The 230,686-nt window shown below is 29.9% G+C and carries 202 protein-coding genes, 2 tRNA genes, 2 other RNA genes, 2 pseudogenes and 1 riboswitch (1 of these 209 cut by a window edge); of the genes and pseudogenes, 106 read left to right on the forward strand and 102 right to left on the reverse strand.

The genetic code is table 11. The features are described 5' to 3' along the window. The 5 genes and pseudogenes from ACFQ1U_RS00670 to ACFQ1U_RS00690 all read right to left on the reverse strand — a co-directional run. Positions 1 to 194: pseudogene (locus ACFQ1U_RS00670) on the reverse strand (hypothetical protein); the annotation flags it as partial. A gap of 81 nt (positions 195 to 275) precedes the next feature. Further along, positions 276 to 1,070 carry a TrmH family RNA methyltransferase gene (locus ACFQ1U_RS00675; RefSeq protein WP_386104846.1) on the reverse strand — a complete coding sequence of 265 codons (795 nt, stop codon included), beginning with the start codon at positions 1,068 to 1,070 and terminating at the stop codon, positions 276 to 278. 72 nt (positions 1,071 to 1,142) lie between these two features. After that, the gene (locus tag ACFQ1U_RS00680; protein WP_386104261.1) at positions 1,143 to 2,438 is read right to left on the reverse strand and encodes an amidohydrolase family protein; all 1,296 of its coding nucleotides are present in this window, start codon (positions 2,436 to 2,438) and stop codon (positions 1,143 to 1,145) included. 15 nt (positions 2,439 to 2,453) lie between these two features. Further along, positions 2,454 to 5,393, reverse strand: coding sequence for an amidohydrolase family protein (locus tag ACFQ1U_RS00685; RefSeq protein ID WP_386104263.1), 2,940 nt, complete (start codon positions 5,391 to 5,393; stop codon positions 2,454 to 2,456). A gap of 77 nt (positions 5,394 to 5,470) precedes the next feature. Next, on the reverse strand, positions 5,471 to 6,523 hold the full coding sequence (locus ACFQ1U_RS00690) for a WD40/YVTN/BNR-like repeat-containing protein (protein ID WP_386104265.1): 1,053 nt from the start codon (positions 6,521 to 6,523) through the stop codon (positions 5,471 to 5,473). Positions 6,524 to 6,562: 39 nt separating this feature from the next. Between ACFQ1U_RS00690 and ACFQ1U_RS00695 the strand changes: the two genes are divergently transcribed. Further along, positions 6,563 to 7,531 carry a patatin-like phospholipase family protein gene (locus ACFQ1U_RS00695; RefSeq protein ID WP_386104267.1) on the forward strand — a complete coding sequence of 323 codons (969 nt, stop codon included), beginning with the start codon at positions 6,563 to 6,565 and terminating at the stop codon, positions 7,529 to 7,531. Between the two features lie 3 nt (positions 7,532 to 7,534). Then, entirely contained in the window at positions 7,535 to 8,434 is a 900-nt protein-coding gene (locus tag ACFQ1U_RS00700; RefSeq protein WP_386104269.1) for a DUF72 domain-containing protein, read from the forward strand. A gap of 37 nt (positions 8,435 to 8,471) precedes the next feature. On the opposite strand, the gene ACFQ1U_RS00705 is transcribed toward ACFQ1U_RS00700, so the two are convergent. After that, positions 8,472 to 9,920: a S41 family peptidase gene (locus ACFQ1U_RS00705; RefSeq protein WP_386104271.1), complete on the reverse strand. Its 1,449-nt coding sequence runs from the start codon at positions 9,918 to 9,920 to the stop codon at positions 8,472 to 8,474. A gap of 167 nt (positions 9,921 to 10,087) precedes the next feature. On the opposite strand from ACFQ1U_RS00705, the gene ACFQ1U_RS00710 reads away from it, so the two are divergent. The 7 genes from ACFQ1U_RS00710 to ACFQ1U_RS00740 all read left to right on the forward strand — a co-directional run bounded on the left by ACFQ1U_RS00710 (position 10,088) and on the right by ACFQ1U_RS00740 (position 16,664). After that, positions 10,088 to 10,597 carry an RNA polymerase sigma factor gene (locus tag ACFQ1U_RS00710; protein WP_386104273.1) on the forward strand — a complete coding sequence of 170 codons (510 nt, stop codon included), beginning with the start codon at positions 10,088 to 10,090 and terminating at the stop codon, positions 10,595 to 10,597. Further along, positions 10,584 to 11,057, forward strand: a complete 474-nt coding sequence (locus ACFQ1U_RS00715; RefSeq protein ID WP_386104275.1) for a hypothetical protein — start codon at positions 10,584 to 10,586, stop codon at positions 11,055 to 11,057. The genes ACFQ1U_RS00710 and ACFQ1U_RS00715 overlap by 14 nt, the downstream gene beginning before the upstream one ends. A gap of 34 nt (positions 11,058 to 11,091) precedes the next feature. Then, on the forward strand, positions 11,092 to 11,586 hold the full coding sequence (locus tag ACFQ1U_RS00720) for a DUF4252 domain-containing protein (RefSeq protein ID WP_386104277.1): 495 nt from the start codon (positions 11,092 to 11,094) through the stop codon (positions 11,584 to 11,586). A gap of 60 nt (positions 11,587 to 11,646) precedes the next feature. Beyond that, positions 11,647 to 12,201: a DUF4252 domain-containing protein gene (locus tag ACFQ1U_RS00725; RefSeq protein ID WP_386104279.1), complete on the forward strand. Its 555-nt coding sequence runs from the start codon at positions 11,647 to 11,649 to the stop codon at positions 12,199 to 12,201. 119 nt (positions 12,202 to 12,320) lie between these two features. After that, positions 12,321 to 14,762 carry a M1 family aminopeptidase gene (locus ACFQ1U_RS00730; protein WP_386104281.1) on the forward strand — a complete coding sequence of 814 codons (2,442 nt, stop codon included), beginning with the start codon at positions 12,321 to 12,323 and terminating at the stop codon, positions 14,760 to 14,762. A 48-nt stretch (positions 14,763 to 14,810) separates the two neighbouring features. Further along, a complete protein-coding gene (locus ACFQ1U_RS00735) occupies positions 14,811 to 16,004 on the forward strand; it encodes a hypothetical protein (RefSeq protein WP_386104283.1) in 1,194 nt (397 codons plus the stop codon). A gap of 48 nt (positions 16,005 to 16,052) precedes the next feature. Beyond that, a complete protein-coding gene (locus tag ACFQ1U_RS00740) occupies positions 16,053 to 16,664 on the forward strand; it encodes an alpha-ketoglutarate-dependent dioxygenase AlkB family protein (protein ID WP_386104285.1) in 612 nt (203 codons plus the stop codon). On the opposite strand, the gene ACFQ1U_RS00745 is transcribed toward ACFQ1U_RS00740, so the two are convergent. Next, positions 16,665 to 17,777, reverse strand: coding sequence for an ABC transporter substrate-binding protein (locus ACFQ1U_RS00745; protein ID WP_386104288.1), 1,113 nt, complete (start codon positions 17,775 to 17,777; stop codon positions 16,665 to 16,667). A 75-nt stretch (positions 17,778 to 17,852) separates the two neighbouring features. Then, positions 17,853 to 18,044, forward strand: a riboswitch (cobalamin riboswitch). 35 nt (positions 18,045 to 18,079) lie between these two features. Between ACFQ1U_RS00745 and ACFQ1U_RS00750 the strand changes: the two genes are divergently transcribed. Together ACFQ1U_RS00750 and ACFQ1U_RS00755 are read left to right on the forward strand one after the other, a co-directional pair. Then, on the forward strand, positions 18,080 to 19,954 hold the full coding sequence (locus tag ACFQ1U_RS00750) for a TonB-dependent receptor plug domain-containing protein (RefSeq protein WP_386104290.1): 1,875 nt from the start codon (positions 18,080 to 18,082) through the stop codon (positions 19,952 to 19,954). A gap of 2 nt (positions 19,955 to 19,956) precedes the next feature. Next, the gene (locus ACFQ1U_RS00755) at positions 19,957 to 21,030 is read left to right on the forward strand and encodes a YncE family protein (RefSeq protein WP_386104292.1); all 1,074 of its coding nucleotides are present in this window, start codon (positions 19,957 to 19,959) and stop codon (positions 21,028 to 21,030) included. 90 nt (positions 21,031 to 21,120) lie between these two features. Here the strand turns inward: ACFQ1U_RS00755 and ACFQ1U_RS00760 are convergent, their stop codons facing one another. The 3 genes from ACFQ1U_RS00760 to ACFQ1U_RS00770 all read right to left on the reverse strand — a co-directional run bounded on the left by ACFQ1U_RS00760 (position 21,121) and on the right by ACFQ1U_RS00770 (position 23,033). Then, a complete protein-coding gene (locus ACFQ1U_RS00760) occupies positions 21,121 to 21,633 on the reverse strand; it encodes a DUF7935 family protein (RefSeq protein ID WP_386104294.1) in 513 nt (170 codons plus the stop codon). 66 nt (positions 21,634 to 21,699) lie between these two features. Beyond that, positions 21,700 to 22,416, reverse strand: coding sequence for a DUF3307 domain-containing protein (locus ACFQ1U_RS00765; protein ID WP_386104296.1), 717 nt, complete (start codon positions 22,414 to 22,416; stop codon positions 21,700 to 21,702). After that, positions 22,416 to 23,033, reverse strand: coding sequence for a transcriptional regulator (locus ACFQ1U_RS00770; protein ID WP_386104298.1), 618 nt, complete (start codon positions 23,031 to 23,033; stop codon positions 22,416 to 22,418). Before ACFQ1U_RS00770 ends, ACFQ1U_RS00765 begins: the two co-directional genes overlap by 1 nt. Positions 23,034 to 23,263: 230 nt before the next feature. Here ACFQ1U_RS00770 and ACFQ1U_RS00775 point away from each other — a divergent pair, with 230 nt between their 5' ends. The 13 genes from ACFQ1U_RS00775 to ACFQ1U_RS00835 all read left to right on the forward strand — a co-directional run bounded on the left by ACFQ1U_RS00775 (position 23,264) and on the right by ACFQ1U_RS00835 (position 39,010). Then, positions 23,264 to 25,591, forward strand: coding sequence for an ATP-dependent helicase (locus ACFQ1U_RS00775; protein WP_386104300.1), 2,328 nt, complete (start codon positions 23,264 to 23,266; stop codon positions 25,589 to 25,591). Positions 25,592 to 25,658: 67 nt separating this feature from the next. Continuing rightward, positions 25,659 to 26,285, forward strand: coding sequence for a DUF4290 domain-containing protein (locus tag ACFQ1U_RS00780; protein WP_386104848.1), 627 nt, complete (start codon positions 25,659 to 25,661; stop codon positions 26,283 to 26,285). Next, on the forward strand, positions 26,286 to 27,599 hold the full coding sequence (gene murA / locus ACFQ1U_RS00785; RefSeq protein ID WP_386104302.1) for a UDP-N-acetylglucosamine 1-carboxyvinyltransferase: 1,314 nt from the start codon (positions 26,286 to 26,288) through the stop codon (positions 27,597 to 27,599). A gap of 104 nt (positions 27,600 to 27,703) precedes the next feature. Then, the gene (locus tag ACFQ1U_RS00790) at positions 27,704 to 28,279 is read left to right on the forward strand and encodes a nucleotide exchange factor GrpE (RefSeq protein ID WP_386104304.1); all 576 of its coding nucleotides are present in this window, start codon (positions 27,704 to 27,706) and stop codon (positions 28,277 to 28,279) included. Between the two features lie 77 nt (positions 28,280 to 28,356). After that, positions 28,357 to 29,478 (forward strand): molecular chaperone DnaJ, encoded by a 1,122-nt coding sequence (gene dnaJ, locus ACFQ1U_RS00795; protein ID WP_386104306.1) that lies wholly within the window; start codon positions 28,357 to 28,359, stop codon positions 29,476 to 29,478. Positions 29,479 to 29,634: 156 nt separating this feature from the next. Next, positions 29,635 to 29,937: RNase P RNA component class A (gene rnpB / locus ACFQ1U_RS00800), an RNA gene on the forward strand. A 457-nt stretch (positions 29,938 to 30,394) separates the two neighbouring features. Continuing rightward, positions 30,395 to 33,172 carry a bifunctional aconitate hydratase 2/2-methylisocitrate dehydratase gene (locus ACFQ1U_RS00805; RefSeq protein ID WP_386104308.1) on the forward strand — a complete coding sequence of 926 codons (2,778 nt, stop codon included), beginning with the start codon at positions 30,395 to 30,397 and terminating at the stop codon, positions 33,170 to 33,172. A 184-nt stretch (positions 33,173 to 33,356) separates the two neighbouring features. Beyond that, positions 33,357 to 35,624, forward strand: coding sequence for an aconitate hydratase (locus tag ACFQ1U_RS00810; protein ID WP_386104310.1), 2,268 nt, complete (start codon positions 33,357 to 33,359; stop codon positions 35,622 to 35,624). A 108-nt stretch (positions 35,625 to 35,732) separates the two neighbouring features. Continuing rightward, positions 35,733 to 36,299: a Crp/Fnr family transcriptional regulator gene (locus tag ACFQ1U_RS00815; protein ID WP_386104312.1), complete on the forward strand. Its 567-nt coding sequence runs from the start codon at positions 35,733 to 35,735 to the stop codon at positions 36,297 to 36,299. 173 nt (positions 36,300 to 36,472) lie between these two features. Further along, positions 36,473 to 37,360 (forward strand): hypothetical protein, encoded by an 888-nt coding sequence (locus ACFQ1U_RS00820; protein ID WP_386104314.1) that lies wholly within the window; start codon positions 36,473 to 36,475, stop codon positions 37,358 to 37,360. 69 nt (positions 37,361 to 37,429) lie between these two features. Next, on the forward strand, positions 37,430 to 38,110 hold the full coding sequence (locus tag ACFQ1U_RS00825) for a peptidoglycan DD-metalloendopeptidase family protein (RefSeq protein ID WP_386104316.1): 681 nt from the start codon (positions 37,430 to 37,432) through the stop codon (positions 38,108 to 38,110). Beyond that, on the forward strand, positions 38,100 to 38,567 hold the full coding sequence (locus tag ACFQ1U_RS00830) for a DUF6495 family protein (RefSeq protein WP_386104318.1): 468 nt from the start codon (positions 38,100 to 38,102) through the stop codon (positions 38,565 to 38,567). Before ACFQ1U_RS00825 ends, ACFQ1U_RS00830 begins: the two co-directional genes overlap by 11 nt. Positions 38,568 to 38,632: 65 nt before the next feature. After that, the gene (locus ACFQ1U_RS00835) at positions 38,633 to 39,010 is read left to right on the forward strand and encodes a hypothetical protein (RefSeq protein ID WP_386104320.1); all 378 of its coding nucleotides are present in this window, start codon (positions 38,633 to 38,635) and stop codon (positions 39,008 to 39,010) included. Here the strand turns inward: ACFQ1U_RS00835 and ACFQ1U_RS00840 are convergent. Continuing rightward, positions 39,003 to 39,683, reverse strand: a complete 681-nt coding sequence (locus ACFQ1U_RS00840) for a Sir2 family NAD-dependent protein deacetylase (protein ID WP_386104322.1) — start codon at positions 39,681 to 39,683, stop codon at positions 39,003 to 39,005. The genes ACFQ1U_RS00835 and ACFQ1U_RS00840 overlap by 8 nt on opposite strands. A gap of 35 nt (positions 39,684 to 39,718) precedes the next feature. On the opposite strand from ACFQ1U_RS00840, the gene ACFQ1U_RS00845 reads away from it, so the two are divergent. Next, positions 39,719 to 40,393 (forward strand): TrmH family RNA methyltransferase, encoded by a 675-nt coding sequence (locus ACFQ1U_RS00845; RefSeq protein ID WP_386104324.1) that lies wholly within the window; start codon positions 39,719 to 39,721, stop codon positions 40,391 to 40,393. Here the strand turns inward: ACFQ1U_RS00845 and ACFQ1U_RS00850 are convergent. The 7 genes from ACFQ1U_RS00850 to ruvX form a co-directional block, all read right to left on the reverse strand. Beyond that, positions 40,383 to 42,686: a DNA topoisomerase 3 gene (locus ACFQ1U_RS00850; protein WP_386104326.1), complete on the reverse strand. Its 2,304-nt coding sequence runs from the start codon at positions 42,684 to 42,686 to the stop codon at positions 40,383 to 40,385. The two genes, ACFQ1U_RS00845 and ACFQ1U_RS00850, sit on opposite strands and share 11 nt — an antisense overlap. 64 nt (positions 42,687 to 42,750) lie before the next feature. Further along, positions 42,751 to 43,485, reverse strand: a complete 735-nt coding sequence (locus ACFQ1U_RS00855; RefSeq protein ID WP_386104328.1) for an SDR family NAD(P)-dependent oxidoreductase — start codon at positions 43,483 to 43,485, stop codon at positions 42,751 to 42,753. Next, positions 43,478 to 44,566, reverse strand: coding sequence for a glycosyltransferase family 4 protein (locus ACFQ1U_RS00860; protein ID WP_386104330.1), 1,089 nt, complete (start codon positions 44,564 to 44,566; stop codon positions 43,478 to 43,480). Before ACFQ1U_RS00860 ends, ACFQ1U_RS00855 begins: the two co-directional genes overlap by 8 nt. Before the next feature lie 5 nt (positions 44,567 to 44,571). Further along, positions 44,572 to 45,351 (reverse strand): nucleoside triphosphate pyrophosphohydrolase, encoded by a 780-nt coding sequence (mazG, locus tag ACFQ1U_RS00865; RefSeq protein WP_386104332.1) that lies wholly within the window; start codon positions 45,349 to 45,351, stop codon positions 44,572 to 44,574. Between the two features lie 3 nt (positions 45,352 to 45,354). Further along, the gene (locus ACFQ1U_RS00870; RefSeq protein ID WP_386104334.1) at positions 45,355 to 45,774 is read right to left on the reverse strand and encodes a DUF5606 family protein; all 420 of its coding nucleotides are present in this window, start codon (positions 45,772 to 45,774) and stop codon (positions 45,355 to 45,357) included. Positions 45,775 to 45,777: 3 nt separating this feature from the next. After that, positions 45,778 to 46,362: a peptide deformylase gene (def, locus tag ACFQ1U_RS00875; protein WP_386104336.1), complete on the reverse strand. Its 585-nt coding sequence runs from the start codon at positions 46,360 to 46,362 to the stop codon at positions 45,778 to 45,780. A gap of 66 nt (positions 46,363 to 46,428) precedes the next feature. Beyond that, on the reverse strand, positions 46,429 to 46,836 hold the full coding sequence (gene ruvX / locus ACFQ1U_RS00880; RefSeq protein ID WP_386104338.1) for a Holliday junction resolvase RuvX: 408 nt from the start codon (positions 46,834 to 46,836) through the stop codon (positions 46,429 to 46,431). 105 nt (positions 46,837 to 46,941) lie between these two features. Between ruvX and ACFQ1U_RS00885 the strand changes: the two genes are divergently transcribed. Beyond that, entirely contained in the window at positions 46,942 to 47,757 is an 816-nt protein-coding gene (locus ACFQ1U_RS00885; protein WP_386104340.1) for a 2,3,4,5-tetrahydropyridine-2,6-dicarboxylate N-succinyltransferase, read from the forward strand. Positions 47,758 to 47,768: 11 nt separating this feature from the next. Beyond that, positions 47,769 to 48,890, forward strand: coding sequence for a glycosyltransferase family 4 protein (locus tag ACFQ1U_RS00890; protein ID WP_386104342.1), 1,122 nt, complete (start codon positions 47,769 to 47,771; stop codon positions 48,888 to 48,890). An 8-nt stretch (positions 48,891 to 48,898) separates the two neighbouring features. On the opposite strand, the gene ACFQ1U_RS00895 is transcribed toward ACFQ1U_RS00890, so the two are convergent. Together ACFQ1U_RS00895 and ACFQ1U_RS00900 are read right to left on the reverse strand one after the other, a co-directional pair. Next, positions 48,899 to 50,053, reverse strand: coding sequence for a polysaccharide pyruvyl transferase family protein (locus ACFQ1U_RS00895; protein ID WP_386104344.1), 1,155 nt, complete (start codon positions 50,051 to 50,053; stop codon positions 48,899 to 48,901). Positions 50,054 to 50,056: 3 nt separating this feature from the next. After that, positions 50,057 to 50,878 carry a glycosyltransferase family 2 protein gene (locus ACFQ1U_RS00900; RefSeq protein WP_386104346.1) on the reverse strand — a complete coding sequence of 274 codons (822 nt, stop codon included), beginning with the start codon at positions 50,876 to 50,878 and terminating at the stop codon, positions 50,057 to 50,059. Positions 50,879 to 51,018: 140 nt separating this feature from the next. On the opposite strand from ACFQ1U_RS00900, the gene ACFQ1U_RS00905 reads away from it, so the two are divergent. Beyond that, complete coding sequence (locus ACFQ1U_RS00905; protein ID WP_386104348.1) at positions 51,019 to 51,576, forward strand: L-threonylcarbamoyladenylate synthase; 558 nt, start codon at positions 51,019 to 51,021, stop codon at positions 51,574 to 51,576. 4 nt (positions 51,577 to 51,580) lie between these two features. After that, on the forward strand, positions 51,581 to 53,005 hold the full coding sequence (locus ACFQ1U_RS00910) for a CCA tRNA nucleotidyltransferase (RefSeq protein WP_386104350.1): 1,425 nt from the start codon (positions 51,581 to 51,583) through the stop codon (positions 53,003 to 53,005). Here ACFQ1U_RS00910 and ACFQ1U_RS00915 read toward each other — a convergent pair. The 5 genes from ACFQ1U_RS00915 to ACFQ1U_RS00935 form a co-directional block, all read right to left on the reverse strand. Then, positions 52,988 to 53,992 carry a glycosyltransferase family 4 protein gene (locus ACFQ1U_RS00915; RefSeq protein ID WP_386104352.1) on the reverse strand — a complete coding sequence of 335 codons (1,005 nt, stop codon included), beginning with the start codon at positions 53,990 to 53,992 and terminating at the stop codon, positions 52,988 to 52,990. The two genes, ACFQ1U_RS00910 and ACFQ1U_RS00915, sit on opposite strands and share 18 nt — an antisense overlap. Further along, on the reverse strand, positions 53,992 to 55,818 hold the full coding sequence (locus tag ACFQ1U_RS00920) for an ABC transporter ATP-binding protein (RefSeq protein WP_386104354.1): 1,827 nt from the start codon (positions 55,816 to 55,818) through the stop codon (positions 53,992 to 53,994). The genes ACFQ1U_RS00915 and ACFQ1U_RS00920 overlap by 1 nt, the downstream gene beginning before the upstream one ends. Beyond that, entirely contained in the window at positions 55,818 to 57,527 is a 1,710-nt protein-coding gene (locus ACFQ1U_RS00925) for a phospho-sugar mutase (protein WP_386104357.1), read from the reverse strand. Before ACFQ1U_RS00925 ends, ACFQ1U_RS00920 begins: the two co-directional genes overlap by 1 nt. Before the next feature lie 34 nt (positions 57,528 to 57,561). Continuing rightward, positions 57,562 to 58,518, reverse strand: a complete 957-nt coding sequence (locus ACFQ1U_RS00930; protein WP_386104360.1) for a glycosyltransferase family 2 protein — start codon at positions 58,516 to 58,518, stop codon at positions 57,562 to 57,564. Positions 58,519 to 58,584: 66 nt separating this feature from the next. After that, positions 58,585 to 59,106, reverse strand: a complete 522-nt coding sequence (locus ACFQ1U_RS00935) for a DUF4199 domain-containing protein (protein ID WP_386104362.1) — start codon at positions 59,104 to 59,106, stop codon at positions 58,585 to 58,587. A gap of 167 nt (positions 59,107 to 59,273) precedes the next feature. Between ACFQ1U_RS00935 and ffs the strand changes: the two genes are divergently transcribed. Beyond that, positions 59,274 to 59,372: signal recognition particle sRNA small type (gene ffs / locus ACFQ1U_RS00940), an RNA gene on the forward strand. Positions 59,373 to 59,398: 26 nt separating this feature from the next. On the opposite strand, the gene xerA is transcribed toward ffs, so the two are convergent. Next, positions 59,399 to 60,283, reverse strand: a complete 885-nt coding sequence (gene xerA / locus ACFQ1U_RS00945; protein ID WP_386104364.1) for a site-specific tyrosine recombinase/integron integrase — start codon at positions 60,281 to 60,283, stop codon at positions 59,399 to 59,401. Positions 60,284 to 60,430: 147 nt separating this feature from the next. Between xerA and ACFQ1U_RS00950 the strand changes: the two genes are divergently transcribed. The 4 genes from ACFQ1U_RS00950 to aroQ all read left to right on the forward strand — a co-directional run bounded on the left by ACFQ1U_RS00950 (position 60,431) and on the right by aroQ (position 62,743). Next, positions 60,431 to 61,000: a porin family protein gene (locus ACFQ1U_RS00950; RefSeq protein ID WP_386104366.1), complete on the forward strand. Its 570-nt coding sequence runs from the start codon at positions 60,431 to 60,433 to the stop codon at positions 60,998 to 61,000. 149 nt (positions 61,001 to 61,149) lie between these two features. Continuing rightward, complete coding sequence (locus ACFQ1U_RS00955) at positions 61,150 to 61,683, forward strand: DUF3575 domain-containing protein (RefSeq protein WP_386104368.1); 534 nt, start codon at positions 61,150 to 61,152, stop codon at positions 61,681 to 61,683. 103 nt (positions 61,684 to 61,786) lie between these two features. Then, positions 61,787 to 62,287, forward strand: coding sequence for a hypothetical protein (locus tag ACFQ1U_RS00960; RefSeq protein ID WP_386104370.1), 501 nt, complete (start codon positions 61,787 to 61,789; stop codon positions 62,285 to 62,287). Between the two features lie 42 nt (positions 62,288 to 62,329). Further along, on the forward strand, positions 62,330 to 62,743 hold the full coding sequence (gene aroQ / locus ACFQ1U_RS00965; protein ID WP_386104372.1) for a type II 3-dehydroquinate dehydratase: 414 nt from the start codon (positions 62,330 to 62,332) through the stop codon (positions 62,741 to 62,743). On the opposite strand, the gene ACFQ1U_RS00970 is transcribed toward aroQ, so the two are convergent. The 3 genes from ACFQ1U_RS00970 to ACFQ1U_RS00980 are packed head-to-tail and all read right to left on the reverse strand — an operon-like array spanning position 62,713 to position 65,995. Beyond that, on the reverse strand, positions 62,713 to 63,897 hold the full coding sequence (locus ACFQ1U_RS00970) for a lipoprotein N-acyltransferase Lnb domain-containing protein (protein WP_386104374.1): 1,185 nt from the start codon (positions 63,895 to 63,897) through the stop codon (positions 62,713 to 62,715). The two genes, aroQ and ACFQ1U_RS00970, sit on opposite strands and share 31 nt — an antisense overlap. Before the next feature lie 2 nt (positions 63,898 to 63,899). Continuing rightward, a complete protein-coding gene (locus ACFQ1U_RS00975) occupies positions 63,900 to 64,964 on the reverse strand; it encodes a putative type IX sorting system protein PorV2 (protein ID WP_386104376.1) in 1,065 nt (354 codons plus the stop codon). 50 nt (positions 64,965 to 65,014) lie between these two features. After that, the gene (locus ACFQ1U_RS00980) at positions 65,015 to 65,995 is read right to left on the reverse strand and encodes a YheT family hydrolase (protein ID WP_386104378.1); all 981 of its coding nucleotides are present in this window, start codon (positions 65,993 to 65,995) and stop codon (positions 65,015 to 65,017) included. 80 nt (positions 65,996 to 66,075) lie between these two features. On the opposite strand from ACFQ1U_RS00980, the gene ACFQ1U_RS00985 reads away from it, so the two are divergent. Then, positions 66,076 to 66,816, forward strand: a complete 741-nt coding sequence (locus ACFQ1U_RS00985; RefSeq protein WP_386104850.1) for a CDP-alcohol phosphatidyltransferase family protein — start codon at positions 66,076 to 66,078, stop codon at positions 66,814 to 66,816. 508 nt (positions 66,817 to 67,324) lie between these two features. On the opposite strand, the pseudogene lptB reads toward ACFQ1U_RS00985, so the two are convergent. The 4 genes and pseudogenes from lptB to ACFQ1U_RS01005 form a co-directional block, all read right to left on the reverse strand. Further along, positions 67,325 to 68,059, reverse strand: a pseudogene (gene lptB / locus ACFQ1U_RS00990) (LPS export ABC transporter ATP-binding protein); the annotation flags it as partial. A 24-nt stretch (positions 68,060 to 68,083) separates the two neighbouring features. Then, positions 68,084 to 68,437 carry a carboxymuconolactone decarboxylase family protein gene (locus ACFQ1U_RS00995; RefSeq protein WP_386104380.1) on the reverse strand — a complete coding sequence of 118 codons (354 nt, stop codon included), beginning with the start codon at positions 68,435 to 68,437 and terminating at the stop codon, positions 68,084 to 68,086. Next, positions 68,409 to 69,233, reverse strand: coding sequence for a twin-arginine translocase subunit TatC (tatC, locus tag ACFQ1U_RS01000; RefSeq protein ID WP_386104382.1), 825 nt, complete (start codon positions 69,231 to 69,233; stop codon positions 68,409 to 68,411). The genes ACFQ1U_RS00995 and tatC overlap by 29 nt, the downstream gene beginning before the upstream one ends. Before the next feature lies 1 nt (position 69,234). Further along, a complete protein-coding gene (locus ACFQ1U_RS01005; protein ID WP_386104384.1) occupies positions 69,235 to 70,206 on the reverse strand; it encodes a KpsF/GutQ family sugar-phosphate isomerase in 972 nt (323 codons plus the stop codon). Positions 70,207 to 70,349: 143 nt separating this feature from the next. Here ACFQ1U_RS01005 and recQ point away from each other — a divergent pair, with 143 nt between their 5' ends. From recQ to ACFQ1U_RS01020, 3 genes are read left to right on the forward strand one after another with little or no spacing between them, the layout of a single operon-like run. Next, a complete protein-coding gene (gene recQ / locus ACFQ1U_RS01010) occupies positions 70,350 to 72,545 on the forward strand; it encodes a DNA helicase RecQ (RefSeq protein WP_386104386.1) in 2,196 nt (731 codons plus the stop codon). A gap of 2 nt (positions 72,546 to 72,547) precedes the next feature. Continuing rightward, a complete protein-coding gene (locus ACFQ1U_RS01015; RefSeq protein ID WP_386104387.1) occupies positions 72,548 to 73,141 on the forward strand; it encodes a YdeI/OmpD-associated family protein in 594 nt (197 codons plus the stop codon). Further along, positions 73,142 to 74,110, forward strand: coding sequence for a hypothetical protein (locus ACFQ1U_RS01020; RefSeq protein ID WP_386104389.1), 969 nt, complete (start codon positions 73,142 to 73,144; stop codon positions 74,108 to 74,110). It begins immediately after the preceding gene. A 99-nt stretch (positions 74,111 to 74,209) separates the two neighbouring features. Here ACFQ1U_RS01020 and ACFQ1U_RS01025 read toward each other — a convergent pair whose 3' ends face one another. The 4 genes from ACFQ1U_RS01025 to porX form a co-directional block, all read right to left on the reverse strand. After that, positions 74,210 to 74,578, reverse strand: a complete 369-nt coding sequence (locus ACFQ1U_RS01025; RefSeq protein WP_386104391.1) for a DUF4258 domain-containing protein — start codon at positions 74,576 to 74,578, stop codon at positions 74,210 to 74,212. 38 nt (positions 74,579 to 74,616) lie between these two features. Further along, on the reverse strand, positions 74,617 to 75,813 hold the full coding sequence (locus ACFQ1U_RS01030) for an alanine dehydrogenase (protein WP_386104393.1): 1,197 nt from the start codon (positions 75,811 to 75,813) through the stop codon (positions 74,617 to 74,619). Further along, the gene (tsaE, locus tag ACFQ1U_RS01035; RefSeq protein ID WP_386104394.1) at positions 75,813 to 76,226 is read right to left on the reverse strand and encodes a tRNA (adenosine(37)-N6)-threonylcarbamoyltransferase complex ATPase subunit type 1 TsaE; all 414 of its coding nucleotides are present in this window, start codon (positions 76,224 to 76,226) and stop codon (positions 75,813 to 75,815) included. The genes ACFQ1U_RS01030 and tsaE overlap by 1 nt, the downstream gene beginning before the upstream one ends. 61 nt (positions 76,227 to 76,287) lie before the next feature. Beyond that, positions 76,288 to 77,838 carry a T9SS response regulator signal transducer PorX gene (porX, locus tag ACFQ1U_RS01040; protein WP_386104396.1) on the reverse strand — a complete coding sequence of 517 codons (1,551 nt, stop codon included), beginning with the start codon at positions 77,836 to 77,838 and terminating at the stop codon, positions 76,288 to 76,290. Positions 77,839 to 77,988: 150 nt separating this feature from the next. Here porX and ACFQ1U_RS01045 point away from each other — a divergent pair, with 150 nt between their 5' ends. The 9 genes from ACFQ1U_RS01045 (at position 77,989) to fabG (ending at position 88,853) form a co-directional block, all read left to right on the forward strand. Beyond that, positions 77,989 to 79,227 (forward strand): HD domain-containing protein, encoded by a 1,239-nt coding sequence (locus tag ACFQ1U_RS01045; protein ID WP_386104398.1) that lies wholly within the window; start codon positions 77,989 to 77,991, stop codon positions 79,225 to 79,227. 46 nt (positions 79,228 to 79,273) lie between these two features. Beyond that, entirely contained in the window at positions 79,274 to 80,314 is a 1,041-nt protein-coding gene (lpxD, locus tag ACFQ1U_RS01050; RefSeq protein ID WP_386104400.1) for a UDP-3-O-(3-hydroxymyristoyl)glucosamine N-acyltransferase, read from the forward strand. Beyond that, a complete protein-coding gene (locus ACFQ1U_RS01055; protein WP_386104402.1) occupies positions 80,307 to 81,698 on the forward strand; it encodes a bifunctional UDP-3-O-[3-hydroxymyristoyl] N-acetylglucosamine deacetylase/3-hydroxyacyl-ACP dehydratase in 1,392 nt (463 codons plus the stop codon). The genes lpxD and ACFQ1U_RS01055 overlap by 8 nt, the downstream gene beginning before the upstream one ends. A gap of 2 nt (positions 81,699 to 81,700) precedes the next feature. Beyond that, entirely contained in the window at positions 81,701 to 82,486 is a 786-nt protein-coding gene (gene lpxA, locus ACFQ1U_RS01060; protein ID WP_386104404.1) for an acyl-ACP--UDP-N-acetylglucosamine O-acyltransferase, read from the forward strand. 5 nt (positions 82,487 to 82,491) lie between these two features. Next, positions 82,492 to 83,058, forward strand: coding sequence for an elongation factor P (efp, locus tag ACFQ1U_RS01065; protein ID WP_386104406.1), 567 nt, complete (start codon positions 82,492 to 82,494; stop codon positions 83,056 to 83,058). 31 nt (positions 83,059 to 83,089) lie between these two features. Continuing rightward, entirely contained in the window at positions 83,090 to 84,010 is a 921-nt protein-coding gene (locus ACFQ1U_RS01070) for a UDP-3-O-(3-hydroxymyristoyl)glucosamine N-acyltransferase (protein ID WP_386104408.1), read from the forward strand. Positions 84,011 to 84,081: 71 nt separating this feature from the next. Continuing rightward, on the forward strand, positions 84,082 to 84,954 hold the full coding sequence (gene sucD / locus ACFQ1U_RS01075; RefSeq protein WP_386104410.1) for a succinate--CoA ligase subunit alpha: 873 nt from the start codon (positions 84,082 to 84,084) through the stop codon (positions 84,952 to 84,954). Positions 84,955 to 85,035: 81 nt separating this feature from the next. Then, positions 85,036 to 88,011 (forward strand): insulinase family protein, encoded by a 2,976-nt coding sequence (locus ACFQ1U_RS01080; RefSeq protein ID WP_386104412.1) that lies wholly within the window; start codon positions 85,036 to 85,038, stop codon positions 88,009 to 88,011. Positions 88,012 to 88,106: 95 nt separating this feature from the next. After that, positions 88,107 to 88,853: a 3-oxoacyl-[acyl-carrier-protein] reductase gene (fabG, locus tag ACFQ1U_RS01085; RefSeq protein WP_386104414.1), complete on the forward strand. Its 747-nt coding sequence runs from the start codon at positions 88,107 to 88,109 to the stop codon at positions 88,851 to 88,853. A 353-nt stretch (positions 88,854 to 89,206) separates the two neighbouring features. On the opposite strand, the gene ACFQ1U_RS01090 is transcribed toward fabG, so the two are convergent. The 5 genes from ACFQ1U_RS01090 to ACFQ1U_RS01110 form a co-directional block, all read right to left on the reverse strand. Beyond that, complete coding sequence (locus ACFQ1U_RS01090; protein WP_386104416.1) at positions 89,207 to 89,641, reverse strand: helix-turn-helix transcriptional regulator; 435 nt, start codon at positions 89,639 to 89,641, stop codon at positions 89,207 to 89,209. A 412-nt stretch (positions 89,642 to 90,053) separates the two neighbouring features. After that, positions 90,054 to 93,722, reverse strand: coding sequence for a phosphoribosylformylglycinamidine synthase (gene purL, locus ACFQ1U_RS01095; RefSeq protein WP_386104418.1), 3,669 nt, complete (start codon positions 93,720 to 93,722; stop codon positions 90,054 to 90,056). A 111-nt stretch (positions 93,723 to 93,833) separates the two neighbouring features. Beyond that, positions 93,834 to 94,631: a carboxypeptidase-like regulatory domain-containing protein gene (locus ACFQ1U_RS01100; RefSeq protein WP_386104420.1), complete on the reverse strand. Its 798-nt coding sequence runs from the start codon at positions 94,629 to 94,631 to the stop codon at positions 93,834 to 93,836. Between the two features lie 108 nt (positions 94,632 to 94,739). Then, a tRNA-Leu gene (locus tag ACFQ1U_RS01105) sits at positions 94,740 to 94,823 on the reverse strand. 40 nt (positions 94,824 to 94,863) lie between these two features. Next, positions 94,864 to 94,936 (reverse strand) — tRNA-Lys (locus ACFQ1U_RS01110). A gap of 102 nt (positions 94,937 to 95,038) precedes the next feature. Between ACFQ1U_RS01110 and ACFQ1U_RS01115 the strand changes: the two genes are divergently transcribed. Beyond that, positions 95,039 to 95,557: a shikimate kinase gene (locus tag ACFQ1U_RS01115; protein WP_386104422.1), complete on the forward strand. Its 519-nt coding sequence runs from the start codon at positions 95,039 to 95,041 to the stop codon at positions 95,555 to 95,557. On the opposite strand, the gene ACFQ1U_RS01120 is transcribed toward ACFQ1U_RS01115, so the two are convergent. After that, positions 95,549 to 96,055 (reverse strand): phosphoribosyltransferase domain-containing protein, encoded by a 507-nt coding sequence (locus tag ACFQ1U_RS01120; RefSeq protein WP_386104424.1) that lies wholly within the window; start codon positions 96,053 to 96,055, stop codon positions 95,549 to 95,551. The two genes, ACFQ1U_RS01115 and ACFQ1U_RS01120, sit on opposite strands and share 9 nt — an antisense overlap. Positions 96,056 to 96,064: 9 nt before the next feature. Continuing rightward, positions 96,065 to 96,448, reverse strand: a complete 384-nt coding sequence (locus ACFQ1U_RS01125; RefSeq protein ID WP_386104426.1) for an RNA-binding S4 domain-containing protein — start codon at positions 96,446 to 96,448, stop codon at positions 96,065 to 96,067. 78 nt (positions 96,449 to 96,526) lie between these two features. Between ACFQ1U_RS01125 and ACFQ1U_RS01130 the strand changes: the two genes are divergently transcribed. Next, positions 96,527 to 97,420 carry an FKBP-type peptidyl-prolyl cis-trans isomerase gene (locus ACFQ1U_RS01130; RefSeq protein ID WP_386104428.1) on the forward strand — a complete coding sequence of 298 codons (894 nt, stop codon included), beginning with the start codon at positions 96,527 to 96,529 and terminating at the stop codon, positions 97,418 to 97,420. 40 nt (positions 97,421 to 97,460) lie between these two features. Here the strand turns inward: ACFQ1U_RS01130 and ACFQ1U_RS01135 are convergent, their stop codons facing one another. From ACFQ1U_RS01135 to clpB, 7 genes are all read right to left on the reverse strand, one after another. Continuing rightward, positions 97,461 to 98,072 carry a porin family protein gene (locus ACFQ1U_RS01135; RefSeq protein ID WP_386104430.1) on the reverse strand — a complete coding sequence of 204 codons (612 nt, stop codon included), beginning with the start codon at positions 98,070 to 98,072 and terminating at the stop codon, positions 97,461 to 97,463. A gap of 56 nt (positions 98,073 to 98,128) precedes the next feature. Beyond that, the gene (locus tag ACFQ1U_RS01140; RefSeq protein WP_386104432.1) at positions 98,129 to 99,079 is read right to left on the reverse strand and encodes a transketolase family protein; all 951 of its coding nucleotides are present in this window, start codon (positions 99,077 to 99,079) and stop codon (positions 98,129 to 98,131) included. Between the two features lie 51 nt (positions 99,080 to 99,130). Then, positions 99,131 to 99,712, reverse strand: coding sequence for a Maf-like protein (locus ACFQ1U_RS01145; protein WP_386104434.1), 582 nt, complete (start codon positions 99,710 to 99,712; stop codon positions 99,131 to 99,133). Continuing rightward, a complete protein-coding gene (locus ACFQ1U_RS01150) occupies positions 99,699 to 100,595 on the reverse strand; it encodes a hypothetical protein (RefSeq protein WP_386104436.1) in 897 nt (298 codons plus the stop codon). The genes ACFQ1U_RS01145 and ACFQ1U_RS01150 overlap by 14 nt, the downstream gene beginning before the upstream one ends. A 3-nt stretch (positions 100,596 to 100,598) precedes the next feature. After that, positions 100,599 to 101,057, reverse strand: coding sequence for an SsrA-binding protein SmpB (gene smpB / locus ACFQ1U_RS01155; RefSeq protein ID WP_386104438.1), 459 nt, complete (start codon positions 101,055 to 101,057; stop codon positions 100,599 to 100,601). Positions 101,058 to 101,194: 137 nt separating this feature from the next. Beyond that, positions 101,195 to 101,695 carry a SixA phosphatase family protein gene (locus ACFQ1U_RS01160; RefSeq protein WP_386104440.1) on the reverse strand — a complete coding sequence of 167 codons (501 nt, stop codon included), beginning with the start codon at positions 101,693 to 101,695 and terminating at the stop codon, positions 101,195 to 101,197. Between the two features lie 73 nt (positions 101,696 to 101,768). Further along, positions 101,769 to 104,375 carry an ATP-dependent chaperone ClpB gene (clpB, locus tag ACFQ1U_RS01165; protein ID WP_386104442.1) on the reverse strand — a complete coding sequence of 869 codons (2,607 nt, stop codon included), beginning with the start codon at positions 104,373 to 104,375 and terminating at the stop codon, positions 101,769 to 101,771. 169 nt (positions 104,376 to 104,544) lie between these two features. Here clpB and ytxJ point away from each other — a divergent pair, with 169 nt between their 5' ends. Further along, the gene (gene ytxJ, locus ACFQ1U_RS01170) at positions 104,545 to 104,955 is read left to right on the forward strand and encodes a bacillithiol system redox-active protein YtxJ (protein ID WP_386104444.1); all 411 of its coding nucleotides are present in this window, start codon (positions 104,545 to 104,547) and stop codon (positions 104,953 to 104,955) included. 60 nt (positions 104,956 to 105,015) lie between these two features. After that, positions 105,016 to 106,578 (forward strand): DEAD/DEAH box helicase, encoded by a 1,563-nt coding sequence (locus tag ACFQ1U_RS01175; protein ID WP_386104445.1) that lies wholly within the window; start codon positions 105,016 to 105,018, stop codon positions 106,576 to 106,578. A gap of 15 nt (positions 106,579 to 106,593) precedes the next feature. Here ACFQ1U_RS01175 and corA read toward each other — a convergent pair whose 3' ends face one another. Both corA and ACFQ1U_RS01185 read right to left on the reverse strand, forming a co-directional pair. After that, positions 106,594 to 107,673 (reverse strand): magnesium/cobalt transporter CorA, encoded by a 1,080-nt coding sequence (gene corA, locus ACFQ1U_RS01180; protein WP_386104447.1) that lies wholly within the window; start codon positions 107,671 to 107,673, stop codon positions 106,594 to 106,596. Next, a complete protein-coding gene (locus ACFQ1U_RS01185; RefSeq protein WP_386104449.1) occupies positions 107,673 to 108,062 on the reverse strand; it encodes a hypothetical protein in 390 nt (129 codons plus the stop codon). Before ACFQ1U_RS01185 ends, corA begins: the two co-directional genes overlap by 1 nt. A gap of 121 nt (positions 108,063 to 108,183) precedes the next feature. On the opposite strand from ACFQ1U_RS01185, the gene ACFQ1U_RS01190 reads away from it, so the two are divergent. From ACFQ1U_RS01190 to ACFQ1U_RS01220, 7 genes are all read left to right on the forward strand, one after another. Beyond that, entirely contained in the window at positions 108,184 to 108,696 is a 513-nt protein-coding gene (locus ACFQ1U_RS01190) for a mechanosensitive ion channel domain-containing protein (protein WP_386104451.1), read from the forward strand. A gap of 391 nt (positions 108,697 to 109,087) precedes the next feature. Beyond that, complete coding sequence (locus tag ACFQ1U_RS01195) at positions 109,088 to 110,488, forward strand: arginine decarboxylase (protein ID WP_386104453.1); 1,401 nt, start codon at positions 109,088 to 109,090, stop codon at positions 110,486 to 110,488. Then, entirely contained in the window at positions 110,475 to 111,416 is a 942-nt protein-coding gene (gene speB / locus ACFQ1U_RS01200) for an agmatinase (RefSeq protein WP_386104455.1), read from the forward strand. The genes ACFQ1U_RS01195 and speB overlap by 14 nt, the downstream gene beginning before the upstream one ends. 2 nt (positions 111,417 to 111,418) lie before the next feature. After that, a complete protein-coding gene (locus tag ACFQ1U_RS01205; RefSeq protein WP_386104457.1) occupies positions 111,419 to 112,192 on the forward strand; it encodes an RMD1 family protein in 774 nt (257 codons plus the stop codon). Positions 112,193 to 112,268: 76 nt separating this feature from the next. Next, a complete protein-coding gene (locus tag ACFQ1U_RS01210; RefSeq protein WP_386104459.1) occupies positions 112,269 to 113,237 on the forward strand; it encodes a deoxyhypusine synthase family protein in 969 nt (322 codons plus the stop codon). 11 nt (positions 113,238 to 113,248) lie between these two features. Beyond that, complete coding sequence (locus ACFQ1U_RS01215) at positions 113,249 to 113,542, forward strand: hypothetical protein (RefSeq protein ID WP_386104461.1); 294 nt, start codon at positions 113,249 to 113,251, stop codon at positions 113,540 to 113,542. Positions 113,543 to 113,553: 11 nt separating this feature from the next. Further along, on the forward strand, positions 113,554 to 113,811 hold the full coding sequence (locus ACFQ1U_RS01220) for a hypothetical protein (protein WP_386104463.1): 258 nt from the start codon (positions 113,554 to 113,556) through the stop codon (positions 113,809 to 113,811). 52 nt (positions 113,812 to 113,863) lie between these two features. Here ACFQ1U_RS01220 and ACFQ1U_RS01225 read toward each other — a convergent pair whose 3' ends face one another. After that, positions 113,864 to 114,199, reverse strand: a complete 336-nt coding sequence (locus tag ACFQ1U_RS01225) for a hypothetical protein (RefSeq protein WP_386104465.1) — start codon at positions 114,197 to 114,199, stop codon at positions 113,864 to 113,866. Positions 114,200 to 114,442: 243 nt separating this feature from the next. Further along, entirely contained in the window at positions 114,443 to 115,723 is a 1,281-nt protein-coding gene (gene fahA / locus ACFQ1U_RS01230) for a fumarylacetoacetase (RefSeq protein ID WP_386104467.1), read from the reverse strand. A gap of 234 nt (positions 115,724 to 115,957) precedes the next feature. Between fahA and typA the strand changes: the two genes are divergently transcribed. The 13 genes from typA to ACFQ1U_RS01295 all read left to right on the forward strand — a co-directional run bounded on the left by typA (position 115,958) and on the right by ACFQ1U_RS01295 (position 129,140). Then, complete coding sequence (gene typA / locus ACFQ1U_RS01235) at positions 115,958 to 117,727, forward strand: translational GTPase TypA (RefSeq protein ID WP_386104469.1); 1,770 nt, start codon at positions 115,958 to 115,960, stop codon at positions 117,725 to 117,727. A gap of 246 nt (positions 117,728 to 117,973) precedes the next feature. Next, positions 117,974 to 119,374 carry a fasciclin domain-containing protein gene (locus ACFQ1U_RS01240; protein ID WP_386104471.1) on the forward strand — a complete coding sequence of 467 codons (1,401 nt, stop codon included), beginning with the start codon at positions 117,974 to 117,976 and terminating at the stop codon, positions 119,372 to 119,374. A gap of 77 nt (positions 119,375 to 119,451) precedes the next feature. Continuing rightward, the gene (locus ACFQ1U_RS01245; protein ID WP_386104473.1) at positions 119,452 to 120,603 is read left to right on the forward strand and encodes a class I SAM-dependent methyltransferase; all 1,152 of its coding nucleotides are present in this window, start codon (positions 119,452 to 119,454) and stop codon (positions 120,601 to 120,603) included. Between the two features lie 282 nt (positions 120,604 to 120,885). Then, positions 120,886 to 121,743, forward strand: a complete 858-nt coding sequence (gene hisG, locus ACFQ1U_RS01250; RefSeq protein ID WP_386104475.1) for an ATP phosphoribosyltransferase — start codon at positions 120,886 to 120,888, stop codon at positions 121,741 to 121,743. Then, positions 121,743 to 123,023, forward strand: a complete 1,281-nt coding sequence (gene hisD, locus ACFQ1U_RS01255; RefSeq protein ID WP_386104477.1) for a histidinol dehydrogenase — start codon at positions 121,743 to 121,745, stop codon at positions 123,021 to 123,023. Before hisG ends, hisD begins: the two co-directional genes overlap by 1 nt. Positions 123,024 to 123,034: 11 nt before the next feature. Continuing rightward, a complete protein-coding gene (locus ACFQ1U_RS01260; protein ID WP_386104479.1) occupies positions 123,035 to 123,337 on the forward strand; it encodes a hypothetical protein in 303 nt (100 codons plus the stop codon). Then, entirely contained in the window at positions 123,328 to 124,380 is a 1,053-nt protein-coding gene (gene hisC, locus ACFQ1U_RS01265) for a histidinol-phosphate transaminase (RefSeq protein WP_386104481.1), read from the forward strand. Before ACFQ1U_RS01260 ends, hisC begins: the two co-directional genes overlap by 10 nt. Further along, positions 124,380 to 125,519, forward strand: coding sequence for a bifunctional histidinol-phosphatase/imidazoleglycerol-phosphate dehydratase HisB (gene hisB, locus ACFQ1U_RS01270; protein WP_386104483.1), 1,140 nt, complete (start codon positions 124,380 to 124,382; stop codon positions 125,517 to 125,519). The genes hisC and hisB overlap by 1 nt, the downstream gene beginning before the upstream one ends. Positions 125,520 to 125,544: 25 nt before the next feature. Further along, a complete protein-coding gene (gene hisH / locus ACFQ1U_RS01275) occupies positions 125,545 to 126,123 on the forward strand; it encodes an imidazole glycerol phosphate synthase subunit HisH (RefSeq protein WP_386104485.1) in 579 nt (192 codons plus the stop codon). Then, positions 126,120 to 126,836 carry a 1-(5-phosphoribosyl)-5-[(5-phosphoribosylamino)methylideneamino]imidazole-4-carboxamide isomerase gene (gene hisA, locus ACFQ1U_RS01280; protein ID WP_386104487.1) on the forward strand — a complete coding sequence of 239 codons (717 nt, stop codon included), beginning with the start codon at positions 126,120 to 126,122 and terminating at the stop codon, positions 126,834 to 126,836. Before hisH ends, hisA begins: the two co-directional genes overlap by 4 nt. Positions 126,837 to 126,860: 24 nt before the next feature. Then, entirely contained in the window at positions 126,861 to 127,613 is a 753-nt protein-coding gene (gene hisF / locus ACFQ1U_RS01285) for an imidazole glycerol phosphate synthase subunit HisF (protein WP_386104489.1), read from the forward strand. Beyond that, positions 127,610 to 128,197 (forward strand): bifunctional phosphoribosyl-AMP cyclohydrolase/phosphoribosyl-ATP diphosphatase HisIE, encoded by a 588-nt coding sequence (gene hisIE / locus ACFQ1U_RS01290; protein ID WP_386104491.1) that lies wholly within the window; start codon positions 127,610 to 127,612, stop codon positions 128,195 to 128,197. The genes hisF and hisIE overlap by 4 nt, the downstream gene beginning before the upstream one ends. Positions 128,198 to 128,216: 19 nt before the next feature. Further along, complete coding sequence (locus ACFQ1U_RS01295) at positions 128,217 to 129,140, forward strand: EamA family transporter (RefSeq protein ID WP_386104493.1); 924 nt, start codon at positions 128,217 to 128,219, stop codon at positions 129,138 to 129,140. On the opposite strand, the gene ACFQ1U_RS01300 is transcribed toward ACFQ1U_RS01295, so the two are convergent. Next, positions 129,115 to 129,930 (reverse strand): DUF1853 family protein, encoded by an 816-nt coding sequence (locus ACFQ1U_RS01300; protein WP_386104495.1) that lies wholly within the window; start codon positions 129,928 to 129,930, stop codon positions 129,115 to 129,117. The two genes, ACFQ1U_RS01295 and ACFQ1U_RS01300, sit on opposite strands and share 26 nt — an antisense overlap. Before the next feature lie 83 nt (positions 129,931 to 130,013). On the opposite strand from ACFQ1U_RS01300, the gene ACFQ1U_RS01305 reads away from it, so the two are divergent. Continuing rightward, entirely contained in the window at positions 130,014 to 131,150 is a 1,137-nt protein-coding gene (locus tag ACFQ1U_RS01305) for a vWA domain-containing protein (RefSeq protein WP_386104497.1), read from the forward strand. A 31-nt stretch (positions 131,151 to 131,181) separates the two neighbouring features. Then, positions 131,182 to 132,645, forward strand: a complete 1,464-nt coding sequence (locus ACFQ1U_RS01310) for an AAA family ATPase (RefSeq protein WP_386104499.1) — start codon at positions 131,182 to 131,184, stop codon at positions 132,643 to 132,645. Here ACFQ1U_RS01310 and ACFQ1U_RS01315 read toward each other — a convergent pair. The 11 genes from ACFQ1U_RS01315 to ACFQ1U_RS01365 form a co-directional block, all read right to left on the reverse strand. Further along, positions 132,642 to 133,976, reverse strand: a complete 1,335-nt coding sequence (locus ACFQ1U_RS01315) for a GH25 family lysozyme (protein ID WP_386104501.1) — start codon at positions 133,974 to 133,976, stop codon at positions 132,642 to 132,644. The two genes, ACFQ1U_RS01310 and ACFQ1U_RS01315, sit on opposite strands and share 4 nt — an antisense overlap. A 65-nt stretch (positions 133,977 to 134,041) precedes the next feature. Beyond that, positions 134,042 to 134,275: a hypothetical protein gene (locus ACFQ1U_RS01320; RefSeq protein WP_386104503.1), complete on the reverse strand. Its 234-nt coding sequence runs from the start codon at positions 134,273 to 134,275 to the stop codon at positions 134,042 to 134,044. Between the two features lie 17 nt (positions 134,276 to 134,292). Next, positions 134,293 to 135,777 (reverse strand): hypothetical protein, encoded by a 1,485-nt coding sequence (locus ACFQ1U_RS01325; protein ID WP_386104506.1) that lies wholly within the window; start codon positions 135,775 to 135,777, stop codon positions 134,293 to 134,295. A gap of 117 nt (positions 135,778 to 135,894) precedes the next feature. Beyond that, a complete protein-coding gene (gene miaA / locus ACFQ1U_RS01330) occupies positions 135,895 to 136,794 on the reverse strand; it encodes a tRNA (adenosine(37)-N6)-dimethylallyltransferase MiaA (RefSeq protein ID WP_386104508.1) in 900 nt (299 codons plus the stop codon). Beyond that, the gene (locus ACFQ1U_RS01335; RefSeq protein ID WP_386104510.1) at positions 136,795 to 137,619 is read right to left on the reverse strand and encodes an ion transporter; all 825 of its coding nucleotides are present in this window, start codon (positions 137,617 to 137,619) and stop codon (positions 136,795 to 136,797) included. A gap of 24 nt (positions 137,620 to 137,643) precedes the next feature. Continuing rightward, positions 137,644 to 138,741, reverse strand: a complete 1,098-nt coding sequence (locus ACFQ1U_RS01340; protein ID WP_386104512.1) for an exonuclease domain-containing protein — start codon at positions 138,739 to 138,741, stop codon at positions 137,644 to 137,646. A 92-nt stretch (positions 138,742 to 138,833) separates the two neighbouring features. Further along, positions 138,834 to 139,499, reverse strand: a complete 666-nt coding sequence (locus ACFQ1U_RS01345) for a YggS family pyridoxal phosphate-dependent enzyme (protein ID WP_386104514.1) — start codon at positions 139,497 to 139,499, stop codon at positions 138,834 to 138,836. A gap of 5 nt (positions 139,500 to 139,504) precedes the next feature. After that, a complete protein-coding gene (locus tag ACFQ1U_RS01350) occupies positions 139,505 to 140,743 on the reverse strand; it encodes a DUF1015 domain-containing protein (RefSeq protein ID WP_386104516.1) in 1,239 nt (412 codons plus the stop codon). Positions 140,744 to 140,746: 3 nt separating this feature from the next. After that, positions 140,747 to 141,697, reverse strand: coding sequence for a D-2-hydroxyacid dehydrogenase (locus ACFQ1U_RS01355; protein WP_386104518.1), 951 nt, complete (start codon positions 141,695 to 141,697; stop codon positions 140,747 to 140,749). A gap of 19 nt (positions 141,698 to 141,716) precedes the next feature. Further along, positions 141,717 to 142,781 carry a 3-phosphoserine/phosphohydroxythreonine transaminase gene (gene serC, locus ACFQ1U_RS01360; RefSeq protein ID WP_386104520.1) on the reverse strand — a complete coding sequence of 355 codons (1,065 nt, stop codon included), beginning with the start codon at positions 142,779 to 142,781 and terminating at the stop codon, positions 141,717 to 141,719. Positions 142,782 to 142,831: 50 nt separating this feature from the next. Then, a complete protein-coding gene (locus ACFQ1U_RS01365; RefSeq protein WP_386104522.1) occupies positions 142,832 to 143,893 on the reverse strand; it encodes an acyl-CoA reductase in 1,062 nt (353 codons plus the stop codon). A gap of 71 nt (positions 143,894 to 143,964) precedes the next feature. Here ACFQ1U_RS01365 and ACFQ1U_RS01370 point away from each other — a divergent pair, with 71 nt between their 5' ends. After that, positions 143,965 to 144,315, forward strand: coding sequence for a 4Fe-4S dicluster domain-containing protein (locus tag ACFQ1U_RS01370; protein WP_386104524.1), 351 nt, complete (start codon positions 143,965 to 143,967; stop codon positions 144,313 to 144,315). A 52-nt stretch (positions 144,316 to 144,367) separates the two neighbouring features. On the opposite strand, the gene ACFQ1U_RS01375 is transcribed toward ACFQ1U_RS01370, so the two are convergent. After that, positions 144,368 to 147,028: a TonB-dependent receptor gene (locus ACFQ1U_RS01375; protein ID WP_386104526.1), complete on the reverse strand. Its 2,661-nt coding sequence runs from the start codon at positions 147,026 to 147,028 to the stop codon at positions 144,368 to 144,370. A 201-nt stretch (positions 147,029 to 147,229) separates the two neighbouring features. Further along, on the reverse strand, positions 147,230 to 149,920 hold the full coding sequence (locus tag ACFQ1U_RS01380; protein WP_386104528.1) for a TonB-dependent receptor: 2,691 nt from the start codon (positions 149,918 to 149,920) through the stop codon (positions 147,230 to 147,232). 163 nt (positions 149,921 to 150,083) lie between these two features. Here ACFQ1U_RS01380 and ychF point away from each other — a divergent pair, with 163 nt between their 5' ends. From ychF to ACFQ1U_RS01405, 5 genes are all read left to right on the forward strand, one after another. After that, a complete protein-coding gene (gene ychF / locus ACFQ1U_RS01385; RefSeq protein ID WP_386104530.1) occupies positions 150,084 to 151,175 on the forward strand; it encodes a redox-regulated ATPase YchF in 1,092 nt (363 codons plus the stop codon). Between the two features lie 78 nt (positions 151,176 to 151,253). Further along, positions 151,254 to 151,925, forward strand: coding sequence for a DUF2461 domain-containing protein (locus tag ACFQ1U_RS01390; protein WP_386104532.1), 672 nt, complete (start codon positions 151,254 to 151,256; stop codon positions 151,923 to 151,925). 1 nt (position 151,926) lies between these two features. Beyond that, complete coding sequence (locus ACFQ1U_RS01395; RefSeq protein WP_386104534.1) at positions 151,927 to 152,319, forward strand: acyl-CoA thioesterase; 393 nt, start codon at positions 151,927 to 151,929, stop codon at positions 152,317 to 152,319. 33 nt (positions 152,320 to 152,352) lie between these two features. Then, positions 152,353 to 153,471, forward strand: coding sequence for a DEAD/DEAH box helicase (locus ACFQ1U_RS01400; protein WP_386104536.1), 1,119 nt, complete (start codon positions 152,353 to 152,355; stop codon positions 153,469 to 153,471). A 2-nt stretch (positions 153,472 to 153,473) separates the two neighbouring features. Then, positions 153,474 to 154,094 (forward strand): trimeric intracellular cation channel family protein, encoded by a 621-nt coding sequence (locus tag ACFQ1U_RS01405; RefSeq protein ID WP_386104538.1) that lies wholly within the window; start codon positions 153,474 to 153,476, stop codon positions 154,092 to 154,094. Between the two features lie 96 nt (positions 154,095 to 154,190). Here ACFQ1U_RS01405 and ACFQ1U_RS01410 read toward each other — a convergent pair whose 3' ends face one another. The 4 genes from ACFQ1U_RS01410 to ACFQ1U_RS01425 form a co-directional block, all read right to left on the reverse strand. Next, entirely contained in the window at positions 154,191 to 155,081 is an 891-nt protein-coding gene (locus tag ACFQ1U_RS01410) for a mechanosensitive ion channel family protein (protein ID WP_386104540.1), read from the reverse strand. 18 nt (positions 155,082 to 155,099) lie between these two features. Then, positions 155,100 to 155,603, reverse strand: a complete 504-nt coding sequence (locus ACFQ1U_RS01415) for a Dps family protein (protein ID WP_386104542.1) — start codon at positions 155,601 to 155,603, stop codon at positions 155,100 to 155,102. Positions 155,604 to 155,693: 90 nt separating this feature from the next. Then, on the reverse strand, positions 155,694 to 156,248 hold the full coding sequence (locus tag ACFQ1U_RS01420) for a hypothetical protein (RefSeq protein ID WP_386104544.1): 555 nt from the start codon (positions 156,246 to 156,248) through the stop codon (positions 155,694 to 155,696). Between the two features lie 238 nt (positions 156,249 to 156,486). Beyond that, positions 156,487 to 156,648, reverse strand: coding sequence for a DUF1328 family protein (locus tag ACFQ1U_RS01425; RefSeq protein WP_386104546.1), 162 nt, complete (start codon positions 156,646 to 156,648; stop codon positions 156,487 to 156,489). Between the two features lie 201 nt (positions 156,649 to 156,849). Between ACFQ1U_RS01425 and ACFQ1U_RS01430 the strand changes: the two genes are divergently transcribed. The 3 genes from ACFQ1U_RS01430 to cls are packed head-to-tail and all read left to right on the forward strand — an operon-like array spanning position 156,850 to position 159,089. Then, positions 156,850 to 157,020: a hypothetical protein gene (locus tag ACFQ1U_RS01430; protein WP_386104548.1), complete on the forward strand. Its 171-nt coding sequence runs from the start codon at positions 156,850 to 156,852 to the stop codon at positions 157,018 to 157,020. Positions 157,021 to 157,033: 13 nt separating this feature from the next. Continuing rightward, a complete protein-coding gene (locus ACFQ1U_RS01435; RefSeq protein WP_386104550.1) occupies positions 157,034 to 157,663 on the forward strand; it encodes an SOS response-associated peptidase family protein in 630 nt (209 codons plus the stop codon). Position 157,664: 1 nt separating this feature from the next. Further along, positions 157,665 to 159,089 (forward strand): cardiolipin synthase, encoded by a 1,425-nt coding sequence (gene cls, locus ACFQ1U_RS01440; RefSeq protein ID WP_386104552.1) that lies wholly within the window; start codon positions 157,665 to 157,667, stop codon positions 159,087 to 159,089. On the opposite strand, the gene ACFQ1U_RS01445 is transcribed toward cls, so the two are convergent. Continuing rightward, positions 159,084 to 160,124, reverse strand: coding sequence for a helix-turn-helix domain-containing protein (locus ACFQ1U_RS01445; RefSeq protein ID WP_386104554.1), 1,041 nt, complete (start codon positions 160,122 to 160,124; stop codon positions 159,084 to 159,086). The two genes, cls and ACFQ1U_RS01445, sit on opposite strands and share 6 nt — an antisense overlap. Before the next feature lie 133 nt (positions 160,125 to 160,257). Between ACFQ1U_RS01445 and ACFQ1U_RS01450 the strand changes: the two genes are divergently transcribed. The 12 genes from ACFQ1U_RS01450 (at position 160,258) to ACFQ1U_RS01505 (ending at position 178,577) form a co-directional block, all read left to right on the forward strand. After that, the gene (locus tag ACFQ1U_RS01450) at positions 160,258 to 160,731 is read left to right on the forward strand and encodes a hypothetical protein (protein ID WP_386104556.1); all 474 of its coding nucleotides are present in this window, start codon (positions 160,258 to 160,260) and stop codon (positions 160,729 to 160,731) included. A gap of 10 nt (positions 160,732 to 160,741) precedes the next feature. Continuing rightward, positions 160,742 to 160,939, forward strand: coding sequence for a hypothetical protein (locus ACFQ1U_RS01455; protein ID WP_386104558.1), 198 nt, complete (start codon positions 160,742 to 160,744; stop codon positions 160,937 to 160,939). A gap of 55 nt (positions 160,940 to 160,994) precedes the next feature. Further along, entirely contained in the window at positions 160,995 to 161,450 is a 456-nt protein-coding gene (locus ACFQ1U_RS01460) for a ferritin-like domain-containing protein (RefSeq protein WP_386104560.1), read from the forward strand. 170 nt (positions 161,451 to 161,620) lie between these two features. Further along, complete coding sequence (locus ACFQ1U_RS01465; RefSeq protein ID WP_386104562.1) at positions 161,621 to 163,279, forward strand: solute:sodium symporter family transporter; 1,659 nt, start codon at positions 161,621 to 161,623, stop codon at positions 163,277 to 163,279. 43 nt (positions 163,280 to 163,322) lie between these two features. After that, positions 163,323 to 166,079 (forward strand): helix-turn-helix and ligand-binding sensor domain-containing protein, encoded by a 2,757-nt coding sequence (locus ACFQ1U_RS01470; protein ID WP_386104564.1) that lies wholly within the window; start codon positions 163,323 to 163,325, stop codon positions 166,077 to 166,079. Between the two features lie 197 nt (positions 166,080 to 166,276). Next, positions 166,277 to 169,318, forward strand: a complete 3,042-nt coding sequence (locus tag ACFQ1U_RS01475) for a SusC/RagA family TonB-linked outer membrane protein (RefSeq protein ID WP_386104566.1) — start codon at positions 166,277 to 166,279, stop codon at positions 169,316 to 169,318. Between the two features lie 10 nt (positions 169,319 to 169,328). Next, positions 169,329 to 170,804 (forward strand): RagB/SusD family nutrient uptake outer membrane protein, encoded by a 1,476-nt coding sequence (locus tag ACFQ1U_RS01480; protein ID WP_386104568.1) that lies wholly within the window; start codon positions 169,329 to 169,331, stop codon positions 170,802 to 170,804. Positions 170,805 to 170,815: 11 nt separating this feature from the next. After that, positions 170,816 to 172,906: a hypothetical protein gene (locus ACFQ1U_RS01485; RefSeq protein ID WP_386104570.1), complete on the forward strand. Its 2,091-nt coding sequence runs from the start codon at positions 170,816 to 170,818 to the stop codon at positions 172,904 to 172,906. An 8-nt stretch (positions 172,907 to 172,914) separates the two neighbouring features. Then, the gene (locus ACFQ1U_RS01490) at positions 172,915 to 174,525 is read left to right on the forward strand and encodes a glycoside hydrolase family 16 protein (protein ID WP_386104572.1); all 1,611 of its coding nucleotides are present in this window, start codon (positions 172,915 to 172,917) and stop codon (positions 174,523 to 174,525) included. A gap of 62 nt (positions 174,526 to 174,587) precedes the next feature. Continuing rightward, on the forward strand, positions 174,588 to 176,843 hold the full coding sequence (bglX, locus tag ACFQ1U_RS01495; protein ID WP_386104574.1) for a beta-glucosidase BglX: 2,256 nt from the start codon (positions 174,588 to 174,590) through the stop codon (positions 176,841 to 176,843). Continuing rightward, positions 176,840 to 177,598, forward strand: a complete 759-nt coding sequence (locus tag ACFQ1U_RS01500) for a glycoside hydrolase family 16 protein (RefSeq protein ID WP_386104576.1) — start codon at positions 176,840 to 176,842, stop codon at positions 177,596 to 177,598. The genes bglX and ACFQ1U_RS01500 overlap by 4 nt, the downstream gene beginning before the upstream one ends. Positions 177,599 to 177,602: 4 nt before the next feature. After that, positions 177,603 to 178,577 (forward strand): LacI family DNA-binding transcriptional regulator, encoded by a 975-nt coding sequence (locus ACFQ1U_RS01505; protein WP_386104577.1) that lies wholly within the window; start codon positions 177,603 to 177,605, stop codon positions 178,575 to 178,577. Between the two features lie 290 nt (positions 178,578 to 178,867). On the opposite strand, the gene ACFQ1U_RS01510 is transcribed toward ACFQ1U_RS01505, so the two are convergent. Together ACFQ1U_RS01510 and ACFQ1U_RS01515 are read right to left on the reverse strand one after the other, a co-directional pair. Beyond that, positions 178,868 to 179,467, reverse strand: a complete 600-nt coding sequence (locus ACFQ1U_RS01510; protein WP_386104579.1) for a DUF6642 family protein — start codon at positions 179,465 to 179,467, stop codon at positions 178,868 to 178,870. Between the two features lie 163 nt (positions 179,468 to 179,630). After that, the gene (locus tag ACFQ1U_RS01515) at positions 179,631 to 180,803 is read right to left on the reverse strand and encodes a metallophosphoesterase (RefSeq protein WP_386104581.1); all 1,173 of its coding nucleotides are present in this window, start codon (positions 180,801 to 180,803) and stop codon (positions 179,631 to 179,633) included. Between the two features lie 207 nt (positions 180,804 to 181,010). Between ACFQ1U_RS01515 and ACFQ1U_RS01520 the strand changes: the two genes are divergently transcribed. The 4 genes from ACFQ1U_RS01520 (at position 181,011) to ACFQ1U_RS01535 (ending at position 185,949) form a co-directional block, all read left to right on the forward strand. After that, entirely contained in the window at positions 181,011 to 181,835 is an 825-nt protein-coding gene (locus tag ACFQ1U_RS01520; protein ID WP_386104583.1) for a sensor histidine kinase, read from the forward strand. Further along, positions 181,832 to 182,518: a LytR/AlgR family response regulator transcription factor gene (locus tag ACFQ1U_RS01525; RefSeq protein ID WP_386104585.1), complete on the forward strand. Its 687-nt coding sequence runs from the start codon at positions 181,832 to 181,834 to the stop codon at positions 182,516 to 182,518. Before ACFQ1U_RS01520 ends, ACFQ1U_RS01525 begins: the two co-directional genes overlap by 4 nt. A gap of 552 nt (positions 182,519 to 183,070) precedes the next feature. Beyond that, positions 183,071 to 185,008: an ATP-binding protein gene (locus tag ACFQ1U_RS01530; protein ID WP_386104588.1), complete on the forward strand. Its 1,938-nt coding sequence runs from the start codon at positions 183,071 to 183,073 to the stop codon at positions 185,006 to 185,008. A 41-nt stretch (positions 185,009 to 185,049) separates the two neighbouring features. Further along, on the forward strand, positions 185,050 to 185,949 hold the full coding sequence (locus ACFQ1U_RS01535; RefSeq protein WP_386104590.1) for an EamA family transporter: 900 nt from the start codon (positions 185,050 to 185,052) through the stop codon (positions 185,947 to 185,949). A gap of 3 nt (positions 185,950 to 185,952) precedes the next feature. On the opposite strand, the gene ACFQ1U_RS01540 is transcribed toward ACFQ1U_RS01535, so the two are convergent. The 14 genes from ACFQ1U_RS01540 to ACFQ1U_RS01605 all read right to left on the reverse strand — a co-directional run bounded on the left by ACFQ1U_RS01540 (position 185,953) and on the right by ACFQ1U_RS01605 (position 205,852). Beyond that, the gene (locus ACFQ1U_RS01540) at positions 185,953 to 188,172 is read right to left on the reverse strand and encodes a hypothetical protein (RefSeq protein ID WP_386104592.1); all 2,220 of its coding nucleotides are present in this window, start codon (positions 188,170 to 188,172) and stop codon (positions 185,953 to 185,955) included. Continuing rightward, positions 188,172 to 188,717: a hypothetical protein gene (locus ACFQ1U_RS01545; protein WP_386104594.1), complete on the reverse strand. Its 546-nt coding sequence runs from the start codon at positions 188,715 to 188,717 to the stop codon at positions 188,172 to 188,174. Before ACFQ1U_RS01545 ends, ACFQ1U_RS01540 begins: the two co-directional genes overlap by 1 nt. 174 nt (positions 188,718 to 188,891) lie before the next feature. Beyond that, a complete protein-coding gene (locus ACFQ1U_RS01550; RefSeq protein WP_386104596.1) occupies positions 188,892 to 189,941 on the reverse strand; it encodes an NAD(P)-dependent alcohol dehydrogenase in 1,050 nt (349 codons plus the stop codon). 12 nt (positions 189,942 to 189,953) lie between these two features. Beyond that, a complete protein-coding gene (locus ACFQ1U_RS01555) occupies positions 189,954 to 191,063 on the reverse strand; it encodes an alkene reductase (protein ID WP_386104598.1) in 1,110 nt (369 codons plus the stop codon). Positions 191,064 to 191,161: 98 nt separating this feature from the next. Beyond that, positions 191,162 to 191,719, reverse strand: coding sequence for a DUF4251 domain-containing protein (locus ACFQ1U_RS01560; protein WP_386104600.1), 558 nt, complete (start codon positions 191,717 to 191,719; stop codon positions 191,162 to 191,164). A gap of 86 nt (positions 191,720 to 191,805) precedes the next feature. After that, entirely contained in the window at positions 191,806 to 193,233 is a 1,428-nt protein-coding gene (locus tag ACFQ1U_RS01565) for an alpha-amylase family glycosyl hydrolase (RefSeq protein WP_386104602.1), read from the reverse strand. 6 nt (positions 193,234 to 193,239) lie between these two features. Further along, on the reverse strand, positions 193,240 to 194,904 hold the full coding sequence (locus ACFQ1U_RS01570; RefSeq protein WP_386104604.1) for an alpha-amylase family glycosyl hydrolase: 1,665 nt from the start codon (positions 194,902 to 194,904) through the stop codon (positions 193,240 to 193,242). After that, on the reverse strand, positions 194,904 to 197,321 hold the full coding sequence (locus tag ACFQ1U_RS01575) for a glycoside hydrolase family 31 protein (protein ID WP_386104606.1): 2,418 nt from the start codon (positions 197,319 to 197,321) through the stop codon (positions 194,904 to 194,906). The genes ACFQ1U_RS01570 and ACFQ1U_RS01575 overlap by 1 nt, the downstream gene beginning before the upstream one ends. 10 nt (positions 197,322 to 197,331) lie before the next feature. Next, complete coding sequence (locus tag ACFQ1U_RS01580; RefSeq protein WP_386104608.1) at positions 197,332 to 198,303, reverse strand: alpha/beta hydrolase; 972 nt, start codon at positions 198,301 to 198,303, stop codon at positions 197,332 to 197,334. Between the two features lie 3 nt (positions 198,304 to 198,306). Next, positions 198,307 to 200,247, reverse strand: a complete 1,941-nt coding sequence (locus ACFQ1U_RS01585; protein WP_386104610.1) for a glycoside hydrolase family 13 protein — start codon at positions 200,245 to 200,247, stop codon at positions 198,307 to 198,309. A 33-nt stretch (positions 200,248 to 200,280) separates the two neighbouring features. Beyond that, positions 200,281 to 202,587: a glycoside hydrolase family 65 protein gene (locus tag ACFQ1U_RS01590; RefSeq protein WP_386104612.1), complete on the reverse strand. Its 2,307-nt coding sequence runs from the start codon at positions 202,585 to 202,587 to the stop codon at positions 200,281 to 200,283. A gap of 69 nt (positions 202,588 to 202,656) precedes the next feature. Beyond that, positions 202,657 to 203,313 carry a beta-phosphoglucomutase gene (pgmB, locus tag ACFQ1U_RS01595; RefSeq protein WP_386104614.1) on the reverse strand — a complete coding sequence of 219 codons (657 nt, stop codon included), beginning with the start codon at positions 203,311 to 203,313 and terminating at the stop codon, positions 202,657 to 202,659. Continuing rightward, a complete protein-coding gene (locus ACFQ1U_RS01600; RefSeq protein ID WP_386104616.1) occupies positions 203,313 to 204,689 on the reverse strand; it encodes an MFS transporter in 1,377 nt (458 codons plus the stop codon). The genes pgmB and ACFQ1U_RS01600 overlap by 1 nt, the downstream gene beginning before the upstream one ends. A gap of 140 nt (positions 204,690 to 204,829) precedes the next feature. Then, on the reverse strand, positions 204,830 to 205,852 hold the full coding sequence (locus ACFQ1U_RS01605) for a LacI family DNA-binding transcriptional regulator (protein ID WP_386104618.1): 1,023 nt from the start codon (positions 205,850 to 205,852) through the stop codon (positions 204,830 to 204,832). 200 nt (positions 205,853 to 206,052) lie between these two features. On the opposite strand from ACFQ1U_RS01605, the gene ACFQ1U_RS01610 reads away from it, so the two are divergent. From ACFQ1U_RS01610 to ACFQ1U_RS01635, 6 genes are all read left to right on the forward strand, one after another. Further along, the gene (locus tag ACFQ1U_RS01610; protein WP_386104620.1) at positions 206,053 to 208,962 is read left to right on the forward strand and encodes a SusC/RagA family TonB-linked outer membrane protein; all 2,910 of its coding nucleotides are present in this window, start codon (positions 206,053 to 206,055) and stop codon (positions 208,960 to 208,962) included. A 17-nt stretch (positions 208,963 to 208,979) separates the two neighbouring features. Further along, positions 208,980 to 210,578: a RagB/SusD family nutrient uptake outer membrane protein gene (locus ACFQ1U_RS01615; RefSeq protein WP_386104622.1), complete on the forward strand. Its 1,599-nt coding sequence runs from the start codon at positions 208,980 to 208,982 to the stop codon at positions 210,576 to 210,578. 18 nt (positions 210,579 to 210,596) lie between these two features. Continuing rightward, a complete protein-coding gene (locus ACFQ1U_RS01620; RefSeq protein WP_386104624.1) occupies positions 210,597 to 211,694 on the forward strand; it encodes a SusE domain-containing protein in 1,098 nt (365 codons plus the stop codon). Positions 211,695 to 211,716: 22 nt separating this feature from the next. Further along, positions 211,717 to 213,390, forward strand: coding sequence for a SusE domain-containing protein (locus ACFQ1U_RS01625; protein WP_386104626.1), 1,674 nt, complete (start codon positions 211,717 to 211,719; stop codon positions 213,388 to 213,390). Positions 213,391 to 213,474: 84 nt separating this feature from the next. Further along, entirely contained in the window at positions 213,475 to 216,252 is a 2,778-nt protein-coding gene (locus ACFQ1U_RS01630; RefSeq protein ID WP_386104628.1) for an alpha-amylase family glycosyl hydrolase, read from the forward strand. 107 nt (positions 216,253 to 216,359) lie between these two features. Next, positions 216,360 to 217,055, forward strand: coding sequence for an RluA family pseudouridine synthase (locus tag ACFQ1U_RS01635; protein WP_386104630.1), 696 nt, complete (start codon positions 216,360 to 216,362; stop codon positions 217,053 to 217,055). 34 nt (positions 217,056 to 217,089) lie between these two features. Here the strand turns inward: ACFQ1U_RS01635 and ACFQ1U_RS01640 are convergent, their stop codons facing one another. The 12 genes from ACFQ1U_RS01640 to ACFQ1U_RS01695 form a co-directional block, all read right to left on the reverse strand. Then, complete coding sequence (locus ACFQ1U_RS01640; RefSeq protein WP_386104632.1) at positions 217,090 to 217,569, reverse strand: Lrp/AsnC family transcriptional regulator; 480 nt, start codon at positions 217,567 to 217,569, stop codon at positions 217,090 to 217,092. 75 nt (positions 217,570 to 217,644) lie between these two features. Further along, the gene (locus ACFQ1U_RS01645; RefSeq protein WP_386104634.1) at positions 217,645 to 218,712 is read right to left on the reverse strand and encodes a M14 family zinc carboxypeptidase; all 1,068 of its coding nucleotides are present in this window, start codon (positions 218,710 to 218,712) and stop codon (positions 217,645 to 217,647) included. 15 nt (positions 218,713 to 218,727) lie between these two features. Then, positions 218,728 to 220,200, reverse strand: coding sequence for an aminotransferase class V-fold PLP-dependent enzyme (locus ACFQ1U_RS01650; protein WP_386104636.1), 1,473 nt, complete (start codon positions 220,198 to 220,200; stop codon positions 218,728 to 218,730). 3 nt (positions 220,201 to 220,203) lie between these two features. Beyond that, positions 220,204 to 221,595 (reverse strand): phosphoglucosamine mutase, encoded by a 1,392-nt coding sequence (gene glmM / locus ACFQ1U_RS01655; protein WP_386104638.1) that lies wholly within the window; start codon positions 221,593 to 221,595, stop codon positions 220,204 to 220,206. Between the two features lie 101 nt (positions 221,596 to 221,696). Then, positions 221,697 to 223,466: a 30S ribosomal protein S1 gene (gene rpsA, locus ACFQ1U_RS01660; RefSeq protein ID WP_386104640.1), complete on the reverse strand. Its 1,770-nt coding sequence runs from the start codon at positions 223,464 to 223,466 to the stop codon at positions 221,697 to 221,699. 174 nt (positions 223,467 to 223,640) lie between these two features. Next, positions 223,641 to 225,005, reverse strand: coding sequence for a TlpA family protein disulfide reductase (locus tag ACFQ1U_RS01665; RefSeq protein WP_386104642.1), 1,365 nt, complete (start codon positions 225,003 to 225,005; stop codon positions 223,641 to 223,643). A 95-nt stretch (positions 225,006 to 225,100) separates the two neighbouring features. Further along, positions 225,101 to 225,469, reverse strand: a complete 369-nt coding sequence (locus ACFQ1U_RS01670; protein WP_386104644.1) for a hypothetical protein — start codon at positions 225,467 to 225,469, stop codon at positions 225,101 to 225,103. A 66-nt stretch (positions 225,470 to 225,535) separates the two neighbouring features. Continuing rightward, the gene (locus ACFQ1U_RS01675; protein ID WP_386104646.1) at positions 225,536 to 226,444 is read right to left on the reverse strand and encodes an alpha/beta hydrolase family protein; all 909 of its coding nucleotides are present in this window, start codon (positions 226,442 to 226,444) and stop codon (positions 225,536 to 225,538) included. Between the two features lie 67 nt (positions 226,445 to 226,511). Beyond that, positions 226,512 to 227,126, reverse strand: coding sequence for an IMPACT family protein (locus ACFQ1U_RS01680; protein ID WP_386104648.1), 615 nt, complete (start codon positions 227,124 to 227,126; stop codon positions 226,512 to 226,514). Then, positions 227,126 to 227,989 carry an EamA family transporter gene (locus ACFQ1U_RS01685; protein ID WP_386104650.1) on the reverse strand — a complete coding sequence of 288 codons (864 nt, stop codon included), beginning with the start codon at positions 227,987 to 227,989 and terminating at the stop codon, positions 227,126 to 227,128. The genes ACFQ1U_RS01680 and ACFQ1U_RS01685 overlap by 1 nt, the downstream gene beginning before the upstream one ends. Positions 227,990 to 227,995: 6 nt before the next feature. Next, positions 227,996 to 229,045 carry a bifunctional diaminohydroxyphosphoribosylaminopyrimidine deaminase/5-amino-6-(5-phosphoribosylamino)uracil reductase RibD gene (gene ribD, locus ACFQ1U_RS01690; protein WP_386104652.1) on the reverse strand — a complete coding sequence of 350 codons (1,050 nt, stop codon included), beginning with the start codon at positions 229,043 to 229,045 and terminating at the stop codon, positions 227,996 to 227,998. After that, complete coding sequence (locus ACFQ1U_RS01695; RefSeq protein WP_386104654.1) at positions 229,046 to 229,510, reverse strand: hypothetical protein; 465 nt, start codon at positions 229,508 to 229,510, stop codon at positions 229,046 to 229,048. It abuts the gene before it with no gap. Between the two features lie 53 nt (positions 229,511 to 229,563). Here ACFQ1U_RS01695 and prmC point away from each other — a divergent pair, with 53 nt between their 5' ends. Next, positions 229,564 to 230,412 carry a peptide chain release factor N(5)-glutamine methyltransferase gene (gene prmC, locus ACFQ1U_RS01700; RefSeq protein ID WP_386104656.1) on the forward strand — a complete coding sequence of 283 codons (849 nt, stop codon included), beginning with the start codon at positions 229,564 to 229,566 and terminating at the stop codon, positions 230,410 to 230,412. Between the two features lie 17 nt (positions 230,413 to 230,429). Further along, positions 230,430 to 230,686, forward strand: the start of a protein-coding gene (locus ACFQ1U_RS01705) for a pentapeptide repeat-containing protein (RefSeq protein ID WP_386104658.1). 703 nt of this gene lie beyond the right edge of the window; 257 of the gene's 960 nt are visible here — the first part of the coding sequence; its start codon is at positions 230,430 to 230,432; the stop codon falls past the right edge of the window.

Genomic DNA, 230,686 nt, shown 5'->3' on the forward strand with positions numbered 1-230,686 from the left:
GAAGGTTTGCTCCAGTCTAAGGTACCATGTTTTCTTAACCAAACCAAAACAGTACTACGACCTTGAATGCTATACTTCTTCTGTGCCTGTTTATAGGTTAAATCGCCTTTTTCTACTTGTGAAACTACAGCTAATTTAAAGCCTAAATTGTAATCTCGTTGTGTGCGCTTTTTCTTGCGTAAACTGTTATTCATAAAATAAGTCTTATTGGTGTAAACTTATTTTAGGACGGGACAAATATAAAAAAAAAGTCGAGAATTAGTTCTCGACTTTTTTTATTTAAAATTTCGTTGTCTTTTAGCTTCAAAAACTACAACAGCACACGCTACTGAAACATTCATAGAATCTATTTCTCCCTGCATTGGGATATTGATATTTTGTGTAGCATTAACCCTCCAAATTTCGGTAAGACCTGTAGCCTCAGTACCAACCACTATTGCGCTGGCTTTTGTGTAATCTTCAATATAATATTCATTAGAATTTTGAAGTGTAGCACTGTAAATATTAATATCCTTCTTGTGTAAGTATTCAATAATTTCTGTAGATGTACCAACGGCAATTTGATTGGTAAACACGCAACCTACACTAGATCGTATAATATTTGGATTGTAAACATCTGTTTTTGGATCTGCAATAAAAACAGCATCTATGTTAGCAGCATCGGCAGTTCTTAGCATAGCACCAATGTTTCCAGGTTTTTCAATGCCTTGCATTACCAAAATTAAAGGATTTTCTTTTGTTAATTTTATAGAGTCTAGGCTGTGATCTTTAGATGTAACAACAGCAATAATACCTTCTGTAGAAGCTCTATAAGCTAATTTTTGATAAACTTCTTTATTAATTTCAATAAGTGTAGTATTCGATGAAACTTGATTTAAAAAATCATTATCAGTAAATATAGATGGCTCAAATAAAATAGTATTAATATTAAAATTTCCTTTTTGAACCAAAGAAATTTCACGTAGACCTTCTACTAAAAAAAGTCCTTTTTTCTTACGTTCTCTAGATTTTTCTTGAAGTTTTAATAACTCTTTAATATAAGAGTTTTGTGCACTTGTAATTGTTTTCATCAAAAACAAAAATACCTATTTATTATAAAGTAAGCATAAAAAAACTCGGGATTACCCCGAGTTTTATACATATTATTTTTTGTATTTGTTAGCGTATCGTTTCCAAAGTTTGGTTTGGTGTGTTTCTAAACTTAATTTTCGACCTTGGATAAATGCTTCATTTATAATATTTGTTCTCATATCTAAAGCATCTCCTGCAGAGATAAATAATGTAGCATCTTTACCAACTGTTAATGTACCAACATGAGCATCTATGCCTAAAATTTTAGCATTATTTTCGGTTATTAATTGTAACGCTTTTTCTTTACCTAAACCATAAGCAGCATGAGTTCCTGCATAAAAAGGTAAATTACGTGTACTCATTCTTTCCATATCTCCTTCCATACCTAAACCAACTAAAATACCTTTATCAGTAAGAATTTTTGCTGTTCTAAACGGCAAGTCATAATCTTCGTCTTCGCTACTAGGTAAGCGATGAGCTCTTTCTAAAACAACAGGAATGTTGTTTTCTTTTAAAACATCAGCAACTTTATCAGCACCATGCGCTTTTACCATTACTAAGTTTTTAATTCCAATTCCTGTGAAAGTATCTATCGCATCAACAATACTTTTTTCACCATTTACATGAATAAAAACTTTTTGTTTTCCGTTAAACACTCCTGAAAGCGCTTCAAAAGGTAAGTTTTTTTGTTTTTTATCACTTTTTAAGTACTTATTGGCATTTACAAAAAAGTCTTTTAACTCAGTAATTTGATCGTTGTAATTTTTATTTGGTTTTAAACCAGGATCTTCACCTAACCACCAACGACCTCTAGAAAAGGCAGATGGCCAATTAATATGAATTGCGTCATCTAATTTAATAGCAGCATCTTCCCAATTCCAAGCATCAAGTTGAACTACTGTTGATGTTCCTGATATTCTTCCTCCTCTTGGTGTAACTTGTGCTATTAATACACCATTAGGACGCATAGTTTCTACTACTTTACTTTCTGCATTGTAAGCAATAATACTTCTAATGTGCGGAAGATATGTACCAACCTCATCAAAGTCTCTTGTTGCACGTACTGCATCAATTTCACCTAAACCTAAAGAAGTATTGGCTGCTATTAAACCAGGATAAACGTGTTTGCCTTTAGCATTAATGATAGTTCCTTTGCGAGCAATTTTAGTATTAGCACTACCTACAAAGTCTATTTTTCCGTTAGAAAACATGATTAACGAGTTTTCTATAACCTCACCATTTCCTATATGAGCAGTAGCTCCTTCAATAGTAAAGGCTTGGGTTTGTTTAGGTGCTGGTGTTTGTTGTGCAAATAAATTTGCTAAAAAACCTACACACAGCAATATGTTTAAAATTATTTTTTTCATGTTGTTGTAGTTTTATTATTCGGTATCACAGTGAAATAATTTGTGAACTTTCTTTTTAGGGGCTTGTGTTTCTGCACCTCCTAATTTTTCTTGTAACATCATTTCTATAAGCTTTGCTTTTTCTTTTTTAATAGCAGCTCGCTTTTTAACGTCTTGAGCTAAATCAAAATAAATAGCACCATCTACAATGGTTTGTTCAGCTTTGGCATAAATAGATAGAGGATTGTCACTCCAAACCACTACATCTGCATCTTTACCAACTTTTATACTACCTGTTCTGTTATCTAGATGTAATAATTTAGCAGGATTAATAGTTACAGTTTCCCAAGCTTCTTGCTCAGATAAACCACCATATTTTATAGTTTTAGCAGCTTCTTGGTTTAATCTTCTTGACATTTCTGCATCATCAGAATTAATAGCTACAGTAACTCCTTGACTGTGCATAATGGCTGCATTGTATGGAATTGCATCGTTTACCTCATATTTATAAGCCCACCAATCTGAGAAAGTAGACCCACCAACACCGTGCTCTTTCATTTTATCAGCTACTTTGTAACCTTCTAAAATGTGTGTAAAAGTGTTTATATTAAAGTTGAATTTTTCCGCAACCTTCATTAACATATTAATCTCTGATTGCACATATGAATGACATGAAATAAATCGTTCTTTATTAATGATTTCAGCTAATGTTTCTAATTCGATGTCTTTACGGTATGGTGCGCCACTTTTTTTAAGAGCATCATATTCTTTTGCACGCTGAAAATAATCAATATAAACCTGTTCAACACCCATACGAGTTTGAGGAAAACGTACTGTTTGAGCATCTCCCCAATTCGATTGTTTTACATTTTCACCTAAAGCAAACTTGATAAATTTTGGAGTGTTATTATAAATTAAGTTTTCTGCATTTTCTCCCCATTTTAATTTAATAATAGCAGATCTACCGCCAATTGGGTTTGCAGAACCATGTAATATTTGAATAGAGGTTACTCCACCTGCAAGATTTCTGTATATGTTTATATCATCTGGATTAACTACATCTTCAATAGTTACTTCAGCAGTTGAATTATGACCAGATTCATTAACAGCAGAAGTAGCAATATGAGAGTGTTCATCTATAATACCAGCTGTAACATATTTACCGGTACCATCTATAACTTTTGCACCTCTGGCTGAAAGATTTTTACCAATGTTAGCAATTTTTCCGTCTTTTATTAAAACATCAGTATTATTTAATATCTCTTTGTTTTCACTGGTCCAAACGGTAGCGTTTTTAATTAAAATAGTCTGCTGATTAGGCTTAGAAAAGTTTCCATAGCCAATATTCGGATAGCTTACAGGAAGTAGTTCTACTGAATCTTCTTTTTTATTATCTTCTTTTTTATTGTCAGAACTTTTAGCGTCATTTTTAATGGCTGTCCAAGTAAAATCGTTACCATTATTATCTTTTCCAGTACCTTTAATTGAATTATTACTAGGTTTACCTGCTAAACGTAAAAAGTTTCCTGCATCATTAATTGTTAACTGAATCCAGTTTTCTTTAAACGAAAAATTAGATTTTAATTTGTTATCACCTAATTTCACACTTCCTTTTTGCTTGTCGGCTTCTCCAGAAACTTCTAATGTGTAGGTTTTACCATTAACAGTTAAGTTGTAATTACCTGATAAATCTGTAATATCTCCGTTATTAATTACATTTTTATCTCCTAAAGTCCAGTTTTCAAATAAGGTGGTTTTACTATCAAAAATATCACCAGAAGTTATTAAAAAGTTTGCATAGCTACCTTTATTTAAGTTACCAACTTTATTATTTTTTATAATTGATGCAGGTACAGTTGTTAATGCTTCTAATGCTTTGGTTTTATTTAAACCATATGCAATAGCCTTTTCTAAGTTTTTTGAAAAGCTTTTTACGTCTTTTAGTTTATAAGTAGTTAAAGCAAACTTAATATTATTTTTGGCAAAAACGGCAGGGTTAGAAGGTTCTTGATTCCACATACGCATATCATTTAAAGAAATGGTATTTGCTAAAAATTGATCAGAAACATCATAAGCCTTCCTAAAATTGATAGGTAAAATATATGTAGCATTGGTTTTTTTGATGTCGTTTATTCTTTGAAACTCATCACCACCACCTAAAATGGTATATTGAATTCCAAATTCATCACCAACTTTATCAGCTCTTAAAGCATCTAAATAACTACCAGCATTAAAAATTTGTGGCAAACTTTTGTTTTTATTTAGAGCTTCTAAAGCTAAATCTGTGTTTTTTGCATTTCCCTCTGCATACCATGCTGCATCTAAATATGTTTGACGTAATAAAGCCATTGCACCCATTTTTGAAGTAGGATATGACTGACGAGATTTTTTACTTTTTGAAAAAGATAAATGATGCGTAGATTTATTATCTAAAATACGATATGCATCAGTACTTTCCGGATTTAAGGCAACTAACATTCCATTACCTTGCATTATACCGTCTTCCATGTGTGTATTAACCGCACCAAAACCAGCTTTTAATAACTCTTTTGCTTGTTTATTATCAAAAGAAAAATCATTAATAGGATTTACATCAGGTCTAATATGGTCATTCCAATAAAAACCAGTTCTAGATGCATCGTATTGAGGGCTTCTAGATCCACTAACTCTTTTTGGTTCTTTAATTCCAAAGTTAGAATAAGCATCTACAAAAGATGGATAAATTGTTTTACCAGTTACATCAATTTGTTTTGCATTTGCAGGAATAGAAACGCGTTTTCCAACCTCTACTACTTTACCATCTTTAATGAGTAAAGTCCCTTTTTTTATAATGTTGGTAGGGGTTACATAAATAGTAGCATTTGTAAATGCGATTGAGGTGTTTTTTGAGGTTTTTACCCCCGTATTTGTAGGGAAGTATTCTTGAGAAAAACCTACAGAAACACTCAAAAGCAAGAGTATTAATACTTTTTTCATCGTTAAATAATTGAATTAGTGCTTAAAAATATTCAATTAATAACTACGGATAGTTCTCTTTAACAAAAAATTAAGATTTACGGAACAATAATTTTACCAATTTTATTGTTTCCAGCAACCCAAGCGTTATGTTGATTTACAAATTGTATTGTATAAAAAGAAGCATCGCTCATGATTTCCCATTGATTTCCTCCATCTTCAGAGTAAGAAATACCTGTTTTACCTAAAGCTATTATTTTTTTACCATCAGAATGTGGTATGTATTGTACACAGCTTTTATAATTAGGATTGAGATTATCTGAAACAATATTCCATGTTTTTCCTCCATCATTTGTAATAGCTTTATTTTTGCAGTTATCTGTTGGGTTAGCATAACTACCACCAACAGCAATTCCAATATTTTCATCATAAAAATCGATAGAGTAAATTCCTTGAGGACCATTTCCTTGAATAAAAGGTGTTTCAAATATTTCCCACGTTTTTCCTTTATCTGTTGATTTTAATATTCTAGATTTTTTTCCTCCTGAAGCAATCCAAACAATGTTATTAATAATTTTTATGTTAGTATTACTGGCTGCAAAAAAGGCTTCTCCGTTTTCAAAGTTGGGTAAATTTTCACAAGAAATTTTAGTCCAAGTGTTTCCAGCATCACTTGTTGTTATAATTGAGGGGCATCCATCTGTAGGATCACCAACAGCTATACCATGTACTCCATTATCAAAAAAGTGCATACTATCATAAAAAACGTTTTCATGCACTTCTTTATATACAACTGTTTGAGTACTGTCTGTAACTTTATACAACAAAGCAGGGTTTCCAACAGATAATAAAAAAACACCTTCTTTATTTTTAGCAATACTTCTAAATTCAGGTGTTAATGTGTCATTGTAAGTAATCGTTTTTTTACTCCAAAATTGCCCGCCATCTGTAGTGAATCCAAACTGACCGTTAGAGCCGGTATAATACACTGTGCTATCATTTTCAGCAATAATAGCTCTAATACTTGTGTTAGGTATATCAAAAGAGGTTATAGTTAAATCAACTTCTTTCTTGTTTTTACTGTTTGACTTTTCTTGTTTACAATTTGTAAAAAGGAAAGATAGTGCGATTAGTAACCAAATTTGTTTCATACTTTATTATATTTATAGATTATAAATGTAACTAATTTTATGAAAAAAGCATTGGTAATTTCTGGTGGCGGTAGTAAAGGCGCATTTGCAGGCGGTGTTGCAGAATACTTAATGAAAGAACAGCAGAAAAACTACGATATGTTTTTAGGTACCTCTACAGGTAGCTTAATGGTATCTCACTTGGCTTTGGGTTTAGTAGATGAACTTAAAGAGCTTTATACCAATGTAAATCAAAAAAGTATTTTTAGTAATAATCCTTTCTTTGTAAAAAGAGTTCATGGAGTAAATGTTGTTTCTATTAGACATATAAATACACTCTGGAATTTTTTAAACGGTAGAAAAACTTTTGGGGAAAGTAAAAACCTTTATAAACTCATAAAACAAAAGATTACCGAGCAAATGTATGAAGCTATTAGAAAAGCTAATAAAGAGGTAGTTGTAACGGTTTCTAATCTTACATTGAATCAAATAGAATATAAATCGATATTAGAATGTAGTTACGAAGATTTTTGTGATTGGATTTGGGGTTCTTGCAATTATGTACCATTTATGAGTTTATTAGAAAAAAACTACTGTCAATATGCAGATGGAGGTTTTGGATGTTTAATACCTATTAGAGAAGCCATACAAAGAGGAGCAAAAGAAGTTGACGCAATTATTCTAGAAACAGAAGTAACTCAAATTAATAGAATGCCAGCTAAAAATCCATTTTCTTTAATGTTAGATGTTTTCGGTTTTATGTTAGAACATGTAGAAAAGCATAATGTTACCATTGGTAAACTATCTGCTAAGCATAATGATGTAAAGCTTAATTTATATTACACACCTACAGTATTAACTACAAATTCGCTAATTTTTGATAAAAAATTAATGACAGAGTGGTGGCAACAAGGTTATTATCATGCTATGAGTGAAAATGATCAAATTATGAATGATTTTAGACCAGAGCTAATTTCTAATAAAGATGTAGAGAAAGGTTTAGAAAATAATAATGAAATAGTAGCTTAACATATGAAGTTTGGAAAGGTTGAAAATCCAGAAAATATTGATTTTACACTCCCAAAAACACATTTTGATACGTCAAAGGTTTTAAAACAAAGTTCAAAAGATAAACTTAATGTTTTTGTTGGTTGTGCAAAGTGGAATAGAGCAGAGCTAAAAGGATTTTACCCAAGAGGCACAAAAGATGAGTTAACATATTATTCAAGCCAATTTAATTCTATTGAATTAAATGCTACTTTTTATCGTTTATTTCCGAAAGAACAATTTATTAAATGGTATGATAAAACACCTAGTGGTTTTAAGTTTTTTCCGAAACTAGGACAAGAGATAAGTCATTTTAAAAGATTACAAAATGTAGATGCGGTAGTTAATGAATATATAGATCATTTTGTGTTATTAAAAGAAAAATTAGGAACAATATTTCTACAATTGCATAATAATTTTAGTCCAAAAAATTTTAAAAGACTTCAAGATTTTGTTGAATCATGGCCTAAAGAACTTCCATTAACGGTTGAGTGTAGACATACCGATTGGTTTACAGATCCGAATGTCGCCGATGATTTTTATAGTTTGTTAGAAGATAATAATGTAAGTAATACAATTGTTGATACAGCAGGAAGACGAGACATGTTACACATGAGGCTTACAAAAGATGAAGCTTTTATTAGATATGTAGGAGCAAACCATAATTCCGATTACAGAAGATTAGACGATTGGATTATTCGATTAAAAGAATGGGTTAATATGGGATTGAAAAACATTCATTTTTTTGTTCATCAAAATCTAGAACAAGAATCACCTCTGTTGGCAGCATACTTTATTAAACAATTAAATAAAGAGTTTGGACTGTCTTTAATAATTCCTAATGAAAAAGATGATGATTCTGATTCACAAATAAGTTTATTCTAAAAAAAATCCAGTGAAATTTCACTGGATTTTTTATTGTTTATCGTTGTAACTCTACGTACATATTATTATTGTCAGGATAACTCATATTGGTATTCCATACTTTTCTAACATTTGGTTTTTCAGAAGTACTTTGAGATATTCTTGTTCCATTTACAATTAATTGGATTGTCCTTTCTAATAAAGGTTCATCTGCTTCTCCTAAAACACCTAAGTTGCTTGGATCTTCTACTATTTCTACGTCAGGTATAAAACCTTCAGGTGCATTTTCTCCATTTTTATTTTGAATTTCTAGAACTATTGGCTGCATTGCCCAAGTATGAGAGCTATCAAAGTTAGGTCCGTTTTTGGTGTAGTTATCAGAATCATATAAGGTAATTGATCCTACATGTTTACCATATGTTTGAGTTCCAACTAAAGAAACATCAATGTAAGCTTTTAAAGCATTTATAACTAGTTCAGATGCAGAAGCACTGTTGTCAGTAACAATAAAATAAATTCTTGACAACTCTAAGCTATTGATAGCTTCATTTACTTGTCCATTATCAATTTCATTGGTAAAGTAATTTTTAAAATCATAACCACCGCTATTATTCATTACTTTACTATTCCATTCTTGTTGAGAAAATACTTCTTCGTTAAACTGTCCGGTAATCATACTTCCTAAATAAGTTGCTGTTCTAACAGAACCTCCACCGTTGTATCGTAAATCAATTACTAAATCTGTAATAGCTTCAGATTTAAAGTATGCAAAAGCAGTATTAAGTTCATCATCATAACTCGTTGAAAACTGATTAAATAATAAATAACCAATTTTATTAACACCATCATTGTAAGGTACATTGGCTATTTTCACAGGATTTTCTTCAACAACAGAGCTAGTTACATTAATGGTTGTTCCGTTAGCTGTTGGATTTCCTCCATTATAATCAGCCAAACCAATGGTAAAAGATTCAGCAGTTAATAAATCTCTAAAATTAGCTAAGGTAAGTTGAATACCATCAACTTCACTAATAATCATACCACGGGTAACACCATTTGCATCTGCACTAGATCCAATAGCTACATCTCTAACATACGCGTATACGTTTTGAGAACCATCATTATAATTTGCAACTACAATTTTTAAACCAGTAGTTGTTCTAATACCTTGAAAAGATTCTTCTAAAGCTATATAATCATCCACAATCCAAGAAAAAACACGGTTAGGGTCTTTTGGATATTCAGAAGGGTAATCTAAAAGTTGATTAAATAAATTATCAGGACTATCAAAACCAGCTAAATAACTGTTTAGTTGTTCTCTATTAGAAAAACGATTGTCTGCTAAATCACTTACATTTTCTTGCCATAAGTAATAGGCGTTCATTCCACCCCATACAAAATCGTTTATTTTGACATCCGCTGGAATATCTTCAGTTTTATCGCTACAGCTCACAAAAAAGGATGCGATTGCAATGCATAAAATTTTTAAAGGGGTTAAATTTTTCATAAGTCTATATTGATTTTTATAGTATTTGAAACGCAATTTAATCATATTTAGTGTTTTTTTTAAAAAACTATGTAACAAAAAATATTTTGCATCGTCGTAAAGGTGTAATTATGATATTAAGACGCATAAATAATAGATTAATTACATAACAATTAACCAAATTACTAATGAACCAATCAGACTTTTTAAAAACTGTACTACCATTTAAAGATAAAGTATATCGTTTGGCAAAGCGTTTGCTGGTATCTGCAGAAGAAGCAGAAGATGCTACTCAAGAGTTGTATTTTAAGCTTTGGAAAAATAAGAGCAAATTGTCTGATTACAAAAATGTTGAAGCTTTTGCTATGACTATGACCAAAAATTATTGTTTTGATCGATTAAAATCTAAACAAGCATCAAATTTAACTTTGGTTCATAGTAATTATAAAGAGAAAGATACACCTTTAGAAAAACAAGTAGAACACAAAGACAGTGTAAACCAAGTACAAAGACTTATAGAGAGTTTACCAGAACAGCAAAAAATTATTATCCAATTAAGAGATATTGAAGAATATGATTTTGATGAGATATGTAAAATGGTTGATATGAAACCTACAGCTGTAAGAGTAGCTTTATCTAGAGCCAGAAAAACAATAAGAGAAGCATTAATTAAAAAACATAACTATGGAGTTAGCTAACATAGAAAAGTTATTAGAGAAATATTTAGATGCTACTACTACCGTAAAAGAAGAGCAGCAATTAAAAGAGTTTTTTACCACTCAACAGGTTCCTGAACATCTTGAACAGTATAGTGTATTATTTGGATATTTTAAAGAAAGTAAAAATGAAGTTTATACAAAAACCATTCAGTTAAATCCTTCATCAAATAAAAAGAACTGGAAATGGTTATCTGTAGCAGCATCATTAGCTTTATTAGCAAGTGTTTTTGTTGGGCAACAACAATATGAACAATATCAACAGCGCAAGCAATATGCCCAAATAAAAGAAGCTTTACAATTGGTATCCCATAATTTAAATAAAGGAAATGATGCAATTTATTCCGTTTCAAACAACATTGCAAAAGGAAACCAAGCAGTAAAATCTTTAAACACTTATGAGAAAACAGTACATACTGTATTTAACAAAGTAAATTATTAAAAAAAAGTAACAAACCAAGTTTAAACACACGAATATGAAAAATGTAATTTTAATACTAGCACTATTTTTATCATCAAATGTTTTATTAGCACAATCAATGTTTGATAAGTTAGAGGATTTAGACGATGTATCTTCTGTAGTAGTAACTAAAGATGCTTTTGAGCTCTTAAAAAAGTTTCCAGATGCTGATTCTGAAGACATGAAAATTTTTAATACAGCTAAAGGCTTAGAAGAATTAAAAGTTTTTTCTACAGAAAATGAGTCAATTGCTTCTCAAATGGAATCTATGGTTAATACCGCAATTAAAAAATCTAACTTGACTCAATTAATGCGTGTTAAAGACAAAGATTCAAGAGTGAAAATTTATGTAAAAGCTACTAAAAACAAAGACATTGTAAGTGAGGTGTTAATGTTTGTGAAGAGCAAAGACAAAAAGGATAACAAGTTAAATTCAACAATTATATCTTTATTAGGAGACATTGACGTTAATAAGTTATCAGAAATAGCAAACGATTACGAAAAGAAGTAATAGAAATTAACTAACAAAACAAGGCTGTATCAAAACGGCCTTGTACAAAAAATATACTTTATGAAAAAACTAACACTAATAGTAACCATTACTGCCGGATTGTTATTAACGTCTTGTAAAAAACAATCATTACAAACATATTTAGTAGAAAGCCAAGAGAAAGCTGAATTTGTATCATTAGATCTTCCTTCAAGTGTAATTCAGTTAAGTACCGCAAATGCTTCTGAAGAAGATAAAAAAGCATATGAAAGCATAAAAAAAATTAATTTAGTTGCTTTACCATACAATAAAGCTAAAGAAGGGCAGTATGAGTCAGAAAAGAATACATTAAAGGAAATTTTTAAAAGTTCTGATTATAAAAAGTTAATGAACTTCAAAAATGACGGTAAGCGAGCTGTTATTTATTACAAGGGAGAAACAGATGCTATTGATGAAATTATAGTGTTTGGTTACGGAGAAGATGCAGGAGTTGGAATTGCAAGATTATTAGGAGATAACATGAACCCTAATGCAATTTTAAAAATGATGAAAAACAACAAAGTAGATGTTTCAGATGTGAATTTTAAAGGTTTTACCCAATTGTTAGATCAAGCTGATGTAAAATCAAGCAAGTAAATAACAATCATATATCATAAAAAGCCATAGCAACCTTGTTATGGCTTTTTTGTTTTAACTGGGTATTAACAAGTAAAACAGTTTAAATTAGTATTTTTGGAGCACTAACAATTTTATATATGAAGAAAGTTTACTTACTACTATTAGTAATCTTATTAAGTACATCAATAAAAGCACAACAAACCAATTATAGAGCTTCTAAAGAGATTAAACATGATTTGGTACATACAAAATTAAAAGTAGCTTTTAATTTTGAAAACCAAACATTACTTGGAGAAGAGTGGGTTACTGCAAAACCTCATTTTTATCATCAAAATACTATAATTTTAGATGCAAAAGCAATGCTTATTCATAGTGTTAGTTTAAATAATCAAAAACTTCAATATGATTACGATGGTTTTGAATTAACAATTAAGTTACCAAAATCATTTAAAAAAGATGAGCTTTTTACATTGTATATAAAATACACAGCACAACCAGAAAAAGTTAAGCAAAAAGGAAGTAAAGCTATAACATCTGCAAAAGGATTATATTTTATAGATCCGTTAGGTTTAGATCCTAATAAACCCACTCAAATTTGGACTCAAGGGGAAACAGAAGCTAGTAGTTGTTGGTTTCCTACAATAGATGCTCCTAATCAAAAAACATCACAAGAGTTATATATAACTGTTCCTAATAAGTATGTAACATTATCAAACGGTATATTAGAGAAGCAAATTAAGAATAATGATGGAACCAGAACAGATTACTGGAATTTCCCTCAAAAACATGCACCCTATTTATTTTTTATGGGAGTGGGTGAATATGAAATAATAAAAGACTCATACAAAAACATACCTGTAGATTATTATGTAGAAAAACAATATGCTCCATTTGCAAAAGATATTTTTGGAAACACACCAGAAATGCTTCAGTTTTTCTCTAAAATCACAGGTATTGAATATCCTTGGAGTAAATATGCACAAATTGTAGGTAGGGATTACGTAAGTGGTGCTATGGAGAATACTACAGCAGTTATTCATGGAGAACAAGCTTATCAAATGCCAGGACAACTAATTGACGAAAACATACAAGAAAACACAATAGCTCATGAAGCCTTTCATCATTGGTTTGGTGACTTGGTGACTACAGAAAGTTGGAGTAATTTAACAGTTAATGAGAGTTTTGCTAACTACTCAGAATATTTATGGTTAGCTTATAAATATGGTAAAAATGAAGCAGATGCTCACTTATTTGAAGATACTAATGCTTACAAGAACGGCCAAAATTATGACAAACATTTAGTACGTTTTAATTATGACGATAAAGAAGATATGTTTGATGCTGTTAGCTATAATAAAGGTGGTGCAATTCTACATATGCTAAGAAATTATGTGGGAGATGAAGCTTTTTTTGCTTCATTAAACAAATATTTAGAAGATAATAAATATAAAGCTGCAGAGGCACATCAATTAAGGTTAGCATTTGAAGCAGTTACGGGTAAAGATTTAAACTGGTTTTTTAATCAATGGTATTTTGGAAATGGTCATCCTAAATTAGATGTTACTTATGATTATAATGAATTAAGAAAAACTGTAACTATAACAATCTATCAAACGCAACCAGAAGATTTTATTTTTCCGTTAACAATTGATGTATATGAAGGAACTACACCTACAAGGCATCAAGTATTTGTAAATGCAAAAGAAGCATCTTTTACTATTCCTTATAAATCACAGCCAAAGTTAATTCAAATGAATGCGGATGGTGTATTATTATGTGATATTAACGAAAATAAGGTGTTAAGTGATTATATTTTTCAATTAAAAAATGTAGATCACTACATGCACAAATATGAAGCTTTACACGAAGTTGCTAAACGCCAAGATGACCGAAATGCTTTTGAAGCAATTGCAGATGCAATGAATAATGAATTTTATAAAATAAGAAAGTTAGCAGTAGAGAAAATTAATTTAAGTAATAAATTTAGTAAAAGAAAAGAAATAGCTAAAATTATGAGCTTGGCTAATTCGGACCCAAAAACACTAGTACAAGCAGCTGCAATTCAAACACTAGGAAAATTAACAGATCCAGAGTTGGCAAGTGTTTTTGAAAAAGCATTAGAAAGTAAATCTTATATTGTTATGGGCAAAGCTTTAGTAGCGCTTTATTATGTGAATAAACCTTTAGCAGTTCAAAAGTCTAAAGATGTACCGTTAGAAGTAAAAAATATAATTGCAACTCCACTAACACGTATTTATTTATTAGAGAATGATGATTCTGAGTTGGCATTTATGGCAAGTAATGTTTTGTCTGGTATGTTTTTAAGTAGGGATAAATCAACACAATTATTATACAAAGAAGCTTACGAAAAAATAGGAAAAAGTAATAATACAATAGCTATTAAAAACCTCGCTGAAGATGTTGTTGTTAAGGGTAAACAGTACAAACAATATGGTTTTGATCAAGTAGGTATAAATTTATTGCGTCAAATGATTCAAATGCAAAAAAATGCCAATGGTAGTAATGAGAAAAAGAATATAGCCATCATTCAAGAAGCAATGACTAAATTATTACAGTAAAAATTTAGTGTGGTATATTTGTTGCCTTTATAAAGTAAAACTACTATTATGAGAAAAACTACTTTATTTCTACTTGTTTTATTGTTAATGTTCTCCTGTAGCAGTGTTAAAAAAACACAAGAAGCTATTAATACAGGTAATTATGATGAGGCAATTAATCTTTCTATTGAAAAATTAAGAAAAGATAAGTACAAAGAAAAAAATCAACCTTATGTTATTATGCTTTCTGAAGCATTTGTTAAAGTAACAACAAGAGATTTGGATAGAATTTCATTTTTAAAAAAAGAATCAAACCCAGAAAACTTAGAGTCTATTTACAGGTTATACCAACAATTAAATAGGAGACAAGAACGTATAAAACCATTATTACCATTAGTAGATGCTTCAACTGGTAAAAAAGTAGTATTTAATATAGTTAATTATCAAGACAAGCTTATAGATGCAAAGCAAGAGTTATCAGAACACCTTTATAATAGTGCTCTTGATTTACTAGATCGTAGAAATGCTAATAAATATGATTACAGAGAGGTTTATGATAAATTACATTATTTAGATAAGATGACTCCTAATTATAAAAATGTGAGAGAATTGTTAGATGAGGTGCATTTTAAAGGGACAGATTTTGTTTATGTAACTGTAAAAAATCAAACTAGACAAATTATACCTCGTAGGTTAGAAGAAGATTTATTAGCGATGGATACTTATGGATTAAATGACTTTTGGACAGTTTTCCATGCTCAAAAAGATATAAATTTAAAATATGATTTTAATTTAGAATTAAACCTTAGACGTATAAATATTTCTCCTGAAAGAATTAATGAAAAAGAAATTATAAAAGAGAAACAAATAAAAGATGGTTTTAAATATCTACTAGATGATAATGGTAATGTTCAAAAAGATAGTTTAGGTAATGATATAAAGGTTGATAATTTTAAAACTGTTCGTTGTAGAGTATACCGATTCACGCAACAAAAAAGCAGCCAAATTACGGGTGTTGTTAAGTATATTGATAATAATTCTCGTCAGTTATTAGAATCTTTTCCTATACAAAGTGAGTTTGTTTTTGAACATGTGTATGCAAATTACGACGGAGACAGAAGAGCGTTAAATTCAGCGTTGTCTGATTTAATTGAGCTTCGAGAAGTTCGTTTTCCATCAAACGAGCAAATGGTGTATGATACCGGAACCGATTTAAAAGAAAAACTTAAATATATTATTACCAGAAATAAGTTTAGAAATTAAGTATTTATAGCTCCTGATATTATCAGGAGTTTTTTATTTTTATAATCTATGGATTTATTCTCTCAATTCGATAATACTATTAAAAATTTACTTCCTTATGACGGGACTGTAAATTATTATGGTTGTGTATTCTCAAGTGTAAAATCAGGTAACTTTTACGATTTGCTATTAAATACTATTGAGTGGAAAAATGACGAAGCAATTATTTTTGGAAAAAGAGTGGTAACTAAACGAAAAGTAGCTTGGTATGGAGAAAAGCCGTTTGAGTATAAGTATTCTAATATTACAAAAATAGCACTGCCATTTACATCTGAATTGATTGCAATTAAAAAAGAAATTGAATTAATAACCAATGAAACATATAATTCTTGTTTATTAAATTTATATCACGATGGTTCAGAAGGTATGGCGTGGCATAGTGATGGTGAAAAAGACTTAAAGAAAAACGGAGCAATTTCTTCAGTAACTTTTGGTGCAGAGCGAAAGTTTGCTTTTAAGCATAAAGAAACTAAAGAAGTAGTATCACTAATATTACAAAATGGTTCTTTACTGGTTATGAAAGATGAAACACAATCACATTGGCTTCATAGATTACCGCCTACAAAAAAAGTTCACAGACCACGTGTGAACTTAACTTTTAGAACAATTGTAGAAAAATAATTACTTCATTTTTTCAAAAAAAGTCATTTCATATTCTTTTAGTAAATCTGGATGAGCTATTTTAATAATATCTTTTAATACTAAATCTGGTCTTGTAGGACCTAATTCATAATAAATAACACCTCCTGTAGCGCCAGTTTTAAGATTAGGAGTGTAAATTTTATCGTTTTTAAAAGCATCAAACTGTTTATACAATTCGTTACTTTGTAATAATTGCTCTTTAGTATTAAAGTAACCAGGAGCAATCCATATATCTGCTTGTTGACCTTTATCTAATACTGATTCAAAACTTAAAGAAAGGCTCCCTTTACCTGTAGTATTTTTCCATAGATAATTGGTGTTTGCATCTTTTAAATATTTCGCAACAAAACTATCACCAGCAGGTAAATTCCATATATCTTTTTGCATTACAGCTCCCGATAAAATAGAAGGTTCGTCTATTGCCTTAAGAGCTATGTTTTTAGCATCTAAATAGTTGGATTCTATTATAGAAAAAATACTATCTGCTTCTTTTTCTTTGTCAAATAAAATTCCAAATACTTTAATCCATTCTGCTCTACCAAGAGGAGTTTCTTCTAACCAATCACCGTTTAATATTACCGGAATACCATTTTTTTCTATTAATGATAATGATTTGTTTGTTTTTTGCATTGAGAACGCTAAAACTACATTGGGTTGTAAATCAAATAAAACTTCAGTATTTAATTCAGCTTCCTGACCAATTTCTACTATTTTACCTTGATCAATTAGTTGTCTGGTGTTTTTAGATGATACATATTTGGTGTGTGGAAAGCCAACTAATTTGCTCTCTTCCCCCAAAAGTTCCAACATGGGTATATGTGTTGTTGAGGTAGCAACTAATTTCTGCACTGGTATTTTTACTTGTGATTTATTTGTTTTTGAAAAAGTATAAGAGATTGGTTTGTTAGCATTCTGATAAGGATTTTTAACAATAAGAGTAATGATATCCTTACTCTTTTTAATCTCAAATCCTTTTGCATATTTAACAAGAGTACTTTTAATATTGTTTACAGTTGGTTCTGTTGTTTTTCTTTTACATGAAGTGATAAAAAAAACACTTGTCGATAAAACAATATATAATAGCTTTTTCATAATACAGTAAATGTTTAAAGCTTCGAATATATTAAAACTTGTGAGTTAAAAATTGTTTTATTGTTAATTATAGATATATTTGCTCCGAATTTTGGTTTTACTATCAACTATCGTTGAGGTAAATTAAAAGGGAATTTGGTGTAAATCCAAAACTGTTCCCGCAACTGTAAGCTATAAAGCTTGTAACTATAACTTTTACCACTGCGTAAGCGGGAAGGTAAGTTACAAGACGCAAGTCAGGAGACCTGCCAAAGTTATGTTTGATTTTAAATCTTCGGGATAAAGATTTTAAAATGTACATAATGAAACAATATCTATTTATAATATTTTTTTTTACCGCTATTTTAAATGTTTTAGCTCAGCAGGATACTATTTTTAACAGCTTGGATGAAGTATTTATCCAAGCTAATAAGCGTCTTTTAATTAATTCTAAAACATTAAAAGTTATTCAGTTAAATGATTCTGTTATTTTAAATAATAATGAGTCTTTTACGAATTTACTCAGGTTTAATTCATCTCTATACTTTAGAGAGCAGGGGGCCGGTGGATCTAGTTCTGTTAGTTTTAGAGGTACATCTTCATCTAATACTGCGGTTATGTGGAATGGTATTAATATAAACTCGATTAACAATAGTCAAACCGATTTTAATTCTTTAACTGTTGGGTTATTTGATGAAATAAATGTTAGAAGTGGAGGAGGTACTATTGAGTATGGTTCAGATGCAATTGGTGGTACTATACATATTAATGATTTATTAAAGTTTGATCATAATAAAAATATTAGTAATAATATTATTACTTCATATGGAAGCTTCAATACATTTAATAGTCTTTATAAATTAAAGTTTAAATCTAAAAGATATTCTTTAAATTTTGGGTTATCATTTAATGGGTCAGATAATGATTATCCTTTTTTAGACTCTGATTTTAAAAATACTAATGGGAGTTATAAAAATTATGCATTAAACTTTTCTAATGCATTAAAGATTTCTAACAAATTGGTTTTAGAATTATTTTCAACATTCTATTTTGGGGATCGTTTATTTTCAGGAGAATTGCCTAATCCATCTTCAGCTAATGATAAATATCATGATATTAACCAAAGAAACCTATTGTCACTAATTTATTCTAGTAATAATTTCCGCTATACAGGAAGAGTTGGGTATTTATATCAGAAGTATAAATTTTTTGAAAATAAAAACTCAAAAGTTTTTAATTACGGAACATCTAAAAGAATAATTACAGATTTTACATTAGATTACCAGTTTGTTAATATGGATGCTGTAATTTCATCTATTAGTCGCTTTGAGAGTGTTTATGGAGAAACAGATCAAATTAATCAGAAAAATAGAATAGAGTTTTCTCAATCTTTAATTTATAAACACAATATTTTAGATAAATTTTTATACGATTTAAAATTAAGAAAAGATTACAATTCAGATTTTCAAGTGCCTTTAAGTTTTTCTTTTGGTTTTAAGTTAAATATTTTAGATAATTTATTTATAAGGGCAAATACTTCAAAAAATTACAGGATACCATCTTACAATGATTTGTTTTGGCCAGGACAGGGGAATTTAAATTTGATTCCAGAGTCCTCTTTACAGGGTGAGTTAGGGTTTGGCTTTAAAACAAAAAGTTTATTTTTTGATATAGCTTATTTTAATATTAATACTAAGGATAAGATAATATGGACACCTAATGGTGATCCAAACAGACCTGGTGTGTGGGTGCCTTTAAATATTGATAAAACGAATAATAAAGGAGTTGAGTTTTCTAGTACTTTACAACACACATATTTTAACAAAATACTAGCAAATTATTCTATAAACTTTACTTATGTTGTAACGCTAGATAAGACGACTGGATTACCCCTACCATTCATTCCTGAAAATGTTTTAAATTTTAATATGTCTTACGCTTATAAAAAATATTCATTCTTTTATCAATTTTTATTTAATGATAAGGTTTTCACAACAAAAAGCAATAGCCAAGATTATAAAGTAGATAGTTACTCGATTAATAATATTGGTGTGAATTATGATTTAATAAAATCAAAAAAAAATAAACTAAACATTGGTTTTAAGTTTAATAACCTATTTAATAAAAAATATTTTATTGTGACAAATAGACCAATGCCAGGATTTAATTACAATTTTAATATAAACTATAAATTTTAAAAATGAGAAAAACCAATTTTATATTTAAAACATTATTAGTACTAGGTGTTTTAACTTTTGTTTCATGTAGTGATTCAGATAACAATTCTGTACCAAGAGGAGATTATGAAAATGGAATACTTATTTCAGGAGAAGGATCAGGAGCAGGTAGTGGATCGGTGTCTTATATTTCTTATGATTATACTGTTGAAGAAAGTAGAATATTTAATAAAGTAAACTCTAGTGATTTAGGAACTTACTTACAATCTATTTCATTTGATAGTGATAGAGCATATATAGTTGTTGATTTACAAAACTCTGTTACAGTAGTTGACAGGTATACGTTTGAAGAATTAGGTAAAATTACAGAAGATTTATCTAATCCTAGATATATGGAAGTTGTAGGCAATAGAGGATATATCACTAACTGGGGTGATGGAAGTAATGAAAATGATGATTTTGTTGCTATAGTAGATATTAATAGCTTTGAGTTGATTGAAAAGATTAATGTAGCTAATGGACCAGAGAGAATAGTTCATAACAATGGTAAATTATACGTATCGCATAAAGGAGCTTACTCTACAAATAATATAATTTCTATTATTAATTTAACAGATAATAGTATTGATACAATTACAGTAAAAGATAATCCAGATGAAATATCATTTAATTCAAATAATCAATTGGTTGTTTTATCTGAAGGAAGAACTATTTATGACGCCTCTTATAACGTAATAGGACATACTTTGGCAGGTATTACGACAATAAATATTCAAAGTAATGAAATTGTTTCTGAGGTTGTTTTTGATGAAGGTATTCATCCTTCATTAATGGATATAGATAATGAAACTTTATATTATAGTATTGGTAATAATATTTATAAAATAAATATTGATGATTCTTCACCCTCAACAACTGTTTTGTTATCTGCAGCTGAAGGTTATCTATACGGAATGAGTGTGGAAAATGGCATGTTATATAGTGCAGATGCTAGTTTTACAGATGTTAGTAAATTAAATATTTTTAATTTAGCTTCAAATAACATAGTAAAAACTTTAGATGCCCCTTTAGGAGCTTCAAAAATATATTTTAACTAACTTTTAAAATAAGCTTTGAAAAAGAAAATTTAAATTAATTGTTATTGCTATTGTTAAAAAAGCTCTTGAGAAATCAAGAGCTTTTTGTTATTAAATTAATTTTTTTACTTCCTGTTTAATGAATGCAATAGCTGTTTCGGTTGGACTTTCAACTTGAGAATAATCAATTAAAACATTTTCTCTAAGTTCTTTTGCGTTTTCACTATTTTCTGCAACATTTCTAAGTTTATTAATTATAGCTAGTTTGGATCCAACAACAGCTTTCCAGCTATCGTCAGAAACATAAATTTGTTGTACTAAATTATGTTCAAACTCTTGTTCTATATTACTTATTAATAAGTGCAAATAACTATCAGTATTATCACCTATTGGGTTTACTCTGAGTAGTAGTTTAGATGGGCTTATTCTTTCACAAAATAATAGCAAACGTTCATATGCTTGAAGTTTAATGGGTAGACTTTCTTTTTTTTTAGCTACCAAAGCCTCAAACTTTTTTTCATTATCATCTTTCTGTAAAAAAGCACTAAACATAAAATAGGCAACACCACCACTAACAAGAGCGGGTAGTGCATATGATATTCCTTCAATAATTTTATCTTCCATAGGGCTAATATATTTATTTGTTTAAGAAATTTAAAGCTAAATATGTATTTACTACTTTATTATTTCTTAACTATTATAAAGTTTGTTGTAGGCTAAACCTGTTATTATGGCTAATCCAAAGCTTAAAAGGGTTCCTATTAAAATGTACTCTGTCAATTTTCTGTCTTTAGCATCTGTTAAATCACCAAATCTAAAAATAGATTTAGCTGCTAATAAAAAACCAACACCTTCCCATCTACCAAGTATTATAAACATAAAGACAAATAAACGTTCTAAAATACCGATATATTTCCCAGCTTTAGCTAATGATTTTTCATCATTTTTTAAATTAAGTTCAGGAGTCCATTGAGATATAATTACACTAATTATAATAGAAGAAGCATAGGTGACAAATAAAAGACAGCTTATTAAAAATAAGTTTTTTTCTGAAAAAAGAACATCAATTTCTAATGAAAACGCATCATATAATAGACATACCATAAATATGATTAAAAGATGTAAAAATTGATCTAAAAAAAAATACAGTCGCTTATTTTTCTTTTTTTGAATGTATATTTTACAAACATCAATTACAAAATGAGTTATGATAAGAATTATATATGCACCCCAATATTTTGTATTAAAACCTAGTGTAACCAGTAAAAGTAAAGCGTGTACACCAATATGAAGGTAAAGTTTTTTTGACTTAATTTTATGTTTTTCTTTGTTTGTTACCCATTTTGTAGGTTGAAAAACAAAATCACCTAATAAATGTGCTAGTAATATTTGAGTAAATAAAAACATTAGGCGTTTAGTTTTGAATTGATAATATTTTTATAACGGTTTTCAAGTTTCATTATTTCTTCAAAACCTGCTCTTTTTCTGCGTTTACTAATCCCAGCTTGTGAAATATTTAGTAGTTCACCTATTTCTTTCTGAGTTTTATCTGGGTTTAAAAGCGAAACATAAACAAACTCAGCAGAATTAGCTGTCCAATCATCCATAGTTAATAAAGCTAAACTAACAGAAACATCTAATTCTTCATTAATATTATTCCATGGTGTTTTAAAGCTTAAATGTTGTTTTTTTTGAAGATTGTCAAAAGCATGTCCAGAATTTATAAAGGCTTCACCATTAGATTCGCTAACGGTATCTGCCTCAAAAGATTTTTTTCCAATTCCAACAGCAAGTCTAACATCTATATTACCTATTTTTTTTATACCTGATTTTACAAGTAAACAAGCAAAAAGTGCTTTTTCAGGAGTAGTTTCTAATTGAAAGCTGTCTCCTCTATATACTTCCCAGTTTTTAGGAGTGTTGCCAAAAGTTTTTAAAATATTTTTTAGTGTAGGTAACCAAGTATCTACAGCAATATTTCTAGAATTTATAATATCACCAGTAATTACACTTGTAGTTTTCATAGTATTTTTAATTGGTTAGGCTAAATATACAACTTTATTATAACTATTTATCGTTATTATTTATTTAAATAACCTTTTTAGGTTATAATTATAATTATTCCTCTTTAAAGGAATGTTTTGTATTGTGTTTATCCATGATCATATTGTGAATAAAAAAAGACAAATACCCTTTAAAAAACCTAAAAGATTGGTTAATTTTCCGATTTAAAATACTTTCAATTTTTATTCCATTGAGTACTTATTTAGAACAACTTAACGAACCACAGAGAGCAGCAGTAATGCAAAAAGATGGTCCAATGATCATTATTGCAGGAGCAGGATCGGGAAAAACTAGAGTGTTAACTTATAGAATTGCGCATTTAATGCAGCAAGGAGTTGACGCTTTTAACATTTTATCGTTGACTTTTACTAACAAAGCTGCGAGAGAAATGAAAGAAAGGATTGCAAGCGTAGTTGGACATAGTGAAGCTAAAAACTTATGGATGGGTACTTTTCACTCTGTGTTTGCAAGAATTTTAAGATCTGAGGCAGATAAATTAGGATATCCATCAAATTTTACCATTTATGATACTCAGGACGCTGTTAGGTTAATCACCTCCATAATAAAGGAAATGAATTTGGATAAAGATAGGTATAAGCCTAAGCAAATACTTAGTAGAATATCCTCTTTTAAAAACAGCTTAATTACGGTTAGAGCTTATTTTAATAATTCAGACTTACAAGAAGCTGATTTGATGGCTAGCAGACCTAGAGTAGGGGATATTTATAAAGAATATGTTGACAGGTGTTTTAAGTCTGGTGCAATGGATTTTGATGATTTATTGCTAAGAACAAATGAATTATTAGCTCGTTTTCCAGATGTGTTAGCTAAATACCAAGACCGTTTTAGATATGTTATGGTAGATGAGTATCAAGATACTAACCATTCTCAATATATTATAGTAAGAGCTTTAGCAGATCGTTTTCAGAATATATGTGTAGTAGGAGATGACTCGCAAAGTATTTATAGTTTCCGTGGCGCAAACATCAATAATATTTTAAATTTTCAAAAAGATTATCCAGATGTAAAAACTTTTAAGTTAGAGCAAAATTACCGATCTACCAGTAATATTGTAAATGCTGCAAATTCTGTAATAGCTAATAATAAAACGAAGTTAGATAAAGAAGTTTGGACGGCTAATGATGCTGGTGGTAGCATAAAAGTTATGCGAACCATTTCTGATGGAGAAGAAGGTAGGTTTGTAGCACAATCTATATGGGAAAATATGATGAATCATCAGTTAAAAGCAGATGCTTTTGCTGTTTTATATAGAACAAATTCACAGTCGAGAGCCATAGAAGATTCATTACGAAAGAAAAATATTGATTATAAAATTTACGGAGGTATTTCATTTTACCAACGTAAAGAAATTAAAGATTTACTATCGTACTTACGCCTAATTGTAAATCCGAGTGATGAAGAAGCTTTAAAAAGAGTTATTAATTATCCAGCAAGAGGTATTGGTGCTACCACTATAGATAAAATAACTATTGCAGCAAATCATTACAATAAAAGCATCTTTGAAATCATATCTAATATAGAGTTTTATGATGTTAAAGTTAATGGTGGAATTAAGGTTAAAATGCAAAATTTTGCCAATATGATTCATCGTTTTCAAATAGAAACAAAAACGAAGAATGCATATGAAATTGCCGATTTAGTGGTAAAACAAACTCTTTTAGTTAAAGATTTACAAAAAGACGGAACACCAGAAGGAGTTAATAAAGTAGAGAACGTTCAAGAGTTATTAAACGGAATAAAAGATTTTATTACCGATAAAATAGAAACAGGTGAAGACGCTTCTTTAACCTCATTTTTGGAAGATGTAGCTTTGGCAACAGATTTTGATTCTGATAAAAACGGAGATGTACCAAGAGTTGCCCTAATGAGTATTCACCAATCAAAAGGACTTGAGTTTCCTTATGTTTATATTGTTGGTTTAGAAGAAAGTTTATTTCCCTCTGCTATGAGTATGAATACCAGAAGTGAGTTAGAAGAAGAGCGTAGGTTGTTTTATGTAGCCTTAACTCGTGCAGAAAAGCAAGCATACTTAACATACGCACAAACTCGTTATAGGTGGGGTAAGTTAACAGATGGTGAACCAAGCCGATTTTTAGAAGAAATTGATGATCAATATTTGGAGTATTTAACCCCAAAAATGCCAGAACCAAGCGTTAATAGATTTATAGATGCCGATTTATTTGATGATGCTCCTAAAAAAATCAGATTTCAAAAACCAGTACAAAAAAAGCGTCAAGAGTTTTTAAAAAAGAAACAAACCACATCTTTAATTCCGCCCAAAAGTAAAATGAAAAAGGTTTCCGACACAAATACTAATGTAAATTTATTTGATGGTGATATAGCTGTTGGAAATATGGTGGAACATAACAGGTTTGGAGCTGGTGAAGTATTAGCTTTAGAAGGAAAAGGACCTAATAAAAAAGCAGAAATACAATTCGCCACCGTAGGTAAAAAGAAATTATTGTTACAATTTGCAAAATTAAAAGTCATAGGATAATTATTAAATATCCTTTGATAACTAAAATTAATCACTATTTTGCAACAAATAAATATTGAAAATGAACATGTCGTTTGATTTAGAATACAACTCAGAAAGACCTTTATTGATTATTCCTGAATATGGAAGACATATACAAAAGCTTGTAGATCATTGTGTTTCTTTACCTACAAAAGAAGAAAGAAATACCATGGCACAGGCAATTATTGACGTAATGGGTAATTTACAACCTCATTTACGTGATGTACCAGACTTCAAACATAAACTATGGGATCAATTACATATTATGTCTGATTTTAATTTAGATGTAGATTCTCCTTATGAAACACCATCTAAAGAAGAATTACAAGAGAAGCCTGAGCGTTTACCATACCCAAAAGCAGCCTCAAAGTATCGTTTTTACGGTACTAACATTCAAGGTATGATAGATATAGCACTTACTTGGGAAGATGGTGATTTAAAAGAAGCATTAGTATATACTATTGCTAACCACATGAAAAAATGTTATTTAAACTGGAATAAAGATACAGTTGAAGATGCTGTAATTTATGAGCATTTGTATGAACTTTCTGATGGGAAATTTGATTTAAGAGGAACAGAAGATGAACTTACAGATGCTAAAAGTTTACTAAGAAATAGAAGTAACCAAGGAAAGAAAAAAACAAACAAAAACACGAAAACTAGAAGAAAATAAATGGCATCATTTAAAATAGAAGGTGGTCATAAACTAAAAGGGATTATTACACCTCAAGGAGCAAAAAACGAAGCATTACAAATACTGTGTGCAGTTTTATTAACTCCAGAAAAAGTAATTATAGAAAACATTCCAGATATTATTGATGTTAACAAACTAATTTTCATCCTAGGTGAATTAGGAGTTAAAATTGACAAGTTAAGTGCAAATTCTTACTCTTTCCAAGCAGATGATATCAATCTTAACTATTTAGAAAGTGCCGAATTTAAAAGAGACGGAAGTTCTTTAAGAGGATCAATAATGATAGTTGGTCCATTATTAGCTCGTTTTGGTAGAGGATATATTCCGCGTCCAGGAGGTGATAAAATTGGTAGAAGAAGATTAGATACACATTTTGAAGGTTTTATAAACTTAGGTGCTAAGTTCCGCTACAATAAAGAAGAGTATTTTTATGGTGTAGAAGCAGAAGATGGTTTAACAGGTACAGATATGTTGTTAGATGAAGCTTCTGTAACAGGTACAGCCAACATTATTATGGCAGCTGTATTAGCAAAAGGTACTACTACAATATACAATGCAGCTTGTGAGCCATACATTCAGCAATTAAGTAAAATGCTAAATAGCATGGGAGCCAAAATTTCTGGAGTAGGTTCTAACTTATTAACTATTGAAGGGGTTACCTCTTTAAAAGGATGTACTCACAGAATTTTACCAGATATGATTGAGATTGGTAGTTGGATAGGTTTAGCTGCTATGACACAATCAGAAATTACTATTAAAGATGTAAGCTGGAAAGATTTAGGTCAAATTCCAGATGTTTTCAGAAAATTAGGAATTCAGTTACAAAAGCAAGGAGACGATATTTATATTCCTGAGCAAGATAGTTATGAAATTCAAAATTACATTGACGGTTCAGTATTAACTGTAGCAGATGCACCATGGCCTGGATTTACTCCAGATCTTTTAAGTATAGTTTTAGTAGTTGCAACCCAAGCAAAAGGAACGGTGTTAATTCATCAAAAAATGTTTGAAAGTCGTTTATTCTTTGTAGACAAACTAATAGATATGGGAGCTAAGGTAATTTTATGTGATCCACATAGAGCTACAGTAATTGGTCATGATCGTCAATCACAATTAAAAGCTACAAAAATGACTTCTCCTGATATTCGCGCAGGAATATCTTTGTTAATTGCAGCATTATCTGCAAAAGGCACAAGTATCATCAATAACATAGAACAAATTGATAGAGGTTACGAGCGTATTGTTGAAAGATTGCAAGCCATTGGGGCTAAAATTGAAAGAATTCAAGATTAAAAATTATATATAAATATGTTGAAGAATAGTGTCAAGTTGGCACTATTTTTTTATTGGCAATATTCTTGCTAATAAATAAACGAAAATGTTAAGAAGAATTTACAATGAGTAAAGATCAATACACCAAAGAAGACGAATTAAAAGATAATATTGAAAAAGGAAACTTAGATGAGTTAACACAAGAAAATCAAGAAGTTTCTGATAATTCTAAAGATAAAAAAGAAGAAGCTAAACCTTCAACAGAAGACCTGTTAGCTGCAGAAAAAGATAAATTTCTACGCTTGTTTGCAGAATTCGAAAATTATAAGAAGCGAACTAGTAAAGAAAGAATAGAATTATTTAAAACGGCAAACCAAGAATTAATGACAGTTTTACTGCCAGTTTTAGATGATTTCGAGCGTGCACTGACACATATTGAAGATGATAAAGAAGCGGAAGAACTTAGAAAAGGTGTATTATTAATTTATCAAAAATTATTAAAGACTTTAGAAGGCAAAGGTCTATCGGCAATAGAAGTAAATGCTGGTGATAATTTTGATGCTGAAACGCATGACGCTATTACACAAATACCAGCACCTTCAGAAGATTTAAAAGGAAAAATAATTGATTGTGTAGAGAAAGGATACAAATTAGGAGACAAAATAATTCGTCACCCAAAAGTTGTAGTTGGACAATCATAAATTAAGATAACAATCAACAAAAGCAATTATTTATATAGTTTAGATAATTGAAATATGTTAATTGATAATAGAATACAATGGCAAAACAAGATTATTACGAAATATTAGGAATATCTAAATCCGCAACACCAGCAGAGATTAAAAAAGCTTATCGTAAAAAAGCGGTTCAATATCATCCAGATAAAAATCCAGGAGATAAAGAGGCTGAAGAGAAGTTTAAATTATGTGCAGAGGCTTATGAAGTTTTAAGTGATGACCAGAAGAAAGCCCGTTATGACCAATTTGGTCATGCAGCCTTTGAAGGTGGGCAAGGTGGTTTTGGTGGCGGAGGTATGAATATGGATGACATCTTTAGCCAATTCGGAGATATTTTCGGAGGTGCCTTTGGTGGTGGTTTCGGTGGCGGATTTGGTGGTCAGCGTCAAGCCCGAGTAAAAGGAAGTAATCTACGTATTCGTGTGAAGTTAACCCTTGAAGATATTGCCAATGGTGTTGAAAAGAAGGTTAAAGTTAGAAGAAAAGTTCAAGCAGATGGAGTAACCTATAAAACTTGTACAACTTGTAACGGTTCTGGACAACAAATGCGAGTTACAAATACCATTTTAGGTAGAATGCAAACAGCTACTACTTGTAGTACTTGTCAAGGAGCCGGAGAAATGCTAGATAGTAAACCATCTGGAGCAGACGCTCAAGGAATGGTAGTGAAAGAAGAAACTGTATCTATTAATATTCCTGAAGGAGTAACGGAAGGTGTGCAGTTAAAAGTAGGAGGTAAGGGTAGTGAAGCTCCAGGTAAAAACGCTATTCCGGGAGATTTATTAGTTTTAATAGAAGAATTGCCTCATGAAACTTTAAAAAGAGAGGGAAGCAATATCCATTATGATTTGTATGTAAACTTTTCTGAAGCAGTATTAGGTACCTCTAAAGAAATTGAAACTGTTACAGGAAAAGTTAAAATAAAAATTGAACCAGGTACACAATCTGGTAAGATATTACGATTAAAAGGTAAAGGTTTACCTAGCATAGAACGTTATGGTTCAGGAGATTTCTTAATCCACATAAACGTATGGACTCCACAAGAGTTGTCTAAAGAACAAAAGCAGTTTTTTGAGAAAATGATGAATGATGATAACTTTAGTCCAAACCCACAAAAGAGTGATAAATCATTCTTCGAAAAAGTAAAAGATATGTTTTCGTAAAAAAAAAATATTTTTTTTGTTGTAAACTAAAAATATGTTGTATCTTTGTAGTGTTATTAGAGACGTCTAGTAACACTTTTTCTTTTTCATAGCAATTTTCCCACTCAGTCACTGAGTGGGTTTTTTTATGAACATGATTTAATTGTTATATATGTTAAGGTAGATCTATCTTATCGCCAATTTTTTTGGAGGAAAGTCCGGACACCATAGAGTAAGCATAGCGGATAACATCCGTCCAGAGTAATCTGAGGACAAGTGCAACAGAAAGGATGTACAGGTAATGCTGTAGTGAAATCAGGTAAACTCTATGCGGTGAAATGTCACGTATATTAGAACTTGAGTACTGCTCGTACGATTCTAAGGGGTAGACAGCTTGATTCCGAGAGTAATTTCGGAACTAGATAAATGATAAGAGCTTTTTTAAAGTTACAGAATCCGGCTTATTGATCTACCTTTTTTTATTCATACTTTACTATAATTCAGTTCAAAAAGTTATTTTTATTATTGATATAAATTGTCAATTTAACAATTAAACACTTTTTATTTATTCTTTTTTTATTGATTTCTTATAAATTTAAGTTCTAAAAAAATATAATGCATTAATTTTGAGTGTATGTTATTTATCTTTTAAAAGTGCTTAAAAAACAGTAAATTCGCAGCACAAAATTCTAAACAAACTATACCACATACGAAATCGTTTTTTTAAACAAAACGATATACATTTAGTATTAAGGTTTCAAGTTCATTATTTTCAATAGTATACAAGATACTTTTTCATAGTGAGATAGTTAATCACTGTTTTATTTTGTGATTTTAATAACTGAAATTTAATCAGTTATAAATAATATAGTTACAACACATAAAGTTATTCAACCACAGTTTGTATAGCTTTTTAAAATTGAAAGATTTCTATTTTATGAACACTTACAAAGACTACCTTAAAGAAATTGAAGCTCGTAAACTTCAAGGTCTACATCCAAAACCAATTGATGGTGCAGAATTATTAAACGAAATTATAGCACAAATAAAAGATGTAAACAACGAGCATCGTAAAGATTCTTTAAACTTTTTTATTTATAACACATTACCAGGTACTACAAGTGCAGCTGGAGTAAAAGCAAAGTTTTTAAAAGAAATAATACTTGGAGAAACTGTTGTAGAAGAAATTACACCTGCTTTTGCTTTTGAACAATTAGGCCATATGAAAGGTGGTCCATCTGTTGAAGTCTTATTAGATTTAGCTCTTGGAAATGATGCTGGTATTGCCGCTGAAGCTGCAAAAGTTTTGAAAACTCAAGTTTTCTTATACGAAGCAGATACAGAACGATTAGAAAAGGCATACAATGAAGGAGATGCTATTGCTAAAGAATTAATAGAAAGCTATGCTAAGGCAGAATTCTTTACTAAGTTGCCTGAGGTAGAAGAAGAAATTAAAGTAGTAACTTTTGTTGCTGGAGTAGGTGATATTTCTACGGATTTATTATCTCCAGGTGCAGATGCGCATTCAAGATCTGATCGTGAGTTACACGGACAGTCTATGTTTGAGCATAATAAAGAAATGCAACAAGAATTATTAGCATTAAAAAAACAACACCCTGATAAGCGAGTGATGTTAATTGCTGAGAAAGGAACAATGGGAGTTGGTTCTTCTCGTATGTCGGGTGTAAATAACGTGGCTTTATGGACAGGTATTCCTTCAAGTCCATATGTACCATTTATTAATATTGCTCCTGTAATTGCAGGTACTAATGGTATTGCACCAATTTTCTTAACAACTGTTGGAGTAACAGGAGGTATTGGAATCGATTTAAAAAATTGGGTTAAGCAAAAAGATGCTGATGGTAATACTATTGTTGATGAAGATGGTGATCCAATATTAAAAGAAGAGTATTCTGTAGCTACAGGAACTGTACTTACAATAAATACTAAAGAGAAAAAATTATATAAAGACGGAAAAGCTGTAAAAGATATTTCTACAGCATTAACACCTCCAAAAATGGAATTTATCAAAGCTGGTGGTTCTTATGCTGTTGTTTTTGGTAAAAAATTACAAACATTTGCTTGTAAGGTTTTAGGAATTGATGTTCCTCAAGTTTATGCACCTGCAAAAGAAGTATCTATTGAAGGTCAAGGTTTAACTGCAGTTGAGAAAATTTTTAATAGAAATGCAGTAGGTACTACTCCAGGTAAAACATTACACGCAGGTTCAAACGTAAGAGTTGAAGTAAACATTGTAGGATCTCAGGATACTACAGGATTAATGACTTCACAAGAATTAGAGATGATGGCTGCTACAGTTATTTCTCCTATTGTTGATGCAGGTTATCAGTCAGGATGTCACACAGCTTCTGTATGGGATGATAAGTCTAAAGCTAACATTCCACGTTTAATGAAATTCATGAACGACTTCGGATTAGTTACTGGACGTGATCCTAAAGGAAAATACCATCCAATGACCGATGTAATTCATAAAGTATTAAATGATCTTGCTGTTGATGATTGGGATGTAATTATAGGAGGAGATTCTCATACACGTATGGCAAAAGGTGTTGCTTTTGGAGCGGATTCAGGAACAGTTGCTCTAGCTTTAGCTACCGGTGAAGCTACTATGCCTATTCCAGAGTCTGTAAAAGTTACTTTTAAAGGTGAAATGAAGCCTTACATGGATTTCCGTGATGTAGTACATGCTACTCAAGAGCAAATGTTAGATCAGTTTGAAGGAGAAAACGTATTCCAAGGTAGAATAATTGAGGTACACATCGGAACGTTAACTTCAGATCAAGCCTTTACTTTTACAGATTGGACTGCTGAGATGAAAGCCAAAGCATCTATCTGTATTTCAGAAGATGATACTTTAATAGAATCATTAGAAATTTCTAGAGATCGTATTCAAATTATGATCGATAAGGGAATGGATAATCCAAAACAAGATCTTAAAGGATTAGTTGATAAAGCGAATAAACGTATCGCTGATATTAAATCAGGAAAAAAATCAGCGTTAAAACCTGATGCTGATGCAAAATATTATCAAGAAGTTATTATTGACCTAGATAAGATTGTTGAGCCAATGATCGCTGATCCAGATGTACACAACGAGGATGTATCTAAGCGTTATACTCACGATTGTATTAATCCATTATCTTATTATGGTGGAACTAAGAAAGTTGATTTAGGTTTTATTGGATCATGTATGATTCATAAAGGAGATATGCAAATTTTAGCTCAGATGTTAAAGAACATCGAAGCGCAACAAGGTAAAGTAGAGTTTAAAGCTCCTTTAGTAGTTGCACCTCCAACATATAATATTGTTGATGAGTTGAAAGAAGAAGGAGATTGGGAAATTTTACAAAAATACTCAGGTTTCGAATTTGATGATAGTGCTCCAAAAGGATTAGCACGTACAAAGTATGAGAATATGTTATACTTAGAGCGTCCTGGATGTAATTTATGTATGGGTAACCAAGAAAAAGCAGAACCAGGAGATACTGTTATGGCAACATCTACACGTTTATTCCAAGGTCGCGTGGTTAGAGACGCTGAAGGTAAAAAAGGAGAGTCATTATTATCTTCTACTCCAGTTGTAGTATTATCTACAATTTTAGGTAGAACTCCAACTTTAGAAGAGTATCAGGCTGCTGTTGAAGGCATTGTTTTAACTAAATTCAAACCATCCACAAAGCAATTAGTAATGTAATTAATACATTAGTTATAATTTAAAGCCCTAACAAACATTGTTTGTTAGGGCTTTTTTTATGTATTAATCAAAAAAGAATAATTAATAGAAAAAACTTATTTATACTCATTATATTTAAATAGTGAACATATTTTTATGCTATTTTTTTTTGGTAAATTCGTGAACAAACAAAAACTTACACTATATGGCTTTTGATATTGAAATGATTAAACAGGTTTACAGTAAAGTAGTAGAACGAGTAGATGCAGCTCGTGAAATTACAGGTAAACCTTTAACCTTAGCAGAGAAAATTTTATATACCCATCTTTGGGACGGAAAACCTACACAAGCGTACCAGCGAGGTAAAGATTATGTAGATTTTGCTCCAGATAGAGTAGCTTGTCAAGATGCAACAGCACAAATGGCTTTGTTACAGTTTATGCAAGCAGGGAAAACAAAAGTTGCTGTTCCTACTACGGTTCATTGTGATCACTTAATTCAAGCTAAAGAAGGAGCAAGTACAGATTTACAAAATGCATTAAACATCAGTAATGAGGTATTCAATTTTTTAGAATCTGTTTCTAATAAATATGGAATTGGTTTCTGGAAACCTGGAGCAGGTATTATTCACCAAGTAGTTTTAGAAAATTATGCATTCCCTGGCGGAATGATGATTGGTACAGATTCTCATACTGTAAATGCTGGAGGATTAGGAATGGTTGCAATTGGTGTTGGTGGAGCAGATGCTGTAGATGTTATGGCAGGAATGCCGTGGGAATTAAAATTTCCTAAATTAATTGGAGTTAAATTAACAGGTACTTTATCTGGTTGGACGGCACCAAAAGATGTAATTTTAAAAGTAGCTGAAATTCTAACAGTAAAAGGTGGAACTGGAGCTATTGTAGAATATTTTGGACCTGGAGCTACATCAATGTCATGTACAGGTAAAGGAACTATTTGTAATATGGGTGCAGAAATTGGAGCAACCACTTCTACATTTGGTTATGATGAATCAATGGAACGTTATTTACGTGCAACAGATCGTTCCGACGTTGCTGATGAGGCTAATAAAATTAAAGAATACTTAACTGCTGATGCAGAAGTATATGCTAATCCTGAACAATATTTTGACCAAGTAATCGAAATTAATTTATCGGAGTTACAACCATTATTAAACGGACCTTTTACTCCAGATTTATCTACTCCAGCTGGACCAGAAATGACTGAAAAAGCAAACGCTAATGATTGGCCTTTAAAAGTAGAATGGGGATTAATAGGTTCATGTACAAACTCTTCTTATGAAGATTTATCCCGTGCTGCATCAATTGCACAACAAGCAATAGATAAAGGATTAAAAACAAAAGCAGAGTTTGGAATTAATCCAGGATCTGAACAAGTTAGATATACAGCGGATAGAGATGGTATTTTAGAAGTTTTTGAAAAATTAGATGCTACAATTTTTACGAATGCATGTGGTCCATGTATCGGTCAATGGGCTCGTTATAAAGATCCAAAAAATGCACCAAAAAATAGTATCGTCCACTCGTTTAACAGAAACTTTGCGAAAAGAGCCGATGGTAATCCAAACACACATGCTTTTGTAGCTTCTCCAGAAATGGTAGCTGCGATTGCTATTGCTGGGCGATTAGACTTTAATCCGATTACTGATAAATTAATTAATGAAAACGGAGAAGAAGTAATGTTAGATGAACCAACTGGTTGGGAATTACCGCCAAAAGGTTTTGAAGTTAAAGAAAATGGATACTTAGCACCAGTTGAAGATGGAAGTGGTGTTGAAGTAGTTGTAGATCCAAATTCAGAACGCTTAGAATTATTAACTCCTTTTGAGCCAATTGGTGATGAAATTAAAGGAGCTAAACTTCTAATTAAAGCACATGGAAAATGTACTACAGATCATATTTCAATGGCAGGTCCTTGGTTACGTTATCGTGGTCATTTAGATAATATTTCTAATAATTGTTTAATAGGAGCTGTTAATGCATTTAATATGCAAACTAACTTTGTGAAAAGTCAGTTGACAGGTGAATATGATGCAGTACCAAAAACGCAAAGAGCATACAAAGCAAAAGGAATTCCTACTATTGTAGTTGGAGATCACAACTACGGAGAAGGGTCTTCACGTGAGCATGCTGCTATGGAACCTCGCCACTTAGGGGTTGTTGCTGTTTTAGTAAAATCTTTTGCACGTATTCATGAAACAAACCTTAAAAAACAAGGAATGTTAGGCTTAACATTTGATAATGAAAGTGATTATGATTTAATTCAAGAAGATGATACTTTTAACTTTTTAGATTTAGATCAATTTGCACCAAATAAACAATTAACTATAGAAGTTGTTCATGCTGATGGTTCAAAAAATGTTATAAAAGCTAATCATACCTATAATGCCGGACAAATAGAATGGTATAAAGAAGGTTCAGCATTAAATTTAATTAAAAAACAAAACGCTTAATAGTACGTTTTAAAATTATACAATGTTAAAAACTCCAGAAGAAATTCTGGAGTTTTTTTGTAATGATTAATATCTTTTCAAGACTTTATAAAAAAACACCCTAAAACTATGAGCGCATTATGGTATTTCGAAGATGTTAATTTGTTTAAAATACTATGTCCACATAAATATCCTGCTTACAAAAAAACGCATGATATAGATATGTATAAAAAGAGTGATTATATTTATTTTGAACAAGATGCAGCAAATAAAATTTATTTAATAGATAAAGGAAAGGTTAAAATAGGTTATTATACTGAGAATGGTGATGAAGTAATAAAAGCTATTTTGACTAAAGGAGAAATTTTTGGTGAAAAAGCTATTTTAGGAGAACAAACCAGAAATGAATTTGCACAATCTATAGATAACACAACAAGTATATGTCCAGTTTCTATTGATACTATGTTGTCTTTAATGAGAGATAATGTTTCTGTAAGCTTTAAAATATACAAGTTTATAGGTTTACGAATTAAACGATTGGAAAGAAGACTTCAATTACTATTATTTAAAGATACCCGTACTCGTTTGGTAGAGTTCTTAAACGAATTATGTGAAGATTATGGATATGAATGCGAAAAAGGAAATCATATAATAAAACATCCTTATACACAAAAAGACATTGCTTCATTAATTTGAACTTCTCGTCCTACTTTAAATTCTTTATTAAATGAATTAAAACAAGAAAACATCATAGATTTTAATAGAAATGAAATTGTTTTATTAAAAAAAATAGCATAAGTGTAAGCTAGCTGACATTTTATTGTGTTTTCCTAAAATAACTTTGCGGTATAATATTAATAATAATTACAATGAAAAAAGTTCTTTTAGGTGTTTTAACCATGGCAAGTATAGTTTTTTCATCATGTAGTGATGATGAAAATACAAGTGTATCACAAGAAAATTTAAATCTTTCAATTTCAGGGTTAGAAGATTTAGGTCCAGATTATGTTTATGAAGGTTGGATTATGGTAGATGGTTCTCCTGTAACCACAGGAACTTTTACAGTAGATGCTTCAGGAAATTTATCTCAAACATCTTTTCCTGTATATGCAGATCAATTAGCATTGGCAACAGCATTTGTATTATCAATTGAGCCAGCTGTTGATCCAGATCCAGCACCAGCAGCCACAAAATTATTAGCAGGAAACTTTTCAGGAAATTCAGCTACTGTTTCATCATCAAATTTAGTTGGTGATTACAATGACGCTTCAGGTAAATATATTTTAGCTACGCCAACAGATATGGATGATACCAATGAAGCAAGTGGCGTTTGGTTTTTAGATAACTCGGGAGCTTCTCCAGTAGCAGGTTTATCTTTACCTACATTACCTGATGGATGGAAATATGAAGGGTGGGTAGTTTTAAACGGTACACCTGTAAGTACTGGAACTTTTACCAGTGTATCAGCTGCAGATGATAATGCTGCAACATCACCATATAAAGGAGATACTAACAACGGACCAGCTTATCCGGGAGAAGATTATGTAATGGGAAGTGCAGCAGGAATATCATTTCCTTTAGATTTGAGAGGAAATGCAACAGTAGTAATTTCTGTAGAGCCTTATCCAGACAATAGTGCAGCTCCATTTACATTAAAACCTTTAGCAGGATCAGTTCCAATGAATGCGGAAGTTCATACCGTACAAGATTTAAGCGCAGGTCCAGTATTAGCAATTTCTGGTTCAGTATTAAGATAATTTAATTGTCTTCTATTTATTTGAAATGTAAGCACAGCATTATTGCTGTGCTTTTTTTATTTTTACACTATGGAAATGTTTTTAAAATCAATTAGCGCATCACCATTATTTGTGGTAGATGCATCTATACCTTTAGCAGAGTATATAGCAATAAATATTAATAGTAGTAATAAAGATTTAGAAAGCTTTGATATTGCCTCTTCAAAGGCATGGGAAGATTATTTAAGTTATTATTTAAAAGGTAAAAATAAGAAAATAGCATATGGAGGTTATTTAGAAGTTAGAGATATTTACAAAAGAAGTTCCTATTTTAACGCTACAGAAGATGAAAGAAATATACATTTGGGTATGGACTTTTGGGTGGATGCAAATACTCCTATTTTAGCGGTCTTAGATGGAGAAATTCATAGTTTTCAAAACAATAAAAATTTTGGAGATTATGGTCCAACAATTATTTTAAAGCACACTATTAATGATACTGAATTTTATTCATTGTATGGACATTTATCTTTAGAGTCACTAAAAAATCTTTCAGAAGGTCAAAAAATAAAAAAAGGTGAAGTTATTGGATATCTTGGCACGAATTTGGTAAATGGTGATTATGCACCGCATTTACATTTTCAAATAATAAAAGATATGCAAGGCAAAAAAGGAGATTATCCTGGTGTTTGTTCAAAAAAAGATTTAGATTTTTATAAAGAAAATTGTCCAGATCCAAATTTACTATTAAAATTACCAAATGAAATATAGACAATTAACTAAAGAACAGTTTGAAAGTTTACATGAAGAGTTTGCTCGTTTTTTAGCTTCACAAAGTATTGATGTTAAAGAATGGAATCAAATAAAAAAAGAAAAACCTCATGTAGCTGAAGAAGAAATGAATGTTTTTAGCGATGTTGTTTGGGATGATGTATTAAGTAAAGTAAATTATTTAGAACATTTTTCATCAAACACAGTTAATTTATTCAAATGTGAAAGCGATACAATAAACAGATTAGTGATAAAAGTACCAAGTAACATTAATTTAATGGAACAAAATGGATATGAATGGTTATTAAAAAATCCTAATAATGATTCTATAGAATATTTAACAGGAGAAAAGCCATATACTAATGAACGTAATTTAGAGATCTTTGACCTTATAGAAAAGGGTAGTAGTATATCAAAAGGTGAATTATTCACTTTTTTTCAAAAAATTTTAACTTAATTATTAACAATTTCTGTAATTCCAAAAGTTTTTATATATTTTTGGTGTAAATAATCCTCTTGAAAATGAAAAAAATATTAGTAACATTATTTATTGGTTTATCATCTTTAGTAATTAATGCGCAAGAAGACGTTGAAACAATATTGACTTCAGGTAAATGGTTTGTAGAATCTGTTCAAGAAAAAGGGCAGCAACCAGAAATGTCTGCTGATAAAAACGATGAATGGATCGTTTATCACAAAGACGGTAAAGCTGAAGAAAATGTTTTTGGAGATGTTTCTTCTTCTTCATGGTCTTATGACAATACTAAAAAGTTAATTAAAGTAACTGGAGCTCAAACAATTTTTTATAAAATTATTGAAGTAACTTCAGAAAAGTTAATTGTTGAACTAATAGAAGATATGAATAGCTCAGACAATGTAATGGTTACTTATGTTAAGTAAGCATTGTTAGCAGTTTGTCTGTACCTAAACTAGCAACGTCTTTAATAATTGTTAAATTATTAAAGGCGTTTTTATTTACCATAGGTTTAGGATCTATAAAATAAATTGGTGTATTTGGAGATGTATAATTAATTAAACTAGCCGCAGGATAAACTTGCATTGATGTACCAATAATTACCAAAATATCTGCTTTTTCAACTACTTTAATGGCATTTTCTAACGCGGGAACATTTTCTCCAAACCATACAATATGCGGTCTTAATTGTGCTTTGTCTTCAGCAATATCTCCTATATTAATGTCCTTTTCCCAATGATATATAAGTGAATCATCAGCTGTACTTCTAGCTTTAAATAATTCACCATGTAAATGAATAATGTTAGAAGATCCCGCTTTTTCGTGTAAATTATCTACATTTTGAGTAACAATATTTACATTATAGTACAGCTCTAGTTTTTTTAGATTGATATGAGCTTTATTAGGAGAAACCTCATGTAACTGTCTCCTTCGTTGATTGTAAAAATCTAAAACCAATTTAGGGTTGTTTTTAAAACCTATTGGTGAGGCAACCTCCATAATATCATGTCCTTCCCATAATCCATTAGCATCTCTAAAGGTATTTATTCCGCTCTCGGCACTTATTCCAGCACCAGTTAAAACCACTAAATTTTTCATGTCTATAAAATTAATATTTTTTATATGTTTGTGATATGATTGATGCTGAATTATTAGAATTTTTAGAAGGATATGTTACAGATAATAGAAAAGAACTGTTTCATAAAGTTTTAGAGCAAAGAACAAGACATTTTACTGTAGTTCTAGAAGACACTTATCAACCGCACAATACTAGTGCAGTTGTAAGAAGTTGTGATATTTTTGGAGTACAAGATATTTATACAATTGAACAAAAATTTATTAGTAAAGTATCGAAACATGTGGCTAGAGGAAGTCAAAAATGGTTAACATTTCATCGTAAAAAATCTGATGGAGAAACTACTGAAGATTGTTTTAAAGAGTTAAAAGATAAAGGATATCAAATAATTGGAACAACACCGCACACAGATTCTTGTATTTTACCTGATTTTGATATTTCTAAAAAAACAGCGTTTGTATTTGGAGCAGAGAAGGAAGGAATTTCAGACTATGTAAAAGAAAATGCTGATGGTTTTTTAAAAGTACCAATGGTTGGATTTACAGAAAGTTTAAATATTTCTGTTGCTGTTGCTATTATTTTACAAGATGTAACTACCAGATTAAGAAAATCTGACATTGATTGGAAATTATCTACAGTGGAAAAGCAAGAATTATATGCTGAATGGATTCAGAAAACACTTAAAAATTTAGATAAACTAACGGAGTATTATCATAAACAACTTAAGAAGTAAGTATTTTATACACTAGCTCTTTCGTCAATGTTTCGCCATTGGCGATTTTTTTTAAGTTTTCAAAAGCAAAAACAAAATCACAACCAGATTTAAATTCTGAGCAACCGTAAGCTGATTTCCCCTTTAAAACAGTTCCTTTTTTACATTTTGGACAAGCTAAAGTATCTGGAATTTCTTTTTTTACTTTAGTTTTTTTCTCTTCAAGTTTAAGGTTAAAATTATCATCAAAACGTATCAAACCTTCTACTTTATCATTATGCTGTTTAAAACTTTTTAAATTGGTTGTATAACCTTTTTCAAGTAAACGAATTAATTGATTTTCAGATATTTTTTTATCTAAATATGAAAAAGGAAGTGTAAAATTGCAACCATTTTTATAATTAGAGCAACCATAAGCACTGTTTCCTTGTAGTAAATTACCTTTTTTACATTTTGGACATTCTTTACCTACAACAGTTTTTTTAGAGGTTTTTTTCTTCTTTTTGTTGGTTGATGAAATTTGTTGTTTTTCTTTTTCTGCAGATAAACGTATTGTTTTTTGGCTTGATCTTACCTCATAAACAAGTTGATCAACCATTTTTTTCATTTGATTAATAAAAGTTGAAGCATGATATTCTCCACGTTCAATTTCTTTTAATCTTTTTTCCCACAAACCTGTTAATTCTGCAGATTTTAATAATTCATTATCTATCAAATCAATTAAATCTATACCGGTTTGTGTAGGAATAATTAATTTTTTTTGACGTTCAATATATTTTCTTTTAAATAACGTTTCTATAATACTTGCACGTGTTGAAGGTCTACCAATACCATTTTCTTTCATTAATTCACGCATTTCATCATCATCAACCTGCTTACCAGCAGTTTCCATAGCACGAAGTAGTGAAGCCTCTGTATAATTTCGAGGTGGTTTTGTTTCTTTTTCTAAAAAACTGGGCTCATGTGGACCTTTTTCTCCTTTTGTAAAGGTAGGTAATACATTTTGCTCTTTACTTTTTTTAGTTTCGTCGTTATTTTCAAAAACAACTCGCCATCCTTTGGTTAGTATTTCCTTACCTGTAGTTTTAAAAGATACATTATCTGCTTTACCAATTACAGCGGTGTTGGAAATATCACTGTCTGGATAAAATACAGCAATAAAACGTCTTACAATGATATCATAAACTTGTTGTTGATTGTACTGTAAATTAGTTTGAATTCCGGTAGGAATTATAGCATGATGATCTGTTACTTTTTTATCATTAAAAACCTTTGTTGATTTTCTAATTTTCTTACCTAATAAAGGTTGAGTTAAACTTGCGTAATTTGTTAACTTTTGAAGTATACCAGGAACTTTTGGATAAATATCATTTGGTAAAAATGTAGTATCAACTCTAGGATATGTTATTACTTTCATTTCATACAATTTCTGAACAATTTTTAATGTTTCATCTGCTGAAAAACCAAATTTGTTGTTACAATATACTTGTAAGCCAGTTAAATCAAATAATTTAGGGGCGTATTCTTTTCCTTTTTTCTTAGTAACAGATACTATTTCAAAATCGCTTTCTTTTACTTTATCTGCAAAAGCTTGGCCTTCATCTTTCTTTAAAAAACGCCCTTCTTCACAATTAAATATGGTATTTCTGTAGGTAGTTTGTAGTTCCCAATATGGTTGAGGGGTAAAGTTTTTTATTTCTTTATATCTATCTACTAACATAGCTAGCGTAGGTGTTTGAACTCTACCTATAGATAAAACTTGTTTATAGCCTCCAAACTTTACGGTATATAATCTGGTAGCATTTAAACCTAATAACCAGTCACCAATAGCACGAGAATAGCCTGCGTAGTATAAATTGTTATACTTTTCATCATCATACAAATTATCAAAACCTTCTTTTATAGCTTCTTCTGTAAGTGATGAAATCCATAATCGTTGAACTTTACCATGATAACCAGCTTGATTTATAACCCAACGTTGAATTAGTTCTCCTTCTTGACCAGCATCACCGCAGTTAATAACAACATCTGCTTTTTCAAATAAACTTTTAACTATTGAAAACTGTTTCTGAATTCCAGAGTCTTTTACAACCTTAGTCCCAAATCTTTCAGGAAGCATTGGTAAATTGTTTAAGTCCCAACTTTTCCAATGGGGTTTGTAATCTTTAGGTTCTAATAAAGTACATAAATGGCCAAATGTATACGTAACCGCGTAACCATTACCTTCAAAGTATCCATCTCTTTTGGTGTTGGCTCCTAGTATATTAGCAATTTCTCTTGCTACACTTGGTTTTTCGGCTATACAAACTTTCATTCACAATAATTAGGAGGCCGAAAATACTAAAATTCTTATTTTTTAAGAAGAATGTGTATAATATTTAAGAAACAAAATTTCTTAAATCAATAGTTTCACCATCAATAAGTTGGTTGGTTGTTTGAAGTTTATAAATAGTTTCAGCAACAAAACCTGGAGAGAATAATTTATTAGTATCTTTTAAATCGATAAACTTTTGAACACTTTTAAAATTACTTTGATCAGTATTTCTAATTTGATTTTGCATATTAGTATCTACAACACCAGGTCTTATTCCATAGCATTTAACACCGTTTAATACATGTTTTTGTTCTTCTGAAATACTTTTCGTTAACATATCTAAGGCTGCTTTGGTAGAGCAATATACACTCCAACCAGCGTATGCACTCAGTGCTGCTCCTGAAGATATGTTTATTATTTCTTTAGGAATATTTAAGTTTTGTAGTGTATTAATAAATATACTTGATAGAATTAGCGGAGTAGTGGTATTTAATTGTATGGAAAGATTAATATCTTCTGAAGATAAATTTTCTAAATTAGATATTTCTCCTAATCTTCCTGCATTATTAATTAATGTAATTGATGAAATAGATTCTTTTTTAACTTCATCTAATAACATTTTTAAAGTTTGTGTTGCTTGTTTATAATCAGATAAATCTGAACTAATTTGAGTAATGTTTTGAGAATCAATTATAGACCTTGAGATGCTAAAAACTCTATAATTATTTACAGAATAGTATTCAGCAATTGCTTTTCCTATCCCTTTACTACCACCAGTTATAATTAAAATATTACTCATTCATTAAGTCGTTATATAATTTGTAAGTATCCTCAGTAGTTTTATCAATATGATAAACTGTTGATATCCTCTCTTTAGCATTATGTCCCATTTTAATTCTTAAAGAATCATCATTGGTTAATTTTGAAATTGCTTCACCAACCTTTTTAGCATTTTTTAGCGGAACTATAATTCCAGAATTCTTATCAATTAATTCTGTACAACCTCCTGCATTTGTCATAACAATTGGCTTCCCAACACTCATAGCTTCACTAATGGCTCTCCCAAAACCTTCACTTAACGATGTTTGAACATATATGTCGGCCCCAGCAAGCAAGGATGGAACATCATCTCTTTTTCCTAAAACATGTATGTTTTTTGATATTTTACTAGAATTAATATATTTTTTTAAAGAATCATCTTCGGTATTACTACCAATAAGAATAAAATGTACTTCTTTTTGTGTATCAAGATAATTAGTAGCTTCTAAAAAGTATCGAGTTCCTTTTATTTTCCTGTGATTGCTAACAGAACAGACTACTATACTATTTTTAGATATTCCTAATTTTGAATAGTCAAAAGGAACAACATTACTGAACCAATCTGGGTTGTAACCTTTAAAAATTCGAGCTGCTTTTTTCTTATTTGTAAAAAATAATTGTTTTTTAACATGCTCATAAACATAATCGCTATTACCAATTATTTTATTAACTCTTGGGTGTAAGTATGTTAAATATGATGATGGATCATACCAATGCAAGCTAATAGAACCAAAATAAGTTACAACTTTAACATTAGGTAATTTTTTAAGAGCTATAAGTCCACTTCTGCTAAAATTTCCACTAACAAAATGAACGATTTCAACATTGTTATTCGCAACATAAGTACCAAACTTATTAATAAAGTTATAATCGATTTTTTTTAAAGGAAACATTTCTATATATGAAATATTATTTTTTTTAAAATAATCAATTACTTCTGGAGCAAACTTTCCCATTACCGTAATGTTTACACCTTTACTTTTTAATCCTTTGGTTAAAGCTAATTGAGCTATTTGAGAAGAAAAAGAAAATCTAGCATTTATAACAAATAGTACATTCATAAAGATTACTTAAAGTATTTTTTTGATTCATTCCAATAAACATCCATTTCAGATAAAGACATTTCTGAGAGGTTTTTACCTTCTTGTTTTGCTTTTTCTTCTAAATATTGAAAACGATTAATAAATTTTTTATTAGTTTTCTCTAATGCATTTTCTGGATTTACCTTAATAAAGCGTGCATAATTAATCATAGAAAATAAAACATCACCAAACTCTTTTTCAATGTTTTCCTGATTACCGTTTTCTATTTCAGTATTTAGCTCTTCAAGTTCTTCTTGTACTTTTTTCCAAACCTGTGAAGGTTTTTCCCAATCAAATCCAACACCAGCTACTTTATCTTGTATTCTATTTGCTTTCACCAAAGCAGGTAAGCTTTTAGGTACTCCTTGAAGTACTGAAGTGTTACCTTCTTTAAGTTTCAGCTTTTCCCAATTTTGTTTTACTTCTTCTTCACTTGTAACAGATATGTCTCCGTATATGTGAGGGTGTCTGTCAATTAGTTTGTCCGAAATAGCATTAGCTACATCAGCAATGTCAAAGGCTTTTTGTTCGCTAGCAATTTTAGAATAAAAAACGATGTGCAAAAGCACATCGCCTAATTCTTTTTTTAACTCGATTAAATCATTATCTAAAATAGCATCTCCTAACTCATACACCTCTTCGATTGTTAAATGTCTAAGGCTTTCAATGGTTTGTTTTTTATCCCATGGACATTTCTCACGTAAATCATCCATGATATCTAACAAACGGTTAAAAGCTGCTAACTGTTCTTTTCGAGTATTCAAAATTTATTCTTCTTCTGAGTTAGTCTCTTCTTTTAGTGATGTAGCAAAATCAAATTCAGCCTTAACTAAAATATTGTACCACTGAATTACTTTTTTAATGTTAGAGGTGTATACTCTTTCATCGTCATAATCAGGTAAAACTTCACTAAAGTAAGAAGTTAATGTGTTTGCACTTTCTTTGTGTGATATAGCTTCTTTACCATCTTCCTTATCAGCAATATTTTTAAATACCTGTGCTAAAGGTATTTCTTCACTATACGTATAAATTGCTATGTTTTCTAACAAACTAACATTATGTGTAGCAGTAATAGGCATTCTCTTACCATCTAGTAATGATTTTACAATTACACCTGTTTTTGTTTGTGATAAAATTTCGAATAATCCTGGCTTTCCAGAAACTGATATTATTTTACTAAAATCCATATATTACTTTTTTAAATTAGGAAAACGCATTCTATAATCTGCTCTTATTTTTCCTTTTGATATATTTTCTAACTTCTTTTTAATAAGTCTTTTCTTTAATGAAGATAATTTATCTGTAAATAACACACCCTCTATATGATCATATTCATGTTGAAAAACCCTTGCAGCTAAACCTGTTAAGGTTTCTGTATATGTGTTAAAATCTTCGTCTTGATATTCAAAGGTTACTTTTTCATGGCGATAAACATCTTCACGTACATTAGGAATACTTAAGCATCCTTCATTGAAAGGCCATTCTTCACCTTCTTCTTCAATAATTTTAGCATTTATAAATACTTTATTGAAGTTTTTTAAAGCTTCTCTGTCTGCTTCGTCTAAATCTTCATCTTCAGCAAAAGGAGAGGCATCGATAATAAATAAACGAATATCTTTTCCAATTTGAGGAGCAGCTAAACCAACACCAGATGCATTGTACATGGTTTCTTTCATGTTAGCAATTAACTCTTTTAAATTAGGATAATCGGCATTTATTTCTTTTCCAACTTTTCTTAAAACTGGGTCACCATAGGCAACAATAGGTAAAATCATAAAGATTATATTTTTAATGCATGCAAAAGTACAAAATTAGCATAAACTGTAAGAATACAAGTTATTTTATCTGTATAAGTATGATTGTAGGATAATAGTAGCACTAATTTCATCAACTAAAGCTTTGTTTTGACGTTGTTTACGTTTTAAACCACTATCAATCATTGTTTGAAATGCCATTTTAGATGTAAAACGTTCATCGACTCTTTCAATAGGAATAGTAGGAATTGCTTTGGAAAGTTTTTCTAAAAAAGGTTTAATTAAAATTTCGCTTTCACTATCGGTATTATCCATTTGTTTAGGTTTTCCTACAACAAAAAGTTCAACATTTTCTTTAGATGTGTAATCTTTTAAAAATTTAATAACTTCAGGGGTATTAATAGTTGTTAAACCAGATGCAATAATTTGTAATTCATCAGTAACAGCAAGTCCTGTTCTTTTTTGTCCAAAGTCTATCGCTAAAATTCGTGCCATGTATTTGTTTACTATTTTACAAAAGTAGTTTTTATGTTTTTTAATGAACTAATTTTATGAGAAAACTCTTTTTGTATATATTTTTGTCAAAATTAAACATATAAAATGACAGAGTTACGTTCAATTATAGAAAATGCTTGGGATAACCGAGATCTTTTAAAAGAAGAAAATACCATTTCTGCAATTAGAGAGGTTGTAGATTTATTAGATGCTGGTCAACTTAGAGTAGCAGAACCTACAGATAATGGTTGGCAAGTAAATGAATGGGTGAAAAAAGCAGTTGTATTGTATTTTCCTATTCAAAAAATGGAAACCTTAGAAGCAGGTATTTTTGAATATCATGATAAAATTCCTTTAAAAAGAAACTATCAAGAAAAAGGAATTCGTGTAGTACCTAATGCAGTAGCTCGTCATGGTGCGTATATTTCTGCAGGAACAATTTTAATGCCTAGTTATGTAAATATTGGGGCTTATGTTGATGAAGGTACAATGGTTGATACATGGGCAACTGTTGGATCTTGTGCACAAATTGGAAAAAATGTACATTTATCTGGTGGAGTAGGAATTGGTGGTGTTTTAGAACCATTACAAGCGGCTCCAGTAATTATTGAAGATAATGCTTTTATAGGTTCTCGATGTATTGTAGTAGAAGGAGTTAGAGTAGAAAAAGAAGCCGTTTTAGGAGCAAATGTTGTATTAACTGCCTCTACTAAAATTATTGACGTAACCGGAGATGAACCTATTGAAATGAAAGGGGTTGTTCCTGCTCGTTCAGTTGTTATTCCTGGAAGTTATAAAAAAGATTTTCCATCTGGAAGTTATAACGTACCTTGCGCCTTGATTATAGGCAAAAGAAAAGAAAGCACAGATAAAAAAACATCTTTAAATGATGCTTTGCGTGAAAACGAAGTTGCCGTTTAATAGATTAAATCATGCGTATTTGTATTACCAGAACTGTAAAACATGCTTACTCAGAAACTTTTATTAGAGACCAAATTAATGGCCTTTCTAAACTAGCTGACGTACACACGGTTCATAGTGGACGATTTCCAGAAAAAAGTGAAAATGGAGAATTATTAAGTCCAAAGTTATATTGGTTAATACACAAGTTAATTAAAACGTTTACAGGTAGAAATAACTATTTTAGTAATTACGGAGTAAAAAGGTTTTTAAAATCTAATAAAATAGATGTAGTAATATCTAATTATGGTACTTCTGCTTCTCATATGGTGCCTGTTTGTAAGGCATTAAACATACCATTAATTCCCATTTTTCATGGGCATGATGCAACTGATAAGAAATATTTATCAAAGTATAAAACTAAGTACACTAAATTGTTTGAGTACGCAGCGTTTATAATTGTTGTTTCAGAAGAGATGAAAAATGGGATTATTAGTTTAGGAGCTAATCCTAATAAAATAAAAGTAATTCCTTGTGGTGTAAACCCAGAAAAATTTCAGCCTGGAAATGAAGTTAAAAAAGATAAAAATTTTTTAGCGGTTGGACGACTCACACCAAAGAAAGGGCCTTTATACACAATTAAAGCTTTTAATAAGTTATTGCAAGTACATCCTGATGCCACATTAACAATTGTTGGAAAAAAAGATGGTTTATATGAAGAATGTTTGAACTTAATTGAAACTTTAAATATTCAAAAATCCGTTATTTTTACAGGCATTTTAAATCAAGATGAAATAGCTGAATTAATGAGATCTTCATTAGCATTTGTTCAACATTCTGTAACGGCACCAAATGGTGATATGGAAGGAACTCCAGTTAGTATTATGGAAGCTGGTGCCAGTGGTTTAGCTATTATAAGTACTTTACATGGAGGGATAAAAGACGCTGTTATTCATTCGGAATCTGGATATTTGGTTCAAGAAAGAGATAGCGAAGCTATGGGAGATTATATGATTGAAATTTGTAATTCTCCTGATTTATCTCTAAAGTTTGGAAAAAAAGGTAGAGAGCATATTCTTGAAAATTATAATCAAGAAAAGCAGATTTCAAAAATTTATAATTTAGCAGTCAATGCAAAAAAAAAAATGAGTTAGTTTTTAAACTAACTCATTTTCATAAGATTTATGAATTCATTAAGATGTTCTTTACTTTCTTTATGTATTTCATAAATTTTATCATATAAACTTTCTTTCAGGTTTTTATAATTTGATATAAAATCTTCAAATTTAGATAAAGCAATTGAAATGTCTTCGTTGAAGTCAGCTGAATAAGAATTATACCCTAAATATTCATAACATTCTTTTCCTTTAACTTCATAACTGATATTAAAAGCAGGAGTACCATTTATTAATGATAAAATACACATATGAAGTCTTGTTCCAATCACAAAACAGTATTTTGTATTAAGCTTTTTAACTAAATCAAAATATGAATTAAACTCACTGTCAATATGAATACTTTCTTGATAGTTTTTATTGCTTTTAATAATTTTTTGTTTGATTATTTCCGCTGTAATAGAATCATCAACATAGCCCTTAACACCTTGACAAGTAGATATAAATTCAATATCATATCCTTTTTCTAATACTTTTTCACAATAATTTTGAATTAGATTGTGGTAGTGCTCCATGTTTCTATTATCATGTTTCCATGATCTAACAGAAACAGCAACTAATTTAGAGTTAGGATCAGCTTTAGACTTTTTTGGTTCTAATAAAAAGGCAGCATCTTTAGTTTGTAAAATTGATGAGCTACAATTAATAGACGAAATACATTCTTTAGAATAATTATCTCTTACCAATATTAAATCTATAAATTTGCTATACTTCTCTAATAAAGAAATATCTCTTTCGTTTAATGGTCCAATTGATTGGGAGTAAACAGCTGTTTTTTTATGACTTTTTTTTGCTTCTACAAGTGGTAGTAAACTTTTTTTAAGGCCATAGTAAGAGTTTAAATACCCACCCGGACTACTAATATAAACATCAAATTTTTTATACTTTTTGTTTATTAAATAATTAATTTTTAGAAATATTTTTTTGATAAAAGTTGCCCCTGTAATTAAGTTATAGTCTAATAACTCACGAACTAATGGTAAATCTGGGTATTTTTCTTTTAGAAATTCATAATGAAATGTAGCGATAGATACTTCAAAACCTTTCTTTTCTAAGGCCGTGTATAACGCATATACTAGTGCCATGTCACCATTGTTAACAGCATGCCCTTTTGTTAATAGAACTTTTGTTTTTTTAGGCATATTTTATTTTTTAATTCCAAAGTTTGTCCAAACTTTATTTTCTTTTTTTGTAGTAGCTCTTATGGCAAGGTTTTTATCAATTGATTCTTGATTTTTATAACCTCTAGGATGATCTAAGTGAACAACAATAGCACTATATCTTATTTGTTTTGATTTTATTCCTAAATTAAAAAGTCTTTCTCCTAACTCTCTATCTTGCCCTCCATATTGCATTCTTTCATCAAAACCATTAATTTTTATAATATCTTCTTTCCAACCAGATGCATTATGACCATTCCAAGTAGGCTTTGTTGGGGTTAAAAGATTTAATAATTTTTCTTTAGTGCCAGATGCCGATAATTTATTGTTTTTAAAAGATCTTTTTAAACCATTTTTTGTAAGCCAATTTACATTAAAACACTTTTGTTTTTCAATGTCTTCTTTGCTTATAAGTTTAGATATATTCATTGGTAACATGAAATACCCACCTGATAAGAAAAACCCTTTTTCTTTGTGCTTATTATGAATAGCTACAAAGTCTTTTCTAGGAATACAATCACCATCAGACATTATAATATAATCTGCATTACATTTAACAATCGCTTTATTAAGAATTTCTGATTTTTGAAATCCATTGTCTTCATGCCAAACATGTACAATATCATATTTTGCTTCATTCCTGTAATTATCAATTAATTCTTTGGTGTTGTTTTTAGAACCATCGTCAGCAATTACAATTTCAAAGTTTAAAAGAGTTTGTTGATTATAACCCCAAAGAACTTTTTGAAGCCATTCTTCAGAATTGTAAGTGCTTATAATTATTGATATTTCAGGTTTATTATGCATAATAGTTGTAATAAACCACAAAATTAATTGATTTTAACTATTCTATTAGCTTACTTTTGTACAAAATTTACAATTTTAATTAGTTTACAGTTATTATTAATTGATAACAGGATAATTATTAAGCGTTTATTACAGTTTTTATGAAAGATGAAATTCATAATTCTTTATCTGCTTTAGAGTCTGGTAAAGTTATATTATACCCTACAGATACTGTTTGGGGTTTAGGATGTGATGCTACTAATGAAGAAGCTGTTAATACTATTTTTAAACTTAAAAATAGAGTAGCTTCTAAAAGTTTGATAGTTATGGTATCTTCAATTGAAATGTTACAAGAGTACATTCCTTTTATATCAGAAAAAGCTTTAGAAATATTAAAATCATCTCAAAACCCAACAACAATTATTTACAATAATCCAATAGGTTTAGCTAAAAATACAATAGCAGAAGATAATACTGTTGCTATAAGAATACCTGATAATGAGTTTTGTATTCAATTAATTAAAGACTTTAATAGACCTATTGTATCAACATCAGCTAATATTAGTGGAGAACCTACGCCTATGTCTTTTTCAGAAATAAGCAAACGAGTTTTGGATAGCGTAGATTATGTGGTAAATTTGCAACAAGATAAAGTGTCAACAAAGTCATCTACTATTTTAAAAATTGAAGGAGAAGATATTGTTGTGATTCGAGAGTAATTTTATGCAAGAACAATTTTTTAAAGAAGCATTAACTGCTGATATTTTCAAATATATTTCCGAGGCTACAGAAAAATTAAACTTAGAAAGTTATGTTATAGGTGGCTTTGTTCGTGATTTTATTTTAAAAAGAGGTACAGCTAAAGATATAGATGTTGTAGCTGTTGGAAGCGGTATTGAATTAGCAGAAAAGGTAGCAAGCTTACTACCTAACAAACCAAAAGTTCAAGTATTTAAAACATACGGAACTGCCATGCTTCGATATAAAGATTTAGAAGTAGAATTTGTGGGGGCTAGAAAAGAATCATATTCTGAAGATAGTAGAAACCCCAAAGTATCATCAGGAACACTTCAAGACGATCAGAATAGAAGAGATTTTACGATTAATGCATTAGCTTTAAGTTTAAATGCCTCTAATTTCGGTAAATTATTAGATCCTTTTAATGGTTTAAAAGACTTAGAAAACAAATTAATAAAAACTCCTTTAGATCCTGATATAACCTATTCTGATGATCCATTAAGAATGCTTCGAGCTATACGATTTGCAACACAATTAAATTTCACTATAGAAAACGCTTCTTTACAAGCAATATCAACCAATGCAAATAGACTCGCAATTATTACTAAAGAAAGAGTAGTGGATGAGTTGCATAAAATACTGAGTTCACCTATTCCTTCAATTGGTTTTTTGCATTTAGAAAAGACAGGTTTGTTAGATTTGATTATGCCAGAACTTACAGCTTTAAAAGGAGTTGAGGAAGTAGAAGGACAAAAACATAAAGATAACTTTTATCATACTTTAGAAGTGGTAGATAATATTGCTCAAAATACAGAAGATGTTTGGTTACGTTGGGCGGCTTTATTACATGATATTGGTAAAGCACCTACCAAGAAGTTTAGTAAAAAAGTAGGTTGGACTTTTCATTCGCACGAATTTGTTGGATCTAAAATGGTTTTCAAACTTTTTAAACGATTAAAAATGCCATTGAACAATAAAATGAAATTTGTTCAAAAGATGGTGTTATTAAGTTCTAGACCTATTGTGTTAGCTTCAGAAGTAACAGACTCTGCTGTTCGAAGATTAATTTTTGATGCAGGAGATGACATTGAAAGTTTAATGACTTTGTGTGAAGCAGATATTACCACAAAAAATCCAAAAAAGTTTAAAAGATATCATAAAAACTTTGAGTTAGTAAGAGATAAGATTAAAGAAGTTGAGGAAAGAGATCGTGTAAGGAATTTTCAACCACCTATTACAGGTGAAGAAATAATGAAAACTTTTAATCTAAAGCCATGTAGGGAAATAGGGCAAATAAAAGAAGCTATTAAAGAAGCTATTTTAGACGGTAAAATACCTAATGAATATGATGCTTCTCATAAATTTATGGTAAAAAAAGGAGAAGAATTAGGATTAAGCATTTTTAAATAGGTTATCAATTTTTTTGGAACAATTTTCCCAAGAATAATCTAATACAGTTTCTCTAATATTAATTTTTATATTATCCGCTTTTTTGATTAAATCAATTACTGTTTCATAGTTATCATTACTATCAAATAAAAATCCGTTCTTTCCGTGCTCTATAATGTCCGGACAAAATCCAGTTTTGGTAGCAACGGGCACACAGTTTGAAAGCATAGATTCTAAGATAGGTACAGGCCCACCTTCTAATATAGATGGTGAGATAAAAGTATCTATTTTAGCATATAAATCCGGAAATTCCGAATAATCCTTGTTGTTATGATAGGTAAAGTTCTTTAAACTTTGTAATTCATTAAATTTTTCAAAGTTTTCCCAATTCTTACCAAAAATATGGAAGTGTTTTTCTGGCATGTTTTTGATAATTTGAAAGGTTAATTCTGGATTTTTTCGGATACCAAAATTAGAACAAAAACCAACATCTCCACCTTTTCTGTCATGATAATAGAAAAAATTTGGGTCTGATGCGATATGAATTACTTCTAGCTTATAGGGTTTAATTCCAATATCTATTAAATCTTGTTTGACTTTTGAGTTTAAGCAAATTACCTTATCGGCTAGGTTCAAGCACCAAGCAATATGAGTTTTAGAATATGAAGTTGTGTAATGCTCATGTGTAAACATCACAATATTCTTTTTAGTAAGTATTTGTGGATTATGTCGAATAGCTCTACAAAAATAATGTGGATAGATAAAGAAATATCCATCAGCTTCTGGTAAATTTCTTAATTTAGCATGAAAATAAGGGGATGCATTTAACGATGAATGCTGAGACAATCTTCTAACTTTAGTTCCAAAAATCCAATCTTTATCAGCTTCTCTTGCTACATAAATTAATTTTTCAATAGTATTACTACTATTTTTAATAAATTTTGATTTTAAAATAGCAAGTAAGTATTTCCATTTATAAACAATATTAAAGATTAAAAATTCTTTCATTAGTCTATATTTTGAAGAGAAACTAATTTAAAATATTCTCCACTTTTATTTAATAACTCATAGTGTTTTCCTTGTTCTACAATCTTACCTTTTCGCATTACAACAATATTATCTGCAAATTGTATGGTAGATAACCTATGAGCAATTACTAATGAAGTTCTATTAACCATCATTTTTTCTAAAGCAGATTGTACCAATTTTTCAGATTCAGTATCTAAAGCGGATGTTGCTTCATCAAGAATCATAATAGGAGGGTTTTTTAAGACAGCTCTTGCTATAGATAAACGTTGTTTTTGCCCACCAGATAATTTATTTCCGCTATCACCAATATTTGATTGGTAACCATTTGGTAAATCTTTAATAAATTCATGAGCATTTGCTATGTTAGCTGCACTCAAAATTTCTTCATTGTCAGCATTTTGTTTACCAAGTTTAATGTTTTCTTCAATAGAGTCGTTGAATAAAATTGAATCTTGTGTTACAATTCCCATTAAATTTAATAATGATTTTTTAGAAATTGTTTTGATATTTATACCATCAATTAAAATTTCACCTTTATCAACATCGTAGAAACGAGTAATTAGATTAGCAAGAGTAGATTTACCACTTCCTGACTGACCGACCAATGCAACAGATTTTCCTTTCGGTATTGTTAAAGAAAAATCTTTTAAAACGTAATCATTTTCATATTTAAACCAAACATTTTTAAACTCTATATTATGATTAAATGTAGTTTTATTAATGGCGTTAGGAGTGTCTTTTAACTCATCATTTGATTCTAATATTTCAAGAATTCTTTCTGCAGCTGCATTTCCTTTTTTGATGGTGTAGCTTGCTTTAGAAATTGATTTTGCTGGCGTTATAATATTGTAAGCAAAACCAAGAAATGTTAACAATCCATCTCCACCTAATGTTTTATCTACTAAAACAATTTTGCCTCCGTACCATATTAAAATACAAAACACAATAACGCCTAAAATTTCACTTACAGGTCCAGCTAGTTGCGTTCTAATCATTAATTTATTAAGAAGTTTTTCGAAACGAGAGGTTGAAGATTGGAATTTGTTATTAAAAACATTTTCAGCATTAAAGCCTTTTATAACTTTTAGTCCTTGTAAAGTTTCATCTAAAATTGATAAAAAATGACCTTGTTCAGCTTGAACTTTATCTGATGTTTTTTTTAGATTCTTACCTATTATATTAATTATAAAACCTGCAATAGGAATAAAAATGAATATAAAAATTGTTAGTTTAACACTAAAAAGTAACATCATCACTACTGATATAATGATCATTATTGGATCTCTGAAAATTAATTCAAGTATTGATAAAAAGGAATAGTGCACTTCAATTACATCATTTCCAATACGTGCCATAACATCACCTTTTCTTTTTTCAGAATAAAAAGATATTGGTAATGATATTGTTTTATTATAAAGATCGTTTCTTAAATCTTTTAGAACACCGTTTTTTAAAAATGTGATAAAATAAAAACCGAAGTAGCTAAATAAATTTTTAAATACAAAAGTTACAATTATTAATAAAGTAACTATGACTAGTGCTTTGGAAGGATTTTCCTGGACTAATTGATCTGTGTAATAGCTTAATGACTCGTTAACATAAGCATTTAATTTACTAAAACCTTTATAAATTGGTTTAGTAATCTCTTTATTTTTATTTTCTTCAAATAAAACTTTTAAAAGAGGCATTAATACCACAAATGATAGTGCAGAAAATATAGCATATAATATGTTGAAAAAAATATTTAAAAATGCAAAACTTTTGTATGGTTTTGCATATCGTAAAATTTTCTTAAAATGTTCCATTAAATTCCTAATTGTTTAACAATACGTTGAATTTTTTTATCTAAAAGAGGTTCTTTTTGTTTAACTTCTTCAACGTTATTTACATTGGATTTTACACTAATGTAAAACTTAATTTTTGGCTCAGTACCGCTAGGTCTGCAAGCTACTTTGGTACCCTTATCAGTTTCATATATCAAAACATTAGAGCTTGGTACCGTTATTTTTTCTTCTAAACCAGTAATTAAATTTCTTCTGATAGAAGATTGGTAATCATTTAAATAAACAACTTGCTCGCCATCTATAACAGATAGTGGATTGTTTCTAAAATCAATCATCATTTGTTTTATTTCTTGAGCTCCTTCCATACCTTTCTTCACTAAAGAAACTAAATGTTCTTTATAAAAACTATGCTTAATGTATATATTTAGTAGTTCATCATAAAACGAACTATTTTTAGCTTTAGCATCAGCTGCTATTTCACAAGCTAATAGGGCAGAGGTTACCGCATCTTTATCTCTAACAAAATCACCAACCATGTAACCAAAACTTTCTTCTCCACCACCAATAAATTCCTGGTTAGGAAAATCTTTAATCATTTTAGCGATCCATTTAAAACCAGTTAAACCAACTTTAGTTTCTACGTTATAACTATCTGCTATTTCATTAACCAAATTAGTAGATACAATAGTAGAACCTATAAATTGTTTCCCATTTAACTTTCCTTTATTTTCCCATTGTTGTATTAAAAAACTTGTCATTAAACTCATGGTTTGGTTTCCGTTTAATAACTTCATATTTCCTTCTAAATCTCTAACAGCTATTCCAACTCTATCAGAATCTGGATCAGTTCCAATTACAATATCAGCATTATGTTTATTAGCTAAATCAACAGCCATTTCTAACGCTTCAGGTTCTTCAGGGTTAGGTGACTTTACAGTTGGGAAATCACCATTAGGTTCTGCTTGTTCTTCAACAACATACACTTGTGTATAGCCAGCTCTTTTTAAAACCTCCGGAATTAATTTGATTGAAGTTCCGTGCAAAGAAGTAAATACAATTTTTAGGTTTTCTCTACCTTTTACATCAAAAGTTCCATTTTTTAAAGATGCGTTCCAAAAAGCTTCATCTAATTCTTGACCAACATATGTTATTAATTGATCATTATTTTTGTAATTAATGTCGCTGTAAGTAAGCTTATTAACTTCAGCTATAATTTCTTTATCCTCAGGAGGTACAATTTGTCCACCATCAGTCCAGTAAACCTTATATCCATTGTATTCTGGAGGGTTATGAGAAGCGGTTAAAACAATACCTGCATGACAATTTAAATAATTAACAGCAAAAGATAATTCTGGAGTAGGACGTAATTCTTCAAATAAAAATACTTGTATATTATTAGCAGTAAGTACATCTGCAACTAACTTAGAAAATTCTTTACTATTATGTCTGCAATCATAAGCAATGGCCACTTTAATAGTTTCTTTTGGATATGATTTTTGCAAGTAATTACTCAGACCTTGCGTTGCTTTTCCTAGGGTATATTTATTAATCCTATTAGTACCAGAGCCCATAATTCCACGCATACCTCCAGTACCAAATTCTGCATCTTTATAAAATCGATCGTTTAAATCTTCAGCATTGGTATTAATAAGGTTTTCTACTTCTTTTTGAGTTTCAGCGTCAAAAGGTGCTGCCAACCATTGTTTAGCTTTTTCAATTATATCTTTCATAGGAAAATGTTTAGATGTTAAACAAAGATAATGCTTATAAGTTAAGTTTTTCTTTGATTTTATAGTGTTTTTCTTGTGGGTTTGCTTTGATGATAAGCTCTCCTAAAAAGCCCGCTAAAAATAATAACGTACCAATAATCATAGATGTTAAAGCTATGTAAAACCAAGGATTACTAGTAACAAGAATAGTTTTTGTACCTTGAGATACTCTATATAATTTCATAGCTCCAATAAAAAAGGCGGCAAAAAAACCAACAAGAAACATTAATGTGCCGTAGAGTCCAAAAAAATGCATTGGTCTTTTTCCAAATTTAGATAAAAAGGAGATAGTTATTAAGTCTAAAAAACCATTAATAAAACGATCCATACCAAATTTAGTAACACCATATTTTCTAGCCTGGTGTTGAACTACTTTTTCACCAATTCTAGTGAAGCCTTCATTTTTTGCTAAAACAGGTATGTAACGATGCATTTCACCACTAACTTTAACTGTTTTAATAACTTCGTTTTTGTAAGCTTTAAGTCCGCAATTAAAATCATTTAATGATAAACCTGAAGTTTTACGAGCTGCCCAATTAAATAATTTTGAAGGAATATTTTTAGTAATAACGTTGTCATAACGTTTTTTCTTCCAGCCAGAAACTAAATCGTAATTTTTTGTGGTAATTAAATTGTATAAACCAGGTATTTCATCGGGGCTATCTTGTAAATCGGCATCCATTGTAATTACAACATCACCTTGTGCAATAGAAAAACCTGCATCTAAAGCTTGAGATTTACCATAGTTTTTTTGAAAACGGATTCCTTTTACCTGACTGTATTGTTGAGATAATTTATTAATAATGTCCCAAGAAGTATCAGTACTTCCATCATCAATAAATATAACTTCATATAAAAACTGATTGGATTGCATGGTATTTGCAATCCAATCATATAATTCTTGTAAAGATTCTTCTTCGTTTAAAAGTGGTATTACTACCGATATATGCATACTAAATGTTTAAGTATAGATGGGCAAATTTACAATTTACCTTTTATATTTCCTTTTAAAAGAATATTAATATTGTTCTTCTTCCGATTTTTTCATTACTGCCCCAGCTATTGCAGAAACTATAAATCCACCTATAGCAGAACCTATTATTCCAAAAGCGGCCATTAATAATGGAGAAGAAAATTTTTGCCCCATTGCCATAGAAGCTTCTATTTGTTCTTCACTCATCCCTTGATCTAATAATTTTTGTTCCTGTAATTCCATTACTTGAGCTAAGAAGTCAGGCTCAATAAAGTTCATGAAAACAAAGTTATAAATAGCACCAAGTAATGCAGAGAAAATTGCAATTCCTACACCAATTTTTACAGCTTCCCCAAAAGAAAGAAAACCACCGTTATTTTGCTTAAATTTTTTAATAGCTAAAACGATTAAAACTATAAAAGCAATAAAGCTGATAGCACCTACAGACCAATGAGGTTCAAAATGATTTCCCATTGCGTACATAACTAGATTAAGCATTATGCTAATTCCTGCAAGTAAAGCACCATTGTTAATGATTATACTTTTAAAATTTGTTTGATTTTCCATTGATTAATTTTTGATTAGTTGTTGAACAAATATATACTTTTTATTAAATGTTGTGGTTTATTATTTTTTCACCATAACAATATATTAGTAATCAATATTTTAAAAATGTTACAAAAAAAAGAAGTAAATTTATTGTTAATTATTAAAAAATGATTGTAAATTTGCAGCGGCAAGTTCTACACAACCAGCTCCCTTTGAATCCCCCAGGGCGGGAACGCAGCAAGGGTATTAGGTCGTAGCGGTGTGATGTAGGTAGCTTGCCTTTTTTTGTGCCCTAAATTTTCTGTAAGTTTTATTTTCTTGGGTGATATTTTTCAACAACTTCTTGTAAATACTTTCTATCTAAATGCACGTAAATTTCTGTGGTTGTAATACTTTCATGTCCTAATAATTGTTGTATTACACGCAAATCTGCTCCGTTTTGTAATAAATGTGTTGCAAAAGAGTGTCGTAATGTGTGTGGACCAATTTTCTTTTTTAAGTTAGTTATGCTAGCAAGGTTTTTTAAAACTATAAATATCATTTGTCTGGTAAGTCTTTTACCTCTTCTGTTTAAGAAAATAATATCCTCATCTTCTTTAATAGGAGTTTCTTGTTTTCTAAAATTCTGAATATAAGTGACTAATAAATTACTAGTAGATATATGAATTGGCACAAACCTATATTTGTCACCTTTACCTAAAACTCTTATAAAACCTTCTTCTAAAAATAAATCTGATAATTTTAAATTAATTAATTCACTAACACGTAAACCACAACCATAAATTAACTCAATAATAGTTTTGTTTCTTTCTCCTTGTGGATGACTTAAATCTATATGTGCGATAAGAAGATTAATTTCTTCTTCAGTTAATGCATCTGGTAATTTTAAACCTATTTTAGGTGTTTCTATTAAATCTAAAGGATTATCTTCTCTATAATTTTCAAAAATTAAATAATCAAAAAAACTTCGTAAACCAGATATTACTCTAGCCTGACTTCTAGGATTTACTTTTTTACTTAAATCATAAATAAATTCTTGAACTTCTGATTTATTGATATTAATAGGAGAGGAGTTTTCAAAATAATTGTACAGTTTTAAAACATCACGCTCATAACTTTTTATAGAATTATCAGATAAACCTCTTTCTATAGTGAGGTATAAAGTATAGTCTTTAATGAGTGATAGCCAGTTCAATATCTTAGTAATTTTAATAGTTACAAAAGTACTACTGTTTTTAATATAACCTGTGTTTTTACACAGGTTAAGTTAAATTAACAAAAAATAGTTTCGACAATTGAAACATATTGATACATTTGCCGCTGAAAAATTTTAAATATAAAAATGAAAAAATTACTATTATCAATTGCTATGATCGCAGTAGGATTTACTGCATCTGCACAAGGATTTGAAAAAAGCGACGTTTATTTAACAGGTACTGTTGGGTTTAATAATGAATCTCTAGGAGATTTTAGTTCTTCATTATTTACCTTTTCACCAAGCGCAGGTTATTTTGTAAGTGAGAATATTGCTTTAGAATTAGGTTTAACTTTTGCTTCAGGTGAAAATGAAGCAACTGATACAGAAGCTAGTGTTTTTGGAGTAGGATTAGGCGCTAGTTACTTTTTTACACCTTCAGAAAAGTTTTCTTTTATTGTAGGAGCTGGATTTAGTTACTCTAATGAATCTTCTGAAGAATTCGGAGTAGAACAACCTGATCAAAGTATATTTGGTTTTACAGTATCACCAGGTATAAATTATTTTATTTCTGAATCATTTGCTTTAAGAGCTTCAATTGGAGCTTTATCATATAGAAACACTAGTGTTGATATTGATGGGGCTGATTCAATAAATAATTTTGGATTAAACTTAAACTTATCAAATATAGAGTTAGGTTTAACTTATAAATTCTAATTAAAATTATAGATTATAATATAATCAAATAAAGGAAGCCTAACAGCTTCCTTTTTTTATTAAAAAAATCAAATTATCTATCTTTAAAAAAATTTTGATAATTCAACCAAAAGAATATCTTTGTCACCAATAAAAATCAAATTATTATTATGAAAAAACTTTTATTATCAATTGCTATGGTAGCAGTAGGGTTTACTGCAAACGCACAAAAAAATGTAGTTAAAGCAAACCCATTAGGTTTGGCTATTGGTGTAGCTGAACTATCTTATGAAAGAGCAGTATCTGAAAAACAATCTTTTGAATTAGGTATTGCTTATTCAAGTTTTGATGTTACAGGAGATGGAGGAGACAAAGTAGAAACAAGTTCAATAGGAGCAGAAGGGAAGTATAAATTCTATTTTTCTTCAGATAAAGACGCACCAAGAGGTTGGTACGCTGCCCCTTTTGTTAGCTATTCTACGTCATCTGTAGATAACGACGGTACAAAAGGAGATATAAATGCATTTGCTGGTGGAGCTTTAGCTGGATACCAATGGGTATTTGGTGGAGGAGATTCTGGTTTTGCTTTGGATTTAAATTTTGGAGCACAATATATGTCGGTATCAACTAGCGGAAATATTTCATCAGTAAGTATTGATGGATTTTTACCAAGATTAGGTGTATCTTTAGGATATGCTTGGTAAATATTTATAATATTTATTGCAAAAAAAGGAAGCTCTAGAGCTTCCTTTTTTTTATATCTGATGTTTATATTTTTATATCTTAGCAGGAAATTAATACATAATTATGAAAAAAGTACTACCCCTTATTTTTACTTTGTTTTCATTCACTTTTTATGCCCAAGATAGTTTTAATTTAGGTGTTCACGGTGGATTTACTGTTGATAAATCTAAAGAGTTTTCTTCTTTAGGTGTTAGTTTAGATGTGAATTATTTATTAGATCTTAGTGAAGATTTTAATGCTGGAGGATTTATAGGTTATGTTCATTTTTTACCAAAAGATGATTTAGAAGCTAGAGCTTATATTCCTGTTGGTGGTGCTATTAGGTTTAATTCTATTGATGAATATTTTTATGTTGGTGGTGATTTAGGTTTTGCCATAGGAATATCACCAGATGGTGATAACGGAGGTGTTTATTTTAGACCTTTATTAGGTTATAAAATAACAAACTCTTTTAAAGTAGATTTATCGTACACTGTTATTAAAAAGAGAGTACCTACCTATAGTTTTATAGGTTTAGGACTTGTTTTTGATTTTAACGGAAGCAGCAATTATTACGCTTATTAATATTTTAACTAAACAGGAAGCTATGGCTTCCTATTTTTATTTATGAAAATTTTAATTATAAACGGACCAAACTTAAATTTATTAGGTAAAAGAGAGCCTGAAATTTATGGGAATAAAACTTTTGAAGATTATTTTGAAACCTTACAAGCTAAATTTTCAAATGTATCTTTATCTTATTATCAATCTAATATAGAAGGTGAGTTAATAGATAAAATTCACGAAGTAGGTTTTACTTATGATGGCATTGTGCTAAATGCTGCTGCTTATACACATACATCTGTAGCTATTGCTGATGCAATTAAAGCTATAACAACTCCGGTAATAGAAGTACATATTTCTAATACTTACGCAAGAGAATCATTCAGGCATAAAAGCTATATTTCACCTAATGCCAAAGGAATTATCTGCGGTTTTGGTTTAAAAAGTTACCATTTAGCTATTGAAAGCTTTTTGTAAAGAAAAGCATATCTCACTACCATTAATATCAATAAAGGTAGTAACTGCCACGTAAATAATTGAATTTTAGTGAACCATACAATAGGAATTAAATATAAAATACTCATTAAAAATAAAAGATATTTTACTATCCATTTTTTAGGTTGATCTTGTAACATTAAAAAAGCAATAAAGCTATTTAAAGGAAATGCCCATAAAATATTAAAGTTATTTGGTGCTGTAGAGTGATTTGTGAAAAACCATAAAAAAACAATAACAATACCAGCTATCCCCGAAAAAAAGAATATTAAAAAATCTAACCACTTACTTCTTTTAGCGTTTTTATAATCTTTATAGGTTATAAATAAAGCTATCATTAAAAAAACTAAAAAAACAATAAACGGACTTAAAGCCGCTGGTTTAGAATCTTTTGTTTTATAATCTAATAAAACGGTTGTTTTTTTTACCAAGTTTACTGTTTTGTTGTCTCTTTTAATTTTTGCCGCTGCCAAAGCACTAAAAACATAATCGGGTAAATACATTCTAGATTGTAACGTAGTTATTTGATCTAATTTACTACCTAATGCGATATTAATACCAAAGCTTCCCCAAGTATTAACGTTAATCTTTTCATTCATTAACTCACGAAAAGACTTATTTTCTGTTATAATGCTATCATTGTAAACTAAAGCGTTTCCAAGTGTTTTTTCAATAATGTCTCTTGGTTTTGTAGCACAATTATCAAAAAAAGGATCATAAAAATAAGTAGCATTTTCAGGTTTAGCATTGTTTTGTAAAAAATAAAATACGGCAGTTTTTTCTTTTTGAGTAAGATTTAATATTTGTTCTTTCACCCACCTTTTATCTTCTTTAGCGCTTTTTAAAGCATAATGAAAAGGATACGCAGCAAGTTTATATTTCATATAACCTTTTACAAAATTTAGCTCAAAATTAGGAGCGTTAAAATCGAACATTCCGTAATTATATAAAGCATCTAATTGTAAAACAGGGTCTTTTACACGAATTGCTGTATGACCAAATTTTTCATATAAATTATCACCAGGTCCAGAGGTAATTATACTTATGTTTGAAAATTTTGATAATTGTACGTTTTGAGATAAAACAGAAGTTATTGTACTTAAAAGTAATATTAAGGTTAGTTTTTTTAAAGTCATAATTATCTATAAAAACTATAATCAAATTTAATTGTGAATATGTTAGAATATAAGGCATTACCTGTGCTACCAATGTTTGTTAACGCATAATCTATTTGTATTCCTTTATATTTAAAACCTAAACCGAAGTTAGGCTGAACTGCTATAGAAGAGCTACCGTCAAATTCTTCAGTATTTTGAAAATTACCAACACCAGCTCTTAAAAACACCATGTTTTCAAAATCTAGTTGAAAACCTAAAGCCGGATCAACGCTAACAAACTCGGAACTAAATATATCATTAGTTTTTGCAAATCTCATATTTAAGTCAAATTCCGTTTGTAAACCAAAGTCTCTTCCAATTGTAAATTTTCTTGCCACACCTAGTTGTACTTTTGGTTTAGTGATTTCTGTGGTTTCTGGTAATTCTTGATTTTGGTCGGGAATAGCATCTCTTATTTTTTCAAACTCTTCTTCATTTATAGCCCAAGAGTTAAAGGTTGTGGTTATGTCTCTTACCATTAATCCAAATTCCCAGTTGTTTCTTTTAAATTGAATTCCGGCATCGAAACCAAAACCCCATGAAGTTGCAAAGTCTCCAATAATTCGTCTAATAATTTTAGCATTCGCTCCAAACTGAAATCCATCTAAAATCATTTTTCTAGCATAAGAAAAAGTAAAGGCATAATCAGCAGCAGAAAATAATTGAATTCGATTGTAATCTATATTTCCTTCACTGTCTATTAATTCTGTGGTATTTAAAATATCATCAACTCCAAATCGTATTAAAGATAAACCTAAAGCACTTTTATTGTCTATTGGCATTGCAAAACCCGCAAAATTATAATTAGCAATTCCGGCAAAATATGAAGCGTGCATTAGTGAGCCTTCATAGTCTTTAACAGCTACTAAACCAGCAGGATTCCAATACGTGGCGTTTACATTATTAGAAGTAGCAACTACTGTTTTACTCATACCTAAAGCTGCTGCATCGACACCAATATTTAAAAATTCATTAGAATAATTTCTAAATTGAGTAAACCCATTTATTGATAGTAGAAAACAGAAAATAAGTGTTAATTTTTTCAAACTTTAGTAACGAATTATAATATATATTAAACTCGCAATTTAAGGCTTTATTATGAATGTTGATGAATACCTATTTGATCTTTTATAAAATTTAGTATTTGAGTTTCTAGCCAATAGTTATTAGCTCCAAAACTAGACATAAAACCTACGTGACCTCCATATTTTGGCAACATTAAATAGAAGTTATTTATGTTTTTTGCATAGTTGATTGGGTAACATTCATCTGATAAAAATGTATCGTCTAACGAATTAATTAATAATACAGGTAGTTTTATATTAGGTATAAAGGGTTTGCTGCTTGCTTTTTTCCAATAATCTAATGAATTTTTAAAACCAAAAACAGGAACTGTATATTGTTTTTCTAAATGTTTAAATTGTGTTGCTTTTAATAAAAGCTCTTTATTTAATTTAAAATCCGGATGTTTTGCTGCTTTTTGAAGAATTTTAAGCTTCATAGTACGTAAAAATTCATGCAGATAAATTTTATTTTTAAGCTTATGAAGCTCAGCCTGAGAAGTTGTTAAATCTACTGGTACAGAAACAGCAATTCCTCCTTTTACTTGGTTTGGGATTTGTTTATACTCTCCTAAATACTTTAAAGTTAAATTGCCTCCCAAACTAAATCCGCAAATAATAATATTTTTATATTGATAATTATTAGTTAAATAGTTAATTATAAAATCTACATCATCTGTTTTTCCACTATGATAGGTTTCTAATAATAAATTATCTTCACCACTACAACCTCTTAAATTCATGCATACGGTGTCAAAACCATTTAAATTTAAGTATTTAGAAGTAGTAATCATGTATTTAGAATTAGCACTTCCTTCTAAACCATGAATTAATAACACTAACGAATTAGAATTTACAGTTGAAAAATCTAAATCAATAAAATCATTATCCCATGTATTTATCCTTTTTCTAGTGTATTTAATGGTTTCTTTTATAAATAAAGGTCTGTATAAAGTATTAAAATGAGCACTTTTAAATGGGAGAGTAGGAGAGAAATTAGTTGTTAGTATGGGCATATTTTGAAAACAATTTTGATGAAAATACTAAAAAAATCAATCTATTTTATATTTTCGTGAAAAATCATGAATCAATGAAAATTAAAAACTTTATTCCTAATTTATTAACGTTAGGTAACGCTTTTTGTGGAACCTTAGCGGTTATTTTTGCTGTTAAAGGCGATTTTTATGCTACTGCCTTATTGGTAACCTTTGGAATTGCTTTTGATTTTTTTGATGGTTTTGCTGCTAGATTATTAAATGTCCAAGGTGAATTAGGTAAACAGTTAGATAGTTTGGCTGATATGATTACTAGTGGAGTAGTACCCGGTATTGTAATGATGCAATTGTTAATTAATGCTTTAGATAAAGATGCTGTTGGATATTTTGGTGTAGATGAATACGGGCAGTCAGGTAGTAATTTACCGTATATTGGTTTATTAATTACGCTTTTTGCTTGCTATCGCTTGGCAAAATTTAATATTGATACTAGACAATCTGATAGTTTTATAGGCTTGCCAACACCAGCTACTAGTTTATTTGTAATATCACTACCAATTATTTTGGAGTACTCTGATTATGATATTGTTTTATCATTAATCAATAATCCTATTTTTTTAATTTTAGTCACTCTTGTATTAAGTGTATTAATGGTTTCTGAATTACCATTATTTTCTTTAAAGTTTAAAACATTTACTTTAAAAGATAATCTTATTAAATATGTGTTTTTATTAATAAGTATCATTTTATTAACCGTTTTTCAATTGGTTGCTATACCTGCTATTATTATTGTATACATACTAATCTCGGTATTAAGTAACTTTAAAAATAAAAGAGTATAACAACAAATTAAGCTAACAATAAAAAAGCCGCAATATTGCGGCTTTTTTATTGTTCTGGATTAAATATATTTAGAATAAAATTATAATTTTCAAGGTTTAGTTTATCTTCTGAAAATATTTTACTTTCATTTTTATTAAGAATGTAATTTGTACTACTTGTAAAATCAAAGTTTTCATTGTTTCTGTTGGTAATTACTAACTTATCATTTCTTTTTTCAAAATTACACCAATCATTGTAGTTTGCTATTTTGCTATAATTATGATCAGATATTTTTACATTTCCTCTAAAGCTTGCTAACTCTAGCGCTAAAGACATATTAATAAAATCAGAGAAAGCAATTGTATCAGATAGAATTACTAAATAGTTTTTTATATTCCCTTTTTCTCGATATAATTTGAATCCTTTTCTTAATTTTTGAGTATTACAGGCATTTGAAAAAGCATTAATTATTTGATCTTCATTACCATTTTCAACAATAAAATGATTACTGGTAATATTAGTTATATTATCAAAGTTCTTCTTTTTAAGCTCAAAATCTTTACCTAAATATACTTTTCTAACTGTTTCATCTGCAGCTAATTCCTCTGGCGTACCTTCTTTTAAAATACCACCATTGTACATTAAATAGGTACGATCTGTAATAGCTAAAGTAGCTTGAACATCATGGTCGGTAATTAGAATCCCAATATTTTTATTTTTAAGTTGGGCTACAATTCCTTGAATATCTTCTACTGCAATTGGATCAACTCCAGCAAAAGGCTCATCCAATAAAATAAATTTAGGATCAGAAGCTAGGCAACGAGCAATTTCTGTTCTTCTTCGCTCACCTCCCGACAATAAATCTCCTCTGTTTTTTCTAACATGACCTAAACTAAATTCTTCAATAAGTTCTTCTAATCGTTGTTTACATTCAGCTTTGGTTCTGTTTGTAAATTCTAAAACAGACATGATATTGTCTTCTACAGATAGTTTTCTAAATACTGATGCTTCTTGTGCTAAATATCCAATTCCTTTTTGAGCACGTTTATACATTGCGTCTTCGGTAATTTCATCATCTTCTAAATAAATGTTTCCTTCATTAGGCTTTATCATTCCAACTATCATGTAAAAAGATGTAGTTTTACCAGCACCATTAGGGCCTAGTAAACCAATTATTTCTCCTTGCTCTACTTGTAATGATATGCCTTTAACAACCTTTCGACTACCGTAAACTTTTTGTATGTTATCTGCTCTTAAAATCATCTAATATTTTTTAATTCTGTTTTGTTAAGCTTTGCTATCTTCCTCTAAAGCTTCCCAAAATTCCACAGCTCTTCTTAAATGAGGAATAACAATTGTTCCTCCAACTAAGGTAGCAATAGACATTGTTTCCATCATTTCTTCTTTGGTTACACCACTCTTATAAGCAGTTTCTAAATGATACGCAATACAATCATCACAACGTAAAACAGCAGATGCAACTAAACCTAATAGCTCTTTTGTTTTTGTAGATAAATGACCTTCTGCATAAGCATTGGTATCTAAATTAAATATTCTTTTGATTACTTTATTATCTCCTGATAATATTTTTTCGTTCATTTTAGAACGATAATTATTGAACTCTTGGACTTTGTTTGACATTTTTTTGTTCTTTTTTTAATACATACTTAGATACATATATACCTATTTCATACAAGAACATAATAGGTACAGCAACTATAATTTGACTAGCAATATCTGGCGGTGTAATAATTGCTGATAAAATTAACACCAATACTAGCGCGTGTTTTCTATATTTTTTTAAAAATTCTGGAGTAACTAAACCTATTTTAGTTAAAAAGAATATAATTATAGGGAGCTCAAAAAATAAAGCAACACCAATTAAAGTGTTAGTCACTAAGCTTATATAAGCATCTACCTTAAAAATGTTTTGAACTTTATCTGAAATTTGAAAATTATAAAAGAAATATACAGATAATGGTATGATGACAAAATAACTAAATAAAACTCCTAAAAAGAATAGGAAAGAGGTATAAAAAATAAACCCTTTAGATTTTTTACGTTCATTTTCTAATAACCCTGGGGCAATAAATCGCCAAATTTCCCATAAAATATAAGGAAAAGCTATTATAAAACCAATGATTAATGATGACCAAATAGCCGTCATTAATTGTTGAGTAGGATTAACACTTTGTAATGTTTGATCTAACGAGATATTACAAAAACTGCTATCTACACCAACACTTGCAAAAGCATTACAGAAAAACTCATACGTAGCAAAATCAGGTTTTAGGTGTGCTAACAAAATTTCATCAAAGAAAAATTGAATGTACACAAAAACAATAATAGCAATAATGAAAATTGCTGAAAAACTTCTTACCAAATGCCATCTTAATTCCTCGAGATGGTCTAAAAAAGACATTTCTTTTTCTGCCATATTAAAAAATACCTTCTTTAATTAAATCGTGTAAATGAACAACACCTACATAGTTCTGATTAGTGTCTGTAACTAATATTTGGGTAATATTATTGTTTTCTAAAGTATCAAGAGCATCTACTGCCATAGCATCAACATCTATAGTTTTAGGGTTTTTACTCATGATATCATCAGCAGTAAGCTCATCAATTTTTGTTGTTTTATTTAACATTCTTCTAATGTCACCGTCTGTTATAATACCTATAATATTGTTATCATTATTAACAACAGCTGTAACACCCAATCTTTTTTCAGAAATTTCAACAATAACTTTAGATACTGAATCTGTAGCAAGTACTTTAGGTATCTCATTTTTACTTATTAAATCAGATACACGTAAATATAAACGTTTCCCTAAAGCACCACCTGGATGATATTTAGCAAAATCTTTACTTGTAAATCCTCGTAATTCTAACAAACAAACAGCCAAAGCATCTCCTAATACTAATTGTGCAGTAGTACTAGTTGTAGGAGCTAAATTATTTGGACAAGCTTCTTTTTCAACAAAAGAATTTAAAAGAAAATCAGCATTTTTACCTAAAAATGAATCTGGATTTCCGGTTATAGCAATTATTTTATTATTTGAATTTTTAATTAACGGAACCAATACCTTAATTTCAGGAGTATTTCCGCTTTTTGAAATACAGATAACAACATCATTTTGCTGCACATTACCTAAATCACCATGAATAGCATCGGCAGCATGCATAAAAACAGCTGGAGTACCCGTAGAATTCATGGTAGCAACTATTTTATTGGCAATATTTGCACTTTTACCAATACCTGTAACAATTACTCTTCCGTCAGAATTTAATATGAACTTAACGGCTTCAACAAAAGAATTGTCTAATAAATTCGTTAAATTAGCAATAGCGTTACTTTGTAACATGATGGTTTCTTGAGCAGTAGCTAAAATTGCGCTTGTTTCTTTCAAGTTTGATAAATTTTACGTTTTTTCGAAGCGTAAAAATAACAATATTTTGGGGAAGGAGGCTTTATATAAAAGAAACTTTATTGTAAAATATGTTAATATTTTTTGTAATTTAGTCAGCCTTTTTAAAACGTTGGGAACAGAAGATGATGAGTAAAGAAATTGATTTATACGGAGCATTAAAAAAGTTTTTTGGTTTTGATCAGTTCAAAGGACTTCAAGAAGATGTAGTTAAGAGTATATTAAACAATCAAAATACCTTTGTAATTATGCCAACAGGTGGTGGTAAATCCTTATGCTACCAGCTACCTGCTTTAATGAAAGATGGTACAGCCATAGTAATATCTCCGTTAATAGCACTGATGAAAAATCAGGTAGATGCTATTCGTGGTATTTCTGAAACTCATGGTATTGCCCATGTTTTAAATTCTTCTTTAAATAAATCAGAAATTGCACAAGTAAAAAGTGATATTCAATCTGGAGTAACCAAGTTATTATATGTAGCTCCAGAATCTTTAATTAAAGAGGAATACGCCGAGTTTTTAAGAAGCCAAAACATCTCATTTGTTGCGATTGATGAAGCACATTGTATTTCTGAATGGGGTCATGATTTTAGACCTGAATACAGAAATCTTAAAAATATTATAAAACAAATAGATAATGTTCCTGTAATAGGATTAACTGCAACTGCTACAGAAAAGGTACAAGAAGATATTTTAAAAACTTTAGGAATTACTGATGCTAATGTTTTCAAGGCTTCTTTTAACAGGCCTAATTTATTTTACGAAGTACGTCCTAAAACTAAAGATGTTGAAAAAGATATTATACGTTTTGTAAAACAAAACCTAGGGAAATCTGGAATCGTATATTGTTTAAGTAGAAAAAAAGTAGAAGAAGTAGCTCAAGTACTTCAAGTAAACGGTATTAATGCAGTTCCTTACCATGCGGGTTTAGATGCAAAAACAAGAGCAAAACATCAAGATATGTTTTTGATGGAAGATTGTGATGTTGTTGTAGCAACTATTGCTTTTGGTATGGGGATAGATAAGCCAGATGTTAGATATGTTATCCATCATGATATTCCAAAAAGTTTAGAAAGTTATTATCAAGAAACAGGAAGAGCTGGTAGAGATGGAGGAGAAGGACATTGTTTAACGTTTTATTCCTATAAAGATATTGAGAAATTAGAGAAGTTTATGGCAAACAAACCTGTTGCTGAACAAGAAATTGGTCATGCTTTACTACAGGAAATTGTTGGATATGCTGAAACTTCAATGAATAGAAGAAAGTATTTATTACATTATTTCGGAGAAGAGTTTGATGAAGTAAATGGTGAAGGTGCTGATATGGATGATAATATGAAAAATCCTAAGAAAAAGCACGAGGCATCAGAAGATGTAGTTAAACTTTTATCTGTTATATCAAAAACTAACGAAATGTATAAGGCTAAAGAGATAGTCAATACATTAATTGGTAAAGATAATGCACTATTAAAATCACATAAAACACACGAACAGCCATTTTTTGGAATAGGAAAAGATAAATCCGACCATTATTGGATGGCTTTAATACGTCAAGTTTTAGTTGTTAAATATCTTAAAAAAGAAATAGAACAATACGGTGTTTTAAAAGTTACAGATATTGGAAAATCATATTTAGAAAATCCTTCATCGTTTATGATGACTGAAGATCATAAATATGATACAGATGATAGCGGAATAATAGTAAACCAAAAATCGTCAGCTATTGGTATTGACGATAAATTAGTGTCAATGCTAAAGGAACTGCGTAAAAAAGTTGGTAAACAACAAGGCGTACCACCGTTTGCAGTTTTTCAAGACCCTTCTATAAATGATATGGCTTTAAAATACCCTATAGATTTAGAGGAGTTATCAAAAGTTCATGGAGTAGGTGAAGGTAAAGCAAAAAAATATGGTAAAGAGTTTGTTAAACTCATTGCTAATTATGTAAAAGATAATGATATAACACGTCCAGACGATCTTATTGTAAAAAGTACAGGTGTAAACTCTGGTTTAAAGTTATATATTATTCAAAACACAGACAGAAAACTACCACTAGAAGACATAGCTAGCTCTAAAGGATTAGAAATGGGCGAGCTTATTAAAGAAATGGAGGCTATAGTTTACTCTGGAACAAAGCTTAATATAGATTATGCCATTGATGATTTGTTAGATGAAGATCAACAAGAAGAAATACATGAGTATTTTATGGAAGCAGAGAGTGATGGTATACAAGAAGCATTAGATGAGTTTGATGGTGATTATGATGATGAAGAATTACGTTTAATGCGAATTAAATTTACAAGTGATATTGCAAATTAAATATGAATATAGACGTAGATACATATATAAGTACACAAAAAAAATGGACGCAAGAATTACAAATCTTGCGTTCTCTGTTATTAGAACTTCCGTTAACTGAAACTATTAAATGGGGTGCACCAGTATATGTTTACAAAAATAAAAATGTTGTTGGTATCGCAGGTTTTAAAAATTATTTTGGTTTGTGGTTTTTTCAAGGAGGTTTATTGCTAGATGAGGCTAATGTTCTACAAAACGCTCAAGAAGGAAAAACCAAAGCAATGCGTCAATGGAGATTTTCATCAGTCAATGAAATCGATAAAGAGCTTCTTAAGTCTTATGTATTGGAATCTCTTGCTAATTTTGATCAGGGTAAGGAAATTAAACCAGATCGTAAAAGTAAAAAAGTTATACTACCTAAAGAATTAGATGCTATATTTACAGTAAATCAAGAGCTTAAAAAAGCTTTTTTAAAACTTACACCAGGTAAACAAAGAGAGTATGCTACTTATATAGAAGAAGCAAAAAGAGAAAAAACCAAAATAACTAGAATTCAGAAAATAACACCAATGATTTTAAAGGGTGTTGGTCTTAATGATAAGTATAAAAATTGTTAGATGAAACCCAAAACAATCTGGCTTATTTTTTATGTTTTGTTAATTTTTAATTTTTACAAATCATATGGTTGTAGCTGTTCACATGACAAAATAACTCAAGAGATATATGATAACTATTCATTAATTTTTATAGGAGAAATAATTGAAGTTGAAGATTGTGATAATCTAGGATATCAAAAGTTTACTTTTCAAGTTGAAAATATTTTTAAAGGTCAAACAACTAAATTTATTTCTGGTTTAAATAACTGTGGTGGAGTTTGCAATTTTTTATATGAAAAGGGACAAAAATGGTTAATTTATTCTAATCCTAGTAAGTATGGCTTAATAAATGACTCATATTTATGTAATCAAAGCATAATAATTAATGATCAAGAAGAAAGATTGTTATTACATAAAGATTACAACAATACTTATAAAAATAATTTAGAATCTGAAATTAGTTTTTTGAAGAGTAGAAAAACTGATGAGTCTAAAATAGTTAATTTTCAATTTATACAACTAATCCCTGTTTTAAAAAATATTTTAATCTTAGGTATTATTATTTTACTATTTTTTCTGTCTTTTAGCTTAAAAATTAAAATTTTACCATATAGTATTGGTCTTGGAATAATTAGTGGTTTGTTAATTTATAATTTAGTTAAAAACTATTATTTCACTAAGCTTACAGGTAAAATATCTTTACAATTTACATTGATGATGATATTTATTTTATTATCAAATCTTATTTATTTTCTTTCTACGAAAGAAAATATAAAATTCAAAAAATCACTTCTATTTAGCTTTTATTATTATGTTTCTAGTATTTTGACAACCATTTACATATTAATAGCAAATAATTACATAAATATTCAATATGACGAGAATTTTTATACAACAATTCTCTTTATTATAAGTCTTGGGTTACTATTTAGTATTTCTGCAGCTACACTTATACTATTACAAAAAAAAATAATTCTAAGAAAAAAGTAGCTATAATATTAGCTCAAATTAACTAATTTATAAATCTAAAGTTTTACTATTTATTAAAATTAAAAAATAATAGCTTTTAACTTTATAAATAAATACATTTTAGTTCTTGTTCTTCACTAATACTTTATCAATAGTAGCAATACTATCGCATCTAATTACATAAACATCAAGTAAGTCTCCAGTTACATAATATTCAGCACAAGGTTTTTGGCGTGGCTTACTTTTTTTAAAAGATACATCCCCTTCTCTTAAAAGTTTGCTTACCATTGCTGTATCAATATTATTTTGTTGTAAAGTAGTTAATGCATTTTTACTATATACTCTTTTTCTTACACGAATGGTTTTTAAGGTACGAGCATCCATACCATAATCAAAAGTAACTTCTTTTTTATTCCAAAAAAATAAAACAATAGGAACTCCTAATGAAACTCCTAATAAATACATTCCAACTCTCTTTAATAAATTCATGTGTTACTCTTATTGGGGTGCGAAAATACAGAAAAAGCTTATATAATCAATAAGTTTATATCTCTATATGGAATATCAAACCAATCAGCCACCGTTTTATTGGTTAAAATACCATGATAAAAATACATTCCGTTACGTAAACTTTTGTCAAATCTTGCTGCGTTTTCAAAACCGCCTTCTTCAGCAATATTCAATAAATAGGGGGTGAAAATATTACTGATTGATACAGAAGCTGTTCTAGCATATCGAGATGGAATGTTTGGAACACAATAATGAATTACACCGTGTTCTGTAAAAGTAGGTTTGCTATGTGTTGTAACTTTAGATGATTCAAAACAACCACCTCTATCAATACTAACATCAACAATAACAGCACCTTCTTTCATGTTTTCTACCATTTCTTCAGTAACTACAATAGGAGTTCTATCTTTTCCTCTAATAGCACCAATAACAACATCACAACGCATTAATGCTTTTTGTAATGCTTTTGGTTGTACTGTAGATGTGTACACTGGAGATTGAACAAATTGCTGAAGTCTTCGTAATTTAGTTATAGAGTTATCAAATACTTTAACTCTTGCTCCTAAACCGATAGCAGCTTTGGCAGCAAATTCACCCACTGTTCCTGCACCTAATATAACAACACTACTTGGTGGAACTCCACCTATATTTCCTAATAACAAACCATTTCCTCCGTTAGAGGTGGTCATCAATTCTGCAGCTATATGCATAGAGGCAAAACCTGCTATTTCACTTAATGATTTTACAACAGGAAATACCCCGTGTTCATCTTTTATATAATCGAAAGCAATCGCTGTAATTCTTTTTTTGGCTAAGGCTTCAAAATATTTTTTCTCTTGTGTTTTTAATTGTAAAGCAGATATTAAAACTGCTTGCGGATGCATGTATTCAATTTCATCCAAAGATGGTGGTTCAACCTTTAAAACAATATTGCAGCCAAACGCTTCTTTAACATCATAAGAAATTTTTGCGCCAGCCTCAGAGTATTCATTATCAGAATAGTTAGCACCTTCACCGGCACCCGTTTCAACAACAACACGATGTCCATGAGCTACTAAAGCAGAAACAGCATCTGGTGTTAAACTTATTCTTTTTTCTTCAAAATGGGTTTCTTTGGGTAAGCCAATATATAACTCGCCTTTTTGTTTTGAAATTTCTAACATTTCAGGCTGAGGAATTAATTGTTCTTTTGTGAAGGGAGATAATGAGCTCATTAACTGTTTTTAAGTTGAATATTTCGTTGTCCGTTTTCTAAAATTTCAATGTGAATTTCAGTAGCATTTAAAGGTAGTAAATTTTTAACATTCTCTGGCCATTCTATTAAGCACCAATTATTACTATAAAAATAATCTTCTACTCCCATATCGTAGGCCTCTTCTTCTTTTTCAATTCTATAAAAATCAAAATGATATACTGTTTCTTGGTTTACAGTTTCATATTCATTTACTAACGAAAAAGTAGGAGAGTTTGCTACATCTTTTACACCTAAAACTTTACACAACTCTTTAATTAACGTTGTTTTACCGGCTCCCATATTACCATTAAAAAGTAATATTTTGTGCTGAGAGTTTTCTACAATTTCTTGAGCAACGACTGATAATTCGTTTAATGAATAGTTTTTGTTCATAATGCAAATATAAAAAAGACCTTATATTTTTTTACAAGGTCTTTTTAGTATTTCTTTTTATCTATTTAGGATCATATATTCCACAAGGAATAATCATTTCTTCTAAAGAAATTCCTCCGTGCTGATAGGTGTTTTTATAATATTTTACAAAATGATTGTAATTATTTGGGTAGGCAAAAAATAAATCTTCTTTAGCAAAAATAAAAGGACTATTTATAGAAATTGAAGGAAGAAAAACATCTTTAGGGTTTTTTACTTCAAAAACCTCTTTTTCTTCATAACTTAAACTTCTTCCTGTTTTATAACGTAAATTGGCACTAATGTTTTTATCTCCAATAACTTTAGAAGGGTTTTTACAATTAATAGTACCATGATCTGTTGTAATAATCAGTTTTTGTCCTAATTGATGTGCTTTTTGAATAATTTCAAATAAAGGAGAGTTTTTAAACCAACTAACGGTTAAAGATCTGTAGGCTTTGTCATCTCCGGCTAATTCTTTTATAACCTCCATTTCTGTTTTTGCATGAGAAAGCATATCAACAAAATTATAAACAATTACGGTTAAATCGTTTTGTTTAGTACTATTGTAACTATCAGATAATTCTTTACCTGCTCTTAAAGAAACAATCTTATGGTATTCATGCTGAATATTTAAACTCAATCTTTTTATTTGTTCTGATAGAAATTCAGCTTCAAATAAATTTTTACCACCTTCATCAGTGTCATTTTTCCAATATTTTGGATACAATTTTTCCATTTCTGAAGGCATTAGGCCAGAAAATATTGCGTTTCTTGCATATTGAGTTGCTGTAGGTAAAATGCTAAAGTAAGAATGTTCTTTTTCTTTTTTGTAAAAGTTATTAATTAAAGGTTCTAAAACTCGATATTGATCATACCTTAAATTATCAATAACCACCCACAAAACACCTTGGTCTTTGGATAGGTTTGGAACTACATAATCTTTAAAAAAAGTATGTGATAGAGTTGGTTTATCTTCACTTGATGACAACCAGTTTTGATAATTCTTTTTAATAAATTTAAAAAATTGTGAATTAGCTTCAGCCTTTTGACTTTCAAGTATGCTTAACATACCAGTATCTTTAATATCTTCTAACTCAAGCTCCCAATGAACAAGTTTTTTGTATAAATCAACCCATTCTTCATGGTTATTTACCATTGATAGGTCCATAGCTATTTTTCTAAATTCCTGTTGATAATTAGAAGTTGTTTTTTCTGAAATTAATCTAGAGTGATCTAAATTCTTTTTTAAGCTTAAAAGTATTTGATTTGGATTTACTGGTTTTATTAAATAATCAGCAATTTTAGACCCTATGGCTTCTTCCATAATATATTCTTCCTCGCTTTTAGTTATCATAACAACAGGAAGATTAGGCTTAATTTGTTTAATTTGGGTTAATGTTTCTAATCCAGTTAAACCAGGCATGTTTTCGTCTAACAAAACAATGTCATAATTGTTTTCTTCTACTAAATCTATAGCATCAGTACCATTATTACATGATGAAACTTGATAGTTTTTTTGTTCTAAAAAAATAATGTGAGGTTTTAATAAATCAATTTCATCATCCACCCAAAGTATTTCAAATTTGCTCATAATTGTTTTAGTAGTTTACACAAATTAACGATTAAAACTGATTTATCGTGTAATTGTAAAAGCTAAAAATAAGTTAATTAAACGGTGTTTTGTTTGGTTTAGTTCATAAAATGCACCTATTTTTGTTATACATAGAACAATATTTACATTTTGAGTAAACAAAAAACTAACAAATTAAAAATATTAAACGATCCAATTTACGGATTCATTTCAATTCCAAATTCACTTATTTTTGATATTATAGAACATCCTTATTTTCAGAGATTACGCAGAGTAACTCAAATGGGATTATCAAATTTAGTGTATCCCGGAGCAAATCACACTCGTTTTCATCACGCCATTGGTTGTATGCATTTGATGCAAAAAGCAGTTCATGTTTTACGTACTAAAAATGTAGAAATTTCAAATAAAGAAGCCAATGCTTTGTATATAGCAATTTTATTGCACGATATTGGTCATGGTGCGTTTTCACACGCATTGGAGCATAGTATTGTTAATGGAATTGCTCATGAAGAAATTTCTTTAAAATTCATGAAAAAGCTTAATGAAAAATTTAAAGGAAAGCTAACGTTAGCAATTAAAATTTTTGAAGGTAAATATCATCGTTCTTTTTTTAATCAGCTTATATCAAGTCAGCTAGATATTGATAGGTTAGATTATTTAAAAAGAGATAGTTTTTTTACGGGAGTTGCAGAAGGAAATATTTCTTCAGATAGATTAATTACCATGATGAATGTTAAAAATGATGAATTGGTAATTGAGCAAAAAGGAATTTATTCTGTAGAAAAGTTTTTAATTGCAAGAAGATTAATGTACTGGCAGGTTTATTTACATAAAACATGTTTATCTGCAGAAACATTACTAGTAAAAACACTACAAAGAGCTAAAGAATTGGCTAAAAAAAATGTTGAGCTTTCAGCAAGTACACCTTTAAGGTATTTTTTATACAATACCATTAACGCAGAAAATTTTACGGATGAAACCCTTGATATATTTTCAACCCTTGATGATTATGATGTTTTATCTGCTATTAAAGAATGGGTTCATCATGATGATTTAGTTTTAGCAAAACTATCTTCAATGATTGTAAATAGAAAATTACTTAAAATTCAATTACAAGACAAGCCATTTACAACAAAACAGCTTGAAAAAATAGATGTTAGTTTTAAAAATGAATTAGGCATTGCAAAAGAAGATTTACATTATTTTAAATTTGAAGATAAAGTAATTAACCAAGCATATAATTCAGAAAAACCTATAAAAATCTTAACCAAAAAAGGAAAACTTAAAGATATTGCAAAAGCTTCAGATCAATTAAATCTTCAAACATTAACAAAACCCGTAATAAAATATTACGTTTGTTATCCGAAGAAATTTTTGTTGAATTAAAAGTATCTTCAGTCAATACATAAAATTTATTTACTTTTGCAATCTAATGAAGTTTACAGCAGAACAAATAGCAGGTATTTTAGAAGGTGATGTGGTTGGAAACCCAAACGAGGAAGTTTCTAAATTATCTAAGATAGAAGAAGGATGCAAAGGGTCGTTAACATTTTTAGCTAACCCAAAGTATAACAATTATATATATGATACGTCAGCATCAATAGTAATTGTTAACAAATCATTCACTCCAGAAAAAGAAATAGCAGCTACATTAATTAAAGTAGATGATGCTTATAAAGCCTTTTCACAATTATTAGAGTTTTACAACCAAGTTAAAAACAATAAAACAGGTAGAGAAAATCCTCATTTTATTGCATCAAGTGCTGAAATTGGAGAAAATGAATACATTGGTGCCTTTTCTTACATAGGAGAACAAGTGAAAATAGGTAAAAATGTAAAGATTTATCCAAATTCATATGTTGGAGACAATGTAGTAATAGGTGATAACACTATCGTTTTTGCAGGAGTTAAAATTTATTCTGAAACAATCATAGGTAAAAATTGTAAAATTCATTCAGGAACAATTATTGGTTCTGATGGATTTGGTTTTGCACCAGATGAAAATGGAGAATATCAAGCAGTACCTCAAACAGGAAACGTTATAATTGAAGATAATGTTGATGTTGGTTCTAATTCAACTATTGATAGAGCTACTTTAGGCTCAACAATTATTAGAAAAGGAGTGAAGCTTGACAATCAAATACAAATAGCTCATAACGTAGAAATAGGTAAAAACACAGTAATAGCTTCTCAATCCGGTATTGCTGGTTCTACTAAAATTGGCGAAAATTGTATGATTGGTGGACAAGTAGGAATTGTAGGTCATATTTCTATTGGGAATAATGTGAAAATTCAAGCACAATCGGGGATTGGTAGAAATTTAAAAGATAATGATGTTGTTCAAGGCTCACCAGCATTTGGTTATGGTGATTACAACAAATCATACGTGGTGTTTAAAAATTTACCAAAACTTGCAAAAACAATTAATAAACTAGAAAAAGATTTAAATACTCAAAAACCAAACAATGAGTAATAAACAAAAAACTATAAAAAACGAAATTTCTCTATCTGGTGTAGGATTACACACAGGTAATGAAGTAAAGATGACTTTCAAACCAGCGCCAGCTAATCACGGATTTGCTTTTAAAAGAGTAGATTTAGAAGGTCAGCCTGTAATAGAAGCTAAAGCAGACTATGTTACAACCACGCAAAGAGGTACCAACATGGAAAAAAATGGAGTACAAATAAACACTTCAGAACATGTTTTAGCAGCAGCAGTTGGTTTAGATATAGATAACTTATTAATTGAAATTAATGCTTCTGAGCCTCCAATTATGGACGGCTCTTCAAAATTCTTTATAGAGGCTTTAGAAAAAGCAGGTATACAAGAATTAGATGAAGAAATTGAAGAGTATGTTGTAAAAGAAATAATTTCATATAAAGATGAAGCTACAGGCAGTGAAGTAATTTTAATGCCTGCTGATGAATATCAGGTTACAACAATGGTAGACTTTGGGACTAAAATATTAGGAACTCAAAACGCTACCTTAGATACAATTTCAGATTTTAAAGAAGAAATATCATCGGCTAGAACATTCAGTTTTTTACATGAAATTGAGATGTTACTTGAAAACGACTTAATAAAAGGAGGTGACTTAAATAATGCTATTGTATATGTTGATAAAGAATTATCTGACTCAACTTTAGAAAAGTTAAAAAAAGCCTTCAATAAAGACGATATTAAAATTAAGCCAAACGGAATTTTAGATAATTTAGAATTACGTTGGGCCAATGAAGCTGCACGTCACAAATTACTAGATGTAATTGGTGATTTAGCATTAGTTGGTACTAGAATTAGAGGTAAAGTTATTGCTAATAAACCAGGTCATTTAGTAAACACTATGTTTGCTAAAAAGCTGGCAAAAATCATTAAGAATGAAAAACGTAATAATGTACCTAAGTACGATTTAAATCAACCACCTTTAATGGATATTCATCAAATAATGGATGTTTTACCACACAGACCTCCATTTTTATTGGTTGATAGAATTATAGAGTTATCAGATTCTCATGTAGTAGGAATGAAAAATGTTACCATGAATGAAGATTTCTTTGTTGGTCACTTTCCTGGAGCACCAGTAATGCCTGGTGTGTTACAAATAGAAGCAATGGCTCAAGCAGGTGGAGTATTAGTTTTAAGTACTGTACCTGATCCAGAAAATTACTTAACTTATTTTATGAAAATAGATAAAGTTAAGTTTAAAAGAAAAGTATTACCTGGTGATACTTTAATATTTAAAAGTGAATTAATTACCCCGATTCGTCGTGGTATTGCCCATATGCAAGCCTATGCTTATGCAAACGGTAAAATTGTTGCAGAAGCTGAACTAATGGCACAAATAAGTAAAGTAAAGTAATTATGAATCAACCTTTAGCATACGTTCATCCGCAAGCAAAAATTGCAAGAAACGTAGTTATAGAGCCCTTTACAACCATTCATGCCAATGTAGAAATTGGTTCTGGAACTTGGATAGGTTCTAATGTAACCATAATGGAAGGAGCAAGAATTGGTAAAAATTGTAGGATTTTTCCAGGTGCTGTTATTTCTGCTATCCCTCAAGATTTAAAATTCAACGATGAGGAAACTACTGTTGAAATTGGTGATAATGTAACCATTAGAGAGTGTGTAACTATTAATCGTGGTACTTCAGACAGAATGAAAACTGTGATTGGAGATAATTGTTTAATCATGGCTTATTGTCACGTTGCTCATGATTGTATGGTTGGTAACAATTGTATTTTTTCTAACAATTCTACACTAGCTGGTCATGTTACAATTGGAGACAATGTAGTATTGGCGGGTATGGTAGCTGTGCATCAATTTGCATCCGTTGGAAACCACGCTTTTGTTACAGGAGGATCGTTGGTAAGAAAAGATGTACCTCCTTTTGTAAAGGCGGCAAGAGAACCTTTATCTTATGTAGGTATTAATTCTATTGGTTTAAGAAGAAGAGGCTACACAACAGAAAAAATTAGAGAAATTCAAGATGTTTACAGAATTTTATTTCAGAAGAATTACAACAATAGTCAAGCAATTGATATTATTGAAGCTGAAATGGAAGCAACATCAGAGCGCGATGAAATTATACAATTTATAAAAGATTCTCATCGCGGAATAATGAAAGGATATTACAAAGCAAATTAATTAAAATGGCAACTACATCAGATATTAAAAAAGGGTTATGTATTCGTTATAACCATGATATTTTCAAAATAATAGAGTTTTTACACGTAAAGCCAGGTAAAGGTCCTGCTTTTGTTAGAACAAAATTAAAAAGTGTTACGTCAGGTAAAGTTATTGATAATACTTTTTCTGCGGGTCATAAAATTGAAGATGTACGAGTAGAAACTCGTTCTTATCAGTATTTATACCCAGAAGGTGATATGTATCATTTCATGAATACTGAAGATTATAACCAAATTACTTTAATGAAAGATTCATTAGATTCTCCAGATTTATTAAAAGAAGGAGAAGTGGTAACGGTTATTTTTAATGCTGAAGATAATTCACCATTATCAGTAGAAATGCCATCTCATGTGATTTTAGAAGTTACGCATACAGAGCCTGGAGTTAAAGGTAATACAGCAACTAATGCAACTAAGCCTGCAACTGTAGAAACAGGAGCTCGAATAAATGTTCCTTTATTTATTAACGAAGGAGACAAAATTAAAATAGATACAGAAAAAGGAGCTTATACAGAGCGTATTAAAGAATAAATATTTCCCGCATTAGCGGGATTTCTTTTCCATGAAATTTAAAGAAACTCAAACACTACAAAAAATTGCTACATTATTAAACATTGACTATGTAGGTGATCCAAATTTTACAATTACGGGTATTAATGAAATTCACGTAGTTGAAAATGGTGATATTGTTTTTGTAGATCATCCTAAATATTATGATAAAGCTTTAAATTCTGCTGCAACCACAATTTTAATAAATAAAAATGTTTTATGCCCAGAAGGAAAAACTTTATTAATTTCTGATGACCCTTTTAGAGATTTTAATAAAATAACAAAACATTTTAATCCTTTTATAGCTTCAAAACAAACTATTGCAGATTCAGCAGTAATAGGAGAGAACACTATAATTCAGCCAAATGTATTTATAGGTGAGAACGTTACTGTGGGAAAAAACTGTGTAATACATCCTAATGTAACAATTAATAGTAATTGTGTTATTGGTGATAATGTGATTATTCAGTCTAACACAGTATTAGGAAGTGATGCTTTTTATTATAAAAATAGACCCTCAGGTTTTGATAGATTAATTTCTGGAGGTAGAGTTGTTTTAGAAGATAATGTAGAATTAGGAGCCTCTTGTACAATAGACAGAGGGGTTACCGGAGATACTACAATTGGTAAAGGATCAAAAATTGATAACCAGGTACATGTGGGTCACGATACCTTAATTGGTAGTAAATGTTTAATTGCTGCTCAAACTGGTATTGCAGGATGCACTGTTATAGAAGATGAAGTAACTATTTGGGGGCAAGTAGGCGTAATTAGTGGACTTAGAATTGCCAAAGGTACTGTACTTATGGCACAAACAGGTGTTATGAAATCTTTAGATAAAGGCGTTTATTTTGGAACTCCTCAAAAAGAGTATCGCCAAACAATGCGCGAAATAGTATATTTAAAAAATCAAATCAATAAAGAAAAAAAGTAACATAAATTTAATTGGTATTCGTCAATTAAAAAGTTATTTTTGCTTGTCTTAAAAAATAAAATAAACAACCAATGAGTGTTTTAGTAAATAAAGATTCAAAAATTATTGTACAAGGATTTACAGGAAGCGAAGGAACTTTCCACGCAGGTCAAATGATTGATTACGGAACCAACATAGTAGGTGGTGTTACTCCAGGTAAAGGAGGACAAGAGCACCTTGGTAAACCAGTTTTCAATACCGTTGACGAAGCTGTACAAAAAGCAGGAGCAGATACTACTATCATTTTTGTTCCGCCAGCATTTGCTGCTGATGCAATTATGGAAGCTGCTGAAGCAGGAATTAAAGTAATTATTTGTATTACTGAAGGAATTCCTACAGCTGATATGGTAAAAGTTAAAGCTTATATTGATACTAAAGACTGTACTTTAATTGGTCCTAACTGTCCTGGAGTTATTACACCAGAAGAGGCTAAAGTTGGTATTATGCCAGGTTTTATTTTCAAAAAAGGTAAGGTAGGTATTGTATCTAAATCTGGTACTTTAACTTACGAAGCTGCTGATCAGGTTGTAAAACAAGGATTTGGAATTACTACTGCCATTGGTATTGGAGGAGATCCAATTATTGGAACTACTACCAAAGAAGCAGTAGAGTTATTAATGAATGACGATGAAACTGAAGCAATTGTAATGATTGGTGAAATTGGAGGTAACTTAGAAGCTGAAGCTGCTCGTTGGATTAAAGCTGATGGTAACCGTAAACCAGTAGTTGGTTTTATTGCTGGACAAACTGCACCAGCTGGTAGAACAATGGGACATGCAGGTGCTATTGTAGGAGGAGCTGATGATACTGCACAAGCTAAAATGAAAATATTAGCTGAAAATGGAGTTCACGTTGTAGAATCTCCTGCAAAAATTGGAGAAATGGTAGCTAAAGTTTTGGCTTAAATTTTACATAAAATATTTCTTAAAAATCCGTTGAATTTGTAAATTCAACGGATTTTTTATTACAAAATATTTAACTTAACTATGAAATTATTTAAAAAAACAAAATTGCTGCTTTTCAGTATGTTAGTAGTAGGATTGATTGGTTGTAAAACCAATAACAATTCATCATCAATAACTGCTGAGGAGAAAAATGACGCCAATGGATTTTCGTATACTACTTACACAAATGATCCCACAGGTTTACGTTTATATACTCTAGATAATGGACTAAAAGTATATTTAGGAAGAAATACAGAAGAGCCAAAAATTCAAACTTTAATTGCTGTAAAGGCAGGATCTACTTATGACCCCGCAGATAACACTGGTTTAGCTCACTATTTAGAGCACATGGTTTTCAAAGGTACAGATGAAATTGGTACAGTAGATTTTGAAAAAGAACAAGTTTACTTAAAAGAAATTTCTGATTTATATGAAAAACATAAAGCAGAAACTGATCTTGAAAAAAAGAAAGAAATTTATCAGCAAATTGATAAAAAATCTTTAGAAGCTTCAGAATTAGCAATTGCTAATGAGTATGATAATATGGTAAATTCATTAGGTACGCAAGGTACTAATGCATTCACATCTAGTGAGCAAACAGTATATGTTGGTAAAATACCATCTAATGAAGTAGATAAGTGGTTAATGGTAGAAGGAGAGCGATTTAGTAAATTGGTTTTACGTTTGTTTCATACAGAACTAGAGGCAGTTTATGAAGAATATAATCGTGGCCAAGATAATGATGGAAGAAAAATGTACGCTAAAATGTTAGAAGGACTTTTTCCTACACATCCATACGGAACTCAGACTACTATTGGTGAGTCAGAGCATCTTAAAAATCCATCTATGGAAGCAATTCATGCTTATTTCAATAAATATTATGTGCCAAATAATATGGCAGTAATTATGGTAGGTGATTTAGATTTTGATGAAACTATTGTAAAAGTAAATAAGGCTTTTGGAAATTATGAGCGTAAAGAAGTAGTTCATCCTACATTTGATGAAGTTGCACCATTAATTACTCCTGTTAAAAAAACAGTTTACGGACCAACGGCCGAAAATATTTATGTAGCTTTTAGAACACAAGGTGTTGGAAGTAAAGATGAAACAATAGTAACATTAATAGATTATATGCTAGCAAATTCGCAAGCAGGATTAATTGACTTAAATCTTAACCAACAACAAAAAGTACAAAGAGCTTCCTCTTTTACAAACTTTGATAATGACTATGGTTTTCATGTTGTTTATGGGGTACCAAAACAAAATCAAACTTTAGATGAAGTAAAAGAGTTATTACTTGCACAATTAGATAAAATTAAAAAAGGTGAATTTGAAGATTGGTTGCCAAGTGCTGTTGTTAACGATTTAAAATTATCTAGAATTCGTCAATACGAAAATGCAAGTTCTACAGCTTATGCATTTTTATCAGCATTTATTGGTGAGCAAGATTGGGATAATCGTTTAAAAATGTTAGACGATATGAAAAATATTAGCAAGCAAGATATTATAGATGCAGCTAATAGAATATATAAAGATAATTATGTAGAAGTACATAAGTTAAAAGGTGAAGATCCATCAATTGTTAAAGTTGAAAATCCTGGTATTACACCAATCAAATTAAATAGAGGAAAAGAATCTGACTTTAAAAAGAAATTTGCACAAGTAGAGTCAAAATCATTACAACCTAAATTTATTGACTATAAGTCTAAAATAAAAGAGGCTAAAACTGCAAATGGTATAGAGATTTCTTACATAGAAAATGAAACCAATGACTTGTTTAATTTAAATATCATTTTTGATATGGGAAGCGATAATGATAAAAAATTATCATTAGCTGCTGGTTACTTAGAATACTTAGGTACAGATAAATATAGTGCTGAAGAAATTAAAAAAGAGTTTTATAAATTAGGTGTTAATTATTACGTATCAACAGGTAATGATAAAACTTATGTTGGTTTAAGAGGGTTGAAAGAAAATTTACCAAAAGGATTAGAATTACTTGAGCACTTATGGGATAATGCAAAAGCAGATCAAGAAGCGTACGATAAATATGTAAATAAAATTTACAAAGAACGACAAGATGGTAAAACTCAAAAAGGTAATATTCTTTGGAATGGTTTGATGAACTATGGTATGTATGGTGAAAATTCACGATTAAGAAACATCATGCAAATAGATGAACTAAAAGAAGTTAACCCAGAGGAATTAGTAAGTTTAGTAAAAGACTTGAAGAATTATAAACAACGAATTTTTTACTACGGAAAAGATTTAGATGCTGCAATTACAGCATTAGATGCAAATCATAAAGTTTACGGTGATTTAAAAGAATATCCCGAAGCAGTAAAATATACTGAAACTGAAACAGGTGGAAATGTATACTTTACAAATTATGACATGGTACAAACCGAAATGTTATTTTTAGCAAAAGGAGAACCTTTTGATCCTAAAAACTTAGCAGCGTCTAGATTATTCAATACCTATTTCGGAAGTGGATTATCATCTATCGTATTTCAAGAAATTAGAGAAAGTAAATCTTTAGCATATTCAGCTTTTGCAGCTTATGATACTGCTTCAGAGAAAGGAAAACCAAATTATGTTTTAGCTTATGTTGGTACTCAAGCTAATAAGTTAGAGCAAGCAGTTGATGCAATGATGGATTTAATGAATAACATGCCTGAAGCAGAAAAACAATTTAATGCAGCAAAAGAAGCTACATTAAAAAAGATTGCTGCTGAAAGAATTACAAAATCAAATATCTTCTGGTCTTATGAACGTTTAAAGAAATTAGGAATTGAAAATGACAATAGAGAAGAAATTTATAATACTATTAAAAATATGACAATCAATGATTTGAAATCATTTTTTGATAATAATATAAAAGGAGAGAAGTACAATGTAATGGTAATAGGAAACAAGAAAGATCTTGACGTTAAGTCTCTTCAAAAGTTAGGCAAAATTCAAGAGTTAGAAGTTGATTATTTATTTAATTACGTTGATAAGAAAAAAATAAAATCTTAATTAACTTAGTTAATTAAAAGATTAAAATCCTGCTAAGATTAATTTTTTAGCAGGATTTTCTTTTTATATTTGAAATTCTAAAAACAACTAATTTAATGAAACTACTAGAAAACAAAACTGCAATTATAACTGGTGCTACCAGAGGTATTGGACGTGGAATTGCATTAGAGTTTGCAAAGCAAGGTGCTAACGTTGCTTTTACATATAATTCATCAGTTGACGCTGCAACTGCTTTAGAATCAGAATTAAAAGAATTTGGAGTAAAAGCCAAAGGATATCAATCTAATGCAGCAGATTTTGATGCAGCTCAAGATTTAGTTAAAAATGTATTGGAAGAATTTGGTACTGTTGATGTTTTAATTAACAATGCAGGTATAACAAAAGATAATTTGTTGATGAGAATTTCTGAAGATGATTTTGATAAAGTAATTGAAGTAAATTTAAAGTCTGTATTTAATTTAACAAAAGCAGTGGTTCGTCCAATGATGAAACAACGAGCTGGTTCTATAATTAATATGAGTTCTGTTGTTGGTTTAAAAGGTAATGCTGGTCAAGCAAATTATGCAGCATCTAAAGCAGGTATCATAGGATTCTCAAAATCAGTTGCTTTAGAACTAGGTTCTAGAAACATAAGAAGTAATGTAATTGCTCCTGGTTTTATAGAAACTGAAATGACAGCTAAATTAGATGAAAAAGTTGTTGAAGGTTGGAGAAATGAAATTCCATTAAAAAGAGGAGGATCACCAAAAGATATAGCAGATGCATGTGTATTTTTAGGTTCAGATATGAGTTCATATATTACTGGTCAAACCTTATCTGTTGATGGGGGAATGTTAACTTAGTATTTGATCATATAAAATAATCATAAAAAAAGTCTGTAAAATATTACAGACTTTTTTATTATACTAATTTTAATAAAAAAATAGGTAGTTTTTTACTTTGCTGAGAATCGCGTATTTGAAATTAATTTGAATAATTATACGAATAAGAGATTTTGAGAAGATTGGTATTTAGCTCATAATTTATCTTAAAATTAGAAATAAATTGACATATAAGATTTTTATATTGTATAACTGGTATAAGTAGATTATTCTTATAATAGTTAAATGAATAAATAGTATTTAAAAAAGCCTGTGAAAATTTTACAGGCTTTCTTCTACTTTGGGGATTATTAGCAGTAATTCTCGTTGGGGAACTACTTGTTAAATTCTTCAAAAGTTTCGTCATTATATATTAATATGACTTTAACTAATTTTTTATTATTTACTGAGACGGAGCTATTTGATTTATTTTCGTCTGATTGTGTGATTATTTTGTTATCAGTGAATAGAGTTGGAGCTTTTAAAAATGTTAAATCTTCAGCACTTTTAGTAACTTCTTTTTTGAAACTTTCAGTTTTTTTATCCTTCTTAGGAAAATTACCATCACCATACAAAAGCCAATATAAGTCTACATCTTCATAATTATTAACCACTTTCATAACAAAGTCTAAACTAGGTTTGTTTCTACCTGAAAGTAGGTGAGAAATACTTGATCTTTGCACATCAATAGAATCTGCAAATGTTGACGATGTTAAATTATAATGTTCTATAATTAATTTTATTCTATTTGAAATTGCTTCCGAATTCACAATTGTAATAAATTTACTTACTTTACAAATGTAATTATTAATTTTTAAATATCAAAATTTAAAAATTTAAAAGTAGCATTCTATTAAATCATTAAGTATTCGTTTAAATAAAATAGTCTAAAACTCTGTAAAACATTTATTTAAGTCACAGCTATAAGTTTTACTTATATAGTGTTTAACATAAGTTAAATTCAAACCAGTTATGAGTATACATAAGTAAAACACCTTAAAATTAGAGGTGTTTAATTCTGTAAACAAAATTTATTGGATAATTTAATGTTACATTTGTAAAATACATACATAAAAAAAGCACCTCATTATTTAAGAGGTGCTTCTTTTATTTAAGAATATTTTGCTTATTATTAACTAAATAATATCTTATTTAAATAATAATTAAAAGACTATTTATAATTTATTTTAAAGATTCAATCCATTTGCGAGCATTTACAAAAGCTTCTAACCATGGAGAGACTTCATCTTTTCTACCATCTATGTAATTTGCCCAATTCCATTGAAAAGTAGAACGCTCTATATGCGGCATTGTTACTAAATGTCTACCTGACTTATCACACATCATTGCTGTATTATAATCAGATCCATTAGGATTGTGTGGATAAGCATCGTAAGCATACTTAGCTACAATGTTATAATCACTTTCTTGTTTTGGTAATTTAAATTTACCTTCCCCGTGAGAAATCCAAACACCTAAGGTAGTACCTGCAAGTGTTGAAAGCATAATAGAATTATTTTCTTGAACTTTAACAGAGGTAAAACTACTTTCATGTTTTTTAGAATCATTATGAACCATTTTTCCATGAACATCATGTTCTGGATTAATAAGTTCTAATTCCATCCATAATTGACAACCATTACAAATTCCAACAGAAAGTGTATCTTTTCTATCAAAAAAGTTTTTTAATGCTTTATTAGCTTTTTCATTATACATAAAAGCACCAGCCCATCCTTTAGCTGATCCTAATACATCAGAATTTGAAAAACCACCAACAGCACCAATAAATTGAATATCTTCTAAGGTTTCTCTACCTGATATTAAATCTGTCATATGAACATCTTTAACATCAAAACCAGCAAGATACATAGCGTTAGCCATCTCTCTTTCTGAATTTGAACCTTTTTCACGTATAATTGCAGCTTTTGGTCTGTTAGTTACATTACCAACTATATCACTTATTTTTCCTGTAAAATGTGTAGGGAATTGATATTTTAAAGGTTGTTTTTTATAATTATTAAATCTAGCCTCAGCTAAATTATTGGCTGTTTGTTTTTGATCTAATAAATAAGATGTTTTATACCAAGTATCTCTTAGTTCAGATACCGAAAGTGCATAAATATCATTATTATTTTTAATATTTAATCTATCAGATTCTGTAACAGTACCTATTTTAGTATATGATATATTTTGATTGTTAAATACTGTTTCAATACTATTGTCAGTAGATTGTATTACAATTCCTGCATTTTCAGCAAATAGAACCTTAACAGTATCTTCTTCGTTTAAGTTTGATAAGTCGATGTTAGCCCCAACATTAACATCAGCAAAACAAAGTTCTAATAGCGTAGTTATTAAACCACCTGAAGCAACATCATGTCCAGCAACTATTTTCCCATCTACAATTAACTGCTGAATAGTATTAAAGGTATTCTTAAACTGTTGGGCATTTTTAATAGTAGGAGCTTCTGAACCTATGGTATTTAAAATTTGAGCAAATGAACTTCCTCCAAGTTTAAAATTGTCATCAGACATATTAATGTAATAAATATCACCTTTGTTTATTTTAAATACAGGCTCGATTACTTTTGTAACATCATTGCAATTTGCAGCAGCTGAAATTACAACTGTACCCGGAGAGATAACCTCTTCATTTGGATACTTTTGTTTCATGGATAAAGAATCTTTACCGGTAGGAACATTAATACCTAAATCGATAGCAAATTCTGAAACTGCCTTAACAGCTTTATATAAACGAGCATCTTCTCCTTCGTTTTTACAAGGCCACATCCAATTTGCAGATAAAGAAACAGAAGCTAATCCATCTTTTAATGGAGCCCAAACTATATTTGTTAAAGCTTCTGCAATAGAGTTTTTACTACCAGCTTCAGGATCTATCAATCCAGAAATAGGAGAGTGGCCAATTGTGGTTGCTATTCCTTCTTTACCTTTATAATCTAGTGCCATAACACCTACATTATTTAAAGGTATTTGTAAAGGTCCAACACATTGTTGTTTAGCAACTTTTCCACCTACACATCTGTCAACTTTGTTTGTTAACCAATCTTTACAAGCAACGGCCTCCAACTGTAAAACTTGCTCTAAATACTTTTGTAAATCTTTAGAATCATAACTTTTACTTTTGTAAATATTGTTTACAATTGTATCATTCATGATTGTTTTTGGAGAACTTCCAAACATATCATTTAAATCTAAATCCATTGGTTTATTTCCATTTGATTTAGATTCAAAAGTAAATCTGTGGTTGTTAGTTACATCTCCAACTGTATACATTGGTGAACGCTCACGCTCTGATATTCTTTCTAGTTTTTCTAAATTTTCTTTACCAATAACTAATCCCATTCTTTCTTGAGATTCGTTACCAATTATTTCTTTATTAGATAATGTTGGATCACCAACAGGTAATTTATCCAAGTCTATTATTCCACCAGTATCTTCAACTAATTCAGATAAACAATTTAAATGTCCACCTGCACCGTGATCATGAATAGATACAATTAAATTCTCATCACTTTCAACCATTCCTCGAATAGCGTTTGCAGCTCTTTTTTGCATTTCTGGATTAGAGCGTTGTACAGCGTTTAATTCGATACCAGAAGAAAATTCACCTGTATCTGCTGATGATACTGCTGCACCACCCATACCAATTCTATAATTTTCACCACCTAGAATAACAATTTTATCACCGTTTTGAGGTGTTTCTTTAATTGCTTGGTCTATTTTTCCGTATCCAATTCCACCAGCTTGCATAATAACTTTATCAAAACCAAGCTTTCTGGCATCTTCTTCATGTTCAAAAGTTAATACGGAACCACAAATTAATGGTTGTCCAAATTTATTACCAAAATCAGAAGCTCCATTAGATGCTTTTATTAAAATATCCATTGGGGTTTGATATAACCACTTACGTTCATCCATGGCTTTTTCCCATGGTCTATTTTCCTCTAAACGAGAGTAAGATGTCATATATACTGCAGTACCTGCTAATGGAATTGATCCTTTTCCACCTGCTAAACGATCTCTAATTTCTCCACCAGAACCAGTTGCTGCTCCGTTAAAAGGTTCAACAGTTGTAGGGAAGTTATGTGTTTCTGCTTTTAGTGATATAACAGATTCAAATTCTTTTGTTTCGTAAAAATCAGGTTTATCAGCACTCTTAGGTGCAAATTGTTCTACTTTTGGGCCTTTAATAAATGCAACATTATCTTTATAGGCAGAAACAATATCGTTTGGATTTTGTTTTGAGGTTTCTTTTATTAATTTAAATAATGATGTTGGTTGCTCTTCACCATCTATAATAAAGGTACCATTAAATATTTTATGTCTACAATGCTCTGAGTTTACTTGAGAAAAACCAAAAACTTCAGAATCGGTTAACTTTCTTCCAATTCTTTCAGAAACCTCGTTTAAATAAGTAATTTCTTCATCACTTAAAGCTAAACCTTCTTGTTTATTGTATGCTGCTATATCATCAATTTCTAAAATAGGCTCAGGAGTAATATCAATTGTAAAAGTATTTTGATTTAATCCATTAAATTTTTGAGAGATCATTGGATCAAAATCAGAAAAATTTTCAGCGACAGCTTCAAATTCTTCAATTCTAATAATACCATCAACACCCATATTTTGGGTAATTTCAACAGCGTTGGTACTCCAAGGAGTTATCATGGCTGCCCTAGGGCCAACAAAAAAGGCGTCAATAGACGCCGAGTTTATTATATTTTGATTACCAAATAACCAAGTTAATTTAGAGATACTTTCTTCTGTTAATTCTTTTGATGTTTGCACAGCAAATACTTTACTGCTTATGTTTCCAAAGAAATGAATCATGTTGTTATGTTTGTGTTGTTGTTTATGAAAGACACAAATTTACTTTTTTTAGTTGGATTTCAATCAAAAAAAAACTCGTAAATTTTACGAGTTTTTATTTTTTATTTGTGCTTATTCTTCTTTAATTTTTTCTGGAATTCTATCACGCTCTATTTTACCTTTTTTAATGGCCTTATAGTTTTCATAACAATTTAAAACGGCTTCAATCATTTGTAAATCACTAGCTTTTTTAATAAAATATTCAGAGTAATTACAATCTGTTAAAAGTTTAGCTAATTGTTCTTTATCCATTTCAAGGTATTCCATCATAACCTCTCTATCAAATTTACCTGCTAACATTTTACGTAAATCATCTTCTTTTTTTAATTTTTGAAGCTTTTTTAACTGTTTAGGCTTTTTTCCAAATAAATTGTAAACCAAATCTACTGGATTCATTAGTTTAGCAATAGGAGACGTAGATAATTTTTGAGGCTTTCCTATTTCATACGTTTGTCGTAGGCCGTTAATATGGATTCTATTAAATCTATCAACTGGAACTTGTTTTACATCAATTTCTAAAACACCTATTAACTTGGTAGATTTAATAACAACTTCTTTTACCTCTTCAGGTTTTTCGTTAAGTTCAATAACTAACTCATTTCCTTTTAAAAGGTCGTTAGTAACTTTTAGTTTTATAGATTCGTATCCTAAAAAAGAAACTAATACAGTATCACTTTCTTTAGCGGTTAATTGAAAAAGACCTTTTTCGTTCGTAATTGTTCCGTTAACTGAATTTAAGTTTAATATATGTGCTGCACTTAAAGCTTGTTTATCTTCAGAGTCTACTACCTGACCTTTTAAAACTGAGTTTTGGCCATAGGTTAGGGTGTTTATTAGTAAAAATATTACTAGGGGTATTAATTTCTGCATAATGCAATATTACGGATAAAAACGTTGATATGAGTTAATAATTTGTGAAAGTAAATTACAAAAAGTAGAACATAAAAAAACACTTCAGAAAAGAAGTGTTTGTGTTAGTGCGCGTAACTGGAGTCGAACCAGCACGTCCTTACGGACACAAAGCCCTCAACCTTGCGCGTCTACCAATTCCGCCATACGCGCGTAAACTAAAAAAGTTAAGCAAAATGCTTAACTTTTTTTGTGACCGGGCTGGGGCTCGAACCCAGGACCCTCTCCTTAAAAGGGAGATGCTCTACCAACTGAGCTACCCGGTCATTGCTTTTCGTAAAAGCGAGTGCAAATATACATCTGTTTTTTAAATTATGAAAGGTTTTTTAATTTTTTTTCTAATATTTTTGTGAAAAAATATTTCTGACATGAAAATCATTTTATTGGGTTATATGGCTAGTGGTAAATCTACAATTGGTAAACAATTGGCAGCTACATTATTAATCCCATTTGTAGATTTAGACAACTATATTGAAGAATGCGAAGGGAAATCAATAAAAAAAATATTTGAAGAAGAAGGAGAGATCTATTTTAGGAATAAAGAGCATGAATATTTAAAAGAATTATTAAATAAAAATGAAGATTTTGTTCTTTCTTTAGGTGGAGGTACTCCTTGTTATGCTGGTAATATCGATGTAATTAATTCTTACACTAATGTAATTTCTGTTTATTTAAGAGCAAATATTGGAACTTTAGTGAATAGGTTAGAGCTGGATAGAGTTAATAGACCATTGGTAGCAAGCCTAACTAATGAACAGCTCACAGAGTATATTGCTAAACATTTGTTTGAAAGACAATTTTACTATAATCAGGCAAAAAACGTAATTACTATTGATTCAAAAAGTATGGAAGATATAGTAGATGAAATTAATAGCTTATTAAGTTAAATAAGCTATTGTTTCATCATTATTAAATTCAACAACCACATGTTCTTTTATTGAAGTTGATAATGAAATTCCTTTAAAATCAGCTTTAACAGGATATTTTTTATGGTTTCTATTAACAAGAACAGCGGTTTTAAACTTTTTTAAAGGAACATCTAAAAAGTGTTTTATACCATATATTAATGTTGTTCCAGAGTTTAATACATCATCAACTAAAACTAATGATTTATTTTTATAATCTTGAGCGGGTAGAGAAGTGGTTATAGGCTCTAAAGGTTTCTTTTTGTTTATAGATACTTTACATAAAGTTACTTCTATGTCAGAAATATCTTTTAATACAATAGCTATTTTTTCAGCAAAAATATAACCGTTATCAGCAATTCCAGCTAAAATAACTTCTTTCTCTTTGTGGTTAGCTTCATAAATTTGATAAGCTATACGCCTAATTTTATGATTTATTTCAGTGGTGTTTAATATAATATTTTGAGCAGCTGTTGTCATAAAGTAAATTTAAAAATCATTCGGATTAGTATCGTCGTAATAATCATCAATATCTCTTCGATCTTTTTTTGTGGGTCTACCAGTACCTTTTTTACGGTAATAGTCTTTAGCAAATTTAAGAAGTTCTGTTTTTTCAAACTCTTCTTTAGGCGTTAAATCTTTTCTATATAAGTCAACTAATTTTGCGCCAACTCTATTTGGTGGTATATCTAATACCTTTATTTTATAGTTAATTTGATTTTTTCTTACAGTAATAACCTCGTTTCCAAAGATTTCTTTAGATGGTTTAAGGTTATTACTATCAATTTTAACATGTCCTTTTTTGCAAGCATCGGTAGCTAAACTTCTAGTTTTAAACAATCTAATACACCATAAGTACTTGTCTATTCTCATACAATTCGTTAAAATTTATTTATTCATTTTTAGCAAAGGTATAAAAATGGTAAATTGCGCCATAAAATTAAATAATTAATGACAAAATTTAGATACCTTTTAGTAGTAGCTTTTATTGGATTGATAGTTGCTTGTGGAGGAGATGGAGGAAGCACCGTAGATAATTTCGATCATGCATCCCAGTCTGTAATTGACAACGATTCGTTGGTGAGTTTTTTTAAGAAACATTATTTTGATGTAGCTACAGATTCTGTAAAACCATTGATTGATGGTGAAACAGCTCTTTTTGATGATGAAAATTTAAAAATCCAAGAAGTTACAGAAACTATAGATGAAGAGGATATAGATTTTACATTATATTACTATGTAATTAATGAAGGTGTAAATGACGATAAAGGTTACCCTTCAGTAGTAGACTCCGTATTTGTTAATTATTCAGGACAAAGAGTTGTTAGAACAGATAGTTTAAGCGCTAGTAACTTTGATGCTAACAATAGATTATGGTTTGCATTAAGTGGAGTAATTAGAGGATGGTCTTATGGTTTCACCCACTTTAAAGGAGGTGTAAATGTTACAGGTAATGGACCAATTACCTACGAAAACCCTGGAAAAGGTATTTTATTTATACCTTCAGGTTTAGCTTATAGAAATGTTGGTTCAGGATCTATTTTGCCTAACGAGCCTTTAATGTTTTACATAGAATTATTAGACTTAGTACCAGAAACTGATATTGATGGAGATGGGGTTCCTTCTATTTACGAAGATATTGACGGTGATGGTAAGCCATGGAATGACGATACAGATGGTGATTTTTCAGCTAATATGTTTGACTCTGACGATGACGGAGATTTAATATTGACAAGGTTTGAGGACGCAAATAATGACGGTGACCCAAGAAATGACTTTAGTGATCCTGACAATCCAACACTACCAGATTATTTAAATAGAAATATTAGAGTAAGTAATCAATAAACATTATAAATAAAAAAAACCGCATTAAATGCGGTTTTTTTTATAATTCTAATGAAACACCAATAATAATTTGGTTTACTCTAGTATCAAAATTACTTTCTGAATTGGTAATTCCGTTAACATATTTTGTTTCTGTGTCAGATAATGCTCTTTCCCAACGTAAATCAACACCAAATCTTCCTAGCTGCACTCCAGCACCAAACTGAAGACCAACTGTAAATCCGTCTGCTTCTACATCACGAATATCATCAGTATCAAAGTCTGCATCTAAAATATACTGAAACGATGGACCTCCATAAACTCTTCCTATTTTTAAAACTTTTGTTCCTAATAAAACAGGAATATCTAATTTTTGAAAATCATAAGTAGTAGTTTTTGTTTGAACAGAATTGTTGTACTGAACCTCATTACTTAGACTAGTATATACTAATTCTGGTCTTAAAAATAAACCTAAAGCTGGTATTTTAGCTTGAACAAATACTCCTGCATGAAAGCCTGTTTTACTTTTAGCGCCAGAAAACACATCATCTTTCACTTCTTCAAATGAATCTGAATTGTAATTTATTCCTGCTTTTATTCCAAATTTAGCCTGAGCTGAACTCGTTTGCGTGTAAGCAAACACTAAACAAATAATTAAAACTAGTTTTTTCATAATTTAAAAATTTAATTGTTGTACATAAAAAAAACGGCAATTAAGCCGTTTTATTTTTATTTTCTTTTAATAACTTTTTTCACTGCTTCTATAACAGCTAAGTCATTTATTTGATATTTTTCCATCAGTTCTGCAGGTGTAGCAGATTCTCCAAATGTATCATTTACAGCAACAAACTCTTGTGGAGTAGGGTTGTTAGTTGCTAAACAACGTGCAACGCTTTCACCTAAACCTCCAAATTTATTATGCTCTTCAGCAGTAACAATACATTTTGTTTTTGCTACTGATTTTAAAATAGCGTCCTCATCTAAAGGTTTGATAGTGTGAATATTAATTACTTCAGCAGAAATTCCTTCTTCCGCAAGTTTTTCAGCTGCTTGTAATGATTCCCAAACTAAATGCCCTGTAGCTACTATTGTTACATCTGTACCTTCAGTAAGTTGAATTGCTTTACCAATTTTAAACTCTCCTTGTGGCATAAATACAGGAACTTTTGGTCTACCAAAACGTAAATACACTGGTCCATTATGTTCAGCAATTGCTATTGTAGCTTCTTTGGTTTGATTATAGTCACAGGTGTTAATTACTGTCATACCCGGTAACATTTTCATTAAACCAATATCTTCTAATATTTGATGAGTTGCTCCATCTTCACCTAAAGTTAACCCTGCATGAGATGCACAAATCTTTACATTTTTATGAGAATAAGCAATTGATTGACGAATTTGGTCATAAACTCTACCCGTTGAGAAGTTAGCAAAAGTACCTGTAAAAGGTATTTTTCCACCAATTGTCATACCAGCAGCAATTCCCATCATATTTGCTTCTGCAATTCCAACCTGATAAAATCTTTCTGGGTGATTAGCAGCAAATTCATTCATTTTTAATGAACCTGTTAAATCTGCACATAAGGCAACTACATCAGGATTTGTTTTTCCTAATTCAGTTAATCCGTCTCCAAAACCAGATCTAGTGTCTTTTTTTTCTGTGTATGTGTATTTTTTCATTGTTGTGTTGTAAAAGAGCGTCAAAAATAAACTTTTTAAAAAGATAGCCGCTTAAAAATTCATCAATTCTTTATATAATTTATGAACAGGTAATCCAACTACGTTAAAATAGCTTCCTTTTATATGTGTAATACCTATTTTACCTATCCATTCTTGTATTCCATAAGCACCTGCCTTGTCATAAGGCTGATAGTTTTCTATGTAATAATTAATTTCTTCATCAGTTAATGTTTTAAAGGTAACTTCTGTAGTATCGTTAATTATTTTTTGATTTTCTTTTGAGGTAATACAAATTGAAGTAATTACTTTATGAGTGTTTGCTGATAGGTTTGAGAGCATTTTAAAAGCCTCATTATAATTTTTAGGTTTACCTAAGGCGGTATTATTAAGCCATACAATAGTGTCGGATGTGATTAAAATATCATTATTATTTAATTCATTTGTAAAGGCATCTGCTTTAAGTTTCGATAAATAATCTGTGATTTCTGAGGTTTTTAAATGTTTAGGGTAAATTTCTTCAATATCTTTTAGTCTGATTTCGAAATCTATATTTAAATCTTTTAAAAACTGTTGTCTTCTGGGAGAGCCAGAAGCTAATATTATGTGGTGATTTGATAATTTATTTTGAAGCATTTCTTAGGAAAAATGACATTAAGGGAATAGCTAATACAGTAACTAAAAAAACAAAATTTAAAATACGTACAACTTTATCATAGTCTTCATTAGTTTTAGATTTTTTAAATTTTGATAAACATATAATTTGTGGAATCAACATAGTGAAAAGTACTATTAAAGCGACCTCAATATAATCATGTAGATAAACTAGTAAAGATGTTGTTACAAGTATTATAAAAAATGATATGTTGGTAATTACTTTTTTTGTGGTTTTTTCACCTAATACAATAGGTAGATTTTCGTCCGTTTTATTTTTGAAAATTTTATACTCACATAAATCACTAATAACACTCTTGGCGAAGTTTGATACAAATGATATTGTTATGTAGTAAATTACAATCAACTCTATTTTTAAAAAAACTTCCCATTGATTAGCGGTTAGTGAAGTAGGAGAGTCCATCCACCAGATTAACATAAAATTTCCGGATTTAACAAAAGAAGGAAAAATATTGTTAATTATAGTTTTTGGTTTGGAATTTTTAGCAAACCAAATGGTAGAAAGTGATACTAAAATAAATACGAAAGAAAATTGAGGTTTATTGATGCTTAATGATACGTAAGAACCTAAAAATATGCCTATACATGCAAAAAATAAAAAACCTTTTTTTAGGTTATTAGAAGTAAAAAATGATAAATACGATTCTTTATCATGGTAAAATTTAATAAACGAGCCAGATATGTATAGTGATATACTGGAAGCTATTAACATTAGTAAACCATGAAAAGTGATAGAAGTGTTAAAGTCAAAGCCTTCTAAAAAACTAATTTTGGTAAGAAGTAGAATTAAAATTATAGATAAAACATTACGCCAATCTATAATTTTAGTTAAATCTTTAAACATATCTTACTTAAACTCTTTTTTAATACGATCTAAATTTCTTTTGTTATCACGGTCTTTAATTGTTTGTCTTTTATCGTGTGTCTTTTTACCTTTTGCTAGTGCAATGTCTAATTTTGCCCAACCATTATCATTAATGAATAAACGAAGTGGAACAATAGTATTTCCTTTGGATTCTACTTCTCTTTCTAATTTTTTAAGTTCGTTTTTATTCAATAATAAGCGACGTTCACTTTTGGGATTATGATTAAAATGATGACCGTATAAATATTCTTCAATATACATATTTATCACAAATAATTCACCTTTATCATTAAATTCACAAAAACTCTCGGTAATTCTAGCTTTACTTTGACGAATTGATTTTATTTCTGTACCTGTTAATTGAATACCAGCGGTATATTTATCAATTATTTCGTATTCGAAACGAGCTTTTTTATTTTGAATATTTATTTTCTTCTGCATTCTAAAATTCTAAATCCTATTACTAACTTAATTCATGAATAGTGTATGCAATATACTATTTTGTAGGGTTAAATAATAAGAAATATAAAAAAAGACCGCATTAAGCGGTCTTTTAAATTGTTTATAAATAAGGCGACTTATTCTAAGTTTAATAATACTCCTGAAGCTTTGTCTCCTATTACAGTAATAATATATAAGTTACCGTATTTAGTATCATCAATTTCTTGATACTTTTCAGCACCTAAAATCATATTTGCTAATTGAGGAGTTGTGTTGCTGTGTCCTACAACCAACACTGTTTTACCTTTTGTCATGAATTTAAAAGCATCATCATACATTTTTGTTTGATCAAATTTGTATGTAGGTATTTTGTTAGCCGTTGCAATAGGTTTAGCTGTTAACTTCGTTCTTTTGTAATCTGTTGAATAAATAGCATCAAACTTTGTGTTTTCAAAAATAGAAACCCATTTTTTAGCTCTATTTATACCATCTAAACTTAATACCGGATCATTATCGCCAGCATCAAACAATGATTTTTCTGCGTGACGTATTAAATAATAAGTAGTTACGTTTTCTTCTTGTGCAAAAGAAGCTAACGAACAAAAGGCAACTAATAATAATGTGTAAAAATTCTTCATATAAAATTTTATTTTGTGCAAAAATAAAAAACGACGCGATATTACGTCGTTTTTATTTTAAAATTATACTGGATTAATTACTTTCTACAAGCTTTGATGGATTTCTAAAAACTAAATCACCATCAAAAGCATCTAGTAAAATCATTGAATCACTTGTTACGTTACCTGCTAGAATTTCTTTTGATAATTGATTTAATACCTCTTTTTGAATAACTCTTTTAACAGGTCGTGCTCCGTATTCTGGTTGAAATCCCTTTTCAGCTAAATAATTTATAGCTTCATCAGTCGCTTCCAAAGTTATGTTTTGCTTATCAATCATCTTTTTAACAGCATTTAATTGTAATGAAACAATTTGTTTAATGTTATTTTCAGATAACGGAGTAAACATAACTATATCATCAATTCTATTTAAAAACTCTGGCCTAACAGTTTGTTTTAATAAACCTAATACTTCAGATTTAGCCATTTCCATAGTAGTATGAATATCTGCTTTTAAGTTTTCAAATTTTTCTTGAATAATATGACTTCCCATGTTAGATGTCATAATTATTATCGTGTTTTTAAAATCAGCCATTCTCCCTTTATTATCTGTCAAATGACCTTCATCTAATACTTGTAATAAAATATTAAATGTATCTGGGTGTGCTTTTTCAATTTCGTCTAATAAAACTACTGAATAAGGTTTTCTTCTAACAGCTTCTGTTAATTGACCGCCTTCATCATATCCAACATACCCTGGAGGCGCACCAACTAACCTACTAACCGAGTGACGTTCTTGGTACTCACTCATATCTATTCGAGTCATAGCATTTTCATCATCAAATAAATATTCGGCTAAAGCTTTAGCTAATTCAGTTTTACCAACTCCTGTTGTACCTAAAAACAAGAAAGAACCTATAGGTTTATTAGGGTTTTGTAACCCTGCTCTTGATCTTCTAACAGCATCTGCTACAGCTTCAATAGCTTCTTCTTGACCAACAACACGCTTATGAAGCTCTTCTTCTAATTTTAAAAGTTTTTCTCTTTCAGATTGAAGCATTTTGGTAACAGGAATTCCTGTCCATTTTGCAACTACTTCAGCAATATCATCATACGTTACTTCCTCTTTAATTAAAGATACACCTTCTTGATTTGCTAAGTTTTCTTGATGTTTTTCTAATTCTTCTTGTGCTTCTTTTATTTTACCATAGCGTAATTCTGCTACTTTACCGTAGTCTCCATTTCTTTCTGCTTTTTCTGCTTCAATTTTATAATTTTCAATGGCTGTTTTTAATTGTTGAATTGTATCAACAACGCTTTTTTCTGATTGCCATTTTGCATTTATTTCATTACGCTCTTCTTTTAAATTTGCTAAATCTGCATTTAAAGACTTCAGTTTTACTTCATCATTTTCTCTTTTAATGGCCTCGATTTCAATTTCTAATTGCATTATTTTCCTGTCTAAAACATCTAACTCCTCTGGTTTTGAGTTGATTTCCATACGTAATTTAGAGGCAGCCTCATCCATCAAATCGATAGCTTTATCTGGCAAAAATCTACTAGTAATGTATCGTTGCGAAAGTTCAACAGCACCAATAATAGCATCATCTTTAATTCTTACTTTATGATGAGTTTCATATTTCTCTTTAATACCTCTTAAAATTGAAATTGCACTCTCTGTATCGGGTTCATCAACTAAAACCTTTTGGAATCTGCGTTCTAAAGCTTTGTCTTGTTCAAAGTACTTTTGATATTCATCTAGGGTAGTTGCACCAATAGCTCTTAATTCACCACGCGCTAAAGCAGGTTTTAAAATATTGGCAGCATCCATAGCTCCCTGTCCGCCACCAGCTCCAACCAAGGTGTGAATTTCATCGATAAATAGCACGATATCACCGTCTGATGTGGTTACTTCTTTGACAACTGATTTTAAACGTTCTTCAAACTCTCCTTTGTATTTAGCACCTGCTATTAAGGCCCCCATATCTAAAGAGAAAATTTGCTTTTGTTTTAAATTTTCTGGCACATCACCCCTAATGATTCTGTGTGCTAAACCTTCTGCTATGGCTGTTTTACCTGTTCCGGGTTCACCTACTAAAATTGGATTGTTTTTTGTTCTTCTCGATAAAATTTGAAGTAAACGTCTAATTTCTTCATCTCTACCAATTACCGGATCTAACTTACCATCTAATGCAAGTTGGTTTAAATTTTTAGCATATTTATTTAAAGAATTATAAGTTTCTTCAGCACTTTGTGAGGTTACTCTGCTTCCTTTTCTAAGTTCATTAATGGCGCTCTCAATATCTTTTTCAGAAGCACCTTGGTCTTTTAAAGCTTGTGCTATAGCGCTTTTAGATTTAATTAATGCTAAAATTATATGTTCTGTAGCGACATACTCATCGTTTCTTTTTTTGGCAATTACAGCAGCTTCTGTTAGTGTTTTGTTCGCTTCTCTAGACAACATTAATTCTGCACCTGTAACCTTTGAAAAGCTTTCTAATTGCTTATTTAGTATTTGAGAAACAATATCTATGTTTATGTTTAATTTTTTTAAAATAAAAGGCAATACATTCTCATCTACCTGCAACAATGCTTTAAACAGGTGTTCGTTTTCTATTTGATTATGGCTATACTCTTGGGCTATTTGTTGCGCCATTTGTATAGTTTCTTGAGATTTTATGGTGAAATTATTAAAATTCATATGTTTATTTTTTTATTTGTAGTGTTTCAAAATCAATACCAGTTATGTAAATGGTTATAAATCAGTCAAAATGACTGATTTCATATTGTTTTTACTGACGTTTTGACGTTTTGACGTTTTGAAAGTATTGCATATCAATAACGACTTAGAGTTAAAATCAAAATATATTATGTTTAAAAAACTATTCAATAAAAATAAAAAAGAGAATAACAACGAGTTAGCAACTAATGAAGCTAAAGTTAACTGGCAACCTTTAACAGATGTAAAACAATTAGCAGAAATTAATTTAGCTTCTAAAAATGAGGTTGTTGCAATTTTTAAGCACTCTACAAGATGTATTGTTAGCAGTACAGTTATTAAAAATTTTGAAAAATTACTTGGTAATAATGTTATAGATAACACCATTTATTATTTAGATTTATTGAGCTATAGAGAGGTTTCTAATGCAATTGAAGCACAATATCAGGTAATGCATCAATCTCCTCAATTACTGTTAATTAAAAATGGAAGTGTAATTTTTCATACATCTCATTATGATATTTTAGAGGTTGATGTGAATAAGTTTGGAAAAGAAATGTAGATTTTCTGTGGGTTTTCCTTAAATCTGTCGTATTTTTGTATTCTTCAAAATTTATCTGATTTGAGCACAACAACACCAACAACAACTAACAAAAAACCAGGAAAAGACCTTTATGATTATCAAAAGGAAGCATTACACAATATTTTTAAAAGTTTTGAAAATGCTCCAGAAAACCATCACCTTTTATTTCAATTACCAACAGGAGGTGGTAAAACTGTAATTTTCTCTGAAATTACTCGTCAGTTTTTAAAGCATTATAAGAAAAAAGTACTTATTATGACTCACCGTATTGAGTTATGTAAGCAAACAGCAAAAATGCTTAAAGAGTTTGCAGTTGATAATAAAATTATTGACAGTAAAGCTAGTTTAGATGATCAGGGAGAGTATGATTGTTTTGTGGCTATGGTTGAGACCCTAAACAATCGTTTAAATGATGATAAGTTAGATATATCTGACGTAGGTTTAGTTATTATTGATGAGGCTCACTATAACTCTTTTACAAAATTATTTAAGTTTTTTGATAAGTCGTTTATCTTAGGTGTAACCGCAACACCGTTAAGTTCGAATATCAAATTACCCATGAAAGATAATTATAATGATTTAATTGTTGGGGAAACTATTAATTCATTAATTGAAAATGAATACTTAGCAAAAGCAAATGTGTATTCATACAATGTTGGGTTAACTTCGTTAGAAGTGGGAGCAAACGGTGATTATACCGTAAAATCATCAGAAGATTTATATACCAATACAGATATGCTATCTAAGCTTTTGCAAGCTTATGAAGAGCGTGCAAAAGGTACTAAAACATTAATATTTAATAATGGTATTAACACTTCTTTACATGTGTATGATACTTTCAAAAGAGCTGGGTATCCAATTGCTCATCTTGATAATACAAATACAAAAAAAGAACGTGATTTAATTCTAAAATGGTTTAAAAACACACCAAATGCCATTATTACCTCGGTAAGTATTTTAACTACTGGTTTTGATGAACCTTCGGTTAAATCTATCATTTTAAACAGAGCTACAAAATCTTTAACCTTATACTACCAAATGATAGGTAGAGGTTCTAGAATTTTACCTAATAAGTCTGAATTTAATGTAATTGATTTAGGTAATAATTTTCACAGATTTGGTCCTTGGGGAGCAGATTTAGATTGGCAACGAATGTTTAGAGCTCCTAATTTTTATTTAGATAATTTATTATCTGATGAAGAAATAGAATCTAACTTTAGATATGAGTTACCTGCTGATGTTAAAGAAGAATTTTCTAATACTAAAGAAGAAGATTTATACTTTGATGTTAAACGTGTATATATAGATGCAATTCAAGCAGGGGAGAGTTCTAAAAAAGTTTTAGAAAGATCTATAGAGCACCATGCTAAAATGTGTGTAGAAAATAGTGAAGATGTTTTTGATGCCTTAATTTTAGCTAAAAAACTAGGTGGCGATATTGATGATAGAATTCATAGATATTCTAAGTGTATTTGTAAGTCAACACATAATTTTATTGATTGGCTTCAAGATGATTATCGTAAAAAATTAAATTCTCATCTTAGAAATAATTTTGATGAGATTTATGAAGAAATATTTGGTCATCCACCTGTGGATGAATAATATAAAAAGTGGTTATTAAAACCACTTTTTATATTTAAAATACCCTAGCATTGCTATGGCAATTGTGATTATAAATAACCACATATAGTAATATCCATTTTTATAACCTAATTCAGGAATGTTTTCAAAATTAGTACCATAAATACCTGCAATAAAAGTTATTGGTATAAACACAGCTGAAAAAATGGTTAACACTTTCATAATATCATTTAACCTATTATTTACGTTTGTAGAATAAACAGTTAATTGTTCACTAAGCATACTTTTATAACTTTCAACAGAATCATTTGCTTGCCTTACAGCATCATTTAAATCGTTAAAAAACAATTGTTCTTCACGGTTTATTAGATCTGTTTTAAAATGTTTAAATGATAAAATAGCCTCTTTTGCAGGTCTTATAGCTTTTCTAAAAAAGTTGAGTTCTATTTTATTTCGGTTAATTTCTTGTAAAATATTATTATTAGGTTGAAGTAAAATTTTATCTTCTAAATCTTCAATATTAGCACCAAAAATTTCCATTAAAAAATTGTAATTATCTACTATTGTATCTAACAACGAATATTTTAAATAAGTTAAACCAAACTTACGTATTCTACCTTTAGCGTTTCTAATTCTATCTCTTACAGGTTCAAAAACATCACCGTCTTTTTCTTGAAAAGTGAGTAAAATCCCTTTTGATAAATACATAGAAATTTGCTCAGCATTTAATTCACGGGTTTGTTTTTGAATACTCAACATTTTAATAACGGTGAACATAAAGCTTTCTTCAATATCAACTCTAGGAATTTGTCCTGTATGAACAATATCTTCCAAAATAAGCGTATGAATACCAAATAAAGAACCTACATAATTTATGAATTTAGTATCATGTAATCCGTCAATATTTACCCAAACATTTTTAAATTTTTGTTGATATTCAAATACTTCGTCAATGCTTTGAAGTGTAGTTTCTACATATTCTTTCTCATTGTAAGCTATAAGCTCTATAAAAACATCTGTTTGTTTTTGTTCCCCAACAAATATAATTTTACCAGGTACTTGACCTGCTGTGTTGGTTTGTTTAATAATAAAACGAGGCTTTTTAATTGTTTGCATTAAGCATTGGTATTTAAAAGTAATTTATGCAAGTGAGCTAATAAAATTAATTCAGATTTATTTTTACTGGCAAATGATTCACAAATACTGTGACAAGATTTAATAATTTTTTTAGATAATTCTGGTGTAAAGATAGTGTTGTTAGCTTTAACATAATTTTTAAATTGATTAAAAGCTGTTTCAGAGGTTATACCATCAGAAATTAGGTTTCTGATAGTTTCATAAATTTCTTCTTTATTATTAGCGGTATTAGTAATCCAGTTTTTTTCTACAATAGTAACTATTTTCTTTTTTTCTGAAACTTCTATCTTTTTATCAGCCATTGCTACGGCATAAAAAAGATGCGCTAAATTAAAATTAAACTGTTTAGAATTATTAATTGACGTCATTATGTAAAATTATAGTATATAAATGTACTTAATTTTAGGCGTTAAAAAGATAAAAAAGTAAAGTTTAATTGTTTATTAAATTCGTTTTTAATAGTAAATTTGTTCTTTAATTTTTTAAGAAATGCAATCTATTTTAACACACAAATTCGCTTATGTATTATATGCTTTCATCTGTTTATTAATTGTAATAAATATAACTAAAAAGCTAACAAAGGCGTATATTGTTAAAAATGACATAGAACCTCACAGAAGGAAGTTAATACTTAACTTAAGTTACTTATTATATTACATAATTTTCTTTATTTCTATACCATTTGTTCTTGGCGTCAGTGTTAATGAATTAATTGTATTTGTATCCTCTATATTAGCAGTATTGGGTGTTGGTTTTTTTGCACAATGGTCAATGCTTTCTAACTTAACAGCTAGTATAATTTTATTTTTCTACCATCCGGTAAGAATTGGTGATACCATTAGAATTTTAGATAAAGAACTTGATTTAACAGGAGAGGTTAAAAACATAACTGGTTTTTATGTTTTGATTAAAACATCAGAAGGAAATAGAGAGATTACCATACCAAATACAGTTATACTTTATAAAGGAATAGAACTGATAAAGACAAAAAATAACAGATAAACAACTGTTATTCAAATTTTTAAAAAATTTTATTTTTTTTTGAAAAAAGTTTTTTGTTTCAAAAAATAGTTTACATTTACAGCATCTTATTCTATAAGTTAAATGTTAAGTTTCACTTATTTCGTAAACAATTTTCAAGAGAAGATAGAAAGTTGTTTAGTGTTTTGGAAACACAGCGAAAAAATTAAGGTTTCTTCTTTTACTTACACTTTTAACTCTCTATTGCTTAATTTTTATAAGCAATGTGGAGATTGTTTAGCTTTACGCGTTTAATATTTAGTATTACATCATAGGAGTCAATAAGATTATCTTATTGTTAAATTATTTTTATGTTAAAATTATTAAGCATCTATAGTCTTGATATGTTTTAACGCAACTGTTATATTGTAAAATGAATACTAAATATAAAGATTTAATAGAGCAAACTTTTGATTTTCCACAAGAAGAGTTTGAAACACAAAATGGTAATTTATTTTTTCACGGCATCGATTTAATGGCTTTAACAGAGCAATACGGTAGCCCTTTAAAATTTACTTATTTACCAAAAATATCAGAAAATATAAACCGAGCAAAAGGTTGGTTTAACAAAGCAATTAAAAAGCTAGACTATAAGGGTAACTACAACTATTCTTATTGCACTAAAAGCTCTCATTTTAAATATGTTTTAGAAGAAGCTTTAAAGAATGATATTCATATAGAAACATCATCTGCATTTGATATAGATATTGTAAAATCTTTAAAAAAAGCAGGCAAATTAAAAGATGATGCATTTGTATTGTGCAACGGTTTTAAAAGAGATCAATACATAGCAAATATAGCTAGTTTAATTGATGGAGGACATACAAACTGTATTCCTATAATTGATAATTATGAAGAATTAGATTTATTATTATATGAAACTAAAAGTAAATTTAAGGTAGGAATTAGAATTGCATCGGAAGAAGAGCCAAAGTTTGAGTTTTATACAAGTAGACTGGGAATTGGGTATAAAAATATAGTTTCTTTTTATGAAAAGAGAATAGCCGAAAACCCTCAAATAGAACTTAAAATGCTTCACTTTTTTATCAATACAGGTATTAAAGATAATGCCTATTACTGGAGTGAGCTTTTAAAATGTTTACGTGTTTATATTAACTTAAAAAAGATTTGTCCAACATTAGATAGTTTAAATATTGGAGGAGGGTTTCCTATCAAAAACTCATTAGCATTTAATTATGATTATGAATACATGGTAGAGGAAATTATAAATCAAATAAATACAGCTTGTAATGAAGCAGGAGTAGAGGTGCCAAACATTTTTACAGAGTTTGGAAGTTTTACTGTAGGAGAGTCAGGCGGAGCAATTTATGAGGTATTATATCAAAAGAAGCAAAACGATCGAGAAAAATGGAATATGATAAATTCATCTTTCATAACAACATTACCTGACTCTTGGGCAATAAGTAAACGATTTATAATGCTTCCTGTTAATAAATGGAACAAACAATATGAGCGTGTTTTATTAGGAGGATTAACCTGTGATAGTGATGATTATTACAACTCTGAACAACACATAAACGCTATTTATTTACCTGTGTATGAAAAAGAAAAACCATTATTTATCGGTTTTTTTAACACAGGAGCATATCAAGAAACAATTGGTGGCTTTGGAGGGTTACAACACTGTTTAATACCAAACCCAAAACACATTTTAATTGATAGAAATGAAAATGGTGAGATTACAACTAAATTATTTAAAGGACAACAAAAAAGTGAAGAATTACTTTCAATTTTAGGTTATGAAAACGACTAAAACATACGCAGGAATTCCTGAAAAATACGGAAAATTAGAAACCGCTAAAGTAGTATTAATACCAGTTCCTTATGACGGAACTAGTACTTGGCAAAAAGGAGCAGACAAAGGTCCTGAAGCATTCTTAAATGCCTCAGAAAACATGGAACTTTATGATATTGAAACCAACTCTGAAGTTTATAAAGAAGGTATTTTCTTAGCAGATCCTGTTACAGAAAGCACTTCTCCAGAGGCTATGGTTGAAGCAGTACATGCAACAACTAAAAAGTATATAAATAAAAACAAATTTGTAACCTTGTTTGGTGGAGAACATTCAATATCAATAGGAACTATTCGCGCTTTTAATGAATGTTTTGATAACTTAACTGTTTTACATATTGACGCCCATGCTGATTTACGTAAAGAATACGAAGGATCAACCTGTAATCATGCGTGTGCAGTTTATGAAGCAAGTCAAAATACAAACCTAGTTCAAGTTGGTATTAGAAGCATGGATGTTACAGAGAGAACAGTTATGAATGAGGAAAAAGTGTTTTTTGCCCATGAAATGGCCATAAATGAATATTGGATGGATAATGTAATTGATCAATTAACAGGTAATGTGTTTATTACTTTTGATTTAGATGCCTTAGATCCTTCAATATTACCAAGTACAGGAACTCCAGAGCCTGGAGGATTATTTTGGTATGAAACTTTAGAGTTTTTACGCAGAGTTTTTGAAGAAAAAAATGTAGTTGGTTTTGATATTGTAGAGTTATGCCCAAATGAAATTGATAAATCATCAGATTTCGCAGCAGCTAAACTTTATTATAAAATGCTTAGTTATAAATTTTCAGATACAGAAAATGATGATTTTGATGAAGATGAAGAAGATGATAAACATGCGTCTATAGCTAAGTTTAAAAATGATTTAGAGGAAGATTATTAATCATGAGCTTAGCAAAAGCTTTTCATTTAGAAAGAAGATTACAGCTTAATCTTATTCGAAATCAGTTTACTAACTTTAAGTTAATCAAACGTGAACGTTCTTTTCTTTTATATGAAGTAACTAATAATGGGTACATCTATATTAAAGATTACGGAAGTGTAGTTTTTATAAATTGTACAGATGATTTAATTGAAAACACATTAAACATCATCAGTAATCATAAAAAAAACAGTACAGATTTACCGTCAGAAACGTATAAGTTAACGACTGGCAATGAAATAGATGTTGATTTTGGAGAGATTCATATTAAAGAGTTAAATCATGATATTGCGCATATCATTATGTTAAATCTGGCGCAGTCTGTAGCGTTAATGAATTACGTGAACAAAACATCAGATTTACATAGTAAAACATTGGTGTATTCTAAACAATTAGAAAAAACAGGAACCTTTAAACTATCTAAATTACAAATGAGAAAGTTTATTGGTCGAACCATGAATTTAAAAAATAACATTGCTGAAGACCTGTTTGTTTTTGATTCACCAGATGTTGCTTGGAACAATAAAGATTTATCTGTATTAGATTATAAGTTGAAAGATGAGTTAGATATAGTAAGTAGGCATCAAAGTATTGAGAATAGTTTGAATGCTATTAAAGAAAACTTAGACTTATTTAACGATATCATGCAACATAAATACAGTAGTATGTTAGAATGGATTATAATTATTTTAATCTTATTCGAAGTTGTACAAGTAATTATTGAAAAATTAATTTAAAACAAAAATTTAAAAACACTATCAGTTAAATAAAATAAAGATTTAGCTGATAGTTGTTTAGAAACAAAAGAATAAAATGGAAAAGCCAATTTCAAATTTTATAGAAAAATATTTTTTACACTTTAATGCAGCGTCTTTAGTAGATGCAGCAAAAGGGTATGAGGCACAATTAGAGCAGGGATCAAAAATGTTAGTATCATTAGCTGGAGCTATGAGTACTGCTGAATTAGGTAAGATTTTTGCTGAAATGATTCGTCAAGATAAAGTACATATAATCTCATGTACAGGAGCTAACTTAGAAGAAGATATTATGAACTTAGTTGCTCATAGTCATTATAAAAGAGTTCCTAATTATCGTGATTTAACACCACAAGATGAATGGGACTTATTATTAAAAGGATTAAACCGTGTAACAGATACATGTATACCTGAAGAAGAGGCTTTTAGACGTTTACAAAAGCATATTGTAAAAATATGGAAAGATGCCGAAGAAAGTGGAGAACGTTTTTTTCCGCATGAGTTTATGTATAAACTATTATTATCTGGTGTTTTAGAAGAATACTATGAAATAGACTTAAAAGACTCTTGGATGTACGCTGCAGCAGAGAAAAATTTACCAATGGTTGTTCCGGGTTGGGAAGACAGTACCATGGGTAACATTTTTGCTTCTTATGTGTTAAAAGGAGAATTAAAAGCTTCAACAATGAAATCTGGTATAGAGTACATGACTTTCTTAGCAGATTGGTATACTGATAATTCAGAAACTGGAATTGGATTTTTTCAAATAGGTGGAGGAATTGCTGGAGATTTCCCAATTTGTGTAGTGCCTATGTTATACCAAGATATGGAAAGAGAAGATACACCATTTTGGAGTTATTTTTGTCAAATTTCAGATTCTACAACAAGTTACGGTTCCTATTCAGGAGCAGTTCCAAATGAAAAAATTACTTGGGGTAAATTAGATATTGATACACCAAAGTATATAATAGAAAGTGATGCAACAATTGTAGCTCCGTTAATATTTGCTTACCTGTTAAACATGTAAAAAATTAAACTATGAAACGTGTTATTGTAGATTATTCAAAATTAACTACTGATATTTTAGATTTATTGGTAGAAAAATATCCTGACGGATATGATTATGATGATGTAATATCATTTAAAAATCTAAAAGGAGAAACCATTAAAGCAGTAGAAGTTAAAACAGATGATACTGTATATTTAGTTAAAATAAGTACCAAATTAGAACAAACCATGGAAGATTATGCAGAAGACGATTCGTCTTTTGATGATGGTAATGATGAAGATTTTGGTTATTCTGATGAAATTGAAGAGCGCGAAGAATTTTAATTATTATAAATATGAGTTCTGCTATTGAAAATCAATCAGTAACAAGTATTGGAGTATTCAAAGAGTATTCTAATGGTTATTTTATTTTTGAGTTAGAAAATGGAGATTTATTAGATTTTGAACAAATAAATAAAAATATACTCTCTGAGTTCGACTTAAAAAATAATCAATTTAAAAATCAACGATTTGAAGTAGTTTATAAAGAAATTATAGACGAAGATGATGAAGACTTTATGGTTTTTAAAATTGATAAATTAGTAAAACTTTAAAAAATAAAATCCCATTTCAAATTGAAATGGGATTTTTGTTTTTATAATTTAATTACTCAACCTTTTTTATACTTTTAAGTACTGGTTTATCTGAAGAGGTTTCTTCATCCTCGTCTTCAACAGTAACTAATTCGTAAGTAATTTCAAATTCTTCTCCAACTAAAGATTCATCTTTTAAATTGTATTTTTTTAAGATGTCTCCAGAAACACTATCAAAAGTGATAATTTCTTCTTCGTCATCTTCATTTGTAAATAAAAAGCTGTAACCATATTCGTCAAAACCATCAAATGTAGCTTTAATTGTAGCTGTTTGATTTCTTAAATTATTTACTGTAAAGCCAGTAGTTACGAATAATATTACTATAGATTTTATTATAAATGCTTTCATTTTCTTTAATTTATATTGTTTTTTTGATATAATTCTGCTTGGATTTTAACCACAACAAGTCCAAGTTACTTTTAGCATAAAACCACCATAGTTTTGCGCGTGGTTGATAAAGAAAATGATGTTACATAGGCTTTTATATTACTATATTAAAAATACATTTTTTTTAAATACGTTGAATAAATAAATAAAAAAAATCCATCATTTTTATTGATGGATTTTATAATATTTAAAGTGAAAATTTATTTATTCTTTAGCGGGTAATATTTTACCAGAGCACTCACCAAAACCAATACGAATATCATCATTTTTACAATAACCTCGCATGATAACGGTATCAAAATCGTTAATAAATTTACGTTCTGTTCCATCATTCATTTTTAATGGATTTTGACCTCTCCAAGTTAATTCTAACATAGAACCAAAACTATCTTTTGTCGGACCAGAAATTGTTCCACTTCCCATCATATCTCCAGCTTCTACAGGACAACCGTTCACAGTATGATGAGCCAATTGTTGTGCCATAGTCCAATACATATACTTAAAGTTTGAATTACAAACCACAGTTTCATCAGTATCTTCTGGTTTTATAGCCATTTGTAAATTGATATCAAAGCTATGTTTTCCTTCATGCTGCAAATAAGGTAATGGTTTAGGGTCTTGTTTTGGGTTGTCTACTCTAAATGGTTCTAAAGCATCTAATGTTACAATCCATGGTGAGATAGTTGAAGCAAAGTTTTTACCTAAAAAAGGCCCTAATGGTTGGTATTCCCATGCTTGAATATCACGAGCAGACCAATCATTAAATAAAACCAATCCAAAAATGTGTTCTTCAGCTTCTTCAATTGGTATTCTATCGCCTAAATCGTTAGCATCTGTGGTAATAAATGCCATTTCTAGCTCAAAATCTAATAATTTAGAGGGACCAAAACCAGGAGTATTAGATCCTTCTGCAGGTCTAGATTGCCCTAAAGGTCTTCTAATAGGAGTTCCTGAAGGTACAATTGATGAACTTCTACCATGATAACCAATTGGTATGTGTAACCAGTTTGGTAACAATGCGTTTTTTGGATCTCTAAAAATAGAACCAACATTAGTAGCATGTTCTTTACTTGCATAAAAGTCGGTATAATCACCAACACTTACAGGTAAAAGCATTTCTACTTCGTCCATTCTAAAAATAATTTTGTCTTTATGTTCTGCGTTATCTCTTAACTTACCATTGGTAACATCAAAAATATCAGCAATTCTATTTCTAACTAAACGCCATGTTTTGCGTCCGTCAGCAATAAAATCATTTAAAGTATCTTGTAAGAAAATATCGTCTGTTAATGGAATACCTTCAAAATAGCCTAACTGGTGTAATGCACCTAAATCTATAGCAAAATCACCAATTCTTGTTCCTATGGTAATAATATCATCTCTGGTTAAAAAAACACCAAAAGGAATATTTTGTATTGGAAAATCTGAGTTTTCATCAACCTTAAGCCAAGACTTTCTATTCGGATTGTTAGCAGTAATTTTCATTCAGTATGTCTGTTTTTGTTTTATCAAACCTACATATTTTTTCAAAGCGCAACAAGCTTTCTTTTAAAAAATAAATAAATTAACATTGCTTTAAAAATTAAATAATTCTTAACAATTGTTTAAAATGATTACTTAGCTGATAATCAAACAGTATTTAATACATAAATAATTATAAGTTCATTAGTGCATTTCATATGTAAACATTACTTTTGCGCAAAAATAACAAAGGCTTTTATGCAATCTATTAGAAACATAGCAATTATTGCACACGTAGACCACGGTAAAACAACGTTGGTAGACAAAATTATTGATCAGGCTAAAATTTTAGATGAACGTAAAGAACGTACCGATTTATTATTAGATAATAATGATTTAGAGCGTGAACGTGGTATTACTATTTTATCTAAAAACGTATCTGTAAACTATAAAGGAGTTAAAATTAACGTAATAGATACTCCTGGGCACGCCGATTTTGGAGGAGAAGTAGAGCGTGTATTAAAAATGGCTGATGGTGTTTTATTATTAGTAGATGCTTTTGAGGGGCCAATGCCACAAACTCGTTTTGTATTAGGTAAAGCATTAGAGTTAGGGTTAACACCAATAGTAGTAGTTAATAAAGTTGATAAAGAAAACTGTACTCCTGATTTAGTTCATGAAAAGGTTTTTGATTTAATGTTTGCTTTAGATGCTACTGAAGAACAATTAGAATTTAAAACAATTTATGGTTCTGCTAAAAACGGATGGATGAGTCAAGATTGGCAAGAACCTACAGAAAATATTATTCCTTTATTAGATGCTGTTTTAGAAACTATTCCTGAAGCACCTTATAGAGAAGGAACTCCACAAATGCAAATTACATCTTTAGATTATTCTTCATTTAAAGGAAGAATTGCAATTGGTAGAGTTTATAGAGGAGATTTAGAAAAGAATAAAGATTACATGTTATGTAAGGCTGATGGTACTACTAAAAAAGTTCGTATCAAAGAATTACATGTTTTCGAAGGAATGGGTAAAGCTGAAACTGATAAAGTTAGAAGTGGGGACATTTGTGCTGTAACAGGTATTGATGATTTTGAAATTGGAGATACTATTGCTGATTTAGAAAACCCAGAAGCATTACCAAGAATTGAAGTAGATAAACCTACAATGAGTATGTTATTTACGATTAACAATTCGCCATTCTATGGGAAGGAAGGTAAATATGTAACTTCTCGTCACTTACGTGATCGTTTATATAAAGAAACAGAAAAAAACCTAGCGCTTCGTGTTGAAGATACAGATACTGAAGATAAATTTAATGTTTTCGGACGTGGAATTCTTCATTTATCAGTATTAATAGAAACTATGCGTCGTGAAGGTTATGAGTTACAAGTAGGTCGTCCACAAGTTATCTTAAAAGAAATTGACGGAAAGCAATGTGAACCTTATGAAACTTTAGTAATTGATGTCCCTGAAGAGTTAGCAAGTAAAGCTATTAACTTGGTAACCATGCGTAAAGGTGATTTATTAGTAATGGAACCAAAAGGTGATTTACAACATTTAGAGTTTGATATTCCTTCAAGAGGTTTAATTGGTTTACGTAACAAATTATTAACAGCTACTCAAGGAGAAGCTATTATTAATCACCGTTTACGAGGATATGATGCTTATAAAGGAGAATTCTCTGAATTAGTTAACGGAGCAATCATTTCGTCAGAAGCAGGAAAAGCTACTGCCTATGCAATTGATCGTTTACAAGATAGAGGTAAATTCTTTATCGATCCTAATCAAGAAATTTATAAAGGTCAAGTAGTAGGAGAGAACGCTAAGCAAGATGATTTAGCTGTAAACCTTATTAAAGGAAAAAAATTAACCAATGTAAGAGCTTCAGGTTCTGATGATGGTGTTAAAATTGCTCCAAAAATAGATATGTCATTAGAAGAATGTATGGAATACATTAAAGATGATGAATATTTAGAAGTAACACCTGAAAATTTAAGAATAAGAAAAATTAATTTTAGATAATTTTCACCTTTCAAAACCGCCAAAAATGGCGGTTTTTGTTTTTTTTAACATTTTTTGTTTAGTTATTTTTTGTTTTACTTAAACATAAATCTTAATTTTGAGGAATATAACTGTGATTTTAAACAGTTATTTTTTTGGTTCAAATCATTTTTGTTTACTTTTTTAAACTAAAAAATAAACAAAGTCTAAATTTGCCGAACAAAGACTTTAAAGAGAAGTAGGCGTTAACTAAAACCTTAACATTAGATGTTTTCTAAAAAAATTAAATCGTACTTAGCACTAAGTTTATTTGTATGCTTAGGTCTTACCACATTTACATCATGTGATGATGACGATGATGTAGTAGTAATTGAACAAGATTCAATTGTAGAATTAGCAGTTGAAACAAGTGATCTTAGTATTTTAGTTTCTGCTTTACAAAGAGCAGATTTAGTATCTCCTTTAGAAGCAGATGGACCTTTTACAGTATTTGCACCGTCAAATGCTGCGTTTCAGGCTTTACTAGACTCTAAGCCATCATGGAATAGTTTAGAAGATATACCAACAGAAGCTTTAGCTGATATTTTAAAGTATCATGTTGTTTCTGGTCAAGCTTTTTCTACAGATTTATCAGACAACCAATCATTAACAACTTTAAATGGTGCATCTTTAATGGTAGATTTATCAAATGGAGTTATGATTGAGTCTGCAACAGATCAATCAGTATCTGTAACTACAGCAGATATTGCTGCAAGTAATGGAGTTATTCATTTAGTTAATGAAGTACTTTTACCTGAAGTTTTACCTCAAGATGTAGTTGATTTAGCAATTGCAACACCTGAATTAAGTATTTTAGTAGAAGCAGTTCAAAAAGCAGGATTGGTTGATGCTTTAACAGCAGACGGCCCATTTACAGTATTTGCACCTACAAATGCAGCTTTCCAAGCATTATTAGATTCTAACCCAGATTGGAGTAGTTTAGATGATATTCCAGTAGAAACATTACAGGGAGTATTATTATTTCACGTATTAGGTAGTAAAGTAATGTCTACAGATTTAAGTGATACGTATGTGACTACATTAGCAACTGGTCCAAATGATGAACCTTTATCATTACAAGTAGAAGTTACTGGAGGAGTTGAATTTAACGGTGATGCTGCACCTGTTGATGTAGATGTAGAAGGTACAAATGGAGTAGTTCACATTATAGACAAGGTGATGTTACCTCCAAATATTGTAACTTTAGCTTTAAATAATGCAGGTTTTACAACTTTAGTGGCTGCATTAACAGATAGTAGACTTACTACTGATTTTGTAAGTGTTTTAAATGGAGAAGGACCATTCACGGTTTTTGCACCTACAAATGCTGCTTTTCAAGCATTATTAGATTCTAATCCAGACTGGAATTCTTTAGCTGACATTGATATAGCAACTTTAGATGCAGTTTTAAAATATCACGTTGTTAGTGGAGCAAATGTACAAGCAGATCAGTTATCAGCTGGTGTAGTTAGTACATTAGGTGGAGATATCACTATAGATCTAACATCTGGAGCTCAAATTATAACATCAAGTAACCAAACAGTAAATATTTTAGTTGGTGCCGCTACAAACGATGTACAAGGTACTAACGGAGTTATTCATGCTGTTGATACCGTTTTACTACCCTAAGTAATATCTTCATTTTTTTGTAGATTAATTTGATGAAACCCGCCAATTAGGCGGGTTTTTTATTTTATTTTTGCAACATGATAGATTTACAAAAGCTTTTCTTACAGTTAGAAAATAGTATTAATAATGACACCTTTGTAAAGATTACATTGAGTAAGCCATTACGTAAAAGTGATAATTTACCCAATGTTTATGTAAGAAAAATAGTAATTAAAGAGCAAACTTTTTTTCAGTTTACCTACAGGTATTCAACTAATGATCAAACTAAAAACTATGATTTTAAAGAAGCTTGTGAAGAGCTTTCAGAATTATTATTGAATAAATTTAGAACAGCAACATTATTCACTTTAGAAAATGATTTTTTAGTTTTTATATCAAAAAAGAAAAAGGTAAGTTATAAAATATCAAACCCAAGTTTTAAAAATAAACTTCCTGAAACTCACGATCATCAAAAAGAAAAAAGAGCAGAACAGAGTGAATATCTTATTTTTTTAGGTATTACAGATAAAAACGGTCAAGTTATTCCAAAAATGGCTGATAAATACCGACAAATAAATAAATATCTTGAAATAATAGAAGCTCAATTAAATACTGTACAGCTCGCAAAAACAGTTCAAATTGTTGACATGGGATCTGGAAAGGGCTATTTAACATTTGCTTTGTACGATTACTTAGTAAATAAAAAAGGATTTAAAGCAACAGTAACTGGAATTGAACTAAGAGAGGAGCTTGTTAATTACTGTAATAATGTGGCTAATAAATGTTCGTTTGAGAATTTAAATTTTGTAGCGAAACCTATTCAAGAATATGAAAATAATAAAATAGATATTTTAATAGCTTTACACGCCTGTGATACCGCTACAGATGATGCTATTTATAAAGGGTTAGTAGCAAATGCAGAATTAATTATTTGTGCTCCGTGTTGTCATAAACAAATTAGAAAAAACGTTAAAGGAGTAGAGCAGGAGAGCCCGTTACTTAAATATGGTATATTTAAAGAACGTCAATTTGAAATGGTTACTGATACTATAAGAGCTCTTATTTTAGAAAAATATAATTATAATACTAAAGTTTTTGAATTTATAAGTAATGAACATACTCGAAAAAATGTAATGCTTATAGGTGCTAAATCATCAAAAAAGAAAGATAAAGAGGCTATTACTTCAAAGATTGAAGATTTAAAATCAATGTACCATATTCAAGAACATTATTTAGAAACGTTGCTTTAGTTTTTGTTTGAATATTTAATTATAAGATTTATTTAAAAAAAAGTGAATTTATTTTGGTTTTTAAATATATAATCATGTAAATTTGCATCATCAAAATTATATCATGTCAATTATTAAATTACATCATCATCATTCTCATATTTGCACTCAGGCGAATTAAGAATGTTATGTATGTAGTTAAAAGTTCATAAAATCTAAAATCCGTTTGAGTAAATCAAACGGATTTTTTACTTTTAAAATTCCCTATTAGATTTACTCAAACCCAACAACAAACTAATAAAAATGAGTAAATTAAGACTAGCCGTTCAAAAATCAGGAAGATTAAACGAAGATTCATTAAAAATCTTAAAAGCTATAGGAATTTCTATAGATAACGGAAAAGATCAATTAAAGGCTTCAGCAAGAAATTTCCCGTTAGAAGTGTTCTTTTTAAGAAATGGAGACATACCACAATATTTAAGAGATGGTGTTGTAGATGTTGCTATTATTGGAGAAAACATTTTAATTGAAAAAGGAGAAGAGATTTCTATTGTAGAAAAGTTAGGTTTCTCTAAATGTAGAGTTTCTATTGCTGTTCCAAAAAATTCAGAAGCAAAAAGTTTACAAGATTTAAAGGGTAAACGCATTGCTACTTCTTACCCTAATACCGTTAAAAAGTTTTTAAAAGAAGCTAATATTGATGCTAACCTTCACATAATTAATGGTTCAGTTGAAATTGCTCCAAACATTGGTTTAGCAGATGCTGTTTGTGATATAGTATCTAGCGGAAGTACATTATTTAAAAATAATCTAAAAGAAATTGAGGTTTTATTAAAATCTGAAGCTGCATTGGTTAAATCACCAAAATTATCTGCAGATAGACAAGAGATTTTAGATAAAATTCAATTCAGATTACAATCTGTTTTAGCAGGTAGAGAAAATAAATATGTGTTGTTAAACGCGCCTAACAATAAAATTGATGAAATCATTAATATTTTACCAGGTATAAAAAGTCCTACAATTTTGCCATTAGCTCAAGAAGGTTGGAGTTCAGTTCACTCTGTTATTAATAAAAATGATTTTTGGGATGTTATTGATGAGTTAAAACTAGCAGGAGCACAAGGTATTTTAGTATGTCCAATTGAAAACATGATTCAGTAATGAAAAGTTATATCAAACCTAATAAATCAGCATGGTTAAATTTGTGTGAGAGAGCACAAATTGAAAAATCACAATTAACAGATGTTGTTTCCGCTATTTTAGATGATGTTAATAAAAATAAGGATGAAGCATTGTATAAATATGCCAAGTCATTAGACAACGTTTCTTTAGATTCTTTAGAGGTTTCTCAACAAGAGATTGAAGAAGCTAAAACACAAGTTTCTGCCGATTTAAAAAGTGCTATTGACGTTGCTAGAAATAATATTACAACATTTCATAAAGCACAACAAGAAGATGTTAAAGTTGTAGAAACAACTAAAGGAGTGTCTTGTTGGAGAAAAAGCGTAGGTATAGAAAAAGTTGGTTTGTATATTCCTGGAGGTAGTGCGCCTTTATTTTCTACAATTTTAATGTTAGCAATACCAGCTCAAATTGCAGGTTGTAAAGAAATAGTGTTATGTACTCCACCAAATACTGAGGGAAAAATTAATCCAGTAATTTTATATACAGCAAATTTAGTAGGCGTAACAAAAATATTTAAATCAGGAGGTGCTCAAGCCGTAGGAGCAATGGCATTTGGTACTGAAACAATCCCTCAAGTATATAAAATTTTTGGTCCAGGTAACCAATATGTTACCAAAGCAAAAGAATTAGTGCAGCAACAAGGTGTAGCCATCGACATGCCTGCCGGACCTAGTGAAGTATTAGTTATTGCAGATGATACGTGTAACCCAAGTTTTGTTGCGGCAGATTTATTATCGCAAGCAGAACATGGTCCAGATAGCCAAGTTATTCTTTTAACAGATAATGAAAATGTTTTAAACGAAATAAGTAAAGAAGTAGCAGAACAACTAGCTAAATTACCAAGAAAAGAAATTGCTACTTTAGCGATGAATAATAGTAGAGCTATTTTACTTAATTCTATTGATGAGTGTATTGATTTTAGTAATATTTATGCTCCTGAACACTTAATAATTGCTTCCGAAAATTCAGCGTATTTCATAGATAAAATAACCAACGCAGGTTCTGTTTTCTTAGGGAATTATAGCTGTGAAAGCGCAGGAGATTATGCATCAGGTACAAATCATACCTTACCAACTTATGGATATGCTAAAAACTATAGCGGAGTTTCATTAGATAGTTTTGTAAAGAAAATTACTTTTCAAAAGCTAACTTCTGAAGGAATTAAAAACATTGGTCCTGCAATAGAATTAATGGCCGAAGCAGAAGGCTTGGAAGCTCATAAAAATGCTGTAACTTTAAGGTTACAAAGCATTTAACAATTAGACTAATGAAAAGTAAATTAAGACCCTGGTTACGAGCAGTTAATATAATTGTTGGTTGTACAACATTTTTTTCACTTCCGGTAATAATGATGTCTCCAATGATGTTTGATGCACCAGAAAGTTCAGAAAACAAACTTTTAGTCTTTACTTTCTATGCCATAATAAGCTATCCTATTGTAGCTATAGGTTCGTTATTATTAGCATGGTTACTTTTCAAAAAAGAATTATATAAGCCATCATTTATATTGAGTTTATTGCCATTTATAGATTTAATTTTAATTATTATTTGTCTATCACAATGGAATTAAACACAACTAACACAACTAACATGAATTTACAAGAACTTGTTCGAGAAAACATTCGAAATTTAGCGCCATATTCATCTGCAAGAGATGAATTTAAAGGTAGTGCAGATGTTTTTTTAGATGCAAATGAAAATCCTTACGGAACATTAAACCGTTATCCAGATCCTCAACAAAAAGCTATCAAAGAAAAATTATCAATATTAAAAAAAGTTAATACTGATCAAATTTTTGTAGGTAACGGTAGCGATGAAGTTATAGATTTAGCTTTTAGAATATTTTGCGAGCCTGGAGTAGATAAAGCATTAACATTCTCTCCAACTTACGGAATGTATGATGTATCTGCAAATATTAATAATATAGCGTTAATTAAATTACCGTTAATTCAAGCTTTTCAAATAAGTACAAATGAATTAACACCATATTTAGCTGATGATAATCTAAAACTGATTTTTATCTGCTCTCCTAACAATCCAACAGGAATTTCTTTTAAACAAAAGGATGTAGAATTTATTCTACAAAATTTTAAAGGTATTGTTATTGTTGATGAAGCTTATATTGATTTTAGTGATAAAGAATCATTTATTAATAAAATTAATGAGTACCCTAATTTAATAGTGAGCCAAACATTTAGTAAAGCTTGGGGCTTAGCAGGTGTAAGAGTTGGTACAGCCTATTCTAATAAACAAATAATTAGTTTATACAATAAGGTAAAACCACCTTATAATGTGAGCGAGTTAAACCAACAAGCGGTATTAAACGCATTAAATAACATTGAAGATGTTGATGATAAAATAAAAATCATTCTAGAGGAACGTTATATTTTACGTCAAAAATTAGCATCATTAAAAATTGTAAACAAAGTATATCCATCAGATGCAAATTTTTTACTTGTTCATGTAGATGACGCTGTAAAAACCTACAAATACTTAATAGAGAAAAAGGTTATTATTAGAAACAGACATAAATTAATAGATAACTGTATTAGAATCACCGTTGGAACTCCACAAGAAAACGAGGAGTTAATTAAAGTTTTAAAAGCATTATAATGAAGAAAAAAGTATTGTTTATAGATAGAGACGGAACTCTTGTTTTAGAGCCGCCAGTAGATTACCAATTAGATAGTTTAGAAAAGTTAGAATACTATCCTAAAGTATTTCAATATATGGCAAAAATTGCTGGCGAATTAGATTTTGAATTGGTTATGGTAACTAATCAAGACGGTTTAGGTACTAATTCTTTTCCAGAAGAAACATTTTGGCCAGCTCAAAATAAAATAATAGATGCTTTTAAAAAAGAAGGTGTTGAGTTTGCTGAAGTGTGCATAGATAAAACTTTTCCGCATGAAAATGCTGCAACAAGAAAACCAAGAACAGGTTTATTAACAAAATATTTTTCTGAAGATTATGATTTAGAAAACTCATTTGTTTTGGGGGATAGAATTACCGATATGGAATTAGCTAAAAATTTAGGAGCTAAAGGAATATTTTTATCTGAAAATCCAGAATTAGGCGCAGATGAAATCGAAGCAAACAAACAAGAAATTGTAAATGCAATAGCGCTTACAAGTACTGATTGGAAAGAAATTTATGAGTTTTTAAAGCTTAAAGATAGAGTTGCAGAGATTACACGTAATACCAATGAAACTCAGATTTATATCAAATTAAATTTAGACGGATCAGGAAAAAATGACATAAGTACAGGATTGTCTTTTTTTGATCATATGTTGGATCAAATTGGTAGACACGGAGCTATGGATTTAACTATAAAAGTAAATGGTGATTTAGAAGTAGATGAGCATCATACCATAGAAGACACTATGATTGCTTTAGGAGAAGTTTTTTACAAAGCAGTAGGTAATAAATTAGGGATTGAAAGATATGGTTTCTGTTTACCAATGGACGATTGTTTAGCACAAGTAGCAGTTGATTTTGGTGGAAGAAATTGGTTAGAATGGGATGCTGAATTTAAACGAGAAAAAATAGGTGATATGCCAACAGAAATGTTTTTTCATTTATTTAAATCATTTACAGACGGCGCAAAGTGTAACCTAAATATAAAAGCTGAAGGTGTAAACGAACACCATAAAATAGAAGGTATTTTTAAAGCTTTTGCTAAAGCTTTAAAAATGGCAGTAAAAAGAGATGCTAACAAAATGTTTTTACCTTCTACCAAAGGTGTTTTATAAACGTAATTAAGAAGTATATTTTATAATGATAGCTATAATTAAATATAATGCTGGTAATATTAGATCGGTACAAAATGCTTTAAACCGATTAGGATATGAAAGTATTATTACAGATGATATTGAAGAAATAAAAAAAGCTGATAAAGTAATTTTTCCAGGTGTTGGAGAGGCCAGTACTGCAATGAATTACTTAAAAGACAAAGGTTTGGATAAAATTATAACTTCATTAACGCAGCCAGTTCTAGGTATATGTTTAGGATTGCAGTTAATGTGTACATCTTCAGAAGAAAACAATACTGAATGTCTTGGAATTTTTGACACCAAAGTAAAGTTATTTCCACCACAAGATAAAGTTCCGCATATTGGATGGAATAGCTTTTCGGAAATTAATAGTCCTCTTTTTAAAGGTGTTAATAATACAGATGATGTGTATTATGTACACAGTTTTTATGCAGATGTTTGCGTAAATACTATTGCAAAAACAGACTATATCACACCATTTTCAGCAGCAATTCAAAAAAACAACTTTTACGCTACTCAATTTCACCCTGAAAAATCAGCAGATGTAGGAGAACAAATCTTAAAAAACTTTTTAGAGTTATGAGAATCATACCAGCCATAGATATTATAGAAGGTAAATGTGTACGATTAACAAAAGGTGATTACGACACAAAAAAAATATATAATGAAAATCCGTTAGAAGTAGCTAAAGAGTTTGAAGATAATGGCATTCAGTATTTACACTTAGTTGATTTAGACGGTGCAAAATCTAGCCATATCGTAAATCATAAGGTATTAGAAGAAATTGCTACTAAAACAAACCTTAAAATTGATTTTGGAGGCGGTTTAAAATCTAACGAAGATGCTAAAATTGCTTTTGAAAGTGGAGCAAACCAAATAACAGGTGGAAGTATAGCTGTTAAAAATCCAGATGTTTTTATGAATTGGATGAAAATATATGGAGCAGATAAAATAATTTTAGGTGCCGATTGTAAAGATAGAAAAATAGCCACTCATGGTTGGCTTGAAACTTCTGTGAAAGATGTTGTAGAATTTATCACAGATTATGAAGAAATAGGAGTAAAGAATGTAATTTGTACAGATGTTGCCAAAGATGGAATGTTACAAGGCACATCCAATGATTTATATAAAGAAATAATAGAAACTTCTAATGTTAATCTTATAGCAAGTGGAGGTGTTGCAGTTTTAGATGATCTTTTTAAAGTCCAAGAACTAGGGTGCGAAGGCGTAATTATTGGTAAGGCTATTTACGAAGGCAATATTGCATTAAAAGATTTACAGCAATTTTTAAAATAAGAAATCAACAATTTATAAAACGATATGTTAAAAAAAAGAATTATACCTTGTTTAGATATTAAAGATGGTAGAACAGTAAAAGGCGTAAATTTTGTTGATATTATAGATGCTGGAAACCCTATAGAATTAGCGAAAGCTTATGTAAAACAAGGTGCAGATGAACTTGTTTTTTTAGATATAACAGCAACTGTAGAAAAAAGAAAAACCTTAATTGAATTAGTATCAGAAATCGCTAAGGAAATCAATATCCCTTTTACTGTAGGTGGTGGAATTAATTCTGTAGAAGATGTTTCAGCATTAATTAAAGCAGGAGCAGATAAAGTTAGTATAAATTCCTCTGCAGTAAAAAGACCAGAACTAATTACAGAGTTAGCCAATGAGTTTGGAAGTCAGTGTGTTGTAGTAGCTATAGATACAAAGTTTACAAATGATATTTGGAAAGTTTATGTAAAAGGGGGTAGAGAAGAAACTCCTTTAGAAACAGTAGCTTGGGCAAAACAAGCTGAAACTTTAGGTGCTGGAGAAATTTTGTTAACCTCAATGAATAATGATGGTACTAAAGCAGGATTTGCATTAGATATTACGGATGCGGTTAGTAAAAATGTAAATATTCCTGTAATTGCATCAGGTGGAGCAGGTGCTATTGAACATTTTACAGATGTTTTTACCAAAACAGACGCAAGTGCAGGCTTAGCCGCTAGTATTTTTCATTTTGGAGAGATTCCTATTCCTACTTTAAAAACTGAATTAAAAAAACAAAACATAGCTATTCGATGAATATAGATTTTACAAAAAGTGATAATGGTTTAGTACCTGTTGTAATTCAACATACACAAACTTTGCAAGTACTTATGCTTGGTTATATGAATGAAGAAGCGTTCACTAAAACTCAAAAAGAAAATAAGGTAACTTTTTTTAGCAGAAGCAAAAATAGATTATGGACTAAAGGAGAAGAAAGCGGAAACTTTTTATTAGTTAATGATATTAAAATAGATTGTGATAATGATACTATTTTAATTAAAGCAACTCCAAAGGGTCCTACCTGCCACAAAGGAACAACTTCATGCTTTGCAGAAGAGACTTCTAAAGGTTTCATTTACAAATTAGAAAAAGTAATTCATGATCGAATAGATAATAATATAGAATCTTCATATACTAACAAGTTATTTAAAAGAGGAATTAATAAAGTTGCTCAAAAAGTAGGTGAAGAGGCTGTAGAAGTAGTTATTGAAGCTAAAGATAATAATGACGATTTATTTACCAATGAAGCAGCTGATTTATTATATCATTACTTAATTTTGTTAAAAGCCAAAGGATTTACCTTGCAAGATATAGAAGCTGTTTTACAAAGCAGACACTAAACATTTAATAAATAACCTTATGAACAAAGAAAAGCTGCTAATAATAGCCTCATTTTTTTCAATATATTTTATTTGGGGTTCTACCTACTTACTTAATAAAATGGCGGTGGCTGAAATTCCACCTCTATTATTAGCAGCTGTAAGGTTTGGTATTGCTGGTATTCTTATTTTACTTATTGCTAAGTTGCTAAAGAAAGACCTTGTAATCACTAAAAAACAATTATTAAACTCTACTATTGCAGGTTTTTTATTTTTGGTTTATGGTAACGGTGTTTTTGTATGGGCTTTAAAGTACGTAGATAGTGGTTTTGCTGCTTTATTGGCTTCTACACAACCTTTATTTGTTCTTTTTTTATTGCGTTTAATAGATGGTAAACGATTACAACGTAAATCTATAATTGGGGTTTGTTTAGGTATAGTAGGTATGTATTTACTTGTTAGTCAAAAATCAATAACTACTTCAGACGGTATGGTTTTGGGTATTTTTATGATTTTTAGCTGTGTTTTAAGTTGGAGTTACGGAAGTGTATTTGTTTCTAAAGCAGATGTGCCTAAAAACTTTTTTGTAAGTACCGGATATCAAATGACTATGGCAAGTATTTTATTAATATTTTGGAGTCAGATATTTAAAGAAGATTACACTGTTTTATCTCAAATATCTCCCAAAGTTCAATTTTCTGTATTAGCATTAATATTATTTGGAAGTATCGTTGCTTTTACGTCTTTTAATTATTTATTAAAAGTTGTATCACCAGAAAAAGTTTCTACAAGTGCTTATGTAAATCCTGTTATCGCCTTATTTTTAGGATGGTATTTCTTGAATGAGGAATTAACCACTCAATCTATAGTAGCCTCTTGTGTTTTATTAACTGGAGTATATTTTATAACCTCAAGAAAAAGAATTGCAAAACCTAAAGTTACCACCAAACCACAAAAAATTTAAAAAGTTCTCCTGTTGGTTTTTTAAGCCAAATTAGTGGTGCGTAATTATTCTTCAAATCCTTTTTAATGTTGAGTAAAAAAGCTTCAAAAGTAAGCCAATCAATATTAGTATGTGGTTGCATTAACCAGTTCAATTTTGTTGGAATGTAAAATTTACAATTCTCAAACTGTTCTAACTCATTTTCATAAATATAAAATCCGCTAATACAATCATTATTAATAACCTCAAATGTTTTTTTATAATCATTTAAATGCGGAAATAATTGGGCTTTAAAATATACTTGTTGTTTAATATCGTTAGAATTTAAATTTAATTCTGATAATTTTTCAATAGTTTTTGGATGATATAATAACGGAAGTTGTTTTTGGGATAGTTTGTTTAATTTTTCTATTAAACTATCTTTTCTATTTGGTCCAATCCAATGTTCTATTTCAGAATTTCCTACAGAAGCATCATACAAATAAAATTTATAGATAATTTCAACATGTATAGGTTGGTTGTTTTTCAGTATGATACAATCCAATTCACCAACAGTAATTTTATTATCTTGAATTTGTAAATTTTTAGTGATTATTTGCACTGTAGGATCTAACGATAATTCATTAAAAACAAATTGTTCTACTAACTTTCCTAACCGTAATTTATTCTCAATTTTTAATTGAAATAACCCTTTACAAAAGATTGTATTTAAGCTTTTTAAATTAAATAAACTAAAAGTTCCTTTCCACAAGAAATGAGTATTTAAAAAACCGTTGTATTGTAATTGTATTTCCTTGTATTTATAATGCATCTAAATATTAAAAAAATCATAAATTCTATAAGAATCGTTAATTATTGATGGTGTAAAAATACAAATAGTCGTATTTTTATAGTATGATAAATCAGTTTAAAAAAGGATTACGTTTTGAAAATTTTGAAGCAAAACAAATTCCTCCGTTCGACAAATTATTTGATATTTTCAAAGAACTGATTACTTACACTTCTGGCGACTTTGATGAAGCTTTTGAATGGTTAGAACAGTTAGACAGAGAATACAAATTAACAACACCTGAATATACCCTAGGTGATTTTCTTGAAGACCTTAAAAAGAAAGGTTATGTTAGAGAAGAGCTAGATGATTCTAAAGATCCTGATGGGAAAGGTGGTATTAAAATTACCTCAAAAACAGAACAAGCAATTCGTAAGAACGCTTTGGATCAAATTTTCGGTAAACTAAGAAAAAGTAGGTTAGGCAACCATAAAACCAAAAATATAGGTCAAGGAGATGAGCATACGGGTGAATTTAGAAACTATCATTTTGGAGATTCCCTAGATCGTATTTCTATGACTGAGAGTATTAAAAATGCTCAAATTAACAACGGCATAGGTAATTTTTCTCTTACTGAACAGGATTTGGTGGTTGAAGAAACTAATTTTAAAGCACAAATGAGTACTGTTTTAATGATTGATATTAGTCACAGTATGATTTTATATGGTGAAGATAGAATTACTCCTGCAAAAAAGGTAGCCATGGCTTTAATTGAATTAATAAAAACAAGATATCCTAAAGATACTATAGATATTATTGTTTTTGGAAATGATGCTTGGCCAATACCTGTTAAAGAGTTACCATATCTTAAAGTAGGTCCATACCACACTAATACTGTTGCAGGTCTTCAGTTAGCAATGGATATTTTAAGACGAAAAAGAAACACAAACAAGCAGATTTTTATGATTACTGATGGAAAACCTAGTTGTTTACGTTTGTCAGATGGTACTTACTACAAAAATAGCAATGGTTTAGATAGTTATATCGTAGAAAAATGTTATAACATGGCATCTCAAGCAAGAAAGTTACATATACCTATTACCACTTTTATGATTGCGCAAGACCCATATTTAATGCAATTCATTAGGCATTTTACAAAAGCCAATCAAGGAAAAGCGTTTTATACTGGTTTAAAAGGATTGGGAGAAATGATTTTTGAAGATTATGAACAAAACCGCAAGAAAAGATTAAGAGGAAGATAAAAGAACGTTGAATTTTATAGAATTAAATATAATGGATATAAAAAATATAAAAACATTAGGTCAATTAAAAGACTCAGGATATATATCAAAAACTATTAAAGATGAACTAAGAGATAATTTAATAGTAAAACTAAAAAATCAAGAAACTGTTTTTGAAGGCGTTTGGGGATATGAAAATTCTGTAATTCCCGAATTAGAAACTGCCATTTTATCAAAACATAACATTAATTTATTAGGTTTAAGAGGACAAGCTAAAACTAGATTAGCTCGCTTAATGGTAACTCTATTAGATGAATATATTCCTGTAGTGGAAGGTTCAGAAATAAATGACGACCCTTTACAGCCCTTATCTAGGTTTTCTAAAGAATTGATTCTTGAAAAAGGAGATGAAACACCAATTAGCTGGGTACATAGAAATGATAGGTTTTTTGAAAAATTAGCAACTCCAGATGTAACAGTTGCTGACTTAATTGGTGATATTGATCCAATAAAGGCTATGAATTTAAAATTAAATTATGCAGATGACAGAGTGATTCATTTTGGAATGATTCCTCGTGCTAATCGATGTATTTTTGTTATAAATGAAATTCCTGATCTACAAGCAAGAATTCAAGTCTCGTTATTTAACATACTTCAAGAAGGAGACATTCAAATTAGAGGCTTTAAACTAAGGCTACCGTTAGATATTCAATTTGTGTTTACGGCAAACCCAGAAGATTACACCAATAGAGGAAGTATTGTAACTCCTTTAAAAGATAGAATTGGCTCTCAAATATTAACACATTACCCAGAGACAGTAGAAATTGCTGAGAAAATAACTGCACAAGAAGCAAAATCATTACAAAATCAAAAAGATACGGTATATGTGCCTAAATTAGCTAAAACTTTAATTGAACAAATTAGTTTTGAAGCCAGAAATAGTGAGTTTGTTGACGCCAAAAGTGGAGTAAGTGCTAGAATGAGTATTGCTGTATTTGAAAATATTTTAAGTACTGCAGAAAGAAGAGCATTGTTAACAGATGACTCTAAAACAACTGTAAGATTATTAGACTTTTTTGGCGCTATACCTGCAATTACTGGAAAAATAGAATTAGTTTATGAAGGAGAACAAGAGGGAGCTGATGTAGTTGCGCAACTATTAATTAATAATGCAGTTAAAACAATATTTAAAACATTATTTCCTGAAGTTAAAAAACTTAAAAAAGAGGATGAAAAAACGCCATATGATGATGTAGCTACATGGTTTTATAAGCAAAACAATGTAGAGTTATTAGATGATATGGATGATCGTTATTTTAAAGAACAATTAGATATTATACAACCATTAGATGATTTAATTACTAAATATCAGCCAGAAACTGCCAAAGAAGATATGTATTTTTTAAAAGAATTTGTGCTTTGGGCGTTATCTGAATTCAAAATTTTAAATAAAGAACGATTTACAAAAGGGTTTCAATTTAATGATCCTTTAGCCAATTACATAAGAGGTATCTAATAATTTAATACATCAAAATCAATTTTATTAGAATTAATATCATAATAATCTGATTTTTGCCAAATTTTCCAGCCTTTGTGTTTCCAAACATTTGGAACCAAAGGTTTTTCTTTACTTTCATAATCAGCTATCCAAAGTGGATATTTAGCAAATTTTTTATTAACTATGTGTTTATTTGCAAATTGATGACTACTATAAATCATTGGAATTCTACCAGATAATTTTTCTATAGTATTTAAAAATATAAATAACTTTTTTTCTAAAGCTGTAGATTTTTGATGCGATACTTTATAACCACTAGCAGTTTCGATGTCTACAATAGGAGGGAAGTCATCAATATTCAAATTTTTAACGGTATTCCAATAATGAATTGCTTGTTTTTCAGGATTATCATCAATAACAAAAAAATGATAAGCACCTCGTTTTAATTGTAATTTTGATATTTTATTCCAATTATAGTCAAATTTATTATCGATAATTTTCTCACCCTGAGTTGCTTTACAAATAACAAAATATAAACTATCAGGTAATTTATTATTTAATATATCTCCATTCCATTTTGAAATATCAATTCCGTAGTTAAGTTTATGTTGTTTTTGACTTTTTAAGGTAATTACGGATGAATTATTTAAAGAGCTTTGTATTTGTTTATGAATTTTATTAAACTGTTTTTGGTTTTCTTTAGATTGTTTTTGGTGAAGGTGAAAATTTTGTAACAATAAAAAAAGTAATGCTACAACAGTTAATATATACTTTCTTTTTTTTATTTGGTTGAAATAATTAAATGTTTTTGTTTTAGACTCTTTTTTGGGTATAAGTTCATTTATTTCATCTGATATAACAATACTTCCTAGCATATTTTTAATAATAGCAGAGCTATCATTAAATTGAATACCATTGTAAATAATATGTCCTTCTTTATTTTTAATCACTTCAGGTTTATCTGTGTAAGCACCTTCAGTATTTACTATTATTTTATCCTTTTCAAAAATTGGTTCATTAAAATAATCACTAATTAAAAAAATAGGACTTTTAATTGTATGTGCTTTTCTAAAAATAGCAATAATGCCATTGTCTTTTAAAAAATCTAGTAATCTAACTAACTGTGTTAGTTCTAATATTGATTGTTTTTGTTTTGAAGAATTTAAAAATATTGAAGAACTTAAAAAAAATATTGCATAGTTTTCTTTTAGTTGTAAAATTATGGCTTTACCTGACTGTTGATTAAAGTAAATTTTTTCAAGTAAATTTTTAATTGTTATAACACCTTGACTTTGGAAATTACTTAATTGATGTAGTATAGAGAGTTCAAAATCATTAAATTTTTTCATAATGTATAACAACAATTTTAAAAAACAAGTAGTAACAGTAATCATTACTACTTGTTTTTGAATAATTAAGACTTTACCCAGTTATTTCCATTCCAGTTAAACTCCTTACCATTTCTAGGAATAGATTGATGAGATCTAAAATTACCTGGTCGAATATTTTTAGCTCCTTGTGCTGTTAAATAAGCTATAATATCTTTTGAGAACTGGTTAGACTCGTCATGGTTGTGATTATTCATTGCTCCATAGCATAAAGACTCTCCAGGTCCATCATACTGAAAATTTTGAACATAATATTCCATATTTTTAAGTTTTAAAATTAATTATCTGTCTTTTCATTTTTTGAATCTGAACTACTAGTATCATCAGCGCTTCCAGCTTTGTTAAATCTGTTAGGGTAGTATTTTGCTAACCAAGCTCTAGCTATTTCAGATTGTGTTATAGGCTTTAAATAATAGTTAATAGGAACTCCAAGGTTATCTCCTCCAGATACACATTTATTCACATAATCTTCCATAGCTGTCATCATGGAATTAGTGTCAATAACTTTATTTTGTCCATCGTCAATATCAGCAACTCCACTTAATGTAGCCTTTATAGTGGCATTTTTAAGTGTAATCATTTGCTGTCCTGTTCTAGCAGCTGCAGCACCCTCTGCAATTGTATTATTTGCACTAGCAGTAGCACCTTGTAAGGTAGCTAGTTCTTCCATTGTTTTAGCCGGATCAAAATCAGAAAAACTCTGAACAGCCATTTTAACTTGATTTGATTTAATTGAAGGAATAATACCCATAGTTATTAATGTAGCATGTGAAGTTACATTTTGTGTACTTAGTAAGTTTTTAGCACTGTCTGAGAATGTCGAACTCACTCCAAATGAACCAGTACCAGAAGCAAACCATCCACCAATATCAAAGGTGTCTTGCATAGAAGCAGCAATAGATTCCATGTGTTGGCTTGATTGAGATTCAGTTGTATTAAGTATATGAACCATTCCAACAAAAGAAGAACCATAAGTTGCTCCAGATAAAATTGAGAATGAAGGGTCTTGTTTTGTGTCAGATTTAGCTTCTATTGCAGCTATAGATCCTATATCGTTTGTTTTTATCATGTTGCTAGGATTCATGGCATTCCAACTTCTAACAGCTTTATCAACATCTAAAACATACGGAGCAAATACCTGAGCATTTTTATGTGTACAAGTAATAGTAATCACTAGTGTTCCTGCTATACTGTGCCTTGAATGTTGGCTATTAACTTGTTCTTGAGCTGTGGCACTTGCTTGTGAAGATTGACCCTCTCCAAAAATACTTAATGATTCTTGAACAAATGACGCTACAGTTGCGGCATGACTTGCTGAACTTTGAGCATTTTGATCATAAGAAAAATACTGACTATTCATTTGTAATGAATCACTGGAAATAGGCATCTGTTTTAATTGACTTTTATTATAATCAATTGGACTTTCAACAGATTCATTAACAGCATTCATTTTTGCTTTTAACGGCTGAATTTGTTTTTCTGAATTTATTTTTGCTTTACCGTAAGCAATTGCTGCTTTTTGAATTTGTTGACCAATTTGTTCTGATTCTTTAATTAAATCATCTGTATTTATTCCCATTCCCATTGTTTCTTGAATGGTCATATCAACACTTCTCTTTAACGATATTAAAGAATTTAATTCGCTTTCAGCTGCATCTGCAGGTGCTTGCAGTTTTGAAATTTGCACAATGTTATCTAACTTTTCTTTAGATACAATGTTTCCCAACACTAACGAAGGATCATAAGGTATTGTAGATGGCATAATTAGTAATTTTAAAGTTTGTGAACATAAAATTACTTGATATTTAAGCCCAAAAAATATTTTATATCAGTAGTACTCTTATTTAGGTTATAAGCGTAGTTTTTTGCAGTATTAGCGTTAAAGCTCTTTTTTTATTGAATTTATTATGGTTTCTATTTTTTCATCATAATTAAACCACTTAATATTCTCATCCTTTCTAAACCAAGTTAGTTGTCTTTTAGCAAATCTTCTGGTGTTTTTTTTAATTTCTTCAATGGCTTTTTCTAATGTACAATTACCGTCAAAATATTCAAAAAGCTCTCTATATCCAACGGTTTGTAGAGCGTTTAGTTGCTTATGAGGGTAAAGGTTTTTAGCTTCTTCAAGGAGACCATTTTTAACCATTATATCTACTCTTTTATTAATTCTTTCATAAATAATAGAACGCTCTGCATTTAAACCAACTTTTATAACGTTAAAGTTTCTTGGAGTTTTTGGCTTATTTTTAAATGAACTATAAGTTTTTCCTGTTCCAATACATATTTCTAAAGCTCTTATTACTCTATGTGGATTGTCTTTAGCTATAGTATTATAGGTTTCAGGATCTAAGTTTAATAGTTGTTGCTGAAGTACTTCAATACCTTCAGAATTTAGCTGTTCAGTTAAATTTTCTCTTATTTGAGGATCTACATCTGGAAAAAAATCTAAACCATTCACTACAGCATCAACGTATAATCCGCTTCCACCAACCATTATCTGAATTGAATTGTTTTCAAATAATTCATTTAATTTTTTTAAAGCATCTTTTTCAAAGCTTCCTACATTGTAATCGTCAAAAATACTTCTATTTTGAATAAAATGATGTGTGGCAGCGGCTAATTCATCCTGATCAGGAACAGCAGTTCCAATAGTCATTTCTTTAAAAAACTGTCGTGAGTCACATGAAATAATTTCTGATGAAAAATGTTGTGCTAATTTTATGCTTAATGCTGTTTTACCTATAGCAGTTGTTCCTACAATTACAATTAATGTATTCATTTACATATTTAATTTTGATCCGCAATGGTAACAGAATTCAGCATTATCTTTATGTCCTTCGTATCCACAATTAGGGCATGATTGAGTATTCAAGTTTACTTTTCCTTTAGTCATTTCAGACGAGACAATTCCTGTTGGAATTGCAATAATAGCATACCCAATAATTACTGTAATACTAGCTATAAATTGTCCTAAAGGTGTTTGAGGAGCAATATCTCCATAACCTACAGTAGTTAATGTTACTATAGACCAATAAATACTTCTGGGTATACTAGTAAAACCATTATCCGCGCCTTCTATTAAATACATAATGGTACCTAGAATAACACATACAATGAGTACAAAATATAAAAACACACCTATTTTAGCTTTACTTGCATTTAAGGCCTTCATTAATTGATTTGATTCCCCAACAAAACGAGAAAGCTTTAAAATTCTAAAAACCCTTAATAAACGAAGTGCTCTTAAAGCTACTAAACTGTGTGAACCAATAAAAATAGCAGATAAATACATTGGTAGTGTTGATAGTAAATCTATCAAACCATAGAAGCTAAAAATATATTTGGTAGGTTTTTTAATAGAAATTACCCTTAACACATACTCTATAGAAAAAAGAATAGTTACACCCCATTCAAAAGCATATAGCGTTTCATGATATTTATCATCAACTTCTTTAACACTTTCTAGCATCACCAAAATAATACTCATTAGTATTAAAGCTAAAAGTGCTATGTCAAATAACTTACCTTCGGGAGTATCTGCCTCATAAATAACTTCATGAATAATCTCTCTCCAACTACGGTTTTTTGTTTCTAATTTTTTCAAAAAAAGATAGTTTAAAAAACAATATTACAAATTATTTTCAATTTGATAACGGATGATTTTTTCTACTTTGTTTTTAGCCAAATAGTTTTTAATAATACTTTTTGCTAACAATTTATTTTCTATAAAAGTAAGCATGTTTTTAAGTATATTTATTTGGTTTTCTTGATAGGATAAATTTGTGTAAGCATATCCTAAAACTTCATTATTTTCAATTAAGATAACAGCGTTTTCTTCTGGAATTCTACCTTTATCTATTAAAATTAAGTGATCGTGATTAAATTTATTTTCAGAAATCTTTCGCTTTCTTATTAAATTGTATTTAGGCTTTAAGGTATCTAAACCTAAATAGTATTTTAAGCGAGTTAATAACTGATTTCCAGTTTCTTCAAAACTAACGCTTTGCGCTAACTTTGAAACTTTTTGAGCTCTTTTTGATTGTTTTAAGAACAGTTTACCTACTTCTTTTTGCATGTTCTTTCCTCTTCCTAAGAAAATTACATGTCCATCTTCATTATGAATATAAAAAACACCTTCTGAATTTGGTACAGACTCTATTAATCCTTTAATTTTCTTTTTAAAGTTTCTATTATCTATAAATTTAATAGAAGATTGGATGATTTCTTTATCAATATCTTTTTCTAATAAAAGTTTAAATAATTGAACTGTAGCAAGTGCATCACCTGAAGCACGATGACGGTCGGAAAGGGGGATACCTAAGCTTTTTGTTAATTTCCCTAAACTATATGATGGTTGGTCTGGAATTAGTTTTTTACTTAAAGCTACGGTACATAATGTATTTCTCTGGAAATCATAACCTAAGCGTTTATATTCCGTTTTTAAAACTCTATAATCAAACGCAGAATTGTGTGCTACTAAAATACAGTCTTCAGTAATTTCTATAATTCGTTTGGCAACTTCATAAAATTTAGGTGCATTACGAAGCATTTTATTGTTAATACCAGTGAGTTTAACAACAAATTCTTGTATTTCTTTTTCTGGGTTTACTAAGCTAATAAATTGGTCAACTACTGTTTGGCCGTCAAACTTGTATATAGCAATTTCAGTTATACCCTCTTCATTAAACTTCCCACCAGTTGTTTCAATATCTAAAATGGCGTACATGCAGGATTTCCTGTTATTAGGTTATTAATAAATTGTAGGGGAATAAAACTATTGTTTATCAAATATATAAAAAATAGCTGTAATAAAATTAATTATGTTAGATAGTTTCTACTCCCAAAAATAGAACTTCCAATACGTACCATATTACTACCACATTCAATTGCTAGGTTATAATCTCTACTCATTCCCATAGATAATATTTTAAATGAAGTATAATGTTTAGCTAGGCCGGTATACAATGAGTGTAAAGATGAAAACTCTTTTTGAATCTGATTTTTATCATCTGTAAAAGTTGCCATTCCCATAAGCCCAACAATTTTAACATTGCTAAGCTCTTTAAACTCATCTGATGCTAAAATTGATTTAATTTCATTAAAAGATAAACCAAATTTAGTGTCTTCTTCTGCAATATGAGCTTGTAATAAACAATTAATTACACGATCATGTTTTTTAGCTTGTTTATCTATTTCTTTTAATGTTTTAAAACTATCAACACCATGAATTAAATCAACAAAATGAGCCATATATTTTACCTTATTTCTTTGTAAATGACCAATCATATGCCATTGTATATCTTTCGGTAGTTCATCATATTTCTCAACCATTTCTTGGATCTTATTTTCACCAAATACACGCTGCCCTGCATTATAAGCTTCTTGAATGTCAGAAATAGGCTTTGTTTTAGATACAGCTACTAAAGTAACATTAGCTGGTAAAGCTGATTTAATTTCTTGTATTTTATCTTTAATTCCTTGCATTTTAACTAAAATTCATAAATGGTTAATGCACTTCTTAATTTTGGTTCTATATAGGTTGTTTTTGGAGGCATCATAAGTCCACTATCTACAATATCTTTAATATCATCAATAGTTACCGGCAACATCCCAAATGACACCTTAAACTCTCCATTATCAACTTTTAATTTAAGCTCTAATCCATCAGATTTATCTTGTGAGTATAAAATTTTATCAGCATTTCTAATATCATCAATGCCTAGAATAGGCTTTAATACTGTTTGATATAAGATTTCTGAATCTAACTTACTTTTTGCATCTGAAAAAGTATAGGCTGTTTTACGAAGATATAAAGCATAAAATTCACCATCTAAATACATAGAAAAGTGATGTTTTTGTTTGGGTTTAAATAATTCTTGACCTCTTTTTTCGATTCTGAAATAGGTATCTAACTCAATTAAAAACTCATCAGGAGTTAATCCATTTAAATCTTTTATAAAACGATTGAATTCGTAAATACTTAACTGGCTCTCTGGTAAAAAATAACTCATAAAGAAATTGTAGTCTTCTTCTCCAGTGTGTTTTGGGTTTTCTTGGGCTAAATTATTAGCTAGTAAACATGAAGAAGTTGACCTGTGATGACCATCTGCAATGTATAAAGTTTTTACCTCTTTAAAAGCTTGTTGAATTGTGGATATATCTTCTTTATTAGCAACTACCCAAAGTAAGTGTTTATCTTTATCAGATGTAGAAAATTCATATTCTGGGCGTTGTTCTTTGTACTTATTTATAATAGCTTCTATTATAGAATTATCAGGATACGTTAACAGTACAGGTTCTGCATTAAAACCTGTATTTTTTAGGTAGTTTTCAAACAATAGCTCCCTTGATCTTAAAGTATCTTCATGTTTTTTTATGACATCTTTATGGTAATCTTCTACAGATGACGCTGCTATAATACCACAAAAAGTGTGGTATGGTGTTGTTTTTTGATAAATATAGTAGGCAGGATCTTCATCTTGGGTAAATACACCTTCTTCTTTAAACTCTAGATAACGGTTATGTACTAATTTAAAGCGCTGATCACCTGAAATATGTTTTTTATGATATTTATAGCCAGGATTTACAACATGCAAAAACGTAAACGGATTGTAACTTAGTTTAGCTTCTAGTTCATTAGGTGGATAAATATCATAAGATTTAGAGGAAACCAAAGCAACTTTGTCTCTAGTTGGTCTTACTGCTTTAAAAGGTTTAACAACTGCCATATATTAATACTGTAATAAATCTATAGTTTGTTTAGCTAATTCAACACCAATTTGTTCTTGAGCTTCATGAGTAGCAGCTCCAATATGTGGAGATAACGATAAACTAGGATTCATTAATAGTTGTATTTCTGGATTTGGTTCATTCTCAAAAACATCTAAACCAGCATATTTAACTTTACCACTTTCAATGGCATTTACAAGTGCAACCTCATCTATAATTCCACCTCTTGATGCATTAATAATTCCAACACCATCTTTCATTTTTTCAAATTCAGTATCAGTTACAATATATTCTTCTTGAGCAGGAATGTGATATGTAATAAAATCGGCTTCTTTATATAATTCATTAATATCTATAGAAGAGAAAGAAAAAGGAACCTGTTGCCCATCAAAAAACTCTAAATTAAAGTATACCTCTTTTGTGGTTCTGTTATTCATCACAACACGCATTCCCATTCCTAATGCTATTTTAGCTGTAGCAATACCAATGCGTCCCATACCAACAATACCTAAAGTTTTTCCTTTTAATTGATGTCCTGTATAAAGCTTTTTTAAACCTTTAAAGTTACTATCACCTTCTAAAGGCATGTCTCTATTGGCTTGATGTAAGTTTCTTGCCATACCTAATAAGTGAGCAAAAACTAATTCGGCAACACTATGCACAGAAGCTTCAGGTGTATTAATTACATGAATTCCGTGGTCCTCGGCAAAAGTAACATCGATATTGTCCATACCAACACCGCCGCGTCCAATTAATTTAATGCTAGGACACGCTTCTAATAACTCTTGTGTAATTTGTGTACTACTTCTTACAAAAATAGCGTCTACACCATTATCATTAATATAATCTTCTAATTGGTTTTGAGCTACCTTTACATTAATAACTTCAAATCCTGCTTCTAATAAAAGTGACTCTCCACTTTTAGATATTCCGTCGTTTGCTAATATTTTCATTAGTTTTTATTAAATATTTTTAACTAATTCTTTCTAATTCTTGCATTACATCTACCAATGATTGAACACTATGTAAAGGTAATGCGTTATACATGCTTGCTCTGTAACCTCCAACAGATCTATGACCATGTAAACCATTTATTCTTGCTTCTGCCCACATACTATCAAACTTAGTCTCCAAAGCTTTATTATTAATAGTAAAAGTAGCATTCATGACACTTCTGTCTTCTACAGCTGCAAAACCTGTAAAAAGAGGGTTTCTATCAATTTCATTATAAAGTAAATCTGCTTTTTGTTGATTTACTTTTTCTATGAAAGATATACCTCCAATTTCTTTTAACCACTCTAATGTTAACATTGAAACGTATACAGAAAATACAGGAGGCGTATTAAACATACTATCTTTTTCAATTAACAATTGATAATTTAACATTGATGGAATTTCTCTTGATACTTTTCCTAAAATTTCATCTTTTATAACTACTAATGTAGCACCTGCTGGGCCCATATTTTTTTGAGCTCCTGCATAAATTAGATCAAATTGAGAGAAATCTAAAGTTCTTGAAAAGATATCTGAACTCATGTCACACACTATAGGAACTTCTGTATTAGGAAATTCTTTCATTTGTGTTCCATAGATGGTGTTATTACTTGTACAATGAAAATAATCAGCGTCTTTGGGTATCATATATCCTTTTGGGATGTATGAAAAACCGTTGTCTTTTGATGAGGCCACTTCATCTAATTCTCCAAATAATCTAGCCTCTTTAATGGCTTTAGAACTCCATGTTCCAGTATTTAAATACGCTGCTTTATTATTTAACAGATTGTAGGCTACCATTAAAAATTGCATACTAGCGCCTCCTTGTAAAAACAAAGCGGTATATCCCTTATTTTGAAGGTTTAAATGTTCTAAAGCTAAGCTTCTAGCATTTTCTATTACATCTACAAAAGGTTGACTTCTGTGAGAGATTTCTAATATCGATAAATCATCATTATTAAAATTAATAACAGCTTCAGAGGCTTTTTTTAAAACTTCTTCAGGTAAAATACATGGACCTGCGCTAAAATTATGCTTTTTCATTAGGTTTTGTTGATTATATGCAAAGATGCAATTTAAACTACGAATAGTTTTTAAATTTTTGCCAAAAATTCTAAGGTATTAACTCCATCTGCGTAATCCCATAACTGAGGTTGTTGGGTTTTTCCAAAAGCAATCTCGTTTTCATGGAAGTTAGAGGAAACAATACATTGAATTTTATCACTGTCTTCAAATAACTTAATTTTTAAATCATCAGAATTATCATAATATTCATAAAATACCGATGCAATAGGGGAGGCGTAACTGGCATCTTCTTTAATCATTAAAAAACCATTTTCTAAAATATCAAATTCACTCATTAAATACACGGCTTTGTTATAATCATAATTATTAGCGTATTTAACATTGTTTATAATTTCTTGTTTATCAAACATTCCTCTAAAGAAATTATCAAAATCATACCCTTTTGGAACAAATAACTTTGAAACAGATCTGCAACCCAAACCAAAATATTGAAAAACATCGTCGCTTAATTTCTTAAAGTCTTCTTCTGATTCATTACCTGTTAAAACAGCTACGGAGTTTCTGTTTTTTCTAATTATACTTGGCTTATCTTTAAAATAATACTCAAAATAACGAGCAGTATTATCACTACCAGTAGCAATTACAGCATCAAAATTTGTTAGTTTTTGGTCCGTAAATGTTATTTTACCTTTAAAATCGGTATTTACATATTCTAGATATTTCGCTAAAAAAGGTAGTAAGTGCTTGTCATTTGATGATAATTTAGCTAAAACAGCATGACCAGAGATTAATACCGAAATAAAATCATGAAACCCAACAAGAGGAATATTTCCTGCCATGATAATGGCAACTTGTTTTTCTGAATTTTCAATTAATTCTTCATTCGAAATCCATTGTTTAATATTACCCTCAGTTAAAGCTTGTGACCAGCTTTCACAACTAAACAATAAATTTTCTTTGGTAAACCAACTATTTGCTTCTTGTGCGAGTTTTAGTTGATGTTTAAATCCGTTAAAAAACAAATCGTTATGAGGAATTAATGGTTTTTCTTCAATTTTTTCTCTAGAAAACTGACTTAGAAAATCTCCTAATTTTACAAATGCGTTAATACGTTGTTGGATTTTGTCCATTTAAATTGGTTCTAAAATATTTTGGCTCTATTTTTGCAATTGCAAAGTTACAAAACTGAAAGAGATTTATTATGGCAATTATAATAACAGACGAATGTATTAATTGTGGTGCTTGTGAACCTGAGTGCCCTAATACTGCTATATATGAAGGTGCTGATGAGTGGAAATATGCTGATGGTACCGATTTATCAGGTTCAATAGTTTTACCTAATGGTAAGCAAGCAAATGCAGATGAAGATCAAGAACCTTTGTCTGATGAAATTTATTACATTGTTGCTGATAAATGTACAGAATGTAAAGGTTTTCATGAAGAGCCACAGTGTGCAGCAGTTTGCCCTGTAGATTGTTGTGTGCCTGACGAAAATAATGTAGAAACTGAAGAAGAATTGTTAGCTAAGCAAAGTTTTATGCATAACGATTAATCATATAGTATAAAAATAAAATCCCGAGTTTATTACTCGGGATTTTTTATGCTTAAAATTTATAGTTTACAGATAGGTTGAATAAGGAACCTAATTGACTAAAATGATAACCATCATATGTCATTTGAGAATATCTTTGGTTAAAAGTTATTAAATTAGATTGAACTTTTACTTGAGCAGGATCATTTAAAATTGCTCGCCCATCAGCATTTTCTGCTTTAAACTCCCATTCTGGTAACACATTTAAAATGTTATTAGCATTAAAAGAAACTGTCCAATTATCATTAACATTATAGTTTACACCAAAATCGGTTACAATTTTAGGAATAAATTCTGTTCTTAAATCACTACTAAGTCCAGCTTGCTTAAACGTGGTTTTACCAAAATAGGTGTTACCTAATGAGAATCCAAATTTACCAATGTCATAATTAAGACCTAAAATCCATTTAGTTTCTGGCCTTGAAGTAAATAATAATGCTTCTTGTGTAGCATCTATTAATAAATCACCAGTATCATCTGTTCTACCATTATCAATTACGTAGTTTCCTGATAAATTTACGCTTAAATCTCCATTACCTAATTTAATTCCTTTATATCCAATTACTACGTCTAAACCTGAAGTTTCAGTATCAATAGCATTAGAGAAGAAACTAACAACACCAAAATCTGTAGAAATAGGGTTACCTAACACAATTCTATCTTCAACCTGAATATTATAATAATCAATAGTAAAACTTAAGTTTTTGGTTGGCTTAGCACCAAAACCTACTGTAAAGTTTAATGATTCCTCTGCTTTTAATTTAGGTAAACGTAATCTTCTTGCTTCTGGAGATACGTTATTCACTAATCCTTCTACTTCAATACCACCACCAGCGGTAAAGCTGTATTGAGATTTTTGAGTATAAATTTGATGTAGAGTAGGAGCTCTAAATCCTGTAGAAACAGAACCTCTAATAGTATACTTATCATCTAAAAATTTATATCTTGAACTCAATTTCCAAACAAAAGTAGTTCCAAAATCACTATAATTTTCAGCTCTTACTGTTCCTTCAAATAATAAGTCTTCTGTTGCATCAAATGAAGCACTTACATAACCTCCAATGTTATATCTACTAAATTCACCAGAGTTTTCAGGTCTATTACCAGCAAAAGAATCAGCTCCTAAACCTTCATAAGATGCCAAATCTCCCTCTAAAACCTCAAAAAATTCAGCTCTAAATTCAGAACCTACCGCTACTGAAAATTGATCAGAAAGTACTTTTGATAAATCAATGTTACCAACAACATGACTAAAAGCTGTTCCACCAGGTTGAAATGAAATTGGAGTGTTTTCTCCATAAATAAACTCATCGTTTTCATCTACAGATCTGTTGTGAGAATCATTAACAGTATATGTTTGTTTATTACCTCCAATAGTTACACTTGCATCAGAATTCCATCCGTTAATGTTAGATTTAAACCCAAAAGTAGCATTATAATCGCTCATATCACCTTCAAATGTTGGTAAATAACCGTCATAACCATTTGCATTATTTGGGTTGTTTCCTGGGAATAATGAAGCTAAATACGGGTAATCATCTAAAGTACGCCAGTATGGAGTTCTGTAATTTGCAAAACTATTTACTTTTTTATAAATATATGCAGCATTAAAATACATATTATTTTTTGCAGATGTTGGAATACTACCGTTAATCAAAAATTTGGTAGCAGTTGTTTCTGGAGAACCGTTTATATTACCTGCATCTGGGTTTCTTGATAAAAATTCTTGAACATCAGCTAATGATGCTCCGAAATCTGTTGCTTCACCTTCAGCATCTACAACTCCAGGTCTGTTTGCTAAGGCTACTTTTGAAAAATCAACAGTATAATTGATAAATCCTTTGTTATCACCAATTTCAGCTCCTCCGTTTAAAGAAACACCTATCATTTCGCCATCACCTTCTCCTGTAATTCCTGACCTAAAAGTTGCAGAAGTGTTCTTGTAATCATCTTTTAAAATAATATCAACTACTCCTGCAATAGCATCAGATCCATATTGAGCAGAGGCTCCATCACGTAATACCACTATGTTTTTAATAGCATCAGTTGGAATTCCTGAAATATCTGCACCAGTTTCACCTCTACCTGGTGAAGTTTGTGTATATAATAGTGAACTTAAATTTTTACGTTTACCGTTAATTAATACTAATGTTCTACTTGGTCCCATGTTTCTAATTTCATAAGGATCTAAAAGTGAAGTAGCGTCATTTACTGGAGTTTGTACTGTATTAAAAGAAGGTATTTTGTATTGTAATGCCTTGTCAAAGGTAGTTTGTCCTGTTGATTGTAATGCTTTAGCATCTACAACATCAACAGGTAGGGGACTTGTAGTGTTACTTCTTGCGGGTGTTCTAGACCCTGTTACAATAACTTCTTCTAATTGAACTCCATCTTTTAATACAATAGTAAAATTAGATTTTCCGTTCACAGCAATTTCTTCTGTTTGAAAACCAGTAAAACTAACAATAAGTGTTGCATCGTTTGCTACTGATAATTCAAAAACACCATCAATATTGGTAGTTGTTCCATTTTGTGTTCCTTTTTCCAATACACTTGCACCTGGTAAGGGATTGTTAGATGAATCAAATACTTTACCGCTAATCTTAGTTTGAGCATTTACAGATACTATTCCTAAAATAATAGCAATAAACATAATCAGTTTTGATTTTTTCATATTTTAAATTTTTTGGTTAATTCTATAAATATATTTTATAAAAATTAATTAATTAACATTTTTAACTTGTTTTTATAACTAAAACAATATTTTTATTAAAAATTAAATAATTATAACCTTAAGATGTTATTTTTGAATATAAAACTGATTTACAATTAATTAAATAAAAAAGCTCTCAATTATATAATTGAGAGCTTTTTTTTAAAAGTTTACATTTAGTCTTGCATAATAATAGGCGCCGGAGAACCCCATTTGAACCGCATCAAAATAGCCACCAGATTCTGTCCAATCATCTTGCTGGTCTGGATAGATATTAAACAAGTTATTACTACCTAGTGTAAATCTTACATTATCAGTAGCTTTATAACTTAAGTTTAAATCGGTTACTATTTTAGCTCCATAATAATCTGTTGCCGCTTCTTTTTTATCATCATAAGTTCCATAATCTAAAGTGTCTTCAAAAATTTGTGAATCTATCAATTCTATTTCACTAAATCTTGTAAAAGCAAGATTAGCATCAAACTTCTTGTATTGATAATTTAAATTTAAATTTATTTTACTACTTGGTGCTGATGCAAGTAAAAAATACTTATCTCTATCTCCAAAGAATATTTCTTCATCTAAATTTCCATTGTTAACATGGCTTATCACCATATCATTGAAATTGGCAGCAAAATTAATTCCTAACTTTCCGCTAGCCCCTAAATCATAATCATAGGTTACTATAATATCAATACCTTTAGTTTGTGTATTTACGCCGTTTACAAAAAACTGAACATCGCTAACTTCTGGTATATCATTGGTAGGGAAATTACCTGTTAATACAATTCTATCATCTACATCAACAAAATAACCATCAAAAGTTACCGTAAAATTGTCAAATTTACCAGTAAAACCTAAAGCTGTGTTAATTGAAGTCTCTTCCTTTAAAGGTCCAACGCCAAAAGTTCTTGTTATTGGACTTGTGTTTGATGATAATAATTTATCTGACGACACACCTCCTAAAAAATCAGAAAACTTTAAATTGTAATGAAGTTGCGCCAGGGAAGGAGCTCTAAATCCAGTACTTATAGAACCTCTAATATTGAAATTATCATTAAGTTTTAATCTTGTTGATAATTTACCATTTAATGTACCTCCAAAATCACTATAATTCTCATATCTGGCAGCTAAACCTACTAAGAACTTCTTAGTAATATCTAATTCAAAATCAGCAAATAAAGAAATATTAGATCTACCTTCATCAACAACATTGTCTGGAGAATACCCAGGAAATCCTTGAGAACCGCCTGGTCTTATTTCTCCATTTTCATCTCTTGCAGGTTCTTGAGTATTGTTAGTTATTAATGTTCCGTTTTCTGTATAAGTTCCCCATGAAGCTTCTTCACCAGAGAAGATCTCAAAACGTTCACCACGAACTTCAAAACCATAAGCTATATTTAAACCTGCTAAAAAATCATCATAAAACTTAGACATTTCTATATTTAAAGTGTTTTGAGCTAATCGGTGGCCTCCAGCATCAAAGCTTGTTGGTGAATTTTCTTCAAGAGTAGCATTTAGAGATCCTTCAACAAAATAATGAAAGTTATTATAGCCATACGTATTACTAATATCAAAAATCCAATTATCAAAAGTTTTTATCTTTAATCCAACTGCTATTGAATTATCTTCAATTTCTGAGGTTATTCTTGGAGTAAATCCATTTGGATAAATGGATGTGACTACTCTAGGCCCCTCATTTCTTGTAAATGCATAAGCATCTGTATCTCTATAGTTTCTTCCACCAAAAACATACATTTCTGTATTTTTAAACAATGGGAAAGACATGTTTGTAAACAAATTATAACCTTTTATAGAGGCTTCCCCAAAACCTTTTCTAAATTCAAAAGAGGGACGCAATGTTTTTTCTTTGTTTAAAAATTCTGTAGTAAAATGAGCAAAACCTTTCTCTCCAATTTTCACTCCATAATTAGCGGTTGCTTTCAATGAATTTCCATCAAAACTTTGGTCATCTCCAATTACATTTCCGTCTTTTTCTGTATCTAATCTAAAGCCATTTGTATTCCAAACACCATAATTCCCGTCAGTAAATGGAGAAACATCAACATCAGCATTGGTATTGTACATTCCGTAACTTACACCACCTTCAAACTTACCAATATAATCTTCATCCTTTAAAACGATGTTAACAACTCCTGCAATAGCATCAGATCCGTATTGAGCAGCTGCACCATCACGTAAAATCTCAATTCTTTTTATTGCTGATGCAGGAATAGCGTTTAAATCAGTACCAGTATTTCCACGTCCTCGTGTTCCAAAAAGGTTAATTAAAGATGATTGATGTCTTCTTTTACCATTAATAAGAACTAGTGTTTGATCTGGACCTAAACCTCTTATGGTAGCAGGATCTATATGGTCTGCACCATCAGAACCTGATTGTTTAGTAGCATTAAAAGAAGGAGCTGCATATTGTAATAATTGATTGATTTCAATTTTACCAGCTTTGGCTGTTACATCAGCTACATCAATAACATCAATTGCAACAGGAGTATCTACCGCAGATCTATTTACATTTCGAGTACCTACAACAACCACTTCGTCAAGCTCTATATCTTGTAAAACAATATCTAATTCTGTTTGTTTATTAATTACAATTTCTTGTGTTTCAAATCCAGAAAAACTTATAATTAACGTAGCTTTTTCAGGTACTTCTATTGAAAAAACACCATTAAAATCTGTAGTTGTTCCATTTTTTGTTCCTTTTTCTAACACATTAGCACCTGGTAAAGGTTCATTAGAACTATCTTTTACAATACCTTTTATTGTTACTTGTGCATGAAGTAAAAAAGTACCGAAAAATATTAACAAAATACTTAGTAAGTTTCTTTTCATAAGTAATATATTTTCAATTGAGTAATATAAATTTAAGTAAAAAAAAACACAAACTACACAAAAACAGTTGTTTGAATATGATTTTAATGTCAATTTAATTTTAAATGTTATAAATTAATATTACATATCAATACACTATATTTGCAGCGCTAAAATTTATTTTATGAAAGCTGGAATTGTAGGATTACCAAACGTTGGAAAATCAACATTATTTAATTGCTTATCTAATGCAAAAGCTCAAAGTGCAAACTTTCCGTTTTGTACTATAGAACCAAACCTAGGAGTGGTTAATGTACCAGATCCAAGAATTGAAAAGTTAGAAGAACTTGTTAACCCAGAAAAAGTAGTACCTGCTACAGTTGAAATTGTAGATATTGCTGGTTTAGTTAGAGGTGCAAGTAAAGGAGAAGGTTTAGGGAATCAATTTTTAGCAAATATTAGAGAAACAGATGCAATTTTACATGTATTACGTTGTTTTGATAATGATAATATAGTGCACGTTGATGGCTCTGTAGATCCTATTAGAGACAAAGAAACTATTGATATAGAACTTCAGTTAAAAGATTTAGAAGCCGTTGAAAAACGAATGGATAAGGTAAAACGTGCTGCTAAAACTGGTAATAAAGAAGCTCAGAAAGAATTAGAGATTTTAGAAAAAGTACAAGCTACTTTATTATCAGGACAATCTGTAAGAACTATTGAGTTTTCAGAAAAAGAAGAAGAACTTGTAAAAACCATGCAATTCATTACAGCTAAACCTGTTTTATATGTTTGTAATGTTGACGAGGCTTCTGCTAAAGATGGAAATGCTTATGTTGATAAAGTTAAAGAAGCTGTTGCGTCTGAAAATGCTGAAATTATTGTTTTAGCTGTAGCAACAGAAGCTGATATTGCTGAATTGGAAGATTATGAAGAGCGTCAAATGTTTTTATCGGATATTGGTTTAGAGGAACCAGGAGTATCTAGATTAATTCGTTCTGCATATACTTTATTAGATTTACAAACGTATTTCACTGCTGGAGTTAAAGAAGTTAGAGCTTGGACCATTCCTGTTGGTGCTTCTGCACCACAAGCTGCAGGAGTAATTCATACAGATTTTGAAAAAGGTTTTATTAGAGCCGAAGTAATTTCTTATGATGATTATGTTACTTATGGAACTGAGGCTAAGGTTAAAGAAGCTGGTAAAATGAGAGTAGAAGGAAAAGAGTATATTGTTGCAGATGGTGATGTGATGCACTTTAGATTTAACGTATAATTTCTATTAAAAACATATAACAAACTCCATTGATTATTTCAATGGAGTTTTTTTATCTTTAAATTTTAAATTTATAACATGCAACTTCACAAAAAAACATTTGAATTCCTTGGTAAACTAGCTGAAAACAATAATAGAGATTGGTTTTCTGAGCATAAAAAAGAATTTAAAGAAATTGAAAACCATGTTAAAGAATTTTATGCACAAGTACATCAAAATTTAAACTTGCATGATGAAGTAGATAAACATAAAGTATTTAGGATTTACAGAGATGTTCGTTTTTCAAAAAATAAAACACCTTATAAAACACATTTTGGCGGATCATTTCATAGAGTAAAACCTACATTAAGAGGCGGATATTATCTTCATTTATCACCAAATGATACCTTTTTAGCGGGTGGTTTTTGGGAACCAAACAAAGAAGATTTATTTAGAATAAGAAAAGAATTTGAAATTGACGCATCTGAAATAAGAGATATTATTAAACAACCTGATTTTATTAAACATTTTGGAGGAGTTTTAGAAGGAGATGAATTAAAAACAGCTCCCAAAGGTTTTGATAAAACTCATCCTGATATCGATTTAATTAGAAAAAAAGGCTATGTTGCCATTAAAAAATTTACTGATTCAGAAGTTTTTCAGCCAGATTTTATAGATAAAGTAGATGAATCATTTAAAACGTTACGTCCGTTTTTTAACTTAATGAGTGATATTTTAACAACTAACCTAAACGGAGAAAGTATCCTGTAATATGGCAGAATTTACACAAACTAGAATTGTTAAAGCTTCTGAGATTGATAATTTAAATCATGTAAACAATGTAATTTATCTTCAATGGGTTCAAGAAATAGCAGAATTACATTGGGAAGAACTTACTAAAAACGGAACACATTCTGATTACTTTTGGGTGGTACTACGTCACGAAATTGACTACAAAGGACAAGCTTTGTTGAATGATGAAATTACTTTAAAAACGTGGGTTGGAGAAACCTCTGGCGTAAAATCCGTTAGACATGTGTCTATTAGTAAAAACAATAAAATAATAGCTAAAGCAGCAACAACTTGGTGTTTAATTAATGCTGCTACAAATAAACCAAATAGAGTAACAGAAAGTATTTTAAAGACCTTATATCCTAATAAATAAAAGTATCTTTGCGGCATATTATAGAATAAAAATATGTCAACATTTTCAGACTTAGGAGTTCGTAAAGATTTTATAAAGGGTTTAAAAGAACTTGGTATTGTTCAACCTACAGAAATTCAGTCACAAACCATACCGTATTTATTACAAAATAAATCAGATTTTATTGGTTTAGCACAAACAGGAACTGGTAAAACAGCTGCCTTTGGATTGCCTATATTGCATCAAATAGATGCTGGTAAAAATGAGGTTCAGGCCTTAATTTTATCACCAACTCGTGAATTAGTACAACAGATTAAAAAACAACTTTTTAAGTTTACAAAATATGTAGATGGTAAAATTTTTGTTGAAGGTGTTTATGGTGGTGAAAAAATTGACCGTCAAATTAAAAATTTACAAAGATCTACGCATATCATAGTAGCGACTCCAGGAAGATTAATTGATTTAATTGAAAAAGATGCTGTTGATATAAAAAAAATTAAAACCTTAGTTTTAGATGAAGCAGATGAAATGCTAAGCATGGGGTTTAAACAAGACATTAATAGAATTTTAAAGTTTACCTCCGGAGAACGAAATACCTGGTTGTTTTCTGCCACCATGCCAGACGAAATAAAAAGAATTGTAAAAACATACATGAATATTAATGCAAAAAGGGTAGATATTGATCCTGCTGAAGCTGTAAATAAAAACATTACTCATTTGTATGTTAAAACATCTTTAAAAGAAAAAACAGACGCAATTATTAGCTTTATAGAAAAAAGAAACTCACAAAGAGGAATTATTTTTTGTAGAACTAAAGCTGGAGCACGAAAATTAACTTCAGAATTACAAGAAGAAGGTTTTGCTATTGATGTTTTAGAAGGTGATATGAAACAAATTGAACGCGATAAGGTTATGCGTGCGTTTAAAAATGAAAGTTTACAGTTTTTAATTGCTACAGATGTTGCAGCTAGAGGAATTGATGTTAAAAATTTAAATTTTGTTATACATCATCAATTACCAGAACAAACAGAATACTTTACCCATAGAAGTGGTAGAACAGCAAGGGCAGGAAAAACAGGTGTTTCAATAGCTTTTGTTTTACCAAATGAGCTTGAAAAAATTCATCAATTACAGAAAAATTTAGGTATTCAGTTTTCAGAAACTACATTATAAATATGAATATTGTTTATGTCCTAGATATTTTAGGAACATTTGCATTTGCTATTAGTGGTGCTTTAGTGGCGAGTAAAAAGCAATTTGATATTTTTGGAGTTATTATCATAGCATTTGTAACCGCAGTAGGAGGAGGGATGCTCCGTGATATTTTGATAAATGCACATCCTATAAATTGGATTGGTGATTTAAATTATATCTGGACGATTCTAATAGGAGTATTGTGTACTTTTTTATTCAAAAGTAAAATTGAACCATTGCGCAAAACATTTTTTTTGTTTGATACAATTGGGATTGCTGTTTTTACTTTATTAGGCTTACAAAAAGGATTGAGTTTTAATTTACATCCGTTTGTAGCTCTTATTATGGGAATGGTATCTGCTGTTTTTGGTGGAGTTATTCGTGATGTTTTAACAAGTAAAGTTCCATTAATCTTTAAAAAAGAAATTTATGCCTCTGCATGTTTGTCGGGTGGATTGATGTATTTAATTTTAAATTACTTTTCTATTGATACTACCATTTCTTTCATAATTTCATCAGTAGTTATAATTGGAATTAGAGTATTAGCGGTGTTGTTTGAATTGGAATTACCTAAGGTTAAAGATGATATTTTTGGAAAGTGATTGTTAATTTTACTTTTAAACTCTTAGATAAATGAGCTTGAAGAAAATAAATAATTAAAAAATACTCATAAATTATAAAAAAAGAGTAGCCTTAGGCTACTCTTTTTTTATTGTTACTGGTATGTGTTGTTGACTACCATATAACTTTATTTCTTTAATATCTGCAGGCATGTTTAAACCGTTTTCAGTAATTACATTTTTAACATTTTTTATTACCTCACTTTTAGTTTCGAGTGCACCACGTTTGTATTCTTTAGTTTTTGTCCAAAAAATAACTTTTAAATTAACAGTACTAACATCTAAACCGTCTACGGTAACAAAACACTGATGCTCTTCTGTATCAATAACTCCCAAGGTATTAACAACCGCATGAATAATTACTTTTTTAGCTAAATCAATATCGTCATCATAATCTATACCTACTATAAAGTCGTTTCGATAATAACCATCTTCGGTATAATTATATACAGCTTTTTTAATAATATCACTATTTGGTATATAAACATCTCTTCCATCAAATGTTTTAAGCTTAGTATATCTAAATTCTAGGCCTTTTACCTTACCAAAAATATCATCTATTAAAACAGTATCATTTAGTTGAAATGGTCTTTTAAACGATAATATAACGCCTGCAATGAAATTTTCTCCAACATCTTTAAAAGCAAAACCTATAATAACTGCAGAAGCACCTGCTGCGGTTAATAAACCGGTTGCAACACCAGACAATCCAGCAATTTTTAAAGCAAACATTATTACTAACAGTATCACCCCAAATTTTACTGCTTTGGTTAAAAAGTTTGTCATTAATGGATCATCTGATTTAGTTGCAATAGTTTTTCTGAATATTCTTGCAATAAACCTGGCTAATAGAAAACCAATAGCAACAATTATAATTGCTATGATTGCCTTTGGAACTTGATTAATTAAATTGTTCCAAAATTCTTGCAAGGAGTTATTTAGTTTTTTTAAAGTGTTATTAAAATTCATTAATTAGTTATAAGTTTATTAGGATAATACTATTTCTTCTTTTAATTGATCTACTGTACTTTTAGACCATGCATTTAGCATCCAACTTCTTTTTTCTAAACTACTCACATATCCAGCAATTAAGTCAATAGTACCTTCGTCTTCTGCATTTTTGGCGGTATCTAACACTTTATACATTTGCTTTAATAATGTTTTATGGTCATTTAATATAGACGTAATCATATCTTTATCTGTTTGTAAAGGAGATTCTTCATCAAGCGCAGACATTTGTAAGTACTTACTATACCTACTCGTTGGATGGTATTGTAAGGTTAAAATACGTTCTGCGATTTCATCAATTTTAGTTCTAGCATCGGTATACATTTTTTCAAATAACTCGTGTAAATCAAAGAAGTTTTTTCCCGTTACATTCCAGTGATAGTTTCTTAATTTTTGATAGTAAATGTGGTAATCTGCTAATAATTGGTTTAATTCTTTAGCTGTGGGTAATAAATTATCGGTACGTATATTTAAATAGTTCATTAATAAGTTTTTTTTATTGATTAATAGTATAGTGTGATATTAAAAAAAGAGTGGAGTAAACCACTCTTTAATATATATTGAGGGACTGAATTACATTCTGTAGGTATCAAATACCGCAACTTTTAATAAGTTAGAACGTTCATCTAAATATTCAATCACAAAGTTTCTTCCTGTGTTAAAATATCCAATTCCGTTAAAATCTCTACCTCTCACTATATAATAGTTGCCATTTTTTGATAAAAAAGCCCTAGCAGAACTAATTTCTTTATTTTTATCATTATAAGAGATGGTAAAGTCTTTTCTGTTATCATCTACATGAAATCCATATTTCTTATTGTTAAACCTGTAATAAGCAACTTTTGTTTTCTCGTCATAAAACGGATCGATATCATTATCTACCATGACTGTTTTTGTTACCGCTACTGGTGTTGCTACTACATCTTGATTTAATTCGTGTTTCTGACTTGGATCAAATTTAGTTCTCTTAGTTTTTTCGGTTACTACTTTTACTTTGGTATTGTATACCACACCATTTTCTGATACTTGTGGTTGTTTTTTTACCTCAGTAGTTTTAATAACCTCTGTTTGTGCATTCATAATTCCGATAAATCCTATTGAAAGGACAGTTAATATTAAATTTTTCATTTGTTTGAAAGTTTTATAAAGTTCTCAGTAATTTCTTTTTTACTATAAGATGCTTACCGTTTAACATCTTGTTTTCAAATACATTACAAAATTACGCACATCATACAGTTCTGTTTTGCTCATTTAATGTAAACCTTAACTCATTTACTTTTTTATAATTTTTATAACAAAAAAAGAGGAACAGCATTAAACACTGTTCCTCATTTACTAACTAACGCTAAAAACTATTACTACTAAACTAAATTCTTTTTTTACCAGTTAATAATGATATTACAAAAAGTATTAAAAAGATAAAGAATAAGATTTTTGCTATTCCTGCGGCTGCACCGGCTATACCAGTAAAACCTAATACTCCTGCGATTAATGCTATTACTATAAAAGTGATTGTCCAACGTAACATAATATTGTTTTTTTAAGATTAATAATTTGTACACTGCAAAGTTATGTAGGTAATACAGTTTGTTTTAACTCATTTAAAATCAATATTAACTCATACAATAAAATAGCAAATGAGCAAAAGATGAAATGTTTTGAACAAACAATTTATAGTGTTTGCTAGTAATTTTGTAATGAAATTTATTTAAAACTAAAAACATTACACATGAAGAATAAAAACAATGATTTTGAATTTATAAAAGACAATCCAAAAAAATCGAATAAAAATTACATTTTTCAAAATAACAAAATAACACGTATTGGCTTTTACATTGTATTATCATTATTAATAATAGGAGTAGTGATAGTATTTGTAGAAGGATTACCATTAGCCTAAAAAATAGTAACCAATGAAATACAAATTATCTAACATAGCAAGTAAAACATTAATTGAAGATTTTACCAAGCTGAAATTAAAATATCCTAACATTTATAAGCCTAAACGCAATATAGATGGGTTAAAGGAACAAAATGTTAGTATAATTTCCATGGATAATCCTAATGAAATAACACAAGCAATATGGGGAATATTACCACAAAATTTTGAACATTCATGGAAAACTTTCCAAAAAATAAAATCTACCATTCATACAGATAAAAGTGAACTTTTTAACAATGTTTTGTATGAAGAAGCACTATTTAACCGTAGATGTTTAGTAATTGCTACTGGATTTTACACCTATCAGGTTCATGAAACTAAAATTAGAAAATATTTGGTGGAAAGAAATGATAGACAACCGTTTTATTTAGCTGGTATTTATAATGTTACAGAAGATGGTTTTACAACCTGTACTATCATTAATACTGAAGCAGAAGAGGAATTAAAAACTTATCACAACATTTATAATTCTATGCCATTACCAATTCCTAAAATTTTTAAAAACATATGGTTAGATAAAGAAACTGATTTAGAAAATTTACAATTTATTTTATCTAAACCCTATTTATCTAACTTTACCATGCAAAAAATATTTATATAATATGTTAATATTTCTACTTTCTGTTTATATCATATCATCATTATGGGCTATACTAAGTATTATTTTATACGGAAATAGACCAGCCAGATCTATCTCTTGGATTTTAATAACTATAATATTTCCTTACTTAGGGGTAGTTTTATATATTATTTTTGGTATTAACAGAAAGAGATTTAAGTTTTTTAGTCTAAATTTTAATGCTAAAAGAAAACTTTATGATTTACAGCATAAAAGTGATAATATCCAAGAATTTGCCCACAAGTTTGATGCAAACAAGTATGAAAGCGTTGGTGATTTAATGAAAAAAAGTTCAGGTTTTCCTGCTGTAGATGGCAATAATGTAACCATGTATTTTAATGGTGCTTCTAATTTTGAAGCTTTATACAGTGCTCTTGAAAATGCACAAAAGTTTATACATATTCAATATTACATTATTGAAAATGGTGAAATTTTTAATCGATTTTTAGAAATTTTTAAGCAAAAATTACAACAAGGTGTAGAAATTAGGGTACTATATGATGCTTTTGGTAGTTATGATTTTAAAAAGAAATCTGTAGATATTTTAGAAAGCCTTGGTGTAGAGGTTCATGCAATTTTACCCTTAAAATTTGGAAATATTTTATCAACCATTAATTTTAGAAATCATAGAAAAATTATGATTATTGATGGTAAAATAGCTTTCACTGGAGGTATGAATGTATCTGATAAATACATCAAAAATGATAACGAATTAGGAATTTGGGATGATTTACATATTAAAATTACTGGAGCTGCTGTGGATCATTTACATAGAATTTTTATAAAAGATTATTACTTTGCTACCAATGAAATTCTATTGTCCGAAGAAAACTATTTACCTGAACAAACAAAAAAAGGAGATACTTTATTACAAATTGTAACTGGCGGACCAGATCATACATATTTATCAATTCTACATCAATACTCTATGATGATTCATGCTGCTAAAAAATCAATTTACATAGAAAACCCATATTTTATACCTAATAAAACGTTGTTAGAAGCGTTAAAAATGGCTGTATTAAGAGGTGTTGATGTTAAAATTATGGTGCCCAAAAATAATGATAGTAGAATAGCAAAATATAGTATGTTTTCTAATTTTCAGGACTTATTAAAAACGGGTGCAAAAATTTATATTTTAAAAAATACATTTTCACATAGTAAATTAATTATTATTGATGATGAAATTGCCTCTGTAGGTTCTGGTAACTTTGACTATAGAAGTTTTGAACATAACTATGAGGTTAACACCATTATTTATGACAATAATATTGCAAAAACGCTTTCTGAAAAGTTTATAACTAATACTCAAAAATGTTTGGTACTAGATTATGATTCTTTTAGAAATAGACCATTTAAAACTAAGTTTTTAGAAGGATTGGCAAAAATTGTTAGTCCACTTTTATAATTGTACTTCTTTAACCTTTGCTTCTTTTTTATTAGCTAAAAATTTACTTGGACTTATGCCATATTTACGCTTAAATATTTTTGAAAAATAACTTCTACTACTAAAACCAATAGAATAAACAACTTGAGAAATATTGTAATCAGTGTTGTTCAGTAAATCTCTTGCCTCTTCTAATCTAACATGTCTTAAATACTCTATTACAGTTCTTGTATATAAAATTTTAAAACCTTCTTGTAATTTTGCTTGAGACAATCCACATTCAGCAGCTAAATCATCCACAGTATAGTCTTTGGATACATCTTTAAGTATTTGCTGACCTACTTTTCTAATCGTATTTAACTCTTTTTTTGTTAAACTTGTGTTTGACTTCTTTTTTCTTTTTAAATCTTTGGTATGTTGAAGTAAATGTGCTGATAAAATTTGATAAACAATCCCTTCTTTCATCATAATTCTAATCATTCCCTTTTGTTTTACAGAATTTAATCGTTTAACAAGATTAGAAATTTTCAAATTAAATGTGCCTGTGTAAGCAAATACATTTTCATGTTGTTCATCATGAAAAACCTCGTATAAACTCTTGTTTAATAAAGAGGCATCATTTAAACGTGTATTTAAAAACTCAACACGATTAATTTGAATAACATTTAAATGACATTTTACACCTTTGTCAAAAAAATAGTGATTAAAACCTTCATCCTTGCTAGTAATTATAGCCGGCTGAAATTGTTCTATTTTTCTTTTTTTGTTTTCAATTCTAAATTGATGATAAAAATGCCCTTCATTAGTATATAAAAAATTAATTGGATTGTAATTAGACGCATCAATAATCATTTCAACGTTATTGTAAAATACAATATCATGTTTAACTAAGTTACCTCCCCAATCAAACTGAATAAAACTAATACTTCCCTTGGCAAACTCATTATCTATAGTTAAAATATGCTCACCCCATCTTTCAGTAAAAGTACCACCAATTACTGCTTGTATTTGCTCTAAAATACCATCAATGCTAGATGCGTTAATCGCTATTGTCATTTACATTTCGTTTAAGTTGTAAATATAAACATTAAACAAATACAAAATGGCATATGAGTTAATATCTATTTTATTTGAGCAAAACTAAAGAGTATGATGTATGTAACTTTGTAGTGTATTTAAAAACAACATTATGAAAAATATACAAATTATAACCACTATTAGTTTATTATTTATTGCAACTTGTATTAGTGCTCAAAGTATTTCAAAAAATGCATTAGGACTTAGAATTGGTGATAATGATGGCTTTGGTGGTGAAATATCTTACCAAAGACATATAGGAAACAACAACAGATTAGAATTTGACTTAGGATTTAGAGACTCTAACAATGTAGAGGCTTTTAAACTAGTCGGTTTACACCAATGGGTTTATAAACTAGATAATAATTTTAATTGGTTTGTTGGAGTTGGTGCTGGAGTAGGAGCTTATGAAACACCGAATAATGATGGAGCATTTGCTTTAGCTGCAGCAGATTTAGGTATTGAATATAATTTTAATATTCCATTATTATTATCGTTAGATATTAGACCCGAGATTGGATTTAATGATAATTACAGTGATGATTTAGATTTAGATATTGCTTTAGGTATTAGATACCAATTTTAAGATAAAAACTATGAACAAAACAATAAAAATAATTTTGATGATAGCTGGTGTTGGTTTATTACTATACGGAGGATATATTATGATGAATCCGGAAACTGAAGTTAGTTTGGGTTCGTTAGAAATAGCTTCGCAAGATAATACCAACGCATACATTACTATCGGTTTAGGTATAGTTGCACTATTAGCAGGAGCACTACCTAAAAAATAACGATGTTAAAAAGTACGCATCTAAAAATGTACTTGTAACCTTAAATTCTAAAATTATGTATAGCTACACAGAAAATGTAAGTAACCAATTAAATGGTTTATTAATGAAAAATTATGATGCTCAAAAAGGGTATTTAAATGCTGCTGAAAATGCGGAAAGTAACGTATTAACAAGATTTTTTCAGAAAAAAGCAGATGAAAGAAAAGTTTTTGAAGCTGAATTAAAATCAGAGATTAGAACGTTTGGACAAACACCAGAAAATAGCGGAAGTTTTAAAGGAACTTTACACAGAACTTGGATGGATACCAAAGCGTTATTATCATCAGATAATGACGAGGCTATGTTAGAAGAAGCCATGCGAGGAGAAAAAGCATCTATTGAGGAATACAATGAAGTTATCAATTCAGATGAACATTTACCGCAATCAACAGCTAATTTATTAAAAACACAACGTAACAAAATAATTGACGACACCGTGTTAATTAATAAATTAGAAGATATTAAATTCTAAGCTCTATACATCAATATATCATAAAAACTCTAGCGTTTTCGTTAGAGTTTTTTTAATTAAATTAGTATTTTAGTAAAAAATTACACCTATACAAAAACTATACAAACCTAAAAATTCACCTTAACAAATTGTATAAAAGGCTAAATTAGTGATAACAAACAAATAAATTTATGTTAGGAGTTATATCATTTATAGGTTTTACTTTAATAGTTGCTATTGTATCATACAGTGCTACAAAAAAAACAAACGAACAAACTTCCGATGGATATTTTCTAGGCGGAAGAAGCTTAACTGCTGGAGTTATAGCTGGTTCACTGTTATTAACAAACTTATCAACAGAACAAATTGTTGGTTTAAATGGAGCCGCTTATTCCGAGGGTATTTTAGTCATGGCTTGGGAAACTTTGGCTGCTATTGCCATGGTTGTTACAGCTATATTTTTATTACCAAGATATCTAAAAAGTGGTTTAACTACAATTCCTCAATTTTTATCGGAACGATTTGATTTACAAACCAAAACATTAACCTCTGCATTATTTTTAACAGGATATGTTGTGGTGTTGTTACCTACTATTTTGTATTCAGGATCTTTAGCTATTAGTGGAATGTTTGATATTCCTTCTTTGTTGGGAGTGTCGAAATCGATTTCGTTATGGATTTGTGTTTGGTCAATTGGAATAATTGGCTCTATATACGCAGTTTTTGGTGGATTAAAAGCAGTAGCAATTTCAGATTCTATAAATGCGATGGGATTATTAATTGGAGGTATTTTAATTCCAGTTTTTGGATTGTTAATTATTGGTGATGGAAATTTATTTAATGGTATTTCAATATTACAAGCTCAAGTTCCAGAAAAATTTGATGCCGTAGGTTCTAACAGCGCTTCTGTTCCGTTTACTACAATATTTACAGGTATGATGCTAGTTCAACTCTTTTATTGGGGAACTAATCAACAAATTATTCAAAGAGCCCTTGGTGCTAAAAACTTACAAGAGGGTCAAAAAGGTTTATTACTTGGAGCTTTTATTAAAATTTTAGGCCCATTAATTGTTGTTTTACCAGGAATTATAGCTTATTACATGAGTACACAAGGAATGTTAATTGTAGATAGCGCAGATGAAAGTTATGGTGTATTAGTTAAAAAGGTGCTCCCTAAAGAGTTTATTGGTTTTTTTGCAGCTGTATTATTTGGAGCTATTTTAAGTTCTTTTAATAGCGTTTTAAATAGCTCTGTGACATTATTTGGTATAGATATTTATAAAGAACACATCAACAAAAATGCAGATGAAAAAACAGTAGTTAAATATGGAAAAGCCTTTGGAGTTATTTTGGCCATAGCAGCCATGTGCATTGCACCGTTTTTAGACTCGTTAGAAAGTATATTTGCTTATTTACAAAGAATTAATGGTATTTACAGTATTCCTATATTAACTATAATTTTTGTTGGATTTATAACAAAAAAAGTACCTGCAATAGCCGCTAAAATTGGGTTACTTTCTGGTTCTTTATTATATATTCTTAGTGAATTTTTTGTAAGACCTACAATGGTGGAAAATGCTGTAAATATAGCTAAACAAGCTGGAGTACTAGATCCAACCGCATTAAAAGTTATTGAAGCAGAAGCCTATCCTCATTTTTTACATATAATGGCTATACTATTTTTACTAAACACAATAATCATGTTAGTAATTGGTATTTTTAAACCTCGAGAAAAGGCATATGTTCAATTGTTTACCAAAGAAGTAGATATTACGCCTTGGAAACATACTAAAAGTGTTGGTATTGCAATTTGTATCATAGTAATTTTTACATACATCTATTTTTCTTAATACATTGATTTTTAAAAGACTCACATATTTCATTTGTTTTTTATTGGCTCACACTGCTTTTTCACAAGAATTACCACCAATAAACACCTTTGTTACAGAAAGTTATAAGGCTGAATCACAAAATTGGTCCATTTCACAAGCTAACAATAAATTTGTCTATTTAGCTAATAATAAAGGTTTATTGGAGTTTAATGGAGCAGTTTGGAAACTTTATCCAACACCAAATGAAACGATTATGCGTTCTGTAAAAGCAGTAAATAATACTATTTATACTGGTTTTTACATGGATTTTGGCTATTGGGATAAAGATGAATTTGGTAATTTAAACTATACATCAATAGTTGATAAATATAACATTGATGTTTTGGAGGATGAACAATTTTGGAATATTATAACTGCTGATGATTGGATTATTTTTCAATCATTGCAAAACATATATCTTTTTAATTCAAAAAATAATCAGATAAAAATTATTAATTCTGAAACTAATATTTCTAAAATATTTAAAATTGATGGTAGCATATACTTTCATCAAGTTAATAAAGGAATTTTTATTATAGAACAAGGCAAACCTAAACTTGTATGGGATTTTAAAGAAATGTTAAACAGCGTAATAAATATTTTTAAGCACAATAATGGTTTTTTAGTATTTACTGATAATAATGGAGCTTACATTATTCAAGATAATGAAATTAAGGAGTGGGAATCACCTATTAATAAAACTCTAAAAAATCAATCTGTATACAGTATAGCAAAACTTAGCAACAATAATTATATGATTGGTACCATTGCTAATGGTGCCTATTACTGTTCAAATAATGGTGTAATTCAGTTTAACCTGAATAAAAAAAACGGACTCAATAACAACACAGTTTTAGCTGTTTTTGAAGATCAAAATAAAAATGTTTGGTTAGGACTAGACAATGGATTAGGGGTTATAAATATTAATGCTCCATATAAAATCTACAAAGATTTAGATGGTAATTTAGGAACAGTTTATACGTCAATACTATTTAAAAATTATTTGTATCTAGGCACTAATCAAGGTGTTTTTTACAGAAAGTTAAACACAAATGATACCTTTTCTTTTATTCAAGGTAGTGAAGGACAAGTATGGAAGCTTAAAATTATAGATGACACATTGTTTTGTGGTCATAATAGCGGAACTTTTATCATTACTAACAATAAATTATCAAAAATAGTAAACCAGCAAGGAACTTGGGATTTTAAAATAGTCAATGATAGTACCTTATTACAAGGAAATTATAATGGAATTCATCTATTTAAAAAATCAAACGAACAATGGAGGTACAGTCATAAAATAGATGGCTTTAATATTTCAAGTAGGTATTTTGAATATTTAAAACCTAATAAAATTATTGTGAATCATGAGTATAAAGGCATTTTCTCTATTGATGTTGATAAAAATTTAACGCATGCAACAAAAGTTGTCATAGATACTAGTGTTAATAAAAGTTTACACTCCAGCTTGTTAAAATATCAAAACAATATTTTATATGCAGAAAAAAAAGGTGTATATCGTTATATAGAAAATGAAAATACTTTTAAAAAAGATTCATTGTTCTCTAAACTAATTCCAAAAAGTAATTATGCCTCTGGAAAACTTGTAAATGATAATAACACAAAAATATGGAGTTTTTGTACTAATAATATTAACTATTTAACACCAGGTAATTTAAGTGATAATTATCAAATAAATTCAGTTCATATAGCAGGGAATTTAATAAAAAAACCACTAGGGTTTGAAAATATTACTCCAATTGGTAATCAAAATTATTTAATTGGAGGTTTAGATGGATATTTATTATTGAACTTAGACAAAATAACGAACAAACAACAATTTAACATTCAATTAAATAGTGTAAAAAAAAGTAATTTAGATAATAATCAAACGCTTTTAAACCTACACCAACAAAATCCTACAATTAATCATACAAATAATAATATAAGTTTTTATTACAGTGTTCCTTATTTTCAAAAAGGGTTACTAATTCAATATCAATACTATTTAGAAAATCATTCTAAAACATGGTCTGACTGGAGTAATTCCTCAGAAACTACTTTTGAAAATTTACCTTTCGGAAACTATATTTTTAAAGTAAGAGCAAGAGTTGGTAATACCATCACTCAAAACACAGAAACATATACTTTTAGTATAGCAAGACCATGGTATTTATCTAACTTATTAATAGTTTTATATGTACTCATGATAGCTTTATTCTCTGTATTTATGCATAATTTTTACAAACGATTATATGCAGAACAGAGAGAAAAATTATTAGAAAAACAAAAGAAAGATTTTGAAATTAAAACACTAGCTAATGAAAAAGAATTAATGAAAATTAAAAACAATCAGTTAAAAGCTGATGTTGATAGTAAAAACAGAGAGTTAGCCATATCTACCATGAGCATTATTAAAAAGAATGAATTTTTAAGTGCTATAAAAAATGAACTAAAAAATGGTGATGAAGACAGTATTAAAAAAGTGGTCAAAATTATAAACAAAAACTTAACAAATACTGATGATTGGAAAATGTTTAAAGAAGCTTTTAATAATGCAGATAAAGATTTTATAAATAAGATAAAAAGTGTTCATCCTACATTAACACCTAATGATTTAAGACTTTGTGCTTATTTACGATTAAACTTATCTTCAAAAGAAATAGCTCCTTTATTAAATATTTCTCCTAAAAGTGTAGAGGTTAAACGATATCGTTTGCGTAAAAAAATGAATTTACCACATGATCAAAACTTAACTAACTACATACTTGAAATTTAACAACACAACATATTTATTAAATAACACAACATTAACACTACAACACCTAACTAATTAATTTCTAATCAATTACGTAAATTACTGATTTTATTAGGTTTTCGCTTACTAAAATTACGATGTATATTTTTTGTAGTGGATTTTTTTAAGAAATCCATAACAATTTGAGGTAAATTTAAGAAATAATTAAAACTAGGTTCATGAGAAAAATATTATTACTGATATTTTCAATGCTAACCACTACATTGTTTTCTCAAAACAAAAATGTAACTGGTAATGTAACAGAAAAATCTTCCGGTGATCCAATACCAGGTGTTACCGTGATTGTTAAAGGATCAAATGTTGGAACTGAAACCGATTTTAATGGTAGTTTTCAACTAAATAATGTAAATCCATCCAGTATATTAGTTTTTTCATTTGTAGGAATGGAAACTAAAGAAATTAAAGTTGGATTAAAAAACGCTTTAAATGTAGTTTTAGAACAAGACAATCAACTTTTAAATGAAGTTGTTGTTGTAGGTTACGGAACACAACGAAAAAAAGAACTTACAGGGGCTGTTAGTGTAGTATCAAACGAAGCCATTGAAGAGTTAAAACCTGTAAGAGTAGAACAAGCGTTACAAGGTCAAGTAGCAGGTGTAAATATTACAACATCTTCTGGTGCACCTGGAGCTGCTTCCAATATTAGAATTAGAGGTATCTCTACAAATGGAGATAACCGACCTTTAATTCTAGTTGATGGAAACAGAATTGAAGATTTAAGTGTTATAAATCCTTCTGACATTCAAAGTATTAATATTTTAAAAGATGCTACAGCAGGTATATATGGTGTACAAGCTGCAAATGGTGTTATTTTAATTACAACAAAATCTGGGAGAAAAAATTCAGATTTTAAATTCACATTCAATTCATACACAGGACTACAAGAAACAACTAGAACTATTCCTTTATTAAATGCTACTGAATATGCTTTACTTATTAATGAGGCACATGCGGCTAATGGAGAAACGCTCCCTTTTAGTTCAGTTAATGGTTTGGGTCAAGGTACAAACTGGCAAGAAGAAGTATTTAACACGGCATTTATTAATAGTAGCGATATTACCATTAACAAAGGTTATGAAAATGTTGCTTTATCTTTTGGAGCATCTTATTTAGATCAAGATGGTATTGTTGGTGTTAGCAAATCTAATTTTAATCGTTTTACTTCAAAATTAAATATTACTGCTGATATAATTGATAAATTAAAATTAACATCAACAGTAATATACACAAAGACAAATAGGAGTGGACTTGCCGAAAATGTATTAGGATCAGTACTTTTTAATGCCTTAAATTTTGATCCAACATTACCAGTAACAGATACAAACGGCAATTATACATTAACACCAGTCATTGGTTTTGGTAGTGAAGTGATTAATCCGTTAGCACAAATTAATGATAGTTTTAATAGAACAACCGTTCATAAAATTGCACCAACCATAAGGTTAAATTATGAAGTATTGCCTGGTTTAAAAGCAGAGGGAAGGTTTCAATATAATTATGCAACAGTAAATACTAGATCATTTGCTCCTGAAGCTAATTATGGAGAAAGTTCAACTGTTTTTGATAGAGCTATAAATTCATATGTTGATTATAAAGTAGGATACCAAGATTTTATTTTTGATGCTTTTCTAACTTATGAAAAAACAATCAATGATGTTCATAAATTTAATGCCTTAGTAGGAACATCTGTTTCTAAAGCTCAAGTAGAAAATATTAATAACAAGGTTTTTGAGGGCATGCCTATTGCAGACTTTGATAATCCGAATACTGAATCTGCAACACGAGTGGTAAATGTAAATGAAGAAGGTAATATTCCTAGAAATGTAGATGGTGATAGGTTATTATCATATTTCACTAGACTACAATATAATTACGAAGATAAATACCTTTTATCTTTTATGATTAGACGCGATGGATCATCTAAATTCGGACCAAAAAATAAATTTGGTTATTTCCCTTCAGCATCTGTAGGTTGGGTAGTTTCTGAAGAAAACTTTTTAAAAAATGATGATTTAGTTAACTTCTTAAAAATCAGAGCTAGTTATGGTATTGTTGGTAACGATAGAATCCCTGCTTTTGCTTATGAATCTTTGTTAGATGGGGAAGGAGCTTATGTTTTTGATGAAGTTGTAAACATAGGGTTAACACCTGGAAGGTTATCAAACCCAGAAATAAGATGGGAAAAGCAAAAACCTTTAAACATAGGTTTTGATCTAAAGGTTTTTAATAAAGTTGATTTTACGTTTGATTTTTTCAGAAAAGAAACAGAAGATCTTTTACTAAGTCCACAAGTATCAGGAACTTTAGGTGTTGGCGGACCTGGTGCAGCAGCTCCTATTGTAAATGCAGGAACAGTTGTTAATCAGGGATTTGAGTTTTCGCTAGCTTATAAAAATAATGTTTCAGAAGATTTCTCATATGCAGCATCATTCAATTTAACTTCTTTAAAAAATGAAGTATTAAGAGTTAATGGAGAAGGAGACTTTTTATTTGGAGGTAATTTTGGTGTTGGTGGTGAAAATGATATTTCAAGAATGCAAAAAGGATTCCCGATTGGATACTTTCATGGATACAAAACAGATGGTATTTTTCAAAATCAAACTGAAGTTAACAACCATGCCAACCAAGATAATGCGAATCCTGGTGATATAAGATATGTAGATATTAATAAAGATGGAGTAATAAATGAAGATGATAGAACGTATGTAGGTGATCCTATTCCGGATGTAACCTTTGGAGTTAATCTATCATTTAACTACAAAAACTTTGACATGAGTATGTATGGTTTTGCTTCAATTGGTAATGATATTGTTAGAAATTTTGATAGAAACTTACCTAGAACTAATAAACCAACATATTATTTAGATAGATGGAGAGGTGAAGGTACCAGTAATACTTTTCCTCGCGTAACAACAGGGGCTAATAACAATTATTTATTTTCTGACTTTTATGTGGAAGATGGATCGTTTTTTAGACTTCAAAATGCACAGGTTGGTTACACACTTGATCAACGTTTAGTAGATCAATTTAAACTAGATAAATTACGTTTTTACGTATCTGTTAATAATTTATTTACACTTACCAAATACAATGGTTATGATCCTAATGTTTCCAATGGAAATCCAATTGGTGATGGAATTGATCTTGGATTTTATCCAACTCCTAGAACTTATTTATTTGGTGTAAATGTTAAATTTTAATCCTACTCATATGAAAACAATACAATCAAAATATATAGCAACATTGCTTCTTGTAATAGGAATTTTCTATGCTTGTAGTGATGATTTTGTTAACGTAACATCTGAAAATGAAAATTCAGAGAATTTCTTTAATTCTGAAGAAGATTATGAAAGTGCCTTATTAGGAGCATATGATTTATTACAATCTACCTATTTAAACGTTATGATGGGAGAAATTGCTTCTGATAATACTTTAGCAGGAGGTGAAAGCGCAACTGATGTGTTAGGTATCCAACAAGTTGATGACATGTCGCATACACCAGTTAACCAACAATTACGTGATATTTGGAACTGGATGTTTGCTGGTGTTAATAGAGCTAATTATATATTAGAATTTAAAGATAAAACAGAATTTAGTGGTAAAGAACAAGTACTAGCACAAGCTAGATTTTTAAGAGCCTACTATTATTTTGAATTGGTTAAATGGTTTGGAGACGTTCCTTTAGCTGTTGACAAAAGAATATTGTTTGGGGAACAATTTAATTTAGACAGAACTCCAAGTAATGAAGTATACGCTCAAATTGAAGCAGATTTACAATTCGCTGCTGATAATTTACCATACATCCAAACTGAAAATGGAAGAATAACAAAAGGGGCGGCTCAAGCATTATTGGGCAAAGCTTACTTGTATCAAAATAAATTTCCAGAAGCAGCAAATGTTTTAGATGATTTAATTATGAACGGCCCGTATGATTTGGTTTCAGATTATAATATGATTTTTGAACATGAAGGTGAGAATAACATAGAGTCAGTATTTGAAATACAATACACAGATACGGAAGGTGCTGGATTTGGATGTTTGCAATGTAGCGAAGGTAATGTTGCTGTAGGTTTTAATGGTGTTAGAAGTTACACAGGTCCCGAATATACTTCTGGATTTAGTTTTAACGTACCTGTTCAAGAAGTTGTTGATGCTTTCGAAGATGGAGATTCCAGAAAAGAGGTAGCTATACTAGATATTGAAGCTTGGGCTATAGAAACTGGTGCCACTTACGGTACAGGATATGAACATACAGGTTATTTTAATAGAAAATATATCCCTAGAGAACGTAGTGCTGATGCAGCAGGAGATAGAAATTTAACAAATCCTAATAATTACAGAGCTATACGCTTTGCAGATGTTTTATTAATGGCAGCAGAAGCGTTCAATAGAGGTGGAATAGATGATGGTAAAGCAAGAGACTATGTAAACAGAGTTAGACGTCGTGCTTTTGGAGACTTAAATCATGATATAAATACATCTGGAAGTAATTTAACAGAAGATATTTATCGTGAAAGGCGTGTTGAATTAGTAGGTGAAGGACATCGATTTTTTGACTTAGTAAGAACCGGAAGAGCTGCACAAGAAATTGATGGATTTGTAGCAGGAAAACATGAATTATTCCCAATACCTTCAATTGAAATCCAGTTAACAGGTAATCGTTGGGAGCAAAACCCAAATTATTAAAAGTATAACAAATGAAAAGATTTAATAAAATATATTACACGTTAACAGCTATTATATTGCTGTTAGCTTGTACCGATGACGTTAGAGAGCTTTCTTTTCTTGATAGTATCGAAGCTCCAACAAATGTAGCAGCAAGTTATAATATTACCCAAGATAATTCAGGTGTAGTAACAATTACACCTACTGCTGAAGGCGCTACTGAATTCGAAATTTATTTTGGAGATGATACTCCAGAAAGTGTTATGGTAGCTAACGGAGAAAGTGTATCACATACCTATGCAGAGGGTTCTTATGAGGTTAAAATAATTGCTTTTAATATAAAAGGAGACACCTCAGAAGCTACACAACCATTAGTAGTATCTTTTAGAGCTCCTGAAAATCTTGTAATTACAGTAGAAAACGATGCTGCCATATCAAAACAAGTGAATGTAACAGCAACAGCTGATTTTGCAACTATGTATGAGTTTTATTCTGGTGAAGATGGTGTTGCTCAACCAGTTGCTACAGCTAATATTGGAGAACAATTATCTTACAACTATACGAATCCAGGAGTTTATGATATTAAAGTAATTGCTAAAGGTGCAGCAATAGCAACTACTGAAGTAACTCAAAGTTTTGAAGTAACAGAAATTTTACAACCAATACAATCTGCTCCAATTCCTCCTGCAAGAGGAGATACAGATGTTATTTCTATCTATACAGATGCTAGTTATACCAATGTAGCTGGTACTGATACATTCCCTGATTGGGGACAAGGAAGTCAAGGAAGTAGTTGGACTTCGTTTAACTTAAATGGTGATAATATGCTTCAATATATCAACTTGAGTTATCAAGGAATTCAATTTGGAAGTCCGCAAGATGTTTCTACTATGCAATTCCTTCACCTAGATGTTTGGACAACTGATGTAGCTAGTTTAGAAACTTCTCTCATTAGTGTTTCTAGTGGAGAACAACCTGTATCATCTAGTTTAACCGCTGGAGAATGGACAAGTATTGATATTCCTATCAGTGCATTTACAGATCAAGGATTATCAGTAACAGATATTCATCAACTTAAATTTGTTGGTGATCCTTGGGGTGCTGGTTCTGTATTTATTGACAATATTTATTTTTGGAAAGAACCTGCTCCTGCCTCAGGTATTGAAGGTACATGGGTAATAGCTTCTGAACCTGGAGCATTAAAAGTAGGACCACAACCTTATGATGGGTCTTGGTGGTCTAATGATGCACAAACAGTTATTGATAGAGCATGTTATTTTGATGATCAATATGTATTTGCTACAAATGGTAGTTTTCAAAATATATTAGGTAATAATACATGGTTAGAGGGATGGCAAGGAACCAGTGACCAATGTGGCACACCAGTAGCTCCTCATAATGGTTCTAATCCAGCTACCTATATTTATGATGCGGGTGCTAATACCATAACATTAAACGGACAAGGTGCTTATTTAGGCTTGCCCAAAGCTAATAACCAAGGAGAGTTACCTAACGTACCAGTGCCTAATAGCATTACATACGGAGTTCAACTATCCAATAATAATAACACCATGGAACTTGTAATAGAAACAGGAACAGGGTCTGGAGTATTCTGGACGTTCAAATTGGTTAGATATCAATCACCTGTTGAAGGTACATGGAGAATGGCTAATGAGCCAGGAGCACTTAAAGTTGGGCCGCAACCAAATGATGGGTCTTGGTGGTCTAATGATGAACAAGTGCTTATTGATAGAGCCTGTTATTTTGATGATGAGTATGTTTTTGGAAGTAATGGAAGTTTTCAAAATATAATGGGAACTGATACTTGGTTAGAAGGATGGCAAGGAGTAAATAGTGATCAATGTGGAGCACCAGTAGCACCTCATGATGGAAATGGAGCTGCTACTTATATTTATGATGAAGGAGCTAGTACTTTAACTGTAAACGGATCAGGATCCTATTTAGGCTTACCAAAAGCTAATAATCAAGGAGAATTACCTAGCGTAGCTGTTCCAAATAGTATTACTTATAATGTGTTATCGTTAACAGCCAATGAAATGATTTTAGTTATTGAAACAGGAACTGGATCTGGTGTATTTTGGACATTTAAATTGGTAAAATAAAATTCTAAATGATGAAAAAAATTAACAATATATACTTACAATCAATCTTATTTGTACTTGCTTTATTTACAGCTTGTCAAGATACAAATTATGAGTTTGGTGAAATTAATACACCTTTTAATATAACTGTAAATACATCTATTATAGGTCAAGATACAGATAACCCTTACGGAGATGGAAGTGGAGAGGTGCAATTTACAGTGAACGCAAGTAATGCAATTTCTTATAAATTAATTGCTGACGGAATAGAGTATCCCTCTGTAAATGGTGATTTTACCATATACTTTAGTACCGAAGGCGTAAATACATATAATATTACTGTAATTGCTTATGGTGCCGCTGGTGTTAGTTCAACTATAGTTACCAGTGTTGAAGTTTTAGCTAATTATGCTCCTCCTGCTGAATTATTAGAAAAATTACATGGAACAAATAGTAAAACATGGCGAATTAAATCTGAAAAAGCTGGTCATTTCGGTTTAGGGCCGGTTGGTGGTCAAATTCCTACAGAATGGTACAGTGCAGGTCCAGAAGAAAAAGCTGGAGTTGGTATGTATGATGATCGAATGATTTTTTATAGTGATGGTACTTTTGAATACCAAACAGGAGGAACCATTTTTGGTAGAGATGGTTTAATTAATGAATTAGGTCCCATAACTGGTAATGTAAATGGTGCAGATGTTGAAAACTTTCAATATGAAGATTATACTGAAAATTGGTTTATTAATGCACCAGGAGGTATAGAAACTTTAAACTTAACAAACTTAGGGTTTATAGGTTATTATGTAGGAGGAAGTCACTCTTATCAAATATTTGATAGAATTGTAGCCAATGAATTATTATTAAAAATTACTGATGGTAATAATGAATTTGATTGGTGGTTTATCATAACTTCAGAAGCTGAAGAAGGTCCATCCTACACGTATAATAATCTAGTTTGGGAAGATACTTTTTCTGTAGATGGTACACCAGATAGTAGTAAATGGACCTATGATTTAGGCACAGGAAGCAATGGTTGGGGCAATGGTGAATCTCAATATTACACAGATAGAGCAGATAATGTAAAAGTCGAAAATGGAAATTTAATTATAACTGCTAAACGCGAAGACTATCAAGGTAGTCAGTATACCTCTGCTCGTTTAAAAACACAAGGATTGTATAATTTCCAATACGGACGTGTAGAAATTAGAGCTCAATTACCTCAAAGCGCAGGTACATGGCCTGCGCTATGGATGCTAGGTGCTAATTTTCCAACAGTAGGCTGGCCATATTGTGGAGAAATTGACATTATGGAACAACGTGGTGATGATAAAAATTCAGTTCTTGCAACAACACATTGGTATGATGATACCAATATGCAAAATGCAAGTTATAATCTAACTACAAGTATTAGTAACAGTGGCGATTTTCATCTGTATACCATAGAATGGACAGAAAACTACATCAATATTTATTTAGACGATGTACTGTATTATGAATTCGCAAATAATAACAACCTACCATTTAACCAAGATTTCTTTTTAATCTTCAATGTAGCAATGGGAGGAACACTTGGCGGTACTATAGACTCAGGATTTACAGAAGATTCCATGGTGATAGACTATGTCAAAGTTTATCAATAATAGTTTGAATTATAAATATCAATCTGCCTTGTAACAAAGGCAGGTTGTTAACATTATTTTATATGAAAAAATTAACAATTTTACTGTTAGTTGCTATCTTCTATGGATGTAAAACACCTTCATCACAAAAATCTGTTGATGAAATAGATAAAAAAGTAGATTCTTTATTATCTATAATGACACTTCAAGAAAAAATAGGACAAATGAATCAGTATAACGGATTTTGGAACGTAACTGGTCCGGCTCCTAATGAAGGAGATGCTGCAAAAAAATATGAGCACTTAAAAAACGGTTGGGTTGGTTCTATGCTTAACGTACGTGGTGTTAAAGAAGTTAAAGAAGTTCAGAAAATAGCTGTAGAACAGTCAAGATTAGGAATCCCTTTAATCATTGGTTTTGATGTTATTCATGGATACGAAACACAAAGTCCTATTCCGCTTGCAGAAGCTGCTAGTTGGGATCTAAATGCTATAAAAAAATCAGCAAAAATGGCTGCAAAAGAGGCTGCTGCAGCTGGTATTAATTGGACGTTTGCACCAATGGTAGATATTTCTAGAGATGCACGTTGGGGAAGAGTAATGGAAGGTGCAGGTGAAGATCCATATTTAGGTAGTGTAATTGCAAAGGCTAGAGTAGAAGGTTTTCAAGGAGAAGATTTATCAAACCCCTTAACCATTGCTGCTTGTGCTAAACATTTTGCTGGGTATGGTTTTGCAGAAGCTGGTAAAGATTACAATACCGTAGATGTTGGAACTTCCACCTTACAAAATATTATATTTCCACCATTTAAAGCTGCAATTGAGTCTGATGTTAAAACATTTATGAATGCTTTTAATGAATTAAACGGAATTCCAGCCACTGGAAATACCTATTTACAACGAAAAGTATTAAAATCTGAATGGAATTTCAACGGATTTGTTGTTTCAGATTGGGGATCTATTATGGAAATGACGTATCATGGGTATGCAGCAAATATCCAAAATGCTGCAGAAATAGCCGTAAATGCTGGTTCTGATATGGATATGGAATCTTATGCCTATGTAAATCATTTGTATGACTTGGTTCAAGAAGGAAAGGTTTTAGAAACGGATATTAATGATGCTGTAAAACGTATTTTAAGAGTGAAATTTGAATTAGGCCTTTTTGATAATCCTTATTTATATTGCGATGAAACCAGAGAGAAAGAAATTCTTGGAAGTAAAGAAATTCAAGATGCAGCCTTAGATATGGCTAAAAAATCTATTGTTTTACTGAAAAATGAAGGAAATATGTTGCCATTAGCTAAAAATGGCCAAAAAATAGCCTTAATTGGTGCTTTAGCAGCAGACAAAAATAGTCCGTTGGGTAGCTGGAGAATAGCTGCAAAAGATAATTCAGCAGTATCTGTTTTAGAAGGAATGCAGCAATACAAAGGTAACTCATTAACCTATACCAAAGGCGCTGATGTGTATAATGGTGATACTAACTTTATTTTTGAAGTTAATATCAACACTTCAGACACAAGTGGTTTTTCAGAAGCAGCTACCGCTGCAAAAAATGCAGATGTTGTGTTAATGGTATTGGGTGAAGTTGGATATCAAAGCGGTGAGGGGAGAAGTAGAACTTCTTTAGATTTACCTGGTGTTCAACAGAAATTATTAGAAACGGTTTATCAAGCAAATAAAAATGTTGTTTTGGTTTTAAATAACGGAAGACCACTCGCTATAAATTGGGCACAAGAAAATATTCCAGCAATAGTAGAAGCATGGCAATTAGGATCTCAAACAGGTAATGCAGTTGCTCAGGTATTATATGGAGACTATAATCCATCTGGAAAACTACCTATGACGTTTCCTAAACATGTAGGACAAGTACCTTTGTATTATAATTATAAAAATACAGGAAGACCAGGACCAAAAAAAGAAGTATTTTGGGCACATTATCAAGATATTGACAATGAACCACTATATCCATTTGGATATGGATTAAGCTATACCACTTTTTCCTATAGTAATCTGAAAATAAATAGTGTAGCAAACAATAAGGTATCTGTAAGTGTTTCAGTTACAAACACAGGTAAAGTAGCTGGAAAAGAAGTCGTACAATTGTATTTACAAGATGTTGTAGCTTCGGTAACAAGACCAGTAAAAGAATTAAAAGCTTTTGAAATGGTTAGCTTAAAGCCAAATGAAACTAAAACAATTACTTTTACATTAACAGATAAAGCTTTAGGTTTTTATGATAATAACGGTGTTTTTAAAGTAGAATCAGGCTTATTTAAAGTATTTGTAGGTGGCGACTCTAAAAATACAATGAATACTGAATTTAGTTTACCATGAGAAAAATAATCTATACACTATGTGTAATTGGAATGTTAAGTTGTTCTTCGAAAAAATCAAATATCATTTTTGAAGAACACTTTTCATCAACAAAACTAAATACTACTAACTGGAATTATGACATAGGAGACGGTTGTCCTCAAATATGTGGTTGGGGTAATAATGAATTACAGTTTTACAAACAACAAAACGTTCGTGTTAGTAACGGTAATTTAGTTATTACCGCACAAAAAGACAGTATTTATACTTCTGGAAAAATTCATACCAAAGATAAAATAACATTTACATACGGAACAATAGAAGTAAGAGCTAAATTACCAAAAGGGAAGGGGTTGTGGCCTGCTATTTGGCTTTTAGGTAACAATATCAACCAAGTTGGTTGGCCAGCTTGTGGTGAAATTGATATGATGGAATATGTAGGTAAAGAACCAGGAGTTCTATTTACTTCAATGCATACACCAAGCAGCCATGGAAATACTATCAATACAAAAAAAACAGCTATTAAAAATTTAGAAGAAGATTTTCATGTTTATAAATGTATTTGGACAGAAAATGAAATAGCTTTTTATATTGATGATCAACATTTATACACCTATAATCCAGCAGTAAAGAATGATAAAACATGGCCATATAATAAACCTTTCTATTTAATTCTTAACTTAGCCATTGGAGGCAATTTTGGTGGACCAGAGGTAGATAACACTATTTTTCCTACCGAATTTGTGATTGATTATATAAAAGTATATAAAAACTAAGTATATGGTTACCCTAAAAGATCTTGCTAAAGAGCTTCAAGTATCAATTTCTACCGTTTCAAAAGCATTGAGTGACAGTCATGAAATTAGTAAAGAAACTAAAGAAAAGATATTAAAACTAGCTAAAGAAAAAAATTATACGCCCAACAATAGTGCAATTAATTTACGTAGAAAAAAAACAAATACTTTAGGGGTAATTATACCAAATATTTTTAATCATTTCTACACAAAGATTTTATACGGTATAGAATCTGAAGCTAAAAAACATGGATATCAGACCATTGTTTCTATTTCTAATGAAAAAATACATGGCGAAAAAGAGGGAATTAAATTCTTTTCTAACGGTTGTGTAGATGGAGTTTTAATGGCTCCCTCAGAAGAAACAGAAATGCTAGGAGAGATGCAGCATATTAGAGATATTCAGAAAAAAAACATACCAGTTGTATTTTTTGATAGGTATTTTGAAGAGTTGAACGCAGATAAAGTTATTATAGATGATTTAGTTGCCGCTAAAAATGCTATAAATTACCTTAAAAATCAAGGAAAAAAGAACATTTTGGTAGTTAGTATGCTCGAAAATTTATGGATTGGAAAACAACGTAAACTAGGTGTAAAACAAACGGATGAGCCTCATATTTTAATTGAAGAAACTGACGAAAAAGAGCTTGAAAATCAACTACACAAAATATTACTAACTAAAACAGTAGATGCTATTTTTGCTCTAGATGAATTATCTGGAGTTATTTCATTGAATTTAGCACGAAAATTATCATTTTCCATACCTGATGATATTTCTATTATTAGTTTTAGTCAGGGTATTTTATCTGAATATTCGTATCCTAAGTTATCGACTATTAACCAACATCCTCAAAATATTGGTATAGCCGCTGTAAAACTATTATTAAGACGTTTCAAAAAGTATGATAGTGAAGTTACCACACAAACAATTAACAGTACATTAGAAATTTATGAAACATAAATTTATTATTATATTTTAATACTAGAGTATAGTTTTAAATATTCTATTTAACATAATATTAATTATAGTACAAAAAATATAACAGTAAAATGAATACTGTGTATTTAAAGAAACATTAAGTTAATTAGTTACTATAAATCTATATTATGTATAATATCCAATAATGTTCAGAATTTTTAAAGAATCTTTAGCATTTGGATCTTTAAAGATTTTATTTTTTTAGATTTTATGAAAATTTAATATTATGTAAAATAGAAATTAAACCATTAGTACTTTTAAAGATTTCATTACTAATAATACAATCTAAAATCAAGAAGTGTGCATAATTTATAGTGCTTTTGGTAGAGTTTTTCTACAACATCAAACATATTATCATCTTGATTAAAGAGATTAAAAAACACTTTATCTAAGTTTGCACTAGAAATACCGTTAAATTCGTTACCGTAACCAGAAATAGCTTTGGCTCCTGTAATATCTAAAAAATATTGTGCTTCTTCTTCATCTAAATCAAGCACTTTAGCATTAGAGAAATGTAAAATTTTATCTTTTAAACTTCCTTCAAATATCTCGGCAACTTCCTGTAAACTATAGTAATAATTGTTTAAACATATACTGTTGGCTTCTCCAGTTATTACCAAATAAATAATTTCATAGTTTTTAAAGTAATGGTCATCTAACACCAAAGTATTTAAACTAGTTTCTAATCCTTCAATAGTATCACAAGTTTTGTAAATACTTGCAATACCATACTGCATGGTTAGCTCTTCTAGCTTTAATTGCGTTTCTGTGGTTTTAGATATTTCAACATCTGAAACTCCTTCTAAACAAAATATAAAATAATCTGTTTCTGTAAATTGACTTTGGGGTAACTGTGTGGTACGATCTAACAAATTGAAATATTTAGTAAATACATGTGCAAAAATAAACTATTAGCTTACATCTTTTACATTTATATAGCTTCTCTCCTATTTAAATTTATACTAAATTATAATACATAAAAAACAAAAAGAGCCATAAATATGACTCTTTTAGGTAATAAAAATTTGTTAGTTTTTATAATTTAATTTGCTTTCCAGTAGCTAATACTCTGTAAAAATTGTTTGTATCAATTAACAATCCTTCTGATTTGTAATTGGGCCACGCATCTACATAATCTTTTGGATGCGGTACATCTATGGCATATACTTTTCCGTTATATAGTTTTTTAACTTTACTTTGTAAAGTATGTCCTACCACAATAGCGTTTGCGTTAAATTTTGATATGCTGTTAGCTATTGCATCATCTTGTAAATCATCTTTAAAATAACCTCTATACCAGCATACTCCTGTTTTGTTAGAGAGTACAAACTGTGTTACATCTTTTTGCGGCTTAGGAAAATAAGGTTTATAATAATTAGCTCTACTAATTGCGTTAATTTGTGATAATGAAACATCATAAGTGGTTATGTCTGGATGAAGCCCACCATGAGTAAATAAAACACCATTTATATTTTCAATAGAATTTTTACTTGATAACCACTTTCCTAACACCGATTTTTTGCTGTATAATGTTTGTTGTTGCTCTTCAAGTATAGAAGCTATGGCATAATATTTCTTTTTACTAGATTTAAATTGACCTTGCATGTTATACAATTCATGATTTCCTATTATAAAGTGTACAAATCCGCCATATTTTTTAGCTTCTTGCTCAAGTTTATAAATAAACCATAATACTTGAGTGGTAGAGTGTCCACGATCTACAAAATCACCCAATAAAACCAAATGATTTTTTCCAAATGTCCAAGATAATTGGTTATTGATAACCTTATTTTTAATTAAAAAATCACGAAAAGTTTTATAACCACTTTCAATATCTGAAATAGCTAAAATCTTATTTTCATCATTATAAATAGATGCCGGAATAGCTGGATTAGGAGTAATTTTAAAGCTGAAACTTGAACTATCTAGAGAAAAATAACATGAAAGCGTTGGGTTTGTGTAGATGTTTTTTGAGTATTTATCTACATCAAATCCATCTAATTTGTTACCTTTTAAATAGTTTACCTCTAAAATACTATCATTTTTATAAAACACATACGGTCCTTCTTTATTCAACTCATAAGTAAGCGGACTTTGTCCGTAATTAAAAGTTCCGTTTAAATATATTAATAGTAAACTTCCTGCAAACAATAAAAAAACTAGGGTTAATAAAATGTGTTTAAAATAGCGAATAATTCTTTTTTTCATTAGATATAATTTTGAATTTCAACAAACTTCACAGAAATAAAGCTGTTAAAAAACTAATTAGGATAAACGCTGTAAATAGTATTTCATAAATCATAAAACAGTAATACAAACGTATTTTATACCATTTTTAACAATGTTTGTAACGCTAAATTTGATGTTGATACCTCTTATTTGATTACATAAAAGTATTTTAAGTATTTTGCTGCTATGATACATTTTTTAAGAAAGTATAAAAACCTTTTAATTGTTGTTACTGGCGTTACAATACTAATTCCGTTACTTTTTATAACATATAAGGTTTTAAGTACCCATAAAAGTTCTGTTACCGTTACGCTAGACTTACATCCTATTATTGGATATACACTTTTAACTTATTATATTTTTATTATTTGTTGTTTAGTAACTTTATTTGTTTATTGGATTATTAAAAACATAAAGTTTATAATCAATTTAAAAAATGAAAAAGCTAAAACCGAACTAATCCACCTACAATCTCAAGTAAATCCTCACTTCTTTTTCAATATTTTAAACAATCTTTATGGTTTAATAGATAAAGATACCAACAAAGCAAAAGAACTTATCCTAAAACTATCTACCCTGATGCGGTATAGTATTTATGAAGGGCAAAAATCATCTGTTACACTTAAACAGGAAGTAAACTTTATACAGAATTACTTAGAATTACATAAAATGAGGTATCATAAAAACGTTACAACTAGCTTTAATATTGATATTGAAAATGAAGAATTAAAAATAATGCCTCTAATGTATATTATTTTAGTAGAAAACGCTTTTAAACACGGTGTAGAGGTTTTAAGAGATAATCCTTTTGTACATATTTCGTTAGCTTCAAAACAAGATAGGGTAACTTTTACAATTGAAAATAATTTTGATGTTGATGAAATTACAAACACAGGAATAGGGTTAAAAAATTTAAAACAACGGTTACAATTAGTATATCCTAAAAAACATCAACTTTTGCATGCAAAAAAAGGAAACGTATATTCTGCAAAATTAATACTTCAACTATGATCAAATATATAATTGTTGATGATGAACACATAGCGCATGATATTATTAAAGGCTATTGTGATAACCTCCCAAATTTAGTATTGGTTAAAAGTTGTTATGATGCCATTGAAGCTATTGAATATATACAAAACAATAGTGTAGATTTAATTTTTCTTGACTTAAATATGCCTAAGCTTAAAGGTTTTGAGTTTTTAAGAACTGTACAAAACCCACCAAATGTTATAGTCACTACTGCATATCAAGAGTATGCTTTAGAGGGCTACGAACTTAATATTTTAGATTACTTATTAAAGCCTTTTAGCTTTGAGCGCTTTTTAAAGGCTATAAATAAAGTTAATACTAATAAAAATACATTAGATACTGTACAGACATTAGAAGAGGAAAGTTTGTTTTTAAAAACCAATAAAAAACATATTCAAGTTAAAATTGAAACAATTTTATTTATTGAAGCTGAAAGAAATTATGTAAAAGTAGTAAGTACTAATAATGAAATTCAAGTAAGAGGAAAAATTTCTGACATTAATAATTTACTTCCAGAAAATAATTTTATTCAAATTCATAAATCATTTATCGTTGCCAAAAAGCATATACAAGAAATTGAAGGAAACCGAGTAGTAATTCAAGGTTATACGCTACCGATTGGAAATGTTTACAAACATAATTTTAAACAGTTTTTGAAGTAGATTGAAAAAAATTAACTTTATTTAACTTTAAGTTATTAATAAAATTGGCTATTATTTTTAAATCAAAAGAAGTGGCTTTTTCAAATCTCCTATCAGATCGCTATCCAATTGAACAATACAACGTTAAAGTAGTATAATTAGTTTTGTTAGTAGAGTTTTCAACGACCCTAGATTATTTTAAAAAATTACAGCATCTACAGTTAATCTAATCATTTTATCTTTCATATGTGTAAAATAAACACAATTATTTTATTATTCGTAGAAATAACGCTTTAAATTATTTTGTTATAATTATTTTTACAAACTATAATACTTTGTATTGTAACAAGAAGCTTGAATTGATGAACGCTCACTAATAATACTCATCCTAAATATATTATTACACAAAAATGATACTAGATTGATCATTTTTTTAAAATCATTTAATTTAAGTATTTTGGTTTCGAAATGAAAATACAAAAACATTACGAGTACATAGTGGGTTCAAACCTTAATTGTGTTCTTATTTTTAAGTTTATACTGTTATTTAATTCCTTTTTACTGTCAAATCTTATGTATGGTAATCAAGGTGGTAATGATTACAGTAAATATCAAATTAAACCTAAAACTGAGATAAAGGTTACGAAAAACTGGAACTTCTACTGGAAACAGCTATTAAAACCTTCAGAAATTCATGATTCGTTGCCTACTACTAAGGTAGATTTAGGTTCTTGGACTCATTATAAACTTACTAATAAAGGACACCCTACTTCTTTTGGTTTCGCTACGTATAGTACAACTTTTAGCTTGCCCAAAATTAAACCTGCGATGTCGTTATATATATCCAGAGTATTTGCAGCCTCAAAAATTTGGATAAATGGTGAATTAATTAAAGAAATAGGAAAAGTTGGACGTTCAAAAAAAGAAACACTTCACAGACGAAATTCTTTAATTATCCCCTTAAAATCAGAGGATACAGATTTTTCAGTAGTAATTCAAGTTTCTAATTTTTACCATAGTAAAGGAGGTATCGATCAGCCAGTTATTTTGGCACCTACAGAAAGACTACAATATTTAAGAGCAGAAAGAATAATTGCTGATACCATATTTATCAGTTGTCTAGGTTTTATAGGTTTCTTTTTCTTACTTTTTTATGTTTTTTATTGGAATAAAGATAAAGCTGTAATTTACTTTGCTATCTTATGTATTTTTCTAGCTTATATGGCATTAAGTGATCGTTATGCTCCGTTAGCTAAATTATATAGTGATATAAGTTGGATTTTCTTAACAAAAATTGAATATGTTACTCTATTCTTAGCAAGTACGTCAGCAAGTTTATTTTTTAATGAAATATTTAAAACCTTCGTTAATAGATATTATTCGCTGCTTTTACTAACATGTTTTATAATTTTAACAACACTTGTAATTGTTCTTCCTGCTCCATATTTTACTAAATGTATCCCTCCATTTTTAATTTTAATGGTTTTTAACTTGTTATATGTAACCTTTGTTATAGTTAGAGCTATAATTGGAAGGCAATATGAATCTATTTTACTTTTATTAAGTATGCTTTTAGGTTCATTTATATTTTATGTGCACATATTCTTTTATTTAGGTAAAAATGGAGATGCTATTATTTTCGTTAATTTCGGATATATTTTAGTGTTTTTATTATTAGCCATGCTATTAATGACACGATTTTCAAGTTCATTTAAAGCTTTAGAAATTGCTAAAGAGTTTGCATTAGAGCAAAGGGCTGAAATTATTAAAAAGTCAAACGAACTTTCTTTAGTAAACTTTGAACTAAAAGAAAATGTAAAACAACTTCAAAATTATAATGCTGAGTTAGACAACTTTAATCATATAGTATCACATGATCTAAAAACACCATTAGTGGCTATTCACACATTAGTTTCGTTTCTTGAAGAAGATTTAAATGATAACCTTACTAAAAATGTAGCTTATCATTTTAATCTTTTAAAAGAGCGAGTTAATAAAATGGATGCTTTAATTAATGGATTATTACAATATTCTAAAATTGCTAAAGGGAATAAAACTAAAGAATTATTTAGCTTAAATGATGTTTTGAATGGTATTGTAGATATTATTAATCAAGAAAATAAACACCAAATATCATTACCTGAAAACGATTTGCAAATTTTTGCAAATCAATTAGAATTAGAACATGTGTTTCTTAACTTAATAAGCAATTCCATTAAATACAATGATAAAAAAAAGGTAGTCATTGCTATTTCGGCTGTTAAAAACTCTAACGATTACTTATTTTCTGTTAAAGATAACGGAGAAGGTATTGATCCTAAATATCATGATAAAATATTTGATATGTTCAGTCAAATAAATCAATCGGAAAATGATAATAGTACAGGAATTGGCCTCGCAATTGTTAAAAAAATTATTTCTGAAAATGATGGCTTTATCACGGTAGATTCTAAAAAAGGAGAAGGAACTGAAATTAAGTTTACTTGGAAAATTACCACTCCTAAAAACTAATTTTTTCATCATTTATTTAATTAATAAACTATTTTCGCGCCATGTGGATGTATTTAGGACTTTTAGCGGCGTTATTTTTAGGATTACACAATTTATGTAAAAAACATGCAGTACAAGGGAACGAAGTGTTTCCTGTACTTTTGGGTACTGTTTCTAGTGGTTTTATTTTTATTGCTAGTTTTTATCTTTTGGCTAAAGTTTATCCAGATTACGCATTAAATAACGGATATTATTTTCAAGATATCTCATATAAAACTCATGCATACATTTTTGTAAAATCAGCCATAATGGCAAGTTCTTGGGTACTTGCTTACCAAGCTTTAAAACATTTACCTATAACAATTGTAACGCCAATAAGATCTGCAGGACCATTTTTTACTTTTATTGGAGCAATAGTTATTTACAAAGAACAACCTAACTTTTATCAATGGATTGGTTTTTTCTTGATTATTTTTTCAGTGATTTTATATTCTAAAATTGGTAAAAAAGAGGGAATTAATTTTAAAAGAAATAAATGGATTTTTGCCATTATCGGGGCCACGTTTTTGGGCGCAAGTAGTGGTTTATATGACAAATTTTTAATTCAGCACGTACAACTAAATCCACAAACATTACAATTTTGGTTTTGCTTTTATACCATACTTATTTTACTAGTTATTTTAAGTATAACTTGGTTTCCTTTTCCTGAAAAGCGAAAAGCTTTTAAATTTAGATGGTCAATAATTGCTGTAGGTGTATTACTTCAGGCGGCAGATTATTTTTATTTTAAAGCTTTACAAGATCCAGAAGCATTAATAATGCTCCTTTCTGCTATCAAAAGAAGCCAAATTATTATTGCTGTAGTATTGGGAGGAATTATTTTTAAAGAACAAAACAAACGTAAAAAATTAGTTCCGTTAGCAGGTATTTTAATTGGTGTTTTTCTAATTCTTTACTCTTAAAAACTAATTAAAACTTTTTTTTACTGCTTTTGCAGTTTCAATAAGTTCTGGATTTTCTATTTCTTTAAAAATAATAGAATTATCTGCTGATTTAATAGGCACAAATAAGCAAGAACACACTGTAGAATCTACAGTTTTCGTGTTTTCTTCATACTCTTTTGCATAAAAAATAACGGCATCCATATTTTTTTGAATATTATCAAAATTACCTTCCATAATCTCTAAAACAGCACTGTTAAATTGATTTAAACTTATATGAAAACTATTATATTCAACACTTGACAATACATGAGCAAAACACATTTTTGCCTCCTCAATTCTCATGTTTATCATAAAAATATATCCTAAATTCACTACATTGTAGTGATCTAAAGCACAAAAATTTTGTGTTTGATTAAAATCAAGTTCCCAAATAGCTTCACAGTGTGCCAAAACATTATCTTGATGTGCATTATCATTTTCTACCAAATGTTCTATTGGGAAACGAATACCATGAAATTTAACCGCTTCTTTAATTAAATTATTAGACTTTAACGCTTTTAACTTAGAAACTAAAACTTCTTTTGTGGTAAAATTAATCGTATTTAAACTACTATTCAACAACGCTATATTAGTGTCTGTTTCAGTTATTCGTTGTACAAATGATTCTTGAAACTGTTGCGCTTTTAAAAGCTGCTCATCATCTTCAAAAAATAAATGAATATAAAAATCTGAGCCATCTAGGTTAAATGATAATTCTAAATGATGAATCTCTTGTTTATTAAATGCAAAAAACTTTGCATATAGCGTAGAAATTGTATTAAAATCTGGAGTTATACTAGTTGTTTTTCCTGATAGATAATCAATAGTTTCATGCACTGCATTATTATTACGGCTAAAACTTAAAAAACTATTCGTAGCACTACAAACATCTTTAATTGCCCTATAATAATTTGGTATTAAGTTGTAATAATTAAATTCAAATTGAACACCTGTTTCTCTGGCAAAATACTTGGTGTATAATTTATCAAAATCATCACCAAAAAAATCTAAATTACCTTCTTTATTATCTATTAAAATTCCTCTTTGTAAAAATTTATGTAAAGATAATTGTAAATCTTCTCTTTCTACTCTTTCGTTTCCATACACCAAATATTCAAGATTAACAATTTGAGTACTATTTGAACGTTTTAATGATTTTGATAAATAATTAAGATTTTGTAAATCTCTTTTATTTAAACTTTTAATCTCATACAGTTTTGGTCTTTTTGCTAAATCTTGAGAAGTTTCTAGCTCTAAACGAACATCTTCCAATACAGAATGATTTAAAGTCATGCTGTCCACAATACCTTCTTGAATTTTTTTAAACATATTATGGCATATCAACTGAATTTCATAGGGTTTTCCTTCAGATATGTTGTGTAATTCTTTATACGTAGCATTGTCAAAAATATCACTAGGTTCAATACCAATATCCAACAACGGTTTGTTTACACAAATTTCTGTTTCTTCTATATCTTTATATTCATCAACCGTTATTTTTTTAAACTGTCTTATAATAGGAGAAAAAATATCATCAATAACAGGAAAAAGCTCTTTTGTACCTGTAAAAACCAACATATAATTGGTTTTATTCATAAAAATATTCCTAATTTTTTCTAACAATACTCTACTTTCAGACAGTACATTGCATTCATCAAACAATAAAATAATTGATTTATTAACTTCTTTATTAATCGTTTCTAAATCTCTTTTAAAATTGTTTTCAGAAGTAATTACATCAGTTCTTCCGGCATCCATTGCTTTAGCAAATTGAACAGGAAACAAAAACGGACGCAAAGCAATGTCTTTAGCAACAGTATAGGCAGAAGTTTGATTTAAATATTCATCAAAAATAGCTCCAGAAACGCCTCCAAAATAATCTTGATTAATCGCAGAATTAAAAATAGAGTCAAAAATTTTATAAAAAAACTGTAATTGAGATTCTTTATCGCCCTCATCTAAATCTATTCTAACTGTTAAAAAACCTAATTTTTCCGCTTCAATTTCTATCATATTAAGCAAACTAGTTTTACCTGCTGCCCTATCTCCTATTAACGATAAATTAATTGGTTTGTTAGTTTTAATTCCGTGATTTAAGTAATAACGTATTTCACGCAATTGGGTAGACCTACCAGCAAATAACTTTTGCTCTGTAACAGGATTGGCAAAATCATACGGATTATTTAGGTTATGGTAGCTCATTAGTTAATATTACTATTTAGTTTTTCTATTATTTTTTTTTCTTTAATCAATTTTTCTAGCTGATGTATGTTTCCACGCTCTCTTTTAAAATTGTAATAGGCTGTTAAAGTCTTTTTTAAATCTTTGTCAGTAATAAGCTCAAGTAATTGAACATATTCTGAAGTTGGAATTTCAGATGCTTTAACTACTCTATCTCTTGTTTTAACTAATAACACTTCTTTTTTATTAGTTTTTAACTCATTTACGTGTTTAAGCTCTTTGAGTTTTAAATAACAAACCACTAAAAATAAAACTATTAAAATACACAACACTAAAAAGCTACCTTCATCAAATAGTATTCTAGCAATTAAAATCACATAATTAATAAATGAATTATTTTCGGTATCAGCTGCTATTTGATTTAAAAAAGCATCAATAGCCTCATAACTTCCAATTGCTTTTATTTCAGCAATTAGCGCTACTAACAACAACCACAATAAATAGTTTAATGATTTTTTTCTAAAAAGAAATTCTTTAAGAAAAAGGATTATTTTTTCAGTTTTCATATAATTGGTAGACTCTTGCCTCAAATCTACTATAAATTTTATCTAAAAATTAATAATGAAACTAAAAATACTAAGTCTAGTTAAGAAAGAATAATTTTAAGAAAAACTAAAATATTGACAAAGAAATTTTCTTAAAAAAAAGCGACTTATACAGTCGCTTTTAAAATTTATATCTTAGTTTTTTAAGCTTTCCATATCTATAACAAATCGATATTTAACATCATTTTTAGTTACTCTGTCAAATGCCGTGTTAATTTGATTCATATCAATCATTTCAATATCTGAAGTAATATTATGTTTTCCACAAAAATCTAACATTTCTTGTGTTTCTTTTATACCACCAATTAGTGAACCTGCTATCCTTTTTCTGCCCATTATAATGTTACCTCCGTGTAACGGTTCTAAAGGCTCAATAGCTCCAACCATAACCATTGTTGAATCTCTTTTTAATAATTGAACATATGGATTGATATCATGTTTAACAGGCACTGTGTTTAAAAGAAAATCAAACGAACCTTTATGTGCTGCCATTTGCTGTTCATCTTTAGAAATTAAAACAGCATCTGCCCCTAATCTTTTAGCATCGGTGGCTTTATCAGGTGATGTAGTAATCATAATTGTTTCAGCTCCCATAGCATGAGCAAATTTAATTCCCATATGACCTAAACCACCTAAACCAATTACTCCTACTTTATCTCCTTTTTTTATTTTCCAGTGATTTAAAGGTGAAAAAGATGTAATACCCGCACATAACAAAGGAGCTACAGCCTTAGTGTCAAGGTTTTCTGGAACTTTTAACACAAAATCTTCTTTTACCACAATACTGGTTGAGTAACCTCCAAAAGTTTGTTTACCTGTATGTTTATTTTTTCCATTGTAGGTTCCTACCATACCTTGTTCACAAAACTGCTCTAAATCATCATGACATGCGCTACATTCCTGACATGAATCTACCATACAACCTACGCCCACTAAATCACCTTGGGAATATTTTGTTACTTTATCACCAACAGCCACTACTCTACCCACAATTTCGTGTCCAGGAACAATTGGATATTTAGCATTACCCCAATCATTTCTCGCTGCATGAATGTCACTATGACAAACGCCACAGTACAAAATATCAATTTTTACATCATTTTCTGAAATAGTTCTTCTTTCTATATCTAAAGGTTCTAAATCCTTTTCAGGAGCAAATGCTCCATATGCTTTTACTGTATTCATTGTTAATTTGATTTATTGGTTAGTTTGTAACGTTGCTTTTGGATAATCTGTAAATCCTTTTTTACCTGTTGTATAGAACGTATCTTGATCATAAGCTGCAAGTTCTAAATTATGTTCAAATCTCTCAACTAAATCAGGATTAGATATATAAGGCTTACCATAAGCCACTAAATCTGCATTTCCTTCTTCTAAAACTTTATTACCACTTTCTTGAGTAAATCCTGCATTTATCATTAATGTTCCGTTATATAAAGGTCTGAAATGTTTAGCTATTTCTGTAACCGCATGTGGAACTTTAGATACATCATTAAAAGGTTCTGATAAATGAACATACGCAAGGTTGTAATCATTAAGTTTTTTAATTATGTATTCAAAAGTAGGAATTGTTTCTTCGTCCATTTCCATACCAAAAATTCCGTGTAATGAGGGATTAAAACGAGCTCCTATTTTTTCTTCTGGAATAACTGATTTCATAGCATCTAATACTTCAAAGAAAAATCTTGCTCTATTTTCTATACTTCCTCCGTAATTATCTGTTCTTACATTAGAAGTTCTGCTAAAAAACTGATGAAATAAATATCCGTTTGAAGAATGAATTTCAACGCCATCAAAACCAGCTTCAATGGCATTTATAGCTGCATTTTTAAAATCTTCTATGGTTTGTTTAATATCTTCAACAGTCATTGCCTTTGGGGTAACCGTTTCTTTAAAACCTTCTGGTGTATATGATTTACCGTTAGGATTTATTGCGGATGGTGCTAAAGGCAACTCTCCGTTATGAAAATCAGGATGTGACATTCTACCTACATGCCATAATTGTATAAATATTTTACCTCCTTTATCATGAACTCTTTGAGTTACTTTTTTCCACCCTTCTACTTGTTCTTTCGAATGTATTCCTGGCGTGTTTATATACCCAACTGCTCTTTCTGATACTTGTGAACCTTCTGTTATAATTAAACCTGCAGAAGCACGTTGTTCATAGTATAGCCCTTGAAGCTCGTCTGTAGCAACTTTTAATTCGTTATTAGCTCTACTTCTTGTCATAGGAGCCATAACAACTCTATTTTGTAATTCTAAATTTTTGGATTTATATGCCTGTAAAAGAGGTTGTGTGCTCATTTTAAATGTTTTATGGTTAATACCTTCAAATTTACGCCATAAAACTTGTTTAAAAATTGACCTATGATAACTTTCCGTTAGTTAATCATCAACTTTCTTTATTCAGAAATTTTGGAGATCATACCTCTAAATTGTATCGGAGTTCTATGAGAACTATTAATAAAAATTGAAGTTGTGTTATTTTGAAATAATCTAGCAGTAATTCTATAACTTTCTGTATGGTTTTTACTATCTTTTGCAGATAGCTTTATAATGTAATTACCATTTTTATCTTTTTCTGAAATTACATTTTCAAGTGGAGATTCAATATTAATTCCAATATCTGAACTATTATAATTTCCTCCCATTTGACGCTCGCCAAAATAAGGTAAATCAGCAAAAATGCTATCATTTTTAATGGTGAAATAGTTAGATGTTCCTGAAACATCAATAGTACTTGCATTACTTCCTATGGGAAACAAACCTGTGTTTTGTAATTGATTTAACGAGTTTGAAGCCATCGGATATGCCCAATTGGAGGTAATTGTATAATTTTTATTTAAAACCAGTTTTTCAAATTCTTGGTACTTTTCAGGTGATACTTGCTTAGGAACACTTGCACAACCAGCAAGAAATATAAAAAACAAAAGAACTATATAATTATTAAAAACCTTCATAACGCTAACCATTTGAATTTAAAGATACAAAAAATCTAAGTTTTGTAAAAAACAAAGAGCAGCTTAAATAGCTGCTCTTTTGAGATTTAGTTAACAAAAATTCTAAACTCCCATGGTTTTAATTTAAATTCTTTATTTTCTATAGTTTCCTTATCTCCACTTAAATAGTTTAGGTAAGATCCTGAAATAATACTTGTAAAGATTTGTTCTGTTTCAGATAAATTTGCTATGTAAATTAATTCTTTACCTTGTTTACTTCTCTTAAATGCCAATACATTTTCGTTAGCTGTATCTAATCTTTCATAACTAGCAGCGTTTTTACCTCCATGTAAAGCTAGATTATTTTGTTTTAGATCTCCTAATTTTTTTAATAACGCCCACTCTTTACCTTTAGTTTTTGGAATACTATCTTTTTCAAAAAACTTTAATCTGTGATTTAAACCATATTCTTGTCCAGAGTAAATAAGAGGCATTCCAGGTACCGTATAACTCAAAGCTGTAAAAGCAGAAGCTCCATTTCCCATTCTTTCTTGAATTGTTCCGTTCCAAGAATTTTCATCATGATTAGTTACAAATGTCATTAAAATATCATCATTTTCATATCTAGCAGTATCTTTTGAGTATGTTTCATCCCAGTGAGCTACTTTATGCTCTCCTTTTGCAATATGATTCATTGCATGATGACGATCCCATCCGTATGCCATATCAAACAAATCATCTTTTAATAATTCTGGTTCCCAAGCTTCTGCTAACATAAAAATATCTTTTTTAGCTCGTAACTGTGGTACTGCTTCTACCCAAAAATCTGTTGGAACAGATCCAGCTACATCACATCTAAAGCCATCAATATTCTCATTTTCTATCCAATGTAGCATATCACTTACCATTTCTTTACGCAATTCTTTGTTGTCGTAATTTAAATCGGCTACGTCTGCCCAACCAACAGGAGTTCCATCTTCATTTAAAGGATCTGTAATTTCGCCATCCGCATTTTTGGTATAAAATTCAGGATGAGTAGTTATCCAGGTATGATCCCAACCCGTATGATTTGGAACCCAATCTAAAATTACTGATATACCATTATCATGAGCTGTTTTCACCAATGCTCTAAAGTCTTCAATAGTTCCAAATTCTGGATTGATCTTTTTAAAATCAGAAACTGCATAATAACTACCTAAGTATTTTTTACGTTCTTCTTCAGAAAAATCTGAAGCAAACTTTTCTCCTGTAGCTTTTCTTTTAGTTTCTGAAATAGGAAAAACTGGCATTAACCATATTATTTTAACACCTAACTCTTTTAATTGAGGAATATCTTTGGTAAAAGCATCAAAAGTTCCTTCAGGTGAATATTGACGTATATTAGCTTCATAGATAACCGCAGTTTCTAGCATTTCATTAGATACTAATGAAGTATTTTGAGTATTTTCTATTTGCGATATTTCTTTTTTTTGTTGCTCTTTTTTACAGGCAAAAGCTAGTAAAACACAACATAGTAGTAATGATAGTTTTTTCATATTGATTTATAATTTTTCTAATAAAATAATAGTTTCAGGGGTATTAATAGTAACTGTACCGTTAGTTACAGTTACTTTTTGATTTGTATAAGCATCATTTAACTCTGTTCCGTTCTCAAAAACAGTAGAAACATCAATAGTTTTTGATCCGGCAGGTACATCTAAACCTACAACTACAGCGTCATTAAAAGTGTTTTTTGAAAAGCTTCTCGAAAAAACTAATGGCTTATCAGATATCTTTTTATGTTCACCCGCACCAATTGCAGGGTGATTCTTTCTAAAGTTTCCTAATATTTGCCAGTGTTTAAGAACCTTTTGTTTACTTGTATCAGAAGATAATGCTTCCCAGTTCATATTAGAACGTAAAGTAGCATCTCCAACTGTACCTTCTACCACTAAACTTCTTGCAGATTCATCTCCGTAATACACTTGAGAAGCTCCTGGAGTTAATAACAAAATATTAGCTGTTTCATATGATTGTTCTCGCTTTGGATCAAAAGGTTGTCCATCATCATGAGAAGATAAATAATTTAAAACACTATAACCTTTTAAATTGGTTTGCAAAGCCGTACTGTATTTTTCAAATATTTCATTTAGTGGCATTTGTTGTGCATTCCATTTAATTTCAAAATTGATTAAACTATTAAAGCTTTCATCAAAATAATTAACTTTTTTATCACTAAAGTCATACGCTTTTCCTGAACTAATACCATATCCATATACTTCACCAACTAAATAAAAACTGTTATCATCTAAAACTTTATCAGGATGATTCTTTTTCCAAATATTAAAAGCAGCATCACATTCTTTTCTAAATTCCTGCCATACAAATTCTTCTGTATGTTTTACAGTGTCTACACGGTAACCATCAATCCCAAATTCTATAATATAATCTGTTAACCATTTCATGATGTAAAAACGTGGTGCTCTTGGATGGCCGGTTCTCTTAAAAAAATCATCCAATTCAGCAACTTCTTGCTCATACCTTCCTTCAGCTTTCCATTTTTCAACTAATTGAGGTGGTAAACTAACTTCTTCATTACTTTCTGTTTTAATGTCTGGTAAATTTTTAACCAATGTACAAGTAATGGTATTCTCATAATTAGTGTATTCACATTGTGGTGAAGTTCTTACCCATTCAGATGGCCAAACGGGATCTTTTTGTGTTACGGGTCCAGTATGGTTAATAACAGCATCTAACAACACCCTAATACCTTTGCTATGTGCAGTTTCAACCAATTCTTTTAAATCTTCCTTTGTGCCAAAATTTGGATCTATAGCAGTCCAATCTTTAGTCCAATAACCATGAAAACCATACGTAATTCCAGTCCCTTCATCTGTACCTCCATGAATTTGCTCAACTATTGGAGTCATCCATATAGCATTAATACCCAAATCCGTAAAATAGCCTTCTTTAATTTTTTGAGTAATTCCTTTTAAATCACCACCTTCAAAACCACGTAACTTTCCTGTTTCTTTGGTTCTATCAAAATTTATATCATTTGTAGTATCTCCATTATAAAATCTATCAGTTAATAAAAAATACACATTGGCTGCTTCCCAGAAAAAAGGAACTTCTTTTAGTTTTGTTGTTGCTGATTTTTTATTGGTTTCAGCTGAAGTACAACCTACAAAGATTGCAAGTGCTAGTAGTCTTATTATATTTTTCATTATTTAAAATTTACAATGATTTTTTGTGTTTGTTTTTCTTTCCAATTTACAGGTAGCTTTAAGCTATTTTGATTAGAATCATATATAAAATCAACCTTTTTGTTGTTTATTTTTACATGCTTAGGCCTAGATTGAATGTTATGAATATTAAGATTTACTATTTTATCAAAAGCTTTATAATTTGCAGCTATTTGAGTATCAAATGTAATTTTTAAACACTTTTTGGTATTTTTAGAAGTAAACAACATCAATTCAAAAGCATTATTTGTAATTGAGTTTGCAGTTTCGCCATCATCATTAAACAATACATCTCTACTTTCTTTAACATCTTTGTCAAAATAAAAATGCAGATCAAATTCTTTAAGTGAATAATCTCTTGTTGTTTGAACTAATTTTGCTAGCGGTATAAAACTCCCTCCACGAACAAAGGTTGGAATTGACGTTTCTTTTAACCCTATAACTTCTGTGTTTCCACCTTTATATTTTTTATCAGTGTAAAAATCAAACCAGTTACTTCCTTCAGGAAAAATCACTTCTTGTTTATTAATATTTGCCTTTAAAACAGGGGAAACAAGAATGTTTTCTCCCCAAAAATAAGAACTTGATATTTCTGATAACTTTTCGTCTTCAAAAAATAATGGTCGCATTAATGGAGTTCCGTTGATATGATTTTTATATGCTAATGTGTAATTGTAAGGCAACATTTTGTAACGAAGTTCAATAGCATTTTTGGCTAATTCTTTAGCTTTTTTTGCTCTAAAAATAGGTTCACTAGGCACTTCTTCTTGTGCATGAGGACGAAATATTGGTTGAAAAACACCATATTGAAGCCAACGCACATATAATTCATCATCTAAATTGTTTCCTGCAAACCCACCTAAATCAGAGTGCATATAACCTAAACCTTGCAGTCCCATTTGTAATGCTATTTCAGGTTGACTTTGTAAACCTCCCCAAGTTCTGTTAACATCACCTGACCATGGTATTAAACCAAATCGTTGAGAACCAGAGTAGCCTGCTCGCATTAAAATAAACGGACGCTCGGATGGATATTCTTTCTGATAACCTTCATAAATTAAGCGAGCCCAATCATGACCATATATATTATGAAATTCATTTGCTGTACCTTTTGCGTGAATCAATTTCTCAGGGTGAACTTCTGGCTCTCCTAAATCTCCCCAAATTCCTTCAACACCAATATCATGAAGCCCTTTATAAATATTCCAAAACCATTCCTTACCTTTTGGATTATAAATATCTATTAATCCTGTATTTCCAAAATAAAAATCGAATTTAAATGGGTTACCAATACTATCTGTGGCCAAAACATTTTCTTTTACCGCTTCTTTCCATTTATTAGAAGTAGTTAATACAAATGGTTCTGTAATCAATACTGTTTTTACGCCTTGTTTTTTAAAGTCTGAAACCATTTGTTTCATGTTAGGAAAAGAATCTTTATAAACTTCTAAATTCCCCATGGTTCCTTTAATATCTTTTCCAAACCAATACAAATCTAAAATTACCGCATCTACCGGTATTTTTTCTTCTTTAAATTTATTAATGGTATATTTTGTTTCTTTTTCTGAATGATAACCAAAACGACTAGAAAAATTACCAAATGCCCAACGTGGTGGTAATGGTTGTTTTCCTGTTAAATCTGTGTAATTTTTAACAATATCAAACCATGAATCTCCAACAATTACTTGGTAGGTTTTTCTACCTGATATAGTTTCGTAAGTTAGTGTATTATTTTGCTTACTATCAAAATCTAAATATCCAACTGGAGCATTATCAAAATGAATCATATACTTGTTTGAAGATGCTACTATTGGCATGGTATAATTCATCAATTTAGAATCTGTTTCATAACCATAATGGGCACGATTGTATAATGGTAATCGATGACCTCTCCTGTTCATTCCTAAAGCTCTAGCACCAGCTCCGTATAAAATTTCATTATTAGTAATATTAAACTCTATTTTCTCAGAAAGTTTAGCGGTAATATTGCCTTTTACCATCTCTAACGGTTGATGCTTACTTTTATAATAACCTCGTTTTTCAGAAACTACAGGTTTACCTTTATATGCATAAGAGATTTTAAAAGGATTTGTTATTATAGTTACTGATAAATCTTTGGAGCTGTAAGTAATTTCATTTCCAAGATACTTATATCTAATTTTTATTTTTTGAGGTGCTAATACAACAGCATGTGAGCTATTATTATGTAACTCACCTTTTGGAATAAAAGTATTTTCTAAAATTTGTGAGTTATAAAATTGAAAATGATATTCTCCGTCATTTGTTGTTACTGATAAAATGCCGTTTTCTTCTTTGTGTGATATATATGTTCTTGAAGAGTTTTGGGCTACTATAGCAATAGAAACAAAAAATAATATGTTAAATAATACGTGTTTCATTTTGTAATTTTTAGTTTCCTAATAAAAAAAGTAAAGGTTCATTTAATCTTGAATTCCAAGAGTTTTCAGAGTGATCAGTTCCTTCAAAAAATAAATTTTTAGAATTTGTTTCATCATAACCTTTTGAGGATAAAATTCTATCAACAATTGGAGCATATTTAGGATAATGTGCATCTAAAGTTTTATTTCCGTAATCAAAATATAATTTATGATTGCCACTTTCAGGTAAATTATCAGCCATGTAATTAAAAATAGCATCAGGAAAAGGATTATCATCCATAGGCATTGCTCCAACCCAATGCGTAGATAAGCATGCAGCACCTCCAAATATTTCTGGATATTCACTAACAGCATACATAGACATTAATCCGCCCATGCTAGAACCCATTATGAAGGTATTATTTTGATCTGTTAATACAGGATATTGTTGATCTATAATTGGTTTTAACTCTTTGGTTAGAAAACTTAAATAATTATCCCCATTTAAAGTAAAGTCTTTGTTTCCAGCAATACTTTTAAGTTTTTTTTGTATTGATTCTTCGATGTAATTAAAAGCTTTTTGAGGAAATAAATCTTGCCATCGAATTTTTGGAATATTATGAATAGCAACAACAATAAAATCATTTACTTTACCTTGATTTTGTAGATCAGTTGCCCATTCATCGACTTTCCACTCTTGTTTGTTCCATGTAGTTGAAGCGTCAAAAAGCATTTGACCATCATGCATATATAAAACACTGTATTTTTTTGTTGATGAATAATCATTAGGTACCCAAACATCTATGGGTCTAGATTTAATATATTTTGAAGTAATACTATCTGCTCTATATAACTTTCCTCCTGCTAATTTAATGCTAGTTAATTCTTTAAAAAACAACGTGTTTTCAACTTGGTTATTAGCTAATTCAATAGTATTGTTTGATTTTTTTTTACACGAAAAAATAACTAGCGTTACACAAATATATAGGCTTATCAATTTCATAGCTTAGTATTTAGTTGTAAATAAATAACTTCCTTTTTTGGGTAGTTTTAAAGATTTATTCCATAAAATGGTCTCTCCTGTCAAAACATTTTTTAATGTTTTTCCAGTTAACTCTAACTCTTTAAACCGATCTAAGTTAATCGCTACTGGCTTTTCGTTTTTATTTAAAACATGAACTATTGTTTCTGATTCGTTATAACGAGCCAATAAATAAGTTTTTGCTTTGGGAACAAAATGCATTGTTTTACCATTATGAATTGCCGTAGATGTTTTTCTAAAATTCAAAAGGTTTGTAATAAATTGTTGCATCTCTTTCTTTTCAGTAGTAAGGTTTTCTCCTGTAAATGCATTTATGCTATCATTTTTCCATCCTCCTGGAAAATCTGTACGGATTAACCCATGGTCTCCTGGCCTATCAAAATCATTCATTAGTATTTCTGTTCCGTAATACATTTGAAAAATTCTTGGTAAAACTGCCAAATAACTTAGTGCCATTTTAGTTTTTATTATATCTCCGTTTAGTTGCGTAAATATTCTACTCATATCGTGATTGTCTGGAAAAACCAAGATATCTAGTGGCCTAGTATAATGAAAATCATTAGCTAAAGTTTCATAAATTTCTTTCAAACCTGTTCCCCAAGTTTCTTCATTATTTAAACCTGAAACAATTTTCTCTTGCATAGCAAAGTCCATAGTTGAACGTAAGTTTGAGTTGTATCCGTCAACATTTTTATGACCTTGTTGCCAATAAGCAATTAACAAAGGGTTTGTTGACCATTCTTCTCCAACTATATTAAAATTTGGATACTCATTCATAATAGCTCCTGCCCAGTTGCTCATAAAATCTTTATCTGGATACGGATAAGTATCTTGGCGAATTCCTCCTAAACCAAGCTTTTCTATCCACCAAATACTGTTTTGAATTAAGTATTTTGCCATAAAAGCATTTCGTTGATTTAAATCAGGCATTCCCTTTACAAACCAACCATCAGTCATTTCTTTGTGGTCTATTTTTGAGGCATATAAATCTTGATTCGTGGTTCGCCTATGAGATGATCTTTTTACAATATCACTACTCCATTTTTCTTTGTTTGCCTCATAATGTTTTTGGTAATTTACCCAATCTTTAAAAGGTAAATCTTTCATCCACCAGTGTTCTAAACCACAATGATTTGCTACTTGATCCATGATTAATTTCATGTTTTGTTTTTGTAGCTTGGCTGATAACTCAATATATTCACTGGTAGTTCCAAAACGTGGATCAACCTTATAATAATCTGTAATTGCATAGCCGTGGTAAGAACCATTATGCATATTATTTTCTAATAACGGACTTGGCCAAACTGTTGTAAAACCAAGATCTTTAATATAATCTATAGAATTTATAATACCTTTAATATCACCTCCATGACGCGCGTAATTGTCTTTTCTATTGATTTCTTTTTCATGTAAATTTTCAAAAGAATCATTAGTGACATCTGAATTCCTAAATCTATCTGGAGTAATTAAATAAATAGCATCTGAACTATCAAAACCAATAAAATCTTCCGATTTTTTTATTCTTTTTTTTAACTCATAAGATTGCGATAATGAAGCACCTTCTTTTGTTTTAAAATTAATAACAAACTTACCTGGATTAGCTGATCCTTTAATAATTAAGTCTAAAAACAAGTAATTTGGGCTATCTGCAGTATGAACTTTTTCTAAAAAAATATTCTTATTTTCTATAAATACTTTTGCAAGAGATATTTTTGGGTGCTTCACCAAAAGCTGAAGCGAAGTATCTTTAAAACCAATCCACCAGTGTGGTGGTTCTATTTTATCGATATCATTCGCTTCTACAATCGGTTTCTGGGGATTATTAGGGGGATTGTGTGTGTTTTCTTTACAAGAGAACATTAAAAATAATATAAGTAAAATGTATATTGATTGCTTAATTTTCATTACTAAATTATTTTAATGTTCTTGTAATTTATATTATATGGTTACCATATTGTTAGGTGAAATAGTAACTTTTTCTCCATTAACCACAATATCTAAATGGGTGGTTCCGTCTAATTCAAAAAGTGTTTTATCCTGCTGAACAATTACTTTTAAAATTTGATTTCTAAAATTCACTTTAAAAGAGTATCCATCCCACTGTTCAGGTATTTTAGGTTCAAAAGTTAAGGTATTATCTTTTACACGCATTCCACCAAATCCTTCAACAATACTCATCCATGTTCCTGCCATTGAAGTAATGTGTAAACCTTCTTCTACTTCTTTATTATAGTCATCTAAATCTAAACGAGAAGTTCTTAGATAGAAGGTATATGCTTGCTCCATTCTTCCTAATTTGGCAGCTTGAATACTGTGAACACATGGTGATAAAGAACTTTCATGAACAGTAAATGGTTCATAAAAATCAAAATGACGCTCTAACTCTTTTGTGGTAAAATGATCTTCAAAGAAATAAAAACCTTGCAATGTATCGGCTTGTTTAATATATGGCGAACGTAAAATACGATCCCAACTCCATTTTTGATTAATTGGTCGTTGTGAAGGATCTAAATCAGCAACTGTTATTAACTCTTTATCCAAAAAGCCATCTTGTTGCAAATAAACTTGATGCTTTTCTGAATAAGGAAAATACATATTATCAGCCACTTTTTTCATTGATTGTATTTCCTCGTCAGAAATTTTAATTTTATTTAAAATACGCTCGAAGTCAGAAGGGTATTCATTTTTAACAATTTCAATATTTTCTAAAGCATAATCAATACACCATTTAGCAATATAATTTGTATACCAATTATTATTGATATTATTTTCGTATTCATTAGGTCCGGTAACACCTAACATAACATATTGTTGTTTATCTTCAGAGAAGTTAACACGTTGATGCCAAAAACGAGCAATACCCACTAAAACTTCTAATCCTTTTTCTGGAATGTAACTGTAATCATTTGTATATCTGTGATAGTTATAAATTGCAAATGCAATAGCACCGTTTCTATGAATTTCTTCAAAAGTGATTTCCCATTCGTTATGACACTCTTCTCCATTCATAGTTACCATTGGGTATAAGGCAGCTCCGTTTTTAAAACCAAGTTTTTCCGCATTTTCAATAGCTCTATCTAGTTGATTGTATCTGTAAGTTAATAAGTTTCTAGCAACTTGCTGATCTTTGGTAGCCATGTAAAAAGGAATACAATACGCTTCTGTATCCCAATAGGTACTTCCACCATACTTTTCACCTGTAAATCCTTTCGGTCCAATATTTAAACGAGCATCTTTACCTAAATACGTATGATTTAACTGTAAAATATTAAAACGGATTCCTTGTTGTGCCTTAACATCACCATCAATAGTAATGTCTGCCATTTCCCATATTTTAGACCATGCTTGTTTTTGTTGATCTAATAATACATCAAAGCCTGATGAAACTGCTGTGGCTAACACTTTTTTTGCAGCAGATACTAATTCTTCAATCTCATGATTTCTATCAACCGTATAACCAGCATATTTATAAATTGTAGCTGTTTCATTTGCATTAACTTCTGTAGTATATGAAAATGATACTCTGTTATCAGTTTGTGAAACTGATGGTTTAATGGTTTGTTTTTGTTTATTAACTACAATATTAGATTGCATAAAAGTACACGTATGAAAATATGTTTTCATGGTATGAGCCTCAATAAAGGCTTGTGCACCATCTACAGATACTTTTACTGTATTCCAAAACTGATCATCCCAGTTACTATCTTCATTATGAATACCACTATCTAAATAAGGTTCAAAAGTAATAGTAGCATTAGTGGATATTGGAGTTACACTATATTCAATGGCTCCTAATTCATCTAAATCAAGACTTAAAAAACGTTTTGCTGATACTTCAATTTCTACATCATTTGGTAATACAGCTGTAAAGGTTCTTGCCAACCAACCTTCTTTCATGTTTAATTCACGTCGGAAATTAGATACCTTTTTACAAGTATTTAAATCTAACGCTTCATCGTTAATCATTACATTAATTCCTATCCAATTGGGTGCATTTAATACTTTTGCAAAATACTCTGGATAGCCATTTTTCCACCATCCAACTTTTGTTTTGTCTGGATAATACACACCTGCAATGTAACTACCTTGAAAAGTACTTCCTGAATAATTCTCTTCAAAATTAGCACGTTGCCCCATAGCACCGTTACCAATACTAAATAAACTTTCAGATGATTTTACACGAGTTACATCAAATCCTTCTTCAATAATCGACCATTCGTTTGGTATAATATAATCTTGATTCATTTTAGTTGTTTGTTTAAGCCTTAGGCTTAGAATTTCTACTTTGTTTTTTAAAAGGGGACCTCTAGTGGGTTATTTATCTATTAATTCTTTAATAAACTCGACTGAAATTTCAGTAAAATCATTAAAGTTGTAGTCTGCTTCTTGTAAAACGTCTGCATTTCCAATACCTATTGATATCATATTGGCATTATTAGCAGCTTTAATACCAGCTAAACTATCTTCAAACACAATACAATTTTGTGGAATAATAGCTAATTCCTTAGCTGCGTTTAAAAATACTTCAGGGTCTGGTTTTGCTTTGCTCACATTAGTACCATCTACAATAGCATTAAAAGCTTTTATTAGATTAACTTTTTTCAAAATAGCTCTTGCATTTTTACTGGCAGAACCTAGTGCTATTGGCTGATTTACTTCTATAAGATAATCCAGTATTTTTGGTACATCAGGTAAGATTTCTTTTTCATCCATGGTATTTATGAACGCTAAATAGTCATTATTTTTTAACGCCATTAGTTCCATAAATTTATCTTCGGAAACAGATTTGTTTCCCCATGCTAATATTTTCTCTAATGATTTTACTCTACTTACGCCTTTTAATTGTTCGTTTTGAGTTTCAGTAAAATCAATATCTAGACTTTTAGCCAGTTTTTTCCATGCTAAATAGTGGTATTTAGCCGTATCAACAATAACACCGTCTAAATCAAATATAAATCCTTTCTTTTTCATTATTTTTCTGTTTGTTGGTAAGTAATTGCATTAGGATTAACAATTAAAAGATTTGCTAAACCACCTAAAATCAAACTAATTCCAGCTACTGTCATTGCGTTAATCGCTTCTGACCCTAATAAATTAGACACAAAATTTACGCCTCCTAAGGCAGCTACTATTTGTGGTAATACTATAAACATGTTAAAAATTCCCATAATCACTCCCATCTTTTTAGGGTCAACAGAACTCGATAACATAGCATAAGGCATCGATAATATACTTCCCCACGCAAAACCTATTAGGATAAAAGAAATATTAAGGTATTCATGAGAAGGTATAAACTTCATCATAATAAAACCAACACCACCTAAAATTAATGATAGCATATGAACATATTTTCTGTTTATTCTTCTTTTTGAAGTATAAAAAGCAAGAAATAAAGCAAATGCCATAGATGACAAACCATAAACTCCCATATAAGAACCTACTAAATTGGATGACTTTTGAAAAGCGGTGTTAGCTGTGTTATAGGCTTCGATTTGTGCAGGAACATCCATATTGTAATTAGCTTCTACCGGTACAGGAGTTTGAAATACATGCTCTGTTAAAGCTGGGTTTGCCATACTCCACATAGTAAAAAATGCAAACCAACTAAAAAACTGAACAACACCCAGTTTTTTCATGGTAGCTGGCATACTTCCTATATTATTTACTATGTCTGATATAAATTGATTTTTTTTAGCCTTTTCGCGTTCAAATTCTTCCATATCCTCCGGCGGATATTCTGTGGTTGTAAATACTGTAAATAAAATACTAGTTAAAAACACAAAGGCGCCAATAGCAAAAGCTACTTTTACAGACATCGGAACCACCCCTGACGCTGCTGCGTCACTTACTCCTAATTTAGATACCATCCACGGTAAGTTACTAGCTATCCAGGTACCTATTCCTATAATTAATGTTTGTACTACAAAACCGTAAGATCTTTGAGATTCAGGAAGTTTGTCAGCCACTAATGCTCTAAATGGTTCCATAGAAATATTAATAGAAGCATCTAAAATCCATAAAAAGCCAGCTGCAATCCATAAAGCAGGAGAGTGAGGTACTAAAAACAAAGCAATAGAGCTTAAAATTGCACCTACTAAAAAGTAAGGTCTTCTTCTACCCCACTTTGCACTCCAAGTTCTGTCACTCATATAACCAATAATCGGTTGTACAAGTAAACCTGTAAGAGGTGCAGCAATCCAAAGTAATGGGATATCATCTTTGGCTGCGCCTAGAGTTTGAAAAATTCTTGACATAAATCCACCTTGAAGGGCGAATCCAAATTGAATTCCTAGAAACCCAAAACTCATGTTCCAAATTTGCCAGAAATTTAGTTTACGCTTTTCCATTATCGTAATAATTAGTTTGTTATACGATAAGCGCTACGACTTATCATTTTGTTTGTTTGTGTGGAAAAGTAAACTTTATTGATAAGTCTTTGAGGTTGCTAATATATACTTTTTTATATAAGTTGAATAAAAATTAACAATTAACTTTTACTTGATTGTCTAATTTTTAAATTACTAGATATCACCTTTGTTTGTGGTGGTTTATTATCTTTTTCGTTTTCAATACGATCTATTAGTAATTCTGCCGCCTGCTCACCCATAGTATAACCGTGTTGTACAATAGTTGTTATTGATGGTGATGAATACTCTGAGATTAAACCATCTGTAAATCCTACTACTGATAATTCATCTGGTATACTAATACCCTTATCTTTAGCTACTCTAATAGCTAAGGCTGCATAAATTTCATTTACTGCGAAAATAGCATCTACTTTTTCATTAAATAGATTTGATATCTGATTGTAAATTTGTTGATCATCTTCATCATCTATATTAACTATAAGCTTTTTATTAATAGTCTTACCACTTTCCTTTAATGCCTTTTCATAACCTTGATAGCGATTAAAACCAACTGTAACATGTTCTGGAGTAGTTACAATTGCTATATTATTACATCCTATATCTACAAGGTGTTTTGTTGCTTTATAACCAGCCCCAACATCATCAACAATAACTTTATCACAATTTAATGAACTATGAACTCTATCAAATAAAACCAATGGCATTTCATCCTCTATTAGGTTATGAAAATGATTCAAATCATTATTGCGTAAACTTTCTTTTGCTATTGAAACTATAAGCCCATCTACACTTCCATTAGTTAATACATTAATAGTCTCTACCTCTTTAATTTGCTGTTCATTAGAAAAACAAACCATTGTGTTATACCCCCTTTCATTCGCAACTTTTTCAATACCACTAATAACAGTTGAAAAGAAATGATGAACTATTTTAGGTAATACAATACCAATAACTTTGGTTTTTTGACTTCTTAATTGTAACGCTAAATTATTAGGTCTGTAATTATAAAGTTTCGCATAAGCTTTAATCTTGTCTTTAGTTTCTTGACTAATTTCATGACTATCTCTTAAGGCTTTTGATACTGTTGAGGGAGAAACACCTAATTCTTTGGCTATTATCTTTATGGTAATTTTTGACTTCATATTTTACAAAACTGCTAAATATTTTGGTTTTTATTACGGATATGTTAAGTTAAAGTTAAAAAGTTATCAACACGAAAACGTTTTCGTAAGAAAATCAATGTGTTGGGCGCTATTTTTATAAGTATATTCACAACGTGGAAATGTAAATTTATTGATAAATCGAATAATCAAATTTACAGTTATAATTTAACATATTATATATGGAAAACTTAAAATCATTTATTTGTGGGATTCTGATACTCACATCCTTAAATCTGTTTGCGCAGCAAACTGTACGAGGAAAAGTAACAGAAAAAAGCACTGGCTCACCGCTTCCTGGTGTAGCTGTTTTAATTAAGGGAAAAACTACTGGAACTGAAACTAATTTTGATGGAGATTTTGAACTAAAAAACGTAAATTCTTCTGATATATTAGTTTTTTCTTTTGTTGGGATGGCCTCAAAAGAAATTCCTGTTGGAAACAAAACAAATTTTACAGTTTCTTTAGAAGAAGATCAAGAATTATTAAACGAAATCGTAATAGTAGGATATGGTACTACAACTGTTAAAGATGCTACTGGATCTGTAGAAGCTATTACGGCTAAAGAATTTACCAAAGGTAATATTGTAACTGCGGATAACTTACTTTCTGGTAGGGTTTCTGGAGTTAATGTTAGTGCGTCTGGTGCACCAGGAGCTGATCCATCTATTGTTATTAGAGGAGGTTCTTCATTAACAGCTTCTAATAACCCTTTAATTGTTATTGATGGGTTACCTGTTGAATCTAGAAGTGTTGAGGGTTCTAGAGGTATTTTATCTAACATTAACCCTAACGATATTGAATCATTTTCTGTACTAAAAGATGCATCTGCAACTGCTATTTATGGTTCTAGAGCGTCAAATGGTGTAATTATTATTACCACCAAAAAAGGTAGAAATGAATATTCTTTAGATTTAGATTACCAATATACTATTGGACAAGTTCAAGATAGAATTGATGTATTATCTGCTGATCAGTTTAGAGATATTATTGCTCAAAGATATCCAGACAGAATTGGTGAACTTGGTAATGCTAATACTAATTGGCAAGATGAAATATTACGTCAAACAGGTACTTCACAATTAAATGCCACAGTTAAAGGTGGTGTTTTAGGAATGCCTGCACGTTTATCTATTGGATTCTTAGATCAAGAAGGTTCATTAATAACTTCAAATTTCAACAGAAAAAATGTATCGGTTGCGTTAAATCCTTCTTATTTAGATGATCATTTAAAATTTAATGTAAACTACAACAGAACTTTTGAAGATAGTAGATTTGCTGATAACGGACAATTAGGTGCTGCATTAAGATATGATCCTACTCAATCTATTTACGATGCTTCCTCTCCATTTGCTGGATTTTATCAACATAGAAACGGAAGAACTATTTTAAATGGAACTACAAACCCAGTAGCAAATTTATTATTAGCAAGAAACATTGGTAAAGTATTTAGACATTATGGTAATTTTAATGTTGATTATAAGTTTCACTTTTTACCAGAACTTAGAGCAGTTGTTAATGTAGGATTTGATGAAACCGAAGGTTCAAGAGCATACACTAGTCCTTTTGATATTGGCAACACTAATGAAACTTTACGTTTTGCTGGAGTTCAATCTAATGATTACTCTAATAGATATAATGAGTTATTAGATACTTACTTAAATTATGTAAAAGAAATTAATGATTTTGATTTAGATGCAACTGTTGGTTATTCTTATCAAAGATTTACGAATGATGGTGGTGCTACCGGTAACATCTTTAATCCTAATAGTTTTCCTACAACTTATGCAGATCCAGATGTTGTAAACATTGGTTTTTTCTCTAGAGTAAATATTGGTTTCCTAGATAAATATCTATTAACTTTAAATTACAGAAGAGACGGTACGTCTAGATTTAGTGAAGAAAATAGATGGGGAGACTTTGGTGGTGCTGCATTTGCTTGGAAAATAAGTGAAGAAGAATTTTTAAAATCTTCGAAAACGTTTTCTGATTTAAAATTAAGGGTTAGTTATGGATTTACAGGTCAACAAAATTTAGAAAACGATAAAGATATCTATTTAAACAGATATCGTTTTGGAAACCAAAACTCTCAGTATGTATTTAATGGTCAAGTAGTTCAAGCTACGATACCTTCTCCTATCAACCCTGATATTAAATGGGAAGAAACTGCTACATTTGAGGTTGGTTTAGATTACGGTTTATTTAATAAATTTAACGGATCTATTAGTTATTTTAATAAAAAATCTACAGATCTACTATTCAATGCACCTCTTTCAGACGGAACAAATTACAGTAATAGAATTGTTCAAAACGTAGGTGAATTAGAAATTAACGGTCTTGAATTTACACTAAACGGTGATTTTATTAAAACAGAAGATATTGATTGGAACTTCTCTTTCAATACAACTTATTTAGACAGAAAAATTAATAATTTAAATGGTGAGGCTTTAAGAACACAAGATATTGAAGGAGGAACAGGTAATACAATCCAAATATTACAAGAAAATGAAACTCCAAACTCATATTTCGTTTTTAAACAATTATATGATGCGTCAGGCAATCCTATAGAAAATGCTTATGCAGACTTAAACGGTGATGGAATTGTTAATGATGATGATAGATATGTAAAAGAAAGTCCTTTTGCTGATGTAACTATGGGATTCCAATCTAATTTTAATTACAAAAATTTTGATTTTTCATTTAACTTAAGAGCTAGTTTAGGTAATTACAATTATAACAACGTTAACTCTTCTAGAGCTCAATATGCTTTATTAGTTGATAATGCTGTTTTAGGTAACGTACCTTCATCAGTATTAAATACCAATTTTGTAAATACTGCAGATGTTATTTTCTCTGATATTTATTTAGAAGATGCTTCTTTCTTAAGAATGGATAATATTACTTTAGGTTATACTTTTGATAGACCTATTAAAAAGTTTAACAAAAATAGTATAAGACTATGGGCTGGTGTCCAAAACGTTTTTGTAATTACTAACTACTCTGGTTTAGATCCAGAAATTTCTAACGGTATCGATAGAAATGTATATCCAAGATCTAGAAACTTTATGTTAGGTGCTAACATTAAATTTTAAAGCAATTTACAATGAAAATGAAATTATTTAAATTAACATCAATCTTTGTATTTGCCATGTTTTCTATGGTATCATGTACAAAAGACCTTAATATTACTCCTAATGATGATCAATCTGTTTTAAGTGAAGAGTTTTTTGAAAACGAAAACGCTTATAGAGATTTAATTGCTGGAGTTTACGCAAACTTTGCCTTAACAGGTATAGATGGACCAGAATCTTCAAACATCCAAGGGTTAGATGCTGGAACTAGTCAATACGGACGTGTATTATTATACTTACAAACATTATCTGCAGATCAAATGGTTTGGTCTTATGAAAATGATCCTGGAACTAGAGAAATTCAACGTAACATTTGGACCGCTCAAAATCCATTATTAATTGGGATGTTTGGTAGAGCTAGTGCGTCTGTTGCTTTTGCTAACAACTTTTTAAGAGAGAGTACAGAAGAAAAGTTAAATCAAAGAAACATTTCAGATGAAATTCGTAATGAAGTAGTTAAATATCGTGCTGAAGCACGTTTATTAAGAGCTTTGTCATATTATCATTTAATGGATTTATTTGGAAAAGCTCCAATGGTTACAGAAAATGATCCGTTAACTAACTATACACCTCCACAAGCTGAAAGAGCAGAATTGTTTTCATTTATAGAAAGTGAATTACTAGATATTGAAGCAGATTTAGCTAATCCTTTACAAAATGAACACGGTAGAGCAGACAAAGCTGCTGCTTGGATGATTTTAGCTAAAATATACTTAAATGCAGAAGTTTATATTGGAGAAAATAAATATACAGAATGTATAACTTATTGTAACAAAATTGCTTCTGGCGGTCACATGTTGGCTACAGATTACTTACATAACTTCATGGCAGATAACGATACAAATTCTGCAAGAAATGAAATTATTTTCCCATTAGTTTCTGATGGTGTTTACACTCAAAACTATGGTCCTACTACTGTGTTAATTAACGGACAAGTAGGAAGCTTAGAAGAAAATGGAGAAAACTTAGGTGTTGGTGCTCCAGGTTGGGGTGGTGCAATTAGAGTAAGAAGAGAATTGGCTAACTTATTTAATGGTTCTGCTTTTAACAACGATACTAGAAATACTTTAATAACAGCTGATAGAGACGCTATAATAACAGATATTGCTGATAAAGACCAAGGTTATGTTTTAGAAAAATACTCTAACAAAACTTCAGATGGTGAAATTGGTTCAGATCAAACTTTTGTGGATACAGATTTTCCTTTATTTAGATTAGCAGATGTGTATTTAATGTATGCTGAAGCTGTTGTAAGAGGTGGATCTGGAGGTTCAATGGCTCAAGCTGTTGATTATGTTAATATGTTAAGAAATAGAGCTAACAATCCAGAAGCAATAGACGAAACAGGTTTAACACTAGATTTTATCTTAGATGAAAGAGCTAGAGAATTACATTGGGAAGCACACAGAAGACAAGATTTAATCCGTTTTGGAAAATTTGTTGGCGGAAACTATAATTGGACATGGAAAGGTAATGCTAGTAACGGAATTTCAATTCCTAATCATTTTAATGTGTACCCTATTCCAAACCCAAGTAGAGCTTCAAACCCGAACTTAACTCAAAATCCAGGTTATTAATATTAAGATTTTTAATGTATGAAAAATAAATTTTCAAAAATATCACCAATTTTACTTCTTGTAACCTTGTTTACTTTTAGTAGTTGTGATGATACTACAGATATTTTTACAGTTGATGAAGCTCCTATTGCTCCAGTTCTTAGTGAATTAGGTATTAGTAGTATTGAGTTAGACCCTGTAAACACCAATACACCTGCACTTACATTTAATTGGGAAAGTGCTGAATACGGACAACAAACTGCTATAACTTACAGCATAGAATTTTCAACAGATGAAACATTTACAACACCTGTCACAGTATCTTCAGTAACAGGTATCAATGCAGTAACTTTTTCTATGTCTGAATTAAATAGCGCAGTTGGTAACGCTGGATTAAACCCTTTTGAATGGGGAACAATCTATGCAAGAGTTATTTCATCTTTAGGTTCACAAAATGGAGTACCTGCAAACTCAAATACTATTAGTTTCATGGCATACCCATATTACAACTATGTATTTGACGATTATTTTTTAGTTGGAGATGCTACTGCTCCAGGATGGAACAACAACAATAATAACCCTGCATTATTTAGAGATCCTAATGATGAAAAGTTATTTACTTACACAGGTTATTTTGGAAACGGAATGTTTAAGGTTTTAGAAACTAAAGGTTTATGGCAACCACAATGGGGAACTAACGATGGTACTAGTATTGAAGTTAATCCAGGTGGTGGAGATGATCCTGAAAGATTTCCGAATGCAGGAAGTTCTAATATAACCCCAGGGTATTATACTTTCACAATTAATTTTTCTGATGATTCATTTACTTTTGAGTCGTTTAATGAAAACGGAATAGAAAGTCCATTAGCAATTGTTTTACAAGGATCTTCTATTAGTACTCCTATTTCATTAACTGCTTTAAATCATGATGGACATATCTGGTATGCAAACAGCGTAAGATTGACTCCCGGTAGTTTTCAATTTTCTTTAGATGGAACTGCATGGGGTGCTGAAACAGGGTTTTCAGGAATAGTTACAGAAAACGGTGCTAATATACCTGTAATAGTTGAAGATGATTATGATGTTTGGTTTAATGACTTAACAGGCCAATACATTTTAATTCCTTTAAACTTATAACATAAATTAAAATCGAATTAAGATGAAACATTTATATAAAATAAGCATGTTGTTTTTAGTATTTTCTATGCTAATTACCTCGTGTGAAACGCAACAAACACTAGAAATAACATCTCCAGAGCCTTCTTTTACATTAAATACGCCTGGAATTACAAATGTGTTTTTAAATTATTCTTTACCAGATAATCCTGCATTTACTATTACTTGGAATGATGAAGTAACAGGAAGCTCTTCATACAGCATAGAAATGGCTACAGAAGAAACTTTTGCATCTCCAATAATGTTAGGTACTTCTGAAACGAATAATTTCAGTATGACTGTTGATGAATTTAATACTGTTATAAACAATGCGGGTATCACAAACTTTACAGATGTTCCTGTATATTTAAGAGTAAAAGCTGGAGAAAACATTAGTAATCAAATATTATTATTGGTTACTACCTATCCAATAAATAATCCGACATTCAGTACTGGTTTTACTGAAGGAAGTTCTTTTAACTTAAGTCTAGATAATAATGATTTATCAGCAGTATCTGGAGAGATAAATGATCCGATTATAGATGCTAATTTAGGATTAGATATTGAATACATTATAGAAGTAGCTACACCTGATACTGATTTTGCTTCACCAATAGAACTAGCTAGACTAAGTAATACTGTAATGTTTGATTTAACAAACGCACAGTTAAATGCTGCAGCACAATCAAGTGGTATTTTACCAGATACTAGTGGAGATATTGAAGTAAGAGTTAAATCAACAATTACAAATTCAACAGGAGATACTTTAGTAAGAATTGGTGATGCTGTAACTATTACTGTAACTACTTACCTAACTGTTTTAGATTTATCTACAACTTGGGGAATAGTTGGTTCTGCCGCAAATGATTGGGGAGCAACACCAGATTTACCTTTCTATCAAACTGATGTTGATGGGGTTTTAGCTGCATATGTAACATTAATTGATGGTGAAATAAAATTCCGTGAAAACAATGATTGGACTAATAATTTAGGTGATAATGGTGCTGATGGTACTTTAGAGTCTGGTGGTAGTAATATTGCTATAACAGCAGGTGCATACAAAATCACTTTAAACCTAAACAATAACACCTATACAATTGAGGCTTTTTCTTTAGGTATTGTAGGATCTGTATATAATGACTGGGGAGCAACACCAGATTTTATGCTAGAGTATGATCCTTATTCTGATGTATTTAGAGGTATTGTTACATTGTTAGATGGTGAAATGAAATTTAGAATGAATAATGACTGGGAAGTTAATTATGGTGATGATGGAGCAGACGGAACTCTAGAAATGGGATCAGATAATATTGTTGTTTCAGCAGGTAACTATATAGTTACTGTAAATTTAAACGATAATACATATACTTTAGAACAAATTGACAACATTTGGGGAGTTGTAGGAAGTGCATATAATGATTGGGGAGCTACTCCTGATGCACAATTTACAAGAGACTGGTCTCGTCCTTTTGATAATATTTGGATTTTAAGAGATGTAACATTGTTAGATGGTGAATTTAAATTCAGAGCTAATAATGATTGGACGATAAATTATGGTGATAATGGTGGAGATGGTACTCTAGAAGAAGGTGGAGATAATCTTGTTGCTACTGCAGGTACTTACACTATAACTCTTGATTTTTCTGATCCTTCTACTCCTACTTATACTATTGAGTAAAAAATTGATAGATGTAATATTTAAAAAAGCTATCCTTCAATATTAATTGTAATGGGTAGCTTTTGTTTTTTAATAAAATAAATCATGAAAAAAATTATACTTTTAATAGTATCTCTTATATGTAGTAATATTCTTTTTGCACAACAACAAAATGCAACATTTGAAGTAAATCCAAGTACTTTTAATGAAGATGATGAAATTACAATTACAGTAAGTAATATTAATCCTTCTACATGGGGAGTTACCGATTTATATTTATGGGCATGGTCTTTTGATATTAATGATGCTAATACAATGGATTCTCCAACAAATGGTAGTTGGACTAATTCAAACGAAGCCCAAAAACTAACTAATAACGGTAACGGAACATACTCATTTACCTTCACTCCTACTACTTTTTATAATAGAACAGGTATAGGAAGTATTGGTATGTTAGTGAAAGCTAAAGATGGTTCCGGAGATAAAAAAACTCAAGATCAAATTTTTGAGGTTGGGGTATTTCAACTTAATTTAACATCTCCAACAAACAACGTTACAATTATAAATGCTAACGAAAACGTTAACATAACTGCTACTTCAACCATAAATGCTGATTTTAATCTATTAGCTAACGGCTCATCTGTTCATACAGTCTCTAACAGCAACAATTATAGTTTTACAGTAAATCCTAGCGAAACAACTAATTATACACTACAAGCTAACGATGGTACAAATACATTGTCCGAAGAGTTTCAGATAGTAGTAAGACCAATAGTTACTGAAGAATCATTGCCAACAGGGTTGCTAGATGGAATCAATTTTGATGAAAATGATGCTACAAAAGCTACCCTTGTGCTATACGCTCCAAATAAAGAATTTGTTCATGTTATAGGTGATTTCAACAACTGGACAATTGATGATATGTATTTGATGAAGAAAGATGTTGCTAATGATCGCTTTTGGATTGAATTAACTGGATTAACTCCGCAACAAAATCATTTATATCAATATTTAATTGATGCTTCAATTCGTGTTGCCGATCCTTATTCTACCTTAATTTTAACGGAAAGTAACGATCAATATATTAACAATACAACATATCCTAATTTACCAGATTATCCTACAGGAAACACAAACCATGCTGTAACTGTGCTTAAAACTGGAGAAACTTCTTTTAATTGGGAAATTATAAATTTTACAAAACCTAATAAAAAGGATTTAGTAATTTATGAATTATTAATTAGAGATTTTGATGAATTACATAGTTTTGATGCTATTACTGCTCGTTTAAATTATTTAGAGGAACTTGGTATTAATGCTATTGAATTATTACCTGTTTCTGAATTTGATGGTAATGAGTCTTGGGGATATAATCCTTCATTTCATATGGCTTTAGACAAATATTATGGAACTAAAGAAGCTTTTAAAACCTTTATAGATGAATGTCATAAGCGTGGAATAGCTGTAATACTAGATGTTGTTTATAATCATGCTACTGGTCAAAATCCATTTTATAGAATGTGGAATACAGACAATGGTGGATATGGTGGTCAAGCAGCTGCAAACAGTCCGTTTTTTAACCAAACTCCCACACATACCTACAATGTTTTTAATGATTTTAATCATAGTCAACAAGCAACTAAAGACTATGTTAAAAGAACCGCTCAATATTGGATAAACGAATTTAAGATTGATGGCTTTAGATGGGATTTAACCAAGGGCTTTACTCAAAACTGTACAGAAAATGATGAAAGTTGTACAGGAGCTTATCAAGCTGATCGCGTAGCTATTTTAAAAGAATATGCTGATTATCAATGGGAATTAGATGATACATCGTACGTTATTTTTGAACATTTAGGTAGTAATACTGAAGAAACGGAATGGGCTAACTACCGTTTAGATGAAGGTAAAGGTATTATGCTTTGGAGTAATTTAAATGGAAATTATAACGAAGCTACTATGGGATATCATGAAAATGGAAAATCAGATTTCTCATGGATTGATTATAAAAACAGAGGCTGGACTTATCCTTCAAATGTTGCTTATATGGAAAGCCATGATGAGGAGCGTTTAATGTTTAAAAATATTGAATTTGGTAATAGTAATGCTTCCTATGATGCAACAGAATTGGCTACTGCGTTAGAAAGATTACATACGGCAGGAGCTTTTTATTTTACAATACCTGGACCTAAAATGATATGGCAATTTGGTGAATTAGGATACGATGTAAGTATTGAATTTAATGGTAGAACAGGTAACAAACCTATAAGATGGAATTATTTTGATGAACCTAATAGGAAAGCCGTATATGACATTTGGGCTACATTAATTGCTTTAAAAAAACAAGAAAGTATTTTTAAAACCTCAGATTTCATCATTAATGCAAATAATATTAATGGTTTAAAAACAATTCATTTAACAAATGATGATACTTCTGATGATTTACAATATGTTACCATTATAGGAAACTTTGGGATAACTACGCAAAGTATAGATCCAGATTTTCAAGCTGTAGGAACTTGGTATGATTTACTAGATAATAACTCATCTATTCAAGTTACAAATACTAACGAAACAATTTCATTACAACCTGGTGAATTTAAAATCTATGCTAATTCACAAGTAGTATTATCAAATGAAGACTTTGTATTTAATAACGTTAATTTAGTTATGTATCCAAACCCTGCTAGTGGATTATTATATTTTACAGATGAAGTTTCTAATTTAAAAGTTTATGATATTACTGGTAAAGAAGTCATTACTTTTAATAATCATTATGATAAAAATCATGCTTTTGATATTAAAAATTTAGCAAAAGGCATCTATATAATAAAAGGTAAAAGTTTAAATAAGAGCTTTTCAAAAAAACTATTTGTAAGATAGTTTCATGTAACTTTGTTTTACTAATTAGCGCTTTCAATATTTATGTTGAAGGCGCTTACTTTTTACAATAGTTTCTCTAATTTTACGGTTGTAAAACATAGTTTAAAGTGAAAGAAAATATAATTTTTGAAGACGAATACATACTTTGTGTATCCAAACCTAATGATGTTGTTGTTCATCATGCACATCATTCAAGAAATGTTGCTAACGAGGAATCACTACTACAATTATTAAAAACAATATATAATGATAAGCTTTATCCAATACATCGATTAGATAGAAGAACTTCTGGAATTATCATGTTGGCAAAAAACACTAATTATGTGCATGGTTTTCAACAATTATTTACCAATAACTTAATTCAAAAAAAATATTTAGGAGTAGTTAGAGGGCATGCTCCTGAAGAAAAAATAATTAATTCTCCTGTAAAAGGTAGAGATAGTAATGTATATAAAGAGGCAGAAACGCATTTAATGTGTTTACATAAAATCACTTTAGATATTCCTGTAAAACCGTATGATACTTCAAGGTACAGTTTGGTTCAATTAACACCTAAAACTGGAAGGTTACATCAATTAAGAATACATATGAATAAAATAAGCAATCCGTTAATTGGTGATGGAAAATACGGTGACAAAAACCATAACGTAATGTATGAAACTAATTTTGGTTGGGATACATTATTCTTACATGCTTATAGTTTAGATTTTAAACATCCGTTTACTAATAAGCAAATGAATTTAAAGTCTAAATTACCAAAAAACTGGAAGGAACTATTAGAAAAGTTTAATTGGGTACTATAAATAAAAAAACCTCACAAATGTGAGGTTTTTTTATTTATAAATCTTGAAAAATAGCGTGCATCATACGTTTTTTATCGTTGATACTTTCTTCTAAAGATATCATAGTTTCTGTTCTACTAACACCAGGAATATCATCAATTTGATAAATAATTTCTTTGGCATCATTAGTATCTTTTGCACGTACCTTACAGAAAATATTGTATTTACCAGCAGTAACATAAGCAACAGTTACATTTGGTATTAAACGTAGATTTTCTATAACATGCTGAGTCATATTTGTCTTTTCTAAATACACACCAACATGTGCAATAAAAGAATAACCCATTTTTTCATAATCTAAGGTTAATGTTGAACCTTGGATTATACCTTCATCTTCCATTTTCTTTACACGTACGTGAATAGTTCCTGCAGATACTAATAACTTTTTTGCTATATCAGTAAATGGAGTACGAGCGTTTTCTATTAAAATGTCTAAGATTTGATGATCAATTTCATCTAGTACAAACTTTTTCATTATTATATTTTATTCACAAGATAATGCAAAAATATAAATAATATTGATTGGTAGTATTGATTTTGTGTTAAAAATTTAAGAATCCTTAATTTTTTTATTAACGAAAACGTTTTCGGTGTGTCCTATATGGTTAGACAAATCTGCTATTTCTTGCTTTACTAATGTTGAAGTAAACTGATTGTCAATAATTTTATCTACATATTGATATGCTATATCTACTCCATCTTCATTTCTATGAATTACATCAAAAAAATTCTTAGAATTATTCGGAATATTAAAGTAATCTTGATATTCTGAGAAATCATTTGAAATTGCTATGTGATATAGTCCTTGTAAAAGTGCGTAAAAGTTAAACTTTCTTACCTCTTCCCTATCATAATCATTTGGATAATGACCAGCTTCAATCAAAATTGTATTGTGACCCAGTTTTTGAAAATTATCTCCAGTTGCTGTTGGATAAAACTCGTCAGTATACCTGCCAATATGATCAGGAATTATTTGTTGTAACAAAGTATTCATAGCAATAATAACATTCATGGTAGCTATTCTTCCAGATGTTAATTTTCGTGTAATTTCTTCTGACGGTGCTAAAAAAGAAATAGTAGCAGGATTTGTAGTTCCTTCTACACCAAAAATAGTTCGCTGATCATGTAAATTGAAACAAAAATGAGGGTTAAACTCATTTAACAAATCACGTAATAATTTGCTTTCCTTTGCTTTTAAATCTACAGCATCTCTATTTAAGTCAACTCCTTTAGCATTAACTCGTGTGTAAGCTAATGAGCCATCAGGATTTAACATCGGAACTATAACAATGGTACAATTATTTAATATTGTTTCTATTATCTGATTGTTGCCAAAAGTTTTGATATAATTTAAGAGGTCAAAAACTGCTTTGGTACCAGTGCTTTCATTTCCATGCATTTGACTCCAAATAAGAATTCTTTTTTCTCCTGAACCAACACTTAATTTATAAATTTCTCTTTTTTCTTCAGATACACCTAATAAAGAAACTTTAATATTCTCTGCTAAAGAAGCATATAAAGGAGCTATATCTTTTAAAGTAATCCATTTACCATGAATACTTTTTTCTTTTATTTCAGAATAAACCTTTTCTAGAGTTTTTACATCTATTATTTTCATAAAAATTTAGGCTAATTATATGGCAAACCAATTTTCAACTAACTTTTTTTCTATAGGTTCTGATGTTTTATGTACATAATCATTTTTTATAGGATCATATTCATAATCTTGAGCCCAATCTTTGATATTGTCAGTTAATTCATTTAATGAATTACAAATAAATGTAATTTCATCATTCGTTGTAGTTGGATGAACAGATAAACGAACCCAACCTGGTTTTTCAACGTTGCAACCTCCTAAAATTTTACTTTCAATGGCTTTAGAAGTAATTTTATCTACATTTAATAAAAAATGACCATAAGTACCAGCGCAAGAACAACCTCCTCTAGTTTGAATACCAAAACGATCATTTAAAAGCTTTACCACTAAATTAAAATGATATTTTTCATAATAAAAAGAAAAAATGCTTAGTCTATCTTTATGATTTGGAGCCAAAACATGAACGCCTTCTAAATTCTCTAAACAATTGAAAAGTATTGCGTTGATTTCATTTTCACGGTTTTTTATGTTTTGTGTACCCATTTGTTCTTTTACTTGTATAGACAAAGCTATTTTAATTGTTTGTAAAAAAGCAGGAGTACCTCCATCTTCTCTAGTTTCTATATCATCAATATAATCATGATCTCCCCACGGGTTTGTATACATTACAGTTCCTCCTCCAGGGTTATCAGGAATCATGTTTTTATATAGTTTCTTATTAAAAACTAATACTCCTGAACTACCTGGCCCTCCTAAAAATTTATGAGGAGAAAAGAAAATAGCATCTAAATACTCATCTTCTTTTTCTGGATGCATGTTAATATCAACATAAGGTGCTGAACAAGCAAAATCAACAAAACATAAACCTCCATATCGGTGTATTAATGCTGCAATTTTATGGTAATCCGTTTTTATACCAGTAACATTAGACCCCCCAATTACTGAGGCAATTTTTATTGGTCTATCTTGATATTTTTGAATCGTTTTTTCAAATGATTCTAAACATATTAAACCTTCATTGTTACAAGGAACTACTACAACATCTGCAATAGTTTCATACCAAGAAGTTTGATTAGAATGATGCTCCATATGAGAAACAAAAACGATAGGTTTTTTTTCAGCAGGAACTTGAGTATGATCTTTTAAATTTTCAGAAACTTTTAAACCTAAAATACGTTGAAATTTATTGACAACACCTGTCATTCCTGAGCCTTGAGTAATTAGAACATCATCTGGAGAAGCATTTACGTGCTTTTTAATTATTTTTCTAGCTTCATGATAAGCTAATGTCATTGCAGCACCTGTTGTTGAAGTTTCTGTATGCGTATTGGCTACATAGGGGCCAAATTCATTCATCAACTTTTCTTCAATAGGTCTATAAAGTCTTCCACTAGCTGTCCAATCTGTATAGGTAAGTTTTTTATCGCCATAAGGAGTTGTAAAAACATGATCTATACCAATAATATGCTTTCTAAACTTATTAAAATGTTGCTCTAAAGTACTGCTCATATCCTATGCTATAATTGCTTCTATCTCTTTAATAAAACGTTGTGCTAATGCATCTGCTTTATCTTGAGTTGTAGCTTCTGTATAAATTCTAATTATTGGTTCTGTGTTAGATTTACGTAAATGAACCCATTCATCTGCAAAATCAATTTTAACACCATCAATAGTGTTCACTTCTTCATTTTTATATGTTGATGCCATTGTTTCTAAAATTTTATCAACATCAATTTTAGGAGTTAATTGAATTTTATTCTTACTCATAAAATAACTCGGGTAACTATCTCTTAACTCTTTACATGATATTTTCTTATGTGCTAAATGCGATAAAAATAAAGCCACACCAACTAATGAATCTCTTCCGTAGTGAGAAGCCGGGTAAATAATACCTCCATTACCTTCTCCACCTATTACCGTATTGGTATCTTTCATCATTTGTACTACATTCACCTCTCCCACAGCACTCGCTGTATATGTACCTCCATGCTTTTTAGTAACATCACGCAATGCTCTTGATGATGATAAGTTAGAAACCGTGTTTCCTCCTCCCATTTTTCCTAATACATAATCAGCACAAGCAACTAATGTATACTCTTCACCAAACATTGAACCATCTTCAGAAATTAAAGCTAAACGATCTACATCTGGATCTACTACAATTCCAAAATCAGCTTTCTTTTTTACTACCAAATCAGAAATATCTGTTAGATGTTCTTTTAATGGTTCTGGGTTATGAGGAAAATGTCCGTTAGGCTCACAGTATAATTCTATACATTTTACTCCTAATTCTTTTAATAAAGCAGGGATTGCAATTCCTCCTGTAGAATTTACACCATCTACAACTACTTTAAATTTTGCTTTTTTAATAGCTTTTACATCAACTAAATCAAGCTTTAAAACTTGTTTAATATGTTTTTTAATGTAGTTTTTTTTCTTTTTGTAAACTCCTAAATCATCTACTTCAGCAAATGAAAAAGCATCACTATCGGCTATCTTTAAAATTTCTTCACCATCAGCACCATTTAAAAATTCACCTTTCTCATTTAATAATTTAAGAGCATTCCATTGTTTAGGGTTATGTGAAGCTGTTAAAATAATTCCACCATCTGCTTTTTCTATAGGTACAGCAACTTCTACAGTTGGAGTTGTTGACAACCCTAAATCTAAAACATTAATACCTAAACCTAAAAGAGTATCAGAAACTAATCCGCTAATCATTTTACCAGAGATTCTTGCATCTCTACCAATAACAATTGTTATTTTATCTTTGGATGCATTTTTCTTTTTAATAAAAGTTCCGTACGCTGCCGCAAATTTTACAGCATCAATTGGAGTTAAGTTATCACCTACTTTTCCTCCTATAGTTCCTCTAATACCTGAGATAGATTTTATTAATGTCATATAATTTTTCTTATTTCAACAAAGATAAACATCTGATTGAAATGCATAAAAAAAACCGCTACAAATGCAGCGGTTTTATTTATTTGAATAGGTTAGAAATTTTATTTTCCTTCCATTTTCTTCTTTAATTCAGCTAATCCACCGATATCTCCTAAAGTAGTTTTTTCTACTTCTTGAGCTTTTTTAGCAGCAGCTTCAACGTTTCTCTTTTCTTCTTCTCTAAAGATAGAAGTATGAGAAGCAACAATTCTACGGTATTCTTTACTAAATTCAGTTACTACAAACTCTGCAGTATCTCCTTTAGCTAATTTACCACCTTCTTCTTTTTCTAAGAAACGTGTTGGAGCAAATGCTTCTACACCATCAGCAAAAGTTACAGTAGCACCTTTGTCATTCTTAGAAGTTAAAGTTCCTTCGTGCTTAGATCCAATAGCATAAGTAGCTTCGTGAGCATCCCAAGGGTTATCTTGAGTTTGCTTGTGACCTAAGTTTAACTTACGGTTTTCAACGTCTAATTCTAATACTTGAACTTCTAACTTATCACCTACAGTTACGAAATCTGATGGGTGCTTAATTTTCTTAGTCCAAGATAAATCAGAAATGTATACTAATCCGTCAATACCTTCTTCTAATTCTACGAATACACCAAAGTTAGTGTAGTTACGAACTGTACCAGTATGCGTAGAACCTACAGGGTATTTAGAAGTAATATCAGTCCATGGATCTGGGTGTAATTGCTTCATACCTAAAGACATTTTACGCTCTTCGCGATCTAATGTTAAGATTTGAGCCTCTACTTCGTCTCCAATTTGAACGAAATCTTGCGCAGAACGTAAGTGAGTAGACCAAGACATTTCAGAAACGTGAATTAATCCTTCAACTCCTTCTTCTACTTCTACAAACGCACCATAATCAGCTAAAACAACAACTTTACCTTTTACATTATCACCAACTTTTAAGTCTGGGTTTAATGCTTCCCATGGGTGAGCTGATAATTGTTTTAAACCTAATTGGATTCTTGACTTATTATCATCAAAGTCTAAAATTACTACGTTTAATTTTTGATCTAATTCAACAACTTCATTCGGGTGGTTGATACGAGACCAAGATAAATCAGTAATGTGAATTAATCCGTCAACACCTCCTAAGTCAACAAATACACCATAAGAAGTTACATTTTTAACAACTCCTTCTAATACTTGTCCTTTTTCTAATTGACCAATAATTTCACGTTTTTGATCTTCTAAATCAGCTTCAATTAATGCTTTATGAGATACAACTACGTTCTTAAATTCGTGGTTGATTTTAACAACTTTGAATTCCATAGTTTTTTCTACGTACTGATCGTAATCACGGATAGGCTTCACATCGATTTGAGAACCTGGTAAGAAAGCTTCAATACCAAATACATCAACGATCATACCACCACGAGTTCTACACTTAACAAAACCATTAACGATTTCTCCAGTTTCGTGTGCATTGTTAACTCTATCCCATGCTTTAATTACACGAGCTTTTTTGTGAGATAATACTAATTGACCAGAAGCATCTTCTCTTTTGTCAACTAATACCTCTACTTTATCACCCACAGCTAAATTTGGGTTATAACGGAACTCGTTTAACGAAATAACTCCTTCTGACTTAGAGTTAATATCGATAATAGCATCGCGATCTGTAATACGTACTACTTCACCTTCAATAACATCACGCTCATTTACGAAACCTACAGTTCCTTCTAACGCTGTTTCAAATTCTTTTAATTTAGCCTCATCAACAGCTTCTATACCTTGTTCGTATTTGTGCCAGTTAAAGTTTGCTAAAAATTCTTGTGGGTTAACAGCCTCAGCTGCTTTTTTTGTTTCTTCAGACATGTCTGAGAATTATTTTGTATCTTATTATTAGTCAGATTATTAACGATACTAACGCAAAGAGAAATTATACTTTTATAAATATAAACATTGCCCTTTTTTAATCTGCTCTCGTAAAAAGGCGTGCAAATTTATAAAATATTTTTGTAATAAACTAGCTTATATCAGTATTTTAGATTAAATATTTAATCCGTTTAATAGATTTATTAATTTTTTATCTGAGGGTCTTGGTGCTGCTGCACTAACTATTTTCCCTTCAGGATCTAGTAAAATAAAACGAGGAATACTTTTAATATCATAACTTTTTAGAAAAGATGACTGCCAATCTTTGTCTGCTAATAATTGAATTCCACCTAATTCTTTTTCTTTAATCATGTTTTTCCATAAATCTCGATCTTTCAATTTATCTATTGAAATGCTAACAAATTGGATATTTTTATCTTTATAGTCTTCTTCTATTTGTTTTAAGTAAGGTATTTCAACTTTACATGGTCCACACCAAGTTGCCCAAACATCTATATAGGTATATTTTCCTTTTAAATCTGACAATGAAGTTGCTCCTCCCGCATAGTTTTCATAATTTTCAAACATAGGAGAATTATTACCTTTTTTTAGTTTTTGTAAGGTATTATAGCTATTTGTAATAGTTTCTTTAAATTTTTCATCTGAAGAAACTTTCATTAACTCTTGATAAAGCTTCTCGGCATCTGGATTCATTGGTGATACTTCAAAGGCTAAGCTTTTAATTAAAGAGTTTTTTATAAATTGATTATTAACACTATTTACTTCATTAATAAAAGCTAATCCATAAGAAATACTATCTCTTTTTGCGTTTGCTGACGCTTTAGAACTCAAATTAAATCCTACAACAGCCTTGTAATTTGGAATAGTTTTAAAAAGCTCTTCATTATTCATATCTAAATTTTCTAAAACATTTGGATATGAATCTGAAACTTTAAAATCTTTATTTTTTGTAAAATACCTATGAGCCACTTCATAACGCATAACATTAAAAATGTATGAATATTTAATTGCCGCTTGTTCTAGCTCTTTAAATTTGTCACCAATTTTAGCTGCTTGAAGTAAACTATCTTGTGATTTTTTTAATGCCTGTGTTTGTTTCAAGTATTCTGCTTCATCCAAAGCGTATAAGTTAGAAACACCTCCATTTTTTTCATTCTTTAAAAACTTTTGAACTAAATAATTATTTTCAGCACTTCCTTCACCAGTATAACTAATTGACTCGTCAAACTCAGCAGTATTTAAAGTTAAATTTAAGTCAAACCCGTTTTGCAAATAAATAGTTGCTTGTTCTTTTTGATCATAAAACCTATACAATCCATTTGCATCAAAAATTGTATCGTTAAAAACACCAGAATCAGATACTGCTATTTCTCTAACTTTTTCATTTGAACTGTTGATTATAGATAAAGTATTACTGTTTGGGTTTTCTATTTTACCCGATAATAAGGTGTAATTTACAGGCTCTGAAGCACAAGAAATAACAAGTAATGTAAGAGTGCCTAAAAGTATTTTTTTCATAGTAATTAATTAAAATGTTATTATTATTGCTAATATACATTTTAATTAAATTAAACCTAACATTTACAATTTATTAAACACAATAAAAAACTCTTTTAGTCTTCTTCGTATTCTTCATCTTCAAAATCATCCATATCTGGTTTTAATAAAAACTGAAAAACAGTTTTATCATCTAATTTCATAAAATCTTTATATAAGATTTCAACAACCTCATTTCTAGATTTATTAGCTTTTAATAAGTTATAAGCTTTTTCTGGAGCGTTTTTAATTGGTTCTTTCACTAAATTTTTACCCATTTGTAAGATTTCAGATTTTGGCAATCCGTTTTCTATAAACGGTTTTACATTAGCTACTACACTTACTGCAGCTCCTCTACAAATGTTCTCTTTGGTAAGTTTCATATCCGCTTGAGAAAAAAGTTGAGCTGAAATAACTAGAAAAGCAATAATTAATAAATTTTTCATTTTCATTTTTTAAGTTTTTAGTTGTGAACTAAAGTAATGATTTTAAATTTATTTTCTTGTAACCATCTATAAATTAACTCTAAACCAGTTTAATAATAATTTCTCCAACTCTTTTTGTTTATTTGAAAAACTATGATTTGTATCAAATTTTCTTAATTCAAAATTATAATTGATTTTCGCTAACTTTTCTGCAATCCAGTCTGCTTGATTTGTATTTACTCTTTTATCTTTTGTTCCCGATAAAATTAATAAGCTACTATTTTTATGAAGCTGATCATACCAGTACATTACTGATCGCTTTTTTAATTCCTCTTCCTTATTTTCTTTATAATCAGGAATTAACTTTGCACAAACCATGGTTTCCATTTTAGGTCTTTCTTTTATCAGCTCAAATAGATTAGTTGGTCCGTTTCCTACTACTGCTGTTTTTATTTTATTTGATTCTTTTAAACTTAAATATGTCATCATTCCTCCTCTTGACCAACCAAACATTCCTATTCTGTCTGGATCTGCTTTATTAATTTCTTTAGCGGTTTCTGTTAAACTCAAAACATCATTAACATCCTTTCCTCCAAATTCATCATCTTCTCGGTAGCAACTTGCTATCACAACATAACCTTCATCAACCAATTTTGAAGTAGCCATTAAAGCTATAAATAATGTTTTAACTTTTGCTTTTCTTCCTATTTCTTTATTCCCTCCTCTATTAAAAATAATCAGAGGAAATTTACCTTCTCTACTTGGCTCAGCTACAATTCCGTTAACAAGTTTATCATCACTTTTATAAGTTATTTCATAAAAATTGACATTATTTAGATGCTCAAAATCTTTTTTTAAGATATTATTTTCAGAGATTTTGTTCCATATAACGGGTATTTTTGAAACTTGAATAGGCTTTTTGGAAACTAATTTTCCGTTTTGAGCAAAAAGTGTGATAGATGTTAAAATAGTAATAAGTAAAATTTTAATTTTCATAGCATCGCAATTATAAGTTTAATATATAGTTGAGACGATATTGTGAAAATTTTGTTACAAGAAGTTTCTATTCCAGTTCTTTAACATCCACTTTAAAAAGAGCTTCAAAAATTGAAAAAATATCAGTTGCATCACTTTTTCTTACAGAAATAACATATTGACAATTCATTTCTAGTTGCTGTGAAATTATATCAAGGTTTTTCTCTTTTATGATTCGTTGTACCTTATTCATCATATCATACTCAAAAACCAATTGATAATGAACATCGATAGTTTTTTCTATAATTTCTGACGCTTCTAATGCCATTTGAGCAGAAGTTCTATACGCATTTATTAATCCTCCAACACCTAATTTTGTGCCACCAAAATAACGTACAGAAACTATTAAAACATTGGTAACATCAAACGACTGTATTTGGCCGTAAATTGGCATTCCAGCAGAATTACTTGGTTCACCATCATCATTGGCTCTAAACCTAATATTTTCGGTTCCTAATTGCCACGCATAACAATGATGACGAGCTGTATGATGCATTTTTTTAACAAGCTCTAACTTTTCTTTAACATCGTCTTCAGAAAAAACAGGAAAAGCATAACCGAAAAACTTACTATTTCTATCTTTAAATAACGTTTCTTCGGAGGCTTTTGTTATTGTTTTATAGGTATCTTTTATCTCACTCATTAAGCCAAAGCTACAATAATTATACTTACTATGGCGGTTACTATACCAATCCAATTTTTAGTAAGTAGTTTTTCTTTAAAAATTATTAGTCCAAAAAGTGTCGTTAATAACACAATACTCACATTATTAATAGTAAATAATGTTGAACTCTCTAAACCTTTAGTTTTTAACGCTTTTAATAAAAATGCAATTGAAAAGTAATTAGGAATACCTAAAACAATACCGCCAATTATGTTTTTAAACTCAAATGTTTCCTTTTTAATTAAAACAGCATACAAAACAATACATAAACCTATGCAAAAAGCAATTAAAAAAATCGATGCTGAAAAAATGGGTACTTCACCATTAGGTACAAAGGTGGTTTCAACATACTTTATGGAAGTATCAATTATTCCTGAACCTAAAAAAAGAAGTATTGGATATAATAAATAACTCTTTTGATTTGTAAGTTTTACTTCTTTCATAGAAGTTAAATAAACCGCTATCAAAGCCAATAACACTCCTAAAACCTTTACAAAATTTAAACTTTCATTATAAGCAAAAACACCAAATATAATAGGAATAACTACAGACATTTTACCTGAAACTGACGCTACTGACAATCCATTTTTTTGTGCTGTTAACGCCATAACATTAAAAACACTAATAAATAAAAAACCAAGTAAAACAGCACCTAAAAACCATGGCTGACTTGGTATTTGCTGAATCTCTACTGATGATTCTGACAAACTAAAGCCAATAGTAAAAGCAACTAAATAATTAGTAACAATTGCCTGTAAAGTATTAATTTTAAAAACATCAAAAAGCTTAAAAATTACAAAAAGACTACTTGAAATTAAAATACTAAGTATTAAATACAACATTACCGTTTAATTTTTATAAATGTGTAAGCTATCTCCTTCAATATCTATTGTTTCGCTACCTCTTTTAGGTAATAAAGGTGCTGCTATCCCTTCTTTAAAAACAGACTTTCCTTCAAAAACATAAGCCTCGTCCCATAAATTCTCATCTATAAAGGTTTGAATCGTTTTGGTACCTCCTTCAATTATTACTGATTGGATTTTATGCTTATGCAATACCTCACATATTTGCGATGCTAACGGCAATGAAAAATCAATTTTTTCAATTAGTAACTTTTCATTTTTTTCATCAGCAATTCTAATATTATTGTTATGAGTAATTAAAATTGTTGTGGCTTTAGCATCGAATACTGATAATGATTTTTTTAATTTTAAACTTTTATCTAAAACTACTCTAATTGGATTATGTCCATACCAACTTCTAACCGTAAGCGATGGATTATCTGCAATTACTGTATTTGTTCCAACTAAAATAGCATGTTCTTCGGAACGAAATTTATGCACCAATTGCTTAGAATATTCATTAGATATCCACACAGGTGAAACACTATCTTTATGATTTGGTGCTATAAAACCATCTTGTGTTTGAGCCCATTTTAAAATAACATGTGGCCTTTTTTTGTTTTGTACTGTAAAAAAACGTTTGTGATGATCAAAACATTCACTTTCTAAAACACCAACGGTAACATTACATCCTGCTTTTTTTAGTTTTTCTATACCTTTTCCTGCAACTAAACTATTGGTATCTATACAACCAATAACCACGTTTTTAATAGTGTGTTTAGCAATCAAATCAGCACAAGGTGGTGTTTTTCCAAAATGTGAACAAGGTTCTAACGTAACATAAATGGTTGATAGCGGTAATAAACTTTTGTCTTTAACCGTATTAATTGCATTTACTTCTGCATGTGGACCTCCGTATGGAGATGTAAAACCTTCACCTATAATTTTATCATTATAAACTACTACAGCCCCCACAGTTGGATTAGGTCTAGTAGTTCCTAAACCATTTTTTGCAAGCTGTAAACAACGCTGCATATATTTTTTATGATCCTTCAATTATAGCTTAATTTTAATTTCTTCGGTTTGATTAATAGGGTAAATGTTAGAATATCCAAATACTTTATACTTAATATCTCCTACAAATTGAACTTTAACCGACTTATTTAACAACGAGTTTAACAAACCTTCTAGAAAGTTTTGTTTATTATTTTCAAATACTTTTTTAGCTGGTACCACTACTTTTAGAGGCACAAAGAAGTTTTTTCTCGCAGGAACTTTAAATTCATCAGATGAAACTTGGGCTACCTCGGCTCCATTAATAATTACTTTAATTTCATCAGTAGCTATTTTACCACCGATATCATTTTCATTTTTAAAATATGCGTTTGCCTGAAGCCTAATAGTGTCGTTTTTATACGACAAGACTTTAATATCATCTACTTTTATAAAAACGGGTGGTTTTTTAACCGAACAACTCCAAGTAATTGTAAAAAGGAGCAAAAAATAAACTAATTTCTTCACTTGTTTTATCTACTTTTGAAAAACCAAAAGTACCATTTTTACACGTAACCTTTATGGAGCTAAAAGAATTCAGAAGTTTTTTTAACAATCAACTCAAAAACCTCTACCCTAAAACAGAAATAGATGCATTCTTTTTTAGAATTGTTGCTGAAAAACTAAATTTATCTGTTACTGATGTTTTTATGAAAGATTCTATTAAACTATCTGATAGTTTAGTTAATGAACTACAACAAATAACTAATAAATTACTACAAGAACAACCTATACAATATATTTTAGGAACTACTGAATTTTATGGACTTCAGTTTGACGTTAATGAACATGTGTTAATTCCTAGACCTGAAACTGAAGAATTAGTTAGTTGGGTTTTAGATCATATTAAAAACAATCTAACAATTAAAAATGTATTGGATATAGGAACAGGCTCTGGGTGTATTCCTATTAGCATTAAAAAAAACGCATCTGATACTAATGTTTCAGCTATAGACATTTCTGCAAAAGCATTAGAAACCGCTATAATAAATGCTAAAAATAATAATGTTTTAATTGATTTTATAGAAAAAGATATTCTTACATCCAAATCTTTACATCAAGATTATGATATAATCGTATCTAATCCGCCATATGTTAGAGAATTGGAAAAACAAGAAATTAAAAACAATGTTTTAGCAAACGAACCTCATTTAGCTTTATTTGTTTCTAATGAAAATCCGTTAGTTTTTTATAAGAAAATTGCTGATTTAGCGTTACAACACCTAACAAATAATGGTGTTTTGTTTTTAGAAATAAATCAATATCTTGGTCAAGAAACCGTTAACATGCTAAAAAACAAAGGTTTTAAAAACATAGAATTAAAAAAAGATCTTTTTGGAAACAACCGAATGATTAAAGCTTCAAAATAAACTAATCCTCACTTTTTATGGACGAAAATCTTCAAAATGAATTAGAAAAACTTCGCAAAGAAAACGAAAGTTTAAAAAGCAAAATTGATAATGTAAATAGCAAAGCAAGAAAAAAGCAAGAACGTACCAGAAACACTTTAGCATGGACCTGGAAAATGTTTACTGGTGCATCACTTCATAAAAATTTTAACCAATGGTTTACCGAGTTTCATAGTGAAAAAAAAGTATCAGCAGATACTTCTGCTTCATTATTAACCTCATTAGTAAGAAGGTT

The sequence above is a fragment of the Tenacibaculum geojense genome (assembly GCF_042676005.1).
Lineage (GTDB): Bacteria > Bacteroidota > Bacteroidia > Flavobacteriales > Flavobacteriaceae > Polaribacter > Polaribacter geojense.

What these genes read in the sequence shown, in the direction of transcription:
- ACFQ1U_RS00675 (WP_386104846.1), bottom strand. Translation starts at nt 1,070, where the DNA reads ATGAAAACAATTACAAGTGCACAAAACTCTTATATTAAAGAGTTATTA.
- ACFQ1U_RS00680 (WP_386104261.1), bottom strand. Translation starts at nt 2,438, where the DNA reads ATGAAAAAAATAATTTTAAACATATTGCTGTGTGTAGGTTTTTTAGCA.
- ACFQ1U_RS00685 (WP_386104263.1), bottom strand. Translation starts at nt 5,393, where the DNA reads ATGAAAAAAGTATTAATACTCTTGCTTTTGAGTGTTTCTGTAGGTTTT.
- ACFQ1U_RS00690 (WP_386104265.1), bottom strand. Translation starts at nt 6,523, where the DNA reads ATGAAACAAATTTGGTTACTAATCGCACTATCTTTCCTTTTTACAAAT.
- ACFQ1U_RS00695 (WP_386104267.1), top strand. Translation starts at nt 6,563, where the DNA reads ATGAAAAAAGCATTGGTAATTTCTGGTGGCGGTAGTAAAGGCGCATTT.
- ACFQ1U_RS00700 (WP_386104269.1), top strand. Translation starts at nt 7,535, where the DNA reads ATGAAGTTTGGAAAGGTTGAAAATCCAGAAAATATTGATTTTACACTC.
- ACFQ1U_RS00705 (WP_386104271.1), bottom strand. Translation starts at nt 9,920, where the DNA reads ATGAAAAATTTAACCCCTTTAAAAATTTTATGCATTGCAATCGCATCC.
- ACFQ1U_RS00710 (WP_386104273.1), top strand. Translation starts at nt 10,088, where the DNA reads ATGAACCAATCAGACTTTTTAAAAACTGTACTACCATTTAAAGATAAA.
- ACFQ1U_RS00715 (WP_386104275.1), top strand. Translation starts at nt 10,584, where the DNA reads ATGGAGTTAGCTAACATAGAAAAGTTATTAGAGAAATATTTAGATGCT.
- ACFQ1U_RS00720 (WP_386104277.1), top strand. Translation starts at nt 11,092, where the DNA reads ATGAAAAATGTAATTTTAATACTAGCACTATTTTTATCATCAAATGTT.
- ACFQ1U_RS00725 (WP_386104279.1), top strand. Translation starts at nt 11,647, where the DNA reads ATGAAAAAACTAACACTAATAGTAACCATTACTGCCGGATTGTTATTA.
- ACFQ1U_RS00730 (WP_386104281.1), top strand. Translation starts at nt 12,321, where the DNA reads ATGAAGAAAGTTTACTTACTACTATTAGTAATCTTATTAAGTACATCA.
- ACFQ1U_RS00735 (WP_386104283.1), top strand. Translation starts at nt 14,811, where the DNA reads ATGAGAAAAACTACTTTATTTCTACTTGTTTTATTGTTAATGTTCTCC.
- ACFQ1U_RS00740 (WP_386104285.1), top strand. Translation starts at nt 16,053, where the DNA reads ATGGATTTATTCTCTCAATTCGATAATACTATTAAAAATTTACTTCCT.
- ACFQ1U_RS00745 (WP_386104288.1), bottom strand. Translation starts at nt 17,777, where the DNA reads ATGAAAAAGCTATTATATATTGTTTTATCGACAAGTGTTTTTTTTATC.
- ACFQ1U_RS00750 (WP_386104290.1), top strand. Translation starts at nt 18,080, where the DNA reads ATGAAACAATATCTATTTATAATATTTTTTTTTACCGCTATTTTAAAT.
- ACFQ1U_RS00755 (WP_386104292.1), top strand. Translation starts at nt 19,957, where the DNA reads ATGAGAAAAACCAATTTTATATTTAAAACATTATTAGTACTAGGTGTT.
- ACFQ1U_RS00760 (WP_386104294.1), bottom strand. Translation starts at nt 21,633, where the DNA reads ATGGAAGATAAAATTATTGAAGGAATATCATATGCACTACCCGCTCTT.
- ACFQ1U_RS00765 (WP_386104296.1), bottom strand. Translation starts at nt 22,416, where the DNA reads ATGTTTTTATTTACTCAAATATTACTAGCACATTTATTAGGTGATTTT.
- ACFQ1U_RS00770 (WP_386104298.1), bottom strand. Translation starts at nt 23,033, where the DNA reads ATGAAAACTACAAGTGTAATTACTGGTGATATTATAAATTCTAGAAAT.
- ACFQ1U_RS00780 (WP_386104848.1), top strand. Translation starts at nt 25,659, where the DNA reads ATGTCGTTTGATTTAGAATACAACTCAGAAAGACCTTTATTGATTATT.
- murA (WP_386104302.1), top strand. Translation starts at nt 26,286, where the DNA reads ATGGCATCATTTAAAATAGAAGGTGGTCATAAACTAAAAGGGATTATT.
- ACFQ1U_RS00790 (WP_386104304.1), top strand. Translation starts at nt 27,704, where the DNA reads ATGAGTAAAGATCAATACACCAAAGAAGACGAATTAAAAGATAATATT.
- dnaJ (WP_386104306.1), top strand. Translation starts at nt 28,357, where the DNA reads ATGGCAAAACAAGATTATTACGAAATATTAGGAATATCTAAATCCGCA.
- ACFQ1U_RS00805 (WP_386104308.1), top strand. Translation starts at nt 30,395, where the DNA reads ATGAACACTTACAAAGACTACCTTAAAGAAATTGAAGCTCGTAAACTT.
- ACFQ1U_RS00810 (WP_386104310.1), top strand. Translation starts at nt 33,357, where the DNA reads ATGGCTTTTGATATTGAAATGATTAAACAGGTTTACAGTAAAGTAGTA.
- ACFQ1U_RS00815 (WP_386104312.1), top strand. Translation starts at nt 35,733, where the DNA reads ATGAGCGCATTATGGTATTTCGAAGATGTTAATTTGTTTAAAATACTA.
- ACFQ1U_RS00820 (WP_386104314.1), top strand. Translation starts at nt 36,473, where the DNA reads ATGAAAAAAGTTCTTTTAGGTGTTTTAACCATGGCAAGTATAGTTTTT.
- ACFQ1U_RS00825 (WP_386104316.1), top strand. Translation starts at nt 37,430, where the DNA reads ATGGAAATGTTTTTAAAATCAATTAGCGCATCACCATTATTTGTGGTA.
- ACFQ1U_RS00830 (WP_386104318.1), top strand. Translation starts at nt 38,100, where the DNA reads ATGAAATATAGACAATTAACTAAAGAACAGTTTGAAAGTTTACATGAA.
- ACFQ1U_RS00835 (WP_386104320.1), top strand. Translation starts at nt 38,633, where the DNA reads ATGAAAAAAATATTAGTAACATTATTTATTGGTTTATCATCTTTAGTA.
- ACFQ1U_RS00840 (WP_386104322.1), bottom strand. Translation starts at nt 39,683, where the DNA reads ATGAAAAATTTAGTGGTTTTAACTGGTGCTGGAATAAGTGCCGAGAGC.
- ACFQ1U_RS00845 (WP_386104324.1), top strand. Translation starts at nt 39,719, where the DNA reads ATGATTGATGCTGAATTATTAGAATTTTTAGAAGGATATGTTACAGAT.
- ACFQ1U_RS00850 (WP_386104326.1), bottom strand. Translation starts at nt 42,686, where the DNA reads ATGAAAGTTTGTATAGCCGAAAAACCAAGTGTAGCAAGAGAAATTGCT.
- ACFQ1U_RS00855 (WP_386104328.1), bottom strand. Translation starts at nt 43,485, where the DNA reads ATGAGTAATATTTTAATTATAACTGGTGGTAGTAAAGGGATAGGAAAA.
- ACFQ1U_RS00860 (WP_386104330.1), bottom strand. Translation starts at nt 44,566, where the DNA reads ATGAATGTACTATTTGTTATAAATGCTAGATTTTCTTTTTCTTCTCAA.
- ACFQ1U_RS00870 (WP_386104334.1), bottom strand. Translation starts at nt 45,774, where the DNA reads ATGGATTTTAGTAAAATAATATCAGTTTCTGGAAAGCCAGGATTATTC.
- def (WP_386104336.1), bottom strand. Translation starts at nt 46,362, where the DNA reads ATGATTTTACCTATTGTTGCCTATGGTGACCCAGTTTTAAGAAAAGTT.
- ruvX (WP_386104338.1), bottom strand. Translation starts at nt 46,836, where the DNA reads ATGGCACGAATTTTAGCGATAGACTTTGGACAAAAAAGAACAGGACTT.
- ACFQ1U_RS00885 (WP_386104340.1), top strand. Translation starts at nt 46,942, where the DNA reads ATGACAGAGTTACGTTCAATTATAGAAAATGCTTGGGATAACCGAGAT.
- ACFQ1U_RS00890 (WP_386104342.1), top strand. Translation starts at nt 47,769, where the DNA reads ATGCGTATTTGTATTACCAGAACTGTAAAACATGCTTACTCAGAAACT.
- ACFQ1U_RS00895 (WP_386104344.1), bottom strand. Translation starts at nt 50,053, where the DNA reads ATGCCTAAAAAAACAAAAGTTCTATTAACAAAAGGGCATGCTGTTAAC.
- ACFQ1U_RS00900 (WP_386104346.1), bottom strand. Translation starts at nt 50,878, where the DNA reads ATGCATAATAAACCTGAAATATCAATAATTATAAGCACTTACAATTCT.
- ACFQ1U_RS00905 (WP_386104348.1), top strand. Translation starts at nt 51,019, where the DNA reads ATGAAAGATGAAATTCATAATTCTTTATCTGCTTTAGAGTCTGGTAAA.
- ACFQ1U_RS00910 (WP_386104350.1), top strand. Translation starts at nt 51,581, where the DNA reads ATGCAAGAACAATTTTTTAAAGAAGCATTAACTGCTGATATTTTCAAA.
- ACFQ1U_RS00915 (WP_386104352.1), bottom strand. Translation starts at nt 53,992, where the DNA reads ATGAAAGAATTTTTAATCTTTAATATTGTTTATAAATGGAAATACTTA.
- ACFQ1U_RS00920 (WP_386104354.1), bottom strand. Translation starts at nt 55,818, where the DNA reads ATGGAACATTTTAAGAAAATTTTACGATATGCAAAACCATACAAAAGT.
- ACFQ1U_RS00925 (WP_386104357.1), bottom strand. Translation starts at nt 57,527, where the DNA reads ATGAAAGATATAATTGAAAAAGCTAAACAATGGTTGGCAGCACCTTTT.
- ACFQ1U_RS00930 (WP_386104360.1), bottom strand. Translation starts at nt 58,518, where the DNA reads ATGCATATATCGGTAGTAATACCACTTTTAAACGAAGAAGAATCTTTA.
- ACFQ1U_RS00935 (WP_386104362.1), bottom strand. Translation starts at nt 59,106, where the DNA reads ATGGAAAATCAAACAAATTTTAAAAGTATAATCATTAACAATGGTGCT.
- ACFQ1U_RS00950 (WP_386104366.1), top strand. Translation starts at nt 60,431, where the DNA reads ATGAAAAAATTACTATTATCAATTGCTATGATCGCAGTAGGATTTACT.
- ACFQ1U_RS00955 (WP_386104368.1), top strand. Translation starts at nt 61,150, where the DNA reads ATGAAAAAACTTTTATTATCAATTGCTATGGTAGCAGTAGGGTTTACT.
- ACFQ1U_RS00960 (WP_386104370.1), top strand. Translation starts at nt 61,787, where the DNA reads ATGAAAAAAGTACTACCCCTTATTTTTACTTTGTTTTCATTCACTTTT.
- aroQ (WP_386104372.1), top strand. Translation starts at nt 62,330, where the DNA reads ATGAAAATTTTAATTATAAACGGACCAAACTTAAATTTATTAGGTAAA.
- ACFQ1U_RS00970 (WP_386104374.1), bottom strand. Translation starts at nt 63,897, where the DNA reads ATGACTTTAAAAAAACTAACCTTAATATTACTTTTAAGTACAATAACT.
- ACFQ1U_RS00980 (WP_386104378.1), bottom strand. Translation starts at nt 65,995, where the DNA reads ATGCCCATACTAACAACTAATTTCTCTCCTACTCTCCCATTTAAAAGT.
- ACFQ1U_RS00995 (WP_386104380.1), bottom strand. Translation starts at nt 68,437, where the DNA reads ATGTCAAACAAAGTCCAAGAGTTCAATAATTATCGTTCTAAAATGAAC.
- tatC (WP_386104382.1), bottom strand. Translation starts at nt 69,233, where the DNA reads ATGGCAGAAAAAGAAATGTCTTTTTTAGACCATCTCGAGGAATTAAGA.
- recQ (WP_386104386.1), top strand. Translation starts at nt 70,350, where the DNA reads ATGATGAGTAAAGAAATTGATTTATACGGAGCATTAAAAAAGTTTTTT.
- ACFQ1U_RS01015 (WP_386104387.1), top strand. Translation starts at nt 72,548, where the DNA reads ATGAATATAGACGTAGATACATATATAAGTACACAAAAAAAATGGACG.
- ACFQ1U_RS01020 (WP_386104389.1), top strand. Translation starts at nt 73,142, where the DNA reads ATGAAACCCAAAACAATCTGGCTTATTTTTTATGTTTTGTTAATTTTT.
- ACFQ1U_RS01025 (WP_386104391.1), bottom strand. Translation starts at nt 74,578, where the DNA reads ATGAATTTATTAAAGAGAGTTGGAATGTATTTATTAGGAGTTTCATTA.
- ACFQ1U_RS01030 (WP_386104393.1), bottom strand. Translation starts at nt 75,813, where the DNA reads ATGAGCTCATTATCTCCCTTCACAAAAGAACAATTAATTCCTCAGCCT.
- tsaE (WP_386104394.1), bottom strand. Translation starts at nt 76,226, where the DNA reads ATGAACAAAAACTATTCATTAAACGAATTATCAGTCGTTGCTCAAGAA.
- porX (WP_386104396.1), bottom strand. Translation starts at nt 77,838, where the DNA reads ATGAGCAAATTTGAAATACTTTGGGTGGATGATGAAATTGATTTATTA.
- lpxD (WP_386104400.1), top strand. Translation starts at nt 79,274, where the DNA reads ATGAAGTTTACAGCAGAACAAATAGCAGGTATTTTAGAAGGTGATGTG.
- ACFQ1U_RS01055 (WP_386104402.1), top strand. Translation starts at nt 80,307, where the DNA reads ATGAGTAATAAACAAAAAACTATAAAAAACGAAATTTCTCTATCTGGT.
- lpxA (WP_386104404.1), top strand. Translation starts at nt 81,701, where the DNA reads ATGAATCAACCTTTAGCATACGTTCATCCGCAAGCAAAAATTGCAAGA.
- efp (WP_386104406.1), top strand. Translation starts at nt 82,492, where the DNA reads ATGGCAACTACATCAGATATTAAAAAAGGGTTATGTATTCGTTATAAC.
- ACFQ1U_RS01070 (WP_386104408.1), top strand. Translation starts at nt 83,090, where the DNA reads ATGAAATTTAAAGAAACTCAAACACTACAAAAAATTGCTACATTATTA.
- sucD (WP_386104410.1), top strand. Translation starts at nt 84,082, where the DNA reads ATGAGTGTTTTAGTAAATAAAGATTCAAAAATTATTGTACAAGGATTT.
- ACFQ1U_RS01080 (WP_386104412.1), top strand. Translation starts at nt 85,036, where the DNA reads ATGAAATTATTTAAAAAAACAAAATTGCTGCTTTTCAGTATGTTAGTA.
- fabG (WP_386104414.1), top strand. Translation starts at nt 88,107, where the DNA reads ATGAAACTACTAGAAAACAAAACTGCAATTATAACTGGTGCTACCAGA.
- purL (WP_386104418.1), bottom strand. Translation starts at nt 93,722, where the DNA reads ATGATTCATTTCTTTGGAAACATAAGCAGTAAAGTATTTGCTGTGCAA.
- ACFQ1U_RS01100 (WP_386104420.1), bottom strand. Translation starts at nt 94,631, where the DNA reads ATGCAGAAATTAATACCCCTAGTAATATTTTTACTAATAAACACCCTA.
- ACFQ1U_RS01115 (WP_386104422.1), top strand. Translation starts at nt 95,039, where the DNA reads ATGAAAATCATTTTATTGGGTTATATGGCTAGTGGTAAATCTACAATT.
- ACFQ1U_RS01120 (WP_386104424.1), bottom strand. Translation starts at nt 96,055, where the DNA reads ATGACAACAGCTGCTCAAAATATTATATTAAACACCACTGAAATAAAT.
- ACFQ1U_RS01125 (WP_386104426.1), bottom strand. Translation starts at nt 96,448, where the DNA reads ATGAGAATAGACAAGTACTTATGGTGTATTAGATTGTTTAAAACTAGA.
- ACFQ1U_RS01130 (WP_386104428.1), top strand. Translation starts at nt 96,527, where the DNA reads ATGACAAAATTTAGATACCTTTTAGTAGTAGCTTTTATTGGATTGATA.
- ACFQ1U_RS01135 (WP_386104430.1), bottom strand. Translation starts at nt 98,072, where the DNA reads ATGAAAAAACTAGTTTTAATTATTTGTTTAGTGTTTGCTTACACGCAA.
- ACFQ1U_RS01140 (WP_386104432.1), bottom strand. Translation starts at nt 99,079, where the DNA reads ATGAAAAAATACACATACACAGAAAAAAAAGACACTAGATCTGGTTTT.
- ACFQ1U_RS01145 (WP_386104434.1), bottom strand. Translation starts at nt 99,712, where the DNA reads ATGCTTCAAAATAAATTATCAAATCACCACATAATATTAGCTTCTGGC.
- ACFQ1U_RS01150 (WP_386104436.1), bottom strand. Translation starts at nt 100,595, where the DNA reads ATGTTTAAAGATTTAACTAAAATTATAGATTGGCGTAATGTTTTATCT.
- smpB (WP_386104438.1), bottom strand. Translation starts at nt 101,057, where the DNA reads ATGCAGAAGAAAATAAATATTCAAAATAAAAAAGCTCGTTTCGAATAC.
- ACFQ1U_RS01160 (WP_386104440.1), bottom strand. Translation starts at nt 101,695, where the DNA reads ATGAAGAATTTTTACACATTATTATTAGTTGCCTTTTGTTCGTTAGCT.
- clpB (WP_386104442.1), bottom strand. Translation starts at nt 104,375, where the DNA reads ATGAATTTTAATAATTTCACCATAAAATCTCAAGAAACTATACAAATG.
- ytxJ (WP_386104444.1), top strand. Translation starts at nt 104,545, where the DNA reads ATGTTTAAAAAACTATTCAATAAAAATAAAAAAGAGAATAACAACGAG.
- corA (WP_386104447.1), bottom strand. Translation starts at nt 107,673, where the DNA reads ATGCAAACAATTAAAAAGCCTCGTTTTATTATTAAACAAACCAACACA.
- ACFQ1U_RS01185 (WP_386104449.1), bottom strand. Translation starts at nt 108,062, where the DNA reads ATGACGTCAATTAATAATTCTAAACAGTTTAATTTTAATTTAGCGCAT.
- ACFQ1U_RS01190 (WP_386104451.1), top strand. Translation starts at nt 108,184, where the DNA reads ATGCAATCTATTTTAACACACAAATTCGCTTATGTATTATATGCTTTC.
- ACFQ1U_RS01195 (WP_386104453.1), top strand. Translation starts at nt 109,088, where the DNA reads ATGAATACTAAATATAAAGATTTAATAGAGCAAACTTTTGATTTTCCA.
- speB (WP_386104455.1), top strand. Translation starts at nt 110,475, where the DNA reads ATGAAAACGACTAAAACATACGCAGGAATTCCTGAAAAATACGGAAAA.
- ACFQ1U_RS01205 (WP_386104457.1), top strand. Translation starts at nt 111,419, where the DNA reads ATGAGCTTAGCAAAAGCTTTTCATTTAGAAAGAAGATTACAGCTTAAT.
- ACFQ1U_RS01210 (WP_386104459.1), top strand. Translation starts at nt 112,269, where the DNA reads ATGGAAAAGCCAATTTCAAATTTTATAGAAAAATATTTTTTACACTTT.
- ACFQ1U_RS01215 (WP_386104461.1), top strand. Translation starts at nt 113,249, where the DNA reads ATGAAACGTGTTATTGTAGATTATTCAAAATTAACTACTGATATTTTA.
- ACFQ1U_RS01220 (WP_386104463.1), top strand. Translation starts at nt 113,554, where the DNA reads ATGAGTTCTGCTATTGAAAATCAATCAGTAACAAGTATTGGAGTATTC.
- ACFQ1U_RS01225 (WP_386104465.1), bottom strand. Translation starts at nt 114,199, where the DNA reads ATGAAAGCATTTATAATAAAATCTATAGTAATATTATTCGTAACTACT.
- fahA (WP_386104467.1), bottom strand. Translation starts at nt 115,723, where the DNA reads ATGAAAATTACTGCTAACAATCCGAATAGAAAGTCTTGGCTTAAGGTT.
- typA (WP_386104469.1), top strand. Translation starts at nt 115,958, where the DNA reads ATGCAATCTATTAGAAACATAGCAATTATTGCACACGTAGACCACGGT.
- ACFQ1U_RS01240 (WP_386104471.1), top strand. Translation starts at nt 117,974, where the DNA reads ATGTTTTCTAAAAAAATTAAATCGTACTTAGCACTAAGTTTATTTGTA.
- ACFQ1U_RS01245 (WP_386104473.1), top strand. Translation starts at nt 119,452, where the DNA reads ATGATAGATTTACAAAAGCTTTTCTTACAGTTAGAAAATAGTATTAAT.
- hisG (WP_386104475.1), top strand. Translation starts at nt 120,886, where the DNA reads ATGAGTAAATTAAGACTAGCCGTTCAAAAATCAGGAAGATTAAACGAA.
- hisD (WP_386104477.1), top strand. Translation starts at nt 121,743, where the DNA reads ATGAAAAGTTATATCAAACCTAATAAATCAGCATGGTTAAATTTGTGT.
- ACFQ1U_RS01260 (WP_386104479.1), top strand. Translation starts at nt 123,035, where the DNA reads ATGAAAAGTAAATTAAGACCCTGGTTACGAGCAGTTAATATAATTGTT.
- hisC (WP_386104481.1), top strand. Translation starts at nt 123,328, where the DNA reads ATGGAATTAAACACAACTAACACAACTAACATGAATTTACAAGAACTT.
- hisB (WP_386104483.1), top strand. Translation starts at nt 124,380, where the DNA reads ATGAAGAAAAAAGTATTGTTTATAGATAGAGACGGAACTCTTGTTTTA.
- hisH (WP_386104485.1), top strand. Translation starts at nt 125,545, where the DNA reads ATGATAGCTATAATTAAATATAATGCTGGTAATATTAGATCGGTACAA.
- hisA (WP_386104487.1), top strand. Translation starts at nt 126,120, where the DNA reads ATGAGAATCATACCAGCCATAGATATTATAGAAGGTAAATGTGTACGA.
- hisF (WP_386104489.1), top strand. Translation starts at nt 126,861, where the DNA reads ATGTTAAAAAAAAGAATTATACCTTGTTTAGATATTAAAGATGGTAGA.
- hisIE (WP_386104491.1), top strand. Translation starts at nt 127,610, where the DNA reads ATGAATATAGATTTTACAAAAAGTGATAATGGTTTAGTACCTGTTGTA.
- ACFQ1U_RS01295 (WP_386104493.1), top strand. Translation starts at nt 128,217, where the DNA reads ATGAACAAAGAAAAGCTGCTAATAATAGCCTCATTTTTTTCAATATAT.
- ACFQ1U_RS01300 (WP_386104495.1), bottom strand. Translation starts at nt 129,930, where the DNA reads ATGCATTATAAATACAAGGAAATACAATTACAATACAACGGTTTTTTA.
- ACFQ1U_RS01305 (WP_386104497.1), top strand. Translation starts at nt 130,014, where the DNA reads ATGATAAATCAGTTTAAAAAAGGATTACGTTTTGAAAATTTTGAAGCA.
- ACFQ1U_RS01310 (WP_386104499.1), top strand. Translation starts at nt 131,182, where the DNA reads ATGGATATAAAAAATATAAAAACATTAGGTCAATTAAAAGACTCAGGA.
- ACFQ1U_RS01315 (WP_386104501.1), bottom strand. Translation starts at nt 133,976, where the DNA reads ATGAAAAAATTTAATGATTTTGAACTCTCTATACTACATCAATTAAGT.
- ACFQ1U_RS01320 (WP_386104503.1), bottom strand. Translation starts at nt 134,275, where the DNA reads ATGGAATATTATGTTCAAAATTTTCAGTATGATGGACCTGGAGAGTCT.
- ACFQ1U_RS01325 (WP_386104506.1), bottom strand. Translation starts at nt 135,777, where the DNA reads ATGCCATCTACAATACCTTATGATCCTTCGTTAGTGTTGGGAAACATT.
- miaA (WP_386104508.1), bottom strand. Translation starts at nt 136,794, where the DNA reads ATGAATACATTAATTGTAATTGTAGGAACAACTGCTATAGGTAAAACA.
- ACFQ1U_RS01340 (WP_386104512.1), bottom strand. Translation starts at nt 138,741, where the DNA reads ATGTACGCCATTTTAGATATTGAAACAACTGGTGGGAAGTTTAATGAA.
- ACFQ1U_RS01345 (WP_386104514.1), bottom strand. Translation starts at nt 139,499, where the DNA reads ATGCAAGGAATTAAAGATAAAATACAAGAAATTAAATCAGCTTTACCA.
- ACFQ1U_RS01350 (WP_386104516.1), bottom strand. Translation starts at nt 140,743, where the DNA reads ATGGCAGTTGTTAAACCTTTTAAAGCAGTAAGACCAACTAGAGACAAA.
- ACFQ1U_RS01355 (WP_386104518.1), bottom strand. Translation starts at nt 141,697, where the DNA reads ATGAAAATATTAGCAAACGACGGAATATCTAAAAGTGGAGAGTCACTT.
- serC (WP_386104520.1), bottom strand. Translation starts at nt 142,781, where the DNA reads ATGAAAAAGCATAATTTTAGCGCAGGTCCATGTATTTTACCTGAAGAA.
- ACFQ1U_RS01365 (WP_386104522.1), bottom strand. Translation starts at nt 143,893, where the DNA reads ATGGACAAAATCCAACAACGTATTAACGCATTTGTAAAATTAGGAGAT.
- ACFQ1U_RS01370 (WP_386104524.1), top strand. Translation starts at nt 143,965, where the DNA reads ATGGCAATTATAATAACAGACGAATGTATTAATTGTGGTGCTTGTGAA.
- ACFQ1U_RS01375 (WP_386104526.1), bottom strand. Translation starts at nt 147,028, where the DNA reads ATGAAAAAATCAAAACTGATTATGTTTATTGCTATTATTTTAGGAATA.
- ACFQ1U_RS01380 (WP_386104528.1), bottom strand. Translation starts at nt 149,920, where the DNA reads ATGAAAAGAAACTTACTAAGTATTTTGTTAATATTTTTCGGTACTTTT.
- ychF (WP_386104530.1), top strand. Translation starts at nt 150,084, where the DNA reads ATGAAAGCTGGAATTGTAGGATTACCAAACGTTGGAAAATCAACATTA.
- ACFQ1U_RS01390 (WP_386104532.1), top strand. Translation starts at nt 151,254, where the DNA reads ATGCAACTTCACAAAAAAACATTTGAATTCCTTGGTAAACTAGCTGAA.
- ACFQ1U_RS01395 (WP_386104534.1), top strand. Translation starts at nt 151,927, where the DNA reads ATGGCAGAATTTACACAAACTAGAATTGTTAAAGCTTCTGAGATTGAT.
- ACFQ1U_RS01400 (WP_386104536.1), top strand. Translation starts at nt 152,353, where the DNA reads ATGTCAACATTTTCAGACTTAGGAGTTCGTAAAGATTTTATAAAGGGT.
- ACFQ1U_RS01405 (WP_386104538.1), top strand. Translation starts at nt 153,474, where the DNA reads ATGAATATTGTTTATGTCCTAGATATTTTAGGAACATTTGCATTTGCT.
- ACFQ1U_RS01410 (WP_386104540.1), bottom strand. Translation starts at nt 155,081, where the DNA reads ATGAATTTTAATAACACTTTAAAAAAACTAAATAACTCCTTGCAAGAA.
- ACFQ1U_RS01415 (WP_386104542.1), bottom strand. Translation starts at nt 155,603, where the DNA reads ATGAACTATTTAAATATACGTACCGATAATTTATTACCCACAGCTAAA.
- ACFQ1U_RS01420 (WP_386104544.1), bottom strand. Translation starts at nt 156,248, where the DNA reads ATGAAAAATTTAATATTAACTGTCCTTTCAATAGGATTTATCGGAATT.
- ACFQ1U_RS01425 (WP_386104546.1), bottom strand. Translation starts at nt 156,648, where the DNA reads ATGTTACGTTGGACAATCACTTTTATAGTAATAGCATTAATCGCAGGA.
- ACFQ1U_RS01430 (WP_386104548.1), top strand. Translation starts at nt 156,850, where the DNA reads ATGAAGAATAAAAACAATGATTTTGAATTTATAAAAGACAATCCAAAA.
- ACFQ1U_RS01435 (WP_386104550.1), top strand. Translation starts at nt 157,034, where the DNA reads ATGAAATACAAATTATCTAACATAGCAAGTAAAACATTAATTGAAGAT.
- cls (WP_386104552.1), top strand. Translation starts at nt 157,665, where the DNA reads ATGTTAATATTTCTACTTTCTGTTTATATCATATCATCATTATGGGCT.
- ACFQ1U_RS01445 (WP_386104554.1), bottom strand. Translation starts at nt 160,124, where the DNA reads ATGACAATAGCGATTAACGCATCTAGCATTGATGGTATTTTAGAGCAA.
- ACFQ1U_RS01450 (WP_386104556.1), top strand. Translation starts at nt 160,258, where the DNA reads ATGAAAAATATACAAATTATAACCACTATTAGTTTATTATTTATTGCA.
- ACFQ1U_RS01455 (WP_386104558.1), top strand. Translation starts at nt 160,742, where the DNA reads ATGAACAAAACAATAAAAATAATTTTGATGATAGCTGGTGTTGGTTTA.
- ACFQ1U_RS01460 (WP_386104560.1), top strand. Translation starts at nt 160,995, where the DNA reads ATGTATAGCTACACAGAAAATGTAAGTAACCAATTAAATGGTTTATTA.
- ACFQ1U_RS01465 (WP_386104562.1), top strand. Translation starts at nt 161,621, where the DNA reads ATGTTAGGAGTTATATCATTTATAGGTTTTACTTTAATAGTTGCTATT.
- ACFQ1U_RS01475 (WP_386104566.1), top strand. Translation starts at nt 166,277, where the DNA reads ATGAGAAAAATATTATTACTGATATTTTCAATGCTAACCACTACATTG.
- ACFQ1U_RS01480 (WP_386104568.1), top strand. Translation starts at nt 169,329, where the DNA reads ATGAAAACAATACAATCAAAATATATAGCAACATTGCTTCTTGTAATA.
- ACFQ1U_RS01485 (WP_386104570.1), top strand. Translation starts at nt 170,816, where the DNA reads ATGAAAAGATTTAATAAAATATATTACACGTTAACAGCTATTATATTG.
- ACFQ1U_RS01490 (WP_386104572.1), top strand. Translation starts at nt 172,915, where the DNA reads ATGATGAAAAAAATTAACAATATATACTTACAATCAATCTTATTTGTA.
- bglX (WP_386104574.1), top strand. Translation starts at nt 174,588, where the DNA reads ATGAAAAAATTAACAATTTTACTGTTAGTTGCTATCTTCTATGGATGT.
- ACFQ1U_RS01500 (WP_386104576.1), top strand. Translation starts at nt 176,840, where the DNA reads ATGAGAAAAATAATCTATACACTATGTGTAATTGGAATGTTAAGTTGT.
- ACFQ1U_RS01505 (WP_386104577.1), top strand. Translation starts at nt 177,603, where the DNA reads ATGGTTACCCTAAAAGATCTTGCTAAAGAGCTTCAAGTATCAATTTCT.
- ACFQ1U_RS01515 (WP_386104581.1), bottom strand. Translation starts at nt 180,803, where the DNA reads ATGAAAAAAAGAATTATTCGCTATTTTAAACACATTTTATTAACCCTA.
- ACFQ1U_RS01520 (WP_386104583.1), top strand. Translation starts at nt 181,011, where the DNA reads ATGATACATTTTTTAAGAAAGTATAAAAACCTTTTAATTGTTGTTACT.
- ACFQ1U_RS01525 (WP_386104585.1), top strand. Translation starts at nt 181,832, where the DNA reads ATGATCAAATATATAATTGTTGATGATGAACACATAGCGCATGATATT.
- ACFQ1U_RS01530 (WP_386104588.1), top strand. Translation starts at nt 183,071, where the DNA reads ATGTATGGTAATCAAGGTGGTAATGATTACAGTAAATATCAAATTAAA.
- ACFQ1U_RS01535 (WP_386104590.1), top strand. Translation starts at nt 185,050, where the DNA reads ATGTGGATGTATTTAGGACTTTTAGCGGCGTTATTTTTAGGATTACAC.
- ACFQ1U_RS01540 (WP_386104592.1), bottom strand. Translation starts at nt 188,172, where the DNA reads ATGAGCTACCATAACCTAAATAATCCGTATGATTTTGCCAATCCTGTT.
- ACFQ1U_RS01545 (WP_386104594.1), bottom strand. Translation starts at nt 188,717, where the DNA reads ATGAAAACTGAAAAAATAATCCTTTTTCTTAAAGAATTTCTTTTTAGA.
- ACFQ1U_RS01550 (WP_386104596.1), bottom strand. Translation starts at nt 189,941, where the DNA reads ATGAATACAGTAAAAGCATATGGAGCATTTGCTCCTGAAAAGGATTTA.
- ACFQ1U_RS01555 (WP_386104598.1), bottom strand. Translation starts at nt 191,063, where the DNA reads ATGAGCACACAACCTCTTTTACAGGCATATAAATCCAAAAATTTAGAA.
- ACFQ1U_RS01560 (WP_386104600.1), bottom strand. Translation starts at nt 191,719, where the DNA reads ATGAAGGTTTTTAATAATTATATAGTTCTTTTGTTTTTTATATTTCTT.
- ACFQ1U_RS01565 (WP_386104602.1), bottom strand. Translation starts at nt 193,233, where the DNA reads ATGAAAAAACTATCATTACTACTATGTTGTGTTTTACTAGCTTTTGCC.
- ACFQ1U_RS01570 (WP_386104604.1), bottom strand. Translation starts at nt 194,904, where the DNA reads ATGAAAAATATAATAAGACTACTAGCACTTGCAATCTTTGTAGGTTGT.
- ACFQ1U_RS01575 (WP_386104606.1), bottom strand. Translation starts at nt 197,321, where the DNA reads ATGAAACACGTATTATTTAACATATTATTTTTTGTTTCTATTGCTATA.
- ACFQ1U_RS01580 (WP_386104608.1), bottom strand. Translation starts at nt 198,303, where the DNA reads ATGAAATTGATAAGCCTATATATTTGTGTAACGCTAGTTATTTTTTCG.
- ACFQ1U_RS01585 (WP_386104610.1), bottom strand. Translation starts at nt 200,247, where the DNA reads ATGAAAATTAAGCAATCAATATACATTTTACTTATATTATTTTTAATG.
- ACFQ1U_RS01590 (WP_386104612.1), bottom strand. Translation starts at nt 202,587, where the DNA reads ATGAATCAAGATTATATTATACCAAACGAATGGTCGATTATTGAAGAA.
- pgmB (WP_386104614.1), bottom strand. Translation starts at nt 203,313, where the DNA reads ATGAAAAAGAAAGGATTTATATTTGATTTAGACGGTGTTATTGTTGAT.
- ACFQ1U_RS01600 (WP_386104616.1), bottom strand. Translation starts at nt 204,689, where the DNA reads ATGGAAAAGCGTAAACTAAATTTCTGGCAAATTTGGAACATGAGTTTT.
- ACFQ1U_RS01605 (WP_386104618.1), bottom strand. Translation starts at nt 205,852, where the DNA reads ATGAAGTCAAAAATTACCATAAAGATAATAGCCAAAGAATTAGGTGTT.
- ACFQ1U_RS01610 (WP_386104620.1), top strand. Translation starts at nt 206,053, where the DNA reads ATGGAAAACTTAAAATCATTTATTTGTGGGATTCTGATACTCACATCC.
- ACFQ1U_RS01615 (WP_386104622.1), top strand. Translation starts at nt 208,980, where the DNA reads ATGAAATTATTTAAATTAACATCAATCTTTGTATTTGCCATGTTTTCT.
- ACFQ1U_RS01620 (WP_386104624.1), top strand. Translation starts at nt 210,597, where the DNA reads ATGAAAAATAAATTTTCAAAAATATCACCAATTTTACTTCTTGTAACC.
- ACFQ1U_RS01625 (WP_386104626.1), top strand. Translation starts at nt 211,717, where the DNA reads ATGAAACATTTATATAAAATAAGCATGTTGTTTTTAGTATTTTCTATG.
- ACFQ1U_RS01630 (WP_386104628.1), top strand. Translation starts at nt 213,475, where the DNA reads ATGAAAAAAATTATACTTTTAATAGTATCTCTTATATGTAGTAATATT.
- ACFQ1U_RS01640 (WP_386104632.1), bottom strand. Translation starts at nt 217,569, where the DNA reads ATGAAAAAGTTTGTACTAGATGAAATTGATCATCAAATCTTAGACATT.
- ACFQ1U_RS01645 (WP_386104634.1), bottom strand. Translation starts at nt 218,712, where the DNA reads ATGAAAATAATAGATGTAAAAACTCTAGAAAAGGTTTATTCTGAAATA.
- ACFQ1U_RS01650 (WP_386104636.1), bottom strand. Translation starts at nt 220,200, where the DNA reads ATGAGCAGTACTTTAGAGCAACATTTTAATAAGTTTAGAAAGCATATT.
- glmM (WP_386104638.1), bottom strand. Translation starts at nt 221,595, where the DNA reads ATGACATTAATAAAATCTATCTCAGGTATTAGAGGAACTATAGGAGGA.
- rpsA (WP_386104640.1), bottom strand. Translation starts at nt 223,466, where the DNA reads ATGTCTGAAGAAACAAAAAAAGCAGCTGAGGCTGTTAACCCACAAGAA.
- ACFQ1U_RS01665 (WP_386104642.1), bottom strand. Translation starts at nt 225,005, where the DNA reads ATGAAAAAAATACTTTTAGGCACTCTTACATTACTTGTTATTTCTTGT.
- ACFQ1U_RS01670 (WP_386104644.1), bottom strand. Translation starts at nt 225,469, where the DNA reads ATGAAAAATTTATTAATTATTGCTTTTCTAGTTATTTCAGCTCAACTT.
- ACFQ1U_RS01675 (WP_386104646.1), bottom strand. Translation starts at nt 226,444, where the DNA reads ATGAAAATTAAAATTTTACTTATTACTATTTTAACATCTATCACACTT.
- ACFQ1U_RS01680 (WP_386104648.1), bottom strand. Translation starts at nt 227,126, where the DNA reads ATGAGTGAGATAAAAGATACCTATAAAACAATAACAAAAGCCTCCGAA.
- ACFQ1U_RS01685 (WP_386104650.1), bottom strand. Translation starts at nt 227,989, where the DNA reads ATGTTGTATTTAATACTTAGTATTTTAATTTCAAGTAGTCTTTTTGTA.
- prmC (WP_386104656.1), top strand. Translation starts at nt 229,564, where the DNA reads ATGGAGCTAAAAGAATTCAGAAGTTTTTTTAACAATCAACTCAAAAAC.